Below are 230686 nucleotides of genomic sequence, written 5' to 3'. Positions count from 1 at the left end.
ACGCCGTCCTGGTGGCGGCGGAGCCCGGCGCCGAGCCGCGGCCGGAGCTGGCCCGGGTGCTCGCCCTGGCCCAGCGCTTCCTCGCCGAGGAGCGCCTGTCGGGCACCCGGCTCCTCTACGTCACCCGCGGGGCCGCGGCCCTGCCCGGGGACCCGGCCGCACCGGCGGAGCGGGGCGCGGCGCGGCTCGCACCGGCCGCCGCCCGGGGGCTGCTGCGCTCGGCCGCCTCGGAGAACCCGGGACGGTTCGTCCTGGTGGACCTCGCGGATCCGGCGGACCCCGCGGACGCCGAGCCCGGCGCGGCGGACCCCGGTTCGCAGCGGGCCGCCGAGGGCCCCGCCCTGGCGGCGGCACTCGCCACCGGGGAGCCCGAACTCGCCGTCCGCGAGGGCGAGGTGTACGCACCCCGGCTCGCGCGGGCGGCCGCGGCCGAGCCCCCGGCGCTCGACCCGGAGGGCACCGTCCTCGTCACCGGCGGCACCGGCACCCTCGGGAGCGCGGTGGCCCGGCACCTGGTCACCGGGCACGGGGTACGCAGGCTGCTCCTGGTCAGCCGTACCGGCGAGGCCCCCGAGCTGGCGGCCGAACTGACCGCCCTGGGCGCCGAGACCACCCTCGCCGCCTGCGACACCGCCGACCGCGAGGCCCTCGCCGCCCTCCTGGCCGGGATACCCGCCGCGCACCCGCTGACCGCGGTGGTGCACGCCGCCGGGGTCCTGGACGACGGGGTGATCCAGTCGCTGACCCCGCGCCACCTCGACGCGGTACTGCGCGCGAAGGTCGACGCCGCCCGCCATCTGCACGCCCTGACCCGCGACGCGGACCTGGCCGCCTTCGTCCTCTTCTCCTCCGCGGCCGCGCTCTTCGGCGCGCCGGGCCAGGGCAACTACGCCGCCGCCAACGCCGCGCTGGACGCCCTCGCCGCCGAGCGCAGGGCCGAGGGGCTGCCCGCCGTCTCGCTCGCCTGGGGGCCCTGGGCCGAGGCCAGCGGCATGACCGGGCACCTCGACGGCGCGGGGCTCGCCCGTATCGAACGGGACGGGGTGCGCGCCCTGTCCACCGAGGAGGGGCTCGCCCTCTTCGACGCCGCGCTCGGCCACGAGGAGGCCCTGCTCGCCGCGTTCCGGGTGGACACCGGCGAGCTGCGCCGCCTGCCCGCCGGGGTGCCGCCGCTCTTCCGGGGCCTGCTGCCCCCGGCGCCCGCCCGCGAGGAGGCCCCGGCACCGGCCGCCGTCCCGCTGGCCCGGCAGCTCGCCGGGGTCGCGGCGGGGGAGCGGCGCCGGATCCTCCTGGACCTGGTCCGCGGGCACGCCGCGCGGGTGCTCGGTCTCGCCGGGGCGCTCGCGGTGGAGGAGCACAAGGGCTTCTTCGACCTGGGCATGGACTCGCTGACCGTGGTGCAGCTGCGCAATCAGCTCGGCGCCGCCACCGGTCTCCCGCTGCCGACCACCCTGGTCTTCGACCACCCGACCCCGGCGGCGCTGGTCGCCTACCTGGAGACCCGGCTGACCGCGGAGCCCGCCCCGGCCCCGCTGCCGCTGACCGGCGAACTCGACGTCCTGGAAAGGGCCTTGAGGCCGCTCGCCGACCAGGGATCCGAGGAGGTACGGGCCCGGCTGCACGCCCGGCTGACCGCCCTCGCGGAACTGGTCGCCGTCCCGGGCGGCGCCTCCGGGGGCGGGAACGCCCCTGAGGGCGAGGGCGCCGGAGGCCGTGAGGAGGCGACGGCCGAGAAGCTCGGCTCGGCCTCCGCGGACGAGATCTTCGACTTCATCCAGAAGGAGTTCGGGAAGTCCTGAGCCGGGCCGTACGGCTCCTGAGCCAGGCCGTACGGCCGGGAAAGGGTCCGCGGGGGAGCCGTGGCCGGCTCCCCCGCGGACCCTTTCCCGCCCTGCTCAGCCCTTGTGCAGCCGCACCGGCAGCCGCTCCAGGCCCTGCATCATGAAGCTCTTGCGCCAGCGCAACTCGGCGTCGGGGACCGCGAGTTCGAGGTCCGGGAAGCGGGTGAGCAGATGCCGCAGCGCGATCTCCATCTCCAGGCGGGCGAGCGGGGCGCCCACGCAGTAGTGGATGCCGTGCCCGAAGCCGAGGTGCCCGGTGGTGGAGCGCTTGACGTCGAGCTGGTGCGGGCAGGCGAACTGGGCCCCGTCGCGGTTGGCGGAGCCGAGCAGCACCGAGACGTACTCGCCGGTGCCGATGGTCACCCCGCCGAGTTCGAAGGGCTCGGTCGCGAAGCGCAGGGTGGCGCGGTTGCCCGGGCCCTCGTAGCGCAGGAACTCCTCGTTGGCGCCCGGGATCAGGCTCGGGTCGGCGCGCAGTTCGGCGAGCTGCCCGGGGTGGTTGAGCAGGGCGCGCAGGCCGTGGCCGATCATGTTGACCGTGGTCTCGTAGCCCGCGACGACCAGCAGGAAGACCGTGGAGATCAGCTCGATGTCGCTGAGCTTCGCGTCCTCGTCCCGGGCCTGGATGAGCGCGCTGACCAGGTCCTCACCGGGATCGGCGCGCTTGAGCCGGATCATCTCGCCGAGGTGCTGCCCGAACCGGGCCATATTGGCCCCGGCGTTCTCGTTGTCGTTGGACATGATCGCCGCGGTCAGCGAGACCAGTACCGGGAAGTGCTCCTCGGTGATGCCGAGCAGCCGCCCGAGCACCTCGACCGGGAACTTCGCCGTGTACTCCTCGACCAGGTCGACGCTGCCGTCGGCGGACTCGGCGGCCCGCAGCTCCACGGCGTCCAGGAGGGCCGTGCTGATCTCCTCGATCACCGGCTCCAGCCTCTTCACGCTGCGTGCGGTCAGGGCCCGGTTGACGAGCTTGCGCAGCCGGGTGTGGTCCGGCGGGTCCATGTTCAGCATGTGCTGCCCGACCGAGCTGTGCTCCAGGCGGGGCGTACCGCCCTCGGACATCTCCCGGTCGAAATAGCCGAGTTGGACGGAGGCATCGATGTCCTTGGACAGCGAGGGATGAGCGAGCGCCTTGCGGGACTCCTCATAACTGACCACCGCCCACACTTTCAGGCCACTCGGCAGCAGCATGCGGTGCACGGGGCCCCCGGCCTGCAGTCTGTCGTAAGCAGGGTAGGGATTGGTCAAGAACTCCTCGTCCATGAGGGGCAGGCTCACCAGGAACTCCTTGCTGGGTGCGGCGAAGAGGCGACAGGGAACCCGGTGAGCGCGGGAGAACCCGGGGGAACCCGAGTGCCGCGCGGATTGCGGGAATTGGCCGGTCCCACGGGAGTTCCCCGTGGACTGCCCAGTGCGGACCGGTCCGGTCCGGTGCTGGCCCCGTCCTTCTCCGCGTGAGCGTACAGCGGGCCCGTCCGGCTGTCAGCGCCGCACCCGGGAGGCTGCGGAGAGTGACGGCGGGGAACCCTGTGTACCCTCCATGTGTCCTCCGCCCGGCTTCCGGTCGGGTGGCGACCGTGCCGCCCGTCCGGTTTGACGTCCCGTCAGCTCCCAGGTGGGGGCAGGGCAAACGTCCCATCTATGTGACGAGCGCAACACTCATTGATCTGCGCCTCCCCTTCCCTTAGTGTCGGCCCGAAACGGCTCACCGGCTCTCGGACCGCGACACGGGAGAACTGCTCAAAAGGCACGCTCTTGTGCTGCACTGACACGCCGTCAACAGCCATATAACAGGGGCTACTTGAGTGGGGGGTCACGGGGTGGGCACTGCTCCCGTCCGTACGCTTGCGGACATTCTGCGGACGCATGCCCTGGAGCGTCCCGAGGTGATCGCCTACGTTGACAAGGCGCGCAGCCTCACCTACTCCGCGTTGGAGTCCTCCACCGCCCGCCTCGCCGGCCATTTCGCCGAATGGGGAATCGCCCCCGGCAGCAATGCCCTTATCTGCCTCGGTAACCGGGTGGAAATGGTGGAGAGCGCGCTCGCACTCACCCGTGCGGAACTCGTCGGAATTCCCGTGAACCCGCATTCCTCGGACGCCGAGATCGCGCACATTCTCACCGACTCCGAGGCCGTTCTCGTCATCACCGACGAATCCCGAGCCGATCTGTTCCGGGCCCTGGACGAGGGTTCCGGCCGCCTGCACCGGGTGGTGGTCGCCGATTCCGGAAAGATCACTGAGGGTGATCCCCGGCTGCACGACCACCGCACCCTGCGGACCACCGAGCCCACCGCGCCCGCCCGCGACGGCATGCGCCCCGAGGACCTCGCCTGGATGCTCTACACCTCCGGCACGACCGGGGCGCCCAAGGGCGTGCTCTCCACCCAGTACGCCGGACTCTGGTCCGCCGCCCACGGCTACACCGCCCTGCTCGGCATCGAGCCGGGGGACCGCCTGCTGTGGCCGCTGCCCCTGCACCACAGCTTCGCCTTCAACCTCTGCGTCCTCGGGGTGGTCACCGCCGGGGCGACCGCCCGGATCATGGCCGATTTCGCACCCGACGAGGTCCTCGCCGAACTCCGCGACGGGCAGTACAGCCTGATGGCGGCCGTTCCGACGACGCTCCACCAACTGGTCGCCGCCGCCGAGGAGATCGCCCCCGCGCTCGGCGGACTGCGGGCCCTCCTGGTGGCGGGCGCCCTCACCGGCGCCGCGCTCGGCGAACGCTTCAGGACCGCCTTCGGCGTGCCCCTGATCGACAGCTACGGAAGCTCCGAGACCACCGGCGTCATCACCTGCAACACCCTCCACGAGCCCCGCAGGCCCGGTTCCTGCGGCAAGGCGGTGCCCGGAATCGGGGTACGGGTCGTCGACCCCCGGACGCGGCGGGACCGCGCGGCCGGCGAGGAGGGCGAGATCTGGGTCTCGTCGCCGAGCCTGATGACCGGCTACCACCGCGCCCCCGAACAGAGTGCCCGCGCCTTCCACGACGGCTGGTACCGCACCGGCGACATGGGCGTCCTCGACGAGGACGGCTATCTGCGCATCACCGGCCGCCTCAAGGAACTCATCATCCGCGGTGGCGAGAACATGCACCCCGCCGAGATCGAGGACGTGCTCCGGGAGAGCCCCGAGGTCGCCGACGCCGCCGTCGTCGCCCGCCCGCACACCCGGCTCGGCGAGGTCCCGGTGGCCTATCTGGTGCCGAGGCCGGGCCACCGGCTGCCCGTCGCCGCCCTGGTACGGCGGCTGCGCGAACGCCTCGCCTACTTCAAGGTGCCCGCCGAACTGCGCCTGACCGGGCGGATACCGCGGACCGTCTCCGGCAAGACCATGCGCCGCCTGGTCGCCGAGGAGCCCTCCCGTCTGCTCGCCGCCACCACGAGCCACCACCCCCGCCTGCTCGGCGCGGCCCCCGGCCACCCGGCCCTGCCCGCCACCCTCCCGGCCGAGGACACCAGCCCTCTCGCCGGACGGCCGGTACTGCTGCTGACGCCGGGCACCGCGCCTCCCGGGGCAACCGCCTCCGCCGCTCGGGCGGGGGACGGCCTCGGGCCCGCCGACTCCCCGTCCTCCACGGCGCCCGGAACCCCCGAGGGCCCCGAACCGGCACCGGACCCGATACGCGAACTGGCCGACCACCTCGCCACCCAGCACGGCTGCCCGGACGTGCGCCAGGAGACCGCACCCGAAGCCTGGCGCGCCACCGCGGCACGGCACCCGGATCATGCGCTGGTGCTGGTCATCCCGGAGACGGCCGCCGCCGAAGAGCGCGCCAACTCGGTAACACGGGCGCGGCAGTTGACCGGCGAACTCGCCGCCGCCGGACGGACGGTGCTCTTCCTCGGCACCGAGCCCGGCGTCACCCCGGCCGGGCTCCGGGACGCCCTCGACGCCGCCCTCCTCGAAGGAGCCACCGAGGTACGGGTGCGCGCCACCGACCTGCCCGCGCCCGCTCTGCCCGCCGCGCTCGCCCCGGACCCCGACCGCGCCGCCCGGCTCGCCGAGGCACTGGGCGCCCTGACCGGACCCGCACGGCACGGCCGCCTCCTCGCCCTGGTCGGCCGCGCCCTCTCCGATGTCCTCGGCACCCCGTTTTCGGACAGCGGCGACGCGCGTAAATCCTTCCGCTCCCTCGGCTTCGACTCGCTCGCCTCGGTCGAACTGCGCAACCGCCTGGTCGCCGAGACCGGTCTCGCGCTGCCCGCCTCCGCCGCCTTCGACCACCCGAACCCGGGCGCCCTCGCCGACCACCTGCACACCGCGCTGCTCGGCGCCCCCGCACCCGTACCGACCACCGCCGCGCACCCCCTGAGCAGCGAGGACGATCCGATCGTGCTGGTGGGGGCGGCGTGCCGGTTCCCGGGTGGGGTGCGTTCGCCGGAGGGGCTGTGGGAGTTGGTGGCCTCGGGCGGGGATGCGGTGGGGCCGTTCCCGGAGGACCGGGGCTGGGATCTGGAGGGCCTGTTCGCCCCGGATCCGGAGGTGCCCGGGACGACGTACACGGCCGAGGGCGGCTTTCTCGGTCAAGTGGCTGATTTCGACGCGGAGTTCTTCGGGATCTCGCCGCGTGAGGCGCTGGCGATGGATCCGCAGCAGCGGTTGCTCCTGGAGACCTCCTGGGAGCTCCTGGAGAACGCGGGCATCGACCCCGACTCCCTGCGCGGCAGCCGCACCGGCGTCTTCGCCGGGCAGATGTACCACGACTACGCCCAGCGCCTCACCGAGGAGCCCGGACTCGACGGATATCTGAGCACCGGCCTCGCGGGCAGCGTGCTCTCCGGCCGTCTGTCGTACTTCTACGGGTTCGAGGGCCCGGCGCTGACGGTGGACACGGCGTGCTCGTCCTCGTTGGTCGCCTTGCATCTGGCGGCCGAGTCGCTGCGCCGCGGTGAGTGCACCCTCGCGCTCGCGGGCGGCGTCGCGGTGATGTCGACCCCGGCCTCCTTCGTGGACTTCAGCCGTCAGCGCGGACTCGCCGCCGACGGCCGCTGCAAGCCCTTCTCCGCCGCGGCGGACGGCACCGGCTGGTCGGAGGGTGTGGGTCTGCTTCTGGTGGAGCGGTTGTCGGACGCGCGGCGCAACGGGCACGAGGTGCTGGCGGTGGTGCGCGGTTCGGCGGTGAATCAGGACGGTGCGTCCAACGGCCTGTCGGCGCCGAACGGTCCTTCGCAGCAGCGGGTGATCCGTCAGGCGCTCGCCAATTCCGGTCTGTCGGCCGGGGAGGTGGACGCGGTCGAGGCGCACGGTACGGGGACCGCGCTCGGTGATCCGATCGAGGCGCAGGCGCTGCTCGCGACATACGGGCAGGAGCGGGCCGAGGGCCGTCCGCTTCTGGTCGGCGCGGTGAAGTCGAACCTCGGGCATACGCAGGCGGCGGCCGGTGTCGCCGGGGTGCTGAAGATGGTGTGGGCGATGCGGGAGGGCCTGCTGCCGCGCACCCTGCACGTGGAGGAGCCGAGTCCGCACGTGGACTGGTCTTCCGGTGCGGTGGAGCTGCTGACCAGCGAGCGCGCCTGGCCGGGAGCTGCGGACCGGCCGCGTCGGGCTGCCGTCTCCTCCTTCGGGATCAGCGGCACCAACGCCCACGTCATCCTCGAAGAGGCACCCGCGCCCGCTGCCGGGGAGGAGAGCCCCCGGGACACCGCGGCGGCACCCGGCTGGGCCGCCCCGCTCGTTCTCTCCGCCCGCAGCGAGCCCGGCCTGCGCGCCCAGGCCGCCGCCCTGCACACGCACCTCACCGAACGCCCCGAACTCCCGCTGAGCGACGCCGCGTTCACCCTCGCCACCACCCGCGCCACCCTGGAACACCGCGCCGCGTTCCCCGCCCAGGACAGGGACACCCTGCTGCGCGCGCTCTCCGCACTGGCCGAGGGCACCCCGACACCGGACACCTTCCAGGGCAAGGGCGCGGCCCAAGGCGGCGCGTCGGCCTTCCTGTTCACGGGGCAGGGGGCGCAACGGGTGTGTATGGGCCGGGAGTTGTATGCGTCCTTCCCTGCCTTCGCGGAGGCCTTCGATGCGGTGTGTGCGGAGCTGGACGCTTGCCTGAGTGCGGGTGAGTCGCTGAAGGCTGTCGTCTTCGGTGGGGATGCGGAGGCGCTGGACCGTACGGGGTGGGCGCAGCCTGCCTTGTTTGCTGTGGAAGTGGCGTTGTTCCGGTTGGTGGAGTCGTGGGGTGTGCGGCCGGACTTCCTGCTCGGGCACTCGATCGGTGAGATTGCTGCCGCGTATGTGGCGGGGGTGTTTTCGCTTGCTGATGCGGCTCAACTGGTGGCTGCGCGGGGTCGGTTGATGCAGGCGTTGCCTTCGGGTGGTGCGATGCTCGCGGTTTCCGTGGCAGCGGGGGAGGCTGCCCGTCTGTGTGCGGGTTACGTGGGCCGGGTGGAAGTCGCCGCGGTCAATGGCCCGTTGGCGTGCGTGCTGTCCGGTGATGCGGATGCGGTGGCGGAGATCGAGGAGGCGGCGCGCGAGGCTGGTCACCGGGTGAAGCGGCTCTCGGTGAGCCATGCGTTCCATTCCCCGCGTATGGACCCGATGCTCGCCGAATTCGCCACGGTCGTAGGCGGGTTGACCCTGTCCGCGCCCCGGATCCCGCTCGTCTCGAACGTGACCGGCGAGCTGGCGCAGCCAGCCGAGCTGACTACTCCCGACTACTGGGTACGCCACGTCCGTCAGACCGTTCTCTTCCACGACGGCGTACGCACCCTCTCGGACGCCGGAGTCACCCGTTTCCTCGAACTGGGCCCGGAAGCGGTCCTGACCGCCTTGGTGCGGGAGGCCGTGCCCAGTACAGATGCGGGACCCGAACCCCTCGCGGTGCCGGTGCTCCGAAGCGGAGTCGGTGAGGAGCGCTCGGCGGCTGCCGCGCTCGGTGCCTTGTTCTGCGCCGGTGTCGTCCCCGACTGGCGTGCCGTTTACGGGAGTTCGGGTGCGCGGCGGGTCGCGCTGCCCACGTATGCCTTCCAGGGGCGGCGCTACTGGCCCTCGCTCCCCATGAAGGCGGCCGGTGGCGGCCCCCGTGCCGAGGAGCTGCTGTACGAGGTCGTCTGGGAGCCCCTGGACCTCGCCCCGGGCACCGGCGGTCCGGCTCAGGTCGGCGGCGCCGGCACCTGGCTCGCGGTGACGGATACCGAGGACGCGTTCACCGGGGAGTGCCTGGCGGCGCTGGCGGCGGCGGGCGCCGAGGTCGTACGGCTTCCGCTGACCGGCAGGCTCGACCGCGTGGCGCTCGCCGAGCAGCTGTCCCAGGCCACCGCCGCGGCCCGGCCGAGCAGGATCGTCGCCCTGCTGCACGGTGAACATGCCCCGCTGCACGGCCTGTTGCTGCTGCAAGCCGCGGCCGACTGCGGAACCGAGGCGCGCCTTCACCTGGTCACGCGCGGTGCCGTGGACGTGGGCTCGCCCGAGGGTGCCCGTACCCCGGAGGGCAGCCCTCGCGCGGCGCAGGAGCACGCCCGCGTGCGGGTCGATCAGGCGCAGCTCTGGGGGCTCGGCCGTGTCGCCGCGCTGGAGGCGCCCGGCACCTGGGGCGGACTCGTCGACCTTCCCGAGCCGGAGACGCACAAGGACGGCGACGGGGACACGGCCCAGGAGTCCGTGACCAGGGCCTTCGCCGCCCAGCTCATGGGCGGGTCGGCGGAGGGCGAGGTGGCCGTGCGGGCGGACGGCGCCTCTGCGCGGCGCCTGGTCGCCGTCCCGACGCCGCGGGCAGCGGCGGAGACCGGTGAGCCCTGGGCCGCCTCCGGCACGGGCACGGTCCTCGTGACCGGCGGTACCGGCGCGCTCGGTGCGAAGGTGGCCCGGCACCTCGCGAAGGCGGGCGCCGCCCATCTGCTGCTCACCGGACGCCGGGGCCCCGATGCCCCGGGCGCCGCCGAACTCCGTGCGGAACTGCAGGAATTGGGTGCCGAGGTGACCCTCGCCGCCTGCGATGTGGCGGACGGCGAGGCGCTGGCCGCGCTGCTCGACGGCATCCCGGCCGACCGCCCCCTGACCGCAGTGGTGCACGTGGCGGGCGTCCTGGACGACGGGGTCCTCACCGCCCTGACCCCGGAGCGCCTGGAACGCGTGCTCGCCGCCAAGACGGGCGGCGCGCTGCACCTGGACCGGCTGACCCGCGCGTACCCCCTCGACACCTTCGTCCTGTTCTCCTCGCTCGCGGGAGTCGTCGGCGCGGCGGGCCAGGCCAACTACGCGATGGCCAACGCCGCCCTGGACGCGCTGGCCGCCCGCCGCCGCCAGGAGGGGCTGCCCGCGACGGCGGTGGCCTGGGGCGCCTGGGAGGGCGAGGGCATGGCCGCGGAGGCGGCGACCGTCCGCGAGCGCCTGCGCCGCACCGGGATGCGCCCGATGCGGGCCCGGGCCGCGCTCGGCGCCCTGGAGGCCGTACTGCGGTCGGGCCGGACCGCCGTACTCGCCGCCGATGTCGACTGGGAGCGGTACGGGCAGGCGCACGGGGCCGCGGCGGTGGTGCAGCGCGGGCTGCTGCGGCATCTGCTCGCGGTGCCGGCCGCGCCCACCGCCCCCGAGGGCGCCGGGCCGAACGCGCTCCTCGCCTCCCTGACCGGCCGCCCGGCGGACCAACAGCAGGCGCTGCTGGTCGAGTTGATCCGTACGCACGCCGCCGAACTGCTGATGCACGAGTCCGCCGAAGCGGTCGACCCGGCGAAGTCCTTCCGGGCCCTCGGCTTCGACTCGCTCGCCTCCGTGGAACTGCGCAACCGCCTCGCCCTCGCCACCGGACTGGCCCTGCCCGCCTCGCTCGCCTTCGACCGGCCGAGCCCCGAGGTGCTCGCCGCCTTCCTGCGCACCGAACTGCTCGGCGGCCCGGAGGCGGTAGGGGAGGCCGCCGTCCCGCACCCCGTCACCACCGGCGACGATCCGATCGTGCTGGTGGGGGCGGCGTGCCGTTTCCCAGGTGGGGTGCGTTCCCCGGAAGCGCTGTGGGAGTTGGTGGCCTCGGGCGGGGACGCGGTCGGGCCTTTCCCGGAGGACCGGGGCTGGGATCTGGAGGGCCTGTTCGCCCCGGATCCGGAGGTGCCCGGGACGACGTATGCGACCCAGGGCGGCTTTCTCGGTCAAGTGGCTGATTTCGACGCGGAGTTCTTCGGGATCTCGCCGCGTGAGGCGCTGGCGATGGATCCGCAGCAGCGGTTGCTCCTGGAGACCTCCTGGGAACTCCTGGAGAACGCCGGGGTGCTGCCGGGCTCGCTGCGCGGCAGCCGGACCGGGGTCTTCGTCGGCTCCAACGGCCAGGACTACACCTCCCTGGTCGCCCGCTCCGCCGAGGACCTGGAGGGCTACCTCGGCACCGGTGGCGCCGTCAGCGTCGCCTCCGGCCGTCTGTCGTACTTCTACGGGTTCGAGGGCCCGGCGCTGACGGTGGACACGGCGTGCTCGTCCTCGCTGGTCGCGCTGCATCTGGCGGCCGAGTCGCTGCGCCGCGGCGAGTGCAGCCTCGCGCTCGCGGGCGGTGTCACCGTCATGTCCACCCCCCAGGCCTTCGTGGACTTCAGCCGTCAGCGCGGGCTCTCCGCCGACGGCCGGTGCCGCGCCTTCGCGGCGGACGCGGAGGGCACCGGCTGGGGCGAGGGCGTGGGTCTGCTCCTGGTGGAGCGGTTGTCGGACGCGCGGCGCAACGGGCACGAGGTGCTGGCGGTGGTGCGAGGTTCGGCGGTGAATCAGGACGGTGCGTCCAATGGCCTGTCGGCGCCGAACGGTCCTTCGCAGCAGCGGGTGATCCGTCAGGCGCTCGCCAACTCCGGTCTGTCGGCCGGGGAGGTGGACGCGGTCGAGGCGCACGGTACGGGGACGGCGCTCGGTGACCCGATCGAGGCGCAGGCCTTGCTCGCGACGTACGGCGAGGAGCGGGCCGGGGACCGTCCGCTGTGGCTGGGTTCGGTGAAGTCGAACCTCGGGCATACGCAGGCGGCGGCCGGTGTGGCGGGCGTGCTGAAGATGGTGTGGGCGATGCGCGAAGGCCTGCTGCCACGCACCCTGCACGTCGAGGAGCCGAGCCCGCACGTGGACTGGTCCTCGGGCGCGGTGGAGCTGCTGACCAGCGAGCGCGCCTGGCCGGGAGCTGCGGACCGGCCGCGTCGGGCTGCCGTCTCCTCCTTCGGGATCAGCGGCACCAACGCCCATGTCATCCTCGAAGAGGCACCCGCCTTCCTCGACGAGATACCGGGCCCGGACCTCGGCCAGACCCCGGCGGTGCAGCCCTCCGAGGGCCAGGCCCCGGCGGCGCAAGTCCCCGTACCCCTGCTGCTCTCCGCGCACAGCCCCGAGGCCCTGCGCGACCAGGCCGACCGCCTGCGCGCCCATCTCGCCGCGCACCCGGACCTCGACCTCACCGAGGTCGGCCGCGCCCTCGCCCAGTCCCGCACCCCCTTCCCCTACCGCACGGCACCTCTCGCCGACCCCCTCGACCCGACCGCCGCCCTCGACGCCCTCGCCACCGCCGGAACCACCCCTGAAACAGCCTCCGTCCAACCGGGCGGCCTCGCCTTCCTGTTCACGGGGCAGGGGTCGCAACGGCCGGACATGGGACGGGAGTTGTACGAGGCATTCCCCGCCTTCGCCGAGGCTTTCGACGCCGTGTGCGCGGAACTCGACCGTCACTTGGGCCGGTCGCTGAAGGGCGTGGTCTTCGGCGGGGACGCAGCGGAGTTGAACCGGACGGGGTGGGCGCAGCCCGCTCTCTTCGCTCTGGAAGTGGCGTTGTTCCGGTTGGTGGAGTCGTGGGGTGTGCGGCCGGACTTCCTTCTGGGGCATTCGATTGGGGAGATCGCCGCCGCGCATGTGGCGGGGGTGTTCTCCCTTTCTGACGCGGCTCAACTCGTCGCTGCGCGGGGCCGGTTGATGCAGGCGTTGCCTTCGGGTGGGGCGATGCTCGCGGTGTCGGTCCCGGCGGAGGAGGCTTCCCGTCTGTGTGCGGGTTACGTGGGCCGGGTGGAAGTCGCCGCGGTCAATGGCCCGTTGGCGTGCGTACTGTCCGGTGATGCGGATGCGGTGGCGGAGATCGAGGAGGCGGCGCGCGAGGCTGGTCACCGGGTGAAGCGGCTCGCGGTGAGCCATGCGTTCCATTCCCCGCGTATGGACCCGATGCTCGCCGAATTCGCCACGGTCGTGGGCGGGTTGAGTCTGTCCGCGCCCCGGATCCCGCTCGTCTCGAACGTGACCGGCGAGCTGGCCGAGCCTGCCGAGCTGACCACTCCCGACTACTGGGTACGCCACGTCCGCCAGAGCGTCCTCTTCCACGACGGCGTACGCACCCTCGCCGACGCCGGAGTCACGCGCTACCTCGAACTCGGCCCCGACGCGGTCCTCACGGCGCTGGCGCAGGACTGCCTCGGCGCGTCCGGAGCCGTGCCGGGCGCAGGCGAGGCCGGGCGCCCGTCGCGAGCGCCCCGTGCCTTCGCCGCCGTGCTGCGCCGGGACCGGTCCGAGCTCCGCACGGTCGCGGCCCTGTGGGGCGAGCTGTTCCGCTGGGAGGTCCCGGTGGACTGGGCCGCCTGCCTCGGTCGGCCCGCCGGGCGGGTGCCGCTGCCCACCTACGCCTTCCGGAAGGTGCGGTACTGGCCGCGTCCGCGTAGCGGCGCCTCGTACGAGCCGGGGGCGCATCCGCTGCTCGATAGCGTTGTCGAGCGGGCGGGGTCGGCGGAACTCCTGTTCACCGGGCGGCTCTCGGTACGTACGCACCCTTGGCTGGCGGACCATGTGGTCGGCTCGGCGGTGCTGCTGCCGGGTACGGGCTTCGTGGAGATGGCGCTGTACGCGGGCCGGGTGGCGGGCGCCGGTGCGCTGGAGGAGCTGACCGTCCAGGCACCGCTGAGGCTGACCGGGTCGGCTGCGGTCGAGGTGCAGGTGGCCGTGGCCCCGCTCGGTGCGGCGGAGGCGGCCGAGGAAGGGGAGCCGGAGCGCTGGTCGGTGACCGTGCACGGACGGGCCGCCGGGGACCCGGAGGCCGCCTGGACGCGGCACGCCACCGGGGTGCTCGGCCCCGAGCCGGAGGCGCCGCCCGCCTTCGACGAGCCCTGGCCGCCGCGGGACGCCGAGGAGCTCGACCCCGCGGAGATCTATCTGCGGGCCGAGGGGATGGGCTTCGCCTACGGACCCGTGCTGCGCGGTCTGCGTGCCGTATGGCGGCGCGGGGAGGAGGTCTTCGCGGAGGTGGCCCTGGAGGGCGAGGACGGCGCCGGGCACCTGGTGCATCCGGCGCTCCTGGACGCGGCCCTGCACACCGGCTTCGTCGACACCCCGGGGGCCGGGGACACCGCCGGGCGGCTGCCGTTCGTCTGGCAGGGCGTCACGGTCGCGGGGGCCGAACCGGCCGCGGGCCGGGTGCGGTTGCGGCGGCTCGGGGAGGACGAACTCTCCCTGGACCTGCGGGACGCGGCGGGCCGTACGGCCGTCCGCATCGCCTCGCTGAAGCTGCGCCGGGCCGGGTCCGGGGATCTCGCGCCCGCGGGCGTGGGCCTGCACACTCTGGAGTGGGAGCCGCTGGCGCGGGAACTCCCGGCCTTCGCGGGCGAGGTGGCGGTACTCGGCGCCGATCCCGCCGGGGTGGCGAAGGCCCTCGGGGCGGACGCCCACCCCGACCTGAAGGCGCTGGAGGACTCCTTCGCCCTGCCGGACGCCGTGGTCCGCGCCCTGGACCTCACCGGGCCCTCGGGCACCGAGGACTCCGTACGCGAGGCGAAGCGTGCGGTGTGGGAGACGGCGACCCTGCTGCGGGAGTGGGTGGAGAGCCCGCTGTACGAGACCGCGCGGCTGACGCTGCTCGTCCCGGCGAGCGGCACCGGCACCGCCTCCGGCGCGGTGCGGGCGATGCTGCGGACCGCGCAGTCCGAGCACCCGGGGAAGATCCAGGTCGTGGCGGGCGACAGCGGTCTCCCGGCCGCGGCGCTCTCGGCCGAGGAGCGTGAACTCGCCGTACTGGGCGATGAGTTGCACGTACCGCGACTGGTGCCCGCGAAGGCCCCCGCTGGGGACGCGTGGCCGGAGCTGAGCGGTGGCGCGGTCCTGATCACCGGCGGTACCGGCGGGCTCGGCGCGGTTCTCGCCCGGCACCTGGTGCGGGCGCACGGGGTCCGCGATCTCGTCCTGCTCAGCCGTGCCGCGGGGGAGGAGCGGGACGCCGAACTGGCCGCCGCGCTACGGGAGTCGGGGGCCGAGGTGGCGCTCGTCGCCTGCGAGGTGACCGACCGGGTGGCGCTGGCCCAGGTGGTGGAGGGGCTCGGCAGGCCGCTGACGGCGGTCTTCCACGCGGCGGGCATCGTCGACGACGGGCTGCTGACCGGGCTCACCGAGGAGCAGTTCACCCGGGTGATGGACGTCAAGGCGGAGGGGGCGCTCGCCCTGCACGAGGTCACCGCCAAGCAGGCGCCCCAGGCCTTTGTGCTCTTCTCCTCCGCGGCCGGGGTGCACGGCAGCCCCGCGCAGGCCAACTACGCGGCGGCCAACGGCTTCCTGGACGCCTTCGCGGTCCATCTGCACGGGCTCGGGCTGCCCGCGCTCTCCCTCCAGTGGGGTCCCTGGGCCGAGGAGCGCGGGATGGCGGGGCGCCTCGGCGCGGACGCCCTCGCCCGGATGGCCCGGCACGGCACCCTGCCGCTCGGCAACGAGGAGGCGCTGTCCCTGCTGGACGCCGCGCTCGCCACCGGAGGCCTGCCGAACCTGGTGGCCGTCAAGGAGTCCGCGCCCGCCGCCGCCCCCCGGCGCGCGCTCCGCCCGGCACCGGCCGCCGGGCCCCCGCTCGCCGCGCAGCTCGCCGCCGCCGACGAGGCGCAGCGCAGGCGGCTGCTCGACGACCTCGTCCACCGGGAGACGGCCGCCGTCCTCGGGCACGGCGGGGGCGCGCGGATCGCCGGGGAGAAGTCCTTCCGGGAACTCGGGCTCGACTCGCTCGCCGCCGTCGAACTGCGCAACCGCCTCGGCGAGCGGACCGGCCTGAGCCTGACACCGACCCTGGTCTTCGACTTCCCGACCCCGGCGGCGCTCACCGAGCACCTGGTCGCGGAGCTGGCCCCGGCCGCGGACGCGCCCGCGCAGTCGGTGATCCGCGGGCTCGACGAGCTGGAGCGGATGCTCCGGGCGGCCGGACCCGGTTCGGCGACCGAGCGGTACGCCGAGCAACGACTACGCGCCCTGATGGCCCAAGTCGGCGGCGCGGCAAGGAAATCGGAGTCCGATGAGGCGAGGGCCGCGATGGACGTCAGCGACGAGGAGCTGTTCGAGATCTTGGACGGGGAGATCGGGATCTGACCGGCACGGCCGGGAGACCTGGGGAAACTGATGGCACATATCGCATTTTTCAGCGTGGCCGCGCACGGCCATGTCTCGCCGACCTTCGGCATCGTCGCGGAGCTCGTCGCGCGCGGCCACAAGGTCACGTACTTCACCACCGGGGCCTTCGAGGAGCGGCTCACCCGGCTCGGCGCCACCGTCTGCCGCTATGACGTCGCGACCTCGCCGGGCCAGTCGCCGGGCGCCTTCGCCGCCGGGGACCCGAGCGCGCTGCCGCTGTTCTTCCTGCACGGCAGCGCGGAGCGGATCGCCCTGGCGGAGCGGCAGTTCGCCGGGGGACGCCCGGATCTGATCGTGTACGACAACACCGTGCCCTTCGCCGGGCGCGCCCTCGCCCGGCGCTGGGGCTGCCGCGCCGTGCAGTTCTTCCCCAGCATCGCCTCCAGCCGGGGCTACGCCCTGATGGACGCCATGCTGGAGCGCACCGGCCGCTCCGCCGAACACGAGGCCCACACCGCGGAGTTCGACCGGCGGCTCGGCGCCTTCCTGGCCGAGGCGGGGCTCGGCGGACTCGGCACCGAGGAGTTCATGGACTTCGAGGAGGAACTCAACCTGGCTTTCCTGCCACGGGAGTTCCAGCCCCGCGAGGAGAGCTTCGGCCCGCACTACCGCTTCGTCGGGCCGAGCCTCGGCGGCCGCGCGGACGAGGGGAGCTGGCAGCCCCCCGCAGGCGGCAGGCCGGTCGTCTACGTCTCCCTGGGCACCGTCTTCAACCGGGCCACCGACTTCTACCGCCGCTGCGTCGAGGCCTTCGAGGGCAGCGAGTTCCACCTCCTGATGTCCGTGGGGGAGGGCACCGACCCGGCCGCCCTCGGGGCGCTGCCCGGCAACGTCGAGGTGCACCCGTCCGTGCCGCAGCTGTCGGTGCTGGAGCAGGCCGCCGTCTTCGTCACCCACGGCGGCATGGGCAGCACCATGGAGGCGCTCTCCTTCGCCACCCCGATGGTCCTCGTCCCGCAGATGGTCGAGCAGGAGATCATCGCCGACCGCGTCGCCGACCTGCACCTCGGCATCCGCCTGGACCCCGCGGACTCCGATCCGGGGGCCCTGCTCGACGCCGTATGCCGGGCGGCCGGCGAGCCACGGATCGCGGAGCACGCGGCGCGGATGCGGCAGCGGATCCGGGCGGCGGGCGGCGCGCGGGCCGCCGCCGAGGCCGTCGAAGACTTGCTGCGGACCGCGGCGGAAAGGACGGCCGGGAAGTGAACGACCCCCGGATACTCATCGTCGGCGGCGGCGCCGTCGGCTCCCTGCTCGCCTGCGATCTGCTCCAGCAGGGGGTGCCGGTACGCCTCGTCGACTCCAAGCCCTCCCTCGCGGAGAGCGACCCGCACTCCCGGGCCGTGATGATCTGGCCCCGGCTCCTGGAACTCCTGGAGAAGACCGGCCTCACCAAGGCGCTCACCGCCCGCGGCCGCCCCGCGCGCGACGTCAGCTTCTTCGCGGGCGGCGAGCGCCTCGGCACCGTCCCGCTCGGCGGCCTCGACTCACCGCACCCCTTCGGACTCGGCCTCGTCCAGCGGGAGTTGGAGGATCTGCTCTGGGCGCGCCTGGCGGAACTCGGCGGCACCGTCGAGTGCGGGGTCACCCTGGAGGCGCTGGACAACTCCGGTCCGCTGCCGCGCGCCACGCTGCGGCACGCCGACGGCCGCACCGAGGAGACCAGCCCCGAGTGGCTGATCGGCGCCGACGGCGCGGGCAGCGCCACCCGGCGGCTGCTCGGCATCGACTACCCGGGGCTGCCCTTCCCGCTCGGCATCGCCCTCGGCGACTTCCCGCTGACCGGCCCGGCCGTCTCCGGCGTCGAATACCACTACGGCAGCACCGGACTGCTGCCGCTGGTCCACCTGCCGGACGGCATCTGCCGCCTCGCCACCATCGTCATGCCCGGCGAGGACGACTGGTCCGAGAAGCCGCTCGCGGACTGGCAGGCCATGGTCGACGCGCGCACCAGCATCCCCTACCGGCTCGGCGAGCCGCTGTGGAAGCGCACCTACTACCCCCGGCCCGGGGTCGCCGAGTCCTTCCGCGCCGGGCGGGTCCTGCTCGCCGGGGACGCCGCGCACTCGGTGGTGCCGCTCGGCGGCCAGGGCCTCAACCTCGGCCTGCAGGATGCCCTCAACCTGGGCTGGAAGCTCGCCGGGGTGCTCCGCGGCGACTTCGGCGCGGACCTCCTCGACAGCTATGACACCGAGCGGCAGCAGGCGGTCGAGCACATCCGGGCGCTGATCCGCACCGAGATGGAGCTCTCCGCGCCGCCTACCCCCGAGGACGCCGCCGGGCGCGACGCGGGCATCCGCGCCGCCGAGGCCTCCGGCTTCCTCGCCAAGGTCGCCGCGCCCCTGATGAGCCAGACCGGGCTGAGCTACGCCCCCCTGAACGGACCGCTGTGGCGCGCCCCGCTCAGGCGGCGCGCGGTGCCCGGCGACCGGCTGCCCCTCTTTCACGCCTCCCGCCTCGACCCGGCCGCCCCGCTCCTGGAGCAGGGCGCGCACCTGGCCGTGGTGTGGCCCGGCGACAGCAGGCCCCCGCAGTGGGACGCCCTCGTGGCGCGGGCCCGCACCGCCCTCGCCGGGCGGGCGGGCGTGCACGACCTGGCCGCCCTCGGCGCCGCCGGGCACCGCCTGCTGCGCGGCCGCTTCGGGTCCCGGCCGCTGCTCGCCCTGGTACGCCCCGACGGCCACCTGGCCCACCTCGCCCCGGCCGACCGGCCCGAGGAGAGTCTCGCCCACCTCGACCGGCTCACGCCCCGGTCCCCGGCCCCCAGCGAGAAGTGAGTGCGACCGTGCGGACTCTGCTGATCGACAACTACGACTCCTACACCTACAACCTCTTCCACCTCCTGGGACAGGTCAACGGCGAGGAGCCCGACGTCCTCACCAACGACGCCGGGGAGCTGCCCGACCTCGACCGCTACGACAACGTGGTGATCTCGCCCGGGCCCGGCCACCCGGCGCGCCCCCGCGACTTCGGCATCTCCCTGGACGTGCTGCGCAAGACCGAGCTGCCCGTGCTCGGGGTCTGCCTCGGCCACCAGGGGCTCGCCGTCTCCGAGGGCGGCGAGGTCATCCCCGCCCCGCGCGCCCGGCACGGGCACGTCACCCGGGTGGTGCACAACGGCGACCCGCTCTTCGGCGGCATCCCCGTCGAGTTCGGGGCGGTGCGCTACCACTCGCTGTGCGTGGCCGAGCCGCTGCCGCACGAGTTGGAGGCCATCGCCCGCTCCGAGGACGGCGTCGTGCAGGCGCTGCGGCACCGGCGGCTGCCGCGCTGGGGCGTGCAGTTCCACCCGGAGTCCATCGAGACCGAGCACGGACTGCGGCTGATGGCCAACTTCCGTGATCTGAGCCGGAGTTCGGGCAGCGCCCCGAGGGGCCGCGGCGGCGTGTCGGAAACCAGCGGACCCGTACGGGAGGAGCCCGCGGCCCCCGTCCAGGCGCAGCGCTACCGGCTGCACGTACGCGAACTCGCGGGCGCCGTCGACACCGAGGCCGCCTTCCAGGAGCTCTACGCGGACTCCGCGCACGCCTTCTGGCTGGACAGCGCCCGCGTCGAGGAGGGACTGTCCCGGTTCTCCTTCCTCGGCGACGGCTCGGGGCCGCTCGCCGAGACCGTGCGCTACCGCACCGGCGAGGGGCTCGTCGTGGTCGACGCCGCACGGCCCTCCGTACACCGCGAGTCCGTATTCGACTACCTCAAGCGGGAGTTGACCCGACGCGAGATCGAAGCCCCGCCGCTGCCCTTCGACTTCACCGGCGGCTACGTCGGCTACTTCGGCTACGAACTCAAGGCCGACTGCGGCTCCCCGAACGCCCACACCGCCCGGACCCCGGACGCCGTATGGCTGTTCGCCGACCGCTTCCTCGCCGTCGACCACGCCGCCCGGCGCACCTACCTCCTCGCCCTCAGCGAGGGCCCCGACACCGGGGCCGCGACCCGCTGGCTGGAGCGGACCGCCGCCCGGCTCGCCGCGCTCGGCCCCCTCGACGAGCCGCCCGCCGTCGCCTCCGGCCCGGTCGAGCCCCGCCTCGCCCACGGCCGGGAGGCCTATGTCCGCGCGGTCCAGGCCAGCCAGGACCACCTGCACGCGGGCGAGAGCTACGAGGTCTGCCTGACCAACTCCGCCGACTTCCCCGCGTACGACAGCGGCTGGGAGACCTACCGCAGGCTGCGCAGGCTCAACCCGGCGCCGTACGCGGCCTTCCTGCACCTCGGTGACCTGGACGTGGCCTGCTCCTCGCCGGAGCGCTTCCTCAGGATCAGCCCCGGCGGCACGGCCGAGACCAAGCCGATCAAGGGCACCGCCCCGCGCGGCGCGACCCCCGCCGAGGACGAGGCCGCCCGCCGCGAACTGGTCTCCAGCGCCAAGACCCGCGCCGAGAACCTGATGATCGTCGACCTGCTCCGCAACGACCTCGGGCGGGTCTGCGAGGTCGGCTCGGTCGAGGTGCCGGTGCTGATGGCGGCCGAGAGCTACGCCACCGTGCACCAGCTCGTCTCCACCATCCGCGGCCGCCTCAAGCCGGGCGCCGACGCCGTCGACTGCGTACGGGCCTGCTTCCCCGGCGGCTCGATGACCGGCGCGCCCAAGCTGCGCACCCTGGAGATCATCGAATCCCTGGAGCGGCGCGCCCGCGGCATCTACTCCGGCTCCCTCGGCTATCTGTCCTGCAACGGCGCCGCCGACCTCAACATCGTCATCCGCACCATGGTCCGCACCGGGGACCGCTGGGAACTCGGCGCGGGCGGCGCCATCGTCCTCGACTCCGACCCGGTGGACGAGTACGAGGAGATGCTGCTCAAGGCCGACGCCCCGGCCCGCGCCCTGCGCGCCCACCCCCTGTCGGCCGCCGCTGCCGCCGCACCCGCCGAGTCCAACGGAAGTGACCTCGCATGACCCCGCAGACACCCCAGACCGATGTGACCGCTCTGGTCGAGGCGATGACCCGGCAGGAGAAGCTCTCCTTCCTCCACGGCGCCGACGACCCCGAGCAGCTCGGCCAGTCCGGCTACATCCCGGGCGTCCCGCGGCTCGGCATCCCGCCGCTGCGGATGACCGACGGCCCCGCGGGCGTGCGCATGAAGCGCAAGACCACCACCGCGCTGCCCGCCCCGATCGCCCTGTCCTGCGCCTTCGACGAGGAACTCGCCGCCCGCTACGGGGAGTTCCTCGGCCACGAGGCCCGCGCCAAACGCCAGGACGTACTGATCGGTCCGATGCTCAACCTGCTCCGCCAGCCCTTCGGCGGCCGCAACTTCGAGCTGTACGGGGAGGATCCGCTCCTGGTCACCGCGATCGGCACCGCGGTGGTGCGCGGCATCCAGGCGCAGGGCGTCATCGCGATGCCCAAGCACTTCCTCGCCAACAACCAGGAGGAGAACCGGATGACCGTCGACGTACGCGTCGACGAGCGCACCCTGCGGGAACTCGAACTCCCCGCCTTCCAGGCCGTGGTGGAGGCCGGGGCGGGTGCCCTGATGGGCGCGACCAACAGCGTCAACGGCGACTTCTCCTGCCAGAACGAGGCCCTGCTGACCACCCTGCTGCGCGAGGAGTGGGGCTTCGAGGGCTGGGTGATGAGCGACTGGGACGCCGTGCACGACACCGCCGCCGTCGAGCGCGGACTCGACCAGGAGATGCCCGACGGCAAGCACCTCGGCGCCGCCCTGGACGAGGCGGTCACCGAGGGCCGCGTCGACGAGAAGGTCCTGGACCGCTCGGTCGCCCGCATCCTCGGCCAGATGGCCCGCTTCGGCCTCCTCGACGGCAGCCAGGCCCCCGTCACCACCCGCGACGCCGCCCGCGGCAGCGCCCTCGCCCAGGAGATCGCCGAGGCCGGGGCGGTGCTTCTGCACAATCCGCGCGGGGTGCTGCCGCTGTCCGAACAGGCCTTGCGGGGCAAGGGACTTGCCGTGATCGGGCTGCCCGCCCGCACCCCCAAGACCGCCGGGGTGGGCAGCGCCCTGGTCGTCCCCGAGCGGGCGAGCACCCCCCTGGAGGTCCTCACCGAGCGGCTCGGCGCCGAGGACGTCGTCTTCCGGGTCGGCGAGGACCCGGCGGGCCGCCCGGTGCCCGCCTCCGCGCTCCAGCCGCCGTTCCGCGAGGGCGAGGTCGCCCCCGGGCCCTCCACCGAGCCCGACTACTTCTACGAGGGCCGCCTCACCATCGAGACCCCCGGCCGCTACCGCATCGCGGTCACCGCCCTCGGCGGCTACGCCGCCATCGACCTGGAGGGCCACCCCCGCGTCTTCGCGGGCAGCTCCTTCGGCGACACCGCGGGCCTCACGGCCGACCTGGAGCCCGGCACGTACAAGCTGGTGCTCTCCGCGCTGCCGGTGCCCAGCCAGCCGGTGCGGCTCACCCTCGGCTGGGTCACCCCGCAGCAGGCGCGGGCCGACATCGAGGAGGCCGTGGCGGCGGCCCGGGGCGCCGAGGCCGCCGTCGTCTTCGCCTACGACGAACTCGCCGAACTCATCGACCGCCCCGCCCTCGGGCTCCCCGGCCTCCAGGACACCCTGATCACCGAGGTGGCCAAGGCCAACCCGAACACCGTGGTCGTCCTCAACACCGGCTCCTCGGTGCCGATGCCCTGGCTGGACGAGGTCGCCGGGGTGCTCGACATCTGGTACCCGGGGGAGCGGGGCGCCGAGGCCACCGGGCGGCTGCTCTTCGGCGAGGTCAACCCGAGCGGCAAGCTCACCCAGAGCTTCCCGGTGGACGCCGCGCACACCCCCTTCGCCGGGGACGCCCGCCGCTACCCGGGTGAGGACGGCCAAGTCGACTACTCCGAGGGCCTGTTCAGCGGCTACCGCTGGCACGACAGGACCGGCACCGCCCCGCTCTTCCCCTTCGGACACGGCCTCAGCTACACCGAGTTCGCCTACCAGGACCTCGAACTCGCCGTGCGGGGCGAGGCGTTGGAGGTCTCCTTCACGGTCCGCAACACCGGGCGGCGCCCGGGCCGCGAGATCGCGCAGGTCTACCTCGGCGCGGGCCCCGAGGCCGGCGCCGAGCAGCCGCCCAGGGCGCTCGCCGGATACGCCGCCGCCACCCTGGAACCCGGCGCCGCCACCCGGCTCACCGTCACCCTCGACGCCCGCCGCTTCGCCCACTGGGACACCGGAGTGCGCGCCTGGGCCCCGGCCGCGGGCCGCCGCGCCCTCCAGGTCGGCCCCTCCTCGGCCCTGCTGCCGCTGACCGCCGAGGTGAACGTCTCGGCGACGGGGGAGCTGAGCCTGTGAGCACCGTCAGAACCCTGCGCACCCCGGTCTGCATCATCGGCGCCGGCCCCTCCGGGCTGCTCCTGTCCCGGCTCCTCAAGCTGAACGGCATCGACTCCCTCGTACTGGAGCGCCGCAGCCGCGCCTACGTGGAGAAGCGGGTACGGGCCGGGCTGCTCGAAGAGGGCACCGTGCGGACCCTGCGCGCCGCCGGGGCCGCGGACCGCCTGGACCGCGAGGGCCTGGTCCACGAGGGCTTCGAGTGGCGGCTCGACGGCGAGCACCACCGGATGCCCTTCGCCGAACTCAGCGGCGCCGCCGTGTGGATGTACGGGCAGCAGGAGGTCGTCAAGGACCTGATCGCCGTCCGCGAGGACGAACCGGGACTGCACTTCGGCGTCGAGGACGTCTCGGTGGACGCCGTCACCGGCGACGGCGCGCTCCTGCACTGCACCCTGGACGGCCGGCCCACCGAGATCGCCTGCGAGTTCCTCGCGGGCTGCGACGGCTTCCACGGGGTCAGCCGCCGCGCGATACCCGCCGGGAAGCTCACCGGCCACTCCCGTACGTACCCCTTCTCCTGGCTCGGGGTGCTCGCCGCCGCGCCGCCGATGTCCCCGGAGCTGGTCTACGCCGTCAGCGAGCACGGCTTCGCGCTGAGCAGCATGCGCTCGCACACCGTCAGCCGCCTCTACCTCCAGGTGCCGCCCGGCGAGCGCGCCGCGGACCGCAGCGACGAGGCGATCTGGCGGGAGCTGGACTTCCGCCTCACCGGCGGCACCGGCGCCCTGCCCACCGGCGACATCCTGGAGCGCGTCCTGGTGCCGCTGCGCGGCTTCGTCGCCGAACCGGTCCAGTACCGCAGGCTGTTCCTGGTCGGCGACGCCGCCCATATCGTCCCGCCGAGCGCGGCCAAGGGGCTCAACCTCGCCGTCGCGGACGCCCGGCTGCTCGCCGAGGCGCTGAGCAGCTGGTACGGGCAGGGGCGGCGCGCGGACCTCGACGCCTACGCCGGTACCGCGCTGCGCCGGGCCTGGCTCGGCCAGGAGTTCTCCGAGGCGATGACCTCCCTGCTGCACGAGGCGCCCGACGAGGAGCCCTACTCCCGCAGGCTGCGCCGGGCCCGTTTCGCGCACCTCCTGTCCTCCGAGGCCGAGGCGCGGAACTTCGCCGAGCAGTACACCGGCGTGGCCCGCCGCTGAGCCGCCCGCGGGAGACGTCCCGCGCGCGGTGCACCTTCCTTGACCAACTGGAGTCCGGACGTCATGACCAACGAACAGAAGCTGCTCGACCACCTCCGGTGGGTGACTGCCGAACTGCACCAGACCAAGGAGAAGCTGCGCGCCGCCGAGGAGGCCGAACCGGTCGCGATCGTTGCCATGAGCTGCCGCTTCCCGGGCGGGGTGCGCAGCCCGGAGGAGCTGTGGCGGCTGCTGCTCGACGAGCGCGACGCGGTCGGCGCCTTCCCCGCCGACCGCGGCTGGGACCTCGAAGGCCGCTACCACCCCGACCCCGACCACCGCGGCACCACCTATGTCCGCGAGGGCGGCTTCCTCAGCGACGCGGGCGGCTTCGACGCGGAGTTCTTCGGGATCTCCCCGCGCGAGGCGCTCGCCATGGACCCGCAGCAGCGCCTCCTCCTGGAGACCGCCTGGGAGGCCGTGGAGCGCGCCGGGATCGACCCGCTCAGCCTGCGCGGCAGCCGCACCGGCGTCTTCGCGGGCGTCATGCACCACGACTACGCCTCCCGCCTGGACGCCCTGCCGCCGGGCGTCGAGGTGTACGCGGGCAGCGGCAACGCGGGCAGCGTCGCCTCCGGGCGGATCTCGTACACCCTGGGGCTCGAAGGGCCCGCCGTCACCGTGGACACGGCCTGCTCCTCCTCACTGGTCACCCTGCATCTGGCCGCCCAGGCGCTGCGGCAGGGCGAGTGCGGACTCGCGCTCGCGGGCGGCGTCACCGTGATGTCCACCCTCGACCTCTTCGTCGACTTCAGCCAGCAGCGCGGACTCGCCGCCGACGGCCGCTGCAAGCCCTTCGCCGCCGCGGCCGACGGCACCGGCTGGGGCGAGGGCGCCGGCATGCTGCTCCTGGAGCGCCTCAGCGACGCCGAGGCCCACGGCCACCCGGTGCTCGCCGTGATCCGCGGCTCCGCCGTCAACCAGGACGGCGCCAGCAGCGGCATGACCGTCCCGAACGGGCCCGCCCAGCAGCGCGTCATCCGCCAGGCCCTCGACCAGGCGGGGCTCACCCCCGCCGAGGTCGACGCGGTGGAGGCGCACGGCACCGGCACCACCCTCGGCGACCCCATCGAGGCGCACGCCCTGCTCGCCACCTACGGCCAGGACCGCGAACGGCCGCTGTGGCTGGGCGCGGTGAAGTCGAACCTCGGCCACACCCAGGCCGCCGCCGGAGCCGCCGGGGTCATCAAGATGGTCATGGCGCTGCGCGCGGGCGTCCTGCCGAGGACCCTGCACCTGGACCGGCCGAGCCCCCAGGTCGACTGGTCGGCCGGGAAGATCAGCCTGCTCGGCGAACGCACCGACTGGCCCGAGACCGGCCGCCCCCGCCGCGCCGCGGTCTCCTCCTTCGGCATCAGCGGCACCAACGCCCACCTCGTCCTGGAACAGGCGCCGCAACCCGCGCCGCAACCCTCCCGGGACGAACCCCGACCGCCCCTGTACGCCTGGCCGTTGAGCGCCCGGAGCCCCGAGGCCCTGCGCGGCCAGGCGGCGGCCCTCCTGGCCGCGACCGACCCGGCGCGCCCCGGCGGCACGCCCTCCCTCGGCGGCACCGCCCGCGCCCTGGCCACCACCCGCACCGCCTTCGACCACCGCGCCGTGGTGCTCGGCGCCGACGCCGCGGAGCTGCGGACCGCGCTGACCGCGCTCGCCGCGGGCACCGGCGCCGACTCCCTGGTCGAGGGCACCGCCGTGCCCGGACGGCTCGCCCTGCTCTTCACCGGCCAGGGCTCCCAGCGGCCCGGCACGGGCAGCGCCCTGTACGCCGCGCACCCGGTCTACGCCCGCGCCTTCGACGAGGCCTGCGCCCACCTCGACCGCTACTTCGACACCCCGCTGCGCGAGGTCGTGCACGCCGCCGAGGGCAGCCCCGAGGCGGCGCTGCTGCACCGCACCGCCTACACCCAGGCCGCGCTCTTCGCCCAGGAGAGCGCCCTGTTCCGGCTCGCCGAGAGCTGGGGGGTGCGCCCCGACGTGCTGCTCGGCCACTCGGTCGGCGAGATCGTCGCCGCCCATGTCGCGGGCATGCTGAAACTGCCCGAGGCCTGCGCCCTGGTCGCCGCGCGCGGCAGGCTGATGGAGGCGCTGCCGGAGGGCGGCGCCATGCTCTCCGTGGCCGCCCCCGCCGAGGCCATCCGCCCGCTGCTCGCCGGATACGAGGGCCGGGCCGCGCTCGCCGCGATCAACGGACCGGCGGCCGTCGTGCTCTCCGGCGACGAGGACGCGGTGGCCGAACTCGCCGCCGGGCTGGGGGAGTTCCGCACCAAGCGGCTGCGGGTCAGCCATGCCTTCCACTCGCCGCGGATGGACCCCATGCTGGACCGCTTCCTCGCGGTCGTCTCCCGCCTGGAGTTCAAGCCGCCCACCGTGCCGCTCGTCTCCAATGTCACCGGCCGCCTCGCCCGCCCCGAGGAGCTGTGCGCGCCCGAATACTGGGTGCGCCACGTCCGCGGGACCGTCCTCTTCCACGACGGGGTCCGCGCCCTCGCCGCCCACGGGGTCACCGCCTGCCTGGAGTTGGGCCCGGACGCCGTGCTCAGCGCCCTCGCCGAGGACTGCCTCGCCGAGGAGCCCCCCGCCCAGCCGGTCCGTTTCAGCGCGGCCCTGCGCCGGGACCGCGAGGAGGTGGGCAGCTTCGCCCGCGCCCTCGCCGAGATCCACACCCACGGCGCCCGGGTGGACTGGGCGGCCCCCCACCCGGACGCTCCCCGCGTCGAGTTGCCCACCTACGCCTTCCAGCGCACCCGCTACTGGCTCGACGGCGCCGCCACCGGGAGCGGCGCGGTCCCGGCCGGGGCGGAGGGCGCCGGGCATCCGCTGCTCGGCGCCGCGGTCGCCCTCGCTGGCAGCGACGGCTACGTCTTCACCGGACTCCTCTCACCGCGCCGCCAGCCCTGGCTGGCCGACCATGTGGTGGCGGGCCGGGTGCTCCTGCCGGGCACCGCCTTCGTGGAACTCGCCGTCCGCGCCGGGGACCACGTCGGCTGCGCCCGGCTCGACGAACTCACCCTGCACGCCCCGCTGGCCTGGGCCGAACAGGAGGAGATCCAGCTCCAGTTCGCCGTCGGGGACGCCGCGCCCGACGGGCGGCGCCCGCTCACCGCCTGGGCCCGCCCCCGGGGCGGCGAGTGGACCCGGCACGCCGAGGGCGTCCTCGCCCCCGACACCGACCCGGCCCCCGCTCCCCAGCCCGAGTGGCCCCCGCGCGGCGCCGAACCCCTCGCCCTGGACGGCTTCTACGCCGACCGCGCCGCCGAGGGCTTCGCCTACGGGCCCGCCTTCCAGGGCCTGGTGGCCGCCTGGCGGCGCGGGACGGAACTCTTCGCCGAGGTCCGCCTGCCCGAACCGGCACCGGAGGCCGCCCCCGCCGAGGGCTACGGCCTGCACCCCGCCCTCCTGGACGCCGCCCTGCAGCCCGCCGCCCTCGGGGGGGTGCTCCCCGGCTCGGCGGGCCCCCGGCTGCCCTTCGCCTTCGGCGGGGTACGCCTGCACGCGAGCGGCGCCACCACCCTGCGGGTACGGCTCACCGCTGCCGGACCCGGCGCCCTCGCCCTCGACGCCACCGACGCGAGCGGCCACCCCGTGGTCTCGGTCGCCTCGCTGGCCCTGCGCCCCCTGGACCCCGCCCTCCTCCCCGCGGCCGGGCAGGACCTCCTCCAGCTGGACTGGGTGCCCGCACCCGCCACCGGCGGAGCCGGGGAACCGCCGGTGACCGTCGAGCCCGACACCTCCCGTGGCCTGCGCACCGCCCTGCACGAGACCCTGGAGGCCCTGCACCGGGCCCTCGCCGAGGAGAACGCGCCGCGCACGGTGTTCCTGACCCGGGCCGCCGAGACCGATCCGGTGGCCGCGGCGGTCCGCGGCCTGGTCCGCTCCGCCCAGTCCGAACACCCCGGCCGCTTCGCCCTGTTGGACGCCGACCCGGCCGCCGATCCCGAGGCGGTCGCCGCAGCAGCGGGCCAGGGCCACCCCCAAGCCGCCCTGTACGAGGGCGAGTTGCGGGTGCCGCGCCTGGTGCCCGCCGCCCGGGACACCGCCGAGGGGCAAGTGGCCTCGCCCGGCGGCGAGTTCGGACCCGAGGGCACCGTCCTGATCACCGGCGGCCTGGGCGTCCTCGGCCGCGCGGTCGCCCGGCACCTGGTCGCCGCGCACGGCGTACGCCATCTGCTGCTGATCGGCCGCAGCGGTGCGAGCCCCGAGGCCGAGGCGGAGGTCACCGCCGAACTGGCCGCGCTCGGCGCCGAGTCGGTGCGCACCGCCGCCTGCGACGCGGCCGACCGGGAGGCGCTCGCGGCACTGCTCGCCACCGTGCCGGAGGAGGCGCCGCTGCGCGCGGTGGTGCACGCGGCCGGGGTGCTCGGCGACGCCACCGTGGAGACGCTGACCGCCGACCGGCTCGACGCGGTGTTGCGCCCCAAGGCCGACGCCGCCCGCACTCTGCACGCACTCACCCGCGAACTCCCGCTCACCGCCTTCGTGTTGTTCTCCTCGGCGGCGGGTGTGCTCGGCGCCCCCGGACAGGCCGCCTACGCCGCGGCCAACTCCTTCCTGGACGCCCTCGCCGCCCGGCGGCGCGCCGAAGGACTGCCCGCGCTCTCCCTCGGCTGGGGACTGTGGGCCGAACGCAGCGGCCTGACCGGGGGACTCGCGGAGACCGACACCCGGCGGCTGGACCGCGGCGGCATGCGCGCGCTCCCCACCGAGCAGGCCCTCGCCCTGCTCGACCTGGCCCTCGGCCACCCCCGGCCGGTGCTCTTCCCCGTACGCTTCGACCGCGCCGCGCTCGCCGCCGCGGGCGAACTGCCGCCCGCACTCGCCCACTTCGCCCCCGCCGCGCCGCGGCCCGCGGCCCGGGCCGCGACCGCCCCCGGCTCCCTCGCCGGACGCCTCGCGGCCCTCGGCGCGCCGCAGCAAGAACGCCTCCTGCTCGACCTCGTCACCACCGAGGCCGCCGCCGTGCTCGGCCGGGCCGCCCATGAACCGCCCGAGCCCGCCCAGGTGTTCAAGGACGCCGGGTTCGACTCGCTGAGCGCCGTCGAACTGCGCAACCGGCTCTCCGCCGCCACCGGCCTGCGGCTGCCCGCCACCCTCGTCTTCGACCAGCCGACCCCCGCCGCGCTCGCCGCCCATCTGCGCGGCCGGCTCCTCGACGACCGCGGCACCGCCGCCACCGCCCCGGCCGGGCCCGCCGCGGCCCCCGAGGAACCCCTCGCCGTGGTCGCCATGAGCTGCCGCTTCCCCGGCGGGGTGCGCTCCCCGGAGGACCTGTGGGAGCTGGTGCGCTCCGGCGGCGACGCCATCTCCGGCTTCCCCACCGACCGCGGCTGGGACCTCGACGCCCTCTTCGACCCCGACCCCGCGCGCAAGGGCACCTCCTACGTCCGCGAGGGCGGATTCCTGGACGGGGCCGCCGAGTTCGACCCGCTGCTCTTCGGGATCTCCCCGCGCGAGGCGCTGGCGATGGACCCGCAGCAGCGCCTCCTCCTCGAAGCCTCCTGGGAGGCCTTCGAACGCGCCGGGATCGCCCCCGCGAGCCTGCGCGGCAGCAGGACCGGCGTCTTCACCGGCGTCATGTACCACGACTACGTCAATCTGCTCGCCCACGAGCCGGAGGTCGAGGGCTACGCGGGCAACGGCAGCGCGGGCAGCGTCGCCTCCGGCCGGATCGCCTACACCTTCGGGCTCGAGGGCCCCGCCGTCACCGTGGACACCGCCTGCTCCTCCTCGCTGGTCTCCCTGCACCTCGCCGCGCAGGCGCTGCGGCAGGGCGAGTGCGGACTCGCGCTCGCGGGCGGGGTCACCGTGATGGCGGCGCCGCACACCTTCGTCGAGTTCTCCCGGCAGCGCGGACTCGCCCCCGACGGCCGCTGCAAGCCCTTCGCCGAGGCCGCCGACGGCACCTCCTGGTCCGAGGGCATCGGCATGGTCCTCCTGGAGCGGCTGTCCGACGCCGAGCGCAACGGCCACCGCGTCCTCGCCGTGCTGCGCGGCTCCGCCGTCAACCAGGACGGCGCCTCCAACGGCATGACCGCCCCCAACGGCCCCTCCCAGGAACGCGTCATCGGCCAGGCCCTGAGCCGCGCCCGGCTCACCACCGCGGACATCGACGCGGTGGAGGCGCACGGCACCGGCACCGCCCTCGGCGACCCGATCGAGGCCGGGGCCCTGCTCGCCACCTACGGGCAGGGGCGGCCCGAGGACCGCCCGCTGTGGCTCGGCTCGGTCAAGTCCAACCTCGGGCACACCCAGGCCGCCGCGGGCGCGGCGGGTGTGATCAAGATGGTCATGGCGATGCGGCACGGAGTGCTCCCGCGCACCCTGCACGTGGACGCGCCCACCTCGCACGTCGACTGGTCCGCGGGCGCCGTGCGCCTGCTGACCGAGGAGCGGCCCTGGCCGGAGACCGGCCGCCCCCGCCGGGCCGCCGTCTCCTCCTTCGGCATCAGCGGCACCAACGCCCACCTCCTCCTCGAACAGGCCCCCGTCGCCCCCGCCGTGGAGGCCCCGGCCGCCGAACCGCCCCGGCCCGCCGTCGCGGTGCTGTCCGGCCGCACCGGGGAAGCGGTCCGCCGCAAGGCCGGGCAGCTGCGCGAACTGCTCCTCGCCCAACCGGAGCTGACCGCCCCTCAGGTCGCACGGGCCCTGGCCCTCGGCCGCTCCCCGCTCGCCCACCGCGCCGCCCTCGTCGCGAGCGACCGTACGCAACTCCTCGCCGCCCTCGGCGCCCTGGTCGAGGACCGCCCCGCCGCGGGACTGGAACAGGGCGTACCGCTGCCGGGCCGCCTGGCCTTCCTCTTCACCGGGCAGGGTGCCCAACGCCCCCGTATGGGCCGGGAGTTGTACGAGACCTTCCCCGTCTACGCCGAGGCCTTCGACGCGGTGTGCGCGGCCCTCGACCCCCATCTGCCCCAGCCCGTACGGGAGATCGTCTTCGGCACGGAGGCCGACGCCGAGCGTGACCTGTCGGAAGCCGGAACCCTGGACCGTACGCAGTGGGCGCAGGCGGGCCTCTTCGCCCTGGAGGTCGCGCTCTTCCGGCTCCTGGAGTCCTGGGGTGTGGTCCCGGACTTCCTGCTGGGGCATTCGGTCGGGGAGATCGCGGCCGCGCATGTGGCGGGGGTGTTCTCGCTCGCGGATGCGGCTGAACTGGTGGCTGCGCGGGGCCGGTTGATGGGGGCCTTGCCCTCGGGTGGGGCGATGCTTGCGGTGTCCGTGTCGGGTGAGGAGGCGGTGCGGCTCTGTGCCGGGTACGAGGGTCGGGTCGAGGTCGCGGCGGTGAACGGGCCGCGGGCGAGTGTGCTCTCGGGTGACGCCGACGCGGTCGAGGAGATCGCTGTTCTCGCGGAGGCGGTCGGCCACCGGATCAAGCGGCTCGCGGTGAGCCATGCCTTCCACTCCCCGCGCATGGACCCCATGCTCGACGCATTCGCCGCGGTGGTCCGGGAGTTGACTCCCGCCGAGCCGCGCATCCCGCTCGTCTCGAATGTGACCGGACGCCTCGCCACCGGCGAGGAACTGCGCGACCCGGGGCACTGGGTACGCCACGTCCGCGGCACCGTCCTCTTCCACCAGGGCATCCGCACCCTGGCCGACTCCGGAGTCACCCGCTTCGCCGAACTGGGCCCCGACGCCGTCCTCACCGCTTCGGCCGAGGAGACCTTGGCCGAGCACCGGCTTGAGCAGGGCCCCGCTGAGCAGCTCGCCGTTGCCGACGTCTCCGCCGGTGGGGACGCTCCCGCCGAGTCGGCTCTCTCGCCCGTACGTGACGCAGTCCCCGTACATGACGAGGCCCCCGTACCCGCCACGGCTGCCGTACCCGACACGCCCGCCGCCCCCGCCGACCGTGAGACCGCCACCGGCCGGCAGGCCTCCGCCCACCCCGGCTACCGACTGACCGCCCTGCTCCGCCGCGACCGGGACGAGGCCTTCACGCTGGCCGCGGCCCTCGGCGCGCTCTACTGCTCCGGCACCGTCCCCGACTGGGAGGCCGTGTTCCCCGGCCCGCGCGGCGCCCTCGTGGACCTGCCCACCTACCCCTTCCAGCGCCGCCGCTTCTGGCCCGCCAGCGCCGCGCCCGCCGCCCGCGCGGGTGGCGGCACTCCGGCAGGAACAGGACCGGCCCCGGAGCCGGAGGAGGCGCCCGGTTCGTCCGCGCCCTCCGGGGCCGGTTCGCCCCTGGCGCGGCGGCTCGCGGCGGAGGCCGACCCGGGCCGGGTGCTGCTCGGCCTGGTGCGGGACCACGTGGCCGCGGTGCTCGGCCACACCGCGGAGGAGGCGGCCGACCCCCAACTCGCCTTCCGCGAGCTCGGGTTCGACTCGATGACGGCGGTGGAGTTCCGCAACCAGCTCGCCCGTGCCACGGGTCTGGAGCTGCCCGCCACCCTGGTCTTCGACCACCCGACGCCCGCCGCGCTCGTCACCCATCTGCGGGCCGAGCTGCTCGACGGCCGGGGCGCCGCCACCGTGGCGCGCCACACCGCGGGCAGCGAGGAACCGATCGCCATCGTCGGGATGAGCTGCCGCTTCCCCGGCGGTGTCGGCTCCCCGGAGGAGCTGTGGCAGCTGGTCGCGGAGGAGCGGGACGCGATCACCCCGTTCCCCGCCGACCGCGGCTGGAATCTGGACGCCCTCTTCGACCCGGACCCCGGGCGGCTCGGCACCACGTACACCCGGGGCGGCGGATTCCTCGGCCAGGCCGCGGAGTTCGACGCCGCCTTCTTCGGGATCTCGCCCCGTGAGGCGCTGGCGATGGACCCGCAGCAGCGGCTGCTCCTGGAGACCTCCTGGGAGGCCTTCGAACGTGCCGGGATACGGCCCGCCGAGGCGGGCGGCACCGGTGTCTTCGTCGGCACCAACGGCCAGGACTACACCGCCCTGGTCGGCCACTCCGCGGAGAACCTGGAGGGCTACCTCGGCACCGGCGGCGCGAGCAGCGTCGCCTCCGGCCGGATCGCCTACGCCCTCGGTCTCGAAGGGCCCGCGCTGACCGTGGACACGGCCTGCTCCTCCTCCCTGGTCGCCCTGCACTTGGCCGCCGAGGCGCTGCGGCGCGGCGAGTGCGCGCTCGCGCTCGCGGGCGGCGTGACCGTGATGTCGACCCCGCAGTCCTTCATCGACTTCAGCCGCCAGCGCGGTCTCGCCGCCGACGGCCGGTGCAAGCCCTTCTCGGCGGCGGCCGACGGCACCGGCTGGTCCGAGGGCGTCGGCATGCTGCTCGTCGAACGCCTCTCCGACGCCCGGCGCAACGGCCACCAGGTCCTCGCCCTGGTGCGCGGCTCGGCCGTCAACCAGGACGGCGCCTCCAACGGCCTCACCGCGCCCAACGGCCCCGCCCAGCAACGGGTGATCCGCCAGGCCCTCGCCAACTCCCGCCTGCGGGGCGGCGATATCGACGTCGTCGAGGCGCACGGCACCGGCACCGCCCTCGGCGACCCGATCGAGGCGGGCGCCCTGCTCGCCACCTATGGTCAGGAGCGTCCGGAGGGCCGCCCGCTGTGGCTCGGCTCGCTGAAGTCGAACATCGGGCACACCCAGGCCGCCGCCGGAGTCGCCGCCGTCATCAAGATGGTGGGGGCCCTGCGGCACGGGGTACTGCCGAGGTCCCTGCACCTCGACGAGCCGACCCCGCACGTCGACTGGGACTCCGGCGCCGTCAGCCTGCTCACCGAGCGCCGCGACTGGCCCGCCACCGACCACCCGCGCCGCGCCGCCGTCTCCTCCTTCGGCATGAGCGGCACCAACGCCCATCTGGTCCTCGAAGAGGCCCCGCCGGTACCGGAGTTGGCGCAGACGCCGCAGGTTCCGGGGGTTCCGGAGGACGCGGCGCCCCGGGTCCGGACCGGCCCGGCCACCGCCGAGGCGCCCGCCGCGACCGCGCAGCCCACCACCCCGCCCGCACTGCCCGCGCTCTGGACCCTCTCGGCCAAGTCCCCCGAGGCCCTGCGCGCCCAGGCCGAACGCCTGCGCGGCCACCTCGGCGGACCCCCCGGGCTCCCGGCCCCCGCCGCCGATCCGGGCGACCTCGCCCGGATCGGCCGCCAACTGGCCGCCACCCGGACCCCGTTCACCCACCGGGCCACCGTCCTCGGCGACACCGCCGACGAGCTGCGGACCGCCCTGGACGCCGTGGCCGGGGGCCTCACCCCGCCCCGTACCGCCCGCGAGGACGCCCGGTGGGCCTTCCTCTTCACCGGGCAGGGGGCCCAACGCCCCGGTATGGGACGGGAGTCGTACGAGGCGTTCCCCGTCTTCGCCGAGGCCTTCGACGGCGCCTGCGCGGAACTGGACCGCCACCTGGGCGAGTCGGTGCGGGACCTCGTCTTCGGCGGCGACGCGGAGACACTGAACCGCACGGTGTGGGCGCAGGCCGGGCTCTTCGCCCTCGAAGTGGCACTCTTCCGGCTGGTGGAATCGTGGGGCCTCCGGCCCGACTTCCTGCTCGGGCATTCGGTCGGGGAGATCGCGGCCGCGCATGTGGCGGGGGTGTTCTCGCTCGCGGATGCGGCTGAGCTGGTGGCTGCGCGGGGCCGGTTGATGGGGGCGTTGCCGTCGGGTGGGGCGATGTTGGCGGTGTCCGTGTCGGGTGAGGAGGCGGTGCGGCTCTGTGCCGGGTACGAGGGTCGGGTCGAGGTCGCGGCGGTGAACGGGCCGCGGGCGAGTGTGCTCTCGGGTGACGCCGATGCGGTGGAGGAGATCGCCGTTCTCGCGGAGGCGGTCGGCCACCGGATCAAGCGGCTCGCGGTGAGCCATGCCTTCCACTCCCCGCGCATGGAGCCGATGCTGCCCGAATTCGCGGCGGTGGTGAGCGGGTTGACCCTGTCCGCACCCCGGATGCCCCTCCTCTCGAACGTCACGGGTGAGCCCGCCACGGCCGGGGACCTGTGCTCCCCGGCCTACTGGGTACGGCACGTGCGGAGCACCGTCCTCTTCCATGCGGGCGTGCGCAGCCTGCTCGCCGAAGGGGCCACCCACTTCCTGGAGTTGGGCCCCGACGGCGTGCTCACCGCCGCCGCCCAGGACTGCCTCCCCATCGACACCGGGGCCGAGCCCCACGGCAGTGCCACGCCCCCCGTCCCCCAGGACCGCTTCGTCCTGCTGCCGCTGCTGCGCCGGGACCGGCCGGAGGTCCGGACACTGCTCGACGCCGTAGGACAGGCGTACGCGAGCGGCGCCCGGGTCGACCTGCCCCGTCTGCTCGGCGGTACCGCCACCTCGGCGCCGGACCTGCCCACGTACCCCTTCCAGCGGGAGCGCTACTGGCCCACTCCGGCAGAGGAGGCCACCCTCCCCGCCTGGCTGGGCGGCAGCACCGGACCCGCCCTCGACACCCTCCTCTACGAGGTGACCTGGCAGCCCTTCACCCCACCGGAGGCCCAACTCCCCGGCCGCTGGCTCCTGATCGGCGAGACGGCCCCGGAGGCGAAGGGGACGACGGAAGCCGCGGAGACCGGCACCACGCACGAGATCGAGCGCGCGCTGACCGCCGCGGGCGCCGAGGTCGTGCACTGCGCCTCAGCGGACCCCCGGGCACTCACCGAGGCGGTGGCGGGCGGCCCGGTGGCCGGTGTGCTCGCCTGCCCCGCTTCCGCGACCGAACTCCTGGCGCTGGTGCAGGCGTTGGACGAGGTGGGGGTGTCGGGTCGGTTGTGGTGTCTGTCCAGGGGCGCGGTGTCGGTGTCGGCTGCTTCGGGTGAGGTGCCCGATCCCGTACTGGCGCAGGTGTGGGGCTTCGGGCGGGTGGTGGCCCTGGAACGCCCGCAGACCTGGGGCGGGTTGGTGGATCTGCCCCGCGACGGCAAGGGCGGTGAGATGCTCGCCGCCGTGCTGTCCGGCACCACCGGCGAGGATCAGGTCGCCCTGCGCGCTCACGGCGCCTTCGGCCGCCGTCTCGTCCACCGGAAGCCCGAGGACCGTACCGCCCTCGCCGACTGGCGGGTGCCGTCCGGATCGGTGTTGGTGACGGGTGGTACGGGTGCGTTGGGTGCGGGTGTGGCGCGGTGGTTGGCGGGTCGGGGTGCGGAGCATCTGGTGTTGACCGGTCGTCGCGGTGCTTCGGCGCCTGGTGCTGAGGAGCTGGTGCGTGAGCTGGGGGCCCTGGGTGTACGGGTTGACGTCGTCGCGTGCGATGTGAGTGACCGGGGGTCGGTTGCCTCGCTGCTTGCGGAGTATGTGTTCTCGGCGGTGTTTCATGTGGCGGGTGTGGTGGATGACGGGGTGGTGGAGTCGTTGTCCGCGGAGCGGTTTGCGGGGGTGTGGGGGCCGAAGGCGGGGGGTGCGGAGTTGCTGGATGAGTTGACGCGGGGGATGGATCTCTCCGCTTTTGTCGTGTTCTCCTCGTTCGCGGGGGCGGTCGGTGGTGCGGGGCAGGGGAACTACGCGGCGGCGAACGCGCAGGTGGACGCGCTGGTCGAGCGCCGCAGGGCCGAAGGCCTCCCGGCGCTCTCGCTCGCCTGGGGCCCCTGGGCCGAGGGCGGAATGGCGGTGGACGAGGCGGTGGTGGACCGGATGCGGCTCGCCGGGATGACGCCGTTGCGCCAGGACACCGCCTTCGGGGTGCTCGACCGGGCGCTCGCCGCGGACCTGACCACGGCCACCGTCGTCGACATCGACTGGGAGCGCTTCGCCCCCGGCTTCACCTCGGCCCGCCCGAGCCCCCTGCTCGCCGCCCTCCCCGAGGTCGCGGCCGGGCAGCGGGGCGGCCCCGAGGCGGAACCGCTCACCGCGCGCCTCGCCGGGCTGTCCCCGGCGGAGCGGCACGAGGCCCTGCTCGACCTCGTCGGCACCCACGCCGCCGCGGTCCTCGGCCACGGCGGCACCGGGGGCATCGACGCCGAGGGCGCCTTCAAGGACCTGGGCTTCGACTCGCTGACCGCGGTCGAACTGCGCAACCGGCTCGGCGCGGCCACCGGGCTCGCCCTCTCCGCGACCCTGGTCTTCGACCACCCCACCCCGAACGCCCTCGCCGCCCACCTCCTCGGCAAACTGGGCGCGGACCTCGGCGGGGCGGACCCCCGGGAGGCGCGGCTGCGGCGGGCGCTGGCGACGCTGCCGCTGGCCCGGATCGAGGAGGCCGGGCTCCTCGACGTACTGCTGAAGCTCGCGGACGTGGAGGAGGAACCCGCCGAAGAGGGCGGGACCGGGTCGGCGGACATCGACGAGATGGACGCGGACGCCCTGATCCAGCTGGCGCTGGACAACAGCGAATCCTGACGGCGCGCGGGAAGTATGGGACTGGACGACATGGTTGCCTCGAACGACAAGCTGCTGGAAGCACTGCGGACCTCGCTGAAGGAGACCGAGCGGCTGCGTGAGCAGAACCGCCGCCTCGCCGAGGCCTCCCGCGAACCCCTCGCGATCGTCGCGATGGGCTGCCGCTTCCCCGGCGGGGTGCGCTCACCGCAGGACCTCTGGGAGCTGCTGGCCGAGGGCCGGGACGCCCTGTCGCCCTTCCCCGCCGACCGCGGGTGGGACCTCGACGCCCTCTTCGACCCGGACCCCGACCGGGCCGGATCCTCGTATGTGCGCGAGGGCGGCTTCCTGGACGGGGCCGCGGACTTCGACGCGGAGTTCTTCGGGATATCGCCCCGCGAGGCCCTCGCCATGGACCCGCAGCAGCGGCTGCTCCTGGAGACCTGCTGGGAGACGGTCGAGGCCGCCGGGATCGACCCGGCGAGCCTGCGCGGCAGCAGGACCGGTGTCTTCGTCGGCTCCAACGGCGCCGACTACGGCACCGTCCTGGTCGGCGGCCCCGAGGAGACCGACGGCTACCTCGCCACCGGCAACGCCACCAGCGTGCTGTCCGGCCGCGTCTCCTACGCGCTCGGTCTCGAAGGGCCCGCGCTGACCGTGGACACGGCCTGCTCCTCCTCCCTGGTCGCCCTGCACCTGGCCGCCCAGGCGCTGCGCCAGGAGGAGTGCGCGCTCGCCCTGGTGGGCGGGGTCACCGTGATGGCGAGTCCCACCACCTTCACCGAGTTCTCCCGGCAGCGCGGCCTCGCCGCCGACGGGCGCTGCAAGGCCTTCGCGGCGGCGGCCGACGGCACCGGCTGGGGCGAGGGCGCCGGCGTCCTGCTCCTGGAGCGCCTGCCGGACGCGCGGCGCAACGGGCACCAGGTCCTCGCCGTGCTGCGCGGCTCCGCCGTCAACCAGGACGGCGCCTCGAACGGGCTGACCGCCCCCAACGGCCCCTCCCAGCAGCGCGTCCTGCGCGCGGCCCTCGCCCAGGCCCGCCTCACCCCCGAGCAGATCGACGCGGTGGAGGCGCACGGCACCGGCACCACCCTCGGCGACCCCATCGAGGCGGGGGCCCTGCTCGGCACCTACGGGCAGCAGCGGCCCGAGGGGCGCCCGCTCTGGCTCGGCTCCGTCAAGTCGAACCTCGGGCACACCCAGGCCGCCGCCGGAATCGCGGGCGTGCTCAAGATGGTCCTCGCCCTGCGCCACGACGAACTGCCGCGCACCCTGCACGTGGACACCCCCACCCCGCAGGTCGACTGGTCCTCCGGCGCCGTACGTCTCGTCACCGAGCCCCGGCCCTGGCCCCGGTCCGCGGAGCCCCGCCGCGCCGGTGTCTCCTCCTTCGGCATGAGCGGCACCAACGCCCACGTCCTCCTGGAGGAGGCCCCCGCCGAGGAGCACGAGTCCGCCACCGCGCCCGAGAGCGGCGGGCCGCTGCCGTGGATCCTCTCCGCCCGGTCCGAGTCCGCGCTGCGCGACCGCGCCCGCGACCTGGCCGCCCTCCTCGCCGCGCGGCCCGATGCCCGACTCGCCGACATCGGGCTCTCCTTGGCCGTCACCCGCACCCGCTTCCCGCACCGCGCGATCGTCGTCGCCGCCGAACAGCCGCAGTTCCAGCAGGCCTTGACCGCGCTCGCCGAGGGCCGCCCGGCGCCCTCGGCCGCCGAGGGCCATGCCCCCGCCGCCCGCAAGCCGGTGTTCGTCTTCCCCGGGCAGGGCGCCCAATGGCCCGGTATGGCACGGGAGTTGCTCGACACCTCGCCGGTCTTCGCGGAACGCTTCGGGCAGTGCGCGAAAGCCCTCGGCGCCTACGTGGACTGGTCGCTCCCCGAGGTGGTGCGCGGTACGGAGGGCGCGCCGGGCCTGGACCGCGTCGATGTGGTGCAGCCCGCGCTCTGGGCCGTGATGGTCTCCCTCGCCGCCCTGTGGGAGTCGTACGGGGTGCGGCCCGCCGCGGTGGTGGGGCACTCGCAGGGGGAGATCGCCGCGGCCTGCGTCGCCGGTGCCCTGAGCCTGGACGACGGGGCACGCGTGGTGGCCCTGCGCAGCCGGGCGCTGGTGGCGCTCGCGGGGCGCGGCGGCATGGTCTCGGTCGCCGCGGACCGGGAGACCGCCGAGGCACTCGCGGCCCCGTGGGCGGGCCGGATCTCGGTGGCCGCGCTCAACGGGCCGTCCTCGACCGTGCTCTCCGGCGACGCGGAAGCCCTCGACGAACTGGTCGCCCGGGCCGGCACCGGGACCGTACGGGTCCGGCGCGTCGACGTCGACTACGCCTCCCACTCCGCGCAAGTGGAGGAGATCCAGGCGGAGTTGGCCGAGGTGCTGGCACCGGTGGCGCCGGTTCAGGCCCGGGTGCCCTTCCTGTCCTCGGTGACGGCGGAGTGGCTGCGGGGCGAGGAACTGGACGGCGGCTACTGGTACCGCAACCTGCGCGGCACCGTCCGCCTCGACGAGGTGATCCGGCTCCTCGGCGAACGCGGCGGGCACCAGTTCATCGAGGTCGGCCCGCACCCGGTGCTGCTGCCCTCGCTCCCCGAGGGCGGGGTCGGCACCCTGCGGCGCACCGACGGCGGCCTCGACCGCTTCCTGCGCTCCCTCGCCGAGGCGCACGCCCGCGGCGTCGAGGCCGACTGGAGCGCCGCCTTCCCGGGCGCGCGCACCACGGCCCTGCCGACCTACCCCTTCCAGCGCACACGCTACTGGCCGCGTCCCAGCGCCCCGGGCGAGCAGCAGGCCGACCCCGCCGAGCGCGCCTTCTGGGCCGCCGTCGACCGCGCCGACCTGCCCGCCCTCGCCGAGGAGATCGGCGCCGCGGAACCGGCCCGTACCGCCCTCGAAGGCGCGCTGCCCGCCCTCCGGCACTGGCACCGCACCCGCCGCACCCGCGCCGAACTCGCCTCCTGGGCCTACCGGGTGACCTGGTCACCCCTCGCGGTCCCGCCCACCGGAACCCGGCTCAGCGGCCGCTGGCTCCTGCTGTCCGACGCGAGTCCCGGCACCGCCGGCACCACCGACGTCGAGGGCGCGCTGACCGCCGCGGGCGCCGACACCCTCGTACTGCGGACCGGGGAGCCCACCCGGGAGTCCCTGGCCGCGCTGCTCACCGAGGCGGTGGCGGGCGGTCCGGTGGCCGGGGTGGTCGCCTGCCCGGCCTCGGCGACCGAACTCCTGGCGCTGGTGCAGGCGTTGGACGAGGTGGGGGTTTCGGGTCGGTTGTGGTGTCTGACCAGGGGCGCGGTGTCGGTGTCGGCTGCTTCGGGTGAGGTGCCCGATCCCGTGCTGGCGCAGGTGTGGGGCTTCGGGCGGGTGGTCGCGCTCGAACGGCCGTTGGCCTGGGGCGGGTTGGTGGATCTGCCGCCCGAGGGCGCGGACGCCGGGTTGCTCGCCGCCGTGCTCTCCGGAGCCACCGGCGAGGACCAGGTCGCGCTGCGCGGGGGCCGTCTGCTGGGGCGGCGTCTGGTGCGCGCGGGCACGGCGGTGACCCCTCCGGCCGAGTCGGCGGCCCCCGGTGCGGGCTGGCGGGTGTCGTCGGGGCCGGTGTTGGTGACGGGTGGTACGGGTGCGTTGGGTGCGGGTGTGGCGCGGTGGTTGGCGGGTCGGGGTGCGGAGCATCTGGTGTTGACCGGTCGTCGTGGTGCTTCGGCGCCTGGTGCTGAGGAGTTGGTGCGTGAGCTGGGGGCCCTGGGTGTACGGGTTGATGTCGTCGCGTGCGATGTGAGTGACCGGGGGTCGGTTGCCGCGCTGCTTGCGGAGTTTGTGTTCTCGGCGGTGTTTCATGTGGCGGGTGTGGTGGATGACGGGGTGGTGGGGTCGTTGTCCGCGGAGCGGTTTGCGGGGGTGTGGGGGCCGAAGGCGGGGGGTGCGGAGTTGCTGGATGAGTTGACGCGGGGGATGGATCTCTCTGCTTTTGTCGTGTTCTCCTCGTTCGCGGGGGCGGTCGGTGGTGCGGGGCAGGGGAACTATGCGGCGGCGAACGCGCAGGTGGACGCGCTGGTCGAGCGCCGCAGGGCGGAAGGCCTCCCGGGCCTCTCCCTCGGCTGGGGCTCCTGGGCCGGAGGTGGGCTGGCCACCGGAAGCGAGGCCGTCACCGAACGCCTGAAGCGTGGCGGCATGCGGCCGATGGACCCCGCGCTCGCCCTCACCGCCCTGGGCGCCGCCCTCGACCGCGAGGAGACCCATCTCGTCGTCGCCGGGGTCGACTGGGAGCGCTTCGCCGACTCCTTCCTCACCGGCCGCCCCAGCCCGCTGCTCGGCGAACTCCCCGAAGTACAGGCGCTGGTGGCTGCCCGCGCGGCCGAGGAGGACCAGGGATCCGCCCTGGCACACCGCCTGCGCGACCTCGCACCCGCCGACCGCGAGAGCGCGCTCCTCGACCTCGTACGCGCCCAGGCCGCCGCCGTCCTCGGCCACAGCACACCCGCCTCGGTGGCGGGTACGAAGGCCTTCCGCGACGCCGGGTTCGACTCCCTGACCGCGGTCGAACTGCGCAACCGCCTCGGCGCCGCCACCGGCCTGACCCTGTCCGCCACCCTCGTCTTCGACCACCCGACCCCGGCCGCGCTCGCCGCCCACCTCGCCGCCGAGCTGGGTACCGGTGCCGAGAGCGGCTTCGAGGAGGCCTTCGACCAGGTCGAGCGGCAGCTGCGCGGCCTCGGCGCGGGCAGTGCCGAGCACACCAGGATCATGCTCCGTATGCAGGCCCTGGTCGCCGCCTGGCGGGACGGCCCCGGCGAGGAATCCGCCGCCGAGGAGCCCGCCGCCGAGGGCTTCGACACGGCCGACGACGACGAACTCTTCGGGCTCATCGGCGAGAAGTTCGGCATCTCGTGAGCACCGCGCCGCCACCGGCCTCCCGCCCCACCCCTCGCACGACCCCGACGGAGAACCCGCCCGTGTCCAACGAAGACAAGCTCCGCCACTTCCTCAAGCGCGTCTCCGCCGAGCTGGAGCAGACCCAGGAACGGCTGCGGGAGAGCGAGTCACGCGACAGCGAACCCCTCGCGGTCGTCGCCATGAGCTGCCGCTTCCCCGGCGGCGCCGACACCCCGGAAGCGCTGTGGAACCTCCTCGCCGCGGGCACCGACGCGATGACGGGCTTCCCCACCGACCGCGGCTGGGACCTCGACGCGCTCCTCGACCCGGACGCGCCGCACGGCTCGCACGCCCGCGAGGCCGGTTTCCTGCCCGGGGCCGCCCACTTCGACGCCGGGTTCTTCGGCATCTCCCCGCGCGAGGCGCTCGCCCTCGACCCGCAGCAGCGCCTCCTCCTGGAGACCTCCTGGGAGGCCTTCGAGCGCGCCGGGGTCGACCCGGGCAGCCTGCGCGGCAGCAGGACCGGTGTCTTCATCGGCACCAATGGCCAGGACTACGCCCCCGTCGCCGTCAACTCCGAGCAGGACCTCGGCGGTCACATCATGACCGGCAACGCGGCCAGTGTGCTCTCCGGCCGCCTCTCCTATGTGTACGGGCTCGAAGGCCCGGCGGTCACCGTGGACACCGCCTGCTCCGCCTCCCTGGTCGCCCTGCACCTGGCCGCCCAGGCGCTGCGGCGCCGGGAGTGCGCCCTCGCGCTCGCGGGCGGCGCCACCGTCATGGCGATGCCGACCCTGTTCTCCGAGTTCAGCCGCCAGGGCGGTCTGGCCCGCGACGGCCGCTGCAAGGCCTTCGCGGCGGGCGCGGACGGTACGGGCTGGGGCGAGGGCGCCGGACTGCTGCTCCTGGAACGGCTCGCGGACGCGCGGCGCAACGGCCACGAGATCCTGGCGGTGCTGCGCGGCTCGGCGGTGAACCAGGACGGCGCCTCCAACGGGCTGACCGCTCCCAACGGCCCCGCCCAGCAGCGCGTCATCGAAGAGGCCCTGGGCAACGCCCGCCTCACCGCCGACCAGGTCGACGCCGTCGAGGCACACGGCACCGGCACCGAGCTCGGCGACCCCATCGAGGCCCAGGCGCTCCTGGCCACCTACGGCAGGGCCCGCCAACTCCCGCTGCTGCTCGGCTCGGTGAAGTCCAACCTCGGGCACACCCAGGCCGCCGCGGGCGTCGCCGGTGTCATCAAGATGATCCTCGCCCTGCGCCACGGACAGCTCCCGCGCACCCTGCACATCGACGAGCCGACCCCCCGGGTCGACTGGTCGGCGGGCACCGTACGCCTCCTCACCGAACACACCGACTGGCCCGAGACCGGCCGCCCCCGCCGCGCCGGTGTCTCCTCCTTCGGCATCAGCGGCACCAACGCCCACATCATCCTGGAACAGGCACCCGAGCGGGCGCTCGCGCAGGCCTCGGACCAGGCGCCCGGGCAGGCCATGGGGGAGCAGCCCGCGGGACGGTCCGGCGGGGACGTCGTACCGCCGGAGCCCGTCCGCCGCGGCCCCCTCCCGTTCGTCCTCTCCGCCCGTGACACCGCGGGCCTGCGCGCCCAGGCCGCCTCCCTGCACGCCCACTTCTCCGCCCTCCCCGAACTGCCCCTGAGGGACGCCTCGTTCGCCCTGGCCACCACCCGCGCCGCCCTCGACCACCGCGCCTCCCTCACCGCCGAGACCCCCACCGAACTCCTGTCCTCCCTCCACGCACTCGCGACCGGCGACCCCACCCCCGGAACCGTCCAGGGCACCCCGCTCGACGGCCGGACCGCTTTTCTGTTCACGGGTCAGGGGGCGCAACGTGCGGGGATGGGGCGGGAGTTGTACGAAGCGTTTCCTGTCTTCGCCGAGGCTTTCGATGCCGTGTGTGGGGAACTCGATCGTCACTTGGGCCGGTCGCTGAAGGGCGTCATATTCGACGGTGATGCGGAGGCGTTGGACCGTACGGGGTGGGCGCAGCCTGCGTTGTTTGCTGTGGAAGTGGCGTTGTTCCGGTTGGTGGAGTCGTGGGGTGTGCGGCCGGACTTCCTTCTGGGGCATTCGATCGGTGAGATTGCCGCCGCGTATGTGGCGGGGGTGTTCTCTCTTTCTGACGCGGCTCAACTCGTCGCTGCGCGGGGCCGGTTGATGCAGGCCTTGTCGCCGGGTGGGGCGATGCTCGCGGTGTCGGTCCCGGCGGGGGAGGCTTCGCGGCTGTGTGCGGGTTACGTGGGCCGGGTGGAAGTCGCCGCGGTCAATGGCCCGTTGGCGTGCGTGCTGTCCGGTGATGCGGATGCGGTGGCGGAGTTCGAGGAGGCGGCGCGCGAGGCCGGTCACCGGGTGAAGCGGCTCTCGGTGAGCCATGCGTTCCATTCCCCGCGTATGGACCCGATGCTCGCCGAATTCGCCTCGGTCGTAGGCGGGTTGACGCTGTCGGAGCCCCGGATCCCGCTCGTCTCGAACGTGACCGGCGAGCTGGCCGAGCCCGCCGAACTGACCACTCCCGACTACTGGGTACGCCACGTCCGTCAGACCGTCCTCTTCCACGACGGCGTACGCACCCTCGCGGACGCCGGAGTCACCCGTTTCCTCGAACTGGGCCCGGAAGCGGTCCTGACCGCCTTGGTGCGGGAGACCGTGTCCAGTACGGATGAGGGAGTGGCCCCCGTCGCGGTGCCGATGGTCCGGGGCGAGGGCGGTGAGGAGCGCTCGGTGGCTGCCGCGCTCGGTGCCCTGTTCTGCGCCGGTGTCGTCCCCGACTGGCGTGCCGTTTACGGGAGTTCGCCTACGGCGCGGGTTCCACTGCCCACGTACCCCTTCCAGCGGGAGCGCTACTGGGCGGCGGCGCGTAGCGGAGGTGCCGTCGCCGGGAGGGAGGCCGCCGCGGGCCTCCAGTACCGCGTCGTCTGGGAACGCCTCGCGGAGCCCTCGGCCGCCGGGCCTGCCGGGACCTGGCTCCTGGTCGGTGACCGGAGCGGGTCCGTACGGCAGGCTCTCCTGGAGCGGGGTGCCGAGGTGCTGAGTCTGGCGGCGGCGGAGAGCCGGAAGGGTATGGCGGAGCGGATCCGTGCGGCGCTGGCGGGGCGGGAGGCGCTCGCCGGGGTGCTGAGCCTGCCCGCCGCGCCGGGGGAATCCGGACTCGACGAGGTGCTGCTGCTGCACCAGGCGCTCGGCGACGCCGTCGTGGCGGCCCCGCTGTGGTGCGCCACCCGGGGCGCCGTCTCCACCGGCGAGGGCGACCGGCTCGCCGAACCCGCGCAGGCCCAGGTCTGGGGGCTCGGCCGGGCCGCCGCCCTGGAGAGCCCCGAGCGCTGGGGAGGCCTGCTCGACCTGCCCGTGGCGGAGGGCGCGCAGGCGCTCGATCTGCTCTGCCGGGTGCTCGCCGATCCGGCGGGGGAGGACCAACTCGCCGTGCGGGAGGGCGGGTTGTACGCGCGCAGGCTGGTGCGTGCCGAGCGTCCCTCGGCGGCGGCCAGGGAGTGGCGGCCCTCCGGAACCGTCCTGATCACGGGGGGTACGGGTGCCCTCGGCGCCCATCTCGCCCGCCGTCTCGCGGACCGCGGTGCCGAGCACCTGCTCCTCACCGGCCGTCGCGGGCCCGAGGCGCCCGGGGCCCGGGAACTGGCCGCCGAACTCGGCGAGCGGGGCGTCCGGGTCACCCTGGCCGCCTGCGACGTGGCCGACCGGGGCGCGCTCGCCGCGCTGCTCGACGAGGTGCCGACGGAGTTCCCGCTCACGGCGGTCGTGCACACCGCGGGCGTCCTCGACGACGGCGTCCTGGACGCGCTGACCCCCGAGCGGCTCGCCACCGTACTGCGGCCGAAGGCGGAGGCCGTGCGCCATCTGCACGAACTCACCGCCGACCGGGACCTGGCCGCCTTCGTCCTCTACTCCTCCTTCTCCGGGGCGGTGGGCGGGGCCGGGCAGGCCAACTACGCCGCCGCCAACGCCTTCCTGGACGCCTTCGCCGAGCAGCGCCGGGCCGACGGACTGCCCGCGACCGCGCTCGCCTGGGGCGCCTGGGACGGCGGAGGCATGGCCGCCGCCGCGGACGGTGTCAGCGCCCGCCTCGACCGGCACGGCGTCCGCGCCATGGCGCCCGCGCGGGCGCTCGACGCCCTGCAGCAGGCACTCGACCACGGGGACGCCTGCCTGGCCGTCGCCGACCTCGACTGGGAGCGTTTCGCCGCCGGGCTCACCGCCGTACGGCCCAGCCCGCTGCTCGCGCGGATACCCGAGGCCGCCCGGCAGCGCGCCCAAGCCGCGGAGGGGGGCCTGCGCGAGCGGCTCGGCGCGCAGAGCGAGGAGGAACAGCTCAGCATGCTGCGGGAGTTGGTGCGCGGGCAGGCGGCGCGGGTGCTCGGCCACGGCGGTGCTGACCGGGTCGAGGCCCGCAAGCCCTTCCGCGACCTCGGCTTCGACTCGCTGATGGCCGTCGACCTGCGCAACGCCCTCGGCGCGGCCACCGGCCTGAGCCTGCCCGCCGGGGTCGTCTTCGACCACCCGAACCCGGAGGCGCTCGCCGCCTACCTGGTCTCCGCCCTCGGCGGCACCGCGGCCGGCCGGGCACTCGACGGCCTCGCCCGCCTGGAGGGCTCGCTGCCCGGACTCGACGACGCGGCCACCCGGGCGGAGGTCGCGGACCGCCTCGAAACCCTCCTCGCGGCCCTGCGCGACACCCCGGCCGAGGACCCGGCCGCCGAGGAGGACGCGGGCAGCGCGGGCCTCGACACCGCGGACGACCTGTTCGCGTACATCGACGAGAAGTACGGAACCCGCTGACATGAGCGACGCGCAGAAGCCGATGAGCAACGAGCAGAAGCTGCTGTCCTACCTCAAGCGGGTCACCAGCGATCTCGACGAGGCCAACAAGCGGCTGAAGGACGCCGAGGACCGCGAGCACGAGCCCATCGCCCTGGTCGGCATGGGCTGCCGCTTCCCCGGCGGCGTGCGCTCACCGGAGCAGCTGTGGCGGCTCCTCGCCGAGGGCACCGACGCCCTCGTCCCCTTCCCCGCCGACCGCGGCTGGGACCTGGCGGCCCTCTACGACGAGGACCCCGACCGGGCGGGCACCAGCTATGTGCGCGAGGGCGGATTCCTCGACGGGGCGGCCGAGTTCGACCCCGCCTTCTTCGGCATCAGCCCCCGCGAGGCGAAGGCGATGGACCCGCAGCAGCGGATCCTGCTCGAAGTCGCCTGGGCGGCCCTGGAAGGCGCCGGACTCGACCCGGCGGCCCTGCGCGACAGCCGCACCGGTGTCTTCATGGGCACCAACGGCCAGGACTACGGAGCCCTCTTCGGCGCCCTGGCCGCCGAGGACGGCCTGGAGGGCTACCTCGGCACCGGCAACGCGGCGAGCGTCCTCTCCGGGCGGCTCTCCTACGTCCTCGGCCTCGGCGGCCCCGCCGTCACCGTGGACACCGCCTGCTCCTCCTCCCTGGTCTCGCTGCACCTGGCCGCCGAGTCCCTGCGCCGCTCCGAGTGCAGCCTCGCGCTCGCGGGCGGGGCCACCGTGATGGCGACCCCGCGCGTCTTCGTGGAGTTCTCCCGGCAGCGCGGTCTCGCCGCCGACGGCCGGTGCAAGGCCTTCGCGGCGGGCGCGGACGGTACGGGCTGGGGCGAGGGCGCGGGCATCCTCGTCCTGGAACGGCTCTCGGACGCGCGGCGCAACGGCCACCAGGTCCTGGCGGTGCTGCGCGGCTCGGCGGTGAACCAGGACGGTGCCTCCAACGGGCTGACCGCTCCCAACGGCCCCGCCCAGCAGCGCGTCATCCGCCAAGCCCTCGCCCAGGCCCGCCTCACCCCCGACCAGATCGACGCCGTCGAGGCGCACGGCACCGGCACCACCCTCGGCGACCCCATCGAGGCGCAGGCCCTCCTCGACACCTACGGCAGGAACCGCCCCGCCGAACGCCCGCTCTGGCTCGGCTCGGTGAAGTCCAACCTGGGGCACACCCAGGCCGCCGCCGGGGTCGCGGGCGTCCTCAAGATGGTCCTCGCCCTGCGGCATGCCACCCTGCCCCGCACCCTCCACGTCGACAGCCCCACCCCGCACGTCGACTGGTCCACCGGCGGCGTCCAACTCCTCACCGAGCAGAGGGAATGGCCCGCCCTCGACCGCCCCCGCCGCGCGGGCGTCTCCGCCTTCGGCGTCAGCGGCACCAACGCCCACGTCATCCTGGAAGAGGCCCCCGAAGGGCCCGCCGAGGACGAGAATCACGACCGGCCCCGGCCGCCCGTACACACCTGGCTGCTCTCCGCCGCCACCCCGGAAGCCCTCCGCCGCCGCGCGGGCCAACTGCGCGCCCACACCGCCCGGCACCCCGGCCACACCCCCGCCGACCTCGCCCACTCCCTCGCCCGCGCCCCCCGCTTCCCGCACCGCGCCGCCGCCACCGGCACCACCCGCGAGGACCTGCTCACCGCCCTCGACGACCTCGCCGTACGGGAAGGCCACAGCGAGCCGACGACCGCTTTTCTGTTCACGGGTCAGGGGGCGCAACGGGCAGGCATGGGACGGGAGTTGTACGAGGCGTTTCCTGTCTTCGCCGAGGCTTTCGATGCCGTGTGTGCGGAACTCGACCGTCACTTGGGCCGATCGCTGAAGGGCGTCATATTCGACGGTGATGCGGAGGCGCTGGACAGTACGGGGTGGGCGCAGCCTGCCTTGTTCGCTGTGGAAGTGGCGTTGTTCCGGTTGGTGGAGTCGTGGGGTGTGCGGCCGGACTTCCTTCTGGGGCATTCGATCGGTGAGATTGCTGCCGCGCATGTGGCGGGAGTGTTCTCTCTTTCTGACGCGGCTCAACTCGTCGCTGCGCGGGGCCGGTTGATGCAGGCGTTGCCTTCGGGTGGGGCGATGCTCGCGGTGTCGGTCCCGGCGGAGGAGGCTTCCCGTCTGTGTGCGGGTTACGTGGGCCGGGTGGAAGTCGCCGCGGTCAATGGCCCGTTGGCGTGCGTACTGTCCGGTGATGCGGATGCGGTGGCGGAGATCGAGGAGGCGGCGCGCGAGGCCGGTCATCGCGTCAAGCGGCTCGCGGTGAGCCACGCTTTCCATTCCCCGCGCATGGATCCGATGCTCGCCGAATTCGCCTCGGTGGTTAGCGGTTTGACGTTGTCCGAGCCCCAAATCCCGCTTGTCTCGAACGTGACCGGCCAGCTGGCGCAGCCGACCGAACTGACCTCCTCGGACTACTGGGTACGTCACGTCCGTCAGACCGTTCTCTTCCACGACGGCGTGCGTACCCTCGCCCGCGAAGGTGCCCTGGTCTTCCTGGAGTTGGGGCCCGAGGGTGTGCTGACCGCCGCCGCCCGGGAATGCCTGGCGGAGTCCGCGTCCGGGGGCCATGGCTGCACCGCGCTGCTGCGCCGGGACCGCGGGGAGGCGCAGTCGGTGCTCGCGGCCGTGGGGGAGCTGTTCACCTACGGGATCGACGCCGACTGGGCCGGGGTCCTGCCGGGCCGCCGGGTGGAGCTGCCGACGTATCCCTTCGCACGGGAGCGGTACTGGCCCGAGCCGGAGCGTGCGGGCGATGTCGCCGCGGCCGGATTGCAGGGTGCCGCGCATCCGCTGCTCGGCGCGACCGTGACCCTGGCCGAGGACGAGCAGGTGCTCTTCACCGGCCGCCTCGCGCTGCGTACCCACCCCTGGCTGGCCGACCACGCCGTCGAGGGCACTGTCTTCGTGCCCGGAACCGCCTTGGTGGAGCTGGCGGTTCGGGCCGGTGACGAGGTCGGCCTCGGGCGGCTCGACGAGCTGACCATCGAGGCGCCGCTGATACTGCCCGAGCAGGCTGCCGTACAGCTCCAGGTCCGGCTGGGGGCGCCCGAGCCGGACGGCGGCCGTACTCTCGCCCTCCACTCCCGGCAGGACGGGGACCAGTGGATCCGGCACGCCACCGGCCGACTCGGCGCCGCTGCCGCCCCGCAACTCCCCTCGCTCGACTGGCCGCCCGCCGATGCCGAACAGGTCCCGGTGGAGGGGCTGTACGCGCATCTCGCGGAGTCGGGCTTCGGTTACGGACCCGCCTTCCAGGGACTGCGCGCGGTCTGGCGCCAGGGCCAAGAGGTGTACGCCGAGGTCGAGTTGCCCGAGGAGGCGGGCGCGGCGCACCGGTTCGGGCTGCACCCGGCGCTGTTCGACGCGGCCCTGCACGCGGTCGGCCTGGGCGAGTTCGTCACCGGCAACCGGCCGAGCCTGCCCTTCTCCTGGACGGGCGTCACCCTGCACGCGGCGGGCGCCGAGGCCCTGCGGGTGCGGATCTCCCCGGCGGGCCAGGACACCGTCGCCCTGGTGGCCGTGGACCCCGGCGGCGCGCCCGTGGTCAGCGTCGAGGGGCTGGCCCTGCGACCGGTTCAGGGGGCCGCCACCCGGCGGCCCGACTCCCTCTTCCAGGTCGACTGGACCGAGCTGCCCGCGCCGGAGGGGACGCCCAACTCCGCCTCCGTATGGGTGAGTTCGGCCGAGGAGCTGGCCGCGTTGGAGACGGTGCCCGCCAGGGTCCTGGTCTCCTGCACCGGTTCGGGTCACTCCCCGGCGGGGCTGGTTTCCGCGGCGCACGGCCTCGCGCATCGCGCCCTCGGCCTGGTGCAGGACTGGCTCGCCGAAGAGCGGTACGCCGCCGCCCAGTTGGTGTTCGTCACCCGGGGCGCGCTGGCCGCCGTGCCCGGCGAGGAGGTGCCCGACCCGGCGGCGGCGACCGTCTGGGGACTGCTGCGGTCCGCGCAGGCCGAGAACCCGGGAGCCTTCCGGCTGGTGGACGCGGAGGGCGCGGGGCCCGACGCACCCGACGCGGGACTGCCGACGCTCACCACCCTCGACGCCGGACTGCCCACGCCCGCCAGCCTCGACGCTGCCCTCGCCCTCGACGAGCCCCAACTCGCCCTGCGCGGGGGCCGAGTGCTGGCCCCCCGGCTCGCCCGTGCCACCGCCGGGTCCGAGCAGGCCGCCTCCCTCGACCCGGAGGGCACGGTCCTCATCACCGGCGGCACCGGCGGTCTCGGTGCCCTGCTCGCCCGCCATCTGGTGCGCGCCCACGGCGTACGGCGGCTGCTGCTGGTCGGCAGGCGCGGCGCCGGAGCCGAGGGGGCGCGTGAACTCGTCGCGGAGCTGGCCGAGTCGGGCGGTGAGGCGCGACTCGCGGCCTGCGATGTCGGCGACCGGGAGGCGCTCGCCGCGCTGCTCGCGAGCATCCCCGCCGCGCATCCGCTGACCGCCGTGGTGCACGCGGCGGGCGTACTGGACGACGGGGTGATCGGCTCGCTCACCCCCGATCGCCTGGACACCGTGCTGCGGCCCAAGGCGGACGCGGCCTGGCATCTGCACGAACTCACCGCCGACCGGGACCTCGCCGCCTTCGTGCTCTTCTCCTCCGCCTCCGGTGTCTTCGGGGCGCCGGGGCAGGGCAGTTACGCGGCGGGCAATGTCTTCCTGGACGCGCTGGCCCAGCACCGGGCGGCCCGCGGACTGCCCGCGACCTCGCTGGCCTGGGGCCTGTGGGCCGAGGGCGGCGGCATGGGCGGGCGGCTCGCGGACGGCGACCGGGGCAGGATCACCGGCTCCGGGCTCGCCGCGCTCACCGCCCCGCAGGGCCTCGCCCTCTTCGACCGGGCGCTCGGCCACCCCGCGCCGCTGCTCGTCCCGACCCCGCTGGATCTGCGGCCCTCCGGTGCCGAAGTACCGCCGCTGCTGCGGGGGTTGATCCGTACGGCCACCCGCCGCCCGGCCGCGGGCTCCGGCGGCACGGACCCCGGCGGCACCTGGACCGCCGAGGGGGTGGCGGAGCTCGTACGGCGGCAGGTGGCCGCGGTGCTCGGCCACTCCGGCACCGCCGCGGTCGCCCTCGACCGCGCCTTCACCGAGCAGGGCTTCGACTCGCTGACCGCCGTCGAACTGCGCAACCGCCTCACCGCCGAGACCGGTACCCGCCTCACGGCCACCCTGGTCTTCGACCACCCCACCCCCGCGGCCCTCATCGCCCACCTGTGCGCCCGGCTCGTGGCGGGACCGGAAGCCGCACCGGCGCCGTCCCCGCGGGCGCCCTCCCGGACCCGTACCGAGGACGACCCGATCGTGGTCATCGGGATGGCCTGCCGCTACCCGGGCGGAGTCCGCTCGCCTGAGGACCTCTGGGAGCTGGTCGCGGCCGGGCGGGAGGGCATCGCCGGGTTCCCCGAGGACCGCGGCTGGGACCTCGACGCGCTCTTCGGCGAGCCCGGCGAGGCGGGACGCTCGGCGGTGCGCGAGGGCGGATTCCTGTACGGGGCCGCCGAGTTCGACGCGGGCTTCTTCGGGATCTCCCCGCATGAGGCGCTGGCGATGGACCCGCAGCAGCGGCTGCTCCTGGAGACCGCCTGGGAGGCCTTCGAACGCGCGGGCATCGACCCGGCCTCGGTGCGCGGCAGCAGCACCGGCGTCTTCGCGGGCGTGATGTACCACGACTACGCGAGCGGGCTCGGCGAGGTCCCCGAGGGCGTCGACGGCCATCTCAGCACCGGCAACGCGGGCAGCGTGCTCTCCGGGCGGATCTCCTACGCCCTCGGTCTCGAAGGGCCCGCGCTCACCGTCGACACGGCCTGCTCCTCCTCCCTGGTCACCCTGCACCTGGCGGCTCAGGCGCTGCGGCAGGGCGAGTGCGGACTCGCGCTCGCGGGCGGGGCCACCGTGATGGCGACGCCGACGACCTTCGTCGAGTTCTCCCTCCAGGGCGGGCTCGCCGCCGACGGGCGCTGCAAGTCCTTCGCCGCCGGGGCGGACGGCACCGGCTGGGGCGAGGGCGCGGGACTGCTCCTCCTGGAGCGCCTCTCCGACGCGCGGCGCAACGGCCACCGGGTCCTCGCCGTGGTGCGCGGCTCGGCCGTCAACCAGGACGGCGCGAGCAACGGCCTCACCGCCCCCAACGGCCCCTCGCAGGAGCGGGTGATCCGCCAGGCCCTCGCCAACTCCGGCCTGCGGGAAGGGGACATCGACGCGGTGGAGGCGCACGGCACCGGCACCCGGCTCGGCGACCCGATCGAGGCGGGCGCCCTGCTGGCGACCTACGGGCAGGGGCGCGAGGAGGGCCGCCCGCTGTGGCTCGGCTCGCTGAAGTCGAACCTCGGGCACACCCAGGCCGCCGCCGGGGTCGGCGGGGTCATCAAGATGGTGATGGCCCTGCGGGAGGGCGTGCTGCCGCGCACCCTGCACGCCGAGGAGCCGAGCCCGCACATCGACTGGGACTCCGGCGCCGTCAGCCTGCTCACCGAGCGCCGCGACTGGCCCGCCACCGGCCGCCCCCGCCGCGCCGCCGTCTCCTCCTTCGGGATCAGCGGCACCAACGCCCACGTCATCCTGGAACAGGCACCCGCCGCCCCGGCCCCGGCCCCCCGGGAGCCCGTGCTCCCCGGCCCCGCCGTGCCCTGGCTGCTCTCCGCCAAGTCACCGGCCGCCCTGCGTGCCCAGGCCCGCGCCCTGGCCGCGTACGCCGAACAGCGGCCCGCGCTCGACCCGGCCGACCTCGGCCTGTCCCTCGCCACCACCCGGTCGGCCTTCGAGTACCGGGCCGCGGTGGTCGCCGAGGACCGGGCGCGGCTGCTCGGCGGGCTCGCCGCGCTCGCGGCGCGGGAACCCGCCGACCACCTCCAGGAGGGCCGGGCCCGCCAGAGCGCCGCCCCCGTCTTCGTCTTCCCGGGGCAGGGCGCGCAGTGGCAGGGCATGGCCCTCGAACTCCTCGACGGCGCACCGGTGTTCGCCGAGCGCCTCGAAGAGTGCGCGCGGGCCCTCGCGCCCCATACGGACTGGTCCCTCACCGATGTCCTGCGGGGCGCCGAGGGCGCGCCCGGGCTCGACCGGGTGGACGTGGTGCAGCCGGTGCTGTGGGCGGTGATGGTCTCGCTCGCCGAGCTGTGGCGCTCCTGCGGGGTGCGCCCCGCCGCGGTCGCCGGGCACTCGCAGGGCGAGATCGCGGCGGCCTGTGTCGCGGGCGCGCTGAGCCTCGACGACGGGGCGCGGGTGGTAGCGCTGCGCAGCGCCGCCCTGCGCTCCCTCGCCGGGCGCGGCGGCATGGCCGTACTGCCGCTGCCGCTCGCCGAGGCCCGCGCGGCGCTGCCCGAGGGGGTCTCGGTGGCCGCGGTGAACGGCCCGCGCTCGGTGGTGGTCTCCGGGGACACCGCGCCCCTGGCGGAGGTCCTCGACCGGGTGCCCGGCGCCCGGCGGGTCTCCGTGGACTACGCCTCGCACTCCGCCCAAGTGGAGGAACTGGAAGCGGAGTTGGCCCGCGCTCTGGCCCCGGTGCGCCCCAGGTCCGCCGAGGTGCCCTTCCTGTCCTCGGTGACCGGCCGGTGGCTGGACGGCACCGAACTCGACGGCGGCTACTGGTACCGCAACCTCCGCGAGACCGTCCGCTTCGACGAGGTGACCCGGATCCTCGGCGAGTCCGGCAGCCATGTCCTGATCGAGGTCAGCCCGCACCCCGTCCTCGTCCCGGGACTCGACCACCCGGGTCTCGGCACCCTGCGCCGCGACGAGGGCGGCACCGGCCGCTTCCGGGCCGCGCTCGCGGAGGCCTTCACCCAGGGTGTCGAGGCCGACTGGGGTGCCGTCTTCGCCGGGGCCCGCCGGGTCGACCTGCCCACCTATGCCTTCCAGCGCGAGCGGTACTGGCTGCGCTCCACCGCCCGCACCGGCGAGGTGGCGTCCGCCGGGGTGGAGCCCCTGGCCCACCCGCTGCTCGGCGCCCATCTCTCCCTCGCCGAGAAGGACACGGTGGTCCTCACCGGCCGCCTGTCCGCGCGCGAGGACCGCTGGCTCGCCGACCACGCGGTAGGCGGCACCGCCCTGCTGCCCGGCACGGCCTTCGCCGAACTCGCCCTGCAGGCGGCGGCCCGGGTCGGCGCCGCCGAGATCGCCGAACTCACCCTGGAGACACCCCTGTTGCTGCCGGAACAGGGCGCACTCGACCTCCAGGTGACGGTCGAGGCGGCCGACGCCGGAGGCCGCAGACAACTCGCCGTGCACGCCCGCCGCACCGGCGAGCCCTGGACCCGGCACGCCTCCGGCACCCTCGCCCCCACCGCCACGACCGAGCTCCCCGCCGTGGACACCGGGTGGCCGCCGCGGGGAGCCGAACCCGTCCCGCTCGACGGCTTCTATCCGGCGCTGGCCGAGGCCGGTCTGGAGTACGGGCCCGCCTTCCGCGGACTGCGCGCCGCCTGGCGGCACGGCGCGGACCTCTACGCCGAGGTCACGGCCCCGCAGGACGCCGAGGCCGCACGCTTCGCGCTGCACCCGGCGCTGCTCGACGCCGCCCTGCACGCCGCGGGCCTCGGCGGCCTCGGGGACGGGGTCCGGCTGCCGTTCTCCTGGACCGGGGTACGGCTCCACCGCCCCGGCGCCGACACCCTGCGGGTGCGCCTGTCCCCGGCCGGAGCGGACGCGCTCGCGCTGACCGTCCTGGACGGCTCGGGGAACCTGGTGGCCACCGTCGGCTCGCTCCTCCTCCGCCCGCTCGCCACCGGCCGACTCGGCGTCCAGGACGCCCTGTTCCAGGTCGACTGGCGGCGGATGCCCGTACCGGAGGCGGGCCCGTACCCGGAGGCCGCGCGCACCGTCGAGGTGGACACCGGCGCCGGGCTGCGCCCCGCCCTGCACGCCGCGCTCGGCGCCGTACAGGAGTTCCTGCGCGCGCCCGCCGCGGGTCCGCTGGTCTTCGTGACCCGGCGGGCGATGGACGTCCCCGGGCAGGCGCCCGACGCGGAGACCGATCCGGTGGCCGCCGCCGTCTGGGGGCTGCTGCGCTCGGCGCAGTCCGAGCACCCGGGGCTCTTCCGGCTGCTCGACACCGACGGCACCGAACCGCCCGCCCTGCTCGCCGCCGCCGTCCGGGGCCTCGACGAACCGGGCCTCGCGCTGCGCGGGGGAGCGGCTCACGCACCGCGCCTGACCCGGGCCGCGCTCCCGGCCGCCGATGCCGAAGCCCCATGGCCCGGCGGGGAGTTCGGCCCCGAGGGCACGGTGCTGCTCACCGGCGGCCTGGGTGTCCTCGGCCGTGCCGTGGCCCGCCACCTGGTCACCGCGCACGGCGTACGCCATCTGCTGCTCGTCAGCCGCAGCGGCGGCGGCGCGGGCACGGCGGACGAGGTACGGGCCGAACTCGCCGCCATGGGCGCGGAGTCGGTGCGCCTGGCCGCCTGCGATGTCGCCGACCGGGACGCCCTCGCCGCCCTGCTCGCGACGATCCCCGCCGAGGCTCCGCTGCGGGGCGTCGTGCACGCCGCGGGCGTCCTCGACGACGGTGTGGTGCAGTCGCTGACCCCCGAGCGGCTCGACACCGTCCTCGCCCCGAAGGCCGAAGGGGCGTGGAATCTCCATGAGTTGACCGCCGGGCTCGGCCTCACCGCCTTCGTGCTCTTCTCCTCCGCCTCCGGCCTGCTCGGCGCACCCGGGCAGGCGAGCTACGCCGCCGCCAACGCCCACCTCGACGCCCTGGCGGCCCTGCGCCGCGCCCAAGGGCTGCCCGGGCTCTCCCTCGCCTGGGGGCTGTGGGCCGAACGCGGCGCGATGACAGCGGAGTTGGACGCGGCGGAGCCGGCGCGCAACGGCGGGGTGCGGGCCCTGAGCACCGAGGAGGGGCTCGCCCTCTTCGACGCCGCCCGCGCCCAGCGGGACCCGCTGCGGGTGCCGCTGCGCCTGGACACCGCCGTGCTGCGGGCCCGCGCCGCCGAGGAGGGCACCCCGCACCTGCTGCGCGAGCTGCTCCCCGCCCCTGCCGCGAAGCCCGAGGCGGACACCGCTCCCGCGGCGGACCTCTCGGACCCGCTCGCCGTGGTGCGCGCCCAGACCGCCGCCGTGCTCGGCCACGCCTCGGCCGACGAGGTCGAAGCGGACCGCAAATTCCTGGAGTTGGGCTTCGACTCGCTGACCTCGGTACGGCTGCGCAACCGGCTCAACACGGCCACCGGCCTCAGCCTCACCGCCACCGCGATCTTCGACCACCCGACTCCGGCCCAGCTCGCCGCCCACCTCGCCACGCTCCTCGGCGCATCCCCCGGGGCACCCCGGCAACCGGCCGAGAGCGGCGGACCCGTCGCCGCCCTCTACCGGGCCGCCTGCGCCGAGGGCAGGATCGAGGCGGCCACCGACCTCCTGGTGGCCGCCGCCCGGCTGCGGCCCGCCTTCACCTGGCAGCCGGGGGACGCCGACCAGGCCCCGCTCGAAGCGGTCCGCCTCGCCGCAAGCCACCGTCACAGCGAGGACGAGGACGAGGACGCGGGCGGGCTCCCGCTGTTCGCCCTGCCCTCGCTGACCGCCCTGTCCAGCCCGCACCAGTACGCCCGGTTCGGGGCCGCCCTGCGCGAGCGCCGCGCCCTGTCCGTACTGCCGCTGCCCGGCTATGTGGACGGCGAGGCGCTGCCCGCCGACCTCGGCTCGCTCGTCGGGCGGGTGGCCGAGGCGCTCCGGCAGCACGCCGGGGGCGGCCCCTTCGCGCTCGCCGGATACTCCTCCGGCGGCTGGCTGGCCCACGCGGTCGCCGCCTGCCTCGAAGAACTCGGCGCCGCCGCCCGGGCGTTGGTGCTGCTCGACACCTTCCTGCCGGGCGACGCCGCCGACCCCGCCTTCCGCGGCGAGATGGTCAGCGCCATGTTCGCGCGCGAGGAGGACTTCGGCTGGGCCACCGACGCCCGGCTCACCGCCATGGGCGGCTACTTCGGGCTCTTCCACCGCTGGGAGCCCGCACCGCTGGCCACCCCGGTCCTCCTCGTACGGGCCGAGCGCTCCCTCACCGGGGACCACCGGCCGCGCTGGCCGGGGCCGCACACCCCGGTGGACGTCCCCGGCGACCACTTCACCATGCTGGAGCAGGAGGCGGCCGCCGCCGCGGGCGCCGTCGACGCCTGGCTGCGCACCGCACCCGGGGCGCAGCGCACCGAGGGGGAGAGGACCCGGCCGTGACCGGACGACACCGTGAGACGAGGAACGGCCGGGCGCCGGGACCCGGCCGGGCGCCGCGCCTCGGGCGCGAGGTACGGCGGGCCGCGACCGTGGTGATCCTCGGGGCGACCCTGTCCTTCCTCGACACCACCATCGTCAACGTCGCCCTGAAGGCCCTCGCCTCGGACTTCGGGACCTCCCTGGACACCATCCAGTGGATCGCCACCGCCTACCTCCTCGCGGTCGCCGCCGCCATCCCCGCCTCCGGCTGGGCGGCGCGGCGCTTCGGGGCCCGGCGCGCGTACACCACCGCGGTCGTCCTGTTCACCCTCGCCTCCCTGCTGTGCGCGCTGGCGCGGAACGAGGGCCAGCTCATCGCCTTCCGGGCCCTGCAGGGTCTCGGCGGCGGGCTGATCATGCCGGTCGGGCAGATCATCCTCGCCCGGGCGGCCGGACCGGCGAACCTGCCCCGGGTGATGGCGGTGGTCGGGGTGCCCATCGTGCTCGCCCCCGTCTTCGGCCCCTTCGCCGGCGGGCTGCTGCTGCACTACGCGGACTGGCGGTGGATCTTCCTGGTCAACCTGCCGGTCGGCGCGCTCGCCGTGCTGTGCGCGCTGCGGCTGCTGGCACCCGACCGGCCCCAGGACGCCGCCCCGCTCGACGCCCTCGGCCTCGCGGCGATCTCGCTCAGCATGGCGGGCCTCACCTACGGACTCGGCGAGGCCGGCCGGGACGCCTCGGCGGGCACCTTCGCCGCCCTCGGCGCCGGAGCGCTGCTGCTCCTCCTCTTCGTCGTCCGCACCCTGCGCATCCCGCACCCCCTCTTCGACATCCGCCTCTACCGCGACCCCGTCTTCCGCGCCGCCTCCCTCACCACGGTCTTCCTCGCGATGGGCATGTACGCGGGGATGGTCCTCATGCCGCTGTACTTCCAGAGCGTGCGCGGCGAGGGCCCGGTGGCCACCGGCGTCCTCCTGGTGCCCTCCAGCATCGGCGCCGCCGCGGCCACCTGGCTCTCGGGCCGGGTGGTGGAGCGCCTCGGCGGCGGGCGCACCGCCCTCATCGGGGCGGCGCTGAGCCTGGCCGCCGCCGTGCCCTTCGTCCTGATCGCCGCGGACACGCCCTACGCGGTGGTCGCCGCCGCCATGGGGGTCTCCGGTTTCGGCGCCGGGCTCTCCGTGATGCCCGCGATGACCTCCGCCTTCCGCGCCCTGGACCCGCGGAAGATCAGCGACGCCTCCCCGCAGCTCAACATGGTGCAGCGGCTGGGCGGTTCGCTCGCCACGGCCGTCTTCGTCGCGGTCCTGCAGAACGGCCTCGACGAGGCGGACGCCACCGTCGAGCAGCGGATGGCGGCGTTCACCGCGACCTTCTGGTGGTCGCTCGGCGCCGCCGCGCTCGCCGCCCTCACCGCGCTCCTGCTGGCCCGGGCCCAGCGCCGCGCCCGGCACGCCAGGGCCCGGGCCCTCCGCCGCCGCGCCACCGGGCGCACCCCGGCCTGAGCGCGGGCGCCACTCGCACCGGGCTGGTTGCGCGAAGTCCACGCGCCGCACCCCGGCCTGAGCGCCTGATCGCCGATACCCGCCCAACTCCCGTTCCCCCGTGGCGAACAGCACCCGGCCCGGCACCGGCGGACGACCGGTACCGGGCCAACTGCCCTGTCCGTACGGGAGGTCGGGTGCCCGTCCCGCAGCGGTGCTCAGTGCCGCGCGTGCAAGGACTCGGTGTGCGCGCGTACCTGATCCGGCGTCAGATAGGTGTCCGTGTACTCGAAGTCCCGCAGCCGGGCCGGGCGGCGGGACTGGAATCCGGTACGGACGTAGTCGTCCCCGGCCGTGGCGTTCAGCAGCCAGTTGGTGAGGGTGCGCACCTTGGCGACATTGGTGCGCAGCGCCATCAGGTGGTAGCCGCGCGCCACCGCCTGCGCGGGCACCCCGGTGAGCTGCACCCCGAGCGGCTTGGACACCGCGTCCCGGCCGCCGAGGTCGACGACCAGGCCGAGATCCTTGTGCACATACGGCTCCAGCGGCTTGCCGCGCAGGCTCGCCAGGACGTTGTCGGCGACCGCCTTGCCCTGGCGCTGGGCGTGCTGCGCGGTCGGCGGGCACACCGCCCCGTCGCCCTTGGCGAGGTCGGGCACGGCCGCCGCGTCGCCGAGCGCGAACACCCCGTCGAAGCGCGGCACCGTCATCCGGTCGGTGACCACCAGCCTGCCCTTGACGGTCTCCGCGCCGAGCGTGCCGATCAGCGGGCTCGCGGCGACCCCCGCGGTCCACACCAGGGTCCGGCAGGGCAGCACCCGGCCGTCGGTGAGCGTGACCTGCTCCGCCTCCACCTTGGCCACCGAGACCCCGAGGGAGACCTCGATGCCGCGCCGCTGCAGGACGTGCATGGCGTCCGTGCCGAGCCGGTCGCCGAGTTCGGGCATCAGCTTCGGCGCGATGTCGACGATGTGCCACTTGATCTCCCGCGGGTCGAGCCGCGGATAGCGCTCGGCCGCCGCCGCGGTGATCCGCTGGAGGCAGGCCGCGGTCTCGGTGCCCGCGTAACCGCCGCCCACCACCACGAACTGGAGCCGGGAGCGCCGCTCCCGCTCGTCCGTCGTCGCGGCGGCGAGATCGAGCTGGCTGATGACGTGGTCGCGCAGATAGGCCGCCTCGGCGAGGGTCTTCATCCCCTGGGCGTGCTCGGTCAGACCGGGGATGTCGAAGGTGCGGGTGACGCTGCCGGGGGCGAGCACCAGATGGTCGTAGGGCTCGTTGACGAGTTCGTCGGTGATCTTGCGCAGGACGGCGACCTTGGCCACCGGGTCCACGCCGACGCAGCCGCCGGGGACGATCCGGGTGCCGCGCAGCCCGCGCCGCAGGGAGACCGCGACCGACTGCGGAGTCAGCACACCGGAGGCCACCTGGGGCAGGAGTGGCAGATACAGCTGGTAGCCGAAGGGCGTCGCCAGGGTGACCTGCGCCTCTCCCGGGCCGAGTTTGCGTTCCAGCCGACGGGCGCACTCCACTCCGGCGAAGCCGCCGCCGACGATGAGAATCCTGGGTCGTGTCATGGTCCTTCTCCTGCTCGCTCCCCGCCCGGTTCAGTCCACCGGTCCGGCAGGTGGGACAGTTCGGGGGAAACGGCCTACGCCGCCCGGGCGCCGCACGCTCCGCGGCGGCGGAACCGGCGACTCCGCGAGCGGGATCCGCGATCCGTGCGCGCACCGGCTCCCTCCGCAGGTGAGCGCGGTGGTGAATGCGAATTCACCAGGTAAGGTGAATGCGCATTCACCTCCCTGATCCGCCGCCCCCGAACCGCCGTGCCGCTGGAGACGCCCATGGAGCCCGCGATATCCGACGCCGGGCCGCCGTCCGGTCTGCGCAGAAGGCTCACCGTGCCGGTGCTCGCCTTCGGCGGCATCCTGATGGCCGTCATGCAGACCGTGGTCGTCCCGCTGCTGCCCGATCTGCCCCGGCTGACCGGCGCCTCCCCGGCCGCCGTCTCCTGGACGGTCACCGCCACCCTGCTCGCCGGCGCCGTGCTCACCCCCGTCCTCGGCCGCGCGGGCGACATGTACGGCAAGCGGCGGGTGCTGCTCGCCGCGCTCGCCCTGATGACCGCGGGCTCCGTGGTCTGCGCCCTCACCAGCGACATCCGGCTGCTGATCGCCGCCCGCGCGCTCCAGGGCGCCGCGGCCGCCGTCGTCCCGCTGTCGATCAGCATCCTGCGCGACGAACTGCCCCCGCACCGCACCGGTTCCGCCGTCGCCCTGATGAGTTCCACGGTCGGCATCGGCGCCGCCCTCGGACTGCCGCTGACCGCGCTGATCGTCCAGTACGCCGACTGGCACGTGATGTTCTGGGTGACCAGCGGGCTCGGCGCGAGCGGCCTCGCCGCCGCCTGGTGGGCGGTGCGCGAATCCCCCGTCCGCACCCCGGGCCGCTTCGACACCCTCGGCGCCCTCGGCCTCGCCACCGCCCTGGTCTGCCTGCTGCTCGCCGTCTCCCAGGGCGGCCAGTGGGGCTGGACCAGCACCACCGTCCTCGCCCTCTTCGCCGCAAGCCTGCTCACCGGCGCCCTGTGGTGGCGCCAGCAACTGCGCGCCCCGCGCCCGCTGGTGGACCTCCGCCTCGCCGTCCGGCCCCGGGTCGCGCTGCCGCATCTGACCGCCCTGCTCGCCGGGTTCGCCTTCTACGCCAACTCCCTGGTCACCGCGCAGCTCGTCCAGGCGCCCACCGAGACCGGCTACGGACTCGGCCTCTCCATCGTCGCGAGCGGCCTCTGCCTGCTGCCCAACGGCCTGATCATGCTGCTCTTCTCGCCGCTCTCGGCCCGGATCTCCGCCTCCCGCGGCCCGCGTATCACCCTCGCGCTGGGCGCCGTGGTGATCGCCCTCGGATACGTGGTCCGCATCGCCGACAGCCACGCCCTGTGGGTGATCGTCCTCGGCGGCGCCGTCGTCTCCACCGGCACCACCCTCGCGTACTCCGCGCTGCCGACCCTGATCCTGCGGGCCGTCCCCGTCGAGCAGACCGCCTCCTCCAACGGCGTCAACGTCCTCATGCGCACCATCGGGCAGGCCCTGTGCTCGGCCGCCGTCGCCGCGATCCTCGTCCACCACACCAGTACGGTCGGCGGCGCGCCCGTACCGACCCTGCACGGCTATCTGATGGCCTTCGCCCTCGCCGGTACCGTCGCCCTGGTCGCCTGCGCCGCCGCGCTCGCGATACCCGCCGAACCGCGGGCGGACCACCCGGGGCCGGGCAGCGGCCTGAGCACCCCGAAGCAGGCTCTCGAAGGGGCGTGAACGCCATGACCACTCCGGCGACCGGGCAGCGGCAGGCGGACGGCGGCGCCCCCGCGCGGCGGGACGCCGAGGAGACCCGGCGGGCCATCCTGCGCGCCGCCCGCCACCTGCTCGCCCGGCAGCCGCACGCCGACATCACCCTCAAGGCGATCGCCGCCCGCGCCGGGGTCAGCCCGCCCCTCGTGCTCAAGTACTTCGGCAACAAGGACGCCCTGCTCGCCCGCGTGATGTCCTTCGAGGAGGACGCCGCCGCCCTCCTCGACGCGCCGCTGGAATCCCTCGGCCGCCATATGGTCGAGCACCTGCTGCGCAGCCAGCTCGAACAGGGCGCCGACCCCATCCTGCGGATCGTCTTCGCCCCCCTGCACCGCGAGGACGGCGAGATCCTGCGCGCCAACTTCCGTACCCAGGTGGCCGAACGCCTCACCGCCCGGCTGGAAGGACCCGACGCGGGGCTGCGCGCGGAGCTCGCCGTCGCGATGCTGCTCGGCCTCGGCGTGATGTTCGGCATCGCCCGCGGCCCCCGGCTGCGGGCCGAGCCGGTGCCCCGCCTGGTCGACCGGTACGCGCCCGGGGTGCAGGCCCACCTCACGCCCTGACGTCACCGGCGCCCGCTCACTCCTCGCCGCTCTCCCGCCGGCCGTAGCGGATCCGCGCCCAGACCGGCAGTACGAACCAGGTCAGCGCGAAGACCGCGGTGACGCCCGCGGCGATCCACGGCACCGCGTCGTTGTGCAGCGCGACCCGCAGGATCAGCAGCATCGCCGAGCTGATCGTGCAGAGCAGCAGCACCAGCCCGACGATCGTCATCCCCGAGGCCCAGGTCACCGTCTCCGGCTTGAGCCGCTTGCCGGTCACCAGGCGGTGGAAGGAGACCGGGCCTATCAGCACACCCGTCGCCGAGGCCCCGAGGACCGCGGTCACCACGTACAAGTTCCGGTCCGCCGTGGACAGTTCGGGGAAGCGCGGGGTGAACGCCACCGTCAGCAGGAAGCCCAGCAGGATCTGGACGCCGGTCTGCGCCACCCGGACCTCCTGGAGCAGCTCGGCCCAGCGGCGGTCGGCGCGCTGCTCGGCCGTCTCCCGGCGGCCGGGTGTGGTCCAGCCCCCCTCCGGTTCGGTCATGCTCGCGACTCCTCCCTCAGGCCCGGTCCCGCTGCGCGCCGAACTCCCGTACCGCCGCCGCGCAGAAGGCCTCCAGATCGTCCGGTTTGCGGCTGCTGATCAGGGTGTTGGGACCGCTGGTGCAGACCATGACCTCCTCGTCCACCCAACTGCCGCCCGCGTTGCGGATGTCCGTCTTCAGGCTCGGCCAGGAGGTGAGGGTGCGCCCCGGCAGCACGCCCGCCTCGACCAGCGTCCACGGGCCGTGGCAGATCACCGCCACCGGCTTCTCCGCGGTGAAGAAGCTCCGGACCAGGGCGACGGCGGCCTCGTCGGTGCGCAGGAAGTCCGGGTTGGCCACCCCGCCGGGCAGCACCAGACCGTCGAAGTCCGCCGCGCTCGTCTCGCCCGCCGTCAGGTCCACCGGGAAGGTGTCCGCCTTGTCGAGGTGGTGGAAGCCCTGCACGCTGCCGGGTGCGGTGGACACCAACTGCGCCTGGCCGCCCGCCTTTTCGACGGCAGCCCAGGGCTCGGTCAGCTCGACCTGCTCGACGCCCTCGGGCGCCACGAGGAATGCGATACGCATGGTGTGCTGCTCCTTGCTGAGGTTGTCCGGCTCGTTCGCCGCGGTCCGATCCACCCCGCTGGGCCGGACCGGATCTCACGACCAGGTCCACTCCCTGATCTCCGGCAGGTCCTGTCCCTCCCGTACGACATAGGCGCGGTGGTCGGCGCGCTTGTCCTTGAGCCGCTGCCGTACCGAGATCGCCGTCAGGGCGAGTCCGGGGACCCGGTCGATGACGTCCATCGCGAGCCGGTAGCGGTCCATGTCGTTGAGGACGAGCATGTCGAAGGGGGTCGTCGTGGTGCCCTCCTCCTTGTAGCCGCGGACATGGAAGTTGTCGTGGCCCCGGCGCCGGTACGTCAGCCGGTGGATCAGCCAGGGATAGCCGTGGTACGCGAAGATCACCGGCTTGTCGGTGGTGAACACCGCATCGAAACCACGGTCGTTGAGGCCGTGCGGATGCTGGTCCGGGGGCAGCAGCCGCATCAGGTCGACCACGTTCACCACCCGCACCGCGAGCCCCGGCAGCTCCTCGCGCAGCAGCTTCGCCGCCGCCATGACCTCCGTGGTCGGCACATCGCCCGCCGCCGCGAGGACCACATCGGGGGCCCGGCCCGTGTCGGTGCCCGCCCAGTCCCAGACGCTGACCCCGCGCTCCACGTGGTGGACCGCCTCGTCCAGGTCCAGCCAGTCGAAGGAGGGCTGCTTGCCCGCGACCACGATGTTGATCCGGTCCCGGGAGTCCAGGGTGCGCGCGGCCACCGCGAGCAGGGAGTTGGCGTCCGGCGGCAGATAGACCCGGATCGTCTCCGGGTCCTTGTTGACCATGTGGTCCACGAAGCCGGGGTCCTGGTGCGAGAAGCCGTTGTGGTCCTGGCGCCACACATGCGAGGTCAGCAGGTAGTTGAGCGAGGACACCGGCATCCGCCACGGCAGCTCCCGGGACACCTTGAGCCACTTCGCGTGCTGGTTCGCCATCGAGGTGACGATGTGGATGAAGGCCTCGTACGAGGAGAAGAGGCCGTGCCTGCCGGTGAGCAGGTAACCCTCCAGCCAGCCCTGGCAGTTGTGCTCGGAGAGCATCTCCAGGACCCGGCCGTGACGGCTGAGGTCCTCGTCGGTGCCGAGCACCTCCTCCTGCCAGCCCTTGCCGGAGACCTCGTAGACCTCCTGGAGCCGGTTGGAGGCGGTCTCGTCCGGGCCGAAGAGCCGGAAGTCGCGGCGCTCGGCGGTGTCCCGCATCAGCTCGCGCAGCAGGCCGCCGAGGACCCGGGTCGGCTCGTGCTGCCCGGTGCCGGGGCTCGGCACGGGCACCGCGTGCCGGGCGATGTCGAGAGCGGGCAGGCTCCGCAGCAGGCGGCCGCCGTTGGCATGCGGATTCGAGCCGAGCCGCCGCTCACCGTCCGGCACCTGGGCGAGCAGTTCCGGCCACGGCCGCCCCTGCGCGTCGAAGAGCTCCGATGGCCGGTAACCGCGCATCCACTCCTCGAGTTGCGCCAGATGCCCGGGGTCGTCGCGCACCCCGGACAGGGGCACCTGGTGCGCGCGCCAGGTCCCCTCCACCGGCTTCCCGTCGACCTCCCGCGGCCCGGTCCAGCCCTTGGGCGTACGCAGCACGATCATCGGCCACCGGGGCCGGACACCGGCGCCCTCCTCGCGGGCCGCCCGCTGGAACGCGGCGATCCGGTCCAGGCAGCGGTCGAAGGCGGCGGCCAGGGCGTGGTGCACCCGCTCCGGGTCCTCGCCGGTCACGTACACCGGCTCGTGCCCGTATCCGCGCAGCAGGGCGTCGAGTTCCTCCTGCGGGAGCCGGGCGAGCACCGTGGGGTTGGCGATCTTGTAGCCGTTCAGGTGCAGGATCGGCAGCACCGCCCCGTCGTGCACCGGGTCGAGGAACTTGTTGCCGTGCCAGCCGGTGGCCAGCGGCCCGGTCTCCGCCTCGCCGTCCCCGACGATCGCCGCGACCACCAGGGAGGGGTTGTCGAAGGCGGCCCCGTAGGCGTGCGCGAGCGAGTAGCCCAGCTCGCCGCCCTCGTGGATCGAGCCGGGGACCTCGGGCGCCACATGGCTCGGGATCCCGCCGGGGAAGGAGAACTGCTGGAACAGCCGGGCCATGCCCGCGCCGTCCCGGCTCACATCCGGGTACACCTGCGAGTAGCTGCCGTCCAGCCAGCAGCAGGCCACCGTCGCGGGGCCGCCGTGGCCGGGCCCGGTCACATGGATCATGTCCAGGCCGCGGGCGCTGATCACCCGGTTCAGATGCGCGTAGACGAGGGTGAGCCCGGGCGTCGTACCCCAGTGCCCGAGCAGCCGGGGCTTGATGTGCTCCGGGGCCAGCGGCTCGCCGAGGAGCGGGTTGTCGAGCAGGTAGATCTGCCCCACGGCCAGGTAGTTCGCCGCGCGCCAGTACCGCGAGAGCACCGAGATCTCGCTCTCGGACAGATAGTCGGTGTGCTCGGACGGGTACGCGCTCTCCTCGGCCGGGGTCCCGGCCGCCTCGTTCGGTTGGGCAGTCTCAGCAGCGCTCATGAAGGGCCGCGCCTCTCCGCTCGCGGACGTGTGCGAGGTACGTGTTCCCAGACTCCGGCGGTCCTCACCTCCGCGCGACTCCGCTTCCGCCGCGGGCCGTCTCCGGGCGGGGCGCACGGCGCTCCCGCCGCGCCTTGCGGCCGGGCCCTCCCCTCCTGGCGGGCCGCCCTCGCCCGGGGCGCGGGGCATACGACCGCGGGGCGAGTGGCATACGACACGGGGCGCACCCGTGTCGCAGTTGGGCCGATCGGGTGAAGGCGGGTAAGAATTGCGCCGTGCAGAAAACCAGGACGAGCCAGGGCGAGGTGGAGAAGTGAACGGCCACGACGTCACCGACGAACAGTGGGAAGGGCTCGCCCAGGTGGTTCCGCTGCGCAACGGCGGGGACTGGCCCTCCTGGCCCGGGCATCCGGCCCTGGCCGACCCGGGCGCCGGCACCGAACTGCGCCGCAAGTTCGTCGTGCTGCGGATCAACGTCTTCGCCGACGCCCGCGAGGTCGCCGAGACCCTGATGGCGCAGATCCCGGTGCTCCTCGACCTCACCGGGGCCGAGACCGCCGTCGCCAAGCGGGTCCTCGACTTCAGCAGCGGAGTCGTCTTCGGCCTCAACTGCGGGATGCACCGCGTCGATCGCAATGTCTTCCTGCTCTCCCCGGCCGGCACCGAGGTCCAGGGGCTCATCGAGGACGCCACGGCGCCCGGGCTCTAGAACTCGCACGCGTGGCCGGATCCATCTGCCGCGCCGTCCCTTTCCGGACATACGGCTCGGCCGGCGGAAATCCGTACAGGGCACCGGCCCGGTCGCACGATCGTGGGAAGCGGTACCGGGCAAAACGGTTCGCCTGACGGGCGCGCGCTTAGCGTCCGGAATATGACCTTGACCATGACCGACGCCGCCCCGGGGCCCTCCGGCCGGGCCGGCGCGGCCGCGCGGCCCGACCGCCCCACGCTCACCGAACTGCGCCTGTCCGCCTTCGCGGGCCACCGCAGGACCACGATCCCGCTCGGTCCGCTCACCTTCCTCAGCGGCCCCAGCGGCAGCGGCAAGTCGACCGCCCTGCGCGCCTACGCGGCGCTCGCCCGGCTCGCCTCGGGGGACGCGCTGGACGAGGTCTTCCCCGACCCGGTCTCCTGCGTGCCGGAGTCGGCCCGGGCCGACAGCCAGGGCCGCCGCGGATTCCGTATCGGCTGCACGGTCGACGGCCCGGCCGGACCGGTCCGCCTCGACCTCGCCGTGCAGGCCGAACCGGGGCTGCGCATCGTCGGCGAGCGGCTCACCGCGGGCCCGCTCACCCTGCTGGAGACCGCCCTGCGCGACCCCGGCAAGCGCGCCGTCCAGGCGGCCTGGCACACCGCGGGCAGCGCCCCGGTCACCCGCGCCCCGCTCCCCGACGACCTCCTCGGCACCGCGCTGCTCCCGCTGCGCGTCGCGGGCAAGACCGCCGGGCAGCGCCAAGTCCTCGCTGCCGCCGAGCAGATGGTGGTGGCGCTGCGCTCGGTCTTCGGCTGCGACCCGCAGCCGGGCCGGATGCGCCGGGCGGTCCCCACCGGTCAGGGGCGGCTGCTCGGCGACTGCGCCAACCTCGCCGAGGTGCTGCGCCGCACCCACGCCGAGTGCCCCATCCGGCACGGCATCCTGGTCCGCACCCTGGGCGCCGGATGCCGGGGCACCACCGCCGACCTGCTCGCCGAGGAGCTCGGCGGCGGACGGGTGCGGGCGGTGCTCCAGCGCCGGGACGGCGGCCGCACCCCCGTCGAACGGCTCGGCGACGGCGAACTGCGCTTCCTCGCCCTCGCCCTGGTCCTGCTCACCGGGCCCGGGGTGCTCGAAGTCGATCCCGCGGCCGAGGTGCCGGAGGCCTTCCAGGCGCTCACCGTGCTCGCCGACGGCTTCGACCGGGGCCTGGACCTGCGCCAACTCGGCGAGCTGGGGCGGCTCGCGGCCCAGACCTGCGCCCGCGGCCACATCCGCCTGCTCGCGGCGGTCGGCAGCACCGACTGGCTGCCGGAGCCGCCGGACGGGGCAGGGCCCGGTGCGCTGCGGGTGGTAGACCTGGGGCGGTGACCACAGCCGACACCCCGCCCCCGCCCGACCTCGCGGCGCTGCGCCGCCGCCTCGCCGACTTCGCCGCCGCGCGCCGCTGGGAGCCATACCACACCCCGAAGAACCTCGCGGCGGCGCTCAGCGTCGAGGCCTCCGAACTCCTGGAGATCTTCCAGTGGCTGACGCCCGAGGAGTCGCTGCGCGTGCTGGACGAGCCCGGCAGCGCGCACCGGGTCCGCGACGAGGTGGCGGACGTCCTCGCCTATCTGCTGCAGTTCTGCGAGGTGCTCGGCATCGATCCGCTGGCCGCCCTGGACGCCAAGATCACGCGCAATGAAGCGCGCTTCCCGGTGCCCGGGAGCGGCGCGGAGGCCGGTGGCGACGGGGGAGCGGCGAACCGGTAACAGGCCCTGGGCGCCTGCCAGTTGCCCGGGTTTCGTCACTTTACGTCACCTTCGGATGTCACTCTCCGGAGTGGCAAAGTTGTCCACAGGTAACTTCTGTCCACAGTTTTCCGACTACCCCTGGCTTTTTGTTGTCGGAGCCCTCACGCTGGGTAGTGACAAAGGGAGTTCGGGTAAACGCACAGTAAGCGTGTGGACAGGGGAGACGGGGCAGCGCATGGATGCGGTGCGGCTCATCGGAGTAGGCAGGCGTGCCCTGGCGGACAGTCATGAGGCGCCGGACGTGATGGTGGAGGCCTGGCAGGCGCAGTCGCTCGCCCAGGCCATCGGAAGCAGGCTGGCGGTCGCCGGACCCCCGGAATTACGGGGCGAGGCACTGGGGTTGAGCGAGATCGGCGGTCGCGGCTGCGGCGCGCTCACCTCGCCGTTGTTCGGCGTCGACCAGATCCGCGCCGCGCAGCTGTCCGAGATCCCGGACGCGCGCGAGACCCTCACCGGCCTCGGCGCACTGCTGGGAGAGGTGGGCATCGCCCTGGTCGGCATCGCCTCGACGGCGGCGGAGGACAGGATCTACTGGCAGTGCATGGAGGCCATCGACGCCGCCGACGAGTGCCAGGACCGGATCCTGGAGATGCTGCGCCGCCTCACCGACCGCGAGCACGCGCTCACGGAGTCGGCGGGCGACCCGGACCCGGCCGAGGAGGAGGCCGGGTCCGGCGGAGGCGGCGCGGGCGGCCTCGGCGGCAGCCACGGCCCCGCCTTACGGGCCCGGCCCGGGGTGACCCGGCGCGCGGTGGTGGAGATGGGAGCCGTGATGGAGATACAGACCGACCCCGAGTGGGTGGGGTGAACCGCCGCCGGGCGGGGCGGACATGGGCCCCGCGCGCCGCGGCGAACGGGACGGCGGCCCGTACCGCGACCCGTGCGGATCGCGCCCCGCACCACGGGCCCGGCCTGCGCGGAGCGACGGCGGGGCGGAGTGCAGGATGGAGGCATGGATCTCCGCATCTTCACCGAACCGCAGCAGGGCGCCACCTACGAGACCCTGCTCAAGGTCGCCAAGGCGACCGAGGATCTGCACTTCGACGCCTTCTTCCGCTCGGACCACTACCTGAGCATGGGAGGCGCGGACGGGCTCCCCGGCCCCACCGACGCCTGGATCACCCTCGCCGGTCTCGCCCGTGAGACCAGCCGCATCCGCCTCGGCACGCTGATGACGGCGGGCACCTTCCGGCTCCCCGGCGTGCTGGCGATCCAGGTCGCCCAGGTCGACCAGATGTCCGGCGGGCGGGTTGAACTCGGCCTCGGCACCGGGTGGTTCGAGGAGGAGCACACCGCGTACGGCATCCCCTTCCCGAAGGAGAAGTTCGGCAGGCTGGAGGAGCAGCTGGCCATCGTGACCGGGCTGTGGAGCACCCCGCTCGGCGAGACCTTCACCCACCAGGGCGGCCACTACCAGCTCAGCGACTCGCCCGCGCTCCCCAAACCGGCGCAGGCCAAGGTGCCGGTCCTGGTGGGCGGCCACGGGGCGAAGCGCACCCCGCGGCTCGCGGCCCGCTACGCCGACGAGTTCAACATCCCCTTCGCCTCCCTGGAGGACACCCGCCGCCAGTTCGGCCGGGTGCGGGAGGCGGTCCGGGAGGCGGGCCGGGCCCCGCGGGAGATGGTGTACTCCAACGCCCTGGTCGCCTGCGTCGGCAAGGACGAGGCCGAGGTCGCCCGCCGGGCCGCGGCCATCGGCCGCCAGGTCGACGAGCTGAGGGCCAACGGGCTCGCGGGCTCACCGGCCGAAGTGGTCGACAAGATCGGCCAGTACGCGGAGGCCGGGTCCGAGCGCATCTACCTCCAGATCCTCGACCTGGACGATCTGGACCATCTCGAACTCATCTCCGGCCAGGTCCAGTCGCAGCTGAGCTGAGAGGGCTCCCGCCGGGCTCCCTCCGCTCCGGCGGGGGCCCGGCCGCTCACCCCTCCCGTCCGCCCCGTCACGCTTCGTCGCCCCCGCGCAGGAAGACCTCCGGTGCGGGGCCCCGCTTCGTACACGCTGATCACGGAAACCGGCCTCAGACCCACAACTTTCCGGTGGAAGGGCCCGCATCGGGCCCCCGGCCGGGGAAATATGGACCCCATGGGATATCACGTCGACTCCGAGACCGGACGCCTGCGCCGCGTCATCCTCCACCGGCCGGACCTGGAGCTGAAACGCCTCACGCCCAGCAACAAGGACGCGCTGCTCTTCGATGACGTCCTGTGGGTACGCCGTGCCCGGCAGGAGCACGACGGCTTCGCGGATGTGCTGCGCGACCGCGGGGTGACCGTGCACCTCTTCGGCGATCTGCTGCGCGAGACGGTGGCGCTGTCCAAGGCCCGGTCCCTCGTGCTGGACCGGGTCTTCGACGAGAAGGAGTACGGGCCGCTCGCCACCGACCATCTGCGCGCCGCCTTCGAGACGATGAGCGCGGCGGAGCTGACCGAGGTGCTCATCGGCGGCATGACGAAGCGGGAGTTCCTGGAGCAGCACCCCGAGCCGACCTCCGTGCGCTTCCACGCCATGGAGCTCGACGACTTCCTCCTCGGCCCGCTGCCCAACCACCTCTTCACCCGCGACACTTCGGCCTGGGTCTACGACGGTGTCTCGATCAACGCCATGCGGTGGCCGGCCCGGCAGCGCGAGACCGTGCACTTCGAGGCCATCTACCGGCACCACCCGCTGTTCGCCGCGGAGAGCGCGGGCCCCTTCCACACCTGGTCCGAGGGGCAGGCGGACTATCCGTCGACCATCGAGGGCGGCGACGTCCTGGTCATCGGCAACGGCGCGGTGCTGATCGGCATGAGCGAGCGCACCACCCCGCAGGCCGTGGAGATGCTCGCGCACAAGCTCTTCGCGGCCGGTTCGGCCCGCACCATCGTGGCCCTGGACATGCCCAAGCGCCGTGCCTTCATGCATCTGGACACGGTGATGACCATGGTCGACGCCGATACGTTCACGCAGTACGCGGGGCTCGGGATGCTGCGCTCGTACAGCATCGAACCCGGGGTGGACGCCAAGGAGCTGAAGGTCACCGACCACCCGCCGGAGCACATGCACCGGGCGATCGCGGCGGCCCTCGGGCTCAACGAGATCCGGGTGCTCACCGCGATCCAGGACGTGCACGCCGCCGAGCGCGAGCAGTGGGACGACGGCTGCAATGTCCTCGCCGTCGAGCCGGGCGTGGTGGTCGCCTACGAGCGCAACGCGACCACCAACACGCATCTGCGCAAGCAGGGCATCGAGGTCATAGAGATCCCCGGCAGCGAACTCGGCCGCGGCCGGGGCGGACCGCGCTGCATGAGCTGCCCGGTCGAGCGCGACGCCGTGTCCTGAGCGCGTCCGCCGTTCGGTCCCCGGCGGGCCGGTCCACCGGGGTACCGGGGGGCCGGCCCGTCATAGTGAGGACGGTCACCTGCCCTTCTCGCATAGAAATGTGGCGCACCGTATAGAATTCCATTGTCTTTGTCTGCTGTGCGACCCAGGAGCGCCCCGATGGCGACTGTCCCGCCCGGCCTCGCCGGCCGCCACTTCCTCAAGGAGCTCGACTTCGAGGCCGAGGAGTTCCGCTCCCTGATCGCGCTCGCCGCCGAGCTGAAGGCGGCCAAGCGGGCGGGCGGCGAGGCCCGGCGCCTGGTGGGCAGGAACATCGCGCTCATCTTCGAGAAGACCTCCACCCGGACCCGCTGCGCCTTCGAGGTCGCCGCGGCCGACCAGGGCGCCACCACCACCTACCTCGACCCAGCGGGCTCGCAGATGGGCCACAAGGAGTCGGTGAAGGACACCGCGCGGGTGCTCGGCCGGATGTTCGACGCCATCGAGTACCGGGGGGACAGCCAGGAGAAGGTCGAGGAGTTCGCCGCGCACGCGGGCGTCCCGGTCTACAACGGACTGACCGACGACTGGCACCCCACCCAGATGCTGGCCGACATCCTCACCATGACCGAGCACGCCGACCGCCCCCTGGCGGAGCTGGCCTTCGCCTACCTCGGCGACGCCCGCTTCAACATGGGCAACTCCTACCTGATCACCGGCGCCCTGCTCGGCATGGACGTCCGCATCGTGGCGCCCGAGGCCTACTGGCCCGCCGAGCCCGTGATCGCCCGGGCCCGCCTCCTCGCCGAGCAGAGCGGCGCCCGGCTGACCCTCACCGAGGAGGTCGCCGAGGGCGTCCGGGGCGCCGACTTCATCGCCACCGACGTCTGGGTCTCGATGGGGGAGCCGAAGGAGGTCTGGGACGAGCGGATCCTGGCGCTGCGGCCCTACGCCGTGACCATGGACGTCCTGCGCGCCACCGGGAAACCGGAGGTGAAGTTCCTGCACTGCCTGCCCGCCTTCCACGACCTCGGTACGAAGATCGGGCGGGAGATCCACGAACGCCACGGCCTCAGCTCACTGGAGGTCACCGACGAGGTCTTCGAGTCCGCGCACTCGGTCGTCTTCGACGAGGCCGAGAACCGGATGCACACCATCAAGGCGGTCCTGGTGGCCACCCTCGGCGGCAGGTGACGGCGGCCGTACGGGAGCGGCTCCCGCTCAGGCGGTCGGGTGCCGCTGCTGGGGGATCGCGGGCAGCGTGAACCACACGGCCTTGCCCGAGTCGGTGGGGCGGTGGCCGCAGGACAGGCTCAGCGTGCGGATCAGGAGCAGGCCCCGGCCGTGCTCCAGCCACGGGTCGGGCTCCTCGGCCGGTCCCGGGTAGGACATGTCACCCGGCGGCTCCGGGTTGCGGTCGTGCACCTCGACCTGGCAGCCGGTCGGCAGGACCTCCACGACGAGTTCGATGGGGGCGTCCCCCGAGCTGTGCTCCACGGCGTTGGCGACCAGCTCGGCCGTCAGGAGTTCCGCGGTGTCGCAGTCCGCGCCGTGTTCGAGCTCCGCCAGCGCCGTACGCACCAGGGAGCGCGCGACGGGCACGGCTGCCGCGGTGTGCGGCAGCTCGACACGCCACGTGGGGAGTCTGGTGAGTTCGTACAAGGCCCTCGGTCCGTTCCACAGCGGGCATTCCTCCGCCCACCTTACGAAGGCCCGCAGCGGAACGGGGAGAGGCTCCCGTCACACACCGGCCGGGACCTTCGGCCCTCCCGCGCACGCGGCGTCCCCGGCCCGCGACAGCCCGTGAGAGCGCCGCGCTCACGCCCGTACCGGGCACGTCCTAGAGTTGGCCTGACGCACGAGCGAGGGTGCCCCGCCCAGCGCGAGGGCCGAAAGGCGCGCCGATGCCGGAGATCGACCTGACCGCGGGACCCGTCGCCTACGAGGACACCGGCGGCACCGGCCCGGTGATCGTCCTGCTGCACGGACTGGTCCACGACGCGAGCGTCTGGCGCAAGGTGGTCCCGCAACTGCGCGGCGACTACCGCGTCCTTGCGCCCACCCTGCCCTACGGCGCGCACCGCAGGCCGATGGACCCGCGGGTGCCGCTCTCCCCGGACACCGTCATCGCGCTCGTCGCCGAGTTCCTGGAACGGCTCGACCTGCGCGAGGTCACCCTGGTGGAGAGCGACTGCGGACGCGCGCAGACCGTCGCCGTCCGGCACCCCGAGCGCCTCGCCCGCCTCGTCCTCGTCTCCTGCGAGGCCTTCGACAACTATCCGCCGGGACTGCCCGGCAAGATGCTCTCCCTCGCCTGCCGGGTGCCCGGCGGGGTGCCGCTCCTCGCGCGGGTGCTCGGCCTCAGGGCGCTGCGGCGGCTGCCGGTGGGCCTCGGCGCACTCACCAGGCGCCCGGTGCCCGCCGAGATCGCCGAGGGATGGCTGCGCCCGCTGCGCACCGACCCGGCGATCCGCCACGACTTCCGGCGCTACAACAAGGGCGTCCGCAGATCCGAGCTGACCGAGGCGGCCGAGGGCCTGACCGGCTTCGACAAGCCCGCCCTCGTGGTCTGGGCGGCGGACGACCTGATGATGCCGCGGGCCCACGGGCGCAGGCTCGCCGCACTGCTGCCGCAGGGCCGCCTGCACGAGATCGCGGACACGCGCACCCTGATCGCCGAGGACCAGCCGGAGCAACTGGTCGCGGTCCTGCGGGAGTTCATGGCCACCACCGGTTGAGGCGCGCGGCGGGGGCGGCTCATCGCGGGCGCCGGCTGCTGGTACCGTCCGGGTCCCGGCCGCCACCGGCACCGGCGCGCTGCCGGAGCCGCCGCACCCCACCGCCCGGGAGGGCCCCGTGCACGTACTTCTCTTCGGCGCCTCCGGCATGGTCGGACAGGGGGTGCTGCGCGAGTGCCTGCGCGACGAAGGCGTCGCCTCGGTGCGTGCCGTGGTCCGCGCGCCGCTCGGCGTCTCGCACCCCAAGCTCCGCGAGCTGCGGCACCAGGACTTCACCGACTTCTCCGCGCTCACCGCCGAGTTCGCCGACACCGACGCCTGCTTCTTCTGCCTCGGCGTCTCCGCGGCGGGCTACGACGAGCGCGAGTACACCACCGTCACCTACGACTACGCCCTCGCCGCGGCCCGCGCGCTGCCGGCCAAGCCCGAGCTGGCCTTCGTGTACGTCTCGGGGGAGGGCACCGACGGCACCGAGCAGGGCCGCCGGATGTGGGCCCGGGTGAAGGGCCGTACCGAGAACGCCCTGCTCGCCCGGGACTTCGAGGCGTACATGTTCCGGCCGGGCTTCATCAAGCCCCTGCACGGCGCCCGCTCGCGCACCCGCTGGTACCGCCTCTTCTACCTGGCGACCTCCTGGCTCTACCCGGTGCTGCGCCTCCTCGGGCCCGCCCATGTCACCACCACCGAGAACGTCGGCCGCGCCATGCTCGTGGTCAGCCGCCGCGGCGGCACCGGGCCGCGCGTCCTGGACAGCCGGGCGATCAACACGGCGGCGCGGGAGTACGTGCAGGGGTAGGCCTCTCGGAGCCTGCCCCCCCGGGGCCGGGTGCCCTCTTCCGGCGGTTGGCGTGCCCCTGACAATATGGCCGCTCCTGATCACGACCGCGGGGCCCGGCAGGCCCGGGGCCCGCGGCGACGGCCAAGGGAAGGGGCAGGCATGGAATCGCTCAGCAGGAGGCGCGCCCTCGCACTCGGCGGCGGCGCCGCACTGGGCACGGCGGGCGTCCTGGCCGGTGCGGCGGGAGCGGGCACCGCGGCCGCCGGGAACAGGGGCACCCGTCCCGCGCGGGCCCGGGCCGCCGGCGCCTGGCACCGCCTGGTGGTGGTCACCGCCAACATCGGCCGCGAGCACCTCGCCGAACGCGAGCGGGCCATCCGCGACGTACGCCACGCGGTGACCGTCGACGGCGCGCTCGCCCAGCCCCTGGTGGGCTGGCAGGAGATCGGCGAGGGGGACGCCGACGGCAAGGAGGCCGGATTCATCGGCAAGCACTTCGGCGGCGCCTACCGCAACCTCTTCGTCGGCGACAAGACCGCCTCCCGCGTCCCGATCTCCGTCCCGACCGCCTTCAACGTCACCGCCCACCGCGTCACCTGGGCCCACGGCGGCAAGGCCCATGTCTCCCCGCACCGCGTCCTCACCGAGGCGGTACTGGAGCTCGCGGCGGACCCCCAGGTGAAGTTCGTCTTCGCCAACACCCACTACGTCGCCGGGGCCTGGAACGGCAAGGAGGACCCCGCCGAGGCCTGGCGCGACAAGATGTGGCAGCAGCACTTCACCGCGCACCGCGACAAGGTCCTCGCCCACTGGCACGCCCAGGGTTACCCGGTGATCTGGACCGGCGACGTCAACCGCACCCCGCTGCCCCTGCTCGTCCCCGGCCAGGAGAAGCGCGCCTTCGCCAAGGGCATCGACCAGATCGCCTGGCTCCCCGGCACCAACGGCACCGAGCTGCGGCTGAACCGCACCGCGAGCGTCCCGATGCACGTCGACGGACACGACGCCCGCGTCGCGATCATGCAGATCCGCCACGCCTGAGGCCCAGGGCCCGCCCCCGGCCCGCTGAGCCTGCACGCACCGCCCGGCCGTGCGACGGTGAAGAGCGACAGGCGCGCGGCCGGGGGCGCGTGCGCGGCGCCCGCACCGGTGCGCCGCGTCCGCCGCCCGGTCCGCGCCCGCTGTCCGCGAGGGGCCACGCCGGTGCGCGGCAGCCCGTGTGCGCAGGCACGTACCGGGCACCCGTACGCGCGCAGGCGACCGCCCGTACGACCGGAAGGGCTGAGGACATGGTGGACATCGGCTACACGATGATGACCGAGCAGGCCGGGCCGCGGGACCTTGTCGCGCACCTGGTCCGCGCCGAGCAGGCCGGTTTCGACTTCTCCGTCACCTCCGACCACTACTCGCCCTGGCTCGCCGAGCAGGGGCACGCCCCCTACGCCTGGAGCGTCCTCGGCGCCGCCGCGCAGGCGACCACCCGCATCCCGCTGATGACGTACGTGACCTGCCCGACCACCCGCTACCACCCGGCCGTCGTCGCGCAGAAGGCGGCCACCGTGCACCTGCTCAGCGAGGGGCGCTTCCGGCTCGGCCTCGGCTCGGGCGAGAACCTCAACGAGCATGTGGTGGGCGGCGGTTGGCCCGGCGTCGTGGAGCGGCAGGAGAAGCTCGCCGAGGCGGTGCAGATCATCCGGCAGCTCTTCGAGGGCGGCACCCTCAACCACCACGGCCCCCACTTCGACGTGGAGTCCGCGACCCTCTGGGACCGCCCCGCCGACCCGCCCCCGATCGGCATCGCGGTCTCCGGCAACGCCTCCTGCGAACTCGCCGGGGAACTCGCCGACCTGCTGATCGCCACCGAGCCGAAGCCCGAACTCGTCGCCGCCTTCGACCGCTTCGGCGGCGAGGGCAAACCGCGGGTGGGCCAGCTCCCGGTCTGCTACGACCCCGACCGGGACACCGCGGTCAAGCGCGCCCACGCGCAGTTCCGCTGGTTCGGCGGCGGCTGGAAGGTCAACTCCGAACTGCCCACCACCGAGGCCTTCGCGGGCGCCACCCAGTTCGTCCGCGAGGAGGACGTGGCCGCCTCCATCCCCTGCGGCCACCGTACGGAGGACTTCGTGACCGCGGTGCGCCCCTATGTGGAGGCCGGGTTCACCGAGGTCGCCCTCGTCCAGATCGGCGGTGAGAGCCAGCCCGCCTTCCTCGACTGGGCGGAACGCGAGCTGCTGCCCGCGCTGCACGCCCTCTGAGCCCGTGGCCACCCGGCGCGCCGCCCCCGCCCGCTCGCGGCAGACTGGGGGACAGGTGCGCACCGGCCCCGGAGAGATGGCATGAGCAGTCGTCGGCCCGTCCCGCCCCCGGCGCCGTTCGAGGGCGCGGTGGTGGCGGTCCTCGACGCGCGGGGCCGCTTCACCCATGTCACCGAGGCGGCGGCCCGGCTGCTCGGCCGAAGCAGCGCCGAGCTGACCGGAACCGCGGCCCGCGCCCTGGTCCTGCCGCATCCGCCCGGGGCGCGCCCGAGCCCCGTGCCCGGCGGCCGGTGGCTCCGGCTGCGGCGCCGCGGCGGGCGGCCCGCCGAGGTCTGGGTGCGCCCGCTGCCGCTCTCCGGGGAGCGGGGCGCCCTCCTCGCCCTCGGCGTGCCCGAGGAGGAGATGGAGCGCTGGGGCGCCGCCACCGCGCTCGGCCGGGCGGTGCTCGGCCAGGACCGCTGGCAGACCGCCGTCCACGACCTCGACCTGCGGGTACGCCACGCCAGCCCCGCCGCCCTGCGGGCCGGACGGATCGGCCCGGACGGCCGCGACCCGCTCGTCGACACCCCCTGCCTGGACGGCACCGGCACCGCGGGCGAACTGCTGCGGCAGGTCATCGACAGCGGTGAGCCCCTGGTGGACACCGCCGGTGTGCTGCGGGCGCGCACCCCGGGCGAGAACGACCGCTTCGTCTCCCTCACGGCGGTCCGCCTGGACGGGCTCGACGGGCGGCCCACCGGCGTCTTCACCTCCCTGGTCGACGTCACCGAGCGCTACCGCTCCCGCAAGCGCCTCGACCTGGTCTACCGCGCCTCCCGCAATCTCGGCGCCTCCCTCGACATCGAGCAGACCGCCCGCGACCTGGTCGACCTCCTGGTGCCGGGCTTCGCGGACCTCGCGAGCGTGGAGATCGTCGAGAACATGGCCCAGGGCGCCGAGCCGCCGCCCGGCGCCATCGGCACCGAGATCAGGGTCCGGCGCACCGCCGCCAAGAGCGCCACCGGGAGCTGGCCCGCGGACCAGCGGGGGATCGGTGCCCCGCTGCCGCGGCTGCCCACCGGGCCGGACTTCCGCCGCATGGAGAACGGCGAGGCGCTGATCACCCGCAGCCGCGCCGAGCACCTCGCCCTGCTCGGCGGCGGACCCGAGGCCGCCTCGATCACCCCCGAGGACCTGCACACCGCGATGGGCGCGGTCCTCCTCGCCCGCGGCCGGCTGCTCGGCTACGTCCAGGTGCAGCGCACCCACACCCCCTTCGTCTACGACGAGGAGGACGCCGAGCTGCTCCTGGAGATCGTGGCGCGGGCCGCCCTCAGCATGGACAACGCCCGCCGCTACACCCGCGAGCACAATCTGGCCGTACTCCTCCAGAAGAGCCTGCTGCCGCCGCTCGCCACCAGCTCCGCCGCGGCCGAGACCGTCGGCAGGTACCTGCCCGCGGGCGGGGGCGCCAGTGTCGGCGGCGACTGGTTCGACGCGCTGCCGCTGTCCTCGCTGCGTACGGCCTTCGTCCTCGGCGATGTGATCGGGCACGGGCTGAACGCCGCCGCCACCATGGCCCGGGTGCGCACCGCCGTGCAGACCCTCGCCGACCTCGACCTGCCACCGGGCGAACTCCTCGTCCGCCTCGACGACCTGGTCGTCCGCATCGCCGAGGAGGCCGAGCACTCCGACACCGTGGGAGCCTCCTGCCTCTACGCGGTGTACGACCCGGTCACCGGTCACTGCCGGATGGCGAGCGCCGGGCACCCCGCCCCCGCGGTGCTGCGGCCGGACGGCACGGTCCAGCTGGTCGAGGTCGAACCGGGCCCCACCCTCGGCGTCGGCGGCATGCCCTTCGCGCAGACCGAGGTCGAACTCCCCGAGGGCAGCGTGCTCGTGCTGTACAGCGACGGCTTCACCGACGACGGCCACGGCGGCCGGTCCGCGGGCGAGGAGCTGTGCGCACGGATCGCCCGGGCCGGGCGGCCGGGACGCCCGCTCCAGGAGACCGCGGACGCACTCCTCGCCCCCGTACGCGCGGCGCCGGGGCGGCAGGACGATGTGACGCTGCTCCTCGCCCGCACCCGCCGGGTACCCGGACGGGACGTCGCCTCCTGGCAGTTCCCGCCGGAACCCGCGGCGGTCGCGGACGCCCGCGAGGCGGCGCTCGGCCGGCTCACCGACTGGGGGCTCGACGCGCTGGCCTTCAGCACCGAACTCGTGGTCAGCGAACTGGTCACCAACGCCATCCGCTACGCCGCAGGCCCGGTCGCGCTGCGGCTCATCCGCGACCGGGTGCTGATCTGCGAGGTCGGCGACTCCAGCGAGAGCCAGCCGAGGCTGCGCCAGGCACGCAGCACCGACGAGGGCGGCCGCGGGCTCTTCCTGGTCGCCCAGCTCACCAACCGCTGGGGCAGCCGCTACGGAGACGCCGGCAAGACCATCTGGACCGAACAGGCCCTCGGCGGCACCGGGGAGACGGCGGCCGAGGGCCTGTGGGGCGACGTGGGAGACCTCGAAGGGCTGGAGGGCGAGCCGGGTGAGTCCGGTACGGGTGACCTGGAAGAGCCTGGCGGTTCCGGCGGCGACGTACGGCCCTGACCCCCTGCGTTGGGAGATACGGGAGTCACCTCCGCGCGCCCCGGGGGGTGCCGGGGCGCGGGCTCACCGGCAGAGCAGGGGGCCGAGCGGCAGGTCGAGGATCGTGGTGCAGCGGCGTTCCGAGGGCCGGGGCTTCGGCTCCCGCTCGCCCTCGTCCTCGCGGGGGCCGGGCGAACTCGGCCTGGCGTGCGGCGTGTCGTCCCCCGCGCCGCCACCCGGGGCGCTGCTCGGACCGCTCGCCGCCGGCTCCTCCTGGGCGGGGCCTCCCGCGTCCGTGCCCTGCTGGGCGGGGGCGGACGGCCCGGGAGGGGGCGGCGCGGTGTCCGCTCCGTTCCGCTCCTGTGCGGCGCCGGTGTCCTGGTCCCGGGCGGGCTCCGAGGGGCGCGGATCGCGGGGCGAGGGAGACGGGGAGGCCTGGCCCTCGGCGGGCGGCGTCCAGGGGCGGGTGGCCACCGAGGGGGAGTGGTCCGGCTTCGGCGTCAGGGCCCAGGACAGCACCCCCACCAGGCAGGCGCACAGGGCGAGTCCGAGGACGAACCAGACCCGGCGCCGCGCACCGAACCAGGCGCCCATCCGCTCCCGCTTCTCCTGCGCCACATAGCGCCGGAAGAGGAAGCGCACCAGGGCGCTGGTCAACTGCCAGAGGATCAGGACGACACCGAACAGCGGCAGCAGCAGGAGGAGGATCTGCACCAGGGCGGAGAGCACCCCGAGCACCGGGTTGCCGCCGCTGAGCGCCCCGCCCGCGAGGTCGCTGGTGGACTGCCAGGCGGCCCCGGTCCACTGGGGCAGCCGGGTCACCACGATGCCCAACTGAACGGCGATGGCGGGCAGTACGGTGAGCACCCAGGCGGTCACCACGATCTGCGGCCACTTCTTCAGCGCGTCGAGGCGCGCGTCCGCGGGCTTGCGCAGCACCGCGCGGCGCAGGATCGGCCCGATGTACTTGAACAGGTCCGGGATGCCGACCAGGTCGGAGACGATGTAGTAGCCGTCGAAGCGCAGCGTGGGCAGCAGCTGCTGGGCCATCTCCAGGTTGGTGAAGAGGATCGCCGCGAGGATCACCGGCGAACCGGTCTGCAGATAGAGCAGGATCAGTCCGCAGATGAAGATGCCGTTGAAGTAGACACCGCCGAGGTCGCACCGCAGCCGTCCCGCCCGCCCGAGCCGGTAGGAGTTGGTGACATCGGTGTAGAAGGCGGGCCACACCAGGTAGATGCCGCAGCCCATGACGCCGGGTTTGACCTTGCTGTACCGGCAGGCCGCGGCGTGCCCGCACTCGTGGAAGGCGGCCGAGGCCAGCGTCAGGAGGACCACGATCAGCACCGAGTTGGGCTTGGCCATGGTGGTCGCGACCGCGCCGCCGACGTTCTGGCTCATGAAGACCCAGACCTCGCCGACCATCACGGTGGCGACCACGGCCATCAGGACCAGCGGCTGGAAGAGCCAGGCGAAGAGGCCGCTGATGAACCAGGTGGCCCGCTCGGAGAGCACGGCCTTGCGGAAGCGCAGGGCCAGAAAGCTGTTGGCGGTGGGGATGTCGGGCGGCGAGCCGTCGCTGTAGCGGGCGATCCCGAGCGGGGCGAGCTTCTTGTCGATCAGATAGGCGATGTGCTCGGCGGTGAAGGCCCGTCCGGTGGCCTGGCTGAGCTGCGCCGCCACCCTCGCCATGGCGGCCTGCCCGTCGCGGGGCTTTCGCGCCCCGGCGGACTCCAGCTCCGCGAGCAGCTTGGTCGCCTGGTAGAGCAGCGGGGGCAGGTGGATGACCTGGCCGTCGTAGCGGTGTACGAGGTGCGGCGGGACGCGGTATCCGGATCCCGCGAACTCGCCCACCAGTTCGGTGCCTTCGGTGAGCCTCGGTACGGCCCAGGCGGTGAGCTGAGCGGTCTGGTCCGGGGGGCTGGACACTCGCGTATTGATGACGATCTCCAACGGTGGGCTGTCACAGGCGCCGGCGAGGGCATCGGGCGCGAAGGCTCGACAGGGCGAACGATCCGGCCCCCGCGCCGGTTACGCCCGCCGCCCGGGGGTGCCGTCACGGACGGGCCGGGACGGCGCGGCTCAGGTGCCGGGCCCTGAGAACGCCACGGGGGCCGGGAGCCGGGCGGTCAGTTGCTCACGACGGCGGCGGGCACACAGGTCATGCTGCTGCTGGGCCCTTGGCCGAGTCCGAGCGAGCCGATGAGTCCGGGGGTGCCCTGGGTGGTGGTCGCCTGGCAGGCGTAGGCGACGGTGGTGTTGCCGCCTCCGCCCTGGGGGCTCGCACCGGGCTGGGGGCCGCCTCCGGTTTGGGGGCCGCCTCCGCCCTGACCGTTGTCCTGGGGCTGGCTGACATCGTGACTGCGGTTGCCGAAGGTCACGTCGACGAGCGAGAGCAGCATGCGCGGTGGCAGCAACTCCCCGTCGAGGGACGCGAGTTCCCGGTAACTGACGGCGGTCATGTGGTGTTCCTTTTTCCGGTGGGTCGCGACGCGGGGACCGGGGGCGCGGGAAGTCCCGTGACGGCGGATCGGGCACGGTGCGCCGGGACCCGGTCCGGATCCGCGGGGGCGCCGTACCGCGGTCCGCCGTGAGCCGGACGGCAGGCGTGGGCCCCGGTCCCTATGGGACCGGGGAAGGCCCGGCGTCGCCGCCGTGCCTTCCCCGGTTTCAAAGGAACTGTCAGTACGTCGCGAGCGAGGTCGGGACGCAGGTCAGGCTGGCGCTCGGGTTGTTGGAGCCCAGGCCGAGGGCGCCCACGAGACCGGGGGTGCCGTGGACCTGCTGCGCCTGGCACGCCGACGAGGAGATGGCGCCGTGGTTGCCGCTGTCGCCACCGCCCAGCGCGACAGCGCTGGAGCTGGAGCCGCCGCCGTCGTGGCCACCGGCGTTGTTGAACGGAACAACGGTGGACAGAACAGCGCGCTCGGGCAGCAGCTCGCCGGTGAGACCGTCAAGCTCCTCGAAGGTGATCGCGTTCATTGTTTTCCTTTCGTGGGTCCCGGGCGGCTTGCCCCGCCCGAGGGTGTGACGCCTGGTGAACGCGAGTAAATGCGGGCTGGTCACGGTCGTTCACTCTTGCGCGCATCATTGCTGGTCAGGGGAGTTCATGGATGCGTCAGTATTGCCTCGACATGAAGCATCTGATGATCCGACAATTTTCGGAAGTTAATTTGGCAACGAAATGTCCGGGTGAGCTTGGACGGACGGTGACGCCGGGGTGCGGTGAATTCCCGGAAACCGAATTCGAGCCCCGGGAACGGGCAGGTGAATTCGGCGCGTAATACCGGCACGAAATTCTCCGTTCTCCTCGCTCCGCGCCCCCAGGGCCCTGTCCTCGCCCGGCCCGCCGCTCAGGCCACCTCGTCGACGGGCGGCGCCGCGGGCTCGGGGACCTTGACGGCACCCGCGTACTGTGCGGCCTGGATCTCGTACAGCGCGCGGAAGGCGCCGGGACCGGCGGACTCGGCGGAGAGCAGTTCCTCGAAGGTGCCGCTCTCGACCACCCGGCCGTCCTCCAGGACGTGGATGAGGTCCGCCGCCCGTACCGAGCCCAGGCGGTGGGTGATGAGGATGACGGTCTGGCCGGCGTCCGCGAGGGCGCGGATCTGCTCGAAGAGCTGCTGTTCGGCCCGGGCGTCGAGGGCGGAGGTGGGCTCGTCGACGATGAGCACGTCCCCGGCGCGGTAGTGGGCGCGGGCCAGACCCAGGCGCTGCCACTGCCCGCCGGAGAGCTGGTGGCCGCCCTTGTACCCGCGGGCCAGCAGGGTGTTCCAGCCCCGCGGCAGTCCGCTCACCAGCTCCTCGGCGCCCGCGTAGGCGGCCGCCGTGCCGAGCCGCTGCGGGTCGGGCGCGGTGTCGGGCCGGCCGATGCCCACGTTCACGGACGCGGTGAACGGCCAGCGGTAGAAGTCCTGTCCGACGACGGCGATCCGGGAGACCAGCTCCTGCCGGTCGGCCTCCCTGGCGTCGGTGCCGTCCCACAGGATGCGACCCGAGTCCGGCTGGTAGAGCCCGCTGAGCAGTTTGACGAGGGTGCTCTTGCCGCTGCCGTTCTCCCCGACGAGGGCGACGACCTTCCCGGTGGGGATGGTCAGGCTGGCCCCGTCCAGCGCGCGGGAGTTGTCCTTGCCCCGGTAGGTGAAGGAGACCTGCTCGAAGCGGATGGCGGCGGGCCGCGCGGGCAGGGAGCACCCGCCGACCGGGATGGCCCGCTGCTCGGCCTCCGCGCAGAGCCGGAACAGGTCGGCCACGAACAGGCTCTCCTCGTGGCAGTGGTTGAGCTGGACGACCAGGCTGTCGAGGCTGGCGGCGCCGGTCCGGATGGCGAGGACGGCGGTGCCGCCCACCGAGAGCGCCATGGCGCCGGTCCACAGCAGGGTGGCGAGGGTGGCGTAGGCGGCGAGGGCCGCGACTCCGCTGAAGGCCGCGGCGATCAGGCCGGTACGGGCGGCCAGGTGGGCCAGCCGTTTCTGCTCCGTCTCCTGGGTCTGCGACATGGCCCGGAAGTGGTGCAGCAGGAAGGGTCCGACCTGGTGCACCCGGATCTCCGGGGCGGCGTCGGTGGAGATCAGCAGGCGGCTGAGCAGCTGCCCGGCCCGTGAGTGCTGCACCCAGGTGTGGAAGGAGTGGTACCGCCGCCGTGCGATGGTCAGCGCGGCCCAGGCGCTGGGCAGCGTCATGGCGAGCAGGATCGGCAGCAGCACCGGGTGCAGGACGGTGAGCACCCCGGTGGCGGCGATCAGCGAGAGCAGCGCGTTGATGAGGTTCTGGCAGTACTTGATCATGCGGCGGGCCGAACTGGCCCCGAAGGCGGCGCTGTCCAGGAGCTTGTGGAACTCCTCGTCCTCGACCGCCTCCAGCTCGACGTTGGCGGTGTGCGCGAGGTACTTCTCGGTCGCCACCCGCTCGACCTTGGGCTCCAACTGCCCCGTACCCGCGGTGGACAGGGCCCGCAGGGCGGCGCCCGCCACGGCGGTCAGCCCGGCGACGGCGAGCGCGGGCCCCGCGGCGCCGAGGCGTTCGGCGGTGGTGCCCTCGCCCAGGAGGTGGGCGAGGACCCGGTTGACCGCGACCAGCCCCACGGCCTGCGCGATCCCGCGTCCGACCTCCGCCGCGGTCACCAGGCGCAGGGCGTTCCGGTCGGCCTGCCAGGCCAGCCGCGCGGTGGTGGCGAGCATGGACGGCAGGCGGGTGACCATGGCGCGTAAACCGAGTTGGAGGAAGGCGTCCTCGTGCTTGCTCCAGCCGAGGTCGTAGCGCAAGGGGCCGCCGAACAGGAGCTGTTCGGACTCGGAGGTCCCGGGGTCGGGGCGGTGCGGGGGCGGCGGGGGCTGGGTGGGCATGACGTCTCCGGTTCACGTGCGAGCGGGCAGGCCGAGCGGACGCCGTGGGTGAGCGGCGAGTAGCTCTGCGTGAGAACCGAGCATGCCAGCCACCACTGACAACGGGCCCTGGCCGCGGCCGCCCCGCCGGACATGCCCGCCCGGAGCGGCCTGGGCGGGCCGGTCCGCACCCGCCTGAACAGGGCACTTCCGCCCAAGGTCGAGCGCCGGCAGGGCAGTCGAGAGGGCCGGTGCCCGCGGAGTCGGATCGGGCGGGAGGGAGAACCCCGAGAAGAATCCGGCTGTGCATCTATTGCACAGCCAGTGCGCTCTGCGTACCTTGAGGATTCGCGCCGCTCGTTCAGGGACGTACGGGCAGCCCGGAGGACCAGGAGCCGCAGTGTTCGATCACGCCACCCGCCCAGCCGACGACCAGGGCATCCCGGAGCAGGCGATCCGCAAGGTGCGCCGCCGCATCCTGCCGGTGATCGTCCTCCTGTACTTCATCGCGTACCTGGACCGGAACAACGTCGGATTCGCCCGCGCGGGACTGGAGGAGGACCTCGGCCTGAGCGATGCCGCCTACGGGCTCGGGGCCGGGATCTTCTTCATCGGCTATGTGCTGATGGAGGTCCCCAGCAACGCGGGCATGTACCGCTACGGCGCCCGCCGCTGGATCGCCCGCATCCTCGTCAGCTGGGGGATCATGGCGGTGGCGATGGCCTTCGTGCGGGGCGAGGCCTCCTTCCATGTGATCCGCTTCCTGCTCGGTGCCGCGGAGGCCGGCTTCTTCCCCGCCGTGCTCTTCTACTTCACGCTCTGGTTCCCGGTGGCGCAGCGGGTCGCCGCGCTCGGCGTCTTCGTCCTCGCGCAGCCGGTGGCGAACGCCCTGGGCGCCCCCTTCTCCGGGCTGCTGCTCAACCTCGACGGGGCCCTGGGCCTCCAGGGCTGGCAGTGGGTCTTCCTCGTCGAGGGCGCCCCCGCGGTGCTGCTCGGACTGCTCGCCCCGCTGCTGCTCACCGACCGGCCCGCCGAGGCGCGCTGGCTGAGCGAACCCGAACGCGACTGGCTGACCCGCACCCTGGACGCCGAGGCCGCGGCCACCCCCGCCGCGGGCCGCACCGGATTCCTCGCGGGCCTGAAGGACCGCAGGTCCCTGGTGTACGGAGCGCTCAACTTCGGCATGGTGTGCGGCATCTACGGCCTCGGCCTCTGGCTGCCGACCATCGTCGACGCCATCGGCGGCTACAGCAGCACCCAGCTGGGCCTGATCACAATGATCCCGTACGCGGTCTCCGTGCCCTGCGTCTACTACTGGAGCAGGCGCGCCGACCGCACCGGCCGCCGCGCCTGGCACGCGAGCGTCAGCCTGGTGCTCGCCGCGGTCGGTCTGGTGGGGGCGGCCTTCCTGCTCGCCGTGAGCCCGGTGGCCGCGCTCGCCTCCCTCTCCCTGGCCGCGATCGGCATCTACGCGGCCGTCGCCCCCTTCCTCGCGATGCCCTCCGCGGCACTCGCGGGCGCCGCCGCGGCGGCCGGACTCGGCCTGGTCAACGCGCTCGGCAATGTCGGCGGCTTCGTCGCCCCCTATGCCGTCGGCCTGATCAAGAGCGGTACCGGCGACCTGCGCATCGCCCTGGTGGCCCTGGCCGCCTGCCTCGCCGTCACCGGGCTCCTCGTCCACCGCTTCGCGGCCTCGCGCCCCGAGGGCACCGCCGCCCCGCGCATACCCGCCGCCGACCGCCCCGCGACCCGTACGGCGGTCCGGCGCTGAGCGCACCCGACCGCGGCGCATGACCGCGGCCTTCCACCCGACCCCACCCTCACCCCTGGGAGAACCCGACATGACACGGCAGTTGGCCGACCGGACCGCGCTGATCACCGGCGGCGGCATCGGCATCGGACAGGGCATCGCCCTCGCCTACGCCCGGGCCGGTGCGCGTATCGCCCTCACCTACCGCAGCCACGAGCCCTCGGCAGAGTTCCTGGACGCCCTCGCCGAGGCCTCCGGCCGCCCCGCCCTGGCGCTCGCCGCCGACGCCACCTCCGAGACCGAGGTCGCCCAGACCGTCCGCACCGTACGGGAGGAGACCGGCGGCCTGGACATCCTGGTGAACAACGTCGGGGGCCTGGTGCAGCGCGCCACGATAGGCGAACTCGACCTGAAGCTCTGGCACCGGATCCTGGCGGTGAACCTGGACAGCATGTTCCTCTTCACCCAGCGGGCCGTGCCGCTGATGACCGCCGGGGCGGGACGCGTCATCAACATCGCCTCGCTCGCCGGACGCAACGGCGGCCACCCCGGGGCCCTCGCCTACGCGACCTCGAAGGCCGCGGTCTTCGGCTTCACCCGGAGCCTCGCGAAGGAGCTGGCCCCGCGCGGCATCACGGTGAACGCGCTCGCCCCCGGCTTCATCGAGGCCACCCCCTTCCACGACACCTTCACCACGGAGGCCTCCAAGCGGGAGACGCTCACCACCATTCCGGCGGGCCGGGCGGGTACCCCCGAGGACGTGGCGGGGCCCGCACTGTGGCTGGCCTCCGCCGACTCCGGGTATGTCACCGGGACGGTGGTGGACGTCAACGGCGGCCAGTACTTCGGCTGAGGGGCCCGGACGGGCCCGTACGCAGACGGGTCGGGGACGGGTGGCGCACTAGAATGGCGCCAGGGCGCGGGGCTTCAGGAGGCATGGTGGCGCAGACGGTCAGCAGGGCGATCGAGGTGCTGGAATTCTGCAGCCGGCGGCCCCGTGAACTCCGCGAGATCTCCGAGCTGTGGGGGGTGCACCGGACCACGGCGCTGCGGCTCGTGCAGACCCTCATCGCGGGGGGCCTGATCCGCAAGGACGAGCGCGGCCGCTACGGCGTCGGCTTCCGGCTCGCCGCGCTGGCCGAATCGGCGCTGGAGCAGTTCGACCTGCGGACCGTGGTGCACCCGCACATCGTCGAACTCAGCGAACGGGTGGGCCAGACCGTCCAGTTCGCGGTCCCGCAGGGCGATCACCTGGTCTATGTGGACAAGATCGAGCCGCCCAGCTCGATCCGGCTGAACACCCGCATCGGCGGGTACGCCACCGTGCACACGGCCGGGGTCAGCAAGGCCTATCTCGCGCACGTGCCCAGCGCGGTACGCGAACGCATCCTCGCCGGGGCGGACTTCGAGAAGTACACGGACACCACGCTGACCAGCAGGACCGCCTTCGAGGAACGCCTCATCGAGGTCGCCCGGCAGGGCTGGGCCTATGACGACGGCGAGTACGAGACCCTGTCCAACTGCATCGCGGCACCGGTCTGGGACCACTCCGGCTCGGCGGCGGGCGGCATCTCCATCACCGCCATCAAGACGCAGTCCGACCTGGGGGAGCTGCGCAAGCTGCTGCCCACGCTCCTGGAGACCACCGAGGTCATCTCCAGGGAACTCGGCTGGCTCCCGCCCGAACCGTCCGAGCCCGCCGCCGACCCTTCCTGAACGGGCGGCCGACCGGCCCCGATGACGTACGCCCCGGAACTCCCTCTCCGGTAAAGGCCCTTCCGCCCCACCTTTCGAAGGCGCCGGTATCAGGTCATTCACGCCTACGGCCGCTGCGGCGGACAGCAGGGCGAACGTCCAGGCCGGCGGCCGGTCGCCCTCTTCGGCTGGGACAACACCGTCATCAAGAACGACATCGGCGACGCGCCCGTCGGCGCCGAGCAGCAGGTCGGTTCGGAACGGGTCACCGCCTGGGTGCGGTACTGCGCCCAGCAGCGCGAGTTGATCCGTACGCTGCGGGCCGCCCGCTTCGAGGTCTGGATCGTCTCCGCCTCTCCGGAGCCGGTGATCGAGGCCTGGACCGGAGCGGTGGGTGTCCCCGACTCCCGCACCGTGGGCATCCGGAGCCTGGCCCGGCACGGGAAGCTCACCCCGCGTCTGCGCGCCTGCGGCTCGGTGCGCCGGGAAGCGTACGGTCCCTGAGCGGTCGGGGCCTCGTGGCGGGGTGGAGGAGCCCCTCGGGAACGCCGACGCGCGGCACCCCCCACAAGGGTGCCGCGCGTTGGGGTCCTGCTGTTGTTCGGGTGTCGCCGAGGTCGGTGTCCGGGAGTGGTTGCCGGGGTGGTTATTTGACGGCGCCGGCGGTGAGGCCTTGGACGACTTGGCGTTGGAAGATGATGTAGGCGGCCAGGACGGGGAGCATGGCCATGACCAGGCCGGCGAAGAGTCCGGACCAGTCGCCTCGATAACCCTGGGAGACGGCGAGTTCGACCAGTCCTTGGGACAGGACGCGGCGGTCGGGGTCGTTGTTCAGGACGGTGGGCAGCATGTACTGGTTCCACTGCCCCAGGAAGTTGAAGATGCCCACGCTGATGATGCCGGGTTTGGCCATCGGGAGCATGATCTGGAAGAAGGTGCGGGTGTGGGAGGCACCGTCGACGAACGCGGCCTCGGCGACCGAGGAGGGCAGCGTGCGAAAGAACGCGGTCAGGAAGAACACGGTGAACGGCAGGGAGTAGGCGATGTAGGCCAGGACCAGGCCGTGCAGGGTGTTGAGCAGGGCGAGGTTGTTCATCACATAGAACAACGGGACCAGGGCGAGCATGATCGGGAAGCTCATGCCGCCGACGAAGAGGTAGTACAGGAACTGGCGTCCGGGGAACTCGAAGCGGGCCAGGACATAGGCGACCATCGAGCCCAGCACGAGGGTGCCGACCAGCGAGCAGGCCACCACCATGATGGTGTTGAGGAAGTACTCGCCCATATGGGCCTGGCCCCAGGCACGCGACCAGTTGTCGAAGTGGAGCCGGTCGGGCAGGGACCAGGGCGAGGCGAAGATGTCGTTGTCCGACTTGAACGAGGTCATCACCGCCCACGCCAGCGGCAGCACGACCAGGATCGCCCACAGGATCAGGATGCCGTGGGAGAACACGTTCAGCACCCCGCCGCCCACACCCCCACCCCGCTTGCCGGCAGGACCGGCGACCGCAGGTGGTGTCTTCAGCGGGTCCTTGCCCACGGTGCCGGTGGTGGTGACGGCGCCCGGTGCGGCAGGCAGACCAGGCACATCCGGCGCACCCGAGGCGCCCGGGGTGTCGGGGTTGGGGTTGGGGGTGTCGGTGGTCTTCACGTCAGAACTCCAGCCGCTCGCGTCGGCCCAGTCGCATCACCACGGCTGCGAAGAGCAGCGTGACCAGCAGCAGGGCGACACCGATCGTGGTGGCATAGGCGGCCTGACCGCCCACGAACGCCTTTTGATACACGTACAACGGCAGCACCGTGGTCGAGTCCGCCGGACCACCCGGGCCCACCGTCATGATCTGCACCGCCGCGAACGCCTCCGCGCCCAGAGCCAGGATGCCCATGTAGACCCAGCCCGACTGGACCGTGTCCCACAGCAACGGCAGCGTGATCTTGAAGAACGTCGTGACCCGTGAGGCCCCGTCCAGCAGCGCCGCCTCGTAGAAGTCCTTCGGGATCGAGGCCATCCCCGCGGAGAACAGGACCACGAAGAACCCCACCGTGCTCCACACCAGCACCGCCATCACACACCACAACGCCAGATCCGGATCCCCCAGCCAGTTCGGCCGGTCCGCGACCCCGAACGCCTCCAACGCCCCGTTGATCGCCCCCTGACGCGGGTCGTAGGCGAACTGGAACAACAACGCCACGATCACGATCGACAACACCTGCGGGAAGAAATACGCGATCTTGTAGAACCCCGCACCCCGCACACCCCCCACCGCCGCGTCCTTACGACGCCGGCCGCCCACATTCAGCATGTAGGCGAAGAACAACGCCAAAGACAGTGTCACCAGCGGCAGCAACAGCGCGAACAGCACACTGTGCTGCAACGACTTCCAGAACACCGCGTCATCGAGCATCTTGCCGTAGTTCCGGAAACCCACCATCGAGAAATCGGAACTCAACCCCGTCCAGTCCGTGAACGAGTAATAGATCGCCTGGATGAACGGCCAGATGACGAAGACGGCATACAAGGCCAGTGGAGCAACCAAAAACCCCACAATGAAACGGTACTTACCATGCTGCATGATCTACCGGTCCTGGTCTCTACGCGATAGCCGCCGCTGGGGACACATACACACTGCCGAGTTCTCGCCTTCTCCTGGACGTGAGCGGGACCGGGCGCCGCTGGTCCGCCACGGCGGTACGAGCGGGTCAGCTGAGCGGGGCTGAGAGACCCGGGACGTCACGCGGGCGCACCTGTTCGCGCGTCACTGGAGGCGACACCCTCGACTAGGCCCGACATTGGTATAGACCTATTAGGCCCGTGGGTGCAAGAGTCTGTGCGCTTTGTTACGTCACGGTGTCCTCGACGGGTCGACCGCGGAACGCTCTGCCCGGCGCCGGTCCGGCCGTCCCGGGACGGTGTCACGTACACCAATATGACCGATGCGCGCGGCGGTCGGGGTGCCGGGGGCGGGTTCCGGCCTCCGGGTGTTCGCGGCTCGGCGCCTCACCGGCCTCGGTGGCTCTCGTCGGATCGGGCCTCGGTGGGGATGCTTTCCGGCATAACGGGCGGGCAAAGAAGCGGCGGCTTGGCGGAGTTCGGGTGGTTCGGGCCGGGTGGATGTATTGACAATAGGTGTAGACCAATTCACGGTGGTGCTCGTCCCCCTCTCGGCTCGGGGCTCGCGTCCCCGTGGCCGGATCCATACCGCCCGCTCGCCCGCACCTCCCCCCCCCGCGTGCGGTCGCCGTAAGGCCTCACCCCCCACAACAGCCTTCGGAGTAACGCTCATGAAGCTCTGGTCGTCCCTGAGACCGCTCCTCGCGGGCCTGGTGCTCGCGGCCCCGCTCGCCGTGATCCCGGCCATGGAGTCCGCCGCCGCGGGTGCGGCGCCCGGAGGCCGGTCCGCCGAGGTCAACGAGGCCCCGCCGGGCGTCGTCCCCGCGCTCCAGGACTGGCAGGGCGGCACCGGCAGGCTCGCCCTCGGCGACCGGAGCCGGATCGTCGTCCCCGCCGGTGCCTCCGCGCCGGTGCGCCGACTGGCCCGCCAAGTGGCCCGGGAGGCAGCCGAGTTGACCCCGCTGAAGCTGCGCGTGGCCACCGGGAGCCCGAGGCCGGGGGACATCTCCCTGCGCCTCGATCCACGGGCCGAGCTGGGTGCCGTCAAGCCCGCGCTGCGCCCCGAGGCGTACCGGATGACCGTGCGCGAGGACCGGGTGGAGCTGGTGGCCGCCGCGGACAAGGGCGCCTACTACGCGAGCCGCACCCTGCTGCAGAGCCTGCTCGGTTCCCCGGACCACCGGAGCCTGCCGGTGGGCACCGCCGTGGACTTCCCGGACTACGCGGTACGCGGCTTCATGCTGGACGTCGGGCGGCGCTTCTTCACCCCGGAGTTCATCGAGTCCTATCTGCACTGGATGGGCTGGCTGAAGATGAACACCCTCCAACTGCACCTGAACGACAACGAGATCAAGCCGGAGGGCGGCGACTGGTCGAAGGCGCAGTCCGCCTTCCGGCTCGCCACCGACAACCCCGAGTTCAGGGGGCTCGCGGCCACCGACGGCGCGTACAGCCGGGCCGACTGGGACTCCTTCGAGGACACCGCGGCCGCGAACGGGGTCACCCTGGTCCCCGAGATCGACGCCCCCGCGCACGCCCGCTCCTTCATCGCCTTCAAGCCCGAACTCGGCCTGAACGGCGGCAACTCCGACCATCTCGACCTGGGCAAACCGGCCACCACGGAGTTCATGAAGTCGGTCTACCGCGAGTTCACACCCTGGTTCCGCGGACCGGCCGTGCACATCGGCGCCGACGAGTACCCGAAGGAGTACGTCGACGACTACCGCGGCTACGTCAACACCATCGCCCCGTATGTGCGCGGCCTCGGCAAGCAGGTCGGCGCCTGGGGCAGCTTCGGCGTGATGTCCGGCGGGGGCGAGGGCTACGACAAGGAGCTGACCCTCAACAGCTGGAACAACGAGTGGTACGGGCCGAAGGCCGCCACCGCCGACGGCTACGACGTGATCAACTCCAATGACGCGCTGCTGTACGTCGTGCCGTACGCGGACTACTACCACGGCCAGGGACTCGACGGCCGCTGGATCTTCTCCGAGTGGGCCCCGCACGTCTTCGGCGAGGGGCAGGATCTCCCGGCCCAGGACCCGAGGCTGCTGGGTGCCATGCCCGCCGTCTGGAACGACCTGGTGCACGCCGACTACACCGAACTCGACGTGCACCGCCTGGTGGAGAAGAGCTTCGCCACCCTCGCCCAGAAGATGTGGTCGCCGCGGGCCGCCGGCAGCGACTACTCCGCCTTCCTCGACAGGCTCGCGACGGTCGGCCAGGGCCCCGGCACCGGTTATCTGCCGGACACCCGGCCCGAGTAGGGCCGACCGGGCAGGGCCGCCCAGCAGGGCTGCGGCCCCGCCCGGCCCGCCGCGCGCGAGCGGGCGGGCGGGCGGGCAGGGGCCGCAGGACGTCGTCAGGACTCCAGTGACGTCATCACGTGCTTGACGCGGGTGTAGTCCTCGAAGCCGTAGGCGGAGAGGTCCTTGCCGTAGCCGGATTGCTTGAAGCCGCCGTGCGGCATCTCGGCGACCAGCGGGATATGGGTGTTGATCCACACGCAGCCGAAGTCCAGAGCCCGGGCCATGCGCATGGCGCGGGCGTGGTCGCGGGTCCAGACCGAGGAGGCGAGCGCGTACGCGACGCCGTTGGCGTACGCGAGGGCCTGCTCCTCGTCGGTGAAGCGCTGCACGGTGATCACCGGCCCGAAGACCTCCTGCTGGACCATCTCGTCCTCCTGCCGCAGCCCGGAGACCACGGTCGGGGCGTAGAAGTAGCCCCGCGTGCCGACCCGGTGGCCGCCGGTCTCGACGACGGCGTGCTCCGGCAGCCGGTCCACGAAGCCGCTCACGCGCTCCAGTTGGGCGAGGTTGTTGAGCGGCCCGTAGAGCACGCCCTCCTCGTCGGGCGCGCCGGTGCGCACCTCGGCGGCGCGGTCGCGCAGGGCGCCGAGGAACTCCTCGTAGACGCTGTCCTGGACGAGGACGCGGGTGGCGGCCGTGCAGTCCTGGCCCGCGTTGAAGAAGCCCGCCGTGGCGATCTCCCCGGCGGCCTTGGCGAGGTCGGCGTCGGCGAAGACGACCACGGGGGCCTTGCCGCCCAGCTCCAGGTGGAGGCGCTTGAGGCCGGGCGCCGAGTCGGCGGCCACCTCGCGTCCCGCGCGCACCGAGCCGGTGACCGAGACCATGGCCGGGGTGGGGTGCGCGACCATCGCCCGGCCCGTGTCGCGGTCGCCGCACAGGACGTTGAGGACGCCGTCCGGCAGGAACTCCCCGGCGATCCGGGCGAGCAGCAGGGTGGCGGCCGGGGTGGTGTCGGAGGGCTTGAGGACCACGGTGTTGCCCGCGGCGAGGGCGGGCGCGAACTTCCAGACGGCCATCATCAGGGGGTAGTTCCAGGGGGCGATCTGGGCGCAGACCCCGACCGGCTCCCGGCGCACCATCGAGGTCAGCCCGCTCTGGTACTCACCGGCCGCGCGCCCCTCCAGGAGCCGGGCGGCACCGGCGAAGAAGCGGATCTGGTCGACCATGGCGGGCAGTTCCTCGCTCGCCGTCAGCGCCGGCGGCTTGCCGGTGTCCTTGCTCTCGGCCGCGACGAGTTCCGCCGCCCTCGCCTCCACGGCGTCCGCGACGGCGAGCAGCGCCCTCTGCCGCTCGGCGGGCGTGGTGTCGCGCCAGCCGGGAAAGGCCCGCGCCGCCGCGCGCATCGCCGCGTCGACATCGGCGGGCCCGGAGAGCGGGGCCGTGGCATAGGCCTCCCCGGTCACCGGGTCGAGGATCTCGCTCGTACGCCCGTCGGCGGCGTCCCGGAACTGGCCGCCGAGGTAGTTGCGCAGGCTCCGGAGCTCGTTCATGGGTCTCCTCGGGATGTGGTTCGTCTGACGGCCGGTCCGGTCTCCCGTGTGCTGGTCCGCCCGTGTCCGGCGCACCGGATCTCCTACGGGTGACGCCGGGGTCCGGCTTCCGGGGAACGTACCTTATCCGCATCCGATCTGCGCTCTAGCGACTGATTCAGTTCTCATCAAAGGCTGATGCGACGGAATCGGTGGAGAGCGGCTTGCGGTCGGCGGTGCCGCTGAGGCACCCTGTGGGCGTGGCAGACCGCACGCAGAACCGCGACCGGAACCGAGACCTGGGGACCCGATGAGCACCGCGCAGACACATGCCCGAACCGACCTGTCAGCCCGCGCGTACGACCACCTGTGGATGCACTTCACCCGCATGTCCGCGTACGAGAAGTCGCCGGTGCCCGTGATCGTGCGCGGTGAGGGGGTGCACCTCTGGGACGAGCAGGGCCGGCGCTACCTCGACGGGCTTGCCGGGCTCTTCGTCGTCCAGGCCGGGCACGGGCGCCGGGAGCTGGCCGAGGTGGCCGCGAAGCAGGCCTCCGAGCTGGCGTTCTTCCCCGTGTGGTCCTATGCGCACCCCAAGGCCGTGGAGCTGGCCGAGCGGCTCGCGCACCATGCGCCCGGCGATCTGAACAAGGTCTTCTTCACCACCGGCGGCGGCGAGGCGGTGGAGACCGCCTGGAAGCTGGCGAAGCAGTACCACAAGCTCACCGGCAACCCGGGCAAGTACAAGGTGATCTCGCGGGCGGTCGCCTACCACGGCACCCCCCAGGGCGCCCTGTCGATCACCGGCCTGCCCGGGCTCAAGGCCCCCTTCGAGCCGCTGGTGCCCGGGGCGCACAAGGTGCCCAACACCAATATCTACCGGGCCCCCGTGCACGGCGACGATCCGGAGGCCTTCGGCCGCTGGGCCGCCGACCAGATCGAGCAGGAGATCCTCTTCGAGGGGGCCGAGACGGTGGCCGCGGTCTTCCTGGAGCCGGTGCAGAACGCGGGCGGCTGCTTCCCGCCGCCGCCCGGTTACTTCGCGCGGGTGCGCGAGATCTGCGACCGCCACGGGGTGCTGCTCGTCTCGGACGAGGTCATCTGCGCCTTCGGGCGCCTCGGCACCGTCTTCGCCTGCGACAAATTCGGCTACGTCCCCGACATCATCACCTGCGCCAAGGGCATGACCTCCGGCTACTCGCCGATCGGTGCCGCGGTGGTCTCCGACCGCATCGCCGCCCCCTTCTACGAGGGCGACACCATGTTCCTGCACGGCTACACCTTCGGCGGGCACCCCGTCTCCGCGGCCGTCGCCCTCGCCAACCTCGACCTCTTCGAGCGCGAGGGCCTGTGCCGGCACGTCCTCGACCACGAGGACGCCTTCGCCCGCACCCTCGGAAAGCTGCGCGACCTGCCGATCGTCGGCGACGTCCGCGGCAACGGCTTCTTCCACGGCATCGAGCTCGTCAAGGACAAGGCCACCAAGGAGACCTTCACCGAGGAGGAGTCCGAGCGGATCCTCTACGGCTTCGTCTCCCGGAAGCTCTACGAGAACGGCCTCTACTGCCGGGCCGACGACCGCGGCGACCCGGTCATCCAGCTCTCCCCGCCGCTCATCGCCGACCAGTCCGTCTTCGAGGAGATGGAGCAGATCATCCGCGCCGTGCTCACGGAGGCCTGGACCTTGATCTGAGGTGCGCTCCGGGGCCCCGGCGGCGGGTCTCTCAGCTCGCCGGTGGCGGTGGCTCTTCGAAGCCGCCGTGCCGCCCGCTGCCGTCCGCGAACCTGGCCGCCCCCGCCAAGGTGTCGGCGGCCAGGGAGACTTCGCCGTGCCGCCACTCCGCGGCGAGCGCCTCCGGCAGCGGGAGCGTCTGCTGCTCGTAGAGGGAGAGCCGGTCCTGGCGCAGGCAGGTCTGCGGGAAGCGGGCCAGCCGACCGGCGAGGTCGAGGGCCTCGTCGAGGGCGGCGCCCGGGGCGCTGACCCGGTTGGCCAGGCCCATGCGCAGGGCCTCCTCGGCCCCGACCGGGCGGCCGGTGAGGATCATGTCGAGCGCGTGCGACTGGCCGATCAGGCGCGGCAGCCGGACCGTGCCGCCGTCGATCAGCGGCACCCCCCAGCGGCGGCAGAACACCCCGAACACCGCCCCCGGGTCGGCCACCCGGAGGTCGGCCCAGAGGGCGAGTTCGAGTCCGCCCGCGACCGCGTACCCCTCGACCGCCGCGATCACCGGCTTGCCGAGCAGCATCCTCGTCGGGCCCATGCCCGCCGGGCCCTCACCCGGCGGGCCGACCACCGCCTCGCCGCGGGCCACCGCCTTGAGGTCGGCGCCCGCGCAGAAGTTCCCGCCCCGTCCGTGCAGGACCGCGACCGCCGCCTCGGGATCGGCGTCGAACTCCGCGAAGGCCTCGGTGAGCGCGGCGGCGTGCGCGGCGTCCACGGCATTGCGCACCTCGGGCCGGTCGAGGCCGATCACCGCGACCGGCCCGTGCCGCTCGACCACCACGGTCATACGAGGCCTCCGTAGGCGTGCGGGGGAGTGGGACGGGGGTACGCGGAGCCTCTCACCGCTCGGCCAGTCCCGCACGGCCGAGGATCGCGCCGAGGTCCGCCGAGTGCGGCAGCGTCCCGAAGGCGTAGCCGCCGTCGCCGCCGAGGCGGGTGGCGCAGAAGGCGTCGGCGACGGCCGCGGGGGCGTGCCGGACCAGCAGGGAGCCCTGGAGGGCGAGCGCCATCAGCTCGACCAGGCGGCGGGCCCGGAGCTGGATGCCGTCCAGGTCGGCGAGTTCGGTGCCGAGCCGGGTGACCGCCGCGTCCAGCCGGGCGTCCGCGCCGCGGCTCAGGGCCAGTTCGTCGGTGAGCGCCTGGACGGCGGCCGGTTCCTTGGCCAGGGCGCGCAGCACATCGAGGGCGTTGACGTTCCCCGAGCCCTCCCAGACCGAGTTCAGCGGCGCCTCCCGGTACAGCCGCGGCATGCCGGAGTCCTCGACGTAGCCGTTGCCGCCCAGGCACTCCAGCGCCTCGGCGGTGAAGGCGGGCGCCCGCTTGGTCACCCAGTACTTGCCGATCGCGGTCGCCAGCCGCCGGAAGGCCTGCTCGCCCTCGTCGCCGCGCACCGCCCGGTCGGCCGCGCCCGCCAGGCGCAGGGTGAGCGCGGTGGCCGCCTCCGACTCCACGGCCAGATCGCCGAGGACATTGCGCATCAGGGGCTGGTCGATCAGGCGGGCCCCGAAGGCGGAGCGGTGCCGGGCGTGGTGCGCGGCCTCCACCAGCGCCTTGCGCATCAGCGAGGCCGAGCCCGCCACGCAGTCCAGGCGGGTGCAGTTGACCATGTCGATGATCGTCTTGACGCCCCGGCCCTCGGGTCCGACCCGCCAGGCGAGCGTCCCGTCGAACTCGGGCTCGGAGGAGGCGTTGGAGCGGTTGCCGAGCTTGTCCTTGAGGCGCTGGATGCGGAAGGTGTTCCGGCTGCCGTCGGGGAGCACCCGCGGCACCAGGAAGCAGGAGAGGCCGCCGGGCGCCTGGGCGAGGACCAGGAAGAGGTCGCACATCGGCGCCGAGGTGAACCACTTGTGCCCGCGCAGCCGGTAGAGCCCCTCCTCGCCCGCCGGTTCGGCGAGGGTGGTGTTGGTCCGCACATCGGAGCCGCCCTGCTTCTCCGTCATCCCCATGCCCGCGAGCAGCCCGCGCTTCTCCGTCGGCACCCGCAGCCCCGGGTCGTACACCCGGCTGGTCAGCAAGGGCTCGTAGACCGCGGCCAGTTCGGGCTGCTGGCGCAGCGCGGGGATCACGGCGTACGTCATCGCCGTCGGGCAGCCGTGCCCGGCCTCGGTGTGGCCCCAGACCAGCGCCCCGCCGTAGCGGGCCACATGGGCGCCGGGCCGGTCGTCGGCCCAGGCGGCCCCGGCGCCGCCCTCGGCCACGGCCACCCGCATCAGCTGGTGCCAGCTCTCGTGGAACTCGACCTCGTCGATCCGGTTGCCGTACCGGTCGTGGGTCCGCAGCACCGGCTCATGGGTGTTCGCCTGCTCCGCCCACCGCTGGGCCTCCGGGCTCCCGGCCAGCCGCCCCAGCCGGCGCACGTCCGGCACCGCCCAGGCGGCACCCTCGCGTTCCAGGCCCTCCAGGAGCGCGGCGTCCTCCGAGGCGTCGTACGGGGCGATCGGCGGCGGCTGGTTGGTGACCTCGTGCGTGTCGGGCCGCGCGGTGCTCAGTGGGGTGACCATGAGGCCAGTATTACGCTGACGATGCGACCGCAGCAAGACTGTAATGCCGACGGGTCGCACGCCCCTGCGGCTCGCTCGGGCCGGTCCGGTGCGCTGTCCCGGGCCGCTGATAGCCTCCCCTCGGCCGCGCGACGGTGGAACGCGGCAGCTCAGCGGCGCGGCGGGCCGGACCGAGGGGGCCCGGCCGAAGGCGCGGGGAACGGCAGCCGGAAAGGGGTCGGACATGGCAGCTCCACCCCCGGCGGACGCGCTCAAATTGCGGCCGCTCACCGCGCGTTCCGTCGTCCTGAGCCTCCTCCTCGGCTCCCATCCGCCGGAGCAGCCGGTACGGGAACTGGTCCGTATCGCCGAGCTGTTCGGCATCAGCGAGCAGACCCTGCGGGTCGCCCTGACCCGGATGGTCGCCGCCGGTGACCTGCTGCGCGCCGAGGGCACCTACCGGCTCAGCGACCGCCTCGTCCAGCGGCAGCGGCGCCAGGACGAGGCGATCCACCCGCGCACCCGCGACTGGGACGGCGGCTGGGAGATGCTCGCGGTCACGGTCACCGGACGCAGCGCCGCCGACCGCGCCGCGCTCCGCACCCGCCTGAGCGAACTGCGCCTGGCCGAACTCCGCGAGGGCCTGTGGCTGCGCCCCGCGAACCTGGACCGCGCACTGCCCCCCGAACTCGACGACCTGGTACGGAAGTTCACCGCCCGGCCGGAGGACGAGCCCGGCGCCCTGGCGAACGGCCTCTGGGATCTCGACGGCTGGGCCCGCACCGGCACCGCCCTCCTCGACCGGCTCCAGGCGGCGAACCGCCCGGCCGAGCGTTTCACCCTCGCCGCGGCCGCCGTCCGCCACCTCCTCGCCGACCCGGTACTGCCCGCCGCCCTGCTCCCGCCGCACTGGCCTGCCGCGGAACTGCGCGCCGCCTACGGCCGCTACCAGGGGGAACTCGTGGCGTTGGGGCGGGCGGGGCGCGCGGGGGCCTGAGCGCCGCCCGGTCACCCGGGGCGGTGGACGCCCGGTGAGCGGCGGTCCGGTGATACCCGGCGGGCAGGGGTCCGGCGACACCGGGCGGGCGGCGGTCCGGCCCCACCGCATCTGCGTCGGGGCCGGAGCCGAGCCCTCATCTGCCTTTGTACGGACCGGCCGTTGCCTACCGCTGAAGAGCGGGCCGCAGTGCCTCCAGTACCGCGTGGTCCTCGATGGTGGAGGGCACCTCGGCCGGGCGGCCGTCCGCGATCTGGCGCATGGTCTTGCGCAGGATCTTGCCCGAGCGGGTCTTGGGCAGGCCGTCCACCACCAGCACATCGCGGAAGGCGGCGACCGGGCCGATGTCCCGGCGGACCGCCTCGACGAGTTCCCGGCGCAGGGTCTCCTCCGCCACCTCGGCGCCCGCCTTGAGGACCACGAGCCCCAGCGGGAGCTGGCCCTTGAGCGCGTCCCTGACCCCGATCACCGCGCACTCCGCGACCGCCGGATGCGCCGCGAGGACGGCCTCCATGGAGCCCGTCGCCAGCCGGTGCCCGGCCACGTTGATGACGTCGTCCGTACGCCCGAGGACGAAGAGGTACCCGTCCTCGTCGAGGTAACCGCCGTCGCCCGTCGAGTAGTAGCCGGGGTACGCCTCGAAATACTCCTTCACACAGCGCTCGTCGTCGCCCCACAGGGTCTGCATCGCGCCCGGCGGCAGCGGAAGCCGCAGGGCGATGGCGCCCTCCTCGCCCGGTCCCGACTCGCCGCCGTCCGGCCGAAGTACGCGGACGTCGAAGCCGGGGACCGGGACGGTGGGGGAGCCGGGCTTGATCGGCAGGGGTTCCAGTCCGCGCGGGTTGGCGGCGATCGCCCAGCCCGTCTCCGTCTGCCACCAGTGGTCCACCACCGGCACCCCGAGCCGCTCGCCCGCCCAGCGGTAGGTCTCCGGGTCGAGGCGCTCCCCGGCGAGGAAGAGGGCCTGGAAGGACGGCAGCCGGTACGCGGCGAGCGCCTCTCCTTCCGGGTCGGCGCGCTTGATGGCGCGCAGGGCCGTCGGGGCGGTGAACAGCGCCTTGACCCCGTACTCGGCGGCCACCCGCCAGAAGGCGCCGGCGTCCGGGGTGCCGACCGGCTTGCCCTCGTAGAGCACCGTGGTCGCGCCGACCAGCAGCGGGGCGTAGACGATGTAGCTGTGCCCGACGACCCAGCCGACGTCCGAGGCGCTCCACCACACGTCACCCGCGCCGATGTCGTAGATGTTCCGCATCGACCAGGTGAGCGCGACCGCGTGGCCGCCGTTGTCGCGGAGCACGCCCTTGGGGCGGCCCGTGGTGCCGGAGGTGTAGAGGATGTACAGCGGGTCGGTGGCGGCGACCGGTACCGGGGCCGCCGGTTCGGCCGTCGCGAGCAGCTCCGCCCAGTCGGTGTCGCCGGGGCCGAGCGCGGCCGGGGCGCTCTCGCGCTGGAGCATCACCAGGTGCTCGGGGCGGTGCCCGGCGAGCGCGTAGGCCTCGTCGACGATGGCCTTGTAGTCCACCACCCGGTTCGGTTCGATCCCGCAGGAGGCCGCGACGACGGCCTTCGGCGCCGCGTCGTCGATCCTGGCCGCCAGCTCCTTCGCCGAGAAGCCGCCGAAGACCACCGAGTGGACGGCGCCGAGCCGGGCGCAGGCCAGCATGGTGACCACCGCCTCGGGCACCATCGGCAGATAGACCAGGACCCGGTCGCCCTTGGCCACGCCGAGCGCGCGCAGCCCACCCGCGCAGCGCGCCACCAGGTCGAGCAGCTCGGCGTAGGAGTAGCGCGCCTTCGCCCCGGTCACCGGTGAGTCCCAGAGCAGCGCGGTCTGCTCGCCCCGGCCCTGCTCCACATGCCGGTCCAGGGCGTTGTACGAGGTGTTGAGCTCGCCGTCGGGGAACCAGCGGTACAGCGGCGCCGCCGACCCGTCCAGCGCCCTCGTCGGCCGCCGGGTCCAGTCGACGGCCCCGGCCTGCGCCAGCCAGAACTCCTCCGGCGCCGCGAGACTCTGCCGGAAGGCCTCGGCGTACGGGCCCTCGCCGGGGCGCGCGGCCCGGCTCCCCGGTGCGGACGCGGGCTGGGGCGCGGGCTCGGCTGCGTTCACGGAAGGTGTCTCCGATCGGTGGGGCGGCGGTTCGGGGTGGGGCGGTCGAGGACGTACGGGGACGGGCGCGTCCGGCGTTCCCGTCCCCGGGCCCGGGGCGGCACGCCCCCTGAACCGCCCGGCCGACCGCTGTACCGGCACAGTCGATAACACCTCGTCAGGCAGGTCAAGGGCCGGTCCGGGAGCGGGGAGCGGGGAGCCGGGAGTCGGCAGCGGGGAGTGGGGGAGTGGGGGAGCACCGGAGGGAGGGAGCCGGGAGCGCGGGGTCCGGCTGTCCGTTCCCACCGGATTCCCACCGGCGGCCCACCGCTGTCCCACGGTGCGCTGCCACCGTCGGCCTATGGCTTCCTCCGAACTCGACGCCGACGCCCGGGTGGCGCGGCTGCTGCAACGGACCGGATTCGGCACCGCCGCGGCCACGGATGTCACCGCCGCCGCGCGAGCGGGCTACGCGAAGACGCTGGCCGCCGTCCTCGCCGAGGGCGACGACCCGGGCGCCACCGCGACCCCGGCCCCCGCCCTCGGCCCGCTCCCGGAACGCCCCGAGAAGCCCGGCGGACCCGAGAAGGGGTCCAAGTCCGAGAAGGGCTCCAAGTCCGCAGAGGAGAGGGGGAGTTCGGAGAAGCGGGGCAAGCGGGATGCCGCCGGGGACGTACGGAGCGGCGTACAGAACGGCGTACGGAACGCAGCCGCGCAGGACGCCTCCCGCACCGGCGGAGACGGCGGGGGAGAGGACGGCGAGGCGGCGGACGAGGACGCCCGCAAGGCCTACCGGTCCGCGCTGCGCGGGCAGCGGGAGGACGCCGTGCTCTGGTGGCTGGACCGCATGGTGGCCGCCGAGCGGCCCTGGCGAGAGAAGCGGACGCTGCTCTGGCACGGGCACTGGGCCACCTCGATCGGCAAGGTGCGCTCGGGCCAGGCGATGCTCGCGCAGAACGAGACCCTCCGGCGGCTCGGCGGCGGCGACTTCCGCACCCTCGCCCGGGCCATGGTGCGCGACCCCGCCCTGCTGATCTGGCTCGACGCCCCGAAGAACACCGCCGAGGCGCCGAATGAGAACCTCGCCCGGGAGCTGATGGAGCTGTTCGTCCTCGGCGTCGGCAACTACTCCGAGGCCGATGTCCGCGAGGCCGCGAAGGCGCTCACCGGCTGGACGGTCGACCGCCGCGCCGAGCAGGGCCCCCGGGCCCGCTTCCGTGCGCGCCGCCACGCCGGGGGCAGCAGGACGGTGCTCGGCCACTCCGGGGATCTGGACGCCCGCGCGCTGGTGGACCTGCTCACCGAAGAGGCCGACTGCGCACGGCACTTGGCGACCCGCTGGTGGGGCTGGCTGGTCTCCGCCGAGAACAGTCCCTCCCGGGCGAGCCTGGACCGGCTGACCGAGGCCTTCGGCGCCCGCCGCGACGTCACCGCCATGCTGCGCGCCCTGTTCACCGACCCCGCCTTCACCGAACCGGACAACGTCCTCGTCAAACAGCCCGTCGAGTACGTCGTCGGGACGCTGCGCCTCCTCGGTCTGCGCCCGCGCCGACTCCCCGAGCAGGGCGGGCGGGTGCTGCTGCGCTCCCTCGGCGGCCTCGGCCAGACGCCCTTCGCGCCGCCCTCGGTCGGCGGCTGGCCCTCAGGTCCGGCCTGGCTGACCACGGCCGCGGCCCAGTCGCGCCTGACCTTCGCCCAGTACGTGACCCGCGCCGCCCGGGACACGGAGGCGATGGCCGGGATCCGGAAGGAGGCGGCGGGGGAGCGTCCCGAGGCACTGGCACGGCTGCTCGGCGTCCGGGAGTGGAGCAAGAGCACCCGCGCGGTACTGACCGACGCCTCCGCCGACCCGGCCCGGAGCCTGGCCATCGCCCTGACCAGCCCGGAGTACAGCGTCCTCGCCTGAGCGCCGGTTCCCGACGGCGGAGCCGCGGACGAACAAGCCGCGGACGAACAGGTCGGAAGACGAACGAGCACGAAGAAGAACAGGCACCAAGACGGACGAGCGCCAAGACGAACGAGCACCAAGACGGACTAGCGCCGAGACGCGCAAGCACCAAGACAGATGAGCACCAAAGCGAACAAGCACCAAGGCAAACAAGCATCAAGGCGAACGAGGAGGAAGCCGGTGAGGACCACCGTGGACACCTGGACGCGCAGGCGTTTCCTGAAGGCCAGCGGAGTGTCCGCGGCCGGGGTGCTGCTGGCCGGGGGCGCCGCCTACTCGGCGAGCGAACTCCTCGCCTCCGGTGACGGCGAGGGTGCCGGAGGCGAGGCGGGCGTACTCGTCCTGGTCACGCTGTACGGCGGCAACGACGGCCTCAACACGGTTGTCCCCGCGGCCGATCCGCACTACCGCGACGCCCGCCCCGACCTCGCCTACGGGGAGGACGAAGTCCTGCCGCTCGGCGAGGAACTGGGCCTGAACCCCGGCATGAAGGGCTTCCACGGCCTCTGGAAGGAGAAGCGGCTCGCCGTGGTCCGGGGGGTCTCGTACCCGAAGCCGGACCACAGCCACTTCCGGTCCATGGCCATCTGGCAGACCGCCTCCCCCGAGAGCCCCGCGCCCACCGGCTGGCTCGGGCGCTGGCTGGACGCCCAGTCGAAGCCGGATCCGCTGACCGCCGTCTCGCTCGGCGCCACCCTGCCGCCGGTGCTCGCGGGGGAGAAGGTGTCGGGGGCCGCGGTGTCCCTGGGCCGGGCGCCGCTGCCGGACGCCTGGCAGACGGTGTGCACCCACCTCGCCGCGGAACAGGCCGAGGTCCACCCGCTCCAGCAGCGTGCCGCCGCCACCCTCGGCGATCTGGTGCGCGTCGACGACACCTTCGCGGCGGGGGAGAAGATGGAGTCCGGGGACGGCAGGGGCGGCGAAGAGAAGAACGGCAAGGGCAAGGGCAAGGGTGAGGACGGCGCCGGGGAGGGCTCCGGTGAGGAGGACGGGCGGCAGAGCCCCGAGGAGGAGGACGAGGACGAGGACAAGCCCGCCGAGGGCGCCTCGGCGGGCGGGCAGAGCGGGCTCGCCGCCCAACTCGGCTTGGTGGAGCGGGCGTTGGCCTCGGGCGCGCGGACCCGGGTCTACTGCGTCAGCCTCGGCGGCTTCGACACCCACGCCAATGAGAAGGGCACCCAGTCCCGGCTGCTCGCCCGACTCGACCAGGACCTCTCCGCCTTCCTCGGCCGGATCCGGCGCACCGAGGCGGGCAAGCGGGTGGTGGTCGCCGTCCACTCCGAGTTCGGCCGCCGGGTGGGGGCCAACGCGGGCCAGGGCACCGACCACGGCACCGCGGGCCCGGTCTTCCTCCTCGGCGAGCCGGTACGCGGCGGCTTCTACGGGGACCAGCCCAGCCTTGCCAAGCTGGTCGACGGCGACCTCAGCACCACCACGGACTTCCGCGATGTGTACGCCACCCTCCTGGACCGGGTGCTCGACACCGAGCCGGGGCAGATCCTCGACGGCCACGAGAAGACCCTGGCCTTTCTCTGAGCGCGCTCTCCGGGCGGCTCCCGGTCCGCGGGCCCGTGGTCCCGGTCGCGGGCCCGCGGGCGCGGTCCGTCCGCTCGCCTCGGCCCCCGGGCTCCCGCCTCAACTCCCGTGCGCCGCCCCGCTGCCCGGCAGTTCCACCGTGACCGTGGTGCCCTGCCCGCGGGCGCTGCGGACCAGGCAGCGGCCCCGGTGGGCGGCCGCCACCGCGGCGACCAGGGCGAGGCCTAGGCCGCTGCCGCGGGTGCGGCGTCCCGCTTCGGCGCGGTAGAAGCGGTCGAAGACATGCGGCAGGGCCTCCGGCGGGATGCCTTCGCCCTGGTCGGCCACCTCGATACGTATCCCGCCGCCGCTCTCCGCGGTGAGGCGCACCTCGGCGGGGGTGCCCGGGGCGGTGTGCACCCGGACGTTGGCGAGCAGATTGTCCAGGAGCCGCCGCAGTTCGTCCTCGTCGCCGGTGACATACGCCGGGGTCTCCGCCTCGAAGCCGAGCTGCCGCTCCGGGTCGACCACCCGGGCCGCCTCGACGGCCTCCCGGGCCAGACGGGCGAGGTCGACCTCCTCGGCCCGCAGTTCGCGCCGGGCGTCGAGGCGGGCGAGCAGCAGCAGGTCGTCCACCAGGCGTGACATCCGCAGGGCCTCGTCGCCGATGCGGCCCACGGCCTGGGCGCGCTGGTGCTCCTCGGGCAGGGCGCCCTGTGCGTACAGGTCCGTGTAACCGAGCACCGCGCTGAGCGGGGTGCGCAGTTCATGGGAGGCGTCCGCCACGAAGCGGCGCAGCCGCTCCTGCATGCCCTCCTGGCGGGCGAAGGCCTCGCCCTGCTTCTGCAGCATCGTGTTGAGCGCGAGGCCGAGGCGCCCGACCTCCGTCTCCGCCGACTCCCGTATGCGCAAGGGCGCTTCACCGCGGGAGATCGCGTCCGCGTCGCGGGCCATCGCCTCCAGTGGCCGCAGCCCGCGCCGTACGATCCAGAATCCGGCCCCGGCGACCAGGGCGAGACCGGCCGCGGCGCCCGCGCCCTCGATCAGCAGCAGCCGCTCCAGCGCGTCGTCGACGGCGGTGAGCGGCACCGCCACGACCAGAACGCCCTGGCGCCCCGGCAGTTTGCGGTTCAGCAGCCGGTAGCCGGGGCCGGAGCCGTCCGTGGCGGAGACCGTCACCGGGGAGCCGCCGGTGCCGCGCGGCGGCTTCGGCACCTCGGGCGGCGCCGCCCCGGGATCCCGCAGCTGGGGCGCCAAGGGGCGTATCGCGCCGGAGGGTTCGCGGATCTCGATGAAGTACCCCGTGCTGCCCAGCATCCGGGCGCCGGTGCCGAGGCCCTCGCCGGGGCGTTCGCCCTCCTTGATCTGCTGGACCACGCGCTGCTGCACGGCCCGCGCGGTGGTGTCGGTGCGGTCCAGGAGGTAGTCCCGCATCGTGGCGTACACGAAGGCGGCCACCGCGAGGAGCACCACGCCGACCGCGGCGAGGAGGGCGAGCAGCAGCCTGCCGCGCAGGGACCGGGGGAGCGGGGGCCGCCTCATGGCGCGTCCGGCTCCGGCTCGCGCAGCATGTAGCCGACCCCGCGCCGGGTGTGGATCAGCGGTGCGCCGAGCGCGTCGAGTTTGCGGCGCAGATACGACACATAGGTCTTCAGCACCGCCGGGTCGCCCTCCCCGTAGTCCCAGACGCGGTCCATCAGTTGCTCCTTGGTCAGCATCAGGCCGCGGTTGAGGAGCAGGCAGTGCAGCAGCCGGTACTCGGTGGGGGAGAGGTCGACCAGGACGCCGCCGCGCCGCACCTCGTAGGTGGCCGTGTCCAGTTCCAGGTCCGCGCAGCGCAGCACCTGCGGGGCGGCGGCCGCCCCGGTGCGGCGGATCACCGCGCGGACCCGGGCGGCGACCTCGTCCAGCCGGAAGGGCTTGGTGATGTAGTCGTCGGCGCCCAGGTCGAGCCCGGTGACGACGTCCTTGCCGCTCTCCCGGGCGGTGAGGAAGACCACGGGCACCCCGCTGCCGCCCGCGCGCAGCCGCCGGACCACCTCGAAGCCGTCCATGTCGGGCAGCATCACATCGAGGAGGACCAGATCCGGCCGGTTCTCCCGCGCCGCGTGCAGGGCCGCACGCCCGTCCACCGCCTCGTCGACCGTGTAGCCGAGGAAGCGCAGCGAGGTCGCGAGCACATCGACCAGCGCCGGTTCGTCGTCCACGACGAGCACCCGCCTGCCCTCTCCCTCGGCCACCTCGGCCCCCTCCCGCTCCTGGGCACCCGATCATGCCAGTCCGTACCGCTTCCCGTTGCGGGGCGGCCCGAGCCTGTGGACAACTCCCCGTCCGCGGCCCCGGGAAGCCTGTGGCGAAGGGGAGTTCGCCGCATCGCGGCCGCGCGGACCGGGGGTTTTCCGGCGTTCCCCGGAGCGTCTCGGACAGCGGTGCCGATTCCGCGGCCACGGCGGGCGGAACAGTGAGAAAGTGCCCCCACGGATGCCAGGGGACATCCGGGCTGCCCCGTCGTGGCGGCGGTGCCGCACGGTTCCCGCGGGGGCGCATCCGCGCCGGAGTGGGCGACTCCCGTACCGGGAAGCGGCGTAGGACAGGAGAATCGGGTCATGAGCAGGATCGAGTGGGTGCGTATCAGTACCGGGGCACGGTCGGTTCCCGAGCCGGTCGCCAACCCGGTCGTCTGGGCGGCGGCCTCCACCGGCGCGCTCATCCTGGTGGCCGTGCTCAACCATCTGGTCGGCCTGCGGCCCGCGTTGGCGCTCCTCGTGCTCTCGCTCTTCGCCGCCGTACTGGGCCTGTGCTCCCGGATGGACGCCGCGCCGGGGACCGCCCTGCTGTGCTGGCTCTTCCTCAACGGCTTCGCGATCCCGCCCGCCGGCACCCTCACCTGGACCGCCTCCCGCGACTCGGCCTGGCTGACCTGCCTGCTGCTCTCCGCCGTCGTCGGCACCGCACTGGCCCGGATCGTCAACGCCCGTGCCGCCTACCGCCGGGTGGGACCGGGGGAGCGGTTCTAGCCGGCAGGCGGGCGCGAGGCTTGAGAAGCGCGAGGGTTCAGAAGACGGACAGCCCGGTGAGCGTGGTGAACCGGTCGAGGGCCGAGACCCCCGCCACCGAATTGCCGCGCCGGTCGAGCCCCGGGCTCCATACGCACAGGGTGCACACCCCGGGCACCACGGCGATGATCCCGCCGCCGACCCCGCTCTTGCCCGGCAGCCCCACCCGGTAGGCGAACTCCCCGGCCGCGTCGTAGGTACCGCAGGTCAGCATCACCGCATTGACCTGCTTGGCCTGGCTGCGGGTCAGCAGGGCCGAACCGTCGGCGCGGACGCCGTGCCGGGCGAGGAAGGACCCGGCGAGGGCCAGGTCCGCGCAGGAGGCCTCCAGGGAGCACTGCCGGAAGTAGGCGGTGAGCAACTCGGGTACCGGGGTGGTGATGTTGCCGTAGGCGGCCATGAAGTGGGCGAGGGCGGCGTTGCGGTCGCCGTGCGCCGACTCGGAGGCGGCGATCTCCGGCACGAAGTCGATCCCGGGACTGCCGCTCTCGACCCGCAGCAACTCCCGCACCCGCTCCGCCGCGTTCCCGGTCAGCGACTGGAGCCGGTCGGTGACCACCAGGGCACCGGCGTTGATGAAGGGATTGCGCGGGATGCCGTTCTCGTACTCCAGCTGCACCAGGGAGTTGAAGGGGTTGCCGGAGGGCTCGCGCCCCACACCCCGCCACAGGCTCTCGCCTTCCAGGGAGAGTACGAGCGCGAGCGCGAAGACCTTGGTCAGGGACTGCGCGGAGAAGGGCCGGCGCCAGTCCCCGGCGCCGTAGACCGTGCCGTCCGGCTCCGCGACCGCCATGCCGAAGCAGCCGGGGTCGGCACCGGCCAGGGCCGGGATGTAGTCGGCGGGGCTGCCGCGGTCGGTGAGCTGCGCCATCTCCCCGGCGATACGGTCGATCACCTCGCGGAACCGCCCGGCCGAGGACGGCACGGCGCAGGAGGGCCCGGCGGGCGCGACCGAACCGCCCGCGCCCGCAGCGCTCCCGGCGCTGCTCGTGCTCTGCGTACGGGCGGGGGCGGCGGCATCGGACACGGCGGTGTTCCTCGGCGTTCTGGGCGGGGGCGCGGCGGAGGGCGGAGCGCCCGCGGACGGGAACGTACGCCGGTGGCCGGTCAGCCGCCGCCGGGGGCACCCCCGACCCTAACGTTCCCGCCGGTCATCCCCCCTGCCGGTGCCGGGCCCTCAGGCGAGGCCGTCGCGGAGGGCGCGGACGCGTGCGGCGCCCGCGTCGAAGTCGGCCCCGTCGAGCGTGCCGTCCGCGAGGGCGCCGGTCAGCGCGTCCACCGCGTCCTCGCCCTGGCCGACATCGCGGGCCGAGCACAGGATCAGGTCCATCCCGGCCCCGGCGGCCGCCACCGCGCGCTCGGCCACCCCGCCGAAGTCCGCGAGGGCTCCGGCCTCCAGGGCGTCGGTGACCGTCACGCCGGTGAAGCCGAGCCGGTCGCGCAACTCGCCGACCACGGTGGGGGACAGACCGGCGGGCAACTCGGCGTCCAGCGCCGGATAGACCGCCCAGGAGAGCATGACGAGCTTGACGCCCGCGGAGATCGCCGCCCGGTAGGGCGCCTCGTCGACGCTGCGCAGAGTGGCGGCGGAGGTGGAGAGGGTGACCGGCCGCTGGTCGGTGTTCTGGCTCGCGGTGGCGGGGCCGAGACCGGGGAAGTGCTTGGCGGTGGCGGCGACCCCCGCGTCCTGCTGCGCGGTCACGAAGGCCGAGCCGAGCACGCCCACCGCCTGCGGGTCCTTGCTGTACGAGCGCTCGTACTGGTCGGTGAAGTCGCCCTCCTTGCGGTACACGTCGAGTACCGGGGCGAGGTTGACGTTCATGCCGACGCCCGCGAGGTTGTCGCCCGCGCCGGTCCCGGTGAAGGTCGCCTGGAACTCGGCGTCCGCGGAGGTGCCGACGTCCTTGGCGGAGGCCACCGGCGCACCCGGCAGACGGCGCACCATGCCGCCCTCCTGGTCGGTCATCAGGAGCAGCGGGGCCTTCACGGGGGCGGAGGCGTTCGCCTCGTTCAGCTCCCGGACGACGTCCGCGATCTGGTCGAGGCTCTGCACGTTCTCGGTGAAGAAGATCACCCCGGCCGCACGGCCCGCCCGGATCGCCGAAAGGAGCGAGGCCGGGGGAGTGAGCCCCGGGTAGGAGTAGATGACACGCTGACCGGCGCGCTGCTCCGGGGTCAGCGCGGCCGGTCGCGCGGGATCGGGGCGCCCGGCCGCGGCCGCGCGGTCCGCCAGTCCGAGACCGGCGGCGAGGGCGGCCGTACCGGCGAGCAGAGCGCCGCGTCGGCTGAGGGGCTGCTGTGCGGAGCTCATGACCATCTCTCTTTCGCGAACGGCCGGTCGGCCCGGCCCGTGGGGGGATACGGGTGTGGGGAGGTACGGGGGTGCCCGCGGGCACCGGAAAAAACTGGCGGAGCGGGCCCACACCGGCCCGCTCCGCCAGGGAGCCGATCAGACAGCCGTCACGCGGTGTTGTTCGCCAGGGCGAGCAGGCGCGAGCGGTCGCCGTTGAAGCGGTCCCGGTCGACGTTCCCGGAGACACCGGCCACCGAGCCCGTGGAGGTGTACTGCCAGACCGTCCAGGACGAGAACCCGTTCGGGATGCTCGGGCTGCCCGCGGAGGTCCAGTGAGCAGTCCACAGCGGGCTCTTGGCGGCCATGCCGCTCCAGCCGCCGGTGCAGGAGTTCCACCAGCTCGGGCTGGTGTAGATCACCACGTCGCGGCCCGTCTTGGCCTTGTACGTGTTGTAGAAGTCGAGGATCCACGACTGCATCGCCGCGGGCGTCTTGCCGTAGCAGCTGCCCTCGATGTCCAGCACGCCCGGGAGCGTGAGGTTGTCGCGGGACCAGGCGCCGCCGTTGCTGGCGAAGAAGTTCGCCTGCGCCGCACCGCTGGAGGAGTCGGGCCGCGCGAAGTGGTACGCGCCCCGGATCACCTTCGCGTTGTAGGCGCCGGTGTAGTTGGCGCTGAACTGCGGGTCCTTGTACGTGGTGCCCTCGGTCGCCTTGATCCAGGCGAACTCGATGCCCGCGCCCCGGACCGAGGCCCAGTTGATCCCGCCCTGGTAGTGCGAGACGTCGATGCCCGCGGGGTTCGCCAGGAGGTCCGTGCCCGGGGCGCCCTTGAGGACACCCTGGGTGTCGGGCTTGAAGTCCTTGCTGTCCTGCGTGTAGCCGACACCCATGTAGCCCTGGCCCACCGGCACCGGGTTGTCGTCGGGCAGCGGCGCCGAGGAGGCGGTGCCCGAGGTCATGCTGAGGGTCATGGCCACGCTCGCGCCCAGGACACCGGCCACAGTGAGTCTTCGCTGCACGGACTTCGCGGAAAGGATTCGGGAGAACAAGGCTTCCTCCTGCTGATCGAGGGATGAGATGCAGTGGTGGTCGGTGATCCTTCGGTGCGGTGGCGCCTGCCGCGCCCCAGGGAGCGGAACGCGGCGGACAAAAGGGCTCAGGGGTTTCTTCCGCCGTCGCGAGCGGATGGTCCCGGATGCCGTGGAAATCGCCCCTTGCCCACATTTCTGGAAATGCTGCTCATGGCGCCGCCACCGCTGTATTGCCGTAGGCGAACGGCGTATTGCCGTGGACGAGCGACCGGGAAAAGCAGGACTCGGTCGGGAGCAACGCTGCCTCCTGGCGCATCTGTGGTGCACGCGGCACGAGGGCGAAACCCTCGTTGGCGCGCACGGCCGAGTGGGCGGAACGCATGGGCGAGCAAGATGGGGCGCATCCCCCTCAAGCGGACCGTCGCGCGCTTCCCGCACTCCAACTGTGGTCTACGCGCGTCTACTTGAGGCGGACACGTCATAGTGAGCCATGAAACGAGGGTGCGGTAAAGGGGCTTCCGGCTCGTTAGTGGTCTAGACCAATTGGGCACTTCGGTGAGCTGCGGAAACAGAAGCGAACACACGGAACTTTTAGAAATGGCGAAGCGGCTCCCGCGTATCCCGAATTGGGCAAATGGCACATGGAGTTCGCCATGGGGAAGATCGGCCCGTCGAATGGCCCCGGCGCCGGGCGGTCCCGGACAGCACCGCTGCCGCACTCGTCCTGACGTTTCGAGTCGGGACGAGTGCGGCAGCGGCGGGGAACCTGCCGGCTCCAGCGCGGGCCCTTACTCGGTGATCTGGACCAGCTTGTTCGGGGTGCCCTCGCCCGGGTTGGTGATGCGGTCGGCCGCGGCGGCGTCACCGAGCGCGGTGGCGACCTCCTCCGGGGTGGCCTCCGGGTGGCCGGCCAGGTAGACGGCGGCGGCACCGGCCACGTGCGGGGTGGCCTGCGAGGTGCCGGAGTACGTGGTGGTGGCGTCGTCACCGGTGTTGAAGTCGGAGACGATGTCCACACCCGGCGCGTACAGGTCCACCGAGCTGCCGTAGTTGGAGAAGTAGGCCTGGCCGTCCGCGTCGTCACTGGCCGCGACGGTCAGCGCCTCCGAGACCCGGGCCGGGGAGTAGCCGGCGGCGTCGTCGGCGGAGTTGCCCGCGGCGACGGCCACCGTCACACCGGAGGCGACGGCCTCGCGGACCGCGGTGTCGATGGCCTCGTCGGCGCCGCCGCCCAGGCTCAGGTTGGCGACCGAGGGGCCCTGGTGGTTCTGGGTCACCCAGTCGATGCCCGCGACGACCTGCTCGGTGGTGCCCGAACCGTTGTCGTCGAGCACCCGCACCCCGACCACCTCGGCCTTCTTGGCCACACCGTGGGCCGCACCGGCGAGGGTGCCGGCGACGTGCGTGCCGTGGCCGTGGCCGTCCGAGGCGTCGTCGTCCCCGTCGACCGCGTCGAAGCCGGAGGAGGCGCGGCCCTCGAAGTCGCTGTGGGTGGTGCGCACCCCGGTGTCGATGACGTACGCGGTGACGCCCTCACCCGCGGAGTCGGGGTAGGTGTACGCGTCGTTGAGGGGCAGATCGCTCTGGTCCACGCGGTCCAGGCCCCAGGACGGCGGGGAGGACTGGGTGGCGGCGATGGTGAAGGTCTTGCTCTGGACCACCTTGTCGACGGCCGGGTCGGCGGCCAGTCTCCGGGCCTCGGCGCCGCTGAGGCCCTCGGCCGAGAAGCCGTTGATCGAGGCGAAGCTGCGGCCGAGTTCGCCGCCGTACTTCTTGGCGATGTCCTTCTTCGCGGTGACACCGGCCTTGCCGTCGAGCAGGACGACGAACTGTCCCTTGATCGCGCCGGGCGCGCCCGCGCCGAGCACGGTGCCCTCGGCGGGGGCCGCGCCGGCGGGCAGCGCGGCGATCGTCGAACCCGCGGTGAGGGCGACCGCGGTCGCCACGGCCACACCGAACCAGCGCTTGCCGGACCGCTGGAAAGCAGACATGTGAGGGGTCTCCTGTCTCGGGAGTGAGGGGGGAGGAGCGCGGCGGCCCCCCTGTGGGGCGGTCGCGTACATGTCATGCTTCGCAACTCCCGGTGACGGCTCAAGAGTTGTACGTAGTCATCACGGCACTGCCAACCGCCCGCAACAAGAAGCCCCGCAAATGCCGTGAGCGTGCGTGCCCGCCCCCGGTGCGCGTTACACCGCGGCCATACGCCGTTCCGATCCCGGGGTCCCGCCGCGGAAGCCCTAGCTGTATTGACTCGCAGGGTTGTTGACGCGGCTGATCGGTGGTTGGCCGCCGAGTGCGGTGTGGCCCCGGCGGTGGATGCACAGGGGTGTCCCGCGAGCGGAGCGGCGGCAGGGCGTCGTGGAAGTCGAGATGGTCGTTGAGTTCCTTGGCCGCTTTGCGCAGGTCAGGAACCCGAGGAAGAGGATCGCGGGGAACCAGGCAGCCTCCGTCAGTGTCCTGGCTCGCCGCCGCGCGCCGCGTCCCGCCAGTCGGCCCTCGTGCTGTCCGGCGTTGCTGCCCACGCCTCGTGTACCCGGCTTCCGCGTGCGACGGTCTCGCAGGTGAGCCGATCTGTGTGTGCGTTACATGTATTTCGGGCGAGGTTCCGCCCGCCGTCCGCCGGGACGGGGCGTGGCCGGTCGACGACGGGCACAGCGCGCGTAATGGACCCCGGGACCTGCGCGGAGCCGGTCCGGCAGCCCACTCTGCGTGCGGTGCTGCGTCTTCTTCCCTATGGGCTCCCTGTCCGCCGACGGCAGTCTGCTGCAAAACACGGCTTGGAGGCTCAACGTGACAGCAGGACCGGCCCCCGAGAGGGCTCTGGACGGCGTCGACACCCGGATCGCATCCTTCGCGCAGCGCCGGCTGTGGTTCATGGACCAGCTCGCCGGTTCCTCCAGCGGCTCCATGCTTCCGCTGATCCTGCGGCTACACGGCCCGCTCGACCCGGAACGGCTGCACCGGGCCCTGTCCGCGATCGTCGACCGGCACGAGGTGCTGCGCACCCGGTTCACGGCCGTCGACGGCGAACCCGTCCCGGTCGTCGACGCCCCGCGCGGCATCGCCCTGGAGCGCATCGAGGCCACCGGCCCCGACGACCTGTACGCCCGCCGCCTGGGACGCTCCGTCGATCTCGCGGCGCAGCCACCCGTCCGCGCCTGCCTCGCCCGCGTCGCCTCCGACGAGCACCTCCTGCTCGTCGAGGTGCACCACATCGCCGTCGACGGCTGGTCGTGGGGCGTACTGCTGGACGAGCTCGCCGCCGGATACCGCGGCGACCCCGTCGCCGCGCCCGCCCTCGCCTACTCAGACCTGGCCCGTACCCAGGCCGAACGCCTGCGCGGCCCCCGTCTGGAGCGCCTGCTCGGCCACTGGCGCGAACGGCTCACCGGCCTCACCCCGCTCGACCTGCCCACCGACCGGCCCCGCCCGCGCACCTGGGACGGCTCCGGGGACGTCGTCCGTTTCGACCTCCCCGCCGACCTGGTCGCCGCCGTCGACGGCTTCGCCCGCTCCCGACGCGTCACCCGCTACATGGTCCTGCTCACCGCCTACCAGGCGCTCCTCGGCCACTGGGCGGGCCGCGACGACATCGCCGTGTGCAGCACCCTCGCCGACCGCGCCCGCCCCGGCACCGCCGCCCTCATCGGCCCGTTCGTCAACACGGTGGTCCTGCGCACCGACCTCGCCGGGAGTCCCGGCTTCACCACCCTGCTCGACCGGGTGCGCGGTCGCGTCCCCGTGGACCTCGCCCACGCCGAGGCGCCCTTCGACCTGGTCGTCGGCGCCCTCGGCGGTTCCCGCGACCTGTCCCGCCACCCCCTCGCACAGGCCTCCTTCACCCTCCTCAACACTCCGATCCAGCCGATGCGGATGCCGGACCTGGAGGTGTCCCTGGTCGAACCGCCGCTCGCCGAGACCCCGCTGGACGTCTTCCTCGACCTCACCCTGCGCGCGGACGGCAGCATCGCCGCCCTCCTCCAGTACGCCACCGCCCTCTTCGACGCCGCCACCATGCGGGTGTTCGCCCAGGCGTACGTGGCCCTGGTGAGGGCCGTCCTCGCCGCACCCGACACCCCGGTACGGGAACTGGCCCGCGCCCTGCCGCCCCGCCCCGGCACCCTCGCCCGGCCCCGCCCGGACTGGCACCGCGCCCCCGATCACGCCACTGCCCCGGCGCCGCCCCTTGCCTTCCGCGGCAGCCCCGGCGCCACCGCGCTGCGCTGCGGCGACGACACCGTCACCTACGCCGAACTCGACGCCATGACGGGCGGACTGGCCGCCGCCCTGATCGACGCGGGCATCGCACCGGGCGACGCCGTGGGCGTCCTGCTGCGTCGCGGACCGTGGTCCGTCGCCGCCGTCGAGGGGATCTGGCGGGCGGGCGGCGTCTACGTGCCCCTCGACCCCGAACTCCCCGATGGGCGGCTGCGGTTCATGGCCCGGGAAGCCGGCCTCGCCTGTGTGCTCGGCGACCCGGCGACCGCCTCCGCCGCCGACGGCCTCGCCCCCGCGCGGATCGACGTCACCACGGTCACCCCGGCCGCCGACGGCCCCCGCCACCACCCGCACCCGCGCGAGCTCGCCCACGTCATCTTCACCTCCGGCTCCACCGGACACCCCAAGGCCGTCGGCGTCGAACACGCCGCTCTCGCCTCGCATGTCGCCGCCGCCCGCGCACGCTTCGGCATCACCGCCGCCGACCGCGTCCTCGCCTTCGCGTCCTTCTCCTTCGACGCCTCCCTCGACCAGATCCTGCCCGCCCTCACCGGCGGTGCCACCGTCGTCATGCGCCCCGACGAGCCCTGGCTGCCCACCCAGGTCCCCGAGATCGTCCAACGGCACGCCCTCACCGTCGTCAACGTGCCCCCCACCTACTGGGCCGAACTCACCCTCTCCCTGGACCGCCGCCTCGCCGCCGCCCTCGGCACCCTGCGCCTGCTCGTCCTCGGCGGCGAGACCGTCCCGCCCGACACCCTCGCCGCCTGGCGCGCCGCCGTCCCCCACGTCCGCGTCGTCAACGCCTACGGCCCCACCGAGACCACCGTCACCACCACCACCTACGACGCCGACGACCCGCCCGCCCACACCGTGCCCATCGGCCGCCCGCTGGGCGAACGCCGGGTCTACGTCGTCGACGGCGACGGCGAACCCGTCCCCGTGGGCGTCGGAGGGGAACTCCTCATCGGCGGTACCGAGGTGGCACGCGGCTACCTCGGCCGGCCCGCCCTGACCGCCGAACGCTTCGTGCCCGACCCCTACGGGCTGCCCGGCGGACGCCTCTACCGCACCGGCGACCTCGTACGCTGGACCCCCGGCGGGGACCTGGAGTTCCTCGGCCGCCGCGACGACCAGGTCAAGATCCGCGGCTTCCGTATCGAACTCGGCGAGGTCGAGACCGTCCTGCGAGCCTGCCCGCTCGTCGCCCAGGCCGCCGCCCGCCCCGACCGCGCCACCAGACGCAGCCTCACCGGATACGTCGTACCCGCCCCCGACGCCCCGGCCGCACCGGACCGGGCCGAACTGCGCGCCTGGTGCGCCCGTCACCTCCCGCACCACGCCGTCCCCTCCGAGTTCGTCGTCCTCGACGCCCTGCCGGTCGGAGTCTCCGGCAAGCTCGACCGGTCCGCGCTGCCCGACCCCGAGCACACCCGCTCCGCCGCCGGCCCCGCCTACGCCGCGCCGCGCGACGAGACCGAGCGGATCGTCGCCGACGTGTGGGCCGACGTCCTGGGACGGGAGCGGGTCGGACTCGACGACAGCTTCTTCGACCTCGGCGGCCACTCCCTGCTCGCCACCATGGCCGTCTCCCGGATCGCCCAGCGACTGGGCCGCGAGATCGAACTGCGCACCGTCTTCGAGCATCCCACCGTCCGCGGGTTCGCTCCCCGAGTGGCCGCCGCCCGTGCTGACGCCGGCACCGAGGTGGTGCCCGTCGACCGCGACCGGCCGCTGCCGCTGTCCTTCGCCCAGGAGCGACTGTGGTTCCTGGACCGCACCTCCGACCGGGGCGACTCCTATCTCCTGTGGTACTGCTGGCGGGTGCGCGGCGGCCTCGACCGCTCCGCCTGGCAGCAGGCCCTGGACGACCTGGTCGCCCGCCACGAGGTCCTGCGCACCGCCCTCATCGAGACCGACGGCCGCCCTGTGCAGGAGGTGTGCGACCCCGTCGGCGTGCCGCTCCGCTGGGAGCGGCTGCCCGAGGCCCCCGGCGGACAGGACCGTGTCGAGGCGCTGCGACCCGCCGCCGCTGCCTTCGCCACCCGCCGCTTCGACCTCGCCAGGCCGCCCCTGCTGCGCTCCGGCGTGTGGGAACTGGCCGACGACGACCATGTCGTGCTGATCGCCCTGCACCACGCCGTCACCGACGGCTGGTCCAAGGGCGTCCTGCTCGACGAACTCGCCCAGCACTACCACGCGCGCACCCAGGGCCGCCCCGCCGGGCTGCCGCAACTGCCCGTGCAGTACGGCGACTTCGCAGTCTGGCAGCGCGACCGTGCCGACAACGGCGCCCTCGAACCCCAACTCGCCTACTGGGAAAAGGCACTTGAGAACACCCCGGTGTTGGACCTGCCCACCGACCGGCCCCGCCCCGCCGCGTTCACCGGGCGCGGCGGCGCCGTCGAGGTCGCCCTGCCGCCCGGACTCCTCGACCGGGTCGACACCTTCGCCCGCGCCCACGGCGCCACCCGCTTCATGGTGCTGCTCGCCGCGGCCCAGGCCGTCCTGGCCCGCTGGACCGGACAGAGCGACATCGCCGTCGGCACCCCCGTCGCCGGGCGCGGACGCCTCGAATTGGAGCCCCTCGTCGGCTTCTTCGTCAACACCGTCGTCCTGCGCACGGACCTCTCCGGCCGGCCCCGGCTCGGCACCCTCGTGGACCGCGTCCGTGACGTCGTCCTCGGCGCCTTCGACCACCAGGACGTCCCCTTCGACAAGGTCGTCGAACGGCTGCGCCCCGAACGCGACCTGTCCCGCAACCCGCTCTTCCAGGTCATGGTCGACGTCCAGGACTCCTCCACCAGCCGCTCCGCGCTCCCAGGCCTGGACGCCACCGACCTCGCCCTGCCCTGGAACTCGGCCAAGTTCGACCTCACCGCCACCTACGTCGTCCGCGACAGCGCCCTCGCCCTCAACGTCGAGTACGCCGCCGACCTCTTCGACCCGGCCACCGCCACCCGCTTCGCCAGCCACCTGGGCCGCGTCCTGCACACGCTCCTGACCAGACCGGACGTCCGCGTCGACGAAGCGCCCCTCCTCTCGCCCGACGAACGCGACGCCCTGCTCTCGGCCGCCGGACACACCGTCGGCCGGGCACCCGCCTTCGCGGTGACGGGACCCCCCGACGCGACCGCCGTCGTGTGCGAGGGCACCACCCTCAGCTACGCCGGACTCGACGCCCGCACCGCGGGCATCGCCGCCGCCCTCACCGACGCGGGCGCCACCCCCGCCGACCGGGTCGGCGTGTGCCTGGGCCGCGGAACGGAAGCGATCGCCGCCATGCTCGCCGTGTGGCGCGCGGGAGGCGTCCACGTGCCGCTCGACCCCCGGCTCCCGCCGGACCGCCTGCGCCACATGCTCCGGGAGGCGGGCGTGCGCCATGTGCTGTGCGACGCGCGCACCGAGGAGACCGTCGTCCCGCTCGGCGTCCGGACCATCCGCGCCGACACCGCCCCGTCCCGTCCCGACGGACCCCGGCACACCCCCCGTCCCCTCGACCTCGCCTACGTCATCTTCACCTCGGGCTCCACCGGCAGGCCCAAGGCGGTCGGCGTCGAGCACCACGCCCTGGACGCCCATGTCGCCACTGCCCGCGACCTGTTCGGGCTGACCGGCGACGACCGGGTCCTCACCTTCGCCTCGACCTCCTTCGACGCCTCCTTGGAGCAGACGCTGCCCGCGCTCAGCGTCGGCGCGAGCGTCGTCGTACGGCCCGACGAGATCTGGACGCCGGAGGAACTCGCCGACCGGGTCGCCGCGACCGGCGTCACCGTCATGGAACTCACCCCCTCCTACTGGGCGGAGCTCGTGGCCCGCCTGGACGCGCTGGCCCCCCGGCTGGCCACGCTGCGGCTGCTGGTGACCGGTGGGGAAGCACTGCCCGCCGACCCCCTGGACCGCTGGTTCGCGCACCTTCCCGGCGTGCCCGTCGTCAACACCTACGGCCCCACCGAGACGGTTGTCTCCGCGACCGCGCACACCGTCCGGGCCCGCCCCGACGGCCGAGTGCCCATCGGCCGCGCCCTGGGCGGACGCCGCACCTATGTCGTCGACGCCCGCGACGAGCTCGCCCCGTACGGAGTCCCCGGCGAGCTCCTCATCGGCGGCCCGGAACTGGCCCACGGCTACCTGCAGCGGCCCGCCCTGACCGCCGAACGGTTCGTGCCCGACCTCCACGGCGAGCCCGGCAGCCGGCTCTACCGCACCGGTGACGTCGTACGCCGACTGCCCTCGGGCGACCTGGAGTTCCTCGGCCGCAACGACGACCAGGTCAAGATCCGCGGCTTCCGCGTGGAACCCGGCGAGGCCGAGGCCGTCCTACGCGCCCACCCCGGCGTGCGCGGCGCCGCCGTCCTGGTCCGCGCACTGCACGGGGAACCCGCTCTCATCGGGTACGTCACCGGCGACGGACTCTCCGAGGAGGCCCTCGCCACCCACTGCCGGGCCCAACTGCCCCGCTACCTCGTCCCGTCCGCGTTCGTCCTGCTCGACACCCTGCCGCTCACCGTCCAGGGCAAGCTGGACACCGCCGCCCTGCCCGACCCCGCCGCCCGGGAACCGCACGCCCTCGTGCCACCGCGGACCCCCGCGGAGACGGTCGTTGCCCAGATCTGGTGCGAGATCCTCGACCTGCCCCGGGTCGGCGTACACGACGACTTCTTCACCCTCGGCGGTCAGTCCCTGCGCGCCGTCTCCGTCGCCTCCCGGCTGCGCACCGCCTTCGACTGCCCCTTCCAGGTCCGCGACCTGTTCGAACACCCCACCGTCGAGCGGCTCGCCGCCGAGGTGGAGCGCCGCCTGCTGGAACTGATCTCGCAGATGAGCGACGACGAGATCGACCTGTCCCTGACCGCGGACCTGTGATCGGCCGCGCGGGCCGCCCCGACGCGGCCCGCGCCCGCACCCCGCCACCCTGTGCAGACCTGAGATTCGGAGTGCCCTCATGACCACGTCCGACGTACGCCCCGGTCCCCACCCTGCGGACGGCGGCCTCTCCCCGGCCGCCCGGCGCCTGCTGGAACAGCGGCTGCGCGGCCGGTCGGCCGTGTGTGACGACGGACCCGTCCGTGTCCGGCCCCGGCCGGAGCGGATCCCCCTGTCCGCCGCCCAGCAGCGCCTGTACTTCCTCGATCGGCTCGACCCGAAGGCCCCCACCTATCTGCTGCCCGCCGCATGGCGGCTCGCCGGCCCCCTGGACGTGCCGGCCCTGCGCGGCGCCGTCGCCGACCTCGTCGAGCGCCACGAACAACTGAGGGTCGTCTTCCCCGAGCACGAGGGCGTCCCGTACCAGCGCGTCCTGCCCGCCGGCGGCACCGCCCTCGACGTCGTCGACGTGAGCGCCCCGGGCCGGGAGAGCCGCTCCCGGCACCTGGACGCCGCCGTCCACGCCGCCGCCCTGCGCCCCTTCGACCTCGCCGCCGAACCCGCCTTCCGCGCCACCCTCGTCCGCGCGGCCGACGACGACCACGTCCTCGTGCTCGGCATGCACCACATCGTCTCCGACGGCTGGTCCCTCGACATCCTCGTGCGCGACCTGGCCGAGCTGTACCGCGCCAGGACCGGACGGCGCCGCGCGGAGCTGCCCGAACCGCCCCTGGACTACGCCGACTACGCGATCTGGCAGCGCGCCGACGACCAGAGCGCCGCCCTCGACCACTGGACCGGCCGGCTCGCCGGACTCACCCCGCTGGACCTGCTCACCGACCACCCGCGCCCCGACACCCCGTCCGGCCGCGGCGCCGTCCACACCGTCACCCTGCCCCCCGCCCTGAACGACGCGCTTGCCGCGCTGGGACGCCGGGCCGGGACGACTCCCTACATGACGGTGCTGGCCGCCTTCCAGGCCGCGCTCGCCCTGCACAGCGGCCAGCACGACATCGCCGTCGGCACCGTCGTCGCCAACCGGGAACGGACCGAGACGGAACACGTCGTCGGCTTCTTCGTCAACACACTGGTGCTGCGCGGCGACCTCTCCGACGACCCGACCCCCACCGCCCTGCTCGCCCGCACCCGCGAACGCGTCCTGGAGGCGTTCTCCCACCAGTCGCTGCCCTTCGAGAAGGTCGTGGACGCACTCAGCCCCGAACGCGACCTCGCCCGCAACCCGCTGGTCCAGGTGCTGTACACGCACACCGAGACCGGCTCGGGCACCCTCGCGCTCGGCGGGGCGAACGGCACGCCCTACCGGATCGGGCTCACCACCGCCAAGTTCGACCTCACCCTCGACCTGCGCGACGGCGCCGGACCCACCGAACTCGCCTTCGTCTACCGGCCCGACCTGTTCGCCGAGGAGTCCGTCGCGGCGCTCGCCCGGCACACCGTCGGCTTCCTTGAGGCCTTCCGTACCGCCCCCGACGCCCCGCTGAGCACCGCCGACCCGTTCGGCGCCGCCGAGCGCGCCCACCTGCTGGGACCCGACGGCCCCGCACACACCGTCACCGACCGCGGCCCGGCCCCGCGCACCGCCGCCGACCGCCTCGCCGACCACATCGCCCGCACCCCGCACGCGGTGGCCGTCACCGGTTCGGGCCGCTCCCTCACCTACGCCGAACTCGACGCCCGCGCCACGGCACTGGCCCGGCGCCTGCGCGCGGCCGACGTCACCGCGGGCTCCCTCGTCGGCGTCTGCCTTGACCGCACCCCCGACCTCGCCGTCGCCCTCCTCGCCGTCTGGCGGGCCGGAGCCGCCTACCTGCCCCTCGACCCGAGCCACCCCACGGCCCGCCGCGCGTTCACGGTCACCGACTCCGGCATCGGACTCATCGTCACCGACACCGCGACCCGCCACGCCGTCGAGGCACTGCCGGCCCGGCTCCTGGAACTCGACGCCCCCGACGCGGCCGAGGCCGTACCCGAAGGACCGGACACCGTCCCCGCCCCGGACGACCTCGCCTATGTCATCTACACCTCCGGCTCCACCGGCCGTCCCAAGGGCGTCGAGATCACCCACGGCAACCTGGCCTGGCTGCTCGGTGCCGCCGACCGGCACTTCGACTTCGGCCCCGCCGACGTGTGGACCCTGATGCACTCGCCCGCGTTCGACTTCTCCGTCTGGGAGCTGTGGGCCCCGCTCGCCACCGGTGGCCGCGTCGCCGTCCTCACCGCCGACCAGGTGCGCGATCCGGCCGCCGTGCTGCGGGTGCTGCGCGAGGACGGCGTCACCGTCCTCAACCAGACCCCGGCCGCGTTCAAGGGGCTACGCGCCCATCTGCGGGAGACCGGGGCCGACTTCCGGGACCTCGCCCTGCGCACCGTCGTCTTCGGCGGAGACGCCTTCGACGTACGGGACTACCGCGACTGGTTCACCGCCGCCGGACCCCGCCCGGCGCTCGTGAACATGTACGGCATCACCGAGACCACCGTCCACGTCACGATCCGCACCATCACCGAGGACGACGTCCACGGCGCCGTCCGCTCACCCGTCGGACGACCTCTCACCGGAGCCCATGGCTACGTGCTGGACACCTGGGGACGCCTCGTCCCGCACGGCACCGTCGGCGAACTCCACGTCTCCGGCGCCGGAGTGGCCCGCGGCTACCGCAACCGGCCCGAGCTGACCGCCGAACGCTTCCTCGACGACCCCTTCGCCGGCCCCGGCACCCGCATGTACCGCACCGGCGACCTCGTCCGCGTCCTGCCCGACGGACAGCTCGCCTATGTCGGCCGCGCCGACCACCAGGTCAAGATCCGCGGCTACCGCATCGAACCCGGCGAGATCGAGACCGCCCTGCGCGCCCTGCCCGGTGTCGCCGACACCGCAGTCGTCGCTCGCCCCGACGACGGCACCGCGCGCCTGGTCGCCCATGTCGTCACCCCCGAGGGCCGCCCCCTGGACGCGCCCGCCCTGCGGGAACGCCTCCGGCTGGCCCTGCCCGAGTACATGGTCCCCGCCCTCTTCGTCCGCCACGAGCGGCTTCCCCTGACCGCCAACGGCAAGGTGGATCGCGCCGCCCTCACCGCCGTCCGCCCCACCACGGCCGCACGCTCCGCGCACCTCGCCCCCGAGGGAACCACCGAACGGACCCTGGCCGAGGTGTTCGGCCAGGTCCTCGGCGTCGAACACGTCAGCCGCACCGACAACTTCTTCGACCTGGGCGGCGACTCCATCCTCGCGCTGCGCCTGGTCGGCGTCGGCCGGCTCGCCGGACTCGGCTTCACCGTCGCCGACGTCTTCCGGGCCCGCACCCTCGCCGATCTCGCGGAACGCGTCACCGCGGCGGCCGAGGCCCCCGAACCGGTCGCCCCCTTCTCGCAGATCGACCCGGCCGACACGGACCGCCTCCCGGACGGTCTCGCCGACGCCTACCCGCTCACCATGCTCCAGGCGGGCATGCTGCACGAGATGCTCGCCGACCCCCGGCGCGGCGCCTACCACAACGTCACCGACCTGAAGATCACCGTCCCCGAGGGCTTCGACGCCGCCGCCTTCCAGGCCGCCGCCGACGCGCTCGTCGCCGCCCATCCCATCCTGCGGACCTCCGTCGACCTCGTCACCTACCGCGAACCCCTCCAGCTCGTCCACCGCGCCGCCCACCTGCCCGTCGGCTACACCGATCTGCGCGGCCTGCCCCGCGAGGAACAGCGGGACCGGCTGCGCCTGTTCGTCGACGAGGAGTTCGACCGCCGCTTCGACCTCGCCACCGCCCCCCTCGTCCGGATCCACCTGCACCACATCACCGACCACGACCTGCGCCTGGTCCTCACCGACTGCCATGTCGTCCTCGACGGTTGGAGCCTGACCTCCCTCGTGGCCGACCTGCTGGCCCTGCACCGGGAGGCCGTCACCCATCGCACCGCCCCGCGCCCGCCGAGCGTCCCCGCCTTCGCCGAGTACGTCGCCCTGGAGCGGGCCGCCCTCGACAGCGAGGACTCCCTGGCCTACTGGCACGACCGGCTCGCCGCACTGCGCCCCGTCACCCTGCGCCGCCGCGCCGGGGCGGTCCCCGCAGGCGAACCGCCCGTGCACGAGGTGCGGCGCTCCTACGCCCACCTCGCCGCACGCATCGGCCGCCTCGCCAAGGAGGCAGGCGTGCCCCGCCGCACCGTGCTCGTCGCGGCCTTCCACCACACCATGAGCCTGTTCGCCGACCGGGACGACAGCGTCCGAGGCCACAGCGTCGGCCTCGTCACCAACGGCCGCCCCGAGGTGCCCGGCGCCGACCGGATGCGCGGCCTGTTCCTCAACACCGTCCCGTTCGGCGTCGACCGCCCGCGCGGCGACTGGCTCACCTACCTGCGGGACGTGTTCACCGCCGAGCAGGACATGCTCCCGCACCGCCGGGTGCCCCTGGTCCGCATCGCCCGGCTGCGCCCCACCGAACCGAACCTGACCGACGCCGTCTTCAACTACGTCAACTTCCACCGCCTCGCCCACGACTCCTGGGACGACTCCCTGGAGATCGCCCGCACCATGTTCCCCCTGCTGGTCAACGCGAGCGTCAACGCCTTCACCCTGGACGCCGACCCGGTCTACGTCGCCCCCGTCACCGCCGAACAGGTCGCCGACGTGTACGTGGCCCAGTTGGAGGCCATGACCGCCGACCCGCACGCCCCCGTCACCCGCCCCACCGCCACCGGACCCGCCCGCGCCACCGTCCTCGACTGGGCGAGCGGCCCCGAACTGGCCCCCTCGCCCCTGCTGTTCCACGAGCACGTCGCCGCCCAGGCCGCCCGCACTCCGTACGCCGTCGCCGTCGAACACCGCGGCGAGACCCTGACCTACGCCCACCTTCACGAGCAGGCCGAACAGGTGTCCCGGCGGCTGCGCCTCCTCGGCGTCGGCCCCGAGACGGTGGTCGGCATCTGCGTCGACCGGGGACCGGACTGGGTGCGCGCCGCCCTCGGTGTGCTGCGCTCCGGCGGCGCCTTCGTCCCGCTCGACCCCCAGCACCCCACCGAACGGCTCGCGTTCATGGCCGAGGACAGCGGCATGCGAGTCCTGCTCACCCAGCGCTCCTTGGACGCGGCCGTGCCCTTCGACGGTCCGACGATCCACCTGGACGCGCCCGCCGAACCCCTCGGACCGGTGCCGGGACGCGAAGCCGACGCCGACACCTTCGCCTACCTGATCTACACCTCCGGCTCCACCGGCGTACCCAAGGGCGTCGCCATCGCACACCGCGGTCTGTCCAACATGCTCGAAGGCCAGCGCGACCTGGTCGACCCCACCCCCGAGGACCGGGTCCTGCAGTTCGCCTCCTTCGGCTTCGACGCCTCCATCCTCGAACTGACCTGGTCCCTCGCCAACGGCGGACGCCTCGTCACCGCGCCCAAGGAGGACCTCCGCCCGGGACCGGACCTGGCCCGCACCCTGCGCGAGGCCCGGATCACCGGCGGGATGCTGCCGCCCAGTGCCCTCGCCGTCCTCGGCGACGACACCTTCCCCGACCTGCGCGTCCTCCAGGTCGCCGGCGAGGCCTGCCCCGCCGAACTCGCCGACCGCTGGGCCGTCGGCCGCCGCTTCCAGAACGTCTACGGCCTCACCGAGACCACCGTGTGGTCCGTCGCCGCCGACCTCGCCCCCGGCGGCGGCCGCCCGCCCATCGGCACCCCCATCCGCAACACTCGCGTCCACGTACTCGACGACGACCTCCAGCCCGTCCCCGTCGGCGTCCCCGGCGAGATCCACCTCGGCGGACTCGCCGTCGGCCGCGGCTACCTGGGCCGTCCCGCCCTCACCGCCGCCGCCTACGTCCCCGACCCCTACGGCGAGCCGGGCGAACGGCTCTGCCGCACCGGTGACCTCGGCGCCTACCGGCCCGACGGCACGGTGGAGTGGCTCGGCCGCCGCGACGCCCAGGTCAAACTGCGCGGCTTCCGCATCGAACTCGGCGAGATCGAGCACGCGTTGCGGCAACTGCCCGGAATCCGGCAGGCCGTCGTCCTGCACCGCACCGACCTGCCCGGCGGCGAACCGGCCCTTGTCGCCTACCTCGTCACCGCGCCCGGCGCCGACCGGCCCACGCCCGAGAACCTGCGCGGCGCCCTGCGCACCAGCCTCCCCGGATACATGGTCCCGTCCCGGTTCGTCGCCCTGGACGAGATGCCCGTCAACAGCAGCGGAAAGATCGACAAGCGGGCACTGCCCCTGCCGCCGGCCGAACTCGACCAGGACGGGACCGACTACGTGGCGCCCACCACCCCGGCCGAACGGATCCTCGGCGAGATCTGGCGCGAAGTCCTGGGCCTGTCCCGCATCGGAGTACACGACGACTTCTTCCGTATCGGCGGCAGCTCTCTGTCCACCGTCCGCGTCTCCCTCATGGCCGCCGGACGCGGACTCCCGGTCACCGTCGGCGACCTGATCGAACACCCCACCCTCGCCCGCCTCGCCGCCCACGCCACCCGCGCGACGGGCCAGACGCTGCCCACGACCGTGACCTCCGAGGTACGGCTGCGCGAGGGCACCGGGGAACCCCTGTGGTGCGTGCACCCCACCGGGGGCAGCGCCGCCTGGTTCGTCCCGCTCGCCCGGGCCCTGTCGCCCGGCCGTCCCGTCCACGCGTTCCAGGCCCGCGGACTCCTTGGCGGCGTCGACCCTTCCACCGTCACCGGCATCGCCGCCAACTACGCCGCCGAGATCACCGACCGCGGCGTGCCGGGCCCCCACGCCCTGCTCGGCTGGTCCATGGGCGCCAACATCGCCCTGGAGATGGCCACCCAGCTCCACCAGGCCGGACACCCCGCCGCCCCGCTCGTCCTCATCGAGCCCTATCTGCCCAACCTCGCCGCCCGCGCCCGCCTGGACGGCGTCACCCGCGACCTGCGCGAAGCGCTGCGCCTGCGGGACCACCTGCGGGAGCTGCCGCCCTCACCGCAGCGCGACCGGGCCACCGCCGAACTCACCGCCACCCTCCTGGGCGTCGGCATGAGCCCGGCCGAGGCAGCCCTCGTCGAGAACGCCCCCATCGAGGTCTGGCACTCCCTGCTGGCCGCCCTGGCCTCCTACGAGGTCCGCCCCTACCCCGGCCACATCCACCTGGTCCTCGGCAGCGAGGCCGCCGGCCTGCGGCGCGGCGTCCCGATGCCCGGCCTCGACGTCGACCACGAGACGTACGTGGCCCGATGGCGGGAGACCGCCCGCGGCGGTCTCACCCTGCACATCAGCGACGGCGATCACATGTCGATGATGGCCGAGCCCCGGGTCGCGGGCATCGCCGACCTGCTCACCGCCCTGGAACAGGGGGAGCCGCGATGACGACCGCCACCCCCGCCCGCACTGACCCGGGAGAGACCCGATGACCACCGCCCCCGCCCGCACCGAGCGGTACCTGCTCGCCCCCGACTTGATCGCCGACCCCTACGACCACCTCGACGCCCTGCGCAAGGACGCGCCGGTCCAGTGGAGCCCGCTGCATCACGCCTGGCTCGTCACCGGATACGACCAGGTCATGCGCTGCCTGCGCGACCGGGCCGTCTCCGCCGACCGGGTCCGGCCCTTGATGGACGCCGTGCCCCAGGGTGCCCGCGACGACGCCGAGCGCGCCTTCGGCATCCTGTCGCGCTGGATGGTATTCAACGACCCGCCCCAGCACCGGCGTCTGCGGCAGGTCTTCCAGGAGGCGTTCGCCGCCCGTGCCGTGGCCCGCTACACCGCCTTCACCGAGAAGGCGACCCGCGCCGTGCTGACCCGCAAGGCCGTGCCCGGCCGCACCGGCGACCTCATGGCCGACGTCGCCAAGCCGCTGCCCGCGCTGGTCTTCGCCCGCTGGCTCGGCATCCCGCCCACCGACGGACCCTCCTTCTGGTACTGGAACACCCGCGTCGCCGACCTCGTCCTCGGCACCGCCCAGGAGGAGAGCGAGTACCGCGCCTCCCTCCAGGCTCTGGTCAGCCTGGAGGACTACCTCGGTGACCTGGTCGCCCGCCGGCGCGCCGCGCCGGGCGACGACCTGATCAGCCAGGTCCTGAAGGAGGGCCGGGTGGGCGAATCGGTCAGCGAGGAGGAGTTCGTCGGGATGCTCACCCAGATGGCGTTCGCCGGCGGCGAGACCACCAGCAACCTCATCGCCAACACCGTCCTCGCCCTGCACACCCGCCCCGACCAGCTGGCCGCCGTCCGCGCCGACCCGGACCTTGCGCAGGGCGCCGTGGAGGAGACCCTGCGGCTGGACGGCCCGTCCAAGATGTCGATCCGCACCGCCGCCCGGGACCTCGACCTCGACGGCCGCACCCTGCACGCCGGAGACCGGATCTTCCTCGTCACCGCCGCCGCCAACCGCGACCCCGCCCGCTTCCCCGACCCCGGCCGGTTCGACGTCACCCGGACCGGCGCCACCCATCTCGGCTTCGGCTTCGGCGCCCACTTCTGCATCGGCGCCGCCCTCGCCCGGCTCGTCGCTGTCAGCGCCGTCCGCACGCTGGTGTGCGAACGGCCCGGGCTGGCCCTCGCCGATCCGGACCGGCTCGCCTGGCAGCCGTCCCTGCTCAACCGCAGCCTCACCGCCCTGCCCGTCCACTACTGACCGGGCTCGACTCGGCGTTCGACGAAAGGCACCTCATGGCCACCACCCTCGCTGAGGACCGCCCGCGGCTGTGGGCGCCCGCCCGGCACCGCTCCTTCCGCCTCCTGTGGACGGGACAGGCACTCTCCCTGCTCGGCGACGGCTTCAGCGTCGTCGCGTTCTCCTGGATCACCCTGACCCTGACCGGCTCCACCCTCACCCTCGGCTACGTCCTGGCCTTCCAGGCCGTGCCCCGCGCCCTGCTCACCCTGGTCGGCGGCACCCTCGGCGACACCTGGTCCACCCGGACCCTCATGGTGGCCTCCAGCTGGACCCGCGCTGTGCTGATGGCCGCGGTCGGAGTCGTCGGCCTCACCGGGGACCTCACGGTGTGGATGCTGTGCGCCGCCGCCGCCGCGTTCGGCGCCGTGGACGCCTTCTTCCAGCCCGCCCGCGTCTCCATCCTCCCCTCGGTCGTCGACAAGGACCTGCTCGCCCCGGCCAACGCCCTGCTGGGCGCCGGGGCGCGCACCGCGGCCGTCGTGGGCCCGGCCGTCGGCGGCACGGTCATCGCGCTGACCCAGGCGCCGGTCGCCTTTCTCGTCGACGCCGTGTGCTTCGCCCTGTGCGGTCTGCTCGTCTCCCGCATCCGTACCCGCCCTCGGCCCGAGACTCCGAAGGAGTCACCGGCCAAGACCGGCCCGTCCCTCGGGGCCCGTATCCGCGAGGGCGTCACCTACACGCTGCGGGACCCGCGCCTGCGGACCATCGTCGCCCTCGACACAGCGGTCAACTTCTGTTACGCAGGCCCCTTCACCGTCGGCTTCGCCACCCTCGCCGACCAGGTGCTGCGCGGCGGCTCGGCCACCCTGGGCGTCCTCAACGGGGCACTGGCCGGCGGCGCGGTGCTGGGCACCCTGGCGGGCGGCGCGGTCGGCGGGCGGCCCCGGGTGGGGCTGCTTGTGGCCGCGCTCGCCGGCTGGCTGGGCGTCGGGATGGCCGTCCTGGGCCTCGCCGAGAGCACCCCGGTCGTGGTGGTGACGGTCCTTGCCATGGGCTTCGCCATCGGCTACCAGGGCGTGTTCGGCCTCAGCTGGATCCAGCGGAACATCCCGCAGGACGTCCTCACCCGGGTCGTCTCCGTCGACATGGTCCTCGGCTACGCTGCCGCCCCGCTGTCGCTCCTCCTGTGCGGCGCCCTCGCGGGCAGCGGTCATCTCACCCTGTTCGGGGCCGTCGCCGCCGTCCTCGCCGTGACGGGCCTCGCCGTACTCGCCTCCCGGGCGGTGCGGGAGATGCGCTGACCCCGGAGCGACCCCCTTTCAGCCGTCCCGCAGAGCGGCCGACCGCGCGCACAGATCCGCGCGGTTGGCCGCTCCCGTCTTGGTGATGAGGCTAGCGATGTGCTTCTCCGCCGTGCGCGGGGAGATGAACAGCCGGTCGGCTATGTCCTTGTTGCTCAGCCGCTCCGCGAGCAGCCGGAACACGTCGAACTCCCGGACCGTCACCCCCTGCGTGCGCAGGTGCTCGGGAATGCCGCTGGTCCCGCTGCGGTGCTGGTGCACCGGGGCGCCCAGCCGGCGCAGGCCCGCCCGGCAGGCCCCGGTGACGGCAGCGATGTCCCGCTCGTGGAAGTAGTGCTCCGCCCGCCGCAACCAGCCCACCGGATCGCCCCAGCCGTCCTCGTGCGCGGCGTCCGCGATCAGCCGCAGCCCCAGGTGCTGCGCCAGCGGATACGGTTCCGCGACTGCGAGGGCCGTCTCCACGGCCGCCGCCGCTCGCGCGCCGGCGCCCTCGCGCCCCAGCAGGACCGCCTCGGCGAGGTGCACGAACTGCCGGTTCCACCGCATCTGGGCCATCGCGGTCGCCCGGATCTCCTCGTGCCGCACCCGGTCGGCGTGCCCCGCCAGCACGTCCAGCAGCAGCACCAGACCGTGGGTGCCGCTGAGGTGGTACGTCGACGGGTTGTCGGCCTCCAGCGCCAGCACCGTCCCCAACTCCGCCCGGGCCAGCTCCCGGTCCTCCTCCAGCAGAGAGCAGAACACCCGTGCCAGCCCCAGGCTGAGCGGTTCCTCCTGCGAACCGGCGCCGTCCCACTCGGCGAACGCCGCGAGCGCCGCCTCCATCGCCACGCGGTCCCCGCGATGCGCCTCCAGCGTGGCCCGCGCCATCAGGACGTAACGCACCGCGGGCGCGAGGCGCAGGCGGCGCACGACGGCCAGGCACTCCTCGGAGACCGCCCGCGCGGATGTGTTCTCGCCCCGCAGGACGGCGTCCAGGACGAGGATTCCGTCCACGGTGTGCACGATGTTCACCGAGCCGAGGCGCAGCGCCTCCTGACGGGCGGCCAGGAGACCGGAGGTGTCGCCCTCGGCGAGCCAGGCGTTGCCGCCCATGCGGGTGGCCGCGTACATGCGCTGCAACGGCAGGCGGTTGCGCTCCGCCGTGGTCAGGGCCTGCTGGAGCATGGCCGCCGACTCCTGCGGGTCCCGTTCACGGGCCACCGTGGCGAGCAGTTCCCACGCCTGGCAGGCGACGACGGGCAGACCGTGCCGTTCGGCGATGTCGGCCGCGGAACGGGCGAGTTTCTCAGCGTGCTGGGTGCGGTCCGGTCCGGGGGTGTCCAGGGCCAGATAGGCAGCCGTGACGTCCACGGCGGCCGTCGTCGCCTCGGCCGTCTCGCCGGGAGCGGCCATCAGGACCTCGCGGGCGCGCGCGATCTGCCGGTTGCCGTCGCTCCAGCGTCCTGCGGTGTGCGCCACCTTGGCCAGCCGCGCGTGCAGGGTGGCCAGGCGTACCGCGCTGAGGCCGGCGCCGTCGAGCGCGTGCAGATCGTCCACCAGGTCGAGGGCGCGCGCGAAGTCGCCGGACTCGGCGAGCGCGGGCAGCAGGTTCTCCAGCACCGCGGCCCGCGCCTGCGGATCGCTCGCCTCGGCGAGCAGCCCCTCGGCGCGGCTCAGCAGCGTCACCGCGGAGTTCAGCGCGCCCGCCGCCAGGGCCCGTTCACCCGCGTCGGCGTACAGCAGCCCGGCCTCGACCCGGTCGCCCGCCTCGCAGCGCAGCCCGGCCGCCAGCGCGCACCAGTCGCTCTCCAGCGCCGGGTGCAGTTCCTCGACCGCCTCCGCGCCCCGCCGCGCCAGGTCGGCCCGCTGACCCGGCGTCATCTGGGTGAACAGGGCCTTCACGGTGGGGGAGTGGCGGAACGAGTACCAGTCGGGCGCCGGTTCGTCCGGGACGACCAGACGGGCGGCGACACTCGCGTGCAGATGACCGAGCAGGGCCCGGTCGTCGACGCCGGTCATGCGCTGGAGCACGGACAGCGGGAAGCGCCGGCCGAGCACAGCGGCGGCCGAGAGCAGCGTCAGCCCCTGGGCGCCCAACCGGTCGATGCGCCGCAGGATGCCGCGGGCCAGCGTCGAGGAAACGTCACGCCGCAGGTCCGCGACCGCGCGCCAGCCCCCGGGGCCCTGCACCAACGCCCCCGAGCCGATCATCGACTGGAGCAGCTCCTCGACGAGGTACGGGCTGCCCGCGCTGTCCTCCCAGAGCCGTTGCAGCACCTCGGCGGGGACGTCGTCGAGGCTGTCCGCGCCGAGCTGGGCGGCGATCACCTCGTGCACCTGCGGCCGGGTGAGCGGCGCCAGTTCGACCAGGGCGGCGGCGCCGCGGCGGCGGGCGGACTGCGCGAGGTCCAGTGCGTCGCTGATGTCCGTGCGGACGGTCGCCACGAGCAGGACGGGCGTGTACACCAGGTTGTCGACCATGTACTCCAGCACGCCGAGCGTCTCGGGGTCGGCGTCGTGCAGGTCCTCCAGGAAGAGCAGTTGGCCCTGTCCGCGTCCGGTGGCGATGAGTAGCCGCAGTACGGCCTCGCCCAGGATGACCATGGAGCTGCTGTCTCGTTCCCCGGTGTCCCAGTCCGGGATCAGCCGTCCCAGGACCGGGCGGTAGGGGCCGAGTGCGAGGTCGTCCATGGGCTCGCCGCCCCGGAACAGCGACATCAGGGCCTCGGTCAGCGGCCGGAACGGCACCGCGGGTCCCGTGGTGCTGCTGCGTCCGCGCAGCACCCGCATACCGGAGTCCAGTGCGCCGCCCACGGCCTCCGCCGCGAGCCGCGACTTGCCGACCCCGGCCTCGCCGACCAGGAACACGGCACCGCCTTGGCCCTGCCTCGCCTCGGCCATGGCGCGTTCGAGCTGGGCGAGTTGGGGGTCCCGCCCGACCAGGGAAGGCGTATGGGAACGCATGACCGCAGATGATAATCGGCATATATGAGCCAGGGGCAGGTGTCGCCCGGGTCCGGATCAACCACTGTGCCGGTAGTGGCGGTTGCGCGAAGCCCGGCAGGATGTCCGGGAACGGCTCGCGGGAACACGGTGGTGCGGGCCCGCACCCTCACGCGCGACGACTGGGCGGTGTCCGTCAGTTGGGGGCGGAGACCGAGGTGTCCAGGGTGCTGAGCGTGATGACGATGCCGCTGGTGAGGACCATGCCGGCCAGCACGCGGGCGCGGGCGCAGGCGCGATTGCGGCCGGAGAGGGTGATGCCGCCCGCTGCGTCCTGCTCGGTGGCGGGGGAGGCGGCGAGGGCGGTCTCGGCGGAGTCGGCGGCGATGAGGTTCTGGTCCATGACGGTGGTCCCCTTCTGGTGTCCCGTGCGCGAGGCACAGGTTGGACGTGGGAGATGCCGTGGTGCTGAGGAGCTCAGGTGCGGTGGGATCGTCGGGCCGGGTGACGCAGGAGCAGGACCGACGGAACGGTCTCGGGGTGGGCCAGGCGCAGCAGCCCGTAGCCGATGCCGGACAGGCCGGTCATCAGCCCCGGTGAGGGAACGTGGTCGGGGGTGGCACAGCGATGGCCCTGTGCCTCGACGACGGCCAGGACCTGGCCGCTGTGCCGGTGCAGGGCCGATCGGGCCGTGGTGTCGCCGTGTTCCGCCAGGGCGGTCAGGGCCTCCAGCGTGCCGAGGGCACCTCGGGCGAGGCTGAGGTCGGATGCGGTCGGGGTGTCCGCGAGCCGGGCGGCGGCGTCGGACAGGGGGACGGCGGGCCCGGGGAGCCGTGCGGCGGTCTGTCCGGCCAGCCCCTCCGTCCAGGACAGGTCCGCCTCGCCGCCCGCCGGCGGGAGTGCGCGGAGCAGGACGCGGGCCAGTTCCGTGGGACGCGCGGCGCGCTCCGGCCGGAGACCGGCGTACCGCAGCAGCGCCCAGGCGATCCCGGCCGTCCCGTCGGCGAAACCCTTCGACGGCGCGGGACCGTGACCGTCCGTGCCCTCTCCGGCCGTGTCGAGCAGCAGGTCCGCCTCGGCGTCCGCCAGGCGCAGGGCCGCCGGATCGCCGGTGGCCTCGTGCACGGCGACGGCCGCGGCCAGCGCGCCCGCCCTCCCCTGGGCGAGTCCCGGGTCGGGGCACGCGGCTGCGGCGTGCCCCAGCGCGGTCAGGGCGTGCGGCAGACATGCCTCCAGCCCGTCGCCGAGCAGGTCCGCCAGCCGGACCACGGCGTACACGATCCCGCCGAGTCCGTCGTAGGCGCCGGGGCCGACCGTCGCGCTGAGCTGCGGATCGTCGGCGAGCGTCTTGAGGAGCGCGGGCAGCGGACGTACCGCCTCGCGGGCCGCCGCGGCGTACCGGCCGGCACCGGCGAGGGCGTCGACGTGGGCCAGGAACAGCGCCACACCGCAGTAGCCCTGGGCGAGGCCGGCCCCCATGGGCAGCACCGCCCAGTGGGGTCCCGCGACCCGTTCCAGACCGATCCAGTTGGTGCGTGAGCCGCCCCGGACCGCGCGGGCGGCGATCTCGTCGGCGATGCCGCACGCGGCGGCCAGCAGCCGGGAGGGCTCGGGTGCCACGGGCGGAACCGGCGCGACCGCGAGCTCGGACTTCAGGCGGTCGAGCGGTGAACCCGCGCCGCGCACCGCGAGGGTGGCCGAGATGATCCACTCCTGGTCGTGGCAGTCGACCTCGTCCATCCGGCCGATCTTCTCGCGCACGGCCGTCACCGCGGCCACCGGCAGCACACCGGGCACCAGGGTGCCGTCGTCGGAGAAGACCGCGGTGCCGCTGGGCCGGTGGGTGAAGAAGGGGATGTCGCCGCGCCACAGGGAGGCCGTCTCGTACTCGGTCAGCCGCTCCCGCGCCGTGTCGTGCGCGGACTCGGTCCACAGCAACGCGAACACGCTCTCCCGGGCCAGCGCGTCCCTCAGCAGACTCGGATGGGTGGACTCCTCCAGCAGCGTCGCGTACAGCCGGGTCGCGCGGGCGATCAGCCGGGCCGGGCGGTCCGCCCAGCGGGCCAACGGCCCCTCCGGGCCGAGGAGTTCGTGGCGGTGTCCGGCGATTGCCCGGTAGGCGGTGCGGAATCCGTCCAGCAGGGCCGCCGTGTGGTCGGCGCCTGCGAGGGACGTGCCCGCGGGCAGCGGATGGTTCTGCGCGGCCGGGCTGGGCAGCGGGCCGCGCACGGCCCGCATGGTGTCCCGGCCGCTCTCCTCCCAGCGCACCCCTTCGCTCGGGAAGGTGCCGTCGGTGTCGCGGCCGAGCGCCGAGATGTCCAGGGCACCGTGCTCGCCGATGAGGAGACAGGGGAGCAGACAGGTGCGGTGCACGGAGGCGGCCAGGGCGTCGGCGGCCGGGTCGGCACCCGCCGTCAGGGCCTGCCCGAGGCCGGTGTGCAGCAGCGTCTCGGCGTCCACGAGGACCGGCTGGTCGCCGTGCGCGATGACGTTCTCGTAGTGCATGTCGGCGCCGTCCACCGCATACAGCAGGGCCAGCAGTGCGCCCTGGCGGCGGTAGAACGCGTCGGTCTCGGCGACCGTGCCGCACCAGCGGTGCTCGATGAACTCCAGCCAGCCGTAGGCGTCATGGCGCACGGTGCGCGCGGTGCGCAGGTCCAGTCCGGGCACCTTGGCGCCGAGCCAGGCGGCCAGGGTGTCGAGCAGGGCGTGCTGGTCGAGCGGCCGGGGCTTGTGGACGATCCGGGTGCCGTCGGCGAAGTGCAGGACCGCCACGGACCGGTTGCCCTGGTGGGCGTCGCCGCGGCCGAGATCGACCCGGACCAGCGCGCCCGGCGCCCGGCCGTCGAGGAGGCCGGCGGCCAGGGACTCCCGGTCGGCCTGGAAGCGGGTGACGAGCTCGGCGGTGGCCGTGGTGGCGTCCAGGGCGGTGCGGGCGAGCATCCTGGCCAGGACCGGGTAGGCGGTGAACAGCGCGGTCAGTCCTGGCCGGCTGCTGGTGGCCGCGGTGAAGGAGGCGAACCGCTCCCGGGGACCGGCCCCCGCCAGCCGCCCGGAACGGCGGGCCGCCTGGAGTTCGTGGACCAGGGTGCGCGCGGCCTGGCGGACCAGCTGACGGGTCAGCCGTTCGGTGAACCCCTCCAGCCAGACGGCCTGTTCGGCCGCCGGCACCCCGGTCAGCAGGTCCGCGAGGCGGGCGGCGGCGGTGGCGGTCACCGGCCGGACGACCGCGGCGAACACGTCGGGCCCCTCGCCGCTCACCTCGACCTCGGGGAGGTCGTCGGAAGCCGTCGCGAGGACCGTCTCCCCGAACGCGGCCCAGTCGGGCTTCGCCACCCGGGCGGCCAGCCGCTCGGCCGGTTCGGCCGCCAGCGCGGCCACCGTGGCCTCGTCGACGCCCAGACGGTCCAGCCGCAGCGCGAAGCCCTCCGCGTCCCCGGCGGTCCAGGGCATCGGCCCCGGGACCCCGGTTCCGGCGGACGCCACAGGAAGCCCGGGGGCGGCGAGCCGCTCCGTGAGGGTCAGCGCCGGGGCCCACCAGGTGGCGGGGAGTCCGGCGCTCCGGGGAGTCGGGAGGCTTGCGGTGTCGGTCACAAGAGAGAAGGTCGCAGACCTCCATGGCCCCCCGCATGGGTAACCGTTCCCCATATTCTCCAGCGGCCCCCACCCACCCGTGCGGGCAGTGGGGAGGGGCGGGGAGAACCGCAGGCAGGAGGCGTGCGCGCAGGGAACCGCCCTGGGGGTGGCGCCGACTGCGCGGCCGGTCCTGACCGTCCGCGCCGGGGTCCGGGCGGGCCCACGACCCCCATACGCCCCGTTCCGGCGCCGGGGAAAGGCGTGTCTCCCCCCGAGACACCCCACTTCTCCGGGGCCCGGCCATCCCACCGGGCTCCCCGGGCGACGCCCGCCCGCCGACATAGCCTCCGTCCCGCGGTTCGCGCATCCCTGCCGGGCCGTCATGGCACCCCCGGATCACCCGTCCTCTCCGCTCCGGTGGGGCTGGGGGCCGTCAGGACGGGGAGGGCGGGCGGAAAAGTGGGGGCCTCCTACCGATCCCGGCGGACTGCCGGTGACGGCACGGTGGACCCAAGTCCCCATGCCGGACCGCCCGATGCGCCTCAGGCCGGGCGGACGACCTTCCAAGGAGCAGCAGATGGGAGCACCCGTACCCGTCAGTGTGGTCGCCCTCGACCCCGTGCTGGAGGCAGGCACCCGCACCACTCTCCAGGGCCGCCCCGAACTGACCGTGTGCGAGCCCGCCGACGCGCGGGTCGCGGTCCTCACCGTGGACCGGCTCGGCCCAGCCGAACTCGACATGGTGCGGGCCACCCGCACCCAGCCCCACCGTCCGGCCGTCGTCCTGGTGGCGGGCACCCTCGCCTCGGGGGACATGGTGCACGCACTCGCCGCGGGCACACGGGGCCTGCTGCTGCGCCGGGAGGTCGACGCGTCGCGGCTCGCCCACGCCGTGCTGGCCGCCGCTCGCGACGACTGCACCCTGCCACCCGGCCTGCTCGAACAGCTCCTGGACCAGTCGGACACCGTCGTCCGCGGCTCCGGCGGCTGGAGCGACGGCATGCTCTCCGACCGGGAGCGCTCCGTGCTGCGCCTGGTCGCCGACGGGCACGAGACCGCGGAGATCGCCCAGCGGCTCGCCTACTCGCCCCGGACCGTGACCACGGTCGTGCACGACATCACCCAGCGCTTCCGGCTGCGCAACCGCGCCCACGCGGTCGCCTACGCGCTCCGGGCGGGCCTGCTGTGACCGCCACCCTCACCGCGCCGGTGAGCGCCCCCGCGGTCACGGTGCGCGTCGTGCCCGCCCCGGGAGCGGACCGGGTCCGTGCGCTCGCCGAACGAGCGGGACTGCTCCACGGCCCGGGTGAGTACGGGGCTGCCAGGGCCGTGACCGTCATCGTCGCCGCCGACCCCGAGTACGCCCTGCGCGGTGTGGGCGCCCCCGGACCACTCGTGCTGGTCTGCGACACCGTCGGACGCGCCGGCCAGCTGCGGGCGCTGCGCGCCGGGGCGGTCGTGCTCGGCGCTGCCGAACTGACCGCGGACACGCTGAGCACCGCCGTTCACCGTGCCGCCCACCCCCATCCGAGCATCCCCTACCCGGAGCTGACCCGGCTCCTGACCACCGGACCGCACCCGGGCGAACCGGTGTCCGCCGCCGGTGTCCCGGCCCTGACCGCACGGCAGACCTCCGTTCTGCGGCTGATGGCCGAGGGCCATGGCAACGCCGACATCGCCCTGCTGCTGACCTGCTCCGAACACACTGTCAAGAACGTGATCTACGAGATCATGGCCCGCCTCCAGGCCCGCAACCGCGCCCACGCGGTCGCCCACGCCGTACGGCACGGCCTGGTCTGAACCGCGCGGGCGCGCGTCCACGACGCGGGGCATGGGGAACGGGGACCGGGTGCCGAGGCACCGGGGGCCGACCCGTTGCCCCGCGCGGTCGTGTGCGCGGAGCCGGACGAACGGCCCGTCAGGGGGCCGGCAGCCGCCGCGGGACGAGCCGTTCCTCCACAGTGTGCCCCTCCTCCCGCCGTACCACGTAGGCGCCCTTGTCCGGCGGCTCCGCCACCGCCGGGCGCCGGCCGTGACAGCCCGGCGGCGCGGCGGGGACCGGATGTGTGTCCGGCTCCCGCCGCGCCGCCGTGAGCGGGGGTCAGGGGGTGCGCAGCGCCACTGCCGCCGCGTAGCCCGACGGGACGAGGAGATCCCGTACGGCCCACCCCGGCGCCGGATCGGTCGGCGTCGGGCCGGTGCCCAGGAAGTCGAGCGCCGGATTGCGCACCAGACCCGTTCCCAGACCCTTCAGATAGGCCTCCTTGCGGACCCAGGCCCGGGTGAACGCCGCCGGACGGCCGTACGCGGGCAGCCGCGCCAGTTCGTCCGCCTCGGCCGGGTGCAGCGCGGCCTGCGCGCTGAGCATCACCTTCACGGTGGCCAGCTCCTCCACGTCCACGCCGATCGGCGCCGGCGCGAGCGCCACCAGCACCAGCCCGCCGCTGTGCGACAGGGAGAAGTGCACCCCGGGCGTGCGCAGCACGGGTCGGCCGTGCGGTCCGCCGCAGCCCGCGCACGGTTCACGCGCCAGCGGAAGGGCCTCGGCGCGCACCCCGAGCAGCATGCTCAGCACGCCCCGCAGCCCCGCGTGGGCGACTACGTAGGCATTCCGGTCACTGTCGTGGCGGAAGGCGCGGGCACGGGCCCGCTCCTCCTCGTCCAGGACTTCGCCGGCGTCCCGGAGCACCTGCGCGTCCTGCTCCGCGACCCGCGCCAGATACAGCTCCAGCGGTCCGCGCAGCGCACGCGGCCCCTGGACGCCTGCCCCGGCCCGCAGCGCCGACAGGTCCAGCACCGCCGGGCACAGCCGCGAAGGGAGCACCGGTGCCGGCGGGGGCGCCAGGAGCGGGGAGCGCGACGCCGCCCCCGGCGGGTCGTGGGCCGACGGGCCCGGCAGGCGGCCCGGGAACCGCTCAGGCATCGGCCTCTGCCAGCCGCCGGCGCAGGCTGAGCGGACGCATGTCCGTCCAGATGACGTCGATGTGGTCCAGGCACGCCTGCCGACTGCCGCGCAGCCCCTCCGGGTACCAGCCCGCGGGCGGTTCGCGGTCCGCCCGCCAGATCGAGTACTGCTCCTCGTCGTTGCGCACCACGAGGTACTCCTCGGCGGTGCCCAGGTGGACCTCCTCGGTGTCCGCGCCGTGTCCGAAGTCGGGTTGCGTCATGGTGAACCTCCCGCGGGTGATGGGACCGGCCGTAGGTCACGGCCGACGCCGACAGCGTGCCCCGGGCCCGGTGGCCCGGGTCAGGGACGAACGCGCCGAACCCGCGGCGCGCGTTGCTGCCGGATCTTCTCTGTCGGCCCGGCCCCGGCACGCGGGACCGTGCTGTCCGGCCGGAGAACCCGGCGGACCCGCGGCGGACCACCGTCCGCCCCGGGGCCGGTCGTCTCCCGCACCCCTCTTTCCGGAAGGAGCACGCGATGTCGGACGAGCACGCACCTGTCCTGCTGCCGGGCGGAGGCTGGCGGCTGTGGGAACAGTTCGCGCTGCGCGGCCCCGGCTTTCCCGCCGACGGCGTGCTGCGCCTGTCCCCGCCCGGACTGGCCGAGGCCGCCGACAAGTTCGACCCCGACAGCCCGCTGTCCGGGCCCGAATGGGACGCGTTCGGCGAGGAGCTGTCCGCCGCGGCCGTGGACACCGCCCGCCATCTTCAGGAGGTCGCCTCCCGCCCCCGCTTCCAGGCGGCACTGGCCTGGCAGAACCCCGCCGTGCTGCGCACCGGCATCGCCCCGTTCCTGCGCTGGCGGCCGGGTACCGATCCGCGCAGCAGCATGCCGCGCCAGCGCGAGGAGCTCGTCGCCCACTACTGGCAGCGGTTCTGCGTCAAGAACGACACCATCGGCTTCTTCGGCCCCGTCGGCTGGGGCCGCTGGGACCTCGCCGCACAGGACGCCGTCGCCCCCTCCGCCGGACAGGGCTTCCTCGCCGCCGGCGAGGTCTACTTCTCCGGCTGGGCCATCGACGCCCTGACCAAGGTGTTGGCCGAGGACGCGGACCTGATGCGCTGGATCCCCCCGCGCCGCGTCTCCATCGTCCGCGCCGCGGACGGAACCGTGCGGGTGCCCGGCCGTCCCGCGCAGCCGCTGGGGGAGCGCGGGACGGCCGTACTGGAACTGTGCGACGGCACCCGGCCCGTCGCCGCGATCGCTGCCGAACTGGACCTCCCGGTCGACGAAGTGACCGACTCCGTACGGGAGCTGGCGCGCCGCCGGTGGGTGCAGTGGCGCCTGGAGGTGCCCGCCGCCACCCACCCCGACCGGGCCCTGCGCGCCATCCTGGAGCGGGTCCCCGACGCGAAGGCACGCGACCGCGCGCTGGCCAGGCTCGCCGTCCTCGAAACGGGCCGCGACGCCGTGCGCGACGCCGGCGACGACGCCGAAGCGCTCAGCGCCGCGATCGGAGCCCTCGAAGCAGACTTCGCCGCCCTCACCGACACCGAGGCCCAGCGCGCCAAGGGAGCCCGGACCGCGCCCTGCCGCGGCCTCGTCTACTCCGACACCCGGCGCGCCGCCACCGCCACGGCCGGACCGGACCTGCTCGCCCTGATGGAACCCCTCCAGCTGTGCCTGACCGCCGCCCGCTGGATGACCAACCGCTTCGCCGACGGCATCCGCGCCCGCCTGCGCACCGTCCACGACCGGCTCGCCGCACAGGGCGCCCCCGTCGACCTCGCCACCCTGTGGCTGCACACCCTGCCCTCCCCCCACCCCGACGCGGGCGACCTCATCGACACCGTCCAGGCCGAACTCCGCGCCAAATGGGCCCGACTCCTCGACATCCCGCCCGGCGCGCGCAGTGTCCGCCTGACCACCGCCGACCTCGCCGACCGGGTTCGCGAGGAGTTCGCGGAGTCCGGCGACGGCTGGTCCCTGGCCCGCTACTTCAGCCCCGACATCCTCGTCGTCGCCGACGACGAGGCGGCCCTCGCGCGCGGCGACGTCGACCTCGTCCTGGGCGAGATGCACTGCGCCCTCAACACCATGGGCGCCTCCCTCTTCGTACACCAGCACCCCGACCGCGACGAGCTGCTCGCCGAGACCACCCGCGACTTCCCCGGGCCCCGTCTGCTGCCCATGCTCGCCAAGGAACTGCCCCTGAAGTGGTCCACCCGCAGCCGCCCCTCCCTCGACCGCGACCAGGACCACTACGTGGCGCTGGTCGACCAGACCGGCGACCCGCACCGCCCGCGCACCGCACTGAGCGCCGACGTCCGGGTGGAGGACAGCGACGGCCGGCTGACCGCCGTCCTGCCCGACGGCACCCGCTACGACCTCCTCGACGCCTACGCCAACACCCTCACCCAGCGGGTCATGGACCGCTTCACCCTGCGCCCCGAGGGCGACCACACCCCGCGCATCACCGTGGACCGCATGATCCTGGCCCGCGAGACCTGGCAACTCCCCGTCGCCGAGGTCGACTTCGCCGACGAGAAGACGGAGGCCGCCCGCTTCGTCCGGGCCCGCCAATGGCAACGCCGGCACGACCTGCCGCGGTTCGTCTTCGTCGTCTCCCCGACCGAACCCCGCCCGTTCTACGTCGACTTCGACAGCCCCGTCTACCTCACCATCCTCGCCAAGGCCGCCCGCAGGCTCGCCCGCAAGGACCCCGCCGCCCGGCTGAAGATCAGCGAGATGCTGCCCACCCCCGAACAGGCGTGGCTCACCGACGACCACGGACACCGCTACACCTCCGAACTCCGCTTCGTCGCCGTCGACCGGACCGTCACCGGCGAGGAGTCCTCCTGATGCGCACCCTCGCCGACGACATCGCCGCCCACGCCGCACGGCACCCGCGGCGGATCGCCCTGGACACGCCCGACGGCACGGTCACCTACCGCGAACTCGACGCCCGGATCACCGAACTGGCCCACCTGCTGCGCGCCCACCGCGTCCGGCCCGAGACCGTCTGCGCCGTCGCCGTGGAGCACGGGCGCGACGCGGTCGCAGCCCTGGCCGCCGTCCTGCGCTGCGGCGCGGCCTTCCTCACCCTCGACATCGGCCAGCCCCGCGACCGCCTCGCGTCCTTCGTCCGCACCGCGGGCGCCCGCCTCCTGCTCACCACCCGCGACCGGGCCCCCTCGCTCGACCTCGGTGTCCCCGTCGTCCACCTCGACCGCCCGGACCGCCCGGAAGCCACCCAGGACTCGCCGTTCCCGCCGGCCGAACCCCACGCCCTCGCCTATGTCAGCCACACCTCCGGCAGCACCGGCGACCCGAGCCCCGTCCTCGTCGAGCACCACGCCCTCGACGGCTACCTCCGCGACACCGCGCACGCCCTGGGCCTCGGCCCGGACACCGTCGCCCTGCAGACCGCGCCGCTCGGCTACGACGCCTCCCTCCGCGACACCTTCGCCCCCCTGCTGGCCGGGGCCCGTCTCGTCCTCGTGGAACGCGCCCGGCTGCTGCGCCCCGCCGAGTTCGTCCGCACCGTGCGCGAACACCACGTCACCGCCCTGCTCAGCGTCACCCCCTCCTTCCTCACCCACCTCACCGGACAGCGCGACCTGCCCGACCCGCTCGCCGGGGTCACCCTCGTCGCCTCCAGCGGCGAGTCGCTGAGGCCCTTCCTCACCGCCGGCGGACGCTGTCTCGTCCCCGGCCGCCTGGTCAACCAGTACGGGCCCACCGAGTGCACGATGACCACCACCCGCCACTCCGTGCCCCCCGCGCCCGACCCCGCCGACGACATCGTCGGCCACCCCCGTGCCGGCACCACGATCCGCGTCCTGGACGCCGGTCTCGTGCCCGTCCCCGACGGAACCGTGGGCGAGGTCTACATCGCCGGTACCGGCGTCGCCCGCGGCTACGGCGCGCTCCCCGCCCGCACGGCCGACTCCTTCCTCCCCGACCCCTACGGCCCGCCCGGGTCACGCATGTACCGCACCGGCGACCTCGGCCGGTGGACCGCGCAGGGGCTGCGCTACGAGGGCCGCGGTGACCGGCAGGTCAAGATCCGCGGCTACCGGGTGGACCCCGCCGAGATCGAGGGCGCGCTGCTCACCCATCCCGAGGTGACCGGCGCCGTCGTCACGCCCGACACCGACGGCCGGGGCCGTGTCCATCTCGCCGCCCATGTCACCGGCGACATCGCGGCCACCGACGCCGCCCTGAGAGCCCATCTGGGCCGCACTCTGCCGCCCCACCTGATGCCGCGCCGCTTCCACCGCCACACCGCCCTGCCCACCACCCGCGGCGGCAAGGCCGACCGTGGTCACCTGGCCGCCGGGAGCACCGCATGAGCACCACGACCGCCGGACGCCACCCGGCCGCCACGACGCCCGTTCCCGTCCTGCCCGGCCCCGCCGACCTGGCGCGTGCTGCCGCCCGGATCGCCCCGTACATCGTCCGCACCCCGCTGCTGCGCGGACCGGTGACCGGCGGGCACGGCCCGCGTCTGCTGCTGAAGGCCGAACACCGCCAGCTCGGCGGCTCGTTCAAGACCCGGGGGGCCGCCAACGCCGTCCTCGCCCTGGGCGCCGACCGTGTCGTCACCGGCTCCTCCGGCAACCACGGCATCGCCCTGGCCCGGATCGCCCGCACGCTCGGTCTGCGGCTGACCGTCGTCCTCGCAGCGGGCGCCGCCCCCGCCAAGGCTGCCGCCATCCGGGCCCTCGGCGCCGAGACCGTCCGGGTGACCGGAGGAGTGGCCGAGCGCGAGGAACACGCTGCGGAGCTCGCCGGGGCGACCGGCGCCGTCCTCGTACCCTCCTCCGACCACCCCCTGGTGGTCGCAGGCCAGGGCACCGTCGGCACTGAACTCCTCGCCGACGCCCCCGACACCGAGACGGTCTACGTCCCGGTCGGCGGCGGCGGCCTCCTGGCCGGCGTCTGCCTCGCCGCCGCGGACCGGCCGGTACGGGTGGTCGGCGTCGAACCCGCCCTCACCCCGCGCTACGCCCGTTCCCTGGCCGCCGGGCACCCTGTCCAGCTCCCGCCGAGCGGAACCGTCGCGGACGGACTGCGCGGCCAGCGCCCCGGACACGTCACCTACCCGATCGTCCGCGACCGGGTGGACGACCTGATCACCGTCGGCGAGGCGGAGATCCTCGCCGCCACTGAACTGCTGCGCCGACACGGTGTCGATGCCGAGCCCAGCGGTGCCGTCGCCCTCGCCGGGGCGCTGCGTGCCGGCCGCCGCGAACACGCCGTGGCCGTGGTCTCGGGCGGCAACACCCCCGCCCGGCTGCGCGCACAGCACCGCCCGACCACTGCGGCGGACGCCCCGTCCGCCGCCGCACCAGGCACCTCTTCCACGCCCGTCACCACGCTCGACAACACCAAGGAGCACACGTCATGACCGAGAACACGGCCACCGCCATCAGCACCCTCGACCAGCTCGTCGACGTCTTCCGCGACATCCTCGACTTCGCCGGGCTCACCGAGGACACCGACTTCTACGAGGCGGGCGGCGACTCCCTGACCGCCTTCCAGATCACCGGCCGCCTGGAGGAGATCCTCGGCGTCGACGACATCCCGGTCTCCCTCGTCTTCGCCTACCCGACCCCGCGTGACCTCGCCGAGGTCGTCGACGCCGACTACGGCCGTGCCTGACCCGGCGCCACGGCCCGCCCCGAGGCTCCCTGGCCCCCGCGCACCCGCCGTGCGGGGCCGGGCCCCGGCGGTCACCGCAGCCGCGCTGTCCTCACCTTCACGACCCCGTCCCCGCGCGCCAAGGAGTGCCGCCATGACCGAAGACCTCGTTCCGTCCCTCGGCCGCTGGCGGCTGTGGAACCAGTTCGCGCTGCGCGGGCCGGGCTTTCCCGCCGACGGCGTGCTGCGCCTGTCCCCGCCCGGACTGGCCGAGGCCGCCGACAAGTTCGACCCCGACAGCCCGCTGTCCGGCCCCGAATGGGACGCGTTCGGCGAGGAGCTGTCCGCCGCCGCCGTGGACACCGCGCACATCCTCCAGGACATCGCCCACACCCCGGCGTTCCGGCAGGCGCTCGCCTGGCAGAACAGGCCCGTGCTGCGCACCGGCATCGCCCCGTTCCTGCGCTGGCGGCCGGGTGCCGATCCGCGCAGCAGCATGCCGCGCCAGCGCGAGGAGCTCGTCGCCCACTACTGGCAGCGGTTCTGCGTCAAGAACGACACCATCGGCTTCTTCGGCCCCGTCGGCTGGGGCCGCTGGGACGGTTCCGTGCCCGGGGCCGCCGTCGACATCGGAACCGGGCTGATCGCCGACTCCCGCGTCTACTGGGCCAGTTGGGGTATCGACGCACTGGCGAAGATCCTCGACGCCGATCCGGAACTGCGCGGATGGATCGCTCCGAGGCGTGTGCCGTTCGTCGTGGTGGACGGCGACCAGGTGCGGGTGCCCGGCCGGCGCCCGACGACCGTGTCCGCCGCGCAGGCGGCGGTCCTCACCCGCTGCGACGGCGTCCGCCCCGCCCACGGCATCGCCGCCGACCTACCCAACACCGATGTCCCCGGGATCCTGACGGACCTGGTGTCCCGCCGATGGGTCACCTGGCGGCTGGAGGTCCCCGCGGGCACGCACCCCGAACGCGCCCTGCGCGCCTGGACGGAGCAGGTCGGCGACCCGGGCCCCAGGCGACGGGCGCTCGCCGCCCTGGACCTCCTGGAAGCGGGCCGAGCGAAGGTCGCCGCCGCCGACGAGGAGAGCGAACTCATCGCGGCGATGGAGGAGTTGGAACGCGACTTCACCCGCCTCACCGACACCGCCGCCGTACGGGAGAAGTCCGCCTCCACGGCGCCCTGCCGGGCCCTCGTCTACAGCGACACCCGGCGCTCCGCGACCGCCCGGCTCGGGCCCGCGGTGCTCGACGCCCTTGCCCCGCTGCGCCTGCTGATGGACAGTGCGGGCTGGCTCACCGCACGACTGGCCGCCACCGTCGCCGCCGGGATCCGCCCGGTCCACGACCGGCTCGCTGCCTCCGGCCCCGTCGACCTCGCCTCCTTCTGGTTCGCGTGCCTTCCGGTGCTGCACGGCACCGCCCGCACCGCCGCGGACGACCTCCAGCGCGAGTTCGCCGCACGCTGGCAGCGGGTCCTGGACGTCCCCGAGGGAGCGCGCCGGGTGAGCGTGCGCACCGCCGACATCGAGGCGGCCGTCAGCCACGAGTTCACCGGCTGTGGGGGCTGGACCGCGGCCCGCTACCTCAGCCCGGACATCATGGTCGCCGCCGACGGCCCCGAGGCAGCGGCCCGCGGTGACCTCACCCTCGTCCTGGGCGAACTCCACCTCGCCGCCAACACCTTGGGCGCCTCGCTCTTCACCCACCAGCACCCGGACGTTCGCGAACTGCTCGCGCTGACCGACCGGGACCATCCCGCCCCGCGCCTGCTGCCCTTGATCCCCAAGGAGCATCGCGCCCGTCTCTCCGCCCGGGTCCGGCAGACGCTGGTACGGCCCGAGGACTACCAGGTCGCCCTCACCGACTTCACCGCGGACCCCGCCCGCCAACGGGCCGTGCACAGCGCGGACGCCGTCGTCCAGGAGCGCGATGGTGAGCTGGTCGTCCTCCTCCCGGACGGCGCGGAGTTCCCGGTGGCCGACGTGTTCGCGCACGCCCTCACCACGCTGTCGATGGACCTCTTCCGGCTCCTGACGCCCGCCGCGCACACCCCACGCGTCACCCTGGACCGGATGGTCGTCGCCCGTGAGACCTGGCGACTGTCCGCCGCGGGGGTCGACTTCGCCGACGACAAGGACGAGGCCCGCCGCTTCGTGAGGGCCCGGCAGTGGCGCGCACGACAGGGACTGCCCCGCTTCGTCTTCGTCGTCTCCCCGACCGAGTCCCGCCCCTTCTACGTCGACTTCGACAGCCCGGTCTACGTGTCGATCCTCGCCAAGGCCCTGCGTCGGCTGGCCCGGAAGGACCCGCACGGCACAGCCACGTTCACCGAGATGCTCCCGACTCCGGAGCAGACCTGGCTGACGGACGACGAGGGACGGCGCTACACCTCAGAGCTGCGGTTCGTCGCCTTCGACACCCAGGAGACCTGAGCCCGGATCCATCGATGTAGCGGAACCGGGCCGAGGTGCGCCGCTGCTCCACCGCCCGCAGCAGCAGCCAGGTGGACCTGGTCACCAGAGCGGTCACCATGGCGTACGAGCGCCCCTCCTGCTCGTACCACTGCACCACCGGGGCCAGCGGGAACACCAGTCCGGCGAGCAGCCCGGCACGGAAGCCGACCAGTTGGCGGCCGATCAGCGCGATGCCGGCCGCAGCGGCCGACATCGCCAGGACAGACGGCATCCGCAGTCGGGTATCGGAACTTGCCGAATGGCTCGGACAACATGGAACCCTCTTGTTCGGCCCCTACGACGGAAGTCGAGGCTGATTCCTCTGCGGCCCGACGCCACCGGAGACGGCGGTGGACGCCAAGCACCGGCGGCCGAGGACCTTCAACCTCCTGGTGACGTGCCGCGAGCGGAAGGCCACCAACCGGAACTACGTCAACTCCTATTCAGCTCCTACGTGTGGAAGCCCGGGCTGGCCACGGCGGGCGTGATCGCACCGCTGGACGAAGGCAGCGCCGACCACTCCCTGCCCCGTGTCGGCGCACGGGGAAGTGCTGCCATCGACGCGATCTCCGCGTAGCCGTAGCCGTAGTCGGTCGGCAGGGCCTGTGGAGCGCGGTCCGTAGCCCGCCGCGGCCCAACGACACGGACGGGGGTCCCGGACATGGCGCCGCGCCCCTCTCCGGCCCGCTGGGCGGCGGTTGGAGAGGGGCGCGGCAGTGACCACGCGGATCAGATGTTCAGATGTCCCGGAAGATCTCGATCTGCGCCCCCACCGAGTTGAGGCGCTCCGCCAACTCCTCGTAACCCCGGTTGATGACGTAGACGTTGCGCAGCACCGAGGTGCCCTCGGCCGCCATCATCGCGAGGAGGACGACCACCGCGGGGCGCAGGGCGGGCGGGCACATCATCTCGGCGGCGCGCCAGCGGGTGGGGCCGTCCACCAGGACCCGGTGCGGGTCGAGCAACTGGAGCCTGCCGCCGAGGCGGTTGAGGTCCGTCAGGTAGATGGCCCGGTTGTCGTAGACCCAGTCGTGGATGAGGGTCTGCCCCTGCGCGGTCGCGGCGATCGCGGCGAAGAAGGGGACGTTGTCGATGTTGAGGCCCGGGAAGGGCATCGGGTGGATCTTGTCGATGGGCGCCTCCAGCTTGGAGGGCCGTACGGTCAGGTCCACCAGCCGGGTGCGGGTGTTGTCCGCGGCGTACTCGGCCGAGCGGTCGTGGTCCAGGCCCATCTCCTCCAGTACGGCCAGCTCGATCTCCAGGAACTCGATCGGCACGCGCCGCACGGTGAGTTCGGAGCCGGTGACCACCGCGGCGGCCAGCAGGCTCATCGCCTCCACCGGGTCCTCGGAGGGGGAGTAGTCCACGTCCACGTCGATCTCGGCGACGCCGTGCACGGTCAGCGTGGTGGTGCCGATGCCGTCCACCCGTACGCCCAGGGTCTCCAGGAAGAAGCACAGGTCCTGGACCATGTAGTTGGAGGAGGCGTTGCGGATGATGGTCATCCCGTCGTAACGGGCCGCCGCGAGCAGGGCGTTCTCCGTCACGGTGTCGCCGCGCTCGGTCAGTACGATCGGGCGGCCGGGGGCGACGTCCCGCTCGACCTGGGCGTGGTAGAGGCCCTCGGTCGCGGTGATGTCCAGGCCGAAGCGGCGCAGGGCGATCATGTGCGGCTCGATGGTGCGGGTGCCGAGGTCGCAGCCGCCCGCGTAGGGCAGCTTGAAGTGGTCGAGGCGGTGCAGCAGCGGGCCGAGGAACATGATGATCGAGCGGGTGCGCCGGGCGGCGTCCGCGTCGATGGCGTCCAGGTCGAGCCGGGCCGGGGGCACGATCTCCAGATCGGTGCCGTCGTTGATCCAGCGGGTGCGCACGCCGATCGAGCCGAGCACCTCCAGGAGGCGGTAGACCTCCTCGATGCGGGCGACCTTGCGCAGCACGGTGCGGCCGTTGTTGAGCAGGGAGGCGCACAGCAGGGCGACGCAGGCGTTCTTGCTGGTCTTGACGTCGATGGCGCCGGAGAGGCGGCGGCCGCCGACGACGCGCAGGTGCATGGGGCCCGAATAGCCGAGCGAGACGATCTCGCTGTCCAGGGCCTCGCCGATGCGCGCGATCATCTCAAGGCTGATGTTCTGATTACCGCGCTCGATGCGGTTGACCGCACTCTGGCTCGTGTTGAGCGCCTCGGCCAGCTGCGACTGTGTCCAGCCCCGGTGCTGACGTGCGTCACGGATGAGCTTGCCGATGCGTACGAGGTAGTCGTCTGCCATGAGGGCAAGGTTATCTCAGATATGAGATGACGTCCGCACGGGGCGGCCGAACGGGTGAGTCCCCGTGTCGCCGCGAGGCGGCCGCTTCTGACGGTACGTCGCCTCCCGCCCGGGCGCCTGTGGAGTCGTGGGGTGGGCGGGGTCGGGGTGGGGTGCCGCCGCGCCGGGGTCGCCGGTGGATCCGGGCAGCCTGCGGCGCCCGCGGTCGCCGCGGGGGCGGGTCCGCGCATGACCCGGCGGCGGGGATGTACTAGAGTTATCTCGACATCGAGATATCTGCCGAGGCGTCCCGCAGCCGCCACTCGGTAAGGGTGACCTTACTTAGTCTTACCTCAGTAGGCCAGTCGGAAATCGTGGCGGCAGGATTGCGGTGGTACGCGCACACATATGAAGGAGACTGTCGTGTCGGCGAACAGCTTCGACGCCCGCAGCACGCTGCGCGTGGGCGACGAGTCGTACGAGATCTTCAGGCTGGACAAGGTCGAGGGCTCCGCTCGCCTTCCCTACAGCCTCAAGGTGCTTCTCGAGAACCTTCTCCGCACGGAGGACGGCGCGAACATCACCGCCGACCACATCCGCGCGCTGGGCGGCTGGGACTCGCAGGCCCAGCCCAGCCAGGAGATCCAGTTCACGCCGGCGCGCGTGATCATGCAGGACTTCACCGGCGTGCCCTGTGTGGTGGACCTCGCGACCATGCGTGAGGCCGTGAAGGAGCTGGGCGGCGACCCGGCGAAGATCAACCCGCTGGCCCCGGCCGAGCTGGTCATCGACCACTCGGTCATCGCCGACAAGTTCGGCACCCACGAGGCCTTCGCCCAGAACGTCGAGCTGGAGTACGGCCGTAACCGCGAGCGCTACCAGTTCCTGCGCTGGGGCCAGACCGCCTTCGACGAGTTCAAGGTCGTCCCGCCCGGCACCGGCATCGTCCACCAGGTCAACATCGAGCACCTGGCCCGTACCGTCATGGTCCGCAACGGCCAGGCCTACCCGGACACCCTGGTCGGCACCGACTCGCACACCACCATGGTCAACGGCCTCGGCGTGCTCGGCTGGGGCGTCGGCGGCATCGAGGCCGAGGCCGCGATGCTCGGCCAGCCGGTCTCGATGCTCATCCCGCGCGTCGTCGGCTTCAAGCTGACCGGTGAGCTGAAGCCCGGCACCACCGCCACCGACCTGGTGCTCACCATCACCGAGATGCTGCGCAAGCACGGTGTGGTCGGCAAGTTCGTCGAGTTCTACGGCGAGGGCGTGGCCGCCACCTCGCTCGCCAACCGCGCCACCATCGGCAACATGTCGCCCGAGTTCGGCTCCACCGCCGCGATCTTCCCGATCGACGACGAGACCCTGAACTACCTGCGCCTGACCGGCCGCGACGACCAGCAGGTCGCCCTCGTCGAGGCGTACGCCAAGGAGCAGGGCCTGTGGCTGGACCCGGCCGCCGAGCCGGACTTCTCCGAGAAGCTGGAACTGGACCTCGCCTCCGTGGTCCCGTCCATCGCCGGACCCAAGCGCCCGCAGGACCGCATCGTCCTCGCCACCGCCGCGCAGCAGTTCGCCCAGGACGTGCGCAACTACGTCGTCGAGGACGAGGAGGCGGGCAAGGAGTCCTTCCCGGCTTCCGACGCCCCGGCCTCCGCCAACGGCGTGCCGACCCGCCCGACCACGGTCACCGCCCCCGACGGGTCCACCTACGAGATCGACCACGGCGCGGTCACCGTCGCCGCGATCACCTCCTGCACCAACACCTCGAACCCGTACGTCATGGTGGCCGCCGCGCTGGTCGCCAAGAAGGCGGTCGAGAAGGGCCTGACCCGCAAGCCGTGGGTGAAGACCACCCTGGCCCCGGGCTCCAAGGTCGTCACCGACTACTTCGACAAGGCGGGCCTGACCCCCTACCTCGACAAGGTCGGCTTCAACCTGGTCGGCTACGGCTGCACCACCTGCATCGGCAACTCCGGCCCGCTGCCGGAGGAGGTCTCCAAGGCGGTCAACGACCACGACCTCGCCGTGACCTCGGTGCTCTCCGGCAACCGCAACTTCGAGGGCCGGATCAACCCCGACGTCAAGATGAACTACCTGGCCTCCCCGCCGCTGGTCGTCGCCTACGCGCTCGCGGGCTCCATGAAGGTGGACATCACCAAGGACGCGCTCGGCACCGACACCGACGGCAAGCCGGTCTACCTGGCGGACATCTGGCCCACCGAGGCCGAGGTCAACGACGTGGTGGCCAACGCCATCGGCGAGGACATGTTCAACAAGTCCTACCAGGACGTCTTCGCGGGCGACGCCCAGTGGCAGGCGCTCCCGGTGCCGACCGGCAACACCTTCGAGTGGGACACCGAGTCCACCTATGTCCGCAAGCCCCCGTACTTCGAGGGCATGCAGATGGACCCGGCCCCGGTCGAGGACATCTCCGGCGCCCGGGTGCTCGCCAAGCTCGGCGACTCGGTCACCACCGACCACATCTCCCCGGCCGGTGCGATCAAGGCCGACACCCCGGCCGGTACGTACCTCACCGAGCACGGGGTGGAGCGCCGGGACTTCAACTCCTACGGCTCGCGGCGCGGCAATCACGAGGTCATGATCCGCGGCACCTTCGCGAACATTCGCCTCCGCAACCAGATCGCGCCGGGCACCGAGGGCGGCTACACCCGCGACTTCACCAAGGCGGACGGCCCCGTCTCCTTCATCTACGACGCCTCGCGGAACTACATCGACCAGGGCACCCCGCTGGTCGTCCTCGCGGGCAAGGAGTACGGCTCCGGCTCCTCGCGCGACTGGGCCGCCAAGGGCACCGCCCTGCTCGGCGTGAAGGCCGTCATCGCCGAGTCCTACGAGCGCATCCACCGCTCGAACCTCATCGGCATGGGCGTGCTGCCGCTGCAGTTCCCCGAGGGCCAGACCGCCGAGACCCTGGGTCTGACGGGCGAGGAGACCTTCTCCTTCACCGGGGTGACCGAGCTGAACAACGGCTCCACCCCGAGCACCGTCAAGGTCACCACCGACTCGGGCGTCGAGTTCGACGCGGTCGTCCGGATCGACACCCCCGGCGAGGCCGATTACTACCGCAACGGCGGCATCATGCAGTACGTGCTGCGCAACCTGATCCGCGGCTAGTACCGCGGACCGCCGCCCGGAGCACCGTACGGCGGCGAGGGCCGTATCCCCGTACCAGGGGGGTACGGCCCTTTCGCGCGCCCGCGGGGAGGCGGCCGGCGGTGGCCGGAACATTGCTCCCGCCGCCATCCGGGGGAAAACGCTGCAGTGGCGAACGGTGAGGCGGACACGTATTTCTTGAGGATGCTCAGGAGCGTGCGAAAACCGGCTGGGGAGTGCCCCATGGCTGATTGCCGAGGTCTCAACTCGGGAAAGACTCGGGGTCAAACCTGCACCCGATCTTGCTCAGGTTTCGCGAGTGGACTATACCTATCCGCGTCCGGTCTGGTGGTTTACCGCCAGGGGGACGGCCGGGGGCTGGGGAGCACGGACGCATGGGGGCGTCGGCCCGGTCCAGCAGGGAACCTCGGCCTCAGCGCACTACCCCGCTCATATCGCCGCGGTGCCGGAAGGGTCCGGTACACCGCTTGAGTCCTGGAGAAGGCGAGGACTTAGCATGGGATCCACTTCCGCCACCGGTCATGAGGGCGTCGGCCGTCGCGATCTGATCAAGCGGTCTGCTGCACTCGGCCTGGCCGCAGTTCCGACCATGAGCTTCCTGTCCGCCTGCGCGAGCGGCGGCGGTGGCGACAACGACCAGGTCGACAAGGGCAAGAAGACCAAGGACAACCCGCTGGGCGCCAACGAGACGGCCCCCGTCAAGGTGGTCATCTTCAACGGCGGCTTCGGCGACCAGTACGCCAAGGACGCCGAGGCGATCTACAAGAAGCGCTACCCGAAGTCCAAGGTCGAGCACCGGGCGACGCAGAAGATCCAGACGGAGCTGCAGCCGAGCTTCAACGGCGGCACCCCGCCGGACCTGATCGACAACTCCGGCAAGGAGCAGATGGACATGGGCGTCCTGGTCGGAAAGGACCAGCTCGCCGACCTGACCCCGCTGCTCGACGCCCCCTCCATCGACGACCCGAACAAGAAGGTCCGCGACACCCTGCGGCCCGGCGTCATCGAGATGGGCCAGTTCGACGGCAAGCCGGTCTGGGTCATGTACTACGCGTACACGGTCTACGGGGTGTGGTACTCGCAGACCCAGCTGGAGAAGCTGGACGCGGAGTACCCCGAGACCTGGGACGACATGATCGCCCTGTGCGCCAAGGCGAAGAAGCAGGGCATCGCGGGCTGGACCTACCCGGGCCAGTACCCGTACTACCTGCCGTTCTCGCTGTACCCCTTCATCGGCAAGATCGGCGGCCGCGAGGTCCTCGACGCCATCGACAACCTGGAGCCGAACGCCTGGAAGCACCCGGCGGTCAAGTCGGCCTTCGAGGCGTACTACGAGCTGGTCCGCAAGGGCTACATCCTCAAGAACACCTCGGGTCTGAGCCACATCCAGGCGCAGACGAACTGGAACCAGGGCAAGGCGCTGTTCATCCCGAACGGCTCCTGGGTGGAGAACGAGTCCGCCAAGACCACGCCCAAGGACTTCAAGATGTCCATCGCGGCGCCCTCCAGCCTCGACAAGAGCGACAAGATGCCCTTCGGCACGCTCTGGGCCTCCGGCGGTGAGCCCTTCATCGTCCCGGCCAAGGCGAAGAACCCGGTCGGCGGCATGGAGCAGATGCGCATCATGCTCGGCAAGGAGTCCTCGCAGAACTTCTCCAAGCAGGTCTCCTCGCTCACCTCGGTGCAGGGCAGCGAAGAGGGCCTGGAGCTGCCTCCGGGCCTCAGCTCCGCGGTCGCGGCGCTGAAGAAGGCGGGCGACAACATCCTCAACCCGCGGCTGCAGGACTGGTACGTCGAGCTGAACAAGCAGCGGATCGGCGTGGCGTGTCTGGGCGAGATGATGGCCGGACGCATGACGCCCGCGGAGACGATCAAGAAGATCCAGGGCTACGCCGACGCCACCGCGAAGGACGGCGACATCAAGAAGTACAAGCACGCGTGAGTATGTGTCCCCAGCGGCGGCTATCGCGTAGAGACCAGGACCGGTAGATCATGCAGCATGGTAAGTACCGTTTCATTGTGGGGTTTTTGGTTGCTCCACTGGCCTTGTATGCCGTCTTCGTCATCTGGCCGTTCATCCAGGCGATCTATTACTCGTTCACGGACTGGACGGGGTTGAGTTCCGATTTCTCGATGGTGGGTTTCCGGAACTACGGCAAGATGCTCGATGACGCGGTGTTCTGGAAGTCGTTGCAGCACAGTGTGCTGTTCGCGCTGTTGCTGCCGCTGGTGACACTGTCTTTGGCGTTGTTCTTCGCCTACATGCTGAATGTGGGCGGCCGGCGTCGTAAGGACGCGGCGGTGGGGGGTGTGCGGGGTGCGGGGTTCTACAAGATCGCGTATTTCTTCCCGCAGGTGTTGTCGATCGTGATCGTGGCGTTGTTGTTCCAGTTCGCCTACGACCCGCGTCAGGGGGCGATCAACGGGGCGTTGGAGGCGTTCGGGGTCGCGGACCGGCCGAACTGGCTGGGGGATCCGGATCTGGCGTTGTGGTGTGTGATGGCGGTGCTGGTGTGGAGCACGGTGGGGTTCTTCGTGGTCCTGTTCTCCGCGGGGATGGCCTCGATCCCGAAGGACTTCTACGAGGCGGCGCTGCTGGACGGGGCCTCACGGGTCACGACGTTCTTCAAGATCACGCTGCCGTTGCTGTGGGACACGGTCCAGTCGGGCTGGGTCTACATGGGCATCCTGGCTCTGGGCGCGGAGGCGTTCGCGGCGGTGCAGATCATGACGGTGGGCCCGGGTGGTCCGGCGGACTCGACCACGGTGCTGCCGTTGTACGTGTATCAAAAGGCGTTCGTGGGCGGTCAGGCCGCCTATGCCACCACGATCGGTGTCGCCCTGCTGCTGGTCACGCTGCTCTTCGCAGCCGTGGTGATGCGACTGGGCCGACGCGAGCGGCTGGAGTTCTGACGTGAAGACCACCGACACCCCCAACCCCAACCCCGACACCCCGGGCGCCTCGGGTGCGCCGGATGTGCCTGGTCTGCCTGCCGCACCGGGCGCCGTCACCACCACCGGCACCGTGGGCAAGGACCCGCTGAAGACACCACCTGCGGTCGCCGGTCCTGCCGGCAAGCGGGGTGGGGGTGTGGGCGGCGGGGTGCTGAACGTGTTCTCCCACGGCATCCTGATCCTGTGGGCGATCCTGGTCGTGCTGCCGCTGGCGTGGGCGGTGATGACCTCGTTCAAGTCGGACAACGACATCTTCGCCTCGCCCTGGTCCCTGCCCGACCGGCTCCACTTCGACAACTGGTCGCGTGCCTGGGGCCAGGCCCATATGGGCGAGTACTTCCTCAACACCATCATGGTGGTGGCCTGCTCGCTGGTCGGCACCCTCGTGCTGGGCTCGATGGTCGCCTATGTCCTGGCCCGCTTCGAGTTCCCCGGACGCCAGTTCCTGTACTACCTCTTCGTCGGCGGCATGAGCTTCCCGATCATGCTCGCCCTGGTCCCGTTGTTCTATGTGATGAACAACCTCGCCCTGCTCAACACCCTGCACGGCCTGGTCCTGGCCTACATCGCCTACTCCCTGCCGTTCACCGTGTTCTTCCTGACCGCGTTCTTTCGCACGCTGCCCTCCTCGGTCGCCGAGGCCGCGTTCGTCGACGGTGCCTCCCACACCCGCACCTTCTTCCAGATCATGCTCCCGATGGCCAAACCCGGCATCATCAGCGTGGGCATCTTCAACTTCCTGGGGCAGTGGAACCAGTACATGCTGCCCACCGTCCTGAACAACGACCCCGACCGCCGCGTCCTGTCCCAAGGACTGGTCGAACTCGCCGTCTCCCAGGGTTATCGAGGCGACTGGTCCGGACTCTTCGCCGGTCTGGTCATGGCCATGCTCCCCGTCCTGGCCGCCTACATCATCTTCCAACGCCAAGTCGTCCAAGGCCTCACCGCCGGCGCCGTCAAATAACCACCCCGGCAACCACTCCCGGACAGCCACCTCGGCGACACCCGAACAGCAGGACCCCAACGCGCGGCACCCTTGTGGGGGGTGCCGCGCGTTGTCCGTACCCACTCGCGGAACCGCCCGCCATGCCCACTCGCCGTACCCGTCCGCGTACGCGCAGCGCGCCGGGAGAGCCGTCCGGCAGGCGTGATCCGTAAGGCCTGACTTACGGCGCGGAGCGCGTGGCGGGCCCGGTGTACGCCCTGAACAGGGCGGTTGGCGCGGGGGAGCTGCGGTGGGTGCGCGCTTTCGCGAACAGTGCTGTTCACTGCCCGCGGGCCGCTCCTATTCTCTGTCATGTACTCCACAGGTGTCGCGGTCGACATCGATGTCCGCGGCCCCTGCGCGCAGTGTTCTTGCGCTTCCTGGACAACCACGCAGCCGCCTGCCGCCGTGCGGCCGGTCCCGGCTGCCCGAATCCGTCGCATTGACGGGGGAGTTGAGAGTGTGATGCGCACAAAGAAGGTGCTGGCGGCGCTCGCCGTCCCGTCCGTCCTGGTGGTCACCGGGGCCTCGGTCGCCGCCGCGGCGCCCGCCGAGAAGCCCAAGGCGGCCTGTCCCGACAAGATGATCTTCGAGGTCGGCGGCCACCTCGACAAGGACGCCACCGCCTACGACCGCACCAACGCGGGGCTGCCCGCCGGGGTCGCGTTCACCAAGATCCACTACTCCGCCTCGATCGCGCCGTTCCCCGGGGACACCGTCTCCATGGACGACTCGGTCGCCGAGGGCATCGGCAACCTCGACCGCGCGGTGCGCGACTTCCACGCCGCCTGCGGTGGCAGCCACATCACCATCTCCGGCTACTCGCAGGGCGCCATCGTCGCGGGCGACGAGCTGAACGCGCTCTCCAAGACCGACGACATCCCGCACAACCAGATCAACGGCGTCCTGTACGGGGACCCGCGGCGCCCCGGGGTGAACGGCCCCGGCGGCATCGAGGGCAACATCCCGACCATCATCCCGGGCCTGAGCATGAAGGGCCCGCGCGGCTTCGGGGACCTCACGGTCCAGGAGATCTGCAACAAGAACGACGGCATCTGCCACTCCGAGAACCCGATCACCAACCTGCTCGGGTTCGCCAACGGCGTCGCCGGATACTTCCTCGGCGACCACGGCTACGACATCAACCCGAACGCCGAGAACGGCAACGGCGACCGCCTGATCGACCAGCCGCCGCGGGTCCCGCACGGCGCCCCGCTGCCGGTGCCGATCCCCACCCCCTGGGAGATGTTCAACGGGAATCTTCCCGGAGCGCAGGGCAAGGTGAAGGAGATCCGTGACAAGCTTCTCCCGCTGCTGCCCCCGGACATGCGCAACCGGATAGCCGAGTTCCCCTGGCTCTCCGTACCCGCGTAAGCAGCCGCCCTGCCAGGGGTGTTCGGCCGATGAGAGCCGAACACCCCCCAGAACCAGGACGAGTTGAGGAGAGCCAGCCATGAAACGTTCGACCTTCCTCAGGGCCGCCGCGGGAGCTGTGGTCGGCGCACCCGCGCTGATCGGCGCCGCGGGCAGCGCACGGGCAGCCGGGGCGGCGGCCCCGCAGGTCACCAAGATCGCGGACCTCACCGGACCGGGCCTGACCACGGCCTTCCGGATGGAGGCCACCGATCTCGGTATCCCGGCCCGTACGCCCGACGGACGCCTGCTGTTCGTCTTCGGCGACACCTTCGAGGGGGCCGCGGTCGGCGCCGGATGGTGGCGCTCGCCGGTCGCGCTCTGGTCGGGGACCACCGACCTGAACGCCGGGGTGCGCTTCGACGGCGCCGTCGGCGGGGCGGCCGCGCAGCAGCTGTGGGCCTACGAGCACGACAACCCGCAGTTCTCCACCGTGCTGCCCTCGGACGTGATCACCATCGGCGGCAGCATGTATCTGCACGTGATGGTCAACAAGGGCCTGGGCAACGTGGTGTGGACCGAGATCTGGCGCTCCGACAACTCGGGCGCCAACTGGTACCACACCGGCGCGAAGTTCGCCCCGGACCTCGACGGCGGGCTCTTCCAGTGCCTCAGCTGGGGCCTCGGCGACGACGGCTGGGTGTACGTCTACTCGACCTCGTTCACCCGCAGCAGACCGATCATCCTGAAGCGGGTGCGCGCCGACCGGATCGCGGACCCCGGGGCCTACGAGCCCTGGGGCTACCGCGACGGCCAGTGGGCCTGGGGCCAGCCCGCCACTCCGATCCTGGAGGGCAAGTTCGGCGAGCTGTGCCTGCGGCCGCTGGACGGCAAATGGGTGCTCACCTGGTTCAACGCCGGGGACTACCGGATCGACGGCATCATCATGGACACCCCCACCTCCAACCTCTACACCGCGCACCGCCAGACCCTGATCTGGGGCGGCGCCTGGGGCCAGGAGGACGACGCGCATGTCGCGCAGCTCTACGGGGGCTACATCATCCCGGGTTCGACACTGAACGACCTGCATCTGTCGGTCAGCCAGTGGAACACCGGTGCGGGATGGCCCTACCGGGTGATGCAGCACCGCATCCGGGGCTTCGCCGCCTGAGCCGGGCGCCGGAGCCGCACCGGTAGGTGCCGCGGACGAAGGGGCCGGACGGGAGTGGAGAACTCCCGTCCGGCCCCCTTTTCGCGCACGGCCCGCTCAGCCGTGGGCCCTCAGGACAGCAGTTCCACCTCCGCCAGGGTCGCCGGCTCGTCGAGCACCAGCCGGTAGGAGCGGTACTTCCCCGGGGCCGCGACCGAGAAGACCCGGGTCTGCTTGTCCCAGGCGAACTCCTCGCCGCCGCGCCGGTCCAGGGTCCGCCAGTGCTCCCCGTCGCGGGAGCCCTCCAGACGCCAGCCCGCGGGCGCCGCGCCCTTGTCGGCGGAGGTCAGCGTGTACTGCACCGCCTTGGTCCGCTTACCGGGTTCCAGGTCCACCGTGTCCGTACGGGCGGTGGTCGCCGAGGAGTTGTCGGTCAGCGGGCCCTCGCTCGCCAGGGCGTCCTCGCGGGGTGCGGGGATCTCGGCGCCCTCGGTGATCGAGACGGGGGCGGCCTTCTTGCCGGTGCCCCAGGCCGAGGGCTTCGGGCCCATGTCGAAGTCGAGCACCGCGCCCTCGGCGAGCAGGTCGTGCGGCAGCGCGGTGGACTTCCACTTCTTGCCGTCGACCTTCAGGCCCTGGACGTAGATGTTCCGCTCGCTGTTCTCCGGCGCCCTGACGACCAGGTCGCGGCCGTTCTCCAGGTGCACGGTCGCCTTGGTGAACTGCGGGGAGCCCACCGCGTATTCACCGCTGCCCATGACCAGCGGGTAGAAGCCGAGCGAGGAGAAGAGGTACCAGGCGGACTGCTCGCCGTTGTCCTCGTCGCCGTGGTAGCCCTGGCCGATCTCGCTGCCGGTGTAGAGGCGGGAGAGGACCTCGCGGACCTTCTCCTGGGTCTTCCAGGGCTGCCCGGCCGCGTCGTACATGTACGTGGCGTGGTGGGCGACCTGGTTGGAGTGCCCGTACATGCCCATCCGCACATCGCGGGCCTCGGTCATCTCGTGGATGATGCCGCCGTAGGAACCGGCGAACTCCGGGGCCGCGGTCTCCGGGGTGCGGAAGTAGGTGTCGAGCTTCTTGCCGAGTCCGGCCTTGCCGCCGTAGAGGTTGGCGAGGCCCCGGCTGTCCTGGACCGCGGTGAAGGCATAGCCCCAGCCGTTGGTCTCGGTGTAGTCGTAGCCCCACACCCGGGGGTCGAACTTGTCCGAGTCCAGGCGCCAGTCGCCCTTCTTGTCGCGGCCCTGGAAGAAGCCGGCCTTGCCGTCGAAGAGCTTGACGTAGTCGCGGGCCCGGTTGAGGAAGTACGCCGACTCCTCGCGGTACTGCTTCTTGCCGGTCTTCTCGTAGAGCGCCTTGCCCATCTGGGCGATGCCGTAGTCGTTGAGGTAGCCCTCGAGCGCCCAGGACAGGCCCTCGTGCGTCTCGGTGCTGGTGTAGCCGAGGAAGGGCGAGGTCTCCATGCCCTTGCGGCCCACGCCCGGGGCGGGCGGCACCACGGTGGCGTTCTTCACCGCCGCCTTGTACGCGGCCTCGGCGTCGAAGTCCACACCCTTGACGTAGGCGTCCGCGAAGGCGACATCCGAGGAGGTGCCGGTCATCAGGTCCGCGTAGCCCGGCGAGGACCAGCGCGAGATCCAGCCGCCGTCCTTGTACTGCTGCACGAAGCCGTCCACCAGCTCACCCGCCTTCTTGGGAGTGAGCAGCGAGTACGCGGGCCAGGTGGTCCGGTAGGTGTCCCAGAAGCCGTTGTTCACATAGGGCTTGCCCTCGACGATCTTCGCGCCGGTGTGCTCCGGGGTGTCCGGCTTCTCCATCGGGGAGAAGGGCGAGGCGTACTTGTACGTCGAACCGACCTTCTCGAAGCCGGAGTTGGGGTACAGGTACAGGCGGTACAGCGAGGAGTACAGCGTGGTGCGCTGGTCCTCGGTGGCGCCCTCCACCTCGACCTTGCCGAGCAGCTTGTCCCACTGGCCGCGGGCGCTGTCGCGCACCGCCTCGAAGGCGGAGTCCTCGGGCAGCTCCTGGGCGAGATTGGCCTCGGCCTGCTCGGTGGAGATCAGCGAGGTGGCCAGGCGCAGCTGCACGGTGCGGTCCTCACCGGCCTTGAAGCGCAGATAGCCCTTGACGCCCTTGCTGCCGCCGTCGGTGACCTCCTTGTCGAAGACCCCGTAGACGAACAGGCGGGTGGCGCCGGTGGACAGGCCGGACTTGACGTCCGAGTAGCCGGTGACGATGCCCTTGTCCTTGTCGAGGCTGAGCCCGCCCTGCTCCGAGACGTTGTCGAAGGTCACGCTGGCGTTGTCACCGGGGTAGGTGAACCGCATCATCGCCGCGTGGTCGGTGGGTGCCACCTCCGCCTTGAGGCCGTTCTCGAAGCGCACCCCGTAGTAGTAGGGGCGCGCGGTCTCGTTCTCGTGGCGGAAGGGCAGCGCCCGCGCGGCGCGCGCGGTGGCCGGATCGCCCGCCTCGGTGGACGGCATCATCTGGAAGGTCTGCCGGTCGCCCATCCAGGGGCTCGGCTCATGGCTGGCGCTGAGCGCCTCCATGGTCGGCAGATTGTCCTCGTTGTTGTCCCGCGAGTAGTCGTAGAGCCAGCTGAGCGAGCTCGCGTTGGTCACCGGCGTCCAGAAGTTGAAGCCATGGGGCACCGCGGTGGCCGGGAAGGTGTTGCCGCGCGAGAAGCCGTTGCTGGAGTTGGTGCCGCGCCGGGTGTCCGCGTAGTCGGCCAGATGCGCCTTGGGCTTCGCGGGGGCCTTCTCCTTCAGGCTGACGTCGTCGAGCCAGCCGCGGAACTTCGCCGGGCCCTCGGGCGAGTCGTACGCCACCAGGATCCGGTCGGCGGTCTTGCCGCGGGCCACCGTGCCGAGGTCGGCGGCGACCGCGTTCCACTGGTTCACATACAGCCGCTTCGCCGCGCCCTGCCCCTGCGGGGTGAGCAGCCCGCCGTGGCTGTCGCGGGCCTTCAGCTCGCTGAGGTAGCTGCCGTCGGTGAAGGCGATGTCCACCGCGACGTTGGTGGCGTCGTAGTCGCGGTCCCCGTCGGCCATCGCCGGGAAGACCTTGTAGGACAGCTCGGTGCGCCGCCCGATCGCCACATCGACGTCGAAGACCTTGTTGTACGAGTACGCCCGGCCCTTGGCCTCATGGGTACCGGTGTAGCGCAGCGCGTGGGTGCCGGTGAAGCCCGCGCGGGCCTTGGCCGTGGGGGAGCCGGAGGGGCCCCGGTCCACCAGCGAGAGCATGTCCTTCGGCGGCGGCTGGTCGCCGTCGCCGGTGCCCACCTGGAGGTCGGCCAGCTGGATGGCGTCGTCCGCGCCGTTGTTCGCGGTGAAGTCGATCCGCAGCTGCGTGTACTCGGCCGGTTCCTTCAGCTCGTAGGTCTTCGTCTCGAAGCGCTTGCCGAAGCTCTGGCCGGACTGAGTGTCGAGGGTCTTCCACTCCTTGCCGTCGGTGGAGCCCTTGAGGGTCCAGTCCTTGGGGTCGCGCTCCTCGTGGTCGTTGGCCGAGGTGAGCGCGTAGGCGGCGATCTTCGCGGGCTCGTCCAGGGCGTACTCGACCCAGCCGGTGGGCTTCAGGCTCAGCCACTTGGTGCCGGGCTCGGCGTCGAGCAGGTTCTCCTTGGTCTCGCCGCCCTCGGCGTTCTCGTCGCTGGCGCGGACCACGGAGACCCGGCCGTTGACGCTGCCGGGCAGGCCGCCCGCGTAGCCGCCGTTGACGCCGGAGGCGCGCGGGGTGCCGCCGGGGCCCTGCTCCACGGTGGAGACCCAGTCCGGCGCCGGCTCGCCCTCCTCGAAGGAGGAGCTGAACTCCCGGTCGGTGGCGGCCTTCTGCCCGGCGGGCTGCGCGACGGCGGCGCCCTGGGCGGTGGCCAGGAGCAGTACGGCGGCCGCGCCCAGGGCGGCCTGGTACCTGACGGCGGGTCTCGGTCTGAACAGCATGCGGGCGCGCCCTCCCAGGAGTGCAGACAACGTTGTCAAATGGTGGTGCAGGGTCCAGTAGGTCGCCAAGGGACCCGTGATGTCAAGGATGTTGACACCGCTGGTCACAGAAGGGGAGGGCGGCGGGCTTCCGGGTGCCGGTGCGCCGCGCTGAGCGGGCGTCTGCCGAACTCCCTTGCCGGGGGCGGCGGTTCAGGTGAGCAGGCGTACCGCGAGCCGCGTCATGGGGCCCTCCAGGGCCTTCAGCCCCTCGATGTCGTCCGCGACGAGGTGGGCCGTCACCAGCTGGGCGACGGCGGCCACCACAGCCTCGCAGGCGAAGCGGTCCTCCTCGGACTCGACGCCGAAGACCTCGGCCATCGCCGCCACGAAGAGCGACTGGGCCTGCCTGCGGTGCTCCAGGACCTCGGGCCCGGCCGCGTACACCTCCACCAGGAACAGGCGGGCGAGGGCGGGCTGCGCGGCGAGGGTGCCGAGGTAGCCGCGCAGCAGGTCGCGGAAGACCTCCTCGGGGGCGCGGCCCGAGTCGGGGACCGTCATCCGCAGCTGGTTGAAGATCTCCAGGGCGGTGTCGAGGCCCTGCAGAAAGCAGTCCTGCTTGGAGCGGAACTGCTGGTAGAAGGTCTCCCGGGACACCCCCGCGCGCCGGATGATCTCGGCCACGGAGGTGCCCACGTACCCCTTCTGCATCATGGTCTCGGCCATCGCGGCCAGCATCCGGCCGCGCTGCGAGGCGACGACCTGCTCCCGGGACAGGCGGTGCCGGCCACTGGGCAGCGGTCCGGAACTCACCTGGTCCTGAGAGGTCTCAGCCACGGGGTCTGCCTCCGCGTCGGGGGTCGGGCTCCAGCCGGAGCGTGCCGATCGTGGTGGCCAGCATCTGGTAGTGGCCGACGAGCAGCAGGAATTCGATCGTAGCGGGCTCGTCCAGATGCTCCCGCAGCCGCTTCCAGGCCGCCTCGTCCAGATCGCGCTTGTCCTCCAGCTGGTCGACGGCCGCGAGCAGGGCGCGCTCCCGCGGACCCCAGCCCGGGGCGTCCGGTCCCTCCTGGATCCGCCGGATGTCCTCGCGGCCGAGGCCCGCCCGGCGCCCGAGCCGGACGTGGTGCGTGAACTCGTAGGCGCAGTCGCGCAGATGGGCGGTGCGCAGGATGACCAGCTCCGACTCGCGGCGCGGCAGCTTTCCGCCGGGCATCAGCCGCCCGGCGAAGCGCAGCCAGCCCCAGAACAGCCGCCGGTGGCGGCCGAGCACCAGGAAGAGCGCGGGCGGCCGGGTGCCGCTCACCAGGCCGGCGATCCGGCTGAAGCCCCAGATGACCCGGCCGACCTCGGCGCGCGAGCCGGGGCGGATACGGGGCCCGCTCACCGGGCACCGCCGGTGAGCCCGGTGAGCCCGGCGCCGCCGCCCTGCTCCGGCCGTCTCCTGGTGCTCTCGCCCGGGGCGTCGAGCACCCGGTCGGCGAGGGCGCCGAGGCCCCGCATCGCCGCCCGGTACAGCGGCGGCGCCCAGCGCTCCGCGTGGTGCAGGGCGCGTACCGCGGGGGAGGTGTGCACCAGGTACCGGTTGTCGCGCACCCCGTCCCAGATCGCGGCCGCCACCGCCTCGGGGCTCGCCGCCACCCGCCGGAAGAGGCGGTGGAACCTGCGGTACGAGGCGCTCTGCGTGTCGGCGCCCACGATCCGCACCGTCTCGGTCAGCGGGGTGTCCACGGCGCCCGGGCAGACCAGGCTCACCCCGATCCCGTGCTTCCGCAGGTCGAAGCGGAGCACCTCGGAGACCCCGCGGAGCCCGAACTTCCCGGCGCTGTACGCGGCGTGCCGGGGCAGGCCGAGCAGTCCGGCCGCCGAGGAGACGTTGACCAGGTGGCCGCCGTGCCCCGCCGCGATCATCGGCGGCAGGAACTGCTCGATGACATGGATCGGGCCCATCAGGTTGACCTCGACCATCGCGCGCCAGTCGGCGGGCCCGAGGTCCTGCACGGTGCCCCAGGTGGAGATCCCGGCGATGTTCATGACGATGTCCATCGGGCCCGCCTCGGCGTGGAAGTGGGCGGCCAGCGCCTCGACCTGGGACGGGTCGGTGAGGTCCGCGGCCAGCGCGTGGCAGCCCGTCGCGCGCCCCTGCTCCCGGATCTCCTTGACGGTACGGGTGAGCCCGGCCTCGTCGAGGTCGGTGAGGAAGAGTTCGGCGCCCTCGGCGGCGGCGAGCAGCGCGGTGGCCCGGCCGATGCCGCCCGCCGCGCCGGTGAGGAGAACCCGTCGGCCACTGAGGTTGTGCAGTTCGGGTCGTTTCATGCGGGGCACCCTAACGTTGGCGAACGATGGTGTACATGAAAGGTGTTCAGCTGTCCGCGGCGGCCGGTCCGGTGCCGCCCCGGCGGCCGTGCCGGGGCACGGCCCAACCCGTGGCCCGCCCCCGTCGGGAGCGGGCCACGGGCCGGCGACTCCGGTCCCCCGCACCGGAGTTCAGCGCCGCGGCACCTCGGCGGTGAGCGGTTTCCCGCCCGGCTGCTCGATGCGCACCTGGTGCTCCAGGTGGCCGCCGGTCAGCAGGACCAGACCGAGGGCGGGGGAGACGCAGACCGTCCGCCGCAGGGTCACGCTCCGGCCGCCCTTCAGCGGGTCGAGCCGTACCGGCTTCGCCTCGGTGGCGCCCCAGTCGTGCCCGAGCGCGCCGAAGGTGTGGGTACGGAAGGAGAGTGCGGCGTCCTTCACGGTGCCCTTGCCGGTGTTGGCCAGGGTCAGGCCGACCTTCTCGCACCAGGGTTTGTCGCCCCGCTCCCGCTCCGGCGAGCGGATCCTCAGCACCTCGGCGGGGTCCGGCTTCGAGGGCGGCTCGGTGCCGGGGCCGTCCGAGGGCGGGTCCGGTTCCGCGGGGTGGTCCGGATCCGGCTCTCCGGAGGGCGGATCGGCCGGGGTGCCCGGCTGCTGGCCCGGATCGTCCGGCTGCTGACCGGAGCCGTCCGGCTGCCGGCCGGGCTTCGCGGGCGAGGGCGGCTTCTCGTCGCCGGTGGCCGGGGGACGGCCCTTCTCCGGGTCGACGGCGGCGCCCGGCCCGGGTCCCGAGGTGATGCCGAGCCCGTCCACGAGGAGTTCGTCCGTGGTGACCAGGGCCTGCTCGGCCTTCACCTCGGTCATGAAGACGAAGGGCGGGATGATCGGGGGCGTGGGCAGCGTCTCGGGCGAGAAGCTGAGGCAGAGGATGCCCTCGATGCAGCCGGAGAACTTCTTCATGTAGAGGGTGACATGGCCGCGCATCTCCAGGTCGTCCGCGGTCAGCTGCTCGTGCGCGGCCCCCGGATCACGGGTGGTCATCCGGTAGTTCTCCAGCGAGGCGGCCGCCATCCGCAGCACGATCACCTTCATCGGGCCCTGGGCGGTGGGCAGTTCGGTGATCCCGGAGAGCGCGAAGCCCTTCGGGGCGAACCGGGTGGTGGTGATGGCGGCGGGCACCGCACCGGCCTGCGGCGCCCCCGCCGCGAGCCGGGCCTCCACGCGACCGGCGGCCTTTGCGCGCCCATCGGAGTCCGCGCGCCCACCGGAGTCCGCGCGCCCGCCGGGGTCCGCCGCCCGCGCCTCGGGCGCCCCGGAGCCGAGCAGCGCCGCGAGCAGGGCGAAGGGCAGCAGTACGGCGAGGGTGCCGCGGACCTTGCGGTCCTCCCGGGCGCCACCGGGGGTGCTCTTCTCCCCGGCCCCGCCCTCGCTCCCGGCGGGGTCGGCGGGATCGGCGGCCGGGGTCCAGCCGAAGCCCAGGGCGCTGCCCGCGATGCCGAGCACGGTGCCGAGGACGAAGCCGCCGAGGTTGGTCGCCGCGAAGGAGAGCACGGACAGGAGCAGGGCGTTGAGGCTGACGTAGGCGCGGGCGTGCGGGGCGGCCCAGAGGAAGGCGCCCGCCAGGATCAGGGCGAGCCCGATCCCGATGGCGGCGATCCCGCCGATGCCTAGGCTGATCAGGACGCCGATGGGGGAGAGCGGCACGAGCAGCAGCTCGGCGCCCGCGGCCATCAGCAGCAGCCCGCCCCAGAAGGGCCGCCGCCCGCGCCAGTCGCGGAAGGCGGCCCGCGCCCCGGGCAGCGGCAGGCGGGCGTCCAGCCTCTCGCCCCAGCGGCGGCGGGCGGAGCCGCGCCTGCCCTCGCCCGCCGTGCGGCGCACGGTCCTCAGTAGCATCCCTTGCCGCCCAGGCCGACGTTGATCTTCATGCCGTTGAGCTTGAAGTTGCCGCCCACGGCCGACCAGGCACGCGAGCGCACCCCGGACACCTCGACCCCCTCCACCTGCAGGCCGAAGCTGCCGCGCTTGCCCTTCACCCCCGGTACGGCGTCCAGGGTGGAGGCGTCCCGGCCGATCTGGGCGCTGCGGAAGCGCGAGTCGCCGGAGAGGTCGTCGGCGTCGATGACCAGCTTGTCCGCGGTGACCTCGCCGGCCTTGCCCCCGGCGCGGAGCCGGAAGACGACCGTGCCGATCGGGGTCTTCACCCGGGTCGACTGGCAGATGTCGGAGAGCTTCACGTCGTTGAGGGCCAGCAGGGACACCGGGTGCCCGCTGCCGTCCACGGAGCGGTCCACGTCCACGTACGAGGCGAGTCCGTCGCTGGTCAGTTTTCCGGAGCTGACCTGGAAGTTGGTCCCCGAGACCGCGAAGTTCGCGGCCAGCGCGCCCTCGGACATCATCACCGCCAGCGCGCCCACGGCGAGGAAGCCGGGTATCGCGAGGGCGGCCGTCCTGCGCCACGAGGTACGGCCCTGTGGTCTGCGGGGGGTGGGCCCACCGCTGGATTCATCGCGCACAACTGCCTCCCGAAGCCGTTGCAGGTTGCCGGACAGTATTGGCGAACAGTCATGTACATGGAAGACCGTTGACGTACATGAATCCCTGTTCCTGCGAGCGGCGTCCTCGGCCGGGATCTTCGGGGAACCGGCCGCGGGCCGCCTTGCCTTGGGACTCTGAACACAAGCCGCCCCGCGGCCCCGCGGGGGAAAGCGCTCGCCGGGCCGCCCGGCCGCGGAGTCCTCCGCCCCTCGTCAGGGCGGCGGATCGAGGTGTTCCGGCATGTCGCGGGCGACGGAAGTCCAGGTGAAACGTGAACAAGAGTCCAGGTACTGGATCGCCTCAAGGACTTGACGCCCAATACCAGAAGAGCGGAGCTTGGTCTTCACAACTTGTAAGCGCCGCGGGCCCCTGCGCGTTCTTGCGTCTCGGACCCCGGTCACGGGCGGCACCCGGTGCCGCCGGGAACGGGCAGGAGTGGATGAGTCGATGGAGACTCCGGGGTCGCAGTCGTCGCTGCACCGGGCAAATCTGGAGCGGGTCGTACGCGCCGTACGCCTCGCGGGTTCGCTCACGCAGGCCGAGATCGCGCGTACGACAGGCCTGTCCGCCGCGACCGTCTCCAATATCGTCCGGGAGCTGAAGGACGGCGGCACGGTCGAGGTCACCCCGACCTCGGCGGGCGGCCGCCGGGCCCGCAGCGTCTCGCTCAGCGGCGACGCGGGCATCGTCATCGGCGTCGACTTCGGCCACGAGCACCTGCGGGTGGCGATCGGCAACCTCGCGCACCAGGTGCTCGCCGAGGAGTCCGAGCCGCTCGACGTGGACGCCTCCGCCGCGCAGGGCTTCGACCGCGCCGAGGAGCTGGTCTCCCGGCTGATCGGCGAGACCGGCGTGGACCGCGCCAAGATCGCCGGGGTGGGCCTCGGCGTCCCCGGGCCCATCGACGTGGAGTCCGGCACCCTCGGCTCCACCTCGATCCTGCCGGGCTGGTCCGGCACCCGGCCCGCCGAGGAGATGCGCGGGCGGCTCGGGGTGCCGGTGCACGTGGACAACGACGCGAACCTCGGCGCCCTCGGCGAACTGGTCTGGGGCAGCGGCCGCGGGGTGCGCGACCTCGCGTACATCAAGGTGGCCAGCGGTGTCGGCGCCGGGCTCGTGATCAGCGGCAAGATCTACCGGGGGCCGGGCGGCACCGCCGGGGAGATCGGGCACATCACGCTGGACGAGGCGGGGCCGGTGTGCCGCTGCGGCAACCGCGGCTGCCTGGAGACCTTCACCGCCGCCCGGTACGTGCTGCCGCTGCTCCAGGCGAGCCACGGCACCGAGCTGACCATGGGGCGGGTGGTGCGGCTCGCCAGGGACGGCGATCCGGGCTGCCGCCGGGTGGTCGCCGACGTCGGCCGCCACATCGGCAGCGGTGTGGCAAATCTTTGCAATCTCCTGAACCCCAGCCGGGTAGTGCTCGGGGGTGACCTCGCGGAGGCCGGGGAGCTCGTCCTCGGGCCCATCCGGGAGTCCGTCGGGCGCTATGCGATCCCGAGCGCGGCACGGCAGCTCTCCGTGCTCCCGGGGGCACTTGGCGGCCGTGCGGAGGTGCTGGGCGCGCTTGCTCTGGCGCTGAGCGAGATGGGCGATTCCGCCCTGCTCGACGGCTCTCTCCAGGCTTCACTGCCAGCCTTCACTTAGTTCACGTATGGCACCGTTGTCATCTCGTTAAGGATTTACTCCTTGACGACGACCTCGCGGCCGAGTTGACTTCCAGCCACCTCGGCCGCGACGACGCGGCCTCGTGTCAGGGAGGCACCCCAGATGAACGCAATGGCGCGTCGCGCCGTCATAGGCACGGTCGCGGTTTCCATGGCACTGGCGACGGCCGCGTGCGGCAAGGCCGGCGACGGTGACAAGGCCGACGGTGGTGACGGTAAGACCATCGGTCTGCTCCTGCCGGAGAACAAGACCACGCGGTACGAGACCTTCGACCGTCCGATCATGGAAGCGAAGATCAAGTCGCTGTGTTCGGACTGCGAGGTCAAGTACAACAACGCCTCGCAGGACACCGAGACCCAGAAGAAGCAGTTCGAGGCGCTGCTCACGCAGGGCGTCAAGGTGATCATCCTCGACTCGGTCGACTACAAGGCCACCAAGTCCTGGGTGAAGAAGGCCAAGGACCAGGGCGTCAAGGTGGTGGCCTACGACCGCCTCGCCGAGGGCCCGCTCGCCGCCTACGTCTCCTACGACAACGAGAAGATCGGCCGCCTCCAGGGCGAGGGTCTGGTCAAGGCGCTCGGCGACGACGCCAAGAACAGCGATGTCGTGATGATCAACGGCTCGCCGACCGACCCGAACGCCCCCTTCTTCAAGCGCGGCGCGCACTCGGTGCTCGACAGCAAGGTCAAGAAGATCGTCTACGAGCAGGACATCCCGGACTGGTCCCCGGACGAGGCCAACCGGAAGATGGCCAGCGCGATCGACAGCAAGGGCAAGGACGGCTTCCAGGCCGTCTACTCCGCCAACGACGGCATGGCGGGCGGCATCATCACCGCCCTCAAGCAGCGCGGCATCAAGGTCCCGGTCGGCGGCCAGGACGCCGAACTCGCGGGCCTGCAGCGCCTGTTGAAGGGCGACCAGACCTTCACCATCTACAAGCAGATCAAGCCCGAGGCGGAGACCACCGCGGAGATCGCGGTGCGCCTGCTCAAGGGCGAGAAGCTGGGCGCGCTCACCGACACCAAGGTCGACAGCCTGAGCGGCGAGTTCAAGAGCATCCCGGCCAAGCTGTACGACGCCCAGGTCATCACCAAGGACGACATCGCCGACACCATCGTCCGGGACAAGGTCTACAAGGCCTCCGAGATCTGCACGCCGAAGTACAAGAAGTACTGCGACGAGGCCGGGATCAAGTAACCACCCCACCGGGCGAGGCCGTTCGACGGCCGGGCCGCCCGGCTCCCGGTGCCCGTCCCCTCCGCCGCGCGCGGAGCGGGACGGGCACCGTCCCCCGCACAGCATCAAGCGCTCCGGCCGGGGCGCTCCCGTCCCGCCGGTGAGGCGGTGAAGGAGATGATTCACGTGTCCGCTACGCCCGTGCTGGCGTTGCGCGGAGTCTCCAAGCGGTTCGGTGCCGTCCAGGCACTCACCGACGTAGACCTGGAGATCCACGCCGGCGAGGTGGTCGCCCTCGTCGGCGACAACGGCGCAGGCAAGTCGACCCTCGTCAAGACGATCTCGGGCGTCCACCCGATCGACGAGGGCGGTATCGAGTGGGAGGGCAGGCCGGTACGCATCGGCCGCCCGCAGGACGCCCAGCACCTCGGCGTCGCCACCGTCTACCAGGACCTCGCGCTCTGCGACAACCTCGACGTGGTCGCCAACCTCTTCCTCGGCAACGAGCTGCGCCAGGTCCAGGTGCTCGACGAGATCGGCATGGAGAAGCGCGCCAAGGAGCTCCTGCACACCCTCTCGATCCGCATCCCGAGCGTGCGCATCCCGGTCGCCTCGCTCTCCGGCGGCCAGCGCCAGGTGGTGGCGATCGCCCGCGCCCTGATCGGCGACCCGAAGGTGGTCATCCTCGACGAGCCGACCGCCGCCCTCGGCGTCGAGCAGACCGCCCAGGTGCTCGACCTGGTGGAGCGGCTGCGCGAGCGCGGCCACGGCGTGATCCTCATCAGCCACAACATGGAGGACGTGCGCGCCGTCGCCGACCGGGTCGCGGTGCTGCGCCTCGGCCGCAACAACGGTGTCTTCAGCGTCCGCGACACCTCCCACGAAGAGATCATCGCCGCGATCACCGGCGCCACGGACAACGCCGTCACCCGTCGCAAGGCGCGGACGCTCACGAAGGAGGACGCGCGATGAGCGACCTCGCCAAGAACTCCGCGCAGCCGCAGGAGACCGCCACCGCGGTGAAGGACCCGGCCGACCCGGCCGCCGGGGGATCGGCGGCGCCCATCCCCGCCGTGGACCCGCGCCTGCTCGTGCGCGAGCAGGGCCTCAAGGGCTACGGGACCGAGTTCGTCCGCAAGATCCGCGGCGGTGAACTCGGCTCGCTGCCCGTGGTGGTGGGCCTGATCGTCATCGCGATCATCTTCCAGGCGAAGAACGACAGCTTCCTGTCGGCGAGCAGCCTCGCCAACATCGCCGTCTTCACCTCCGGCCTCGGCATCATGGCCGTCGGCATCGTCTTCGTCCTGCTGCTCGGCGAGATCGACCTCTCGGTCGGCTCGGTGGCCGGACTCGGCGCCGCGATCTGGGCGGTGCTCAGCGTCAACCACGGCTGGAGCGACTGGACCGCGGTGCTCTTCGCGGTCGTCTGCGGACTGGTCATCGGCGCCCTGCACGGCGTCTTCTTCGCCAAGGTCGGCGTGCCCGCCTTCGTGGTCACCCTCGCGGGCTTCCTCGGCTGGAGCGGACTGCAGATCTGGCTGATGGGCTCCGAGGGCAGCATCAACACGCCCGAGGGCAGCATCGTCGAGAACCTCACCAGCCACTACTTCGCCGACAAGGCCGTCGGCTACGGGGTCGCCCTCGTCGCCGTCCTCGCCTACGCGGCCTCGCTGCTGTGGGAGACCCGCCGCCGCCGCGCCGCCGACCTGCCCTCCCGCCCGGTCAGCGAGATCGTGCTGCGCACCGCCGTCGTCGCGGTGATCTCCTTCGTCGTCGCCTACGAGCTGAACGAGCCGGAGGGCGCCCGCGGCCTGCCGCTCGCCCTGGTGCTCTTCCTCGCGGTCCTGGTGATCGCCGACTTCGTCGCCCGGCGCACCACCTTCGGCCGCAAGGTCTTCGCGGTCGGCGGCAACGCCGAGGCGGCCCGCCGCGCCGGTATCAACGTCGACATGATCCGGATCGCCGTCTTCGGCATCTCCGGGATGCTCGCCGCCTTCGGCGGCCTGTTCATCGCCAGCACCGCCGGCGGCGCCACCAAGAACCTCGGCTCCGGCAACACCCTGATGCTGGTCATCGCGGCGGCCGTGATCGGCGGCACCAGCCTCTTCGGCGGCCGGGGCAAGGTCTGGTCGGCCCTGCTCGGCATGCTCGTGCTGCAGTCCATCCAGCAGGGCCTGAACCTGCTCGGCATGGCGAGCGAGATCCAGTACATGATCACCGGCGCGGTGCTGCTCGCCGCCGTCGTCATCGACTCGGTCTCCCGCCGCACGCAGAAGACCGCGGGACGCGCCTGACCCCGGGGCCCGTGGCCCGAACCCGGCAGTGCCCCGCGCCGCACCGGCGCGGGGCACCGCCGTGTGCGGGCACCGCGCGGCCCGAATCGACCGCCCGCCCTTCATGGACGAACGCGAAACATTAGACTCCTTGGATCCGGAAGACGTGAGGATCCGGAAAAACGCTCGAAGAGCCCTAAGCGCAAGGAGGCACGGGTGCCGCTGCTGACCCGCATCACGGGACCGCGCGATCTGGACCGGCTCAGCCAGGAGCAGCTCGACCAGCTGGCCGCAGAGATCCGGACCTTCCTGGTCGAGGCGGTGTCGAAGACCGGCGGCCACCTCGGCCCCAACCTCGGTGTGGTCGAGCTCACCCTCGCCCTGCACCGCACCTTCGACTCGCCCCGGGACAAGGTCCTCTTCGACACCGGCCACCAGTCGTACGTGCACAAGCTGCTCACCGGCCGCCAGGACTTCGCGGGGCTGCGCGCCAAGGGCGGCCTGTCCGGCTACCCCTCGCGCGCCGAGTCCGCGCACGACGTCATCGAGAACTCGCACGCCTCCACCGTGCTCGGCTGGGCCGACGGGCTCGCCAAGGCCAACCAGGTGCGCGGCAAGGACGACCACGTGGTCGCGGTCATCGGGGACGGCGCCCTCACCGGCGGCATGGCCTGGGAGGCGCTGAACAACATCGCCGCCGCCAAGGACCGCCCGCTGGTCATCGTCGTCAACGACAACGAGCGCTCCTACGCCCCGACCATCGGCGGCCTCGCGACCCACCTGGCCACCCTGCGCACCACCGACGGCTACGAGCGCTTCCTCGCCCGCGGCAAGGACCTCCTGGAGCGCACCCCGGTCCTCGGCCGCCCGCTCTACGACACCCTGCACGGCGCGAAGAAGGGCCTGAAGGACTTCATCGCCCCGCAGGGCATGTTCGAGGACCTCGGCCTGAAGTACGTCGGCCCCATCGACGGCCACGACATCGAGGCCCTGGAGTCGGCGCTCACCCGCGCCAAGGGCTTCGGCGGCCCGGTCATCGTGCACTGCATCACCGAGAAGGGCCGCGGCTACAAGCACGCCGAGCAGGACGAGGCCGACCGCTTCCACGGCATCGGCCCGATCCACCCCGACACCGGACTGCCCACCAAGGCCGCCGGTCTCGACTGGACCTCCGTCTTCGGCGAGGAGATGGTCAAGCTCGGCCACGAGCGCGAGGACATCGTCGCCATCACCGCCGCGATGCTCCAGCCGGTCGGCCTGAAGAAGTTCGCCGAGGCCTTCCCGGACCGCATCTACGACGTGGGCATCGCCGAGCAGCACGCCGCGGTCTCCGCCGCGGGCCTGGCCACCGGCGGACTGCACCCGGTCTTCGCCGTCTACGCCACCTTCCTCAACCGCGCCTTCGACCAGCTCCTGATGGACGTGGCCCTGCACAGGTGCGGCGTCACCTTCGTCCTGGACCGGGCCGGGGTCACCGGCAGCGACGGCGCCTCGCACAACGGCATGTGGGACATGTCGATCCTGCAGTGCGTGCCCGGGGTGCGGATCGCCGCCCCGCGCGACGCCGAGCAGGTGCGCAAGCAGCTGCGCGAGGCCGTCGCGGTGGACGACGCGCCGACCGTGGTGCGCTACTCCAAGGGCGCCGTGGGGCCCTCCGTCGAGGCGGTCGGCAGGGTCGGCGGCATGGACGTGCTGCGCAAGCCCGCGGGCGGCAAGCCGGACGTGCTCCTGGTCTCCGTCGGCGCGCTCGCCCCGATGTGCCTGGAGATCGCCGCCCTCCTGGACAAGCAGGGCATCTCCACCACCGTCGTCGACCCGCGCTGGGTCAAGCCCGTCGACGAGGCGCTCGCCCCGCTCGCCGAGCAGCACCGGGTCGTCGTCACCGTCGAGGACAACTCCCGTGCGGGCGGCGTCGGTTCGGCCGTCTCGCAGGCGCTGCGCGACGCCGGGGTGGACGTGCCGCTGCGCGACTTCGGCATCCCGCCGCGCTTCCTCGACCACGCCAGCCGCGGCGAGATCCTGACCGAGATCGGCCTCACCGCGCCCGACATCGCCCGCCAGGTCACCGGTCTGGTGGCCAAGCTCGACGGCCGCTACGACGCCCCGGACAACGCCTCGCAGACGGTCGAGCCCGCCCGCGACTGACCCCTCGGAGCGGACCGGCGGGCCCGTCGCCCGCCGGTCCGCTCCGGACGGGCCCCGGGCCGGTCCCCGCACCCTGTACGGGTGGTTGGGACCGGCCCATTCGCGTGAATCGGGCCGTTCGGGGCATACGTACTCTCCCTGCCCTCTCGATCATGTCGAGGACGACGAGCGTGGGAGGTACCCGTGAGCAGCAACCTCTTCAGGACGAAGAGTGTCGAGCAGTCCATCGAGGACACTCAGGAACCCGAGCACGCGCTGAACAGGTCGCTGTCGGCCCTGGACCTCACCGTCTTCGGCGTCGGCGTCATCATCGGCACCGGCATCTTCGTCCTCACCGGGAAGATCGCCAAGGAGACGGCGGGCCCCTCGGTCGCCCTCGCCTTCGTGGTCGCGGGCGTGGTCTGCGCCCTGGCCGGCCTGTGCTACGCCGAGTTCGCCTCCACGGTGCCGGTGGCGGGCTCCGCGTACACCTTCTCCTACGCCTCGCTCGGGGAGTTCCCCGCCTGGATCATCGGCTGGGACCTGGTCCTCGAACTCGCCCTGGGCTGCGCGGTGGTGGCAGTCGGCTGGTCCGGCTACATCCGCTCGCTGCTCGACAACGCGGGCTGGCACCTGCCGCGGGAGCTGAGCGGCACCCATGACGGCACCTTCGGCTTCGACCTGCTCGCCGCGGTCCTCGTCCTGGTGCTGACCGGGATCCTGGTCGCCGGGGTGAAGTTCTCCTCCCGGGTGACCAGCCTGGTGGTGGCCGTCAAGGTGACCGTCGTCCTCATCGTGATCGTGGTCGGCGCCTTCCTGATCACCGGCGCCAACTACGACCCCTTCATCCCGCCCGCCGAGAGCGTCGAGGGCGGCGGCGGTATCACCGCCCCGCTGATCCAGCTGATGTTCGGCTACAACCCGGCCAGCTTCGGCGTGATGGGCATCTTCACCGCCGCGGCCGTGGTCTTCTTCGCCTTCATCGGCTTCGACATCGTCGCCACCGCCGCCGAGGAGACCCGCAACCCGCAGCGCGACGTCCCGCGCGGCATCCTCGGCTCGCTGCTGATCTGCACCACCCTCTACGTCCTGGTCTCGATCGTCGTCACCGGGATGCAGAAGTACGACAAGCTCACCGTGGACGCCCCGCTCGCGGACGCCTTCAAGGCCACCGGGCACCCCTTCTGGTCCGGACTGATCAGCTTCGGCGCGGCGGTCGGCCTGACCTCGGTCTGCATGATCCTGCTGCTCGGCCAGACCCGGGTCTTCTTCGCGATGAGCCGCGACGGACTGCTGCCGCGGACCTTCTCCCACGTCCACCCGACCTTCAAGACGCCCTACCGCTCGACCGTCCTGCTCGGCGTGATCGTGGCGGCCCTCGCCGGGTTCACCTCCATCGACGAACTCGCCGAGCTGGTCAACATCGGCACCCTGTTCGCCTTCGTGGTGGTCGCCGTCGGGGTCGTCATCCTGCGCCGCAGGCGCCCCGACCTGCACCGCGCCTTCCGTACCCCGCTGGTCCCGCTGGTGCCGATCGCCTCGGTGCTCGCCTCGCTGTGGCTGATGCTCAACCTGCCCGCCGAGACCTGGGTGCGCTTCGCCGTCTGGATGGTGATCGGGGTGGTCGTCTACTTCCTCTACGGACGCGGCCACAGCCGCCTGGGCCTCAGGGAGAAGGCCGGACGCGGCTGACCCCGCCGCACCCGGCCCCGTACGAAAGGCTCCCGGCCGCCCGCACCGCGCGGGGGACCGGGAGCCCTTGTGCGGAGCGGGAGTTCAGCAGAGCGGCACGCCCGGCAGCTGGGAGGCCGGATGGTTGATGAAGATGTTGGAGATGAAGCCGCGCTGGTCGCGCAGCCTGCTCCACCAGTTGTTGGTGTAGCCCTCCGCCGTCACGGTGTCGCCCTGCTTCTGGCACTCCACGAAGACCGCGGTCGGACCGCTGAGCGTGGTCACCACGGCGGCGTTCAGCTTGGCGTCCGCGCGCACGTTCACGCCCGAGCCCCAGGTGGTGAAGTTGGTCGGCCCGCCACCGCAGTTGTCACTGGTGAGGAAGTACTGGTTGTACGAGCCCGGGTAGGCCAGACCCTGGCCGTTGATCACGATGTTCTGGCCGACGCCGTTGAGCAGCTGCTCGTAGTGGATGTGCGCCCCGCTGGAGTTGCCGGTGGAGCCGGTGACCCCGATCTGCTGGCCCTGGGCGACCTGGGCCCCGTCCGCCACCGAGTACGCGGACAGGTGGAAGTAGTAGGTCGTCCAGCCGCCGCCGTGGTCGATGACGATGTAGTTGCCGGCGCCGCTCGGCTGCGAGTGCCGGGTGGCCCGGCCGGGGGCGGAGGCGAGGACGGGGGTGCCCGCGGTGGTCCCGCCGTCGGCGCGGACGAAGTCCAGCGCGCGCCGCACCTCGGCCGAGTGGTGGCTGTAGGTCCACTTCTGGCCGCAGGGGAAGGGTGCCCGGAAGTTCGGCGCGGCGAGCGCGGCGCGGGAGCCCGGTTCCGGGGCCTGCTGCGCCTGCGAGGGCACGGTCAGACCGAGGAAGCCGAGCAGCGTCACGGCGAGGACGGACAGCAGGCGTCTGAGAGGCATGGGGATATCAGCTCCTTGGGGAGGGCGGGGCAGGGGAGAGGCGCCGGCCGCGCAGGTGCGGCCGGCGCCCCACTGATCTCGGTTGTGCTCGCTCCCGGCTGTTCTCAACCGCTCTGGGGCAGGCCTACTTGGCGGCGCCGGTCCAGAGGTAGGTGACGGTCACCCAGCCGTTGTCGTTGAGGCCGACGTTGTAGAAGGTGCCGTCCGCGAGGTCGATGCCCGCCGGGTTGAGCACCGTGCGCCCGGAGCCGTCCTTGCCGCCGTTGTAGCCGGTCTCGTAGGCGGCCTGCGACTCCGGCATGCCCTGCGCCAGGTCCTGGAAGGACTCGCGCTCGGCGGAGGGGTTCCAGTAGTCGTCGCGGGTGTTCCAGGGGCCGACGTCCCACACCGGCGCCGTCTCGCAGCGGACCGGGCCGCAGACCTCCACCGAGAAGTCGCCCGAGCCGTTGGGCGAAAGTCCGCGCCGGGAGGGCAGCGCGACGAAGTGGTCGTTCGGCTGGATGACATGGCCGTTGGCGGTGGTGCCGCCGACCAGGCCCTCCCGGGTGGCGAAGACCTGGGCGGAGAAGGCGGCCGCTCCGGCGCGCTCACGGCCCGGCTGCTCGGCGCCGCGCGAGGCGGTCAGCCGGAGATCGCTCACCCGCGCCTCGCCCTTGGGGTCCTGGAAGGTGAGGCGCGCCTGCACGGTGCGGACCGTGCGCGGGAGCACGGCCTCGGCGCCGGTCGCCTCGCGCCACTCGGTCCAGCTGCCGTCGGCGGCCCGGCCGCGGACGTCGACGAGGACGGTGCCCTCGGGGACGGTGCCCGACAGCTCGGCCCGGACCCGGTTGACCTGCTTGTCGAGCTTCTTCGCCGCGAGCACCTGGGTCCCGTGGCCCCGCGTCCCCTCGGCCGAGGCGGCGCGCAGGGTGGTGCCGCGCAGCCGCAGGGCGCCGTCCGTCCAGCGGACGTTGGCGTCGTCGGCGTTCACCTCGTCCAGCGCGGCGGACCAGGAGACGGGACCGGCAGCTACGCGCGTCGATCTCGCCGAGTCGTCGGCGAGTGCCGAGGGCGCGGCGGCGGCGAGGCCGAGGACGGCGAGGGCGGAAAGGACGGCGGTGGTCGTGCGCCGTCGCGTCGGATGTACGGACATGTGTACGCTCCCCGATCGGTTCAGTGAGGCGCCTCGGATCGGCGCGGCACGCTCACGCTAATCAGTTGGCATGTCCGCGACAAGAAAGCCTCAGGGGTTGTTGCATTCCGCACAGATATCACGCAGCGACACCGCCGGCCCGGCAACCCGCCCGCGCACCGGCCGCCGTACACCGCTCGCTCACCGGCCGCCGTACACCGTCCGCGGCCCGACCGTCTCGGCGCCCAGCGCCGCCACCCGGCGCCGCAGTTCGCGGTCCGCGGTCACCACCACACAGGGCGCCCCGGCCTCGGCGACCAGCGCCACGATGCGGTCGTCGCCGCTGCCGGGCGCCGGATCCACCCGTACCCCCGGCACCGGCTCCACCCCGCGCGCCGAACCCTCCACCACGAGCACGATGTCCAGCGGTCCCGGCCGTTCGGCGAGGCCCGCCCCGGCGTACGGCACCAGGGCGTCCCGCAGCCGCCGGGCGGCCCCCTCGCGATCCCGCCACCAGCCGTCCGGCACCGAACCGACGACATTCGCCGCGTCCACGATCAGTAGCGTCGTCATGCCGGTCACGGCCTTCCTGGGTCTGCGGGAGCGGGGTGCGCCCCCACCGTACGGACTTCGGGGGTCTCCGGGACCCGCCCGCGGTTTCCGGACAGCGGAACGGGCCGCACCGGAGGCTCCGGTACGGCCCGTTCTGCGTGCTGGGAGGCGTTACGCCGGGACGCTCGCCACGCCCTGCGCGAGGAAGGGCTTGCCGTTGACCCGCCGGCTGACGCCCGCGCGGTCCAGGTACGGCGTGATGCCGCCCAGGTGGAAGGGCCAGCCCGCGCCGGTGATCAGGCAGAGGTCGATGTCCTGCGCCTCGGCCACCACGCCCTCGTCGAGCATCAGGCCGATCTCCTCGGCCACCGCGTCCAGGACCCGGTCGCGGGCCTGCTCCTCGGTGAGCGCCACATCGCCCTGCTTGAGCAGCGCCGCGACCTCCGGGTCGATCTCCGGCTTCCCGGAGTCGTGGATGTAGAAGCCGCGCTTGCCCGCCTCCACGACCGCCTTGAGGTTGGGGGAGACCGTGAAGCGGTCCGGGAAGGCGCGGTTCAGGGTCTCGGAGACATGCAGGCCGATCGCCGGGCCGACCAGCTCCAGGAGCACCAGCGGCGACATCGGCAGCCCGAGCGGCTCGATGGAGCGCTCGGCGACATCGATCGGGGTGCCCTCGTCGATGACGTTCTGGATCTCGCCCATGAAGCGGGTCAGGATGCGGTTCACCACGAACGCCGGGGCGTCCTTGGTGAGCACCGCGGTCTTCTTCAGCTTCTTGGCGACGGCGAAGGCCGTGGCCAGCGAGGCGTCGTCGGTCTGCTCGCCGCGCACGATCTCCAGGAGCGGCAGGATCGCGACCGGGTTGAAGAAGTGGAAGCCGACGACCCGCTCGGGGTTCTTCAGCTTCGAGGCCATCTCGGAGACCGAGAGCGAGGAGGTGTTGGTGGCGAGGATGGCGTGCGCCGGAGCGACCGCCTCGACCTCGGCGAACACCGTCTGCTTGACGCCGATCTCCTCGAAGACCGCCTCGATGACGAAGTCCGCGTCCGAGAAGCCCTCGGCCTTGTCCAGGACACCGGTGACCAGGGCCTTGTAGCGGTTGGCGGTGTCCTGGTTGACGCGGCCCTTGAGCAGCAGCTTGTCGATCTCCGCGTGGACGTAGCCCACGCCCTTGTCGATGCGCTCCTGGTCGATGTCGGTCAGCACGACCGGCACCTCCAGGCGGCGCAGGAAGAGCAGCGCCAGCTGCGAGGCCATCAGGCCCGCGCCGACCACACCGACCTTGGTGACCGGGCGCGCCAGGTTCTTGTCCGGGGCGCCGGCCGGGCGCTTGGCGCGCTTCTGCACCAGGTTGAAGGCGTAGATGCCGCTGCGGAGTTCGCCGCCCATGATCAGGTCGGCGAGCGCCTTGTCCTCGGCGTCGTAGGCCGACTGGAGGTCGCCGTCCTTGACCGCCGCGATGATGTCCAGCGCGCGGTAGGCGGCCGGGGCCGCGCCGTGCACCTTGGAGTCGGCGATCTCGCGGCCCTTGGCCACCGCCGCGTCCCAGGAGGCACCGCGGTCGACCTCGGGGCGCTCGACCGTGGTCTCGCCCTTGAGGACGGAGGCGGTCCACAGCAGCGACTGCTCCAGGAAGTCGGCGCCCTCGAAGATGGCGTCGGCGATGCCGAGTTCGAAGACCTGGGGGCCCTTGAGCTGCTTGTTCTGGTTGAGCGAGTTCTCGATGATGACCGAGATTGCCTTCTCCGGGCCGATCAGGTTCGGCAGCAGCGCGCAGCCGCCCCAGCCCGGGACCAGGCCGAGGAAGACCTCGGGGAGCGAGAAGGCGGGCAGCGACTTCACGACCGTGCGGTACGTGCAGTGCAGTCCGGCCTCGACGCCGCCGCCCATCGCGGCGCCGTTGTAGTACGCGAAGGTCGGCACGGCGAGCGAGGACAGGCGCTTGAAGACCTCGTGGCCGCTCTTGCCGATGGCGAGCGCGTCCTCGTGGTTCTTCAGGATCTCGACGCCCTTGAGGTCGGCGCCGACCGCGAAGATGAACGGCTTGCCGGTCAGGCCCACGGCGACGACGGAGCCGTCCGCGGCCTCCTTCTCGACCTGGTCGAGGGCGGCGTTCAGATTCGCCAGCGAGCCGGGACCGAAGGTGGTCGGCTTGGTGTGGTCGAAGCCGTTGTCGAGGGTGATCAGCGCGAAGCGGCCGGCCCCCAGCGGCAGGTCGAGGTGGCGCACGTGCGCCGAGGTCACGACCTCGTCCGGGAAGAGCTCGGCTGCGCCCTTCAGCAGCTCGGCGGTGGTGGTGCTCACTTGGTGCCTCCGTCGAAGTGGGGGTTCTCCCAGATGGTGGTCGCACCCATGCCGAATCCGACGCACATGCTGGTCAGGCCGTAGCGGACGTGCGGCTGCTCCTCGAACTGGCGGGCCAGCTGGGTCAGCAGGCGCACCCCGGAGGAGGCCAGCGGGTGACCGAAGGCGATCGCGCCGCCGTACTGGTTGACGCGCGGGTCGTCGTCGGCGATGCCGTAGTGGTCGAGCAGGGCGATCACCTGGACGGCGAAGGCCTCGTTCAGCTCGAAGAGGCCGATGTCCGCGATGGACAGGCCCGCCTTGGCGAGCGCCTTCTCGGTGGCCGGGACCGGGCCGTAGCCCATGACCTCGGGCTCCACCCCGGCGAAGGCGTAGGAGACCAGGCGCATCTTGACCGGCAGCTCGTGCTCGCGCGCGAAGTCCTCGGCGGCGATGATCGAGGCGGTGGCGCCGTCGTTGAGACCGGCGGCGTTGCCCGCGGTGACCCGGCCGTGCGGACGGAAGGGGGTCTTCAGGCCGGCGAGGTTCTCCAGCGTGGTGCCCGGGCGCATCGGCTCGTCGGCGGTGGCCAGGCCCCAGCCGGTCTCCCCGCCCTCGGGGCTGGTGCGGCGGATCGCGATCGGCACCAGGTCCTGCTGGATCCTGCCGTTGGCGTACGCCTTGGCGGCCTTCTCCTGGGAGAGCACCGCGTACTCGTCGGCGCGCTGCTTGGTCAGCTGCGGGAAGCGGTCGTGCAGGTTCTCCGCGGTCATGCCCATGAACATGGCGGACTGGTCGACCAGCTTCTCGCTGACGAAGCGCGGGTTCGGGTCGACGCCCTCGCCCATCGGGTGGCGGCCCATGTGCTCGACACCGCCCGCGATGACGGCGTCGTAGGCGCCGAAGGCGATGGAGCCCGCGGTGGTGGTCACCGCGGTGAGCGCACCGGCGCACATCCGGTCGATCGAGTAGCCGGGCACCGACTGCGGCAGTCCCGCGAGGATGCCGGCCGTACGGCCGAGGGTCAGGCCCTGGTCACCGATCTGGGTGGTCGCGGCGATGGCGACCTCGTCGATCTTGGCCGGGTCGAGGCCGGGGTTGCGGCGCAGCAGCTCCCGGATCGACTTGACGACCAGGTCGTCGGCGCGGGTCTCGTGGTAGATGCCCTTCGGGCCCGCCTTGCCGAACGGGGTACGGACGCCGTCGACGAAGACGACGTCCCTCACGGTACGAGGCACGATGGCTCTCCTCCAGAATGCGGGATGGCACTGCCGCGCGGCACGCCCCAACTGCCCGGCGCGCTGCGAATACCGCCATGCTACTTACGAGTAACCAGGCTGCCCAGTCCTGCGGGCATGAGCGGCGAAGGTCACACCCGGTTGCCGCCCCCGCCTGCCCCCTGAACGACGCAGCCGGTCCACCCGGGGGTGGAGAACCCGGGTGGACCGGCTGGTCGGCGCCCTGCCTGAGAAGCTCTCGGCGTGCGGTGCGGCGGCGGTGCCTCAGTCGCTCTTCGCGGCGAGCGCGCTCACCAGGAGCGGTGTCACCTGCTCGATCTGCCAGGCGCGCGCCCCGTGCGAGGCGAGCGCGGCGGCGACCGACTCCTCGTCCGCGTCGGCGGGCGGCTCCCAGCAGACGCGGCGCACGGTGTCCGGGGTGATCAGGTTCTCCTGCGGCATGTTCAGCCGCTCGGCAAGGGCCGAGACCCCGGCCCGCGCGGCCGAGAGCCGGGCGGCGGCCTCCGGGTCCTTGTCGGCCCAGGCCCGGGGCGGCGGCGGGCCCGTCACCTGCTGGCCCGGCTGAGGCAGCGCCGACTCGGGCAGCGCCTTCGCCCGGTCCACCGCGGACTGCCACTGGTCGAGCTGGCGCCGGCCGACCCGGCTGCCGAAGCCGGGCAGCGCGCCGAGGGCCTGGCTGTCCGCGGGCAGGGCGAGCGCCGCCTCCACGATGGCCGCGTCGCCGAGCACCTTGCCGGGGGAGATGTCCCGGCGCTGGGCGATCCGGTCGCGGGCCTGCCACAGCTCGCGCACCACGGCCATCTGCCGGCGGCGGCGCACCTTGTGCATCCCGGAGGTGCGGCGCCAGGGATCCTTGCGCGGCGGGGCGGGCGGTGCCGCGGCGATCGCCGCGAACTCCTGGTGGGCCCAGTCGAGTTTGCCCTGCCGGTCGAGTTCCTTCTCCAGCGCGTCGCGCAGGTCCACCAGGAGTTCCACGTCGAGCGCGGCATAGCGCAGCCAGGGCTCGGGCAGCGGCCGGGTCGACCAGTCGACCGCGGAGTGCTCCTTCTCCAGTACGTAGCCGAGCACGCCCTCGACCATGGCGCCGAGGCCGACCCGCGGGAACCCGGCGAGGCGGCCGGCGAGTTCGGTGTCGAAGAGGCGGCTCGGGACCATGCCTATGTCGCGCAGGCAGGGGAGGTCCTGGGTGGCCGCGTGCAGCACCCACTCGGCGTCGCCGATCGCGGCGCCGAGCCCGGACAGGTCCGGGCAGGCGACGGGGTCGATCAGCGCGCTGCCCGCGCCCTCGCGGCGCAGCTGCACGAGATAGGCGCGCTGGCCGTAGCGGTAGCCGGAGGCGCGCTCCGCGTCGACGGCGACGGGGCCGGTGCCCGCGGCGAAGGCGGCGGTCACCGCGGCGAGCGACTCCTCGTCGGCGGTGACCGGCGGGATGCCCTCGCGGGGCTCGAGCAAGGGGGTCGGCGCCTTTTCGACGTCGTCCGGAGGAGCGCCTCCGGTGGTTCGCAGTGGGCTGTCTGCTGCGGTCTCTTGGGCGTCGGTCACCCGTCAAGGGTATCTGCCTGCCCGAACGCCCGAGCTGCGCCTTCGCGCGAAAACACCCCTCACCTGCGCGGGAGTGGTCCGCGACCGGCGCACGGCAGCGCGCGGGGCCCTCGCCGGAACGTTCCGGCGAGGGCCCCGCGCGCCAGGGGAGGACGGGTGGCTCAGTGGATGATGCCGGTCCGCAGCGCGACCGCGACCATGCCGGCCCGGTCACCGGTGCCCAGCTTGCGGGCGATGCGGGCCAGGTGCGATTTGACGGTCAGCGCGGACAGGCCCATCGAGACGCCGATGGCCTTGTTGGACTGCCCCTCGGCGACCAGGCGCAGCACCTCGACCTCGCGGCCCGACAGCTCGCGGTAGCCGCCCGGGTGGCTCGGGGCACCCGGGGGGCGGCGGTGCATCCGGGCCGCGGCGGCGCCGATGGGGGCGGCGCCGGGACGGGTGGGGAGCCCGATGTTGGTACGGGTGCCGGTGACCACGTAGCCCTTCACTCCGCCCGCGAGGGCGTTGCGTACGGCTCCGATGTCGTCGGCGGCCGACAGGGCGAGGCCGTTGGGCCAGCCCGCGGCGCGGGTCTCGGACAGCAGCGTCAGGCCGCTGCCGTCGGGCAGATGGACGTCGGCGACACAGATGTCGCGGGGATTGGTGATTCGGGGTCGTGCCTCCGCGATCGACGACGCCTCGATGACGTCGCGCACTCCGAGCGCCCACAGGTGACGGGTGACGGTGGAGCGGACCCGGGGGTCGGCCACCACCACCATGGCGGTCGGCTTGTTCGGGCGGTAGGCGACCAGGCTTGCGGGCTGCTCGAGGAGAACGGACACCAGGCCTCCTGGGGTGCGGGAACGGCGTCGGCTTGGGGGGAGAAGCCGTAACGAACCGTGCTTTGTAGGTCACAGACCTCTTCGGCAGCGGGGGCGGCGGGCTTTAGGCAATGATCACGATTTGGTGAGTAACAATTCGTGCAATTCGGACGCGCGATCGATCATGAGCAGAGCGAACCGGTCCGGAACCGGCCCCGCTCGGGGTGGTGGAGGCGCCAGAAAGACGGCAGAAAGATCACAGAACCCGGTGGAAAACGCACCGGAACGATCATGCCGCGGGTCGGCGGCGCCCGGGCGCGCGGCCCCGGGCGCCGACCGCCCGGGGCGTCTGCTCAGTGCGCCTCGGGCCCCCGCCGCTGCGGCAGCGTCACCACCGAGCCGTCGGAGGGCGCGAGGGGCGGCAGCCCGGCCAGTTGGCACAGGAGTTCGCACCAGGCCGCGAGATGACCGGCGGTGTCGGGGGCCTGCCCGGCGCTCTCGTACGGGGTCCAGGAGGCGCGGATCTCGATCTGGCTGGCCGGCGGGCGCTCGGCGAGGCCGCCGAAGTGCTGCGAGGAGGCGCGGGTGACGGTGCCGCCGGGCTCCTTCACGGTGAGGCCCCGCGACTGCAGGGCGCCGGTCAGCCAGGACCAGCAGACCTCGGGCAGCAGCGGGTCCGCCGCCATCTCCGGCTCCAGTTCCGCGCGTACCAGGGTGACCAGGCGGAAGCCGCCCTGCCAGGCCTCGTGGCCCGCCGGGTCGTGGAGCAGGATGAGGCGGCCGTCGGCGAGGTCGTCCTCGCCGTCCAGTACGGCCGCTTCCAGGGCGTGGGCGTGCGGGGCCAGGCGCCGGGGCGCACGGACCGTCTCGATCTCGATGCCGGGGCGCAGCCGCGCCGAGTGGAGCTGCTCGACGGCGGCACGGAACACCGGCGGAACCTGCTCCGCCGGTGCCCGCTCCGCCTCCTGCGCCGTACTCTTCTCCGCCTCTTTCGCCGCTTCCCTCTCCCGGGGAGTGTCTGTTCCGCCAGCACCGTCCGACACGTGTCCTTGAGCCGCAGCCATGCCGAGGAGGGTAAGGGGAAGCGGGGCCGCACGCAGGGAGGGACACCCCCGCGCCGCGCCCACCGGCCGGATCTTGTCGTGACCTTGGCCGGTCCCGGCGCCCGGCCCCGCGGCGATGCCGCCCGCACCCGGCCCCGGACCGCGGGGCCGCCGCACCGCGGCAGCGGGAACCGGCGGGGCTCCCGGTGGCCGGAATGCGCCGTCCCCGCGCGCGGCGGGCCGCCCGGAGCATGGGAGGATTCCCCGGTGAGCGCCAACGACCTGCCCCCAGCTCAGTCCTCCGTCCCGGCCGGGGAGGCCCCCGCCGCGGGCCGGGCCCCGAGGAGTACGTACGACTCCGCCTTCCTGCGCGCCTGCCGCCGGGAGCCGGTGCCGCACACCCCGGTCTGGTTCATGCGGCAGGCGGGCCGCTCGCTGCCCGAGTACCTGAAGGCGCGCGAGGGCATCCCCATGCTGGAGTCCTGCATGCGGCCCGAGCTGGTCGCCGAGATCACCCTCCAGCCGGTGCGCCGCCACCAGGTCGACGCGGCGATCTACTTCAGCGACATCGTGGTCCCGCTCAAGGCCATCGGCATCGACCTGGACATCAAGCCGGGCGTCGGCCCTGTCGTCGAGCGGCCGGTGCGCACCCGCGCCGACCTCGACCGGCTGCGCGCGCTCACGCCCGAGGACGTCTCCTATGTCACCGAGGCGATCGGCCTGCTCACCGCCGAACTCGGGGCCACCCCGCTGATCGGCTTCGCCGGGGCGCCCTTCACCCTCGCCAGCTATCTCGTGGAGGGCGGCCCGTCCCGCAACCACGAGCACACCAAGGCGATGATGTACGGCGACCCGCAGCTGTGGGCCGATCTGCTCGACCGCCTCGCGGACATCACCTCGGCCTTCCTCAGGGTGCAGATCGAGGCGGGCGCCTCCGCGGTGCAGCTCTTCGACTCCTGGGTGGGCGCCCTGTCCCCGGCCGACTACCGGCGCTCGGTGCTGCCCGCCTCCGCCAAGGTCTTCGTGGCCACCGCCGGGTACGGCGTCCCGCGCATCCACTTCGGCGTCGGCACCGGCGAACTGCTCGGACTGCTCGGCGAGGCCGGGGCGGATGTCGTCGGCGTCGACTGGCGGGTGCCCCTCGACGAGGCCGCGCGCCGGGTCGGCCCCGGCAAGGCGCTCCAGGGCAACCTCGACCCCGCCGTGCTCTTCGCCGGTCCGGAGGCCGTGGAGGCCAAGACCCGGGAGATCCTGGACGCGGCCGCCGGTCTCGACGGCCATGTCTTCAACCTGGGCCACGGGGTGCTGCCCACCACCGACCCGGACGCGCTGAGCAGGCTCGTGGAGTACGTGCACACCCAGACCAAGCGCTGAACTCCCGGGCGGCGCCCGGCTGTCCGCCCGCTCAGCAGGCCTGCCGCCAGCTGCCCAGATCCAGCCGTTTGCGTACCGAGGACAGGCCGATCCGGCGGCTCCCGGGGCAGAAGCTGCCGGGTGCGACCGCGTACTCGGCGTGGAAGACCGCCTTTCCCGCGTCGAGGAAGGGCCGCAGCCGCTCGCACTCGTGGAACTGCGCACACTGCTCGTTGACGGCGAAGTCGAAGTCGTCGACGAGGGCGGGGATCTGCGAGAGGTCGTTCTTCAGGCCCACCGCGAGACCGCGTTCATGGGCGAGCGCGGCCAGCATCCGGTTGTAGCCGAGTTGGTCGGCGGCGGTGAGGGGGAAGCCGGTGTCCTCCTGGTAGGCGTCGAGGAGATCGGGCTCGACGGCGTCGAAGCCCTTCTTGCGGCACATGTCGAAGCGGGCGGCCATCAGCGGGCGCAGCCGCTCCCGCTGCCGGATGTCCAGCCAGCGCTCGCCGGGCCAGCCGTTCTGCCCGCCGCGCAGCGCGGGCGGGAAGTCGTCGGCGTCGGGCCGGAAGGACTCCCAGGCCCCGGCGTTGACGTAGCAGATCACCCGGCGCCCGTCCCGGTGCAGCCTCCGGATCTGGGCGCGGCTGGTCTCGAAGCCGTCCACGTCGTAGACCGGTACGTCCACGCCGGTGTCGAGCGGCCCGCTGAGCTGCCACTGCCAGTCGCTGCCCGGCTGCGGATGCCAGCGCGCGGGCGGCGGCCGGTGGTCCTCGCCCCCGCCGGTGGTGCAGGCGGCGAGCAGGCCGAGCAGGAGCAGCAGGCACAGCCGGGCCGGGTGGGCGGCGCGCAGGTTCACGCTGGGTCCTCGGTTCGCAGGGGGTTCCGGGGGTTCACGGCGGCCTCCGGCGGCAGGGCGGGCGGCCGGTTCCACGGGTTGGGCCCCGCGCCGGGCGCCGCGCAGTGCACACCGGCGCCCCGCTCGCGGGCCGTCCGCGCGGCCAGCTCGGCGAGCGCGGGCGGTACCCCGTACACCAGGTGGCAGAAGCGCTCCGGGGGATGGCGGGTGGTCCAGTCGGGCGCGGTGAAGGAGCCGAGGTAGGTCGACCAGTGGCCCTCGAAGGTGACGAGCAGGTCCGCGGCGCGGGCGTAGCCGGGGGCCGGGTGCACGCCCGGGTTGAGGACGACGGTCCGGGCGCCGCGGCCGCGGGCCGCGCGGACCAGGCCCCGGCAGGCCCGCAGCCCCGAGGCCCCCGGGTCCGTCCGGTCGAGGAAGCAGCCCTCGGTGCCGTACCAGTCCCGGTGGCGCTCCAGGTCCCGCAGCACCTCCCGGCGCGGGCGGCGCCCGTAGGCGGTGTCCACGTAGCCGAGCACCCGCACGCCCGCCGCCCGCAGCGCGCCGGAGGCGGCCGCGAACGCGGGATCGGGCGAACCGCCGGGCCCGTCGGCCGCGTTGAGCACCACCGCGTACATCCGCGACGGGGCCCCGGCCACCGACTGCCAGGCCGCGGGGTCCACGGCCGGGTGGACGTAGAGCGGTACGAGCAGGGTCATACGGGCTCCTCCGCCGGGGCGGGCGAGGCGGCGAGGGGCGTGCGGGGCACGAGGAGGCCGGCCGCCGAACCGCCTCCCGGTCCGCCCGCCCGCGCGGCCTCCGCCCGTGCCGCCCGCACCGTGGCCCTCTCCTTGCCGTCCCTGTCGGTCCCCACCGTCTCCCGCCCGTTCTCCTCCCAGAGCGCGGTCAGCGAGTCGGTCAGCGAGTGGCGCGGGCGCCAGCCGAGGGCGGTGGCGGCGCGGGTCACGTCCGCGCAGCTCCAGTCGACCTGCCCGGAGCGGGCCGAGCCGCCCCCGGCCTCCTCCCGCAGGCGCACGCCGGAGCCCGCGATCGCGAGCAGCGCGGTGGCCAACTCCCGTACCCGCACGGCCTCTCCGCTGCCGATGTTCACCACCCCGGGCAGCGGCCCCGGCGCCCGCAGCGCGAGGTGCACCGCCCGGGCCACATCGCGTACGTCCACGAAGTCCCGGTGGGCGGAGAGGTCGCCCACCCGGACCGCCGTCCCGGGGCCGGTCACCGCCGCCCGGCGCAGGGCCGCGGCGAGCCGGCCCGGCAGACCCGCCTCCGGGGCCCCGGCGCCGACCGGGTTGGTCACCCGCAGCACCACCGCGTCGGCCCCGGAGGAGGTGACGGCCAGGGTGCCCGCGAGCTTGGTCGCGCCGTAGTGGCCGAGGGGCGCGGCGGGCGCCTCCTCCCGCACCCGCTCCCCGTGCGGCACCCTGCCGTACTCGGCGGCGGAGCCGAGGTGGACCAGGCGGGCCCCGGGGGCGGCTTGCTTCAGCGCCGCGCAGAGCACCGCGGGCAGCCGGGAGTTGAGTGCGGACTGCTCCCCGGGGCCGCCGCCGACCGCGCCCGCGCAGTTGACCACCGCGTCCGGCGCGGCCGCCGTGAGCAGGGCGGCGAGCTCGGGGACGGTGACCGCGGCCAGGTCGGCGCGGAGGTCGGCCCCGGACCCGCGGCCCGCGGTGCACGGGAGGATCCCGCGCTCCGCGCGCAGCAGCCGGGTGAGGTGCCCGCCGAGGAAGCCGGTGGCACCGAGCACCAGTACCCGCATGCCCGTGCTCACGCTCCCTTCAGCAGCAGCGAACGGTGGGTGGTGAACTCGGCGTTGGCGCGGTCGTAGTCGTCCGGGCGGCCGATGTCGAGCCAGTAGCCGTCGAAGTCGTGGGCGTGCGGCGGGGTGTCCGCCTTGAGCAGGTCCAGGACGAGTTCGTCGAAGCCGAGCGGCAGGCCCGGGGTGTAGGCGGCCAGGGTCTCGCGGGAGAGCCCGTAGACGCCCATCGAGACGCGGTAGTTCATCCGGGGCTTCTCGGTGAAGGCGACCACCTTGCTGGAGTCGGTGGTCAGCACCCCGAAGTCGATGTGCACGTCGCGGGCGTAGGTGGCGATGGTCAGGGGCGCCCCGGAGTCGATGTGGCCGCGCAGGACCGAGGCGTAGTCGAGGTCGGTGAGGATGTCGCCGTTCATCACGAGGAAGTGCTCGGGCAGCCGGTCCATCATGGTCAGCAGCGGGCCCATGGTGCCGAGCGGGCTGTCCTCGGTGGAGTAGCCGACGCGCAGGCCCCAGCGGGCGCCGTTGCCCACGTAGGCGCGGATGATGTGGCCGAGATGGCCGATCGCGAGGGTGCAGCTGGTGAATCCGGCGGAGGCCAGCTGGCGCAGCACGATCTCCAGGATCGCGTGCTGGTCGCCGATCGGCACCAGCGGCTTGGGCAGCGCGGTGGTGTACGGCCGCAGCCGGACACCCTTTCCTCCGGCGAGAATGACTGCGTGCACGGGATGCCTCCCCTGTCGGGCCCTGCGGGCGGTGGTGGGCGGTACGTGGTGGTGCGCGGGGGTGGGACGGCGGCGGGCGCGCGAGGGCCGCGCCCGTCCGCGCTAGATGTTGTAGATGTCCGTCTTGTACCGCGCGAGGTTGGCCGGTTCGCGGAAGAAGGCGATGGTCTCGGCGAGTCCGCTCTCCAGGTCGTACGCGGGGCGCCAGCCGGTGGCCGCGCGCAGCCGCCCGGCGTCCGCGACCAGCCGCATGACCTCGGAGTTGGCGGGCCGGATGCGGGCGCAGTCCTCGCGTACGTCGAGGTCGGCGGACATCAGCTTGCCGATCAGGCGCACCAGGTCGCCGACCGAGATCTCGCCGCCGGTGCCCGCGTTGAAGGTGCGCCCGGCCACCTCGGCGGCCGGGGCGGTGCCGACCGCGAGGAAGGCCCGCGCGGTGTCCTTGACGAAGGTGAAGTCGCGGGTGGGGCGCAGGTCCCCGAGGGTGAGGGTGCGCTCGCCCGCGGCGATCTGCCCGATCACGGTGGGGATCACCGCGCGCATCGACTGCCGGGGGCCGAAGGTGTTGAAGGGCCGCAGGGTCACCACCGGGGTGCCGAAGCTCGCGTGGTAGCTGTCCGCGAGCCGGTCCGCGCCGGCCTTCGAAGCGGCGTACGGGGACTGGGTGTTGATCGGGTGGTCCTCGGTGATCGGCACGGTCAGCGCGGTGCCGTAGGTCTCGCTGGTGGAGGTGTGCACCAGCCGCGGGGTGCCGAGGCGGCGGACCGCTTCGAGGACGTTCAGGGTGCCGGTGATGTTGGTGTCCACATAGCTGTGCGGCGCCCGGTAGGAGTAGGGGATCGCGATGAGCGCGGCCAGGTGGTAGACGGCCTCGGCGCCCTCGATCAGCGCGTGCACCGAGCCCGGGTCGCGGACGTCGCCGAGCTGGATGTCCACCTCCTCGCGCACCTCGGCGGGCAGGGTCTCCAGCCAGCCGTAGGAGGAGAAGGAGTTGTACTGGACCATGGCGCGCACCCGGTGTCCGGCGCGGACCAGGGCCTCGGTGAGATGGGAGCCGATGAAGCCCTCGGCGCCGGTGACGGCGACGGTCGTGCCACCGTCGCCACCGGTGTCGGCGGGGATGGAGCGGTCGGCGGAAGTGCGGTTCACGTTCGCCTCCTGGGAGGGGAGTCGGGCACGGGCAGCGGGTGTCCGGGCGGTCGGGATCGCGGTACGGGTACGTACGGGTGCGGGTCAGGCGTGGGCGGTGGACCGGGCCGTGCGGGCCGCCGCGAGGGCGAGCAGTACGGTCCCGGCCGCGGTACAGCCGAGGAGCTGGGCCGGAGCCGGGGCGAGCAGGCCGAGTGCGGGCGGCAGGGCGGCGGTGAGGGCGGCCGCCGCGCAGCCGAGGGCGGCGGGCCAGGCGGTGCCGAAGGCCTGGAGGAGCAGGGCGGTGAAGAGCACCGCGGCCAGGGCGGTGAGCGGGGCCGGGGCGCTGCCCGTCAGGAGGCCCCCGGCGGCGACCGGAAGCAGATAGCAGCCGAGGCACAGGGCGAGGGCCCGGGCCGCGCGCAGGGCGAAGGCGGCCGGGGTGCGGCTGGCGCGCAGCGCCGAGACCGCGAGGCCCCGGAAGCGGAAGAGCAGCCATTCGGCGGGGCCCATGCTGAGGGTCAGCACCACCACGGCGAGCGGTTCCCGGCGTCCCGCCGTCAGGGCGAGCACCCCGGCCGCGAGCCCGAACAGGCCGTAGGGCAGGGAGCGGTGCCAGGCGGGCGCGGGTCCGGACGGCCGCTCCTGGCCGCGCAGCGGGAGCAGGGCGCGCACCGCGGCCGCCGCCGACAGGAGCACGGCCGCCAGGCAGAGCGAGGGCCCGGCCCAGGACGGCAGCACCCCGAGCGGCAGCACGGCCGCGTCCGCCGCCAGCGGGAGCAGGGCGCAGGCGAGGACCCGTTCGGCGCCCAGCACGAGCAGGACCCCGGCCGCCGCCAGATAGAGCGACTGCCCGGCGAGGAAGGCGGCGCCCTCGGCGGAGGGGGCGCAGGCCGCCCCGGCGCCGGTGGCCAGCACCGCCCCGGCCGGCGCCCCGAGGGCGAGGGTACGCCGCGCGGCCGGGCGTCCGGTGGCCAGGCGCAGATGGGCGCGGTGGCTGAGCGCCTGGGACCAGGCCCAGGACAGCAGCGCCGCGAGGACCAGGCCGCGCAGGGTGCCGCGGTCGTCGAGCGGTCCGGGGGCGAGCAGATAGCCGAGACCGGGGAGCGCGAACAGCAGCCCGCGCAGGGCGCAGCGGAGGGTGTCGGGGCGCCAGGGGTCCGGCGCGGGCGGGGGCGCGGGGTGGCTGCGCGGCACCCGCCGGTGCAGGTCCTCGGCGAGCTGGAACAGGTCCCGGTGCCCGTACTCGCGCCGGATCCTGCTCTCGGTCATGCCGAGCGACTCCAGGAGGGCGGCGACCTCGTACGGGTGCACGGCGGGGCCGGTCCGGTCGGCGAGTTCCGCGGCGAGCAGGTCCACCGGGTCGGCGCCGTCGGCGGCCGCCACCGCGGGGGTGCCGCGCCCGCCGGGCAGCCGCAGCACCGCGGCCACCGGCTCGGCCGTGCGCGCCGCCTCGGTCAGCGGCATCGGCCCGCTCATCCGGCGGCCTCCCGGGAGGGCGCGGATATCCGCAGGGGGGCGGCGGCGCGTGCCGCCCGCCGGGGTCCGGCCGCCGGGTGCCGCGCCTCGTCGGGCGCCGCGGCCAGGTGCAGCGGAGGCGTGAAGTCCTCGGCGCCGGAGGCGAGTCGGCCGTAGATCTCGCGGAAGGTGTCGACCGTGCGGCGGAGGGTGAACTGCTCGATCACCCGCAGCCGGGCCGCCTCGCCGAGGGCCGTCCGGCGCCCGGGGTCCCGCAGCAGCGCGAGGGCGGCGTCCGCCATGGCCCGCGGATCCCTCGGCGGCACCACGAGACCGGTCTCGCCCACGGCCTCCCGGACACCGCCGACATCGGTGGAGACGGTGGCCCGGCCGCAGGACATCGCCTCGATCAGGGTGAAGGGGAAGCCCTCGCTGATGCTGGAGAGCATGACCACGTTCCCGGCCGCGTAGGCGTCGGTGATGTCCTCCACCCGGCCCTCGAAGACCACCGCCTCGCCGTGGCCGAGGGAGGCGGCCAGCTGCGCGCAGCGCTCGCGGTAGGCCTCGCCGCCGCGCGGGGTGCCGCCGAAGAGCCGCAGCCGCGCCCCCGGGATCTCCTCGCGGACCAGGGCGAAGGCGCGTACCAGGGTCTCCAGGTCCTTGATCGGGTCCACCCGGCCCGCCCAGCTGAGGGTGGGCTGCTCGGGCTCGGGACCTGCGGGCGGGAAGTCCGCGGGATCGACGCCGTTGTAGACGGTACGGATGCGCTCGGGGGCCGCGCCGCCCTGCTCCTCCCAGAGCCGGTTGTAGCGGTTGCCCGGGGTGATCAGGCTCGCCCTGCGGTACGTCTCCTCGGCGAGCAGCCGGAAGAAGCCGAGCAGCAGGGCCTTGACCGGCCAGCCGCAGTTGCCGGTGCGGTAGCCGAGGTAGCGCTCGCGCAGATAGACGCCGTGCTCGGTCAACAGCAGCGGCACACCGTGCAGTTCGCGGGCGGCGAGCCCCGGCAGCGCCGCGAGCCCGCCGCTGACCGCGTGGCTCAGCCCGGTCTCGGGCGGGGCCGCGGCCAGCGGGCGCAGGGCGTGTTCGAGCAGCCCGGTGGCGGTCACCGCGTCGTGCAGGCTCGGTCGCGCCGCGGCCACGGCGAGGCCGGGGCTGTTCCACACCCGGGTCAGCACGCGCACCGCCTGCTCGCCGCGGAGCAGGGCGGCGAGCGCGCCCTGTCGTGCGTGCCGGGCGAGGCGGTAGAGGGCGGGCGCGAAGCCGTCCTCGGCCTCGGGGTCGAGCAGCGCCCGCAGGAACTGCTCGTAGTCCGCGCGGAGTCGGCGCCCGGCCCGGCCGCGCGGGGTGCGGCCCGCGGGCGCCGGGCCCCACAGGGGTATCTGCTTCATGCCGCGCACCTGCGCGGGCAGCTCCCAGACGGGTTCCTCGCGGCCGGTGCCGGTCAGCGCGAGGACGTGGAACTCGGTCTCCGGCATGCCGCGGACGAGCTGGTCGCACCAGACGCTCACCCCGCCGTGGCTGTGCGGGTAGGTGCCTTCGGTCAGCAGCGTGACCCGTGGCGCGCCGCCGGGGCGCGCGGGACTCGCGGGTGGGCGCATCGAGCCGCTCCAGTGGTGGTCCGTGCACGGGACGGGCGCCCGCCCGCCGTGCCGGGGCACGGCGGCGGGGCGGCGGGGCCGGTCCCGGTGAGGGTGGGTGACGGGGTGCAGCGGTGCGGGCCCAGGGGCTGTCTTCAGACTTCCCTCGTCGCCCGGAGGGCGGCGTCGTGGCGCAGAGGGGAGTTTGACGACAGGCCCTAGCGGCCCCGGGACGGCGGCGCCTGCCGGACGGGGCCGGGAGCCGCCTGCTTCCTGACGCCCTGCGGTACGGGCAACTTCCGTACCTCGGCGGGCAGTTGGGCGCGGCTCGCGGTGGCCGCCGGGGCGAGGGGCGCGTTCGGGACGTTCAGCGAGACCTGCCCCTGGAGCAGGGCGGGGGAGACCCAGCCGCCGAGCCGCCCGGCGTAGGCGGAGCCGAAGGGGGTGCTGCCGAGGAGGAGGTTCTGCCGGGTGCCCGCGGGCATGGTGGCGAGGGTCTCCACGCCCGCCGGGGTCTGCACGGTGATGGTCTCGCCGACGCGGTAGGCGGTGACCTTGTTCGCCCGTACCGCGTCCTGGAAGGCGGCGCGCTTGCGCAGCTCCTCGCCGGTGTCGGCCATCCGCGGGTTCACCAGCGGGGTGTTCGCGGCGAAGAGCGAGGCGTAGGAGGAGAGGACCTTCTCCAGGACCGGGTAGGCGATCCGGTCCTCGGCCAGGTTCGACTGGTGGATGAAGTGCGGGCGCACATCGCCGGAGAGGACATGGCCGAGGGCGAGCGCCGACTCCAGCGGCACGATCCGGTCCCGGTAGCCGGTCGCGGTGTCCAGCGGGGCGTCCAGGCAGGTGGTCACCGGGGAGGTCTCGCAGACCCCGCTGCCGCCGTCGGCGCGGCGGGTGTAGATCCAGTTGTACTCGTCGACCTGCTCCTCGGCGCGGCCCACGTTGTAGAAGATGTTCATCGGGTAGCGCGGCACGGTACGGGCGGATCCCGCCGAACGCTGCGCGGGCTCACGGGAGTTGTCGGAGCCGAGCCAGCCGATGCCGTTCTCGGCCAGCGCGGGCGCGAGGTTCGGGTTGTCCGCGGGCTGCTGCGGCAGCACCTTCAGGCCCGAGTGCTCGCCGGTGACCAACTCCTTCTCGTTCAGCGGGAGTTTGGCCTTCTGGCCCCAGCGGCGGTTCTCCGAGATCTGCTGCGAGATCTCGCTGCGGGGGACGTAGCGCACGGCGCCCGAGGCGTCGGTCGCGCACTTCCACGGCACCGCCGAGACGTCCTGGACGCAGCCCAGGAAGGGGTGTTCGTAGGTGTGGTTGACCCAGCGGTAGTCCGCGCGGTCGGCGAGCAGCCGGTCGGCCAGCGGGTCGCCGCCCTCCTGCTCGCGGTACTGGTCGCTGCCCGCGCCGTTGTAGACCAGGTCCAGGGTCAGCCCGTGCTCGCGCGACCAGCTCCGGGCGTAGGCGGCGTCCTCGGCGGTCATCCGGATCGGGTCCGGTTCGCCGCCGCCGCCCGCGCAGTCGATGTCGCCGGGCGTGCAGTTGAGCGCGCTGTCCCAGCGGTCGTCCGCGGCGAAGACGTCGTCGACGTGCACCGTGAAATGGTGGCGCGAGGCCCCGAGGTGGATCCCCTGGGTCATCCAGTCCACGATGCCCCGGGCCAGCAGCCGGAACTGCTGCTGGTACTGGTTGTAGGCGAAGGTGACCACGAGCTCGCGCCGCCCGTCGTGCCGGTACTCGCCGACCAGCGAGCCCCGCCCGCCCCCGGCCAGCGGCGCGTCCACGTACGGGGTGAAGTCGGCGCCCGGCGCGGGCGCCGCGAGGAAGCCGTAACTCTCGCTCACCGAGGGGGAGTTGTCCTCGAAGGGCACCGCGCCGCGCAGATAGCCGAAGGGGCCGGAGCGCCCCGCCTCGGTGACCGCGGCCTGCACCCCGTCCAGCGAGCGGCTGTCCCCGGGCTCCGGATAGCCGAGGCCCGCCTCGGGGTTGGCCCAGGTGTAGGCGTCCACCTGCGGGATCCCGTAGCGCTGCTCGTAGGCGGCGAGGGCGGCGAGTTCGGGCGACCCCGAGCCGAAGGGGTTGGCGTCCGGCAGCACCACGGCCTGGAACTTCGCCCGCGGACGTCCCCCTACGGAGTCCGCGAGGAAGGCGGCGGTGAGCACCGGACGCCCGGCACTGTTCAGGTCCACCCGGGTGTACGGGGTTCCCTGGGCGTCGAGTTCGGCCCGTACCGCCTCGACGGCGGGGCCGCCGTCCGAGACGAGCAGGACCCGCAGGTCGACCCGCGGTTGCGGCTGCGCGGGCGCCGCCGATGCCCCGGCCGGTGCCGTGAGCGTGAGAAGCAGGGCGCCTGCGGCCAGCGCCGCCGCTCGCGCGGTGTTCTTCATCCGGTGTTCGTTTCCCTTCGTCGGGCCATGCCGGGGCATGGCCCGTCCCCCCCAGCGGTCCGGAGTACGCGGTGCGTGTCCGGCTCGCTCTGCCGCGTCACATAGTGCGGCTCGGGTGTGCGGGGTGCGAGGATTCTGTGAACGTTGACCGAAAAAAGGCGTCAAGGTCATCCCGGTCCACTTCGGGCAGCGGACGGGCTCTTCGGGGAGGGGCGCCCGGCACCCCGGCCGCGTTTGCGCAGCTCTGCTGATCAACTGTCAACAGTGCCCGGGGGCGGGCGAGTTGGGGAAGCGCTCGCGCACGATCCGGGCCGGGCCCGCTGACCTGGACCATTGGTCAACCGGAACCGGACAGCGCCGGTCGCCGCGTGCCCGGCGCCGACGGCGGTGCCGTGCGCGGGGCGCACCGCTGAACGCGCCCCTTCGCGCCCGCGGACAAGCGTGCGACCGCGCCCCTCGTACGCGCCGCACGCCCCGCTTCCGGGAGAACCGGAAGCTCAGTACCCCGCCTCCCGGACCGCCTGCGCCGCCTTGCGCGCGGCCACCAGGACGGGGTCCCACACCGGCGAGAACGGCGGGGCGTAGCCGAGGTCCAGGGCGGTCATCTGCTCCACGGTCATCCGGGCGGTCAGGGCCACGGCCGCGATGTCCACGCGCTTGGCGGCGCCCTCGCGGCCCACGATCTGCACCCCGAGCAGCCGTCCGGTGCGGCGCTCGGCGAGCATCTTCACCGTCATCCGCCCGGCGTCCGGGTAGTAGCCCGCCCGGCTGGTCGACTCGATGGTCACCGCGTGGAACTCCAGGCCCACCGCGCGGGCGTCCTTCTCCCGCAGACCGGTCCGCGCGATCTCCAGGTCGCAGACCTTGCTCACCGCGGTGCCGACCACACCGGGGAAGGTCGCGTAGCCGCCGCCCGCGTTGGTGCCGATCACCTGGCCGTGCTTGTTGGCGTGGGTGCCGAGCGCGATGTGCCGCTCCTGACCGGAGACCAGGTCGAGCACCTCCACGCAGTCGCCGCCGGCCCAGATGTTCTCCTGCCCGCGCACCCGCATCGCGAGGTCGGTGAGCAGCCCGCCGTACGCGCCGAGCGGCAGACCGGCGGCCTCGGCGAGCGAGGTCTCCGGCCGCACCCCGGTGCCGAGGACCACCACCTCGGCCGGGTGGCGCCCCTCCGCGGTGGTCACCGCGCGGGCCCGGCCGTCCTCGCCGGTCTCGATCCCGGTGACCTCGGCCCCGTTGACCATCTCGATGCCGAGTCCGCACATCGCCTCGTGCACCTGGCGCCCCATGTCCGGATCGAGGGTGGCCATCGGCTGCGCCGAGCGGTTGAGCACGGTCACCGCGTAGCCGCGCTGGATCAGCGCCTCGGCCATCTCGACCCCGATGTACCCGGCGCCGATGACGACGGCCCGCCGGGGCCCGCCCGGCGCGAGCGAGTCGAGCAGCGCCTGCCCGTCGTCCAGGGTCTGCACCCCGTGCACCCCGGGGGCGTCGATCCCCGGCACCGGCGGGCGCAGCGGCCGCGCCCCGGTGGCGATCACCAGCTTGTCGTACGAGGTCCACTCCTCGGCGCCCGACTCCAGGTCCCGGGCGCGCACCCGGCCGCGGCCGGTGTCGATCTCGGTGACCTCGGTGCGCATCCGCAGCCCGATCTCCCGCTCCCGGTGCTGCGCGGGCGAGCGGGCGATCAGCGCCGCCCGCTCCTCGACGACCCCGCCCACCCAGTACGGGATCCCGCAGGCCGAGTAGGAGGTGAAGTGACCGCGCTCGAAGGCGAGGATCTCCAGCTCCTCGGGGCTCCGCAGCCGCCGGGCCTGCGAGGCGGCCGACATGCCCGCCGCGTCCCCGCCGATGATGACCAGCCGCTCGCGCATCGCACACTCCCCGGGTCCGGGTCCACCGCCCCGTGCCCGGGGCCCGACTGGTGATCACCGTAGCCGGGGCGCCCCCGCCGCCCGGCCTCCGCTCCGTACGGCGCCGGGTGTTTGAGAGAGTGGCCCCATGGACGCAGCGCAACCGGCGCGGGCCGGGGCCCCGCACGCCGTCGTCGTCGGAGGCGGGATCACCGGCCTCGCCGCCGCCCACCGGCTGCTCGGCGCCGGATACACCGTCACCCTCGCCGAGGCCTCCGAGCGCCTCGGCGGCAAGCTCCTGCCCGGCGAGATCGCGGGCGTACGGGTCGACCTCGGCGCCGAGTCGCTGCTCGCCCGGCGCCCCGAGGCCGTGGAACTCGCCCGGGCCGCGGGACTCGGCGCGCGCATCGAGGCCCCGGCGACGGCGAGCGCCTCGCTGTGGACGGGCGGTGCGCTGCGCCCGATGCCCAAGGGCCATGTGATGGGCGTACCCGGCGACCCCGAGGCGCTCGCCGGGGTGCTCTCCGCGGAGGGCCTCGCCCGGATCGCCCGGGAGCGGGAGCTGCCGCCGACCGATATCGGCGAGGACATCGCGGTCGGCGCCTATGTCGCCGAGCGCCTGGGCCGCGAGGTGGTGGACCGCCTTGTGGAACCCCTCCTCGGCGGCGTCTACGCCGGGGACGCCTACCTGCTCTCCCTGCGCTCGGCCGTGCCCCAGCTCTTCGAGGCCGCCCGCCACCACACCTCCCTGCTCGACGCGGTCACCGAGATCCAGCGCCGGGCCGCCCGCAACCCGGCGGCCGGGCCGGTGTTCGCCGGGATCGACGGCGGGGTCGGAAGCCTCCCGCTCGCCGTCGCCGAGCGGGTACGCGAACAGGGCGGCCGCATCCTCACTGGCACCCCCGTGACCGCGCTGCGCCGCCCGGTGCCCGGCGGCCCCTGGCAGATCGGCACCCGCGAGGGCGTCCTCACCGCGGACGCCGTGGTCCTCGCGCTGCCCGCCGCCCCGGCCGCCCGGCTCCTGGAGACGGTGGCCCCCGCCGCCGCGGCCGAACTGCGCACGATCGAGTACGCCTCGATGGGGCTGGTCACCCTCGCCTACCGGGCACGGGACGCCGCCGGGCTGCCGGAGGGCAGCGGCTTCCTGGTGCCGCCGGTCGAGGGCCGCACCATCAAGGCCGCCACCTTCGCCGGCCGCAAATGGGGCTGGATCGCCCGGCAGGACCCGGAGTTGCTGGTCCTGCGGACCTCGGTCGGGCGGCACGGCGAGAGCGCGGTCCTCGCCCGCGAGGACACGGAACTGGTCGAGATCTCCCGGCGGGACCTGCGCGACGCCACCGGCCTGGACGCCGAGCCGGTCGCCTCCCGGGTGACCCGCTGGCACGAGGGGCTGCCGCAGTATCCGGTGGGGCACGCCGCCCGGGTCGCCCGGATCCGCGGGCACCTGGCGCCGCTCCCCGGCCTCGCCGTCTGCGGTGCCGCCTACGACGGCGTCGGGGTGCCCGCCTGCATCGCCGGTGCCCGGGCCGCCGCGGACGCGCTCACCGGGGACGCGGGGGCGCTCGCCGCGCTCGCCCGGAACCCGGTGCAGAGCACCCACGGCGGCGCGGGAGAATAGCGGCATGAGCGACGACGCATCCGCCAAGATCCCGAACATCGGCAAGAAGGCCAAGGACCTCAACGAGGTCATCCGGTACACCCTGTGGTCCGTCTTCAGGCTGCGCGACGTACTGCCCGGCGACACCGACCGCCCCCGCCTCGCCGCCGAGGTCCAGGAGCTCTTCGACCAGCTGGCCGCCAAGGACGTCACCATCCGCGGCACCTACGACGTCTCGGGCCTGCGCGCCGACGCCGATCTCATGATCTGGTGGCACGCCGAGACCGCCGAGCAGCTTCAGGAGGCCTACAACCTCTTCCGCCGCACCGGCCTCGGCCGCGCCCTGGAACCGGTCTGGTCGAACATGGCGCTGCACCGCCCGGCCGAGTTCAACCGCTCCCACATCCCGGCCTTCCTCGCCGACGAGACCGCCCGCGACTACGTCAGCGTCTACCCCTTCGTCCGCTCCTACGACTGGTACCTGCTGGCCGACGAGGACCGCCGCCGGATGCTCGCCGACCACGGCAAGATGGCGCGCGGCTACCCGGACGTCCGCGCCAACACGGTGGCCTCGTTCTCGCTCGGCGACTACGAGTGGATCCTCGCCTTCGAGGCCGACGAGCTCCACCGCATCGTCGATCTCATGCGCCATCTGCGGGCCTCCGAGGCCCGGATGCACGTCCGCGAGGAGGTGCCCTTCTACACCGGGCGCCGCCGCAGCGTCGCCGAACTCGTGGACGCGCTGGCCTGATCCGCCGCACCGGGCCCGGCGGCCTCCTGACCGGGGCCCGCCGGGCGCGGGAGGCCGCAACTCCCGCCGCGCGCGCCCCGGTTCACTCCCCGCGCCGTACGTCGAAGTGGGCCCGGCCGCCGGTGGCCAGCGGACGCGGCTCGGGGTGCGGGGCGCAGCTCGTGTCGGCGGCGGGGAGGCGGCCCGCCACCAGGTAGTCGTCGAGGTGGCGGTTGACGCAGTCGTTCGGGCCGCCGCCGAGGCCGGTCATCCCCGCGTCCCGCTCGGTCACCAGCACCGAACCGGCCAGCCGCCGCCGCAGTTCGCGCGCCCCGGCGAGCGGGGCGACCGCGTCCTGCTCGGCCGCCAGGATCAGCGTCGGCGGCAGGGTGCCGCGCGCGGAGTCCAGGGCCTGCGCGGCACCGGCGGCCCCCACGTCGACGGGCCGCCGCGCCGTCACCGGCCAGCTCGCGCAGGGCAGATGGGCCCAGGTGTGCGCCCAGGCCGCGAACGGGGCGGTTCTCGCCAGCCGCGTCGCGTCCCGGTCCCAGGTCGCCCAGTCGCGCGGCCAGGCGCTGTCCTGGCACCGCACGGCCGCGGTCACCGCCGCCGCGTTCTCCCGCTCCGCCGCCGCCTCCGGCACGGGCGCGGCCTGCTGGATCAGGAACTCCCGCTCCCCGTGCGCCCAGGCCGCGAGCGCGGTGGCCCGGATCGGCCAGTAGTCGTCGTAGAAGACCGTCTTGGCGAAGGCGGCCTGGAGCTGGGCCGGGCCCACCGTGCCCTCCGCGGGCTTCTTCGCCAGCTCCTCGCGCACCCCGTCGTAGCGGTGCTGCACGGCCTCGGCGGTGGTGCCGAGTCCGTAGGCCTCGTCATGGCGTGCCACCCAGTCGAGGAAGTCGTGCCAGCGCCGCTCGAAGGCGGCGCTCTGGCGCAGCGAGTCCGGGTAGCCCACCCGCCCCGGCGCGGGATCCGGCGCCGAGTCGAAGACCATCCGGCGCACATGCCCGGGGAAGAGGCTCGCGTGGACCGCGCCGACATAGCCGCCGTAGGAGACGCCCATGAAGGTCAGCCGCCGCTCGCCGAGGGCCGCGCGCAGCACGTCGAGGTCGCGGGCGCCGGTCTCGGTGGAGAACTGCTTCAGTCCGGTGCCCGCGGAGCGCAGGCAGCCCGCCGCGTAGGCGGTGGCGCGGGCGCGGGCCCCGGCCTTGAACACCGCGTCCGGCCGCTGCGGGGCCGCGGTGGGCGCGTCGGCGGGGTCCTGGCAGGAGAGGCCGCCGTCCGCGCCCACCCCGCGCGGGGTGTAGCCCACCAGGTCGTAGGCGGAGTGCACGCGCTGCCAGGAGCCGAGGCCCGCGGCCATCGGGAAGTAGAGGCCGGAGGAGCCCGGCGTGCCGGTCTGGAAGACCAGCGCGCCCTGCCGCCGGACCGGTTTGCCCCCGGCGTCCGCCCCGGAGGCCCGCGCCCGGCTGACGGTGAGCGGGAGCCTTCGGCCGCCGGGGCGCGCGTAGTCCACCGGCACCGAGACCGTGCCGCACTCCACCGGGGGCTCCAGGTGGTACCGCTCCGGGCACGGGCCGAAGCGGATGCCCGCGGCGGCGGACTGCCGGGCGGCCTCGGCGGTGCCCGCCGCCAGTCGCTCGGCCGCGCTCGGCCGGGGCGCGGCGCCGGGCTGGGCGGGGGCCGTCGCGGCGGCGGTGAGGAGCAGGGAGCCGGTGACTGCCACGAGGGCGGCGGTGCGCATCGCTCGGCCTCATCCCTTCGGTCCGGTGAGACGCCCGAAGCGGGCGGACGGGAACAGAAGGGATGCTTGGGGGAGGGGCCGGGGAAGTAAAGGACCCCGGGTCCCTTGTCCGCTCAAAGAGTGCGCGGTGCCGCCGAACGCACCGCGAAGGCCGCCCGCAGCTGCGGATCGCCCGCCGCGCCGGTGCCGCGCAGCGCCACCTCGGTGAGCGCGGCCCCGCTGCCCCTGCCACCGGACGGCAGCTCGGCGAGGAGCCGCCGGCCCGCCTGGGAGGCCCAGCGGGTGTACGGATAGGTCTCGAAGCGGGCGATGCCCAGCGAGCAGAGGCTCAGCAGCAGCGGCAGCGCGAACCAGCTCAGCAGGTCACCGCCGGGCGCGCCCCGGCCCGGCGCGAGGACCGCGGCCGCCGCGAGGACCGGCACCGCGAGGGCCACCGCCCTGACCTGGCGCACCGCCCCGGCGACGGTGCCGCGTGAGGACTCGGGCACCGCGAGCCCGGCGCGCACCAGGGTGTCCGCCAGCTCCCGTACCGGCGGTGCGGCGGCCGCGGCCGTGCGGACCTCGGCGATCGGCGACTGGCCGCCGGGGCCCACCGCCTCGATGACAGCCGCCTCCATCGGGTCCCTGGCCTCCTGGTCGACCACGGTGGCCCAGCCGGTGTGCGCGAGCAGCATCCGGCGCTCGTACGCCATGGAGACCAGGGTCAGTTCGGCTGCCCGGTGCGGACCGCCGGAGAGGAACGCGGCCTCGTACAGGGTCAGTTCGCGGCGGGTGCCGGGCCCCGCGTCCGCGGCCGCGGCGCGTACCGCCGCCAGGCACAGCCGGATGCAGGACACGAGGGCCGCCACACAGGCGAGAAGGAGGAAGAGCAGCCACAGCATGGCCGAGTTCTACGCGAAGCGGGCCCCCGGGCGCCACGGTTTCTTCACCTCGGGTGCCGGAATGTGGCGCTTGGCACAGGGAAGTCGGGTGCCGGTGGCCTTGTCCGGCATCCGCGCCGCCGCCCGCCTCCGCGCCCGTACGGTGCGCTGCCGAGCGGCCCGGTCTACGAGGATCCGCCGCCGCAGCCCCCGCCACCCCCGCCGCCTCCGCAGGACGAACCGGAGGAACCGCAGGAGGACCCTCCGCACGAGGAGCCCGAGCCGCCGCCGCAGGAGCCCCCGGAGGCGCCCGAGCAGGAGGAGCCGCCGCAACTGCTGCCGCCGCAGGAAGAGCCGCCTCCGCCGCACCAGTTGACCTCCCCGGCGACCACCAGCGGTGTGCCGTACGCGGCGCCCTGAGCGCTGCCGGACAGCGCGGCCGGGCGGACCCGCTCGCGCAGCGCCCGCAGCAGGATGGCGCGCAGCGCCGGATCGGGCAGGGCGCTCGGGCCGCGGACCGCGACCAGCGCCACCAGGTCCACGGCCGGGGCCCCGCTCGCCGCGAAGGCGCGCAGCGCCCGGCGCCCGGTGGTGGTCAGCGAGCCCCGGGCCCGCAGCAGCGAGACGAAGCCGAGGACGGTGCCGAAGACGAGGGCGGGCAGCACGGTGAGGACGAACGGCACCGGCGAGTCGGCGTCCAGCCGCACGTACTGCACCACCGTCAGCAGGACCGCCAGCGGGAAGCCCAGCAGGCAGCCCACCGTGTGCACCAGCGCCCAGCGGCGCAGCGGGCGCAGCGCCCCCGGCGGCACCAGGAGCCCGCGCGCGGCGAGCCCGTCGCCGAGCGCCTGGACCTGCGGGCCCCGCATCACACCCGTACGCACCCAGTGCAGCGCGCCGCTCGGGGCGAGGGCGTGGGCGTCGAGCACGGACTGCTCGACCGGGTGCCGGACCTCGGCGCGCCGCACCCCGAGCAGGCCCGGCTCCGCCACGGCGAGCCGCCCGTCCAGGTGCATGGCGACCACGACGGTGTCCGCCACCCGGCCGGGACCGCCCGCGAGGAAGGCCGCCTCCAGGACGTCCCGGGCGGACTCCCCGGGCGCGGCGGCCGAGGAGCGCGCCCGGTGCAGGCCGGTCAGGAGCCGGACGGCTGAGCCGAGGACCAGGACGTAGACCAGGGCTGTCAGGTACGCCATCTCCTCACCGCCCGGCGAGTACGGAGCGGGCGGCCCGGCGCAGCCTCGCCAGCGGCCGGGCGGACCGGGGCCGCGGCCCCTCCCGCTCCAGCCACCAGTCGCGCAACTCCCCGCGCGCGGTGGCCTCTTCGGGCCCGCCGGCCAGCAGCAGGTGCTCGGCGAAGTCCAGCGCGTCCCGCCGGTAGCCGCCGGCCATCGGCCGCGCCTGGGCATAGCCGAGGAAGGCCGCGCGGTACCCGGCGCCCAGGATCACCGGCAGCTCCGGCGCCACCTTCGCGACCACATCCGCCCGCTTGGCGGCCAGGGCGCGGCTCTGCACGGTGAGCCGGTTCCGGTCGAAGCCCTCGGGCGCGGGGGTGCCCGCCACCAGCGCGGAGAGCAGGGCGGTCTGCGCGAGCGCGAGACGCTGACGGGCGGCTTCGGGGACGGGGGACGGGGTGGCGGGTGGTGCCGGGATCGAGGTGGTGGAGGCTTCCGGGGGAGCCGCGGTCCCGAAGTCGGCGGGCTGAGCGGTCGGTTCGGATGATTCGGAGGTGGTGGGCTGAGCGGCGGCCGCGGGGGTGGTGGGACGGGCAGCGGCCTCAGGGGTGAGGGGCCGGGTACCCGCGCCGGTGCCGATTCCGTTGCTGGAGACGGCAGTTGGTACGCGCCCCGCTGCCGAGGTGCCTGCGACGGCCTGGGCGGTGGTAAGCCGGGTGCCGATTCCCTTGCCGCTGGCGGCAGTTGGTTCCCGTACGGCTGCGGAGGTGCCGGTGACAGCCTCGGCGGTGGTGGTGGGCCGGATGCCCTTGCCGGTGCCGATTCCCTTGCCGGTGGCGGCAGTTGCCTCCCTCGGCGCCGCCGAGGTGTCGGCCGCGGCCCTCGCCCCGGGCGCCCCCGCCTCCCGTACCGTCCGGGTCATGTCCGCCAACTCCCGCTCCAGGGCCGCCGGTTCGGGGAAGTTCTCGTCGCGTTCCAGGAGTACGCCGGGCGGGGTGACCCGGGAGGCGAGGGCGGCGAGGACGTCGAGCACCGCGGGCGGTACGGGGTGGGCGTGCGAGTCGTGCCAGACGCCGTCCCGTTCGAAGCCGCCCGCCACATGCACATAGGCCAGCGCCTCCAGGGGCAGGGCGTCCAGCGCCTCGGCCGGGTCCTCGCCGCGGTTGACGTGGTTGGTGTGCAGGTTCGCCACGTCGATGAGCAGCCGTACGCCGGTGCGCTCGGCCAGCTCGTAGAGGAACTGACCCTCCGTCAACTCCTCGTCGGGCCAGGAGAAGAGCGCCGCGATGTTCTCCACGGCCAGCGGTACCGGCAGCTGGGCCTGGGCGATGCGGACGTTCTCGCAGAGCACGTCCAGCGCCTCGCGGGTGCGCGGCACCGGCAGCAGGTGCCCGGCCTCCAGCGGCGGCGAGGCGGTGCGCGCGCCCCCGGCGCGGACGAAGGCGATGTGCTCGGTCACCAGCGGCGAGCCGAGGCTCTCGGCCCGGGCGGCGAGGGCGGCGAGGCGCTCCTCGTCGGGGCGTTCGGCGCCGCCGAGACCGAGACCGACGCCGTGCGGGACGACGGTGACCCCGCGCTCCCGCAGCCGCGCCAGGGACGGCGGCAGATGGCCGGGGCAGAGGTTCTCCGCGACCGCCTCCACCCAGTCGATGCCGGGCATCGCCTCCACCGCCTCGGCGATTTCCGGCCGCCAGCCGATGCCCGTACCCAGTCGCTCCATCTGTCTCTCCGTCCCCCGGTGTCCCGACAGGCCCGGGCGCTGCAGCTGCCGCGCCCGGGTCGTCCTGAGCCTCTTCTCGCCCCGTGGGCGAGGGCCGAACCCACAGGCAGGGACGTTCAGAGCTACATTTGAGGTTCCCCGCGCCCGCGCAGCACCGGTAGATCGGCGACCACCGTCGCGGAGCCGGGCGCGACCTCGGTGAACCCGGCGTCCCGCACCAACGGCAGCCCCGCACCGGCGAGTTCACGCCACCGTGCCGCGCTCGCCTCCCGTACCGCCAGGGCGAAGCCCCGCTCCCGCCACTGTGCGCGCTCCGCCTCGTCCAGCTCCCACCAGGCCAGCTGCGCGGCATGCCCCGCCTGCGCCATCGCCTTCCCGGCGGACATGGTGATCCCCGGATTCAGCCAGAGCACCGGCGTCGAGGGGTCCGGTACCGGCGGGGTGGCGGCCGGGTCCAGTTCGGTGCCCGAGACCTGGAGCACCGCCAGCTCCTTCGGCCAGCCGTCCAGCGGCACCGGCGGGAAGACCCGCACCTCGGCGGAGCCCTGGGTCACCGTGATGCCGGGCAGCGCCCGCGCCTTGCGCCAGCCCGCGCCGCGCGCCCGGCGCACCACCTTGCGGATCCGCGCGTCCTGCCAGCGGCGCACCGCCTCGGCCCACTCGCCCGCCCCGCGTGCCCGGGCGTCGTCGAGCAGCACGAGGACCGCGCGGGCGGCGGCCTCCAGGGCGTCGGTACGGTCCGGGGGCGCGGTCTTCTCCAGGCGCACCACGAGCGGGAGCACGAACTGCTCCTCCTGGTCGCGGGAGTTGCCGTCCGGCTCGAAGGGGGAGTCCTGCGGGGTCGCGGGGGCGGTGTCTTCGCTGCTCACGGGAGAAGTCTGCCAGCCCGCCGGGGCCACCCACCGGCCGCCGCGGACCACGGGGGAGGATGGGCCCATGAAGCACGGACCCGCCCGCGGGCACCGCCGCCTGGTGGGAGCCGGACGCCGCTACGGCCGCCGCGGCCCCTGGGTGCTGCGCGGGGTGGACCTGGCCGCGGAACCCGGCACCCTGGTCCGCGTCGAGGGCGCCAACGGCACCGGAAAATCCACCCTGTTGCGCCTGCTCGCCGGACTCGACACCCCCACCGAGGGCCGCGCCCTCGGCCGCCCCAGGACCGCCTACGTACCCGAACGCTTCCCCGCCGGGCTGCCGTTCACCTTCGGCGGCTACCTGGTCCACATGGGCCGGGTGCACGGACTCGGCACCGCCGCGGCCACCCGCCGGGCGCGCGACTGGACGGAGCGCTTCGGCGCCGGGCCCTACTGGGGGGCGCCGCTGGCCGAACTCTCCAAGGGCAGCAGCCAGAAGGCCGCCGTCGTCCAGGCGCTGATGGCCGCCCCCGAACTGCTCGTCCTGGACGAGGCCTGGACCGGCCTCGACACCGCCGCCCGCGCCGAACTCGACCTGGCGGTACGGGAACTCACCACCGCGGGCTCGGCCGTGGTCTGCGTCGACCACCACCCCGAGCGCCTCGCGGAGTCGGTGGACCTGCGCTGCACACTCGGGGCGGACGGCGGCCTCGTCCGCCTTGCGCCGTCCGGGGCGGGGGCGGTGGGGCGGTCGGGTTCCCTGAGGACGGGGGCCGGGGGAGCGGCGGACACCCCGGTGACCGTCGACGCCGGGCCTGAAGTCGAGGCCGAGGCCGAGGTCGAGGTCGATGTCGAGCCTGAAGTCGAGGTCGAGGTCGATGTCGAGCCTGAAGTCGAGGTCGAGGTCGAGGCGCAGGGTCCGCCCGGTGCCGTGGCGCCGCCCCGGGCGGTCACGGGAGCGCCGGGCGACGACCACCGCTCGGTACCGGTCCGGGCCCGACTCGGCTCCCACGGAAGGTGGTTGCTCACGGTCCCGGCCACCGCCTCGGACGCCCTGCTGCGCACCCTCCTCGGCGCCGACCCGCCCTGGCACGTCGTACGCCTCACTCCACGCCCCTCGGCACCGGAGGCCGCGCGCACCCCCGCGCCTGCACCGGCGCGCACGCCCGTACCCGACCCCGCGCCTACGCCCGCACCCGACCCGGCGCGCACGCCTACGCCCGACCTCGCGCACGCGCCCGCACCCGACCCCGCACGCACGCCCGCGCCCGAGGACCTCCCCGCGCCCGCGCCCGAATCAGCCACCGCGCCCGCGCCTGCCCCCGAGCCCGCCCCCGCCCCCCCCGCCCCCGAGCCCGGTTCCGCCCCCACCGAGGCGCTGGCGAGGAGGAAGGCACGATGACGGCCCTCCTGCGCTACCACTGCGCCCTGCTGCTGCGTTCGCAGCGGCTGATCGCGCCGCTGCTCTGCTATGCCGCCGTGCTCGCCATCGGGGTCCGTTCCGGGGAGCCGGTCCTGGACTCGCTGGGCTGGACGGCGGCCGCGCTGGTACCGGTGGCGGCCTGGACGGCGCGGATCTGTGCGACCGGCGAACCGGCCGCGGCGCGCGCCTGCGGTGCGGCGGCGGCCGGTCCCCGGCGGGTCCAACTGGCCTGCCTGCTGACCGCCCTGCTGACTTCCTGCCTCCTCGGGGCGCTGGCCACCGGGTTCGTCGCGATGATCGGCGAGGCTGCCGCCAACGATCACCGCACCCCGGTGGGACGGCTGCCCGCGGCCCTCGCCGGGCTGTGCACCGTGCTGGTCTGCGCCCTGGTCGGCACCGCGGTCGGCGCGCTGACCTCCTGGCCGCTCGTACGGTCCACCGGGCGGGCGGTCACCGCGCTGACCGGAGCCGTGGTGCTCGCCCTCGTCCTCGCGGGCTCTCCGGCCCGTACCGCGATCACCGCGATGGTGACGGGCTCCCGGCAAGGCAGTGTGCCCGCGCCCGTGGTCCCGCTGCTGCTCGCCGCCCTCCTCGCGGGCGCCGCGGCCGCCACCACCTGCTGGGCGAGCGCACGCCGCGGCTGATCCCGGGGGCTCGCCCCCGAGCGGTGCACCGGGGCTCGTACTTCAGCGATGCCGGGACTTGTCCCTCGACGACGGACCGGGGATCGCCCCCGGCGCCAACCCCTCCGCCAAGCCTCAGCCGGAGCACGCGGCCCGCTGCGCCTCCTGCCACTCGCACACGGGGCACAGGGTGATCCCGCGCCGGGACTCCGGGTACTTGGTGGGCTCCCGGCACAGCACGCACTCGGCGAAGGCCTCCGGGGCGCCCGCCCCGTCGCCCGCCGCCTCCGTGCCGTCCGCGCCCGTATCCGGCCTCGCGGCCGGGGGCGCGCCCTCCAACTGCCCATCGCCCGCGCAGTAGTCGCTCATGCCCGCCAGCGTACGAGGACGCCGCCGGGCCGCTCGCCTCGGTGGTCCGGTCCGCGGAACGGGGCCGAGACGCAAGGGGCGCGGCGCCCCCCGGAGGGAACGCCGCGCCCGTACTGCTCCACCGCTCCGCGGTGCTGTGCCCGCTCAGGCGCGGGCGGTGACCTTCACGGGTTCGGTGTCCGTGTCGCTGTGCCGTTCCGCCCAGTTCTCCAGGGCGGTGCGGCAGGCGTGGTCGAGGTGGTGGACCTGGGAGAGGTCCAGCTCGACCGGCCGGTCCTGCGGCAGGGACTCCAGGCTGTCCAGGATCTTCGGCAGCCTCAGGAAGGTCGCGTTGCCGGTGAGGTGCGCCTGCACCGGGCCCGCTCCCTTGTCGATGATCTCCAGCCGGACGTGCGAGGCCTCCCAGGCGGTCTTGGCGACCGCGAGGGCGAGGCCGATCAGGACACCCTCGAACATGTTGATCGCCACGATCGCGACCGCGGTCACGACCAGGATCACCGCCTCGCTGCGGTGCTCCCGCCACAGCGAGCGCAGCCCCTGGAGCGGGATCAGCTTGAAGCCCGCGTGCACCAGGACGCCCGCGAGCGCGGGGATCGGGATGATGCCGAGCGCCGCCGGGAGCAGCGCGGCGAAGAGCAGCAGCCAGACGCCGTGCATCACCCGGGAGGCCTTGGTACGCGCCCCGGCCTGCACATTGGCCGCGCTGCGCACGATCACCGCGGTCATCGGCAGGGCGCCGAGGATCCCGCAGATCGTGTTGCCGACGCCCTGGGCCATCAGCTCCTTGTCGTAGTGGGTCCGCGGACCGTCGTGCAGCCGGTCCACGGCCGCCGCGCTGAACAGGCTCTCCGCGGAGGCGATCAGCGTGAAGGCGAGGATGGTGCTCAGCAGCGCGAGGCTGCCCAGCTCCCCGAACTCACCGAGCCCCGGCGGCTGTACGGAGTCGACGAGCCCCTGGACCTCCACCTCCGCCACCGGCAGCGAGAAGCCGAGCGAGACGAGCACGGCCAGCGCGACGGCGGCGAGCGGCCCCGGCACCACCCGTACCTTGGCGGGCAGGTGCTTCCAGAGCACGAGCACCGCGATGGTGCCCGCGCCGAGCAGCAGCGAGGCGCGCGCGCCGGAGGAGCCCACGGAGTCCGCGAGCAGTTCCGGCAGCCCGGTGATCTTGTCGATGCCGGTCTCGGGGGCCTTGGCGCCGGCCATCGAGTACAGCTGCCCGGCGATCAGGACGAGCCCGATGCCCGCGAGCATCCCCTCGACCACCGCGACCGAGATGGCCCGGAACCAGCGGCCCCAGCGCAGGGCGCCCATCACCAGCTGGAGCAGCCCGGTGGCGAGCACGATCACGCCGAGCACCGGGAGCCCGAACTCCTGCACCGCCTCGTAGACGAGCACGGTGAGACCGGCCGCGGGGCCGGAGACCTGGAGGCTGCTGCCCGGCAGCAGACCGGTGACGATGCCGCCGACGATGCCGGTGATCAGACCGATCTCGGCCGGTACCCCGGAGGCCACCGCCACGCCGACGCACAGCGGCAGCGCGACCAGGAAGACCACCAGGGAGGCGGTGAAGTCCTGCCGGAACAGGGAGGATTCGACGTAGCGGGAGAGCTTCACGGGGCCGCTCACAGCGCCACGAAGGAGTCGGTCTCGCCCTGGTGGGCGAAGACATTGCCGGTGTGCACCTCGTAGTACCAGGCGTGCACCCGCAGTTTCCCGCTCTCCACCCGGCTGCTGACGCACGGGTAGGAGAGCAGCCGAAGGAGCTGGGCGAGCACATGGTGCTGCACCGCCTCGGCCACGGCCGGGTCCCGCGGGGCCTCGCCCGAGGGCTGGTCGGCGGCGTGCGCGAGCCAGTCGCGCACGGCCGGTACGGCGGTCAGGTCGTCGCCGCGCACCAGCGCGCCGACCGCTCCGCAGTGCGAGTGCCCGCAGACCACGATGTCCTGCACGCCGAGCACCTCCACCGCGTATTCGATGGTGGCCGCCTCGGAGGTGGGGCCGCGGTCGTAGGGCGGCACGATGTTGCCGGCCGTGCGCAGTTCGAAGAGTTCACCGGGGCGGGCGCCGGTGATCAGGGCCGGGACCACCCGGGAGTCCGAGCAGGTGATGAAGAGGGCCTGGGGTGACTGGCCGACGGCCAGCCGTGCGAAGTCCTCGCCGTGCGCGGCACCGGTGCGCGGGAAGGATCGTGCGTGATCGATGAGGGGCTGCATGTCAGTTGCCTCCTGGGGGCGCGCCCTGGCGCGGACGCGTCGACAAGTACGGGGGGCGTAGCACTGGCAAGCGGGCATGGGTGAGCGTCCCGGCGCACGGCGCTTCGTGGGCGCGTACGGGGGCGGGGCGGTCCGTGATGGGGAACCCGGCCGACCGGAACGGTCCTGACCCGGTTTCAGCTCAGCAGAGGAAGACCTGCAGGGCCGCCGCGCGTGCGGTGTTGCTCGCGGCGGTCGGCCGGTGCGGGCTGAGGACAGGCGGCGGGACGTCCGCGGCGGCCAGGGTCCAGATGACCTTGCCGGGGTCCGGGTTCTGCCCGGTGCCGGGCTCGGGCGCCTCGTCGGCGCGCAGCCGGTCGCTGCGGAAACGTACCCGCGGGTCCTTGTCGGGGAGTTCCTCGGACTCCCCGGGAGCCGGGTGCGCCTGGTGGAACCCCGCGCCCGCCATGGCCGGAGCCGTGCACGGAGCGGCGGTCGCCGCCGGGGCGGCGAACACCTGGAGCACGGCGACCAGGGCGGCGAACAGCACCAGGAGCGCGCGGACGCGTGGCAGACGCATGGTCGTCCTCTCCTGCTCTCCTGGTCGGTGCGGCGGGTCACGGGCGCGGGGGAGCCGGGCCGCTCGGACGCGGCGGAAAGATCCCCCGTAGCGAGACGCTAGCGTGCCGCAGTGCTGCGGTGGTTAACGCGAGGTTTCGCTTCATTGCATCACGCAGGGTGCCCGACACGGGCACAAGGAGCAGGTCAGGCCACATATTGCACAATGTTGACCGAGACGTGACCGTGATCTGGCCGAGATGAACGCCCCTGCCGCTACTCAGCCGTTGACTAGCACTTTCCCCTCCCGGGCCAGCGAGGTCAGCCGGGACAGGGCGCGCAGGTACTTCTTGCGGTACCCGCCCCGGAGCATCTCCTCGCCGAACAGCCGGTCGAAGGGCAGCCCGGAGGCGAGCACCGGGACCTCCCGGTCGTAGAGCCGGTCGGCGAGCACCACCAGCCGCAGCGCGGTCGCCTGGTCGGGCACCGGCCGCACATCGGTCAGGCACACCGCCCGCAGCCCGTCGGTGAGCGCCCCGTACCGGCTCGGGTGCACCCGGGAGAGATGGTCGAGCAGGTGCGGGAAGTCGTCGAGCGAGGCGCCCTCGGTCGCGTACGCGGCCCGGGTCACCTCGGCGTCGGTGTACGGCCGCGGGGCCTCGGGCAGCCCGCGGTGGCGGTAGTCCTCGCCGTCGATCCTGAGGGTGCGGAAGTGCGCCGCGAGGCCCTGGATCTCGCGCAGGAAGTCGGCCGCGGCGAAGCGGCCCTCGCCGAGCCTGCCGGGTAGCGTGTTCGAGGTCGCCGCGAGGGCCACCCCGGAGTCGACGAGTCTGCCGAGCAGCGAGGAGACGAGGACGGTGTCGCCCGGGTCGTCCAGCTCGAACTCGTCGATGCAGAGCAGCTGGTGGCCGCCGAGCGTCCGCACGGTCTGCTGGAAGCCGAGGGCGCCCACCAGGTTCGTCAGCTCCACGAAGGTGCCGAAGGCCTTCTGCTCCGGCGCGGCCGGGGCCGCGTGCCACAGCGAGGCGAGCAGATGGGTCTTGCCGACGCCGTAGCCGCCGTCCAGATAGACCCCGCGCGGGCCGGCGGGCGCCGCCTTCCTGCCGCGCCCGCCGAACCAGCGCCGCTTCCCGGCACCGCTCGCGTGCGCGCCGCCGAGCCCCGCGGCGAAGGCGCCGAGCACCTCGACGGCCTCGTGCTGGCTCGGCTGACCGGGGCCCGGGACGTAGCTGGCGAAGCGGACCGCGTCGAAGCGGGGCGGCGGCACCAGCTCGGCGACCAGCCGGTCGGCCGGCACCCGCGGTGCGCGGGCGCACAGCGAGAGCGGGGAGTCGCCGGCCGAGGGAGCGGGGGCGGGGGTGGAGGACACGCCTACCGACTCTAGAGGCTGCCGCCGCTCCCGGCCGGGGCGCCCGCGGCGGGGCGGAACCGGCGCCGCCGCGGGCGCGGCCCCGGGCGTGCCACGCGAGCCGGGCGGGCTCCGGTGGACCGGCCCTGACCTCGTGCGAGACTGCACGCCATGCGACGCCTGTTTCCTGTGACCGACGAGACAGCGGACCGCGGGGGAGGCCCGCCGCCCGGCGACCGCGAGTGGGACCCGGTGGAGATCGCCGGGGCGTACGCGTATCCGGAGGGGCCGGGGCCCTGGCTGCGGGCCAACATGGTCTCCTCGCTCGACGGCGCCGCCCAGCACGAGGGCCGCTCCGAGGCGCTGTCCTGCAAGGCGGACATGCGGATCTTCGGCGCGCTGCGCGGGATCGCCGACGCCGTGGTGGTGGGCGCCGAGACGGTGCGCAAGGAGGATTACCGGCCGGCCAGGGCGCGGCAGGTATTCGCCCCGCTGCGGGCGGCGCGCGGGCAGGGCCCGGCCCCGGTGATCGCCGTGGTCAGCGCGAGCCTGGACCTGGACTTCGGCCGCCCGCTGTTCACCGAGGCGCCGGTGCCCACCCTGCTGCTGACCGGCGCCGGGGCGCCCGCCGACCGGATCGCCGCGGCGGAGGCGGCCGGTGTCGAGGTGGTGGTCGCGGGGCAGGCGGTGGGCGTGGATCCGCGGCGGATGGTGACGGAACTCGCGGAACGGGGGCTGACCAGGCTGCTCACCGAGGGAGGGCCCCGGCTGCTCGGGCAGCTGGTGGCCGCCGATGTGCTGGACGAGCTGTGCCTGACGCTCGCGCCGGTGCTCACGGCGGGGGACGCGCAGCGGATCGGGGGCGGACCTTCGATGGACGTGCCAAAACGATTCACCCTGGCTTCGGTGATCGAGGAGGCCGGCTTCCTGTTCACCCGATACCGTCGCACCTGACGCTGAACGGAATTCAGAATTCCGTTTTGCCGCTTTGCATGACAAGACTCGCAGTCCCCGTGCCCGCACGGGGCAGGATGGTTTCCGCCAGGGCCGAGGGCCCGCGGAAGGAAGGGCGCCGACGTGTTCACGAGCGTACTGATGATCGAGAAGGCCCTGACGTCCGCAGACGTGGAGTTCGTCACCACCCTGCACGGCGACGAGCCGGTGCGCTTCCACCTCCTCCTCCAGCCGCGCGGGGACCAGGCCGACCGGCTCCTGCGCGCGCTCGACGACGTGGCGCTCGGCGAGATCGACCAGGTGACCCGGGAGGCCGAGACCCCCGAGGGCGAGGAGGCGCTCGCCCCCGCCGAACAGGCCCTGGAGGTCTCGCTCACCGCGCTGCGCCAGGCCGGCTGCGAGGCGGGCGGCCGCCTGATCGAGGACCACCCCCTGGACGCCCTGAAGGCCCTGGTCGACGAGATCTCCGCGGACGAGGTCATCGTGCTGACCGACCCGCACTACGTGGAGGAGTTCTTCCACCGCGACTGGGCCTCCCGCGCCCGGCACCGGGTCGGCGTGCCGGTGCTCAAGCTCTTCTCCCACAGCAAGGCCTGAGCCTCTTCCGCACAGGCGGCGGCGCCCTCGGACACCCGGTGCCACCGGGGCGGTCGTGGGGGCCGCGTCCCGGGCGGAAGGCTTAGGCTGGGGCCCGCTCCGCCCTCGTGGGCACCGCTCGTCACCCCTGGGAGAACTCGCATGGCACCCGGCCTTCCCCCCGCCATGGACCGACCGCACTTCATCGGTATCGGCGGAGCCGGAATGTCCGGGATCGCCAAGATCCTCGCGCAGCGCGGCGCCAAGGTGGCGGGCAGCGACGCCAAGGACTCCCCGGTCACCGAGGCGCTGCGGGCACTCGGCGCGACCGTCCACCTCGGCCACGACGCCTCCCACCTCGCCGAGGACGCCAGCAGCGTGGTCGTCTCCTCCGCCATCCGCGAGGACAACCCGGAGCTGGCCCGCGCCGCCGAGCTGGGCATCCCCGTCGTCCACCGCTCCGACGCCCTCGCGGCCCTGATGACCGGCCTGCGCCCGCTCGCGGTCGCGGGCACCCACGGCAAGACGACCACCACCTCGATGCTCGCCGTCGCGCTGACCACCCTCGGCCTGGACCCCTCGTACGCGATCGGCGGCGACCTGGACCTGCCCGGCTCCAACGCCCGGCACGGCGAGGGCGAGATCTTCGTCGCCGAGGCCGACGAGAGCGACCGCAGCTTCCACAAGTACGCCCCCGAGGTCGCCGTCGTCCTCAACGTCGAGCTGGACCACCACGCCAACTACGCCTCCCTGGACGAGATCTACGAGTCCTTCGAGACCTTCGCCGACCGCGTCGTGCCCGGCGGCACCCTGGTCGTCTGCGCCGACCACGCGGGCGCCCGCGAGCTGACCCGGCGGCTGAGCGGGGTCCGGGTGGTCACCTACGGTGAGGCCGAGGACGCCGACGTACGGGTGCTCTCGGTGGTCCCGCAGGGGCTGAAGAGCGAGGTCACCGCGGTGCTCGACGGCCAGGAGCACGTCTTCGCCGTCTCGGTGCCCGGCCGCCACTACGCCCTCAACGCGGTCGCCGCCCTCGCGGCGGGCGCGGCCCTCGGCGTCCCGGCCGCCGAGCTCGCCACCGCCCTCGGCTCGTACACCGGCGTCAAGCGCCGCCTCCAGCTCAAGGGCGAGGCGGGCGGCGTACAGGTCATCGACTCCTACGCGCACCACCCCACCGAGATGGCGGCGGACCTGGAGGCGATGCGCGCCGCGGCCGGGGACGGCCGCATCCTGGTGGTCTTCCAGCCGCACCTCTTCTCCCGCACCCAGGAACTGGGCACCGAGATGGGCCAGGCCCTCGCCCTCGCGGACGCCTCGCTGGTCCTCGACATCTACCCGGCCCGCGAGGACCCGATCCCCGGCGTCACCAGCGCGCTGATCACCGAGGCCGCCCGTGCCGCGGGCGGCGAGGTCACCGCCCTGCCCGCGAAGGAGGGGGTGCCCGAGGCGGTCGCGGGAATGGCGAAGCCCGGTGATCTCGTTCTCACCATGGGCGCGGGTGATGTGACCGACCTGGGCCCGCTGATCCTTGACCGACTGGCGAAGTGAGGACCGAGACCATGGGCTACGAGGTCGACAAGACCGAGGAACAGTGGCGTGCCGAGCTGAGCCCCGCGGAGTACACGGTGCTCCGGCAGGCCGGGACCGAGCCCGCCTTCACGGGTGAGTACACCGACACCAAGACCGAGGGCGTCTACTCCTGCCGCGCCTGCGGGGCCGAACTCTTCACCTCGGGGACCAAGTTCGCCTCCCACTGCGGCTGGCCGAGCTTCTTCGACCCGAAGGACTCGGACGCCGTCGAGCTCATCGAGGACCGCTCGCACGGCATGCTGCGCACCGAGGTCCGCTGCGCGAAGTGCGGCTCCCACCTGGGGCATGTCTTCGAGGGCGAGGGCTATCCGACGCCCACCGACCAGCGGTACTGCATCAACAGCATCTCGCTGCGGCTGAGCCCCGAGGCGTAGCCGGGCGGCCCCGAGTCGGTCGGCCCCGAGCCGGGCGGCCCCGGCCGGGTGGGGCCTGGGGCGTGGCCGGGGCGCGCCGCCGGGCCCGCCTCAGGGCAGCCGCGTCCAGCCGGAGGGTGCGCGCCAGTGGCCCCCGGCGCGCAGATGGGCCACCGCGGCGCGCTCCAGGCTGGTGCGCTGCGGCAGCTGTTCCAGCGGCTGGCCGGTGTGGCGGAAGACGAACTCCAGGATGGAGCCGTCGCGTTCCTCCTCCTGACCGGCGTACAGCTCCCAACGGCGCATGAACCGCACCACGTTGGACTCCTCGGGCAGATACGCGGCCAGCTGCGGATCGAGCAACCAGGAGTGGCAGACGGCGAGTTCGGCCCCGTGCTCCGGGAAGTGCGCGGCGAAGAAGGGGCGGGCCCGCGCGAAGGAGGAGTCGCAGGCCTCGGCGCTGATCGGGCCGCCCACCGCCGGGATGTGCACGCTCAGCACCGGCCTGCCCTCCCAGCGGGACAGCTCGAACTGCAGCCGCCCGAGCCGGTGGATCGCCCCGCGCAGATGCAGTGTCAGCCACCCCGGTACGTGCACCCCGCCGCGCCCGTACTTGTGGCGGTGGATGTCCAGCACCTCCCCGAGCTGCCCGAGGGTCTCCCAGGAGGACTCCTCGGGGATCCCCCGGGCGGCGTGGAAGCGCAGCGTCGCGGGGAGGGTCGCCAGGTAGAGGAGGACCAGGTAGTAGCGGGCTCCCGCGCCGTGCTCATCCGGCAGCACCGGGAAGGTGTCCTGGCCGCTCGGTTCGCCCATGCCGTCGAGGAGCACCTGGTGGGCCCGGTCGAGGATCCAGCGCAGTACGGGGTCGGCGGCCGCGGCGGGCAGGGCCGCGAGGATCTCCTCCCGGTCCTCGGCGGCGACCCGGAGCCGGTCGAGGAGGACGCGTGCCTCCTCGGGGCCGGGCAGCTCCGGCGGTCGCGCCGGGGGGCCGGTCTCGGCGAGGCGCCGCAGCCAGGCGTCGTCCCGGTCCATGCCGAGCCGCTCGGCGACCGACTGTGCGGTGAGTTCCATGCCCGTATTCTTCACGGCCGCCCGGACGGCCTTCGCTCCCGGGGCTGTCCCGGGGCGGTCAGTGCTTCAGCGCAGCCGGTCGGTGCGGGGCGGCGGGCCGAGGAGCGTCCGCCGCATCACCGCCGATCAGGGCCGGACGCGGGGAATTCCCGGGCCGGCGCGGATTTCCGCGTCTGCCCGGGAATTCCCGGCCCACTGCCCTGCCGCTGTGCGGCACTGTCACCAGCGGTACCAGCGGGACCGCTTTCCGCCGGACGAGGTGGACCGCAGAAGAAAACCGAGGGCCCACAGGACGAGTACCGCTATCGCCACGAACCACAGGGCCTTGAGTGCGAATCCGAGTCCGAAGAGGATCAGGATCAGCAGGAGTACGACAAGAAGGGGAACCACGGGAATCAGCCTCCGAATTGAGCGGTGTCAGAGAGCCGTGTGCCCCGGTACGGAAATCCAAACCAAAGCGGTATTCCGGAGCGGTCCGGCACCCGTCCGCGGGGCGGCGGGGCGCCCCACGGGTGCCGTCCCGGCCCGCGCGCCCCAGGGCCGTACCGCCGCCCCCGGGGAACCGACGGCAACTGTTTCCCCTCAGCAAGGGTTAGACGGTTGAAGTCCGGGCAGGCGCGGTGAAGCGGAGCCGCCGCGCCGTTGGAGGGGTGGGACATGAGTGCAGACCGAGCCGGAGTCCAGGTTGCCGGGCATGAGGCGACGGAGGGGGAGCCGCGGCAGGTCACGGTGGAGGCGGGGGTGCCCGAGGTCGGTGACCCGAGCCGCGTCTCCCCGCGCGACGCCCGCGAGTTGACCCGGATCTTCCTGGTCCGGCTCCAGGAACTGGAGGAGGGCACCCCGGGCCACCAGTACGTGCGCAACACCCTGATCGAGATGAACCTCTCCCTCGTGCAGTTCGCCGCGAGCCGCTTCCGCGGGCGCGGGCAGGCGCTCGGGCAGATGGACGACATCGTCCAGGTCGGCACCATCGGGCTGATCAAGGCGATCGACCGGTTCGACCTGTCCCGGGAAACCGAATTCACCACCTTCGCCATCCCGTACATCGTGGGGGAGATCAAGCGCTTCTTCCGGGACACCACCTGGGCGGTACGGGTGCCGCGGCGGCTCCAGGAGTTGCGGATCGAGCTGGGAAAGGCCAAGGAGGAGCTCTCCGGAATTCTCGACCGCGATCCTTCGGTGTCCGAACTCGCTCAATTCCTCGAACTCGGCGAGGAGGAGATCCTCGAAGGACTTGTGGCGAGCAACGGCTATGTCGCGAGTTCGCTGGACGCGCCCTACGAGGGCCCCGACGCGGAGGGCCGCAATGCCGCCGATTTCCTGGGCGATGTCGATGAACGCCTGGAACTCGTCGAGCAGTTGCACTCGCTGAAGCCGCTCCTCGGTGAACTCGGCGAGCGCGACCGGCGGCTCCTGGAGATGCGCTTCGGCCAGGAGATGACGCAGGCGCAGATCGGCGCCGAGCTCGGCCTCTCCCAGATGCATGTCTCCCGGCTGCTCACCGCCGTCCTGAAGAAGCTCCGCAGGAACATGCTGCCCACCGGCTGACGGGCGCCCCCGGCGGCGCGGGCGCGGCGGCCGTGGAGCAGGCGATCCCCGAGCCGCCTCCCGTTCCGTGCCATGTTCACGCGAAGGGGCGATCCTGGCGGCCGTCCCGGATGGTGCCCCGGGGCCCCGGGTAGGGCCCGGCCATGACGCAGCCGTTCGTTCTGCCGGACTTCTACATGCCGTATCCCGCCCAGCTCAATCCGCACCTGGAGGAGGCCCGGGCGCACAGCGCCGACTGGGCGCGGGAGATGGGGATGCTGGAGGGCTCCGGCGTCTGGGACACCGCCGACCTCGAAGCCCACGACTACGCGCTCCTGTGCGCGTACACCCACCCCGACTGCGACGGGCCCGCACTCTCCCTGGTCACCGACTGGTACGTGTGGGTCTTCTTCTTCGACGACCACTTCCTGGAGCTCTTCAAGCGCAGCCAGGACCGCGCGGCCGGCAAGGCGCACCTCGAACGCCTGGCCCTCTTCATGCCGATGGACCTCGCCACGCCGATGCCCGAGCCGCAGAACCCGGTCGAGGCCGGGCTCGCCGATCTGTGGACCCGCACCGTGCCCGCGATGTCCGCGGCCTGGCGGGACCGCTTCGCCGAGTCGACCAGGAACCTGCTCAACGAGTCCGACTGGGAGCTCTCCAACATCAACGAGGGCCGGATCGCCAACCCGGTCGAGTACATCGAGATGCGCCGCAAGGTGGGCGGCGCGCCCTGGTCCGCCGGTCTCGTCGAGTACGCCACCGCCGAGATCCCCGCCCGGATCGCCCGCTCCCGCCCGCTGCGGGTGCTCTGCGACGCCTTCTCCGACGGCGTCCATCTGCGCAACGACCTCTTCTCCTACCAGCGCGAGGTCCAGGACGAGGGCGAACTCAGCAACGGCGTCCTGGTCCTGGAGACCTTCCTCGGCTGTACGACGCAGGAGGCCGCCGACGCCGTCAACGACCTGATCACCTCCCGGCTCCAGCAGTTCGAGGCCACCGCGCTGACCGAACTGCCCGCGCAGTGCGCCGAGAGCGCGCTCGCCCCGGGGGAGTACGCGGCGGTCGCGGCCTATGTGAAGGGCCTGCAGGACTGGCAGTCGGGCGGCCACGAATGGCATCTGCGCTCCAGCCGCTACATGAACGAGGGCGCGGTGCGGGAGAGTTCACCGCTGGCCGGGCCGACCGGCCTCGGCACCTCGGCCGCCGCGGTGCGCTCGCTGCTCTCCCCGGCGAGCGCCCGGCGGCTGCGCAACTACGCGCACGTGCCCCACCAGCGCGTCGGCCCCTCCCGGATCCCCGACTTCGAGACCGGCTACGAACTGCGGCTGAGCCCCCTGCTGCCCACCGCCCGGGACCACCTGACCGACTGGGCGCGCACCACCGGCATCACCCGCGAGGGCCTGTGGGACCAGGCCGCCCTCGACCGCTACGACCTGGCGCTGTGCGCCGCCGGGATCTATCCGGACGCCGACCAGAAGGACCTCGACATCGGCTCCGCCTGGCTGGCCTGGGGCACCTACGGCGACGACTGGTACCCGGCGCTGTACGCCCGTACCGGCGACTTCGCGGGCGCCCGGCTCGCCACCGAGCGCCTGAAGGCCCTGATGGTCGTGGACGAACCGGACGCGGCGCTCGCCGCCCCGCACGCCAACGCCCTGGAACGCGCCCTCGCCGACCTCTGGTCGCGCACCGCGGGGCCCATGCCGCCCGAGGGCCGCGCCCTGTTCCGCGACGGCGTGGTGGCCATGCTCGACGGCTGGCTGTGGGAGGTGTCCAACGAGATCCAGCACCGCATCCCGGACCCGGTCGACTACATCGAGATGCGCAGGGACACCTTCGGCTCCGACATGACCACGAGCCTCTCGCGCATCTCGCACGGCAAGCGCGTACCCGACGAGATCTACGCCACCGGCCCCATGCGCTCGCTCGTCAACTCGGCGATGGACTACGCCTGCCTGCTCAACGACCTGTTCTCGTACCAGAAGGAGATCGAGTACGACGGCGAGGTGCACAACGGCGTCCTCGTGGTGCAGAACTTCTTCGACTGCGACTACGCCACCGGTGTGGCCCTCGTCCACGATCTGATGCAGGGCAGGCTGCGCCAGTTCCAGCATGTGGTGGAGCACGAACTGCCCGTGCTCTACGAGGACTTCGGCCTCGACGAGGAGGCGCGCGAGGTCCTCGCCGGGTATGTCACCGAGCTGGAGAACTGGCTGACCGCCATCCTCCACTGGCACCGCGAGTGCAGGCGCTACCGGGAGGAGTACCTCTCGCACGGCATCGGCGCCGGCACCCCCGCGCCCCGCCGCGCGGACTCCCTGCTGCCCGGACCCGCCCTGCCCTTCGCCTGGCGGGCCGCGCCCCCGGCGGGGTGAACCGACCGGGGCGCCGCACACCGGCGGCCCCGGCGGCACGGACGTGGCCCGGATGCCTGGCGGGAGGGCATCCGGGCCACCTTGCTGCCCGGCACGCCCTGGCAACTACCCGCCGTGATGCCGGATTTCCGCCTGTTATCACCCGTTCGTGAATCGTGGCGCGGGGTGGCGGCGGGTAGTTCTCCGGCGGAGGCGAGACATGGAACAGACTGCTTTGCGACCCAAGCCGATGCCGGGCCGTGAGACGCCCGGCGAGAAGACCCGCGGCCGCGGCCCCGGCGCACGGGGCCGGGTTCCCGGGGGCGCGCCGGGCCCCACCGGCGGCCGACGCCCGGGGGCGGTACGCAGGCGCAGGCGGCGCCTGCTCACCCTGCTCGCGGGGCTGGTGGTCGCCGCCGGTCTGGTGCTCTCCGGGGTCGGCCTCGGCACGGTGAGCGCCACCGTCATCGGGATGAGCAAGCTCGCCGACATGCAGAAGTCCGGCGGCGGCCCCGGCGGGGCGCCCCAGGCCCCCGGGGCGGTGGCCCCCGGCGAGGCGAAGGGCGGCGAGAAGGGGGCCGCCGCGCCCGGCCGGGAGCCCGGTGCCGAGGCCGGGGAAGAGGGGGCCAAGGGCAAGGCGGGCGAGGGGAGTTCGACCGGTGGGGGCCGCGGCAAGGAGCCCGCCACGCTCGGCATCGAGGCGGTGGACGCCCCGGACGGCAGGGGCGCGCTCCTTGTCGGGGTGCATCTGCCGGGGCCCGGCTATACGGCGGGACTGGTACGCGGCGACACCCTGATCCGGTTCGGGGAGCAGCGGATCCGCTCGGCCGGGGACCTCGCCCGCGCCGTGACCCGCGCGCAGCCGGGCAAGCGGGTCCCCCTGACGGTGCGGCACGAGAACGGCACCGAGCAGCAACTCTCCGCGGTACCGGGCGTCATGACCTGAACTGCGGGCCGGGACTCGGAGAGACGGCCGTCCGGGCTCGGGCGCGCGGCCCGCCCCCGTCCGGTGCCGGCTCGGCTCCCTGAAGACCGACATCGGGCACACCGCGGCGGCGGCCGCGCTCAGGACTGGCCGAGCACCACGCAGGACTCGCCCGGCAGGGTGAGCACGCCCGCCTCGTCGGGCGGGCCGAGGGGGTCCCAGGCCGCGAGGACCCGGGGGCGGCCCCGGCCGAGCGGGATGGCGGCGGGCTCCGGGCCGAGGTTCACCGCGATCCGCAGGTCGCCGCGGCGGAAGGCGAGCCAGCGGGCCTGCTCGTCGAAGGCGGGGCGCAGCGCGGTCAGGTCCGGGTCGGTGAGGTCGGAGTACCGGTGGCGCAGGGCGATCAGGGTGCGGTACCAGTCGAGCAGCCGGGAGTGCGGTCGCCGTTCGGGCTCGGACCAGTCCAGGCAGGAGCGCGCGCGGGTGGCCGGGTCCTGGGGGTCGGGGACCTCCTCCTCGGCCCAGCCGTGCGCGGTGAACTCCCGCCGCCTGCCGCGCCGTACGGCCTCGGCCAGCTCCGGGTCGGTGTGGTCGGTGAAGTACTGCCAGGGCGTACCGGCACCCCACTCCTCGCCCATGAACAGCATCGGGGTGAAGGGCGCGGTCAGGGTCAGCGTGGCCGCGCAGGCGAGGAGGCCGGGGCTCAGGCCCGCGGCGAGCCGGTCGCCGAGGGCCCGGTTGCCGATCTGGTCGTGGGTCTGGGCGTAGCCGAGCAGCCGGTGCGCCGAGACCCGCTCGCGGTCCAGCGGCCTGCCGTGGCGGCGCCCGCGGAAGCTGGAGTACGTACCGTCGTGGAAGAAGCCGCCGGTCAGGCACTTGGTGAGGGCGGCGAGCGGGGCCTTCGCGAAGTCGGCGTAGTAGCCCTGGGACTCACCCGTCAGGGCGGTGTGCAGGGCGTGGTGGAAGTCGTCGTTCCACTGGGCGTGCAGTCCGGTGCCGCCCTCGCCGCGGGCGCGGATCAGCCGGGGGTCGTTGAGATCGGACTCGGCGATCAGGAAGAGCGGCCTGCCGGTCTCCGCGGCCAGGGCGTCGACAGCCTCGGCGAGCGCTTCGAGGAAGGGCAGGGCCCGGTCGTCGTGCAGGGCGTGCACGGCGTCCAGGCGCAGCCCGTCGAGCCGGTAGTCGCGCAGCCAGGCGAGCGCGCTGCCGATGAGGAAGTCCCGTACCTCGTCCGAGCCCGGGGCGTCCAGGTTCACGGCCGCGCCCCAGGGGGTGTGGTGGGTCCCGGTGAAGTACGGACCGAAGGCGGGCAGGTGGTTGCCGTCCGGGCCGAGGTGGTTGTGGACCACGTCGAGGACCACTCCGAGCCCCTCGGCGTGCGCCGCGTCGACAAAGCGCTTCAGCGCCTCGGGGCCGCCGTAGGGCTCGTGCACCGCCCAGAGCGCGACCCCGTCGTAGCCCCAGCCGTGGCGGCCGGGGAAGGGGCAGAGCGGCATCAGCTCCACATGTGTGACGCCGAGCCGGGCCAGGTGTCCGAGCCGCCCGGCCGCCGCGTCGAGGGTGCCCTCGGGGGTGTAGGTGCCCACGTGCAGTTCGTAGAGGACGGCGCCCGGCAGCCCGCGGCCCGGCGGGTGCGCCGTCCAGGTGTGCCGGGTGTGGTCGACCACCGCGCTGAGCCCGTCGGGGCCGTCCGGCTGGCGGCGCGAGCGCGGGTCCGGCAGCACGGGGCCGCCGTCCAGGGCGTAGCCGTAGCGGTCGCCGTCGCGCCCCGGGGCCTGCCCGGCCCACCAGCCCGGGCGCCCGGGGGCGGGGCCGAGGGCGTGCTCCGCCCCCGACAGGTGCAGCGTGACCTCGGCGGCCTGCGGTGCCCACACCTCGAACTGCACGGACGCGTCTCCTTCGGGACGTGCTGACAGCCCTGCCCTGACAGCAGCTCTGCCGGCTCTGATGTCTCTGCCCTGCCGGTCCTGACGTTCTGACAGTCACCGTGATGTCGCCCGTCCATCCTGCGGCAGGAGGCGGGCCCGCGCCCCCGGGTCGCCCGATCTGCCCGCCGCCGTGGGGCGCGGGCGGCCGTCCGTAACAGTGCTGCTGCGGCGGTCGCGCGGATTCGCCCACCTCATGCCCCGTCCGTGCTGGTCAAGGGCCCGTACGGGGTGTGGCGACCTCGGCGCCCTGCTGGACACCCCGGGCGGTGCTGATCGACAATCCGGGATGTGACGTCGTCTTTCGAGTTCCCCGCGGTCCCCGTGCGGCTCTCCGACGCCGAGCGCGACCAGGCGCTGCAGGCGCTCCGGGAGGGTGCCGCCGTCGGCAAGCTCTCCCATGACACCTTCCTCCGGCGCATGGAACTCGTCCTCGCCGCCCGGCGGCCCGACGAACTCGCCGCGCTCACCGCGGATCTGACGAGCCAACCGGACAAGGAGGGGCCGGTCCAGCGGGCGCTGTTCGGCGGGGTGCGCGCGGTCTCCGGCTTCACCGCCCGGATGCGCAAGGTCTGGCAGGTCGAGCGGCTCCCGGTGCTGCGGCTGCCCGCCGCCCCCACGCACGAGCCGCTGCGGATAGGGCGCGAGCCGGGCAACGGCCTGCGGCTGAGCCACGAGACGGTCTCCCGGGTGCACGCGGAGCTGATCCGCCAGGGCGGCATCTGGGTGCTGCGGGACCTCGGTTCGAGCAACGGCACCTGTGTGAACGGCCGCCGGGTCATCGGGGCCGCGGTGGTCCAGGAGGGCGACCAGGTGAGCTTCGGCCAGATGTCCTTCCGCCTCTCCGCGAGCTAGCCGCCCGGCGCCCGACTCCCGTACGTACGAAGGCGGTTCAGGCCGCCGGGGCCGCCTGCCTGGCCGCCACCAGGACCGTGCGGGACTGGTGCTCCACCTGGGAGGCCAGCGGCACCCAGCGGGCCCGGAACCGGCGTGCGAAGGCCTCGCACCAGCCGTCGACCAGTGCTTCGAGGCGCGCCTGAGCCGGGTCCTCGGCGGCCCGCAGCACCCGCAGCAGCATGGCCCCGGCCCGCAGCGGCAGCCGGCGCCCGAAGGCGTCGATGCTGCCGATGTACGCCACCGTCGCCCCGGGGGCCTCGGTCGCGGCCCAGTCCGCGGCGAGACCCGGCGCCAGATCGAGCGCCCAGCGCGCGCCGCGCAGCAGCGGGCCCGGCGGCCCGGGCAGCCGGGGCAGCGCCTCGGCGAGGATCTCCTCCACCAGGCCCGTCTCGTGCCGCAGCCGGGCGGCGGTCTCCCGCAGCGCGCTCTCCGGTGCCGGGTGCGGGGCCGGGTCGTCCACCAGGTCGCTGGCCCACATCGGCACCTCGACGATCGCGGTGAGGCCGCCGTAGCGGTGCGCGTGGTGCCAGGTGCTGGCGCGGGCGTTCTCCGGCAGGCTGGGGAAGGCGGCCTCGGCGTCCGGCTGCGGCATCACATGGACCCCGGGCCCGGAGGCGGGCCAGCCCGCCGCGTCCGAGGCCCCGGTCTCCACCGGGATGTGCAGCGCGGCGGCCGATTTGGCGAAGGGCTCGGCGAGGCCCGGGATGTCCTTGGTGAGCTGCACCCAGCTGCCGCCCAGATCGGTGCCGTGCAGGGAGACCTGGAGGTACGGGCGCACCTGGTCGATGACCGCGGTCAGCGCCCGGGTCTCCGG

The 230686-nt window shown here is 73.6% G+C and carries 136 protein-coding genes and 2 pseudogenes (2 of these 138 only partly in view); 72 read left to right on the top strand and 66 right to left on the bottom strand.

Features of this window, described 5'->3' with window-relative positions; translation table 11 throughout:
- On the top strand, positions 1 to 1799 hold the 3' end of the coding sequence (locus MID12_RS03585; RefSeq protein ID WP_411577041.1) for an SDR family NAD(P)-dependent oxidoreductase. The gene continues 3868 nt to the left of window position 1, outside the view; only the last 1799 of its 5667 coding nucleotides appear in the window; its start codon lies beyond the left edge, outside the window; the stop codon is at positions 1797 to 1799.
- Between the two features lie 96 nt (positions 1800 to 1895).
- Here MID12_RS03585 and MID12_RS03580 read toward each other — a convergent pair whose 3' ends face one another.
- Positions 1896 to 3122, bottom strand: coding sequence for a cytochrome P450 family protein (locus MID12_RS03580; protein ID WP_205616927.1), 1227 nt, complete (start codon positions 3120 to 3122; stop codon positions 1896 to 1898).
- 527 nt (positions 3123 to 3649) lie between these two features.
- Here MID12_RS03580 and MID12_RS32240 point away from each other — a divergent pair.
- The 11 genes from MID12_RS32240 to MID12_RS03515 all read left to right on the top strand — a co-directional run bounded on the left by MID12_RS32240 (position 3650) and on the right by MID12_RS03515 (position 60104).
- Positions 3650 to 16114, top strand: coding sequence for an SDR family NAD(P)-dependent oxidoreductase (locus tag MID12_RS32240; RefSeq protein ID WP_317633361.1), 12465 nt, complete (start codon positions 3650 to 3652; stop codon positions 16112 to 16114).
- Positions 16115 to 16144: 30 nt separating this feature from the next.
- Positions 16145 to 17362 (top strand): macrolide family glycosyltransferase, encoded by a 1218-nt coding sequence (locus MID12_RS03560; protein WP_263164828.1) that lies wholly within the window; start codon positions 16145 to 16147, stop codon positions 17360 to 17362.
- A complete protein-coding gene (locus MID12_RS03555) occupies positions 17359 to 18933 on the top strand; it encodes an FAD-dependent oxidoreductase (RefSeq protein WP_263164826.1) in 1575 nt (524 codons plus the stop codon). The genes MID12_RS03560 and MID12_RS03555 overlap by 4 nt, the downstream gene beginning before the upstream one ends.
- Positions 18934 to 18941: 8 nt before the next feature.
- Positions 18942 to 21053, top strand: coding sequence for an aminodeoxychorismate synthase component I (pabB, locus tag MID12_RS03550; RefSeq protein ID WP_263164824.1), 2112 nt, complete (start codon positions 18942 to 18944; stop codon positions 21051 to 21053).
- The gene (locus MID12_RS03545) at positions 21050 to 23398 is read left to right on the top strand and encodes a beta-glucosidase family protein (RefSeq protein ID WP_263164822.1); all 2349 of its coding nucleotides are present in this window, start codon (positions 21050 to 21052) and stop codon (positions 23396 to 23398) included. The genes pabB and MID12_RS03545 overlap by 4 nt, the downstream gene beginning before the upstream one ends.
- Positions 23395 to 24579: a 4-hydroxybenzoate 3-monooxygenase gene (locus MID12_RS03540; RefSeq protein WP_263164820.1), complete on the top strand. Its 1185-nt coding sequence runs from the start codon at positions 23395 to 23397 to the stop codon at positions 24577 to 24579. The genes MID12_RS03545 and MID12_RS03540 overlap by 4 nt, the downstream gene beginning before the upstream one ends.
- A gap of 63 nt (positions 24580 to 24642) precedes the next feature.
- Positions 24643 to 37827, top strand: coding sequence for a type I polyketide synthase (locus tag MID12_RS03535; RefSeq protein WP_263164819.1), 13185 nt, complete (start codon positions 24643 to 24645; stop codon positions 37825 to 37827).
- Between the two features lie 30 nt (positions 37828 to 37857).
- On the top strand, positions 37858 to 42684 hold the full coding sequence (locus MID12_RS03530; protein ID WP_263164818.1) for a type I polyketide synthase: 4827 nt from the start codon (positions 37858 to 37860) through the stop codon (positions 42682 to 42684).
- Between the two features lie 62 nt (positions 42685 to 42746).
- On the top strand, positions 42747 to 47480 hold the full coding sequence (locus MID12_RS03525) for a type I polyketide synthase (RefSeq protein WP_317633360.1): 4734 nt from the start codon (positions 42747 to 42749) through the stop codon (positions 47478 to 47480).
- Positions 47481 to 47502: 22 nt separating this feature from the next.
- Positions 47503 to 58623: an SDR family NAD(P)-dependent oxidoreductase gene (locus tag MID12_RS03520; protein WP_411577040.1), complete on the top strand. Its 11121-nt coding sequence runs from the start codon at positions 47503 to 47505 to the stop codon at positions 58621 to 58623.
- Complete coding sequence (locus tag MID12_RS03515; RefSeq protein WP_263164814.1) at positions 58620 to 60104, top strand: DHA2 family efflux MFS transporter permease subunit; 1485 nt, start codon at positions 58620 to 58622, stop codon at positions 60102 to 60104. The genes MID12_RS03520 and MID12_RS03515 overlap by 4 nt, the downstream gene beginning before the upstream one ends.
- A 197-nt stretch (positions 60105 to 60301) precedes the next feature.
- Here the strand turns inward: MID12_RS03515 and MID12_RS03510 are convergent, their stop codons facing one another.
- Entirely contained in the window at positions 60302 to 61660 is a 1359-nt protein-coding gene (locus MID12_RS03510) for an NAD(P)/FAD-dependent oxidoreductase (protein ID WP_040246649.1), read from the bottom strand.
- A 267-nt stretch (positions 61661 to 61927) separates the two neighbouring features.
- On the opposite strand from MID12_RS03510, the gene MID12_RS03505 reads away from it, so the two are divergent.
- On the top strand, positions 61928 to 63397 hold the full coding sequence (locus MID12_RS03505; RefSeq protein ID WP_040246645.1) for an MFS transporter: 1470 nt from the start codon (positions 61928 to 61930) through the stop codon (positions 63395 to 63397).
- Between the two features lie 5 nt (positions 63398 to 63402).
- Positions 63403 to 63996 (top strand): TetR family transcriptional regulator, encoded by a 594-nt coding sequence (locus tag MID12_RS03500; protein ID WP_263164810.1) that lies wholly within the window; start codon positions 63403 to 63405, stop codon positions 63994 to 63996.
- A gap of 16 nt (positions 63997 to 64012) precedes the next feature.
- On the opposite strand, the gene MID12_RS03495 is transcribed toward MID12_RS03500, so the two are convergent.
- The 3 genes from MID12_RS03495 to MID12_RS03485 all read right to left on the bottom strand — a co-directional run bounded on the left by MID12_RS03495 (position 64013) and on the right by MID12_RS03485 (position 67595).
- Positions 64013 to 64522 (bottom strand): DUF6328 family protein, encoded by a 510-nt coding sequence (locus MID12_RS03495; protein ID WP_040246644.1) that lies wholly within the window; start codon positions 64520 to 64522, stop codon positions 64013 to 64015.
- A 16-nt stretch (positions 64523 to 64538) separates the two neighbouring features.
- Positions 64539 to 65087 carry a type 1 glutamine amidotransferase domain-containing protein gene (locus MID12_RS03490; protein ID WP_040256147.1) on the bottom strand — a complete coding sequence of 183 codons (549 nt, stop codon included), beginning with the start codon at positions 65085 to 65087 and terminating at the stop codon, positions 64539 to 64541.
- A 75-nt stretch (positions 65088 to 65162) separates the two neighbouring features.
- The gene (locus MID12_RS03485) at positions 65163 to 67595 is read right to left on the bottom strand and encodes a phosphoketolase (protein ID WP_263164805.1); all 2433 of its coding nucleotides are present in this window, start codon (positions 67593 to 67595) and stop codon (positions 65163 to 65165) included.
- A 313-nt stretch (positions 67596 to 67908) separates the two neighbouring features.
- Here MID12_RS03485 and MID12_RS03480 point away from each other — a divergent pair, with 313 nt between their 5' ends.
- The 7 genes and pseudogenes from MID12_RS03480 (at position 67909) to argF (ending at position 74580) form a co-directional block, all read left to right on the top strand.
- Positions 67909 to 68304, top strand: a complete 396-nt coding sequence (locus MID12_RS03480) for a cell division protein SepF (RefSeq protein WP_040246643.1) — start codon at positions 67909 to 67911, stop codon at positions 68302 to 68304.
- A 162-nt stretch (positions 68305 to 68466) separates the two neighbouring features.
- The gene (locus MID12_RS03475; RefSeq protein WP_397915353.1) at positions 68467 to 69660 is read left to right on the top strand and encodes an ATP-binding protein; all 1194 of its coding nucleotides are present in this window, start codon (positions 68467 to 68469) and stop codon (positions 69658 to 69660) included.
- Entirely contained in the window at positions 69657 to 70043 is a 387-nt protein-coding gene (locus MID12_RS03470) for a nucleotide pyrophosphohydrolase (RefSeq protein ID WP_263164803.1), read from the top strand. Before MID12_RS03475 ends, MID12_RS03470 begins: the two co-directional genes overlap by 4 nt.
- A 217-nt stretch (positions 70044 to 70260) precedes the next feature.
- Positions 70261 to 70710 (top strand): annotated as a pseudogene (locus MID12_RS03465) (DUF6099 family protein); the annotation flags it as partial.
- 327 nt (positions 70711 to 71037) lie between these two features.
- A complete protein-coding gene (locus MID12_RS03460; protein ID WP_263164801.1) occupies positions 71038 to 71961 on the top strand; it encodes an LLM class F420-dependent oxidoreductase in 924 nt (307 codons plus the stop codon).
- 210 nt (positions 71962 to 72171) lie between these two features.
- A complete protein-coding gene (locus MID12_RS03455; protein WP_263164799.1) occupies positions 72172 to 73407 on the top strand; it encodes an arginine deiminase in 1236 nt (411 codons plus the stop codon).
- A 159-nt stretch (positions 73408 to 73566) separates the two neighbouring features.
- Positions 73567 to 74580, top strand: a complete 1014-nt coding sequence (argF, locus tag MID12_RS03450; protein WP_263164797.1) for an ornithine carbamoyltransferase — start codon at positions 73567 to 73569, stop codon at positions 74578 to 74580.
- Between the two features lie 27 nt (positions 74581 to 74607).
- On the opposite strand, the gene MID12_RS03445 is transcribed toward argF, so the two are convergent.
- Entirely contained in the window at positions 74608 to 75069 is a 462-nt protein-coding gene (locus MID12_RS03445) for an ATP-binding protein (RefSeq protein ID WP_052482081.1), read from the bottom strand.
- 221 nt (positions 75070 to 75290) lie between these two features.
- Between MID12_RS03445 and MID12_RS03440 the strand changes: the two genes are divergently transcribed.
- From MID12_RS03440 to MID12_RS03420, 5 genes are all read left to right on the top strand, one after another.
- Positions 75291 to 76124 carry an alpha/beta fold hydrolase gene (locus tag MID12_RS03440; RefSeq protein ID WP_263164795.1) on the top strand — a complete coding sequence of 278 codons (834 nt, stop codon included), beginning with the start codon at positions 75291 to 75293 and terminating at the stop codon, positions 76122 to 76124.
- A gap of 118 nt (positions 76125 to 76242) precedes the next feature.
- Positions 76243 to 76920, top strand: coding sequence for an NAD(P)H-binding protein (locus MID12_RS03435; RefSeq protein WP_040246634.1), 678 nt, complete (start codon positions 76243 to 76245; stop codon positions 76918 to 76920).
- A gap of 141 nt (positions 76921 to 77061) precedes the next feature.
- Positions 77062 to 77943: a hypothetical protein gene (locus MID12_RS03430; protein WP_263164792.1), complete on the top strand. Its 882-nt coding sequence runs from the start codon at positions 77062 to 77064 to the stop codon at positions 77941 to 77943.
- Positions 77944 to 78191: 248 nt separating this feature from the next.
- On the top strand, positions 78192 to 79157 hold the full coding sequence (locus MID12_RS03425) for a TIGR03557 family F420-dependent LLM class oxidoreductase (protein WP_040246630.1): 966 nt from the start codon (positions 78192 to 78194) through the stop codon (positions 79155 to 79157).
- Positions 79158 to 79238: 81 nt separating this feature from the next.
- Entirely contained in the window at positions 79239 to 81740 is a 2502-nt protein-coding gene (locus MID12_RS03420) for a SpoIIE family protein phosphatase (RefSeq protein ID WP_263164791.1), read from the top strand.
- A 63-nt stretch (positions 81741 to 81803) separates the two neighbouring features.
- Here the strand turns inward: MID12_RS03420 and MID12_RS03415 are convergent, their stop codons facing one another.
- From MID12_RS03415 to MID12_RS03400, 4 genes are all read right to left on the bottom strand, one after another.
- A complete protein-coding gene (locus MID12_RS03415; RefSeq protein ID WP_263164789.1) occupies positions 81804 to 83648 on the bottom strand; it encodes a hypothetical protein in 1845 nt (614 codons plus the stop codon).
- A gap of 200 nt (positions 83649 to 83848) precedes the next feature.
- Positions 83849 to 84181 (bottom strand): hypothetical protein, encoded by a 333-nt coding sequence (locus tag MID12_RS03410; RefSeq protein WP_263164787.1) that lies wholly within the window; start codon positions 84179 to 84181, stop codon positions 83849 to 83851.
- A 220-nt stretch (positions 84182 to 84401) separates the two neighbouring features.
- Positions 84402 to 84701 (bottom strand): hypothetical protein, encoded by a 300-nt coding sequence (locus tag MID12_RS03405; RefSeq protein ID WP_040246627.1) that lies wholly within the window; start codon positions 84699 to 84701, stop codon positions 84402 to 84404.
- A gap of 371 nt (positions 84702 to 85072) precedes the next feature.
- Complete coding sequence (locus tag MID12_RS03400; RefSeq protein WP_263164785.1) at positions 85073 to 87064, bottom strand: ABC transporter ATP-binding protein; 1992 nt, start codon at positions 87062 to 87064, stop codon at positions 85073 to 85075.
- Between the two features lie 379 nt (positions 87065 to 87443).
- Between MID12_RS03400 and MID12_RS03395 the strand changes: the two genes are divergently transcribed.
- From MID12_RS03395 to MID12_RS03380, 4 genes are all read left to right on the top strand, one after another.
- Positions 87444 to 88814 carry an MFS transporter gene (locus MID12_RS03395; RefSeq protein ID WP_205616926.1) on the top strand — a complete coding sequence of 457 codons (1371 nt, stop codon included), beginning with the start codon at positions 87444 to 87446 and terminating at the stop codon, positions 88812 to 88814.
- Positions 88815 to 88884: 70 nt separating this feature from the next.
- Positions 88885 to 89646: an SDR family NAD(P)-dependent oxidoreductase gene (locus MID12_RS03390; RefSeq protein WP_263164782.1), complete on the top strand. Its 762-nt coding sequence runs from the start codon at positions 88885 to 88887 to the stop codon at positions 89644 to 89646.
- Between the two features lie 83 nt (positions 89647 to 89729).
- A complete protein-coding gene (locus MID12_RS03385) occupies positions 89730 to 90509 on the top strand; it encodes an IclR family transcriptional regulator (protein ID WP_237282646.1) in 780 nt (259 codons plus the stop codon).
- Between the two features lie 255 nt (positions 90510 to 90764).
- Complete coding sequence (locus tag MID12_RS03380) at positions 90765 to 90992, top strand: hypothetical protein (protein WP_263164780.1); 228 nt, start codon at positions 90765 to 90767, stop codon at positions 90990 to 90992.
- A gap of 142 nt (positions 90993 to 91134) precedes the next feature.
- Here the strand turns inward: MID12_RS03380 and MID12_RS03375 are convergent, their stop codons facing one another.
- The gene (locus MID12_RS03375; protein WP_411576899.1) at positions 91135 to 92139 is read right to left on the bottom strand and encodes an ABC transporter permease subunit; all 1005 of its coding nucleotides are present in this window, start codon (positions 92137 to 92139) and stop codon (positions 91135 to 91137) included.
- A gap of 1 nt (position 92140) precedes the next feature.
- The gene (locus MID12_RS03370) at positions 92141 to 93061 is read right to left on the bottom strand and encodes a carbohydrate ABC transporter permease (RefSeq protein ID WP_040246602.1); all 921 of its coding nucleotides are present in this window, start codon (positions 93059 to 93061) and stop codon (positions 92141 to 92143) included.
- Positions 93062 to 93770: 709 nt separating this feature from the next.
- Here MID12_RS03370 and MID12_RS03365 point away from each other — a divergent pair.
- Positions 93771 to 95366: a family 20 glycosylhydrolase gene (locus tag MID12_RS03365; protein WP_263164778.1), complete on the top strand. Its 1596-nt coding sequence runs from the start codon at positions 93771 to 93773 to the stop codon at positions 95364 to 95366.
- A gap of 95 nt (positions 95367 to 95461) precedes the next feature.
- Here the strand turns inward: MID12_RS03365 and MID12_RS03360 are convergent, their stop codons facing one another.
- Entirely contained in the window at positions 95462 to 96898 is a 1437-nt protein-coding gene (locus tag MID12_RS03360) for a gamma-aminobutyraldehyde dehydrogenase (protein WP_040246621.1), read from the bottom strand.
- A gap of 289 nt (positions 96899 to 97187) precedes the next feature.
- Here MID12_RS03360 and MID12_RS03355 point away from each other — a divergent pair, with 289 nt between their 5' ends.
- Complete coding sequence (locus MID12_RS03355) at positions 97188 to 98570, top strand: aspartate aminotransferase family protein (RefSeq protein WP_263164774.1); 1383 nt, start codon at positions 97188 to 97190, stop codon at positions 98568 to 98570.
- Between the two features lie 31 nt (positions 98571 to 98601).
- On the opposite strand, the gene MID12_RS03350 is transcribed toward MID12_RS03355, so the two are convergent.
- Positions 98602 to 99387, bottom strand: coding sequence for a crotonase/enoyl-CoA hydratase family protein (locus MID12_RS03350; RefSeq protein ID WP_263164772.1), 786 nt, complete (start codon positions 99385 to 99387; stop codon positions 98602 to 98604).
- Positions 99388 to 99439: 52 nt separating this feature from the next.
- Entirely contained in the window at positions 99440 to 101101 is a 1662-nt protein-coding gene (locus MID12_RS03345; RefSeq protein WP_263164770.1) for an acyl-CoA dehydrogenase family protein, read from the bottom strand.
- Between the two features lie 223 nt (positions 101102 to 101324).
- On the opposite strand from MID12_RS03345, the gene MID12_RS03340 reads away from it, so the two are divergent.
- The gene (locus MID12_RS03340; RefSeq protein ID WP_040246615.1) at positions 101325 to 102077 is read left to right on the top strand and encodes a PaaX family transcriptional regulator C-terminal domain-containing protein; all 753 of its coding nucleotides are present in this window, start codon (positions 101325 to 101327) and stop codon (positions 102075 to 102077) included.
- A 166-nt stretch (positions 102078 to 102243) separates the two neighbouring features.
- Here MID12_RS03340 and MID12_RS03335 read toward each other — a convergent pair whose 3' ends face one another.
- Positions 102244 to 104184, bottom strand: coding sequence for a propionyl-CoA synthetase (locus MID12_RS03335; protein WP_263164767.1), 1941 nt, complete (start codon positions 104182 to 104184; stop codon positions 102244 to 102246).
- 340 nt (positions 104185 to 104524) lie between these two features.
- Here MID12_RS03335 and MID12_RS03330 point away from each other — a divergent pair, with 340 nt between their 5' ends.
- Both MID12_RS03330 and MID12_RS03325 read left to right on the top strand, forming a co-directional pair.
- Complete coding sequence (locus MID12_RS03330; RefSeq protein WP_263164765.1) at positions 104525 to 106069, top strand: DUF1800 family protein; 1545 nt, start codon at positions 104525 to 104527, stop codon at positions 106067 to 106069.
- A 222-nt stretch (positions 106070 to 106291) separates the two neighbouring features.
- Complete coding sequence (locus MID12_RS03325) at positions 106292 to 107647, top strand: DUF1501 domain-containing protein (RefSeq protein ID WP_263164763.1); 1356 nt, start codon at positions 106292 to 106294, stop codon at positions 107645 to 107647.
- A gap of 99 nt (positions 107648 to 107746) precedes the next feature.
- On the opposite strand, the gene MID12_RS03320 is transcribed toward MID12_RS03325, so the two are convergent.
- Together MID12_RS03320 and MID12_RS03315 are read right to left on the bottom strand one after the other, a co-directional pair.
- Entirely contained in the window at positions 107747 to 109168 is a 1422-nt protein-coding gene (locus tag MID12_RS03320) for a sensor histidine kinase (protein WP_263164761.1), read from the bottom strand.
- Entirely contained in the window at positions 109165 to 109866 is a 702-nt protein-coding gene (locus tag MID12_RS03315) for a response regulator transcription factor (RefSeq protein ID WP_040246611.1), read from the bottom strand. The genes MID12_RS03320 and MID12_RS03315 overlap by 4 nt, the downstream gene beginning before the upstream one ends.
- 366 nt (positions 109867 to 110232) lie before the next feature.
- On the opposite strand from MID12_RS03315, the gene MID12_RS03310 reads away from it, so the two are divergent.
- Positions 110233 to 110643 carry a hypothetical protein gene (locus MID12_RS03310; RefSeq protein WP_040246609.1) on the top strand — a complete coding sequence of 137 codons (411 nt, stop codon included), beginning with the start codon at positions 110233 to 110235 and terminating at the stop codon, positions 110641 to 110643.
- 37 nt (positions 110644 to 110680) lie between these two features.
- On the opposite strand, the gene MID12_RS03305 is transcribed toward MID12_RS03310, so the two are convergent.
- The 4 genes from MID12_RS03305 to MID12_RS03290 all read right to left on the bottom strand — a co-directional run bounded on the left by MID12_RS03305 (position 110681) and on the right by MID12_RS03290 (position 115997).
- Complete coding sequence (locus tag MID12_RS03305) at positions 110681 to 111553, bottom strand: glutaminase (RefSeq protein ID WP_411577039.1); 873 nt, start codon at positions 111551 to 111553, stop codon at positions 110681 to 110683.
- Between the two features lie 306 nt (positions 111554 to 111859).
- A complete protein-coding gene (locus MID12_RS03300; protein WP_040256124.1) occupies positions 111860 to 112993 on the bottom strand; it encodes a glycoside hydrolase family 3 N-terminal domain-containing protein in 1134 nt (377 codons plus the stop codon).
- Positions 112994 to 113142: 149 nt separating this feature from the next.
- Complete coding sequence (locus MID12_RS03295; RefSeq protein WP_078845376.1) at positions 113143 to 113946, bottom strand: GH25 family lysozyme; 804 nt, start codon at positions 113944 to 113946, stop codon at positions 113143 to 113145.
- Positions 113947 to 114794: 848 nt separating this feature from the next.
- Positions 114795 to 115997 carry a S8 family peptidase gene (locus MID12_RS03290; protein ID WP_263164756.1) on the bottom strand — a complete coding sequence of 401 codons (1203 nt, stop codon included), beginning with the start codon at positions 115995 to 115997 and terminating at the stop codon, positions 114795 to 114797.
- Positions 115998 to 116796: 799 nt separating this feature from the next.
- Here MID12_RS03290 and MID12_RS03285 point away from each other — a divergent pair.
- The 4 genes from MID12_RS03285 to MID12_RS03270 all read left to right on the top strand — a co-directional run bounded on the left by MID12_RS03285 (position 116797) and on the right by MID12_RS03270 (position 132973).
- On the top strand, positions 116797 to 123090 hold the full coding sequence (locus tag MID12_RS03285; RefSeq protein ID WP_263164754.1) for a non-ribosomal peptide synthetase: 6294 nt from the start codon (positions 116797 to 116799) through the stop codon (positions 123088 to 123090).
- Between the two features lie 79 nt (positions 123091 to 123169).
- The gene (locus tag MID12_RS03280) at positions 123170 to 130423 is read left to right on the top strand and encodes a non-ribosomal peptide synthetase (RefSeq protein ID WP_263164752.1); all 7254 of its coding nucleotides are present in this window, start codon (positions 123170 to 123172) and stop codon (positions 130421 to 130423) included.
- Positions 130424 to 130463: 40 nt separating this feature from the next.
- The gene (locus MID12_RS03275; RefSeq protein ID WP_263164751.1) at positions 130464 to 131690 is read left to right on the top strand and encodes a cytochrome P450; all 1227 of its coding nucleotides are present in this window, start codon (positions 130464 to 130466) and stop codon (positions 131688 to 131690) included.
- Between the two features lie 35 nt (positions 131691 to 131725).
- A complete protein-coding gene (locus tag MID12_RS03270; RefSeq protein WP_263164749.1) occupies positions 131726 to 132973 on the top strand; it encodes an MFS transporter in 1248 nt (415 codons plus the stop codon).
- Between the two features lie 18 nt (positions 132974 to 132991).
- Here the strand turns inward: MID12_RS03270 and MID12_RS03265 are convergent, their stop codons facing one another.
- The 3 genes from MID12_RS03265 to MID12_RS03255 all read right to left on the bottom strand — a co-directional run bounded on the left by MID12_RS03265 (position 132992) and on the right by MID12_RS03255 (position 139489).
- Positions 132992 to 135916 (bottom strand): helix-turn-helix transcriptional regulator, encoded by a 2925-nt coding sequence (locus tag MID12_RS03265; protein WP_263164748.1) that lies wholly within the window; start codon positions 135914 to 135916, stop codon positions 132992 to 132994.
- A 175-nt stretch (positions 135917 to 136091) separates the two neighbouring features.
- On the bottom strand, positions 136092 to 136298 hold the full coding sequence (locus tag MID12_RS03260; RefSeq protein ID WP_263164747.1) for a hypothetical protein: 207 nt from the start codon (positions 136296 to 136298) through the stop codon (positions 136092 to 136094).
- A gap of 74 nt (positions 136299 to 136372) precedes the next feature.
- Positions 136373 to 139489, bottom strand: coding sequence for a type 2 lanthipeptide synthetase LanM family protein (locus tag MID12_RS03255; RefSeq protein WP_263164745.1), 3117 nt, complete (start codon positions 139487 to 139489; stop codon positions 136373 to 136375).
- A gap of 559 nt (positions 139490 to 140048) precedes the next feature.
- Here MID12_RS03255 and MID12_RS03250 point away from each other — a divergent pair.
- Both MID12_RS03250 and MID12_RS03245 read left to right on the top strand, forming a co-directional pair.
- Positions 140049 to 140660: a response regulator transcription factor gene (locus MID12_RS03250; RefSeq protein WP_168543604.1), complete on the top strand. Its 612-nt coding sequence runs from the start codon at positions 140049 to 140051 to the stop codon at positions 140658 to 140660.
- Positions 140657 to 141271 carry a helix-turn-helix transcriptional regulator gene (locus tag MID12_RS03245; protein WP_263164743.1) on the top strand — a complete coding sequence of 205 codons (615 nt, stop codon included), beginning with the start codon at positions 140657 to 140659 and terminating at the stop codon, positions 141269 to 141271. The genes MID12_RS03250 and MID12_RS03245 overlap by 4 nt, the downstream gene beginning before the upstream one ends.
- 301 nt (positions 141272 to 141572) lie before the next feature.
- Here MID12_RS03245 and MID12_RS03235 read toward each other — a convergent pair whose 3' ends face one another.
- Complete coding sequence (locus MID12_RS03235; RefSeq protein ID WP_263164742.1) at positions 141573 to 142268, bottom strand: 4'-phosphopantetheinyl transferase family protein; 696 nt, start codon at positions 142266 to 142268, stop codon at positions 141573 to 141575.
- Positions 142269 to 142386: 118 nt separating this feature from the next.
- Positions 142387 to 142638 carry an MbtH family protein gene (locus tag MID12_RS03230; protein ID WP_168543601.1) on the bottom strand — a complete coding sequence of 84 codons (252 nt, stop codon included), beginning with the start codon at positions 142636 to 142638 and terminating at the stop codon, positions 142387 to 142389.
- A gap of 257 nt (positions 142639 to 142895) precedes the next feature.
- Here MID12_RS03230 and MID12_RS03225 point away from each other — a divergent pair, with 257 nt between their 5' ends.
- The 5 genes from MID12_RS03225 (at position 142896) to MID12_RS03205 (ending at position 150441) form a co-directional block, all read left to right on the top strand.
- Positions 142896 to 145220, top strand: a complete 2325-nt coding sequence (locus tag MID12_RS03225; protein WP_263164740.1) for a lantibiotic dehydratase family protein — start codon at positions 142896 to 142898, stop codon at positions 145218 to 145220.
- Entirely contained in the window at positions 145220 to 146713 is a 1494-nt protein-coding gene (locus tag MID12_RS03220) for an amino acid adenylation domain-containing protein (protein ID WP_263164738.1), read from the top strand. Before MID12_RS03225 ends, MID12_RS03220 begins: the two co-directional genes overlap by 1 nt.
- A complete protein-coding gene (locus tag MID12_RS03215) occupies positions 146710 to 147771 on the top strand; it encodes a threonine/serine dehydratase (protein WP_263164736.1) in 1062 nt (353 codons plus the stop codon). Before MID12_RS03220 ends, MID12_RS03215 begins: the two co-directional genes overlap by 4 nt.
- A complete protein-coding gene (locus MID12_RS03210; RefSeq protein WP_263164734.1) occupies positions 147768 to 148025 on the top strand; it encodes an acyl carrier protein in 258 nt (85 codons plus the stop codon). Before MID12_RS03215 ends, MID12_RS03210 begins: the two co-directional genes overlap by 4 nt.
- Before the next feature lie 133 nt (positions 148026 to 148158).
- Complete coding sequence (locus MID12_RS03205; RefSeq protein WP_263164732.1) at positions 148159 to 150441, top strand: lantibiotic dehydratase family protein; 2283 nt, start codon at positions 148159 to 148161, stop codon at positions 150439 to 150441.
- 34 nt (positions 150442 to 150475) lie between these two features.
- Here the strand turns inward: MID12_RS03205 and MID12_RS03200 are convergent.
- Both MID12_RS03200 and MID12_RS03195 read right to left on the bottom strand, forming a co-directional pair.
- Positions 150476 to 150700 (bottom strand): annotated as a pseudogene (locus MID12_RS03200) (glycosyltransferase family 39 protein); the annotation flags it as partial.
- Positions 150701 to 151199: 499 nt separating this feature from the next.
- Positions 151200 to 152729: a helix-turn-helix domain-containing protein gene (locus MID12_RS03195; RefSeq protein WP_040246605.1), complete on the bottom strand. Its 1530-nt coding sequence runs from the start codon at positions 152727 to 152729 to the stop codon at positions 151200 to 151202.
- A gap of 402 nt (positions 152730 to 153131) precedes the next feature.
- Here MID12_RS03195 and acnA point away from each other — a divergent pair, with 402 nt between their 5' ends.
- From acnA to MID12_RS03165, 6 genes are all read left to right on the top strand, one after another.
- Positions 153132 to 155846 (top strand): aconitate hydratase AcnA, encoded by a 2715-nt coding sequence (acnA, locus tag MID12_RS03190; RefSeq protein WP_040246604.1) that lies wholly within the window; start codon positions 153132 to 153134, stop codon positions 155844 to 155846.
- A 496-nt stretch (positions 155847 to 156342) separates the two neighbouring features.
- On the top strand, positions 156343 to 157788 hold the full coding sequence (gene ngcE / locus MID12_RS03185; protein WP_263164729.1) for an N-acetylglucosamine/diacetylchitobiose ABC transporter substrate-binding protein: 1446 nt from the start codon (positions 156343 to 156345) through the stop codon (positions 157786 to 157788).
- Between the two features lie 50 nt (positions 157789 to 157838).
- Positions 157839 to 158759, top strand: a complete 921-nt coding sequence (locus MID12_RS03180) for a carbohydrate ABC transporter permease (RefSeq protein ID WP_040246602.1) — start codon at positions 157839 to 157841, stop codon at positions 158757 to 158759.
- 1 nt (position 158760) lies between these two features.
- A complete protein-coding gene (locus tag MID12_RS03175) occupies positions 158761 to 159765 on the top strand; it encodes an ABC transporter permease subunit (protein WP_411576899.1) in 1005 nt (334 codons plus the stop codon).
- Positions 159766 to 160251: 486 nt separating this feature from the next.
- The gene (locus MID12_RS03170) at positions 160252 to 161160 is read left to right on the top strand and encodes a PE-PPE domain-containing protein (RefSeq protein ID WP_052482076.1); all 909 of its coding nucleotides are present in this window, start codon (positions 160252 to 160254) and stop codon (positions 161158 to 161160) included.
- A gap of 79 nt (positions 161161 to 161239) precedes the next feature.
- Positions 161240 to 162310, top strand: coding sequence for a DUF4185 domain-containing protein (locus MID12_RS03165; protein WP_040246596.1), 1071 nt, complete (start codon positions 161240 to 161242; stop codon positions 162308 to 162310).
- Between the two features lie 110 nt (positions 162311 to 162420).
- On the opposite strand, the gene MID12_RS03160 is transcribed toward MID12_RS03165, so the two are convergent.
- From MID12_RS03160 to MID12_RS03135, 6 genes are all read right to left on the bottom strand, one after another.
- Positions 162421 to 166227, bottom strand: a complete 3807-nt coding sequence (locus tag MID12_RS03160) for a GH92 family glycosyl hydrolase (RefSeq protein ID WP_263164727.1) — start codon at positions 166225 to 166227, stop codon at positions 162421 to 162423.
- A 192-nt stretch (positions 166228 to 166419) separates the two neighbouring features.
- Positions 166420 to 167043 (bottom strand): TetR/AcrR family transcriptional regulator, encoded by a 624-nt coding sequence (locus MID12_RS03155; protein ID WP_205616925.1) that lies wholly within the window; start codon positions 167041 to 167043, stop codon positions 166420 to 166422.
- Positions 167036 to 167593, bottom strand: coding sequence for a carboxymuconolactone decarboxylase family protein (locus tag MID12_RS03150; RefSeq protein WP_263164724.1), 558 nt, complete (start codon positions 167591 to 167593; stop codon positions 167036 to 167038). Before MID12_RS03150 ends, MID12_RS03155 begins: the two co-directional genes overlap by 8 nt.
- Positions 167590 to 168522 (bottom strand): SDR family oxidoreductase, encoded by a 933-nt coding sequence (locus MID12_RS03145; protein ID WP_052482075.1) that lies wholly within the window; start codon positions 168520 to 168522, stop codon positions 167590 to 167592. The genes MID12_RS03150 and MID12_RS03145 overlap by 4 nt, the downstream gene beginning before the upstream one ends.
- 171 nt (positions 168523 to 168693) lie before the next feature.
- Complete coding sequence (locus tag MID12_RS03140; protein WP_263164722.1) at positions 168694 to 170379, bottom strand: DUF6114 domain-containing protein; 1686 nt, start codon at positions 170377 to 170379, stop codon at positions 168694 to 168696.
- A gap of 5 nt (positions 170380 to 170384) precedes the next feature.
- The gene (locus MID12_RS03135; protein ID WP_040246593.1) at positions 170385 to 171014 is read right to left on the bottom strand and encodes a DUF6230 family protein; all 630 of its coding nucleotides are present in this window, start codon (positions 171012 to 171014) and stop codon (positions 170385 to 170387) included.
- 469 nt (positions 171015 to 171483) lie between these two features.
- Between MID12_RS03135 and MID12_RS03130 the strand changes: the two genes are divergently transcribed.
- From MID12_RS03130 to MID12_RS03105, 6 genes are all read left to right on the top strand, one after another.
- On the top strand, positions 171484 to 172683 hold the full coding sequence (locus MID12_RS03130) for an ROK family transcriptional regulator (RefSeq protein ID WP_040246591.1): 1200 nt from the start codon (positions 171484 to 171486) through the stop codon (positions 172681 to 172683).
- A gap of 171 nt (positions 172684 to 172854) precedes the next feature.
- Positions 172855 to 173901 (top strand): substrate-binding domain-containing protein, encoded by a 1047-nt coding sequence (locus MID12_RS03125; protein ID WP_078844704.1) that lies wholly within the window; start codon positions 172855 to 172857, stop codon positions 173899 to 173901.
- Positions 173902 to 174057: 156 nt separating this feature from the next.
- The gene (locus MID12_RS03120; RefSeq protein ID WP_078844703.1) at positions 174058 to 174852 is read left to right on the top strand and encodes an ATP-binding cassette domain-containing protein; all 795 of its coding nucleotides are present in this window, start codon (positions 174058 to 174060) and stop codon (positions 174850 to 174852) included.
- Positions 174849 to 176174: a sugar ABC transporter permease gene (locus tag MID12_RS03115; protein ID WP_040246587.1), complete on the top strand. Its 1326-nt coding sequence runs from the start codon at positions 174849 to 174851 to the stop codon at positions 176172 to 176174. Before MID12_RS03120 ends, MID12_RS03115 begins: the two co-directional genes overlap by 4 nt.
- Positions 176175 to 176369: 195 nt before the next feature.
- Positions 176370 to 178298 carry a 1-deoxy-D-xylulose-5-phosphate synthase gene (gene dxs, locus MID12_RS03110; protein WP_040246586.1) on the top strand — a complete coding sequence of 643 codons (1929 nt, stop codon included), beginning with the start codon at positions 176370 to 176372 and terminating at the stop codon, positions 178296 to 178298.
- Positions 178299 to 178481: 183 nt separating this feature from the next.
- Entirely contained in the window at positions 178482 to 179969 is a 1488-nt protein-coding gene (locus MID12_RS03105; RefSeq protein WP_263164714.1) for an amino acid permease, read from the top strand.
- Positions 179970 to 180053: 84 nt separating this feature from the next.
- Here MID12_RS03105 and MID12_RS03100 read toward each other — a convergent pair whose 3' ends face one another.
- The 8 genes from MID12_RS03100 to MID12_RS03065 form a co-directional block, all read right to left on the bottom strand.
- Positions 180054 to 180863, bottom strand: a complete 810-nt coding sequence (locus MID12_RS03100; RefSeq protein ID WP_263164712.1) for a M23 family metallopeptidase — start codon at positions 180861 to 180863, stop codon at positions 180054 to 180056.
- A gap of 124 nt (positions 180864 to 180987) precedes the next feature.
- A complete protein-coding gene (locus tag MID12_RS03095; RefSeq protein ID WP_052482074.1) occupies positions 180988 to 181995 on the bottom strand; it encodes a hypothetical protein in 1008 nt (335 codons plus the stop codon).
- A 180-nt stretch (positions 181996 to 182175) separates the two neighbouring features.
- The gene (locus MID12_RS03090; protein WP_040256118.1) at positions 182176 to 182547 is read right to left on the bottom strand and encodes an NTP pyrophosphohydrolase; all 372 of its coding nucleotides are present in this window, start codon (positions 182545 to 182547) and stop codon (positions 182176 to 182178) included.
- Positions 182548 to 182697: 150 nt separating this feature from the next.
- On the bottom strand, positions 182698 to 184830 hold the full coding sequence (locus MID12_RS03085; protein WP_263164709.1) for a 3-hydroxyacyl-CoA dehydrogenase NAD-binding domain-containing protein: 2133 nt from the start codon (positions 184828 to 184830) through the stop codon (positions 182698 to 182700).
- The gene (locus MID12_RS03080) at positions 184827 to 186047 is read right to left on the bottom strand and encodes a thiolase family protein (RefSeq protein ID WP_040246581.1); all 1221 of its coding nucleotides are present in this window, start codon (positions 186045 to 186047) and stop codon (positions 184827 to 184829) included. The genes MID12_RS03085 and MID12_RS03080 overlap by 4 nt, the downstream gene beginning before the upstream one ends.
- 264 nt (positions 186048 to 186311) lie before the next feature.
- Positions 186312 to 187589, bottom strand: a complete 1278-nt coding sequence (locus MID12_RS03075) for a ribonuclease D (protein WP_263164707.1) — start codon at positions 187587 to 187589, stop codon at positions 186312 to 186314.
- Positions 187590 to 187750: 161 nt separating this feature from the next.
- Positions 187751 to 188413: a response regulator transcription factor gene (locus tag MID12_RS03070; protein ID WP_040246578.1), complete on the bottom strand. Its 663-nt coding sequence runs from the start codon at positions 188411 to 188413 to the stop codon at positions 187751 to 187753.
- Between the two features lie 332 nt (positions 188414 to 188745).
- The gene (locus MID12_RS03065; protein WP_040256117.1) at positions 188746 to 189456 is read right to left on the bottom strand and encodes a DUF3000 domain-containing protein; all 711 of its coding nucleotides are present in this window, start codon (positions 189454 to 189456) and stop codon (positions 188746 to 188748) included.
- 246 nt (positions 189457 to 189702) lie between these two features.
- On the opposite strand from MID12_RS03065, the gene hemE reads away from it, so the two are divergent.
- Positions 189703 to 190809 carry a uroporphyrinogen decarboxylase gene (hemE, locus tag MID12_RS03060; protein WP_263164705.1) on the top strand — a complete coding sequence of 369 codons (1107 nt, stop codon included), beginning with the start codon at positions 189703 to 189705 and terminating at the stop codon, positions 190807 to 190809.
- Between the two features lie 31 nt (positions 190810 to 190840).
- On the opposite strand, the gene MID12_RS03055 is transcribed toward hemE, so the two are convergent.
- The 9 genes from MID12_RS03055 to MID12_RS03015 all read right to left on the bottom strand — a co-directional run bounded on the left by MID12_RS03055 (position 190841) and on the right by MID12_RS03015 (position 202531).
- Complete coding sequence (locus tag MID12_RS03055) at positions 190841 to 191638, bottom strand: endo alpha-1,4 polygalactosaminidase (protein WP_411577038.1); 798 nt, start codon at positions 191636 to 191638, stop codon at positions 190841 to 190843.
- Positions 191639 to 191640: 2 nt separating this feature from the next.
- Positions 191641 to 192339, bottom strand: a complete 699-nt coding sequence (locus tag MID12_RS03050) for a spherulation-specific family 4 protein (protein WP_052482073.1) — start codon at positions 192337 to 192339, stop codon at positions 191641 to 191643.
- On the bottom strand, positions 192336 to 193406 hold the full coding sequence (locus MID12_RS03045; protein ID WP_411576898.1) for an NAD-dependent epimerase/dehydratase family protein: 1071 nt from the start codon (positions 193404 to 193406) through the stop codon (positions 192336 to 192338). The genes MID12_RS03050 and MID12_RS03045 overlap by 4 nt, the downstream gene beginning before the upstream one ends.
- Positions 193403 to 194116, bottom strand: a complete 714-nt coding sequence (locus tag MID12_RS03040) for an NDP-sugar synthase (protein ID WP_040246574.1) — start codon at positions 194114 to 194116, stop codon at positions 193403 to 193405. The genes MID12_RS03045 and MID12_RS03040 overlap by 4 nt, the downstream gene beginning before the upstream one ends.
- Positions 194117 to 194218: 102 nt before the next feature.
- A complete protein-coding gene (locus MID12_RS03035; RefSeq protein WP_040256113.1) occupies positions 194219 to 195238 on the bottom strand; it encodes an SDR family NAD(P)-dependent oxidoreductase in 1020 nt (339 codons plus the stop codon).
- 111 nt (positions 195239 to 195349) lie between these two features.
- Complete coding sequence (locus tag MID12_RS03030) at positions 195350 to 196723, bottom strand: hypothetical protein (RefSeq protein ID WP_263164701.1); 1374 nt, start codon at positions 196721 to 196723, stop codon at positions 195350 to 195352.
- On the bottom strand, positions 196720 to 198300 hold the full coding sequence (pelF, locus tag MID12_RS03025) for a GT4 family glycosyltransferase PelF (protein WP_263164699.1): 1581 nt from the start codon (positions 198298 to 198300) through the stop codon (positions 196720 to 196722). Before pelF ends, MID12_RS03030 begins: the two co-directional genes overlap by 4 nt.
- 197 nt (positions 198301 to 198497) lie before the next feature.
- A complete protein-coding gene (locus MID12_RS03020; RefSeq protein ID WP_263164697.1) occupies positions 198498 to 200657 on the bottom strand; it encodes a hypothetical protein in 2160 nt (719 codons plus the stop codon).
- Positions 200658 to 201154: 497 nt separating this feature from the next.
- Entirely contained in the window at positions 201155 to 202531 is a 1377-nt protein-coding gene (locus MID12_RS03015; protein WP_263164695.1) for an FAD-dependent oxidoreductase, read from the bottom strand.
- A gap of 127 nt (positions 202532 to 202658) precedes the next feature.
- Here MID12_RS03015 and hemG point away from each other — a divergent pair, with 127 nt between their 5' ends.
- Both hemG and hemQ read left to right on the top strand, forming a co-directional pair.
- On the top strand, positions 202659 to 204128 hold the full coding sequence (gene hemG, locus MID12_RS03010) for a protoporphyrinogen oxidase (RefSeq protein ID WP_263164694.1): 1470 nt from the start codon (positions 202659 to 202661) through the stop codon (positions 204126 to 204128).
- A 4-nt stretch (positions 204129 to 204132) separates the two neighbouring features.
- A complete protein-coding gene (hemQ, locus tag MID12_RS03005) occupies positions 204133 to 204858 on the top strand; it encodes a hydrogen peroxide-dependent heme synthase (RefSeq protein ID WP_040246566.1) in 726 nt (241 codons plus the stop codon).
- Between the two features lie 82 nt (positions 204859 to 204940).
- Here the strand turns inward: hemQ and MID12_RS03000 are convergent, their stop codons facing one another.
- From MID12_RS03000 to MID12_RS02980, 5 genes are all read right to left on the bottom strand, one after another.
- Positions 204941 to 206578, bottom strand: a complete 1638-nt coding sequence (locus MID12_RS03000) for an alpha/beta hydrolase (RefSeq protein ID WP_263164693.1) — start codon at positions 206576 to 206578, stop codon at positions 204941 to 204943.
- A 113-nt stretch (positions 206579 to 206691) separates the two neighbouring features.
- Complete coding sequence (locus tag MID12_RS02995) at positions 206692 to 207459, bottom strand: TIGR04222 domain-containing membrane protein (RefSeq protein WP_263164692.1); 768 nt, start codon at positions 207457 to 207459, stop codon at positions 206692 to 206694.
- A 164-nt stretch (positions 207460 to 207623) separates the two neighbouring features.
- On the bottom strand, positions 207624 to 208634 hold the full coding sequence (locus MID12_RS02990) for a TIGR04222 domain-containing membrane protein (RefSeq protein WP_263164691.1): 1011 nt from the start codon (positions 208632 to 208634) through the stop codon (positions 207624 to 207626).
- A 4-nt stretch (positions 208635 to 208638) separates the two neighbouring features.
- Entirely contained in the window at positions 208639 to 210333 is a 1695-nt protein-coding gene (locus MID12_RS02985; RefSeq protein ID WP_263164690.1) for a DUF692 family multinuclear iron-containing protein, read from the bottom strand.
- Positions 210334 to 210455: 122 nt separating this feature from the next.
- Positions 210456 to 211202 carry an aminoacyl-tRNA hydrolase gene (locus tag MID12_RS02980; protein ID WP_263164689.1) on the bottom strand — a complete coding sequence of 249 codons (747 nt, stop codon included), beginning with the start codon at positions 211200 to 211202 and terminating at the stop codon, positions 210456 to 210458.
- Between the two features lie 67 nt (positions 211203 to 211269).
- Here MID12_RS02980 and MID12_RS32365 point away from each other — a divergent pair, with 67 nt between their 5' ends.
- Together MID12_RS32365 and MID12_RS02970 are read left to right on the top strand one after the other, a co-directional pair.
- Positions 211270 to 212586, top strand: a complete 1317-nt coding sequence (locus MID12_RS32365) for an ATP-binding cassette domain-containing protein (protein ID WP_411576897.1) — start codon at positions 211270 to 211272, stop codon at positions 212584 to 212586.
- Complete coding sequence (locus MID12_RS02970; RefSeq protein WP_263164688.1) at positions 212583 to 213251, top strand: ABC transporter; 669 nt, start codon at positions 212583 to 212585, stop codon at positions 213249 to 213251. Before MID12_RS32365 ends, MID12_RS02970 begins: the two co-directional genes overlap by 4 nt.
- A 114-nt stretch (positions 213252 to 213365) precedes the next feature.
- On the opposite strand, the gene MID12_RS02965 is transcribed toward MID12_RS02970, so the two are convergent.
- From MID12_RS02965 to zapE, 5 genes are all read right to left on the bottom strand, one after another.
- Complete coding sequence (locus MID12_RS02965; RefSeq protein WP_263164687.1) at positions 213366 to 213599, bottom strand: hypothetical protein; 234 nt, start codon at positions 213597 to 213599, stop codon at positions 213366 to 213368.
- 144 nt (positions 213600 to 213743) lie between these two features.
- Positions 213744 to 215228 carry a SulP family inorganic anion transporter gene (locus tag MID12_RS02960; protein WP_263164686.1) on the bottom strand — a complete coding sequence of 495 codons (1485 nt, stop codon included), beginning with the start codon at positions 215226 to 215228 and terminating at the stop codon, positions 213744 to 213746.
- Positions 215225 to 215815, bottom strand: coding sequence for a carbonic anhydrase (locus MID12_RS02955; RefSeq protein WP_040246555.1), 591 nt, complete (start codon positions 215813 to 215815; stop codon positions 215225 to 215227). The genes MID12_RS02960 and MID12_RS02955 overlap by 4 nt, the downstream gene beginning before the upstream one ends.
- 181 nt (positions 215816 to 215996) lie before the next feature.
- Positions 215997 to 216374 carry a hypothetical protein gene (locus tag MID12_RS02950; RefSeq protein ID WP_040246554.1) on the bottom strand — a complete coding sequence of 126 codons (378 nt, stop codon included), beginning with the start codon at positions 216372 to 216374 and terminating at the stop codon, positions 215997 to 215999.
- A gap of 258 nt (positions 216375 to 216632) precedes the next feature.
- Entirely contained in the window at positions 216633 to 217721 is a 1089-nt protein-coding gene (gene zapE, locus MID12_RS02945) for a cell division protein ZapE (RefSeq protein WP_263164685.1), read from the bottom strand.
- 150 nt (positions 217722 to 217871) lie between these two features.
- On the opposite strand from zapE, the gene MID12_RS02940 reads away from it, so the two are divergent.
- The 4 genes from MID12_RS02940 to msrB all read left to right on the top strand — a co-directional run bounded on the left by MID12_RS02940 (position 217872) and on the right by msrB (position 221194).
- Positions 217872 to 218654: a pyrimidine reductase family protein gene (locus MID12_RS02940; protein ID WP_263164684.1), complete on the top strand. Its 783-nt coding sequence runs from the start codon at positions 217872 to 217874 to the stop codon at positions 218652 to 218654.
- Positions 218655 to 218777: 123 nt separating this feature from the next.
- On the top strand, positions 218778 to 219251 hold the full coding sequence (locus MID12_RS02935) for a hypothetical protein (RefSeq protein WP_040246548.1): 474 nt from the start codon (positions 218778 to 218780) through the stop codon (positions 219249 to 219251).
- A gap of 141 nt (positions 219252 to 219392) precedes the next feature.
- Entirely contained in the window at positions 219393 to 220778 is a 1386-nt protein-coding gene (gene murC / locus MID12_RS02930; RefSeq protein ID WP_263164683.1) for a UDP-N-acetylmuramate--L-alanine ligase, read from the top strand.
- 11 nt (positions 220779 to 220789) lie between these two features.
- The gene (gene msrB / locus MID12_RS02925; protein ID WP_040246545.1) at positions 220790 to 221194 is read left to right on the top strand and encodes a peptide-methionine (R)-S-oxide reductase MsrB; all 405 of its coding nucleotides are present in this window, start codon (positions 220790 to 220792) and stop codon (positions 221192 to 221194) included.
- A gap of 90 nt (positions 221195 to 221284) precedes the next feature.
- Here msrB and MID12_RS02920 read toward each other — a convergent pair whose 3' ends face one another.
- Together MID12_RS02920 and MID12_RS02915 are read right to left on the bottom strand one after the other, a co-directional pair.
- Positions 221285 to 222241, bottom strand: a complete 957-nt coding sequence (locus MID12_RS02920) for an acyltransferase domain-containing protein (RefSeq protein ID WP_263164682.1) — start codon at positions 222239 to 222241, stop codon at positions 221285 to 221287.
- A gap of 219 nt (positions 222242 to 222460) precedes the next feature.
- On the bottom strand, positions 222461 to 222631 hold the full coding sequence (locus tag MID12_RS02915) for a hypothetical protein (RefSeq protein WP_040246541.1): 171 nt from the start codon (positions 222629 to 222631) through the stop codon (positions 222461 to 222463).
- A gap of 267 nt (positions 222632 to 222898) precedes the next feature.
- Here MID12_RS02915 and MID12_RS02910 point away from each other — a divergent pair, with 267 nt between their 5' ends.
- From MID12_RS02910 to MID12_RS02900, 3 genes are all read left to right on the top strand, one after another.
- Positions 222899 to 223789: a SigB/SigF/SigG family RNA polymerase sigma factor gene (locus tag MID12_RS02910; protein WP_263164681.1), complete on the top strand. Its 891-nt coding sequence runs from the start codon at positions 222899 to 222901 to the stop codon at positions 223787 to 223789.
- A 143-nt stretch (positions 223790 to 223932) separates the two neighbouring features.
- The gene (locus MID12_RS02905) at positions 223933 to 226146 is read left to right on the top strand and encodes a terpene synthase family protein (RefSeq protein ID WP_263164680.1); all 2214 of its coding nucleotides are present in this window, start codon (positions 223933 to 223935) and stop codon (positions 226144 to 226146) included.
- Positions 226147 to 226345: 199 nt separating this feature from the next.
- Positions 226346 to 227071 (top strand): PDZ domain-containing protein, encoded by a 726-nt coding sequence (locus MID12_RS02900; protein WP_263164679.1) that lies wholly within the window; start codon positions 226346 to 226348, stop codon positions 227069 to 227071.
- A gap of 119 nt (positions 227072 to 227190) precedes the next feature.
- Here the strand turns inward: MID12_RS02900 and treZ are convergent, their stop codons facing one another.
- The gene (gene treZ / locus MID12_RS02895; protein ID WP_263164678.1) at positions 227191 to 228936 is read right to left on the bottom strand and encodes a malto-oligosyltrehalose trehalohydrolase; all 1746 of its coding nucleotides are present in this window, start codon (positions 228934 to 228936) and stop codon (positions 227191 to 227193) included.
- A 330-nt stretch (positions 228937 to 229266) separates the two neighbouring features.
- On the opposite strand from treZ, the gene MID12_RS02890 reads away from it, so the two are divergent.
- Positions 229267 to 229830, top strand: a complete 564-nt coding sequence (locus MID12_RS02890) for a DUF1707 and FHA domain-containing protein (RefSeq protein ID WP_263164677.1) — start codon at positions 229267 to 229269, stop codon at positions 229828 to 229830.
- Positions 229831 to 229867: 37 nt separating this feature from the next.
- Here MID12_RS02890 and MID12_RS02885 read toward each other — a convergent pair whose 3' ends face one another.
- Positions 229868 to 230686, bottom strand: the 3' portion of a protein-coding gene (locus MID12_RS02885; RefSeq protein ID WP_263164676.1) for a M14 family zinc carboxypeptidase. It continues 429 nt past the right edge of the window; 819 of the gene's 1248 nt are visible here — the last part of the coding sequence; its start codon lies beyond the right edge, outside the window; the stop codon is at positions 229868 to 229870.

This window comes from Streptomyces sp. SCSIO ZS0520 (genome assembly GCF_025643355.1).
Lineage (GTDB): Bacteria > Actinomycetota > Actinomycetes > Streptomycetales > Streptomycetaceae > Streptomyces > Streptomyces physcomitrii.
This window is presented reverse-complemented; position numbering and strand designations above follow the sequence as displayed.

Bases quoted from the DNA above. Each gene is read 5' to 3' on its own strand.
- MID12_RS03535 (WP_263164819.1), top strand. From the start codon at position 24,643: ATGACCAACGAACAGAAGCTGCTCGACCACCTCCGGTGGGTGACTGCC.
- MID12_RS03545 (WP_263164822.1), top strand. From the start codon at position 21,050: ATGACCCCGCAGACACCCCAGACCGATGTGACCGCTCTGGTCGAGGCG.
- MID12_RS03390 (WP_263164782.1), top strand. From the start codon at position 88,885: ATGACACGGCAGTTGGCCGACCGGACCGCGCTGATCACCGGCGGCGGC.
- MID12_RS03050 (WP_052482073.1), bottom strand. From the start codon at position 192,339: ATGACCCTGCTCGTACCGCTCTACGTCCACCCGGCCGTGGACCCCGCG.
- MID12_RS03475 (WP_397915353.1), top strand. From the start codon at position 68,467: ATGACCTTGACCATGACCGACGCCGCCCCGGGGCCCTCCGGCCGGGCC.
- MID12_RS03405 (WP_040246627.1), bottom strand. From the start codon at position 84,701: ATGAACGCGATCACCTTCGAGGAGCTTGACGGTCTCACCGGCGAGCTG.
- MID12_RS03300 (WP_040256124.1), bottom strand. From the start codon at position 112,993: ATGAGCTCCGCACAGCAGCCCCTCAGCCGACGCGGCGCTCTGCTCGCC.
- MID12_RS02990 (WP_263164691.1), bottom strand. From the start codon at position 208,634: ATGGCGTACCTGACAGCCCTGGTCTACGTCCTGGTCCTCGGCTCAGCC.
- MID12_RS03365 (WP_263164778.1), top strand. From the start codon at position 93,771: ATGAAGCTCTGGTCGTCCCTGAGACCGCTCCTCGCGGGCCTGGTGCTC.
- MID12_RS03215 (WP_263164736.1), top strand. From the start codon at position 146,710: ATGAGCACCACGACCGCCGGACGCCACCCGGCCGCCACGACGCCCGTT.
- MID12_RS03495 (WP_040246644.1), bottom strand. From the start codon at position 64,522: ATGACCGAACCGGAGGGGGGCTGGACCACACCCGGCCGCCGGGAGACG.
- MID12_RS03265 (WP_263164748.1), bottom strand. From the start codon at position 135,916: ATGCGTTCCCATACGCCTTCCCTGGTCGGGCGGGACCCCCAACTCGCC.
- MID12_RS03180 (WP_040246602.1), top strand. From the start codon at position 157,839: ATGCAGCATGGTAAGTACCGTTTCATTGTGGGGTTTTTGGTTGCTCCA.
- MID12_RS03345 (WP_263164770.1), bottom strand. From the start codon at position 101,101: ATGGTCACCCCACTGAGCACCGCGCGGCCCGACACGCACGAGGTCACC.
- MID12_RS03090 (WP_040256118.1), bottom strand. From the start codon at position 182,547: ATGACGACGCTACTGATCGTGGACGCGGCGAATGTCGTCGGTTCGGTG.
- MID12_RS02900 (WP_263164679.1), top strand. From the start codon at position 226,346: ATGGAACAGACTGCTTTGCGACCCAAGCCGATGCCGGGCCGTGAGACG.
- MID12_RS03030 (WP_263164701.1), bottom strand. From the start codon at position 196,723: ATGAGCGGGCCGATGCCGCTGACCGAGGCGGCGCGCACGGCCGAGCCG.
- MID12_RS03280 (WP_263164752.1), top strand. From the start codon at position 123,170: ATGACCACGTCCGACGTACGCCCCGGTCCCCACCCTGCGGACGGCGGC.
- MID12_RS03360 (WP_040246621.1), bottom strand. From the start codon at position 96,898: ATGAACGAGCTCCGGAGCCTGCGCAACTACCTCGGCGGCCAGTTCCGG.
- MID12_RS03205 (WP_263164732.1), top strand. From the start codon at position 148,159: ATGACCGAAGACCTCGTTCCGTCCCTCGGCCGCTGGCGGCTGTGGAAC.
- MID12_RS02955 (WP_040246555.1), bottom strand. From the start codon at position 215,815: ATGCAGCCCCTCATCGATCACGCACGATCCTTCCCGCGCACCGGTGCC.
- MID12_RS03220 (WP_263164738.1), top strand. From the start codon at position 145,220: ATGCGCACCCTCGCCGACGACATCGCCGCCCACGCCGCACGGCACCCG.
- MID12_RS02905 (WP_263164680.1), top strand. From the start codon at position 223,933: ATGACGCAGCCGTTCGTTCTGCCGGACTTCTACATGCCGTATCCCGCC.
- MID12_RS03520 (WP_411577040.1), top strand. From the start codon at position 47,503: ATGAGCAACGAGCAGAAGCTGCTGTCCTACCTCAAGCGGGTCACCAGC.
- MID12_RS03485 (WP_263164805.1), bottom strand. From the start codon at position 67,595: ATGAGCGCTGCTGAGACTGCCCAACCGAACGAGGCGGCCGGGACCCCG.
- MID12_RS03260 (WP_263164747.1), bottom strand. From the start codon at position 136,298: ATGGACCAGAACCTCATCGCCGCCGACTCCGCCGAGACCGCCCTCGCC.
- hemG (WP_263164694.1), top strand. From the start codon at position 202,659: ATGGACGCAGCGCAACCGGCGCGGGCCGGGGCCCCGCACGCCGTCGTC.
- pelF (WP_263164699.1), bottom strand. From the start codon at position 198,300: ATGCGCCCACCCGCGAGTCCCGCGCGCCCCGGCGGCGCGCCACGGGTC.
- MID12_RS02985 (WP_263164690.1), bottom strand. From the start codon at position 210,333: ATGGAGCGACTGGGTACGGGCATCGGCTGGCGGCCGGAAATCGCCGAG.
- MID12_RS03225 (WP_263164740.1), top strand. From the start codon at position 142,896: ATGTCGGACGAGCACGCACCTGTCCTGCTGCCGGGCGGAGGCTGGCGG.
- MID12_RS03350 (WP_263164772.1), bottom strand. From the start codon at position 99,387: ATGACCGTGGTGGTCGAGCGGCACGGGCCGGTCGCGGTGATCGGCCTC.
- MID12_RS02910 (WP_263164681.1), top strand. From the start codon at position 222,899: ATGAGTGCAGACCGAGCCGGAGTCCAGGTTGCCGGGCATGAGGCGACG.
- MID12_RS03385 (WP_237282646.1), top strand. From the start codon at position 89,730: ATGGTGGCGCAGACGGTCAGCAGGGCGATCGAGGTGCTGGAATTCTGC.
- MID12_RS03145 (WP_052482075.1), bottom strand. From the start codon at position 168,522: ATGAAACGACCCGAACTGCACAACCTCAGTGGCCGACGGGTTCTCCTC.
- MID12_RS03160 (WP_263164727.1), bottom strand. From the start codon at position 166,227: ATGCTGTTCAGACCGAGACCCGCCGTCAGGTACCAGGCCGCCCTGGGC.
- murC (WP_263164683.1), top strand. From the start codon at position 219,393: ATGGCACCCGGCCTTCCCCCCGCCATGGACCGACCGCACTTCATCGGT.
- MID12_RS03020 (WP_263164697.1), bottom strand. From the start codon at position 200,657: ATGAAGAACACCGCGCGAGCGGCGGCGCTGGCCGCAGGCGCCCTGCTT.
- MID12_RS03170 (WP_052482076.1), top strand. From the start codon at position 160,252: ATGCGCACAAAGAAGGTGCTGGCGGCGCTCGCCGTCCCGTCCGTCCTG.
- MID12_RS03065 (WP_040256117.1), bottom strand. From the start codon at position 189,456: ATGGCTGCGGCTCAAGGACACGTGTCGGACGGTGCTGGCGGAACAGAC.
- MID12_RS03015 (WP_263164695.1), bottom strand. From the start codon at position 202,531: ATGCGCGAGCGGCTGGTCATCATCGGCGGGGACGCGGCGGGCATGTCG.
- MID12_RS03290 (WP_263164756.1), bottom strand. From the start codon at position 115,997: ATGTCTGCTTTCCAGCGGTCCGGCAAGCGCTGGTTCGGTGTGGCCGTG.
- MID12_RS03560 (WP_263164828.1), top strand. From the start codon at position 16,145: ATGGCACATATCGCATTTTTCAGCGTGGCCGCGCACGGCCATGTCTCG.
- argF (WP_263164797.1), top strand. From the start codon at position 73,567: ATGGCGACTGTCCCGCCCGGCCTCGCCGGCCGCCACTTCCTCAAGGAG.
- MID12_RS03500 (WP_263164810.1), top strand. From the start codon at position 63,403: ATGACCACTCCGGCGACCGGGCAGCGGCAGGCGGACGGCGGCGCCCCC.
- MID12_RS02965 (WP_263164687.1), bottom strand. From the start codon at position 213,599: ATGAGCGACTACTGCGCGGGCGATGGGCAGTTGGAGGGCGCGCCCCCG.
- MID12_RS03440 (WP_263164795.1), top strand. From the start codon at position 75,291: ATGCCGGAGATCGACCTGACCGCGGGACCCGTCGCCTACGAGGACACC.
- MID12_RS02995 (WP_263164692.1), bottom strand. From the start codon at position 207,459: ATGCTGTGGCTGCTCTTCCTCCTTCTCGCCTGTGTGGCGGCCCTCGTG.
- MID12_RS03165 (WP_040246596.1), top strand. From the start codon at position 161,240: ATGAAACGTTCGACCTTCCTCAGGGCCGCCGCGGGAGCTGTGGTCGGC.
- MID12_RS03505 (WP_040246645.1), top strand. From the start codon at position 61,928: ATGGAGCCCGCGATATCCGACGCCGGGCCGCCGTCCGGTCTGCGCAGA.
- MID12_RS03275 (WP_263164751.1), top strand. From the start codon at position 130,464: ATGACCACCGCCCCCGCCCGCACCGAGCGGTACCTGCTCGCCCCCGAC.
- ngcE (WP_263164729.1), top strand. From the start codon at position 156,343: ATGGGATCCACTTCCGCCACCGGTCATGAGGGCGTCGGCCGTCGCGAT.
- MID12_RS02940 (WP_263164684.1), top strand. From the start codon at position 217,872: ATGCGACGCCTGTTTCCTGTGACCGACGAGACAGCGGACCGCGGGGGA.
- MID12_RS03000 (WP_263164693.1), bottom strand. From the start codon at position 206,578: ATGCGCACCGCCGCCCTCGTGGCAGTCACCGGCTCCCTGCTCCTCACC.
- MID12_RS03230 (WP_168543601.1), bottom strand. From the start codon at position 142,638: ATGACGCAACCCGACTTCGGACACGGCGCGGACACCGAGGAGGTCCAC.
- MID12_RS03130 (WP_040246591.1), top strand. From the start codon at position 171,484: ATGGAGACTCCGGGGTCGCAGTCGTCGCTGCACCGGGCAAATCTGGAG.
- MID12_RS03120 (WP_078844703.1), top strand. From the start codon at position 174,058: ATGATTCACGTGTCCGCTACGCCCGTGCTGGCGTTGCGCGGAGTCTCC.
- MID12_RS03425 (WP_040246630.1), top strand. From the start codon at position 78,192: ATGGTGGACATCGGCTACACGATGATGACCGAGCAGGCCGGGCCGCGG.
- msrB (WP_040246545.1), top strand. From the start codon at position 220,790: ATGGGCTACGAGGTCGACAAGACCGAGGAACAGTGGCGTGCCGAGCTG.
- MID12_RS03420 (WP_263164791.1), top strand. From the start codon at position 79,239: ATGAGCAGTCGTCGGCCCGTCCCGCCCCCGGCGCCGTTCGAGGGCGCG.
- MID12_RS03430 (WP_263164792.1), top strand. From the start codon at position 77,062: ATGGAATCGCTCAGCAGGAGGCGCGCCCTCGCACTCGGCGGCGGCGCC.
- MID12_RS03400 (WP_263164785.1), bottom strand. From the start codon at position 87,064: ATGCCCACCCAGCCCCCGCCGCCCCCGCACCGCCCCGACCCCGGGACC.
- MID12_RS32365 (WP_411576897.1), top strand. From the start codon at position 211,270: ATGAAGCACGGACCCGCCCGCGGGCACCGCCGCCTGGTGGGAGCCGGA.
- MID12_RS03330 (WP_263164765.1), top strand. From the start codon at position 104,525: ATGGCTTCCTCCGAACTCGACGCCGACGCCCGGGTGGCGCGGCTGCTG.
- MID12_RS03530 (WP_263164818.1), top strand. From the start codon at position 37,858: ATGGTTGCCTCGAACGACAAGCTGCTGGAAGCACTGCGGACCTCGCTG.
- MID12_RS03310 (WP_040246609.1), top strand. From the start codon at position 110,233: ATGAGCAGGATCGAGTGGGTGCGTATCAGTACCGGGGCACGGTCGGTT.
- MID12_RS03115 (WP_040246587.1), top strand. From the start codon at position 174,849: ATGAGCGACCTCGCCAAGAACTCCGCGCAGCCGCAGGAGACCGCCACC.
- MID12_RS03410 (WP_263164787.1), bottom strand. From the start codon at position 84,181: ATGACCGCCGTCAGTTACCGGGAACTCGCGTCCCTCGACGGGGAGTTG.
- MID12_RS03510 (WP_040246649.1), bottom strand. From the start codon at position 61,660: ATGACACGACCCAGGATTCTCATCGTCGGCGGCGGCTTCGCCGGAGTG.
- MID12_RS02950 (WP_040246554.1), bottom strand. From the start codon at position 216,374: ATGCGTCTGCCACGCGTCCGCGCGCTCCTGGTGCTGTTCGCCGCCCTG.
- MID12_RS03490 (WP_040256147.1), bottom strand. From the start codon at position 65,087: ATGCGTATCGCATTCCTCGTGGCGCCCGAGGGCGTCGAGCAGGTCGAG.
- MID12_RS03455 (WP_263164799.1), top strand. From the start codon at position 72,172: ATGGGATATCACGTCGACTCCGAGACCGGACGCCTGCGCCGCGTCATC.
- MID12_RS03320 (WP_263164761.1), bottom strand. From the start codon at position 109,168: ATGAGGCGGCCCCCGCTCCCCCGGTCCCTGCGCGGCAGGCTGCTGCTC.
- MID12_RS03355 (WP_263164774.1), top strand. From the start codon at position 97,188: ATGAGCACCGCGCAGACACATGCCCGAACCGACCTGTCAGCCCGCGCG.
- MID12_RS03460 (WP_263164801.1), top strand. From the start codon at position 71,038: ATGGATCTCCGCATCTTCACCGAACCGCAGCAGGGCGCCACCTACGAG.
- MID12_RS03100 (WP_263164712.1), bottom strand. From the start codon at position 180,863: ATGCCTCTCAGACGCCTGCTGTCCGTCCTCGCCGTGACGCTGCTCGGC.
- MID12_RS03250 (WP_168543604.1), top strand. From the start codon at position 140,049: ATGGGAGCACCCGTACCCGTCAGTGTGGTCGCCCTCGACCCCGTGCTG.
- MID12_RS03210 (WP_263164734.1), top strand. From the start codon at position 147,768: ATGACCGAGAACACGGCCACCGCCATCAGCACCCTCGACCAGCTCGTC.
- MID12_RS03370 (WP_040246602.1), bottom strand. From the start codon at position 93,061: ATGCAGCATGGTAAGTACCGTTTCATTGTGGGGTTTTTGGTTGCTCCA.
- MID12_RS02970 (WP_263164688.1), top strand. From the start codon at position 212,583: ATGACGGCCCTCCTGCGCTACCACTGCGCCCTGCTGCTGCGTTCGCAG.
- MID12_RS03195 (WP_040246605.1), bottom strand. From the start codon at position 152,729: ATGGCAGACGACTACCTCGTACGCATCGGCAAGCTCATCCGTGACGCA.
- MID12_RS03340 (WP_040246615.1), top strand. From the start codon at position 101,325: ATGGCAGCTCCACCCCCGGCGGACGCGCTCAAATTGCGGCCGCTCACC.
- MID12_RS03095 (WP_052482074.1), bottom strand. From the start codon at position 181,995: ATGTCCGTACATCCGACGCGACGGCGCACGACCACCGCCGTCCTTTCC.
- MID12_RS03270 (WP_263164749.1), top strand. From the start codon at position 131,726: ATGGCCACCACCCTCGCTGAGGACCGCCCGCGGCTGTGGGCGCCCGCC.
- MID12_RS03295 (WP_078845376.1), bottom strand. From the start codon at position 113,946: ATGACCCTCAGCATGACCTCGGGCACCGCCTCCTCGGCGCCGCTGCCC.
- MID12_RS03305 (WP_411577039.1), bottom strand. From the start codon at position 111,553: ATGGCGCAGCTCACCGACCGCGGCAGCCCCGCCGACTACATCCCGGCC.
- hemQ (WP_040246566.1), top strand. From the start codon at position 204,133: ATGAGCGACGACGCATCCGCCAAGATCCCGAACATCGGCAAGAAGGCC.
- MID12_RS02920 (WP_263164682.1), bottom strand. From the start codon at position 222,241: ATGGAACTCACCGCACAGTCGGTCGCCGAGCGGCTCGGCATGGACCGG.
- MID12_RS03125 (WP_078844704.1), top strand. From the start codon at position 172,855: ATGGCACTGGCGACGGCCGCGTGCGGCAAGGCCGGCGACGGTGACAAG.